This window comes from Mycobacterium sp. Aquia_216, from assembly GCF_026723865.1.
Classification (GTDB): domain Bacteria; phylum Actinomycetota; class Actinomycetes; order Mycobacteriales; family Mycobacteriaceae; genus Mycobacterium.
This window is the reverse complement of record NZ_CP113529.1, coordinates 4,706,235-4,936,920: the sequence shown is the minus strand read 5'-3', so window position 1 is coordinate 4,936,920 and position 230,686 is coordinate 4,706,235. Positions and strand designations below refer to the sequence as shown.

At 65.6% G+C, this 230,686-nt stretch carries 202 protein-coding genes, 2 tRNA genes, 3 rRNA genes and 2 pseudogenes (2 of these 209 only partly in view); 125 read left to right on the top strand and 84 right to left on the bottom strand.

All coding sequences use genetic code 11. The features are described from left to right. Positions 1–37 carry the final stretch of an MDR family MFS transporter gene (locus OK015_RS22985; protein WP_268126396.1) on the top strand. The gene continues 1,847 nt to the left of window position 1, outside the view, so 37 of the gene's 1,884 nt are visible here — the last part of the coding sequence; the start codon falls outside the window, past its left edge; it ends in the stop codon at positions 35–37. Between the two features lie 23 nt (positions 38–60). On the opposite strand, the gene OK015_RS22980 is transcribed toward OK015_RS22985, so the two are convergent. Beyond that, complete coding sequence (locus OK015_RS22980; protein ID WP_268126394.1) at positions 61–3,468, bottom strand: TM0106 family RecB-like putative nuclease; 3,408 nt, start codon at positions 3,466–3,468, stop codon at positions 61–63. Positions 3,469–3,526: 58 nt separating this feature from the next. Next, a complete protein-coding gene (locus tag OK015_RS22975; RefSeq protein ID WP_268133013.1) occupies positions 3,527–4,120 on the bottom strand; it encodes an LppP/LprE family lipoprotein in 594 nt (197 codons plus the stop codon). A gap of 109 nt (positions 4,121–4,229) precedes the next feature. Between OK015_RS22975 and OK015_RS22970 the strand changes: the two genes are divergently transcribed. The 3 genes from OK015_RS22970 to OK015_RS22960 all read left to right on the top strand — a co-directional run bounded on the left by OK015_RS22970 (position 4,230) and on the right by OK015_RS22960 (position 7,870). Continuing rightward, positions 4,230–5,948, top strand: a complete 1,719-nt coding sequence (locus OK015_RS22970; protein WP_268126392.1) for a DEAD/DEAH box helicase — start codon at positions 4,230–4,232, stop codon at positions 5,946–5,948. Continuing rightward, positions 5,945–7,084: an acyltransferase family protein gene (locus tag OK015_RS22965; RefSeq protein ID WP_268126391.1), complete on the top strand. Its 1,140-nt coding sequence runs from the start codon at positions 5,945–5,947 to the stop codon at positions 7,082–7,084. Before OK015_RS22970 ends, OK015_RS22965 begins: the two co-directional genes overlap by 4 nt. A gap of 69 nt (positions 7,085–7,153) precedes the next feature. Next, positions 7,154–7,870 (top strand): siderophore-interacting protein, encoded by a 717-nt coding sequence (locus tag OK015_RS22960; protein ID WP_268126390.1) that lies wholly within the window; start codon positions 7,154–7,156, stop codon positions 7,868–7,870. Positions 7,871–7,895: 25 nt separating this feature from the next. On the opposite strand, the gene OK015_RS22955 is transcribed toward OK015_RS22960, so the two are convergent. The 4 genes from OK015_RS22955 to OK015_RS22940 all read right to left on the bottom strand — a co-directional run bounded on the left by OK015_RS22955 (position 7,896) and on the right by OK015_RS22940 (position 12,480). Further along, a complete protein-coding gene (locus OK015_RS22955; RefSeq protein WP_268126388.1) occupies positions 7,896–8,477 on the bottom strand; it encodes a TetR/AcrR family transcriptional regulator in 582 nt (193 codons plus the stop codon). After that, positions 8,477–9,718 carry a cytochrome P450 gene (locus OK015_RS22950; RefSeq protein ID WP_268126386.1) on the bottom strand — a complete coding sequence of 414 codons (1,242 nt, stop codon included), beginning with the start codon at positions 9,716–9,718 and terminating at the stop codon, positions 8,477–8,479. Before OK015_RS22950 ends, OK015_RS22955 begins: the two co-directional genes overlap by 1 nt. Positions 9,719–9,843: 125 nt before the next feature. Next, positions 9,844–11,163, bottom strand: coding sequence for an FAD-binding oxidoreductase (locus OK015_RS22945; RefSeq protein ID WP_268133011.1), 1,320 nt, complete (start codon positions 11,161–11,163; stop codon positions 9,844–9,846). 69 nt (positions 11,164–11,232) lie between these two features. Beyond that, on the bottom strand, positions 11,233–12,480 hold the full coding sequence (locus OK015_RS22940) for an MFS transporter (protein ID WP_268126384.1): 1,248 nt from the start codon (positions 12,478–12,480) through the stop codon (positions 11,233–11,235). Between the two features lie 72 nt (positions 12,481–12,552). Here OK015_RS22940 and OK015_RS22935 point away from each other — a divergent pair, with 72 nt between their 5' ends. Genes OK015_RS22935 through OK015_RS22925 form a run of 3 tightly spaced genes read left to right on the top strand, consistent with a single transcriptional unit; the run spans position 12,553 to position 15,595 of the window. Next, positions 12,553–13,398 (top strand): uracil-DNA glycosylase, encoded by an 846-nt coding sequence (locus OK015_RS22935; RefSeq protein ID WP_268126382.1) that lies wholly within the window; start codon positions 12,553–12,555, stop codon positions 13,396–13,398. Continuing rightward, positions 13,395–14,525 (top strand): FAD-binding protein, encoded by a 1,131-nt coding sequence (locus tag OK015_RS22930; protein ID WP_268126380.1) that lies wholly within the window; start codon positions 13,395–13,397, stop codon positions 14,523–14,525. Before OK015_RS22935 ends, OK015_RS22930 begins: the two co-directional genes overlap by 4 nt. Before the next feature lie 38 nt (positions 14,526–14,563). Next, complete coding sequence (locus tag OK015_RS22925) at positions 14,564–15,595, top strand: LLM class flavin-dependent oxidoreductase (protein ID WP_268126378.1); 1,032 nt, start codon at positions 14,564–14,566, stop codon at positions 15,593–15,595. 3 nt (positions 15,596–15,598) lie between these two features. Here the strand turns inward: OK015_RS22925 and OK015_RS22920 are convergent, their stop codons facing one another. From OK015_RS22920 to OK015_RS22910, 3 genes are all read right to left on the bottom strand, one after another. Further along, positions 15,599–19,585, bottom strand: a complete 3,987-nt coding sequence (locus OK015_RS22920) for a bifunctional diguanylate cyclase/phosphodiesterase (RefSeq protein WP_268126377.1) — start codon at positions 19,583–19,585, stop codon at positions 15,599–15,601. A 113-nt stretch (positions 19,586–19,698) separates the two neighbouring features. Then, entirely contained in the window at positions 19,699–20,148 is a 450-nt protein-coding gene (locus OK015_RS22915; RefSeq protein WP_268126375.1) for a nitroreductase family deazaflavin-dependent oxidoreductase, read from the bottom strand. Between the two features lie 10 nt (positions 20,149–20,158). Next, on the bottom strand, positions 20,159–20,587 hold the full coding sequence (locus tag OK015_RS22910) for an HIT family protein (protein ID WP_268126373.1): 429 nt from the start codon (positions 20,585–20,587) through the stop codon (positions 20,159–20,161). Positions 20,588–20,632: 45 nt separating this feature from the next. On the opposite strand from OK015_RS22910, the gene OK015_RS22905 reads away from it, so the two are divergent. After that, complete coding sequence (locus tag OK015_RS22905; protein ID WP_268126372.1) at positions 20,633–22,021, top strand: amidase; 1,389 nt, start codon at positions 20,633–20,635, stop codon at positions 22,019–22,021. Here OK015_RS22905 and OK015_RS22900 read toward each other — a convergent pair. Then, positions 22,016–22,588 (bottom strand): DNA-deoxyinosine glycosylase, encoded by a 573-nt coding sequence (locus OK015_RS22900; protein WP_268126370.1) that lies wholly within the window; start codon positions 22,586–22,588, stop codon positions 22,016–22,018. The two genes, OK015_RS22905 and OK015_RS22900, sit on opposite strands and share 6 nt — an antisense overlap. Between OK015_RS22900 and OK015_RS22895 the strand changes: the two genes are divergently transcribed. Both OK015_RS22895 and OK015_RS22890 read left to right on the top strand, forming a co-directional pair. Beyond that, on the top strand, positions 22,587–23,762 hold the full coding sequence (locus tag OK015_RS22895; protein WP_442791323.1) for an adenylate/guanylate cyclase domain-containing protein: 1,176 nt from the start codon (positions 22,587–22,589) through the stop codon (positions 23,760–23,762). The two genes, OK015_RS22900 and OK015_RS22895, sit on opposite strands and share 2 nt — an antisense overlap. Before the next feature lie 289 nt (positions 23,763–24,051). After that, positions 24,052–24,618: a hypothetical protein gene (locus OK015_RS22890; protein WP_268126366.1), complete on the top strand. Its 567-nt coding sequence runs from the start codon at positions 24,052–24,054 to the stop codon at positions 24,616–24,618. Between the two features lie 49 nt (positions 24,619–24,667). Here OK015_RS22890 and OK015_RS22885 read toward each other — a convergent pair whose 3' ends face one another. From OK015_RS22885 to OK015_RS22840, 10 genes are all read right to left on the bottom strand, one after another. Beyond that, positions 24,668–26,560 (bottom strand): serine/threonine-protein kinase PknH/PknJ, encoded by a 1,893-nt coding sequence (locus OK015_RS22885; protein WP_268126364.1) that lies wholly within the window; start codon positions 26,558–26,560, stop codon positions 24,668–24,670. Between the two features lie 319 nt (positions 26,561–26,879). After that, positions 26,880–29,231, bottom strand: a complete 2,352-nt coding sequence (locus tag OK015_RS22880) for an FHA domain-containing protein (RefSeq protein ID WP_268133009.1) — start codon at positions 29,229–29,231, stop codon at positions 26,880–26,882. 182 nt (positions 29,232–29,413) lie between these two features. Continuing rightward, on the bottom strand, positions 29,414–31,213 hold the full coding sequence (locus OK015_RS22875; RefSeq protein ID WP_268126362.1) for a serine/threonine-protein kinase: 1,800 nt from the start codon (positions 31,211–31,213) through the stop codon (positions 29,414–29,416). Positions 31,214–31,516: 303 nt separating this feature from the next. Further along, a complete protein-coding gene (locus tag OK015_RS22870) occupies positions 31,517–32,665 on the bottom strand; it encodes a BTAD domain-containing putative transcriptional regulator (protein ID WP_268126360.1) in 1,149 nt (382 codons plus the stop codon). A 286-nt stretch (positions 32,666–32,951) separates the two neighbouring features. Further along, on the bottom strand, positions 32,952–33,641 hold the full coding sequence (locus tag OK015_RS22865; RefSeq protein WP_268126357.1) for a C39 family peptidase: 690 nt from the start codon (positions 33,639–33,641) through the stop codon (positions 32,952–32,954). 165 nt (positions 33,642–33,806) lie between these two features. Next, positions 33,807–34,175, bottom strand: coding sequence for a DUF4189 domain-containing protein (locus OK015_RS22860; protein ID WP_268126355.1), 369 nt, complete (start codon positions 34,173–34,175; stop codon positions 33,807–33,809). A gap of 65 nt (positions 34,176–34,240) precedes the next feature. Further along, positions 34,241–34,975, bottom strand: coding sequence for an LppX_LprAFG lipoprotein (locus OK015_RS22855; protein WP_268126353.1), 735 nt, complete (start codon positions 34,973–34,975; stop codon positions 34,241–34,243). 346 nt (positions 34,976–35,321) lie between these two features. Next, a complete protein-coding gene (locus OK015_RS22850; RefSeq protein WP_268126350.1) occupies positions 35,322–35,657 on the bottom strand; it encodes a DUF732 domain-containing protein in 336 nt (111 codons plus the stop codon). Positions 35,658–35,789: 132 nt separating this feature from the next. Next, entirely contained in the window at positions 35,790–37,694 is a 1,905-nt protein-coding gene (locus OK015_RS22845) for an ABC transporter ATP-binding protein (protein WP_268126348.1), read from the bottom strand. Then, positions 37,691–39,457, bottom strand: coding sequence for an ABC transporter ATP-binding protein (locus tag OK015_RS22840; RefSeq protein ID WP_268126346.1), 1,767 nt, complete (start codon positions 39,455–39,457; stop codon positions 37,691–37,693). Before OK015_RS22840 ends, OK015_RS22845 begins: the two co-directional genes overlap by 4 nt. Before the next feature lie 184 nt (positions 39,458–39,641). On the opposite strand from OK015_RS22840, the gene OK015_RS22835 reads away from it, so the two are divergent. Together OK015_RS22835 and OK015_RS22830 are read left to right on the top strand one after the other, a co-directional pair. Then, positions 39,642–40,193: a DUF3558 domain-containing protein gene (locus tag OK015_RS22835; protein ID WP_268126343.1), complete on the top strand. Its 552-nt coding sequence runs from the start codon at positions 39,642–39,644 to the stop codon at positions 40,191–40,193. Next, positions 40,190–40,765: a DUF3558 domain-containing protein gene (locus OK015_RS22830; RefSeq protein ID WP_268126341.1), complete on the top strand. Its 576-nt coding sequence runs from the start codon at positions 40,190–40,192 to the stop codon at positions 40,763–40,765. The genes OK015_RS22835 and OK015_RS22830 overlap by 4 nt, the downstream gene beginning before the upstream one ends. Before the next feature lie 6 nt (positions 40,766–40,771). On the opposite strand, the gene OK015_RS22825 is transcribed toward OK015_RS22830, so the two are convergent. Then, a complete protein-coding gene (locus tag OK015_RS22825; RefSeq protein ID WP_442791322.1) occupies positions 40,772–41,248 on the bottom strand; it encodes a SixA phosphatase family protein in 477 nt (158 codons plus the stop codon). 190 nt (positions 41,249–41,438) lie between these two features. Next, a pseudogene (locus OK015_RS22820) lies at positions 41,439–41,673 on the bottom strand (DUF222 domain-containing protein); the annotation flags it as partial. Positions 41,674–41,953: 280 nt separating this feature from the next. On the opposite strand from OK015_RS22820, the gene OK015_RS22815 reads away from it, so the two are divergent. From OK015_RS22815 to OK015_RS22805, 3 genes are all read left to right on the top strand, one after another. Next, positions 41,954–43,096 carry a metallophosphoesterase family protein gene (locus tag OK015_RS22815; RefSeq protein ID WP_268126335.1) on the top strand — a complete coding sequence of 381 codons (1,143 nt, stop codon included), beginning with the start codon at positions 41,954–41,956 and terminating at the stop codon, positions 43,094–43,096. Then, a complete protein-coding gene (locus OK015_RS22810) occupies positions 43,093–45,714 on the top strand; it encodes an AAA family ATPase (protein ID WP_268126333.1) in 2,622 nt (873 codons plus the stop codon). Before OK015_RS22815 ends, OK015_RS22810 begins: the two co-directional genes overlap by 4 nt. Before the next feature lie 147 nt (positions 45,715–45,861). Then, the gene (locus OK015_RS22805) at positions 45,862–47,112 is read left to right on the top strand and encodes an alpha/beta hydrolase (RefSeq protein ID WP_268126331.1); all 1,251 of its coding nucleotides are present in this window, start codon (positions 45,862–45,864) and stop codon (positions 47,110–47,112) included. On the opposite strand, the gene OK015_RS22800 is transcribed toward OK015_RS22805, so the two are convergent. The 4 genes from OK015_RS22800 to OK015_RS22785 all read right to left on the bottom strand — a co-directional run bounded on the left by OK015_RS22800 (position 47,099) and on the right by OK015_RS22785 (position 52,545). Further along, positions 47,099–48,715 carry an ABC transporter family substrate-binding protein gene (locus OK015_RS22800; RefSeq protein ID WP_268133007.1) on the bottom strand — a complete coding sequence of 539 codons (1,617 nt, stop codon included), beginning with the start codon at positions 48,713–48,715 and terminating at the stop codon, positions 47,099–47,101. The genes OK015_RS22805 and OK015_RS22800 overlap by 14 nt on opposite strands. Positions 48,716–48,782: 67 nt before the next feature. Continuing rightward, the gene (locus OK015_RS22795) at positions 48,783–50,633 is read right to left on the bottom strand and encodes a dipeptide ABC transporter ATP-binding protein (protein ID WP_268126329.1); all 1,851 of its coding nucleotides are present in this window, start codon (positions 50,631–50,633) and stop codon (positions 48,783–48,785) included. Then, positions 50,630–51,571 (bottom strand): ABC transporter permease, encoded by a 942-nt coding sequence (locus OK015_RS22790; protein WP_268126326.1) that lies wholly within the window; start codon positions 51,569–51,571, stop codon positions 50,630–50,632. Before OK015_RS22790 ends, OK015_RS22795 begins: the two co-directional genes overlap by 4 nt. Continuing rightward, positions 51,568–52,545: an ABC transporter permease gene (locus tag OK015_RS22785; RefSeq protein WP_268133005.1), complete on the bottom strand. Its 978-nt coding sequence runs from the start codon at positions 52,543–52,545 to the stop codon at positions 51,568–51,570. Before OK015_RS22785 ends, OK015_RS22790 begins: the two co-directional genes overlap by 4 nt. 228 nt (positions 52,546–52,773) lie before the next feature. Between OK015_RS22785 and OK015_RS22780 the strand changes: the two genes are divergently transcribed. The 8 genes from OK015_RS22780 (at position 52,774) to OK015_RS22745 (ending at position 60,786) form a co-directional block, all read left to right on the top strand. Then, on the top strand, positions 52,774–53,118 hold the full coding sequence (locus tag OK015_RS22780) for a lsr2/espR transcriptional regulator (protein WP_268126324.1): 345 nt from the start codon (positions 52,774–52,776) through the stop codon (positions 53,116–53,118). 4 nt (positions 53,119–53,122) lie between these two features. After that, entirely contained in the window at positions 53,123–53,602 is a 480-nt protein-coding gene (locus tag OK015_RS22775; RefSeq protein ID WP_268133003.1) for an NADH-quinone oxidoreductase subunit B family protein, read from the top strand. 38 nt (positions 53,603–53,640) lie between these two features. Beyond that, entirely contained in the window at positions 53,641–55,575 is a 1,935-nt protein-coding gene (locus OK015_RS22770) for a proton-conducting transporter transmembrane domain-containing protein (RefSeq protein ID WP_268133001.1), read from the top strand. A 5-nt stretch (positions 55,576–55,580) separates the two neighbouring features. Beyond that, positions 55,581–56,531: a respiratory chain complex I subunit 1 family protein gene (locus tag OK015_RS22765; protein ID WP_268126322.1), complete on the top strand. Its 951-nt coding sequence runs from the start codon at positions 55,581–55,583 to the stop codon at positions 56,529–56,531. A 10-nt stretch (positions 56,532–56,541) separates the two neighbouring features. Then, the gene (locus OK015_RS22760; protein WP_268126319.1) at positions 56,542–57,204 is read left to right on the top strand and encodes a hypothetical protein; all 663 of its coding nucleotides are present in this window, start codon (positions 56,542–56,544) and stop codon (positions 57,202–57,204) included. Next, positions 57,204–58,676, top strand: a complete 1,473-nt coding sequence (locus tag OK015_RS22755) for a proton-conducting transporter transmembrane domain-containing protein (RefSeq protein WP_268126317.1) — start codon at positions 57,204–57,206, stop codon at positions 58,674–58,676. Before OK015_RS22760 ends, OK015_RS22755 begins: the two co-directional genes overlap by 1 nt. 47 nt (positions 58,677–58,723) lie before the next feature. Next, a complete protein-coding gene (locus OK015_RS22750) occupies positions 58,724–60,148 on the top strand; it encodes a hydrogenase large subunit (RefSeq protein ID WP_268126315.1) in 1,425 nt (474 codons plus the stop codon). 146 nt (positions 60,149–60,294) lie between these two features. Continuing rightward, a complete protein-coding gene (locus OK015_RS22745) occupies positions 60,295–60,786 on the top strand; it encodes a beta-class carbonic anhydrase (RefSeq protein ID WP_268126313.1) in 492 nt (163 codons plus the stop codon). 168 nt (positions 60,787–60,954) lie between these two features. Here OK015_RS22745 and OK015_RS22740 read toward each other — a convergent pair whose 3' ends face one another. Next, positions 60,955–61,344, bottom strand: coding sequence for a PaaI family thioesterase (locus OK015_RS22740; protein WP_268132999.1), 390 nt, complete (start codon positions 61,342–61,344; stop codon positions 60,955–60,957). 189 nt (positions 61,345–61,533) lie between these two features. Between OK015_RS22740 and cysD the strand changes: the two genes are divergently transcribed. The 3 genes from cysD (at position 61,534) to OK015_RS22725 (ending at position 64,938) form a co-directional block, all read left to right on the top strand. Further along, a complete protein-coding gene (gene cysD / locus OK015_RS22735) occupies positions 61,534–62,514 on the top strand; it encodes a sulfate adenylyltransferase subunit CysD (protein ID WP_268126311.1) in 981 nt (326 codons plus the stop codon). Then, positions 62,514–64,358: an adenylyl-sulfate kinase gene (gene cysC / locus OK015_RS22730; RefSeq protein WP_268126308.1), complete on the top strand. Its 1,845-nt coding sequence runs from the start codon at positions 62,514–62,516 to the stop codon at positions 64,356–64,358. Before cysD ends, cysC begins: the two co-directional genes overlap by 1 nt. A 97-nt stretch (positions 64,359–64,455) precedes the next feature. Further along, positions 64,456–64,938, top strand: coding sequence for an Rrf2 family transcriptional regulator (locus tag OK015_RS22725; RefSeq protein ID WP_268126305.1), 483 nt, complete (start codon positions 64,456–64,458; stop codon positions 64,936–64,938). Between the two features lie 10 nt (positions 64,939–64,948). On the opposite strand, the gene OK015_RS22720 is transcribed toward OK015_RS22725, so the two are convergent. Continuing rightward, positions 64,949–65,338, bottom strand: a complete 390-nt coding sequence (locus tag OK015_RS22720) for a VOC family protein (RefSeq protein WP_268126303.1) — start codon at positions 65,336–65,338, stop codon at positions 64,949–64,951. 50 nt (positions 65,339–65,388) lie between these two features. Beyond that, positions 65,389–65,802 (bottom strand): VOC family protein, encoded by a 414-nt coding sequence (locus OK015_RS22715; protein WP_268126301.1) that lies wholly within the window; start codon positions 65,800–65,802, stop codon positions 65,389–65,391. Positions 65,803–65,870: 68 nt separating this feature from the next. On the opposite strand from OK015_RS22715, the gene OK015_RS22710 reads away from it, so the two are divergent. Continuing rightward, entirely contained in the window at positions 65,871–66,749 is an 879-nt protein-coding gene (locus OK015_RS22710) for an LLM class flavin-dependent oxidoreductase (RefSeq protein WP_268132997.1), read from the top strand. Here the strand turns inward: OK015_RS22710 and OK015_RS22705 are convergent. Next, entirely contained in the window at positions 66,746–68,458 is a 1,713-nt protein-coding gene (locus tag OK015_RS22705; RefSeq protein ID WP_268126299.1) for an NAD-binding protein, read from the bottom strand. The genes OK015_RS22710 and OK015_RS22705 overlap by 4 nt on opposite strands. A 167-nt stretch (positions 68,459–68,625) precedes the next feature. After that, on the bottom strand, positions 68,626–68,997 hold the full coding sequence (locus tag OK015_RS22700) for a nuclear transport factor 2 family protein (RefSeq protein ID WP_268126296.1): 372 nt from the start codon (positions 68,995–68,997) through the stop codon (positions 68,626–68,628). A gap of 65 nt (positions 68,998–69,062) precedes the next feature. On the opposite strand from OK015_RS22700, the gene OK015_RS22695 reads away from it, so the two are divergent. From OK015_RS22695 to OK015_RS22685, 3 genes are all read left to right on the top strand, one after another. Beyond that, positions 69,063–69,599 (top strand): NUDIX domain-containing protein, encoded by a 537-nt coding sequence (locus tag OK015_RS22695; protein WP_268126294.1) that lies wholly within the window; start codon positions 69,063–69,065, stop codon positions 69,597–69,599. Between the two features lie 197 nt (positions 69,600–69,796). Then, positions 69,797–70,267, top strand: coding sequence for a hypothetical protein (locus OK015_RS22690; protein ID WP_442791321.1), 471 nt, complete (start codon positions 69,797–69,799; stop codon positions 70,265–70,267). A 128-nt stretch (positions 70,268–70,395) separates the two neighbouring features. Further along, positions 70,396–71,037, top strand: a complete 642-nt coding sequence (locus tag OK015_RS22685) for a DUF1345 domain-containing protein (RefSeq protein WP_268126292.1) — start codon at positions 70,396–70,398, stop codon at positions 71,035–71,037. Positions 71,038–71,176: 139 nt separating this feature from the next. Here OK015_RS22685 and OK015_RS22680 read toward each other — a convergent pair whose 3' ends face one another. The 5 genes from OK015_RS22680 to OK015_RS22660 all read right to left on the bottom strand — a co-directional run bounded on the left by OK015_RS22680 (position 71,177) and on the right by OK015_RS22660 (position 76,075). Further along, entirely contained in the window at positions 71,177–71,656 is a 480-nt protein-coding gene (locus tag OK015_RS22680) for a hypothetical protein (protein ID WP_268126290.1), read from the bottom strand. A 144-nt stretch (positions 71,657–71,800) separates the two neighbouring features. Next, complete coding sequence (locus OK015_RS22675) at positions 71,801–72,103, bottom strand: DUF732 domain-containing protein (protein WP_268126288.1); 303 nt, start codon at positions 72,101–72,103, stop codon at positions 71,801–71,803. Positions 72,104–72,276: 173 nt separating this feature from the next. Next, entirely contained in the window at positions 72,277–74,274 is a 1,998-nt protein-coding gene (locus OK015_RS22670) for a glycoside hydrolase family 172 protein (protein ID WP_442791320.1), read from the bottom strand. A 236-nt stretch (positions 74,275–74,510) separates the two neighbouring features. Next, a complete protein-coding gene (locus tag OK015_RS22665; protein ID WP_268126283.1) occupies positions 74,511–75,074 on the bottom strand; it encodes a TetR/AcrR family transcriptional regulator in 564 nt (187 codons plus the stop codon). 11 nt (positions 75,075–75,085) lie between these two features. Next, entirely contained in the window at positions 75,086–76,075 is a 990-nt protein-coding gene (locus OK015_RS22660; RefSeq protein ID WP_268126281.1) for an NAD-dependent epimerase/dehydratase family protein, read from the bottom strand. 91 nt (positions 76,076–76,166) lie between these two features. On the opposite strand from OK015_RS22660, the gene OK015_RS22655 reads away from it, so the two are divergent. Further along, complete coding sequence (locus OK015_RS22655) at positions 76,167–76,976, top strand: SDR family NAD(P)-dependent oxidoreductase (protein WP_268126279.1); 810 nt, start codon at positions 76,167–76,169, stop codon at positions 76,974–76,976. Positions 76,977–77,034: 58 nt separating this feature from the next. Here OK015_RS22655 and OK015_RS22650 read toward each other — a convergent pair whose 3' ends face one another. Then, positions 77,035–77,823 (bottom strand): SDR family NAD(P)-dependent oxidoreductase, encoded by a 789-nt coding sequence (locus tag OK015_RS22650; protein WP_268126277.1) that lies wholly within the window; start codon positions 77,821–77,823, stop codon positions 77,035–77,037. A 45-nt stretch (positions 77,824–77,868) separates the two neighbouring features. On the opposite strand from OK015_RS22650, the gene OK015_RS22645 reads away from it, so the two are divergent. Beyond that, positions 77,869–78,435, top strand: a complete 567-nt coding sequence (locus tag OK015_RS22645; RefSeq protein ID WP_268126275.1) for a carboxymuconolactone decarboxylase family protein — start codon at positions 77,869–77,871, stop codon at positions 78,433–78,435. Positions 78,436–78,445: 10 nt separating this feature from the next. Here the strand turns inward: OK015_RS22645 and OK015_RS22640 are convergent, their stop codons facing one another. Both OK015_RS22640 and OK015_RS22635 read right to left on the bottom strand, forming a co-directional pair. After that, positions 78,446–78,664 carry a helix-turn-helix domain-containing protein gene (locus OK015_RS22640; protein WP_268126273.1) on the bottom strand — a complete coding sequence of 73 codons (219 nt, stop codon included), beginning with the start codon at positions 78,662–78,664 and terminating at the stop codon, positions 78,446–78,448. Between the two features lie 665 nt (positions 78,665–79,329). After that, positions 79,330–80,109: an alpha/beta fold hydrolase gene (locus tag OK015_RS22635; RefSeq protein WP_268126272.1), complete on the bottom strand. Its 780-nt coding sequence runs from the start codon at positions 80,107–80,109 to the stop codon at positions 79,330–79,332. 80 nt (positions 80,110–80,189) lie between these two features. On the opposite strand from OK015_RS22635, the gene OK015_RS22630 reads away from it, so the two are divergent. Further along, positions 80,190–81,953 (top strand): GNAT family N-acetyltransferase, encoded by a 1,764-nt coding sequence (locus OK015_RS22630; RefSeq protein ID WP_268126271.1) that lies wholly within the window; start codon positions 80,190–80,192, stop codon positions 81,951–81,953. Between the two features lie 210 nt (positions 81,954–82,163). Here the strand turns inward: OK015_RS22630 and OK015_RS22625 are convergent. Then, positions 82,164–82,236 (bottom strand) — tRNA-Arg (locus tag OK015_RS22625). Positions 82,237–82,361: 125 nt separating this feature from the next. On the opposite strand from OK015_RS22625, the gene argS reads away from it, so the two are divergent. The 21 genes from argS (at position 82,362) to OK015_RS22520 (ending at position 104,050) form a co-directional block, all read left to right on the top strand. After that, positions 82,362–84,014: an arginine--tRNA ligase gene (gene argS / locus OK015_RS22620; protein WP_268126268.1), complete on the top strand. Its 1,653-nt coding sequence runs from the start codon at positions 82,362–82,364 to the stop codon at positions 84,012–84,014. Continuing rightward, positions 84,011–85,429, top strand: coding sequence for a diaminopimelate decarboxylase (lysA, locus tag OK015_RS22615; RefSeq protein ID WP_268126267.1), 1,419 nt, complete (start codon positions 84,011–84,013; stop codon positions 85,427–85,429). The genes argS and lysA overlap by 4 nt, the downstream gene beginning before the upstream one ends. 3 nt (positions 85,430–85,432) lie before the next feature. Then, positions 85,433–86,758 (top strand): homoserine dehydrogenase, encoded by a 1,326-nt coding sequence (locus OK015_RS22610; RefSeq protein WP_268126265.1) that lies wholly within the window; start codon positions 85,433–85,435, stop codon positions 86,756–86,758. Next, positions 86,755–87,837 (top strand): threonine synthase, encoded by a 1,083-nt coding sequence (gene thrC, locus OK015_RS22605; protein WP_268126264.1) that lies wholly within the window; start codon positions 86,755–86,757, stop codon positions 87,835–87,837. Before OK015_RS22610 ends, thrC begins: the two co-directional genes overlap by 4 nt. A gap of 22 nt (positions 87,838–87,859) precedes the next feature. Beyond that, positions 87,860–88,795 (top strand): homoserine kinase, encoded by a 936-nt coding sequence (gene thrB / locus OK015_RS22600; RefSeq protein ID WP_268132994.1) that lies wholly within the window; start codon positions 87,860–87,862, stop codon positions 88,793–88,795. Between the two features lie 267 nt (positions 88,796–89,062). Then, positions 89,063–90,955 (top strand): transcription termination factor Rho, encoded by a 1,893-nt coding sequence (gene rho, locus OK015_RS22595; protein WP_268126262.1) that lies wholly within the window; start codon positions 89,063–89,065, stop codon positions 90,953–90,955. Positions 90,956–91,280: 325 nt separating this feature from the next. Next, positions 91,281–91,523 (top strand): 50S ribosomal protein L31, encoded by a 243-nt coding sequence (gene rpmE / locus OK015_RS22590; RefSeq protein WP_268126260.1) that lies wholly within the window; start codon positions 91,281–91,283, stop codon positions 91,521–91,523. A 96-nt stretch (positions 91,524–91,619) separates the two neighbouring features. After that, entirely contained in the window at positions 91,620–92,693 is a 1,074-nt protein-coding gene (gene prfA, locus OK015_RS22585; RefSeq protein WP_268126256.1) for a peptide chain release factor 1, read from the top strand. After that, positions 92,690–93,538 carry a peptide chain release factor N(5)-glutamine methyltransferase gene (gene prmC, locus OK015_RS22580; RefSeq protein WP_268126254.1) on the top strand — a complete coding sequence of 283 codons (849 nt, stop codon included), beginning with the start codon at positions 92,690–92,692 and terminating at the stop codon, positions 93,536–93,538. Before prfA ends, prmC begins: the two co-directional genes overlap by 4 nt. Next, a complete protein-coding gene (locus tag OK015_RS22575; RefSeq protein WP_442791149.1) occupies positions 93,522–94,184 on the top strand; it encodes an L-threonylcarbamoyladenylate synthase in 663 nt (220 codons plus the stop codon). The genes prmC and OK015_RS22575 overlap by 17 nt, the downstream gene beginning before the upstream one ends. A 42-nt stretch (positions 94,185–94,226) precedes the next feature. After that, positions 94,227–95,447: a glycosyltransferase family 4 protein gene (locus tag OK015_RS22570; protein WP_268126249.1), complete on the top strand. Its 1,221-nt coding sequence runs from the start codon at positions 94,227–94,229 to the stop codon at positions 95,445–95,447. Between the two features lie 224 nt (positions 95,448–95,671). Then, positions 95,672–96,136, top strand: coding sequence for an ATP synthase subunit I (locus tag OK015_RS22565; protein ID WP_268126247.1), 465 nt, complete (start codon positions 95,672–95,674; stop codon positions 96,134–96,136). After that, positions 96,129–96,887: a F0F1 ATP synthase subunit A gene (gene atpB, locus OK015_RS22560; protein ID WP_268126245.1), complete on the top strand. Its 759-nt coding sequence runs from the start codon at positions 96,129–96,131 to the stop codon at positions 96,885–96,887. The genes OK015_RS22565 and atpB overlap by 8 nt, the downstream gene beginning before the upstream one ends. An 83-nt stretch (positions 96,888–96,970) precedes the next feature. Continuing rightward, a complete protein-coding gene (locus OK015_RS22555) occupies positions 96,971–97,216 on the top strand; it encodes a F0F1 ATP synthase subunit C (protein ID WP_090609504.1) in 246 nt (81 codons plus the stop codon). Positions 97,217–97,225: 9 nt separating this feature from the next. Further along, positions 97,226–97,735: a F0F1 ATP synthase subunit B gene (locus OK015_RS22550; protein ID WP_268126243.1), complete on the top strand. Its 510-nt coding sequence runs from the start codon at positions 97,226–97,228 to the stop codon at positions 97,733–97,735. Positions 97,736–97,741: 6 nt separating this feature from the next. After that, entirely contained in the window at positions 97,742–99,082 is a 1,341-nt protein-coding gene (locus OK015_RS22545; protein WP_268126241.1) for a F0F1 ATP synthase subunit B/delta, read from the top strand. 44 nt (positions 99,083–99,126) lie between these two features. Beyond that, positions 99,127–100,800 carry a F0F1 ATP synthase subunit alpha gene (gene atpA / locus OK015_RS22540; protein ID WP_268126239.1) on the top strand — a complete coding sequence of 558 codons (1,674 nt, stop codon included), beginning with the start codon at positions 99,127–99,129 and terminating at the stop codon, positions 100,798–100,800. A gap of 6 nt (positions 100,801–100,806) precedes the next feature. Beyond that, complete coding sequence (locus tag OK015_RS22535) at positions 100,807–101,724, top strand: F0F1 ATP synthase subunit gamma (protein ID WP_268126237.1); 918 nt, start codon at positions 100,807–100,809, stop codon at positions 101,722–101,724. Positions 101,725–101,748: 24 nt separating this feature from the next. After that, positions 101,749–103,200 carry a F0F1 ATP synthase subunit beta gene (gene atpD, locus OK015_RS22530; protein WP_268126236.1) on the top strand — a complete coding sequence of 484 codons (1,452 nt, stop codon included), beginning with the start codon at positions 101,749–101,751 and terminating at the stop codon, positions 103,198–103,200. 34 nt (positions 103,201–103,234) lie between these two features. Beyond that, positions 103,235–103,600, top strand: coding sequence for a F0F1 ATP synthase subunit epsilon (locus OK015_RS22525; RefSeq protein ID WP_268126235.1), 366 nt, complete (start codon positions 103,235–103,237; stop codon positions 103,598–103,600). Between the two features lie 6 nt (positions 103,601–103,606). After that, positions 103,607–104,050 carry a DUF2550 domain-containing protein gene (locus tag OK015_RS22520; protein WP_268126233.1) on the top strand — a complete coding sequence of 148 codons (444 nt, stop codon included), beginning with the start codon at positions 103,607–103,609 and terminating at the stop codon, positions 104,048–104,050. A gap of 25 nt (positions 104,051–104,075) precedes the next feature. On the opposite strand, the gene OK015_RS22515 is transcribed toward OK015_RS22520, so the two are convergent. Next, positions 104,076–104,648, bottom strand: a complete 573-nt coding sequence (locus OK015_RS22515) for a cob(I)yrinic acid a,c-diamide adenosyltransferase (protein WP_268126232.1) — start codon at positions 104,646–104,648, stop codon at positions 104,076–104,078. Between the two features lie 70 nt (positions 104,649–104,718). Here OK015_RS22515 and murA point away from each other — a divergent pair, with 70 nt between their 5' ends. The 4 genes from murA to rrf all read left to right on the top strand — a co-directional run bounded on the left by murA (position 104,719) and on the right by rrf (position 111,445). Beyond that, complete coding sequence (gene murA, locus OK015_RS22510; protein WP_268126230.1) at positions 104,719–105,972, top strand: UDP-N-acetylglucosamine 1-carboxyvinyltransferase; 1,254 nt, start codon at positions 104,719–104,721, stop codon at positions 105,970–105,972. A gap of 383 nt (positions 105,973–106,355) precedes the next feature. Further along, positions 106,356–107,874, top strand: a 16S ribosomal RNA gene (locus tag OK015_RS22505). Positions 107,875–108,159: 285 nt separating this feature from the next. Beyond that, a 23S ribosomal RNA gene (locus tag OK015_RS22500) occupies positions 108,160–111,244 on the top strand. Positions 111,245–111,332: 88 nt separating this feature from the next. After that, positions 111,333–111,445: ribosomal RNA gene (rrf, locus tag OK015_RS22495) — 5S ribosomal RNA — on the top strand. Together the 16S, 23S and 5S rRNA genes form the textbook arrangement of a ribosomal RNA operon. Positions 111,446–111,491: 46 nt before the next feature. On the opposite strand, the gene OK015_RS22490 is transcribed toward rrf, so the two are convergent. Further along, on the bottom strand, positions 111,492–111,983 hold the full coding sequence (locus OK015_RS22490) for a methylated-DNA--[protein]-cysteine S-methyltransferase (RefSeq protein WP_268126228.1): 492 nt from the start codon (positions 111,981–111,983) through the stop codon (positions 111,492–111,494). After that, positions 111,980–113,467 (bottom strand): DNA-3-methyladenine glycosylase 2 family protein, encoded by a 1,488-nt coding sequence (locus OK015_RS22485; protein WP_268126227.1) that lies wholly within the window; start codon positions 113,465–113,467, stop codon positions 111,980–111,982. The genes OK015_RS22490 and OK015_RS22485 overlap by 4 nt, the downstream gene beginning before the upstream one ends. A 131-nt stretch (positions 113,468–113,598) precedes the next feature. Here OK015_RS22485 and OK015_RS22480 point away from each other — a divergent pair, with 131 nt between their 5' ends. From OK015_RS22480 to OK015_RS22470, 3 genes are read left to right on the top strand one after another with little or no spacing between them, the layout of a single operon-like run. After that, on the top strand, positions 113,599–113,772 hold the full coding sequence (locus OK015_RS22480; protein ID WP_268126225.1) for an Lrp/AsnC family transcriptional regulator: 174 nt from the start codon (positions 113,599–113,601) through the stop codon (positions 113,770–113,772). A gap of 42 nt (positions 113,773–113,814) precedes the next feature. Next, a complete protein-coding gene (locus OK015_RS22475) occupies positions 113,815–113,955 on the top strand; it encodes an Lrp/AsnC ligand binding domain-containing protein (RefSeq protein WP_268126223.1) in 141 nt (46 codons plus the stop codon). A gap of 27 nt (positions 113,956–113,982) precedes the next feature. After that, on the top strand, positions 113,983–114,459 hold the full coding sequence (locus tag OK015_RS22470; protein WP_268126221.1) for a VOC family protein: 477 nt from the start codon (positions 113,983–113,985) through the stop codon (positions 114,457–114,459). Positions 114,460–114,636: 177 nt separating this feature from the next. On the opposite strand, the gene OK015_RS22465 is transcribed toward OK015_RS22470, so the two are convergent. Beyond that, the gene (locus OK015_RS22465; RefSeq protein ID WP_268126220.1) at positions 114,637–115,518 is read right to left on the bottom strand and encodes a LysR family transcriptional regulator; all 882 of its coding nucleotides are present in this window, start codon (positions 115,516–115,518) and stop codon (positions 114,637–114,639) included. A 90-nt stretch (positions 115,519–115,608) separates the two neighbouring features. On the opposite strand from OK015_RS22465, the gene OK015_RS22460 reads away from it, so the two are divergent. Beyond that, entirely contained in the window at positions 115,609–116,835 is a 1,227-nt protein-coding gene (locus OK015_RS22460) for an MFS transporter (protein WP_268126219.1), read from the top strand. 103 nt (positions 116,836–116,938) lie between these two features. Next, positions 116,939–117,697, top strand: a complete 759-nt coding sequence (locus OK015_RS22455; protein ID WP_268126218.1) for an alpha/beta fold hydrolase — start codon at positions 116,939–116,941, stop codon at positions 117,695–117,697. Between the two features lie 12 nt (positions 117,698–117,709). On the opposite strand, the gene OK015_RS22450 is transcribed toward OK015_RS22455, so the two are convergent. Together OK015_RS22450 and OK015_RS22445 are read right to left on the bottom strand one after the other, a co-directional pair. Beyond that, positions 117,710–118,486, bottom strand: coding sequence for a PIG-L deacetylase family protein (locus OK015_RS22450; protein WP_268126216.1), 777 nt, complete (start codon positions 118,484–118,486; stop codon positions 117,710–117,712). 13 nt (positions 118,487–118,499) lie between these two features. Next, positions 118,500–120,149 (bottom strand): adenylate/guanylate cyclase domain-containing protein, encoded by a 1,650-nt coding sequence (locus OK015_RS22445; protein WP_268126213.1) that lies wholly within the window; start codon positions 120,147–120,149, stop codon positions 118,500–118,502. 45 nt (positions 120,150–120,194) lie between these two features. On the opposite strand from OK015_RS22445, the gene nucS reads away from it, so the two are divergent. After that, positions 120,195–120,866 carry an endonuclease NucS gene (nucS, locus tag OK015_RS22440; RefSeq protein ID WP_268126211.1) on the top strand — a complete coding sequence of 224 codons (672 nt, stop codon included), beginning with the start codon at positions 120,195–120,197 and terminating at the stop codon, positions 120,864–120,866. 23 nt (positions 120,867–120,889) lie between these two features. Beyond that, the gene (locus OK015_RS22435) at positions 120,890–121,198 is read left to right on the top strand and encodes a hypothetical protein (RefSeq protein WP_268126208.1); all 309 of its coding nucleotides are present in this window, start codon (positions 120,890–120,892) and stop codon (positions 121,196–121,198) included. A gap of 13 nt (positions 121,199–121,211) precedes the next feature. On the opposite strand, the gene mce is transcribed toward OK015_RS22435, so the two are convergent. Beyond that, on the bottom strand, positions 121,212–121,679 hold the full coding sequence (mce, locus tag OK015_RS22430) for a methylmalonyl-CoA epimerase (protein ID WP_268126205.1): 468 nt from the start codon (positions 121,677–121,679) through the stop codon (positions 121,212–121,214). 78 nt (positions 121,680–121,757) lie between these two features. Here mce and OK015_RS22425 point away from each other — a divergent pair, with 78 nt between their 5' ends. Both OK015_RS22425 and OK015_RS22420 read left to right on the top strand, forming a co-directional pair. Continuing rightward, positions 121,758–122,939: an acetyl-CoA C-acetyltransferase gene (locus tag OK015_RS22425; protein WP_268126203.1), complete on the top strand. Its 1,182-nt coding sequence runs from the start codon at positions 121,758–121,760 to the stop codon at positions 122,937–122,939. 145 nt (positions 122,940–123,084) lie between these two features. Beyond that, positions 123,085–123,999, top strand: coding sequence for a tetratricopeptide repeat protein (locus OK015_RS22420; protein WP_268126202.1), 915 nt, complete (start codon positions 123,085–123,087; stop codon positions 123,997–123,999). Between the two features lie 92 nt (positions 124,000–124,091). On the opposite strand, the gene glgB is transcribed toward OK015_RS22420, so the two are convergent. Then, complete coding sequence (gene glgB / locus OK015_RS22415) at positions 124,092–126,296, bottom strand: 1,4-alpha-glucan branching protein GlgB (protein ID WP_268126201.1); 2,205 nt, start codon at positions 126,294–126,296, stop codon at positions 124,092–124,094. 24 nt (positions 126,297–126,320) lie between these two features. After that, positions 126,321–128,411 carry an alpha-1,4-glucan--maltose-1-phosphate maltosyltransferase gene (locus OK015_RS22410; RefSeq protein WP_268126199.1) on the bottom strand — a complete coding sequence of 697 codons (2,091 nt, stop codon included), beginning with the start codon at positions 128,409–128,411 and terminating at the stop codon, positions 126,321–126,323. A gap of 233 nt (positions 128,412–128,644) precedes the next feature. On the opposite strand from OK015_RS22410, the gene glgP reads away from it, so the two are divergent. Then, on the top strand, positions 128,645–131,254 hold the full coding sequence (gene glgP, locus OK015_RS22405; protein WP_268126198.1) for an alpha-glucan family phosphorylase: 2,610 nt from the start codon (positions 128,645–128,647) through the stop codon (positions 131,252–131,254). A 6-nt stretch (positions 131,255–131,260) separates the two neighbouring features. Here glgP and OK015_RS22400 read toward each other — a convergent pair whose 3' ends face one another. Both OK015_RS22400 and OK015_RS22395 read right to left on the bottom strand, forming a co-directional pair. Continuing rightward, positions 131,261–133,279 (bottom strand): ATP-dependent DNA helicase, encoded by a 2,019-nt coding sequence (locus OK015_RS22400; RefSeq protein WP_268126197.1) that lies wholly within the window; start codon positions 133,277–133,279, stop codon positions 131,261–131,263. Positions 133,280–133,306: 27 nt separating this feature from the next. Continuing rightward, positions 133,307–134,614, bottom strand: a complete 1,308-nt coding sequence (locus OK015_RS22395) for a nicotinate phosphoribosyltransferase (RefSeq protein ID WP_268126196.1) — start codon at positions 134,612–134,614, stop codon at positions 133,307–133,309. A 56-nt stretch (positions 134,615–134,670) separates the two neighbouring features. Between OK015_RS22395 and clpS the strand changes: the two genes are divergently transcribed. The 10 genes and pseudogenes from clpS to OK015_RS22345 all read left to right on the top strand — a co-directional run bounded on the left by clpS (position 134,671) and on the right by OK015_RS22345 (position 141,342). Further along, positions 134,671–134,976: an ATP-dependent Clp protease adapter ClpS gene (gene clpS / locus OK015_RS22390; RefSeq protein ID WP_268126195.1), complete on the top strand. Its 306-nt coding sequence runs from the start codon at positions 134,671–134,673 to the stop codon at positions 134,974–134,976. Between the two features lie 25 nt (positions 134,977–135,001). Next, a complete protein-coding gene (gene aosR, locus OK015_RS22385) occupies positions 135,002–135,595 on the top strand; it encodes an oxidative stress transcriptional regulator AosR (protein WP_268126194.1) in 594 nt (197 codons plus the stop codon). Then, on the top strand, positions 135,592–136,623 hold the full coding sequence (locus tag OK015_RS22380; protein ID WP_268126193.1) for a P1 family peptidase: 1,032 nt from the start codon (positions 135,592–135,594) through the stop codon (positions 136,621–136,623). Before aosR ends, OK015_RS22380 begins: the two co-directional genes overlap by 4 nt. Positions 136,624–136,626: 3 nt before the next feature. Beyond that, a pseudogene (locus OK015_RS22375) lies at positions 136,627–136,716 on the top strand (hypothetical protein); the annotation flags it as partial. Between the two features lie 52 nt (positions 136,717–136,768). Next, the gene (locus OK015_RS22370; protein ID WP_268126192.1) at positions 136,769–137,437 is read left to right on the top strand and encodes a rhomboid family intramembrane serine protease; all 669 of its coding nucleotides are present in this window, start codon (positions 136,769–136,771) and stop codon (positions 137,435–137,437) included. Next, positions 137,434–138,249, top strand: coding sequence for a glutamate racemase (gene murI / locus OK015_RS22365; RefSeq protein ID WP_268126191.1), 816 nt, complete (start codon positions 137,434–137,436; stop codon positions 138,247–138,249). Before OK015_RS22370 ends, murI begins: the two co-directional genes overlap by 4 nt. Before the next feature lie 71 nt (positions 138,250–138,320). Continuing rightward, the gene (locus tag OK015_RS22360) at positions 138,321–139,106 is read left to right on the top strand and encodes a cyclic nucleotide-degrading phosphodiesterase (protein WP_268126189.1); all 786 of its coding nucleotides are present in this window, start codon (positions 138,321–138,323) and stop codon (positions 139,104–139,106) included. A gap of 100 nt (positions 139,107–139,206) precedes the next feature. Next, positions 139,207–139,986, top strand: coding sequence for a ribonuclease PH (gene rph, locus OK015_RS22355; RefSeq protein WP_268126188.1), 780 nt, complete (start codon positions 139,207–139,209; stop codon positions 139,984–139,986). 112 nt (positions 139,987–140,098) lie between these two features. Then, the gene (locus tag OK015_RS22350) at positions 140,099–140,704 is read left to right on the top strand and encodes a hypothetical protein (RefSeq protein WP_268126187.1); all 606 of its coding nucleotides are present in this window, start codon (positions 140,099–140,101) and stop codon (positions 140,702–140,704) included. A gap of 32 nt (positions 140,705–140,736) precedes the next feature. Beyond that, positions 140,737–141,342 carry a non-canonical purine NTP pyrophosphatase gene (locus OK015_RS22345; RefSeq protein ID WP_268132990.1) on the top strand — a complete coding sequence of 202 codons (606 nt, stop codon included), beginning with the start codon at positions 140,737–140,739 and terminating at the stop codon, positions 141,340–141,342. 47 nt (positions 141,343–141,389) lie between these two features. Here the strand turns inward: OK015_RS22345 and OK015_RS22340 are convergent, their stop codons facing one another. Continuing rightward, positions 141,390–141,728, bottom strand: a complete 339-nt coding sequence (locus OK015_RS22340) for a DUF3817 domain-containing protein (protein WP_268126186.1) — start codon at positions 141,726–141,728, stop codon at positions 141,390–141,392. After that, a complete protein-coding gene (locus tag OK015_RS22335) occupies positions 141,725–142,117 on the bottom strand; it encodes a hypothetical protein (RefSeq protein ID WP_268126185.1) in 393 nt (130 codons plus the stop codon). The genes OK015_RS22340 and OK015_RS22335 overlap by 4 nt, the downstream gene beginning before the upstream one ends. A gap of 148 nt (positions 142,118–142,265) precedes the next feature. On the opposite strand from OK015_RS22335, the gene OK015_RS22330 reads away from it, so the two are divergent. The 5 genes from OK015_RS22330 (at position 142,266) to mbtN (ending at position 147,694) form a co-directional block, all read left to right on the top strand. Then, positions 142,266–143,393, top strand: coding sequence for a ferredoxin reductase (locus OK015_RS22330; protein ID WP_268126184.1), 1,128 nt, complete (start codon positions 142,266–142,268; stop codon positions 143,391–143,393). A 10-nt stretch (positions 143,394–143,403) separates the two neighbouring features. Continuing rightward, positions 143,404–144,636, top strand: a complete 1,233-nt coding sequence (locus OK015_RS22325; RefSeq protein ID WP_268126182.1) for a fatty acid desaturase family protein — start codon at positions 143,404–143,406, stop codon at positions 144,634–144,636. Between the two features lie 67 nt (positions 144,637–144,703). After that, complete coding sequence (locus OK015_RS22320; RefSeq protein WP_268126181.1) at positions 144,704–144,955, top strand: acyl carrier protein; 252 nt, start codon at positions 144,704–144,706, stop codon at positions 144,953–144,955. Beyond that, on the top strand, positions 144,952–146,523 hold the full coding sequence (mbtM, locus tag OK015_RS22315) for a long-chain-fatty acid--ACP ligase MbtM (protein ID WP_268126179.1): 1,572 nt from the start codon (positions 144,952–144,954) through the stop codon (positions 146,521–146,523). The genes OK015_RS22320 and mbtM overlap by 4 nt, the downstream gene beginning before the upstream one ends. 1 nt (position 146,524) lies before the next feature. Further along, complete coding sequence (gene mbtN / locus OK015_RS22310) at positions 146,525–147,694, top strand: mycobactin biosynthesis acyl-ACP dehydrogenase MbtN (protein WP_268126177.1); 1,170 nt, start codon at positions 146,525–146,527, stop codon at positions 147,692–147,694. Here the strand turns inward: mbtN and OK015_RS22305 are convergent. Then, positions 147,661–148,296 carry a GNAT family N-acetyltransferase gene (locus tag OK015_RS22305; RefSeq protein ID WP_268126176.1) on the bottom strand — a complete coding sequence of 212 codons (636 nt, stop codon included), beginning with the start codon at positions 148,294–148,296 and terminating at the stop codon, positions 147,661–147,663. The two genes, mbtN and OK015_RS22305, sit on opposite strands and share 34 nt — an antisense overlap. A gap of 306 nt (positions 148,297–148,602) precedes the next feature. Between OK015_RS22305 and OK015_RS22300 the strand changes: the two genes are divergently transcribed. The 4 genes from OK015_RS22300 (at position 148,603) to OK015_RS22285 (ending at position 154,333) form a co-directional block, all read left to right on the top strand. Next, positions 148,603–148,684, top strand: a tRNA-Leu gene (locus OK015_RS22300). A gap of 135 nt (positions 148,685–148,819) precedes the next feature. After that, positions 148,820–151,441 carry an ABC transporter ATP-binding protein/permease gene (locus tag OK015_RS22295; RefSeq protein ID WP_268126175.1) on the top strand — a complete coding sequence of 874 codons (2,622 nt, stop codon included), beginning with the start codon at positions 148,820–148,822 and terminating at the stop codon, positions 151,439–151,441. Continuing rightward, the gene (locus OK015_RS22290; RefSeq protein ID WP_268126174.1) at positions 151,438–153,177 is read left to right on the top strand and encodes an ABC transporter ATP-binding protein; all 1,740 of its coding nucleotides are present in this window, start codon (positions 151,438–151,440) and stop codon (positions 153,175–153,177) included. The genes OK015_RS22295 and OK015_RS22290 overlap by 4 nt, the downstream gene beginning before the upstream one ends. A 79-nt stretch (positions 153,178–153,256) precedes the next feature. After that, the gene (locus OK015_RS22285; RefSeq protein WP_268126173.1) at positions 153,257–154,333 is read left to right on the top strand and encodes a phosphotransferase family protein; all 1,077 of its coding nucleotides are present in this window, start codon (positions 153,257–153,259) and stop codon (positions 154,331–154,333) included. Between the two features lie 6 nt (positions 154,334–154,339). Here the strand turns inward: OK015_RS22285 and OK015_RS22280 are convergent, their stop codons facing one another. The 3 genes from OK015_RS22280 to OK015_RS22270 all read right to left on the bottom strand — a co-directional run bounded on the left by OK015_RS22280 (position 154,340) and on the right by OK015_RS22270 (position 158,523). Then, positions 154,340–156,190 carry a fatty acyl-AMP ligase gene (locus tag OK015_RS22280; RefSeq protein WP_268126172.1) on the bottom strand — a complete coding sequence of 617 codons (1,851 nt, stop codon included), beginning with the start codon at positions 156,188–156,190 and terminating at the stop codon, positions 154,340–154,342. 275 nt (positions 156,191–156,465) lie between these two features. After that, a complete protein-coding gene (locus tag OK015_RS22275; protein WP_268126171.1) occupies positions 156,466–157,287 on the bottom strand; it encodes a mycofactocin-coupled SDR family oxidoreductase in 822 nt (273 codons plus the stop codon). Positions 157,288–157,350: 63 nt separating this feature from the next. Further along, the gene (locus OK015_RS22270) at positions 157,351–158,523 is read right to left on the bottom strand and encodes an acyl-CoA dehydrogenase family protein (protein WP_268126170.1); all 1,173 of its coding nucleotides are present in this window, start codon (positions 158,521–158,523) and stop codon (positions 157,351–157,353) included. Positions 158,524–158,635: 112 nt separating this feature from the next. Here OK015_RS22270 and fabG point away from each other — a divergent pair, with 112 nt between their 5' ends. The 6 genes from fabG to OK015_RS22240 all read left to right on the top strand — a co-directional run bounded on the left by fabG (position 158,636) and on the right by OK015_RS22240 (position 164,135). Next, positions 158,636–159,385 (top strand): 3-oxoacyl-ACP reductase FabG, encoded by a 750-nt coding sequence (fabG, locus tag OK015_RS22265; protein WP_268132989.1) that lies wholly within the window; start codon positions 158,636–158,638, stop codon positions 159,383–159,385. A gap of 1 nt (position 159,386) precedes the next feature. Then, positions 159,387–160,610, top strand: a complete 1,224-nt coding sequence (locus OK015_RS22260) for an acetyl-CoA C-acetyltransferase (protein WP_442791148.1) — start codon at positions 159,387–159,389, stop codon at positions 160,608–160,610. 1 nt (position 160,611) lies between these two features. Then, positions 160,612–161,796 carry a CoA transferase gene (locus OK015_RS22255; protein ID WP_442791147.1) on the top strand — a complete coding sequence of 395 codons (1,185 nt, stop codon included), beginning with the start codon at positions 160,612–160,614 and terminating at the stop codon, positions 161,794–161,796. Between the two features lie 11 nt (positions 161,797–161,807). Then, complete coding sequence (locus OK015_RS22250; protein WP_268126166.1) at positions 161,808–163,001, top strand: acyl-CoA dehydrogenase family protein; 1,194 nt, start codon at positions 161,808–161,810, stop codon at positions 162,999–163,001. A gap of 4 nt (positions 163,002–163,005) precedes the next feature. Further along, positions 163,006–163,698, top strand: a complete 693-nt coding sequence (locus tag OK015_RS22245) for a GntR family transcriptional regulator (protein WP_268126164.1) — start codon at positions 163,006–163,008, stop codon at positions 163,696–163,698. Between the two features lie 74 nt (positions 163,699–163,772). Continuing rightward, a complete protein-coding gene (locus OK015_RS22240; protein WP_268126163.1) occupies positions 163,773–164,135 on the top strand; it encodes a hypothetical protein in 363 nt (120 codons plus the stop codon). Here the strand turns inward: OK015_RS22240 and OK015_RS22235 are convergent. From OK015_RS22235 to OK015_RS22210, 6 genes are read right to left on the bottom strand one after another with little or no spacing between them, the layout of a single operon-like run. Continuing rightward, positions 164,132–165,676, bottom strand: a complete 1,545-nt coding sequence (locus OK015_RS22235) for a class I adenylate-forming enzyme family protein (RefSeq protein ID WP_268126161.1) — start codon at positions 165,674–165,676, stop codon at positions 164,132–164,134. The two genes, OK015_RS22240 and OK015_RS22235, sit on opposite strands and share 4 nt — an antisense overlap. Further along, complete coding sequence (locus OK015_RS22230) at positions 165,669–167,246, bottom strand: class I adenylate-forming enzyme family protein (RefSeq protein ID WP_268126159.1); 1,578 nt, start codon at positions 167,244–167,246, stop codon at positions 165,669–165,671. Before OK015_RS22230 ends, OK015_RS22235 begins: the two co-directional genes overlap by 8 nt. Then, positions 167,236–168,717 carry a class I adenylate-forming enzyme family protein gene (locus tag OK015_RS22225; protein WP_268126158.1) on the bottom strand — a complete coding sequence of 494 codons (1,482 nt, stop codon included), beginning with the start codon at positions 168,715–168,717 and terminating at the stop codon, positions 167,236–167,238. The genes OK015_RS22230 and OK015_RS22225 overlap by 11 nt, the downstream gene beginning before the upstream one ends. Beyond that, positions 168,717–169,526, bottom strand: coding sequence for an enoyl-CoA hydratase/isomerase family protein (locus tag OK015_RS22220; protein WP_268126156.1), 810 nt, complete (start codon positions 169,524–169,526; stop codon positions 168,717–168,719). The genes OK015_RS22225 and OK015_RS22220 overlap by 1 nt, the downstream gene beginning before the upstream one ends. Beyond that, on the bottom strand, positions 169,517–170,329 hold the full coding sequence (locus OK015_RS22215; RefSeq protein ID WP_268126155.1) for an enoyl-CoA hydratase/isomerase family protein: 813 nt from the start codon (positions 170,327–170,329) through the stop codon (positions 169,517–169,519). Before OK015_RS22215 ends, OK015_RS22220 begins: the two co-directional genes overlap by 10 nt. Positions 170,330–170,376: 47 nt before the next feature. After that, the gene (locus tag OK015_RS22210) at positions 170,377–171,198 is read right to left on the bottom strand and encodes an enoyl-CoA hydratase/isomerase family protein (RefSeq protein ID WP_268126154.1); all 822 of its coding nucleotides are present in this window, start codon (positions 171,196–171,198) and stop codon (positions 170,377–170,379) included. A 207-nt stretch (positions 171,199–171,405) separates the two neighbouring features. Between OK015_RS22210 and OK015_RS22205 the strand changes: the two genes are divergently transcribed. Together OK015_RS22205 and OK015_RS22200 are read left to right on the top strand one after the other, a co-directional pair. Then, on the top strand, positions 171,406–172,083 hold the full coding sequence (locus OK015_RS22205; protein ID WP_268126153.1) for a hypothetical protein: 678 nt from the start codon (positions 171,406–171,408) through the stop codon (positions 172,081–172,083). Next, positions 172,080–172,970: an enoyl-CoA hydratase/isomerase family protein gene (locus OK015_RS22200; protein WP_268126152.1), complete on the top strand. Its 891-nt coding sequence runs from the start codon at positions 172,080–172,082 to the stop codon at positions 172,968–172,970. Before OK015_RS22205 ends, OK015_RS22200 begins: the two co-directional genes overlap by 4 nt. A 20-nt stretch (positions 172,971–172,990) precedes the next feature. Here OK015_RS22200 and OK015_RS22195 read toward each other — a convergent pair whose 3' ends face one another. Next, positions 172,991–173,797 (bottom strand): TetR/AcrR family transcriptional regulator, encoded by an 807-nt coding sequence (locus tag OK015_RS22195; protein ID WP_268126150.1) that lies wholly within the window; start codon positions 173,795–173,797, stop codon positions 172,991–172,993. A gap of 251 nt (positions 173,798–174,048) precedes the next feature. Between OK015_RS22195 and OK015_RS22190 the strand changes: the two genes are divergently transcribed. Together OK015_RS22190 and OK015_RS22185 are read left to right on the top strand one after the other, a co-directional pair. Then, the gene (locus tag OK015_RS22190) at positions 174,049–174,846 is read left to right on the top strand and encodes an SDR family NAD(P)-dependent oxidoreductase (RefSeq protein WP_268126148.1); all 798 of its coding nucleotides are present in this window, start codon (positions 174,049–174,051) and stop codon (positions 174,844–174,846) included. Positions 174,847–174,880: 34 nt separating this feature from the next. After that, positions 174,881–175,888: a dihydrodipicolinate synthase family protein gene (locus OK015_RS22185; RefSeq protein ID WP_268126147.1), complete on the top strand. Its 1,008-nt coding sequence runs from the start codon at positions 174,881–174,883 to the stop codon at positions 175,886–175,888. A gap of 88 nt (positions 175,889–175,976) precedes the next feature. Here the strand turns inward: OK015_RS22185 and mbp1 are convergent, their stop codons facing one another. Together mbp1 and OK015_RS22175 are read right to left on the bottom strand one after the other, a co-directional pair. After that, positions 175,977–176,195 carry a microaggregate-binding protein 1 gene (gene mbp1, locus OK015_RS22180; RefSeq protein ID WP_268126146.1) on the bottom strand — a complete coding sequence of 73 codons (219 nt, stop codon included), beginning with the start codon at positions 176,193–176,195 and terminating at the stop codon, positions 175,977–175,979. A gap of 97 nt (positions 176,196–176,292) precedes the next feature. Then, positions 176,293–176,571, bottom strand: coding sequence for a hypothetical protein (locus tag OK015_RS22175; RefSeq protein ID WP_268126145.1), 279 nt, complete (start codon positions 176,569–176,571; stop codon positions 176,293–176,295). A 265-nt stretch (positions 176,572–176,836) separates the two neighbouring features. On the opposite strand from OK015_RS22175, the gene OK015_RS22170 reads away from it, so the two are divergent. From OK015_RS22170 to OK015_RS22145, 6 genes are read left to right on the top strand one after another with little or no spacing between them, the layout of a single operon-like run. Next, positions 176,837–177,685: an enoyl-CoA hydratase gene (locus OK015_RS22170; RefSeq protein ID WP_268126144.1), complete on the top strand. Its 849-nt coding sequence runs from the start codon at positions 176,837–176,839 to the stop codon at positions 177,683–177,685. Between the two features lie 20 nt (positions 177,686–177,705). After that, on the top strand, positions 177,706–178,908 hold the full coding sequence (locus OK015_RS22165) for an amidohydrolase family protein (protein WP_268126143.1): 1,203 nt from the start codon (positions 177,706–177,708) through the stop codon (positions 178,906–178,908). Positions 178,909–178,920: 12 nt separating this feature from the next. After that, entirely contained in the window at positions 178,921–180,576 is a 1,656-nt protein-coding gene (locus OK015_RS22160) for an acyl-CoA synthetase (RefSeq protein WP_268126142.1), read from the top strand. Beyond that, positions 180,573–181,403, top strand: a complete 831-nt coding sequence (locus OK015_RS22155; RefSeq protein ID WP_268126141.1) for an amidohydrolase family protein — start codon at positions 180,573–180,575, stop codon at positions 181,401–181,403. The genes OK015_RS22160 and OK015_RS22155 overlap by 4 nt, the downstream gene beginning before the upstream one ends. 21 nt (positions 181,404–181,424) lie before the next feature. Beyond that, positions 181,425–182,483 carry an acyl-CoA dehydrogenase family protein gene (locus OK015_RS22150; RefSeq protein WP_268126139.1) on the top strand — a complete coding sequence of 353 codons (1,059 nt, stop codon included), beginning with the start codon at positions 181,425–181,427 and terminating at the stop codon, positions 182,481–182,483. 15 nt (positions 182,484–182,498) lie between these two features. Beyond that, the gene (locus OK015_RS22145) at positions 182,499–183,692 is read left to right on the top strand and encodes an acyl-CoA dehydrogenase family protein (protein ID WP_268126138.1); all 1,194 of its coding nucleotides are present in this window, start codon (positions 182,499–182,501) and stop codon (positions 183,690–183,692) included. Between the two features lie 83 nt (positions 183,693–183,775). Here the strand turns inward: OK015_RS22145 and OK015_RS22140 are convergent, their stop codons facing one another. The 3 genes from OK015_RS22140 to OK015_RS22130 form a co-directional block, all read right to left on the bottom strand. Then, a complete protein-coding gene (locus OK015_RS22140) occupies positions 183,776–184,921 on the bottom strand; it encodes a thiolase family protein (protein WP_268126137.1) in 1,146 nt (381 codons plus the stop codon). 72 nt (positions 184,922–184,993) lie between these two features. After that, entirely contained in the window at positions 184,994–186,211 is a 1,218-nt protein-coding gene (locus OK015_RS22135; RefSeq protein WP_268132987.1) for a CaiB/BaiF CoA transferase family protein, read from the bottom strand. Positions 186,212–186,277: 66 nt separating this feature from the next. Further along, on the bottom strand, positions 186,278–187,483 hold the full coding sequence (locus OK015_RS22130; RefSeq protein ID WP_268126136.1) for a cytochrome P450: 1,206 nt from the start codon (positions 187,481–187,483) through the stop codon (positions 186,278–186,280). A gap of 199 nt (positions 187,484–187,682) precedes the next feature. Between OK015_RS22130 and OK015_RS22125 the strand changes: the two genes are divergently transcribed. Continuing rightward, complete coding sequence (locus OK015_RS22125; RefSeq protein WP_268132985.1) at positions 187,683–189,119, top strand: coniferyl aldehyde dehydrogenase; 1,437 nt, start codon at positions 187,683–187,685, stop codon at positions 189,117–189,119. Here the strand turns inward: OK015_RS22125 and OK015_RS22120 are convergent. The 5 genes from OK015_RS22120 to OK015_RS22100 are packed head-to-tail and all read right to left on the bottom strand — an operon-like array spanning position 189,116 to position 193,881. After that, positions 189,116–189,943, bottom strand: coding sequence for an SDR family NAD(P)-dependent oxidoreductase (locus OK015_RS22120; protein WP_268126134.1), 828 nt, complete (start codon positions 189,941–189,943; stop codon positions 189,116–189,118). The genes OK015_RS22125 and OK015_RS22120 overlap by 4 nt on opposite strands. Then, the gene (locus OK015_RS22115; RefSeq protein ID WP_268126133.1) at positions 189,940–191,610 is read right to left on the bottom strand and encodes an acyl-CoA synthetase; all 1,671 of its coding nucleotides are present in this window, start codon (positions 191,608–191,610) and stop codon (positions 189,940–189,942) included. Before OK015_RS22115 ends, OK015_RS22120 begins: the two co-directional genes overlap by 4 nt. Positions 191,611–191,630: 20 nt before the next feature. After that, positions 191,631–192,260: a PaaI family thioesterase gene (locus OK015_RS22110; protein ID WP_268126132.1), complete on the bottom strand. Its 630-nt coding sequence runs from the start codon at positions 192,258–192,260 to the stop codon at positions 191,631–191,633. Continuing rightward, positions 192,257–192,892, bottom strand: coding sequence for a cysteine hydrolase (locus OK015_RS22105; RefSeq protein ID WP_268126131.1), 636 nt, complete (start codon positions 192,890–192,892; stop codon positions 192,257–192,259). Before OK015_RS22105 ends, OK015_RS22110 begins: the two co-directional genes overlap by 4 nt. After that, positions 192,889–193,881 (bottom strand): Rieske 2Fe-2S domain-containing protein, encoded by a 993-nt coding sequence (locus tag OK015_RS22100; protein ID WP_268126130.1) that lies wholly within the window; start codon positions 193,879–193,881, stop codon positions 192,889–192,891. Before OK015_RS22100 ends, OK015_RS22105 begins: the two co-directional genes overlap by 4 nt. A 96-nt stretch (positions 193,882–193,977) precedes the next feature. Between OK015_RS22100 and OK015_RS22095 the strand changes: the two genes are divergently transcribed. Genes OK015_RS22095 through OK015_RS22075 form a run of 5 tightly spaced genes read left to right on the top strand, consistent with a single transcriptional unit; the run spans position 193,978 to position 198,621 of the window. Further along, a complete protein-coding gene (locus tag OK015_RS22095) occupies positions 193,978–194,442 on the top strand; it encodes a nuclear transport factor 2 family protein (RefSeq protein WP_268126129.1) in 465 nt (154 codons plus the stop codon). Then, the gene (locus OK015_RS22090) at positions 194,435–196,057 is read left to right on the top strand and encodes a flavin-containing monooxygenase (RefSeq protein WP_268132983.1); all 1,623 of its coding nucleotides are present in this window, start codon (positions 194,435–194,437) and stop codon (positions 196,055–196,057) included. The genes OK015_RS22095 and OK015_RS22090 overlap by 8 nt, the downstream gene beginning before the upstream one ends. Positions 196,058–196,076: 19 nt before the next feature. Then, positions 196,077–197,210: a PHB depolymerase family esterase gene (locus tag OK015_RS22085; protein WP_268126128.1), complete on the top strand. Its 1,134-nt coding sequence runs from the start codon at positions 196,077–196,079 to the stop codon at positions 197,208–197,210. Next, positions 197,210–197,590: a nuclear transport factor 2 family protein gene (locus tag OK015_RS22080; protein WP_268126127.1), complete on the top strand. Its 381-nt coding sequence runs from the start codon at positions 197,210–197,212 to the stop codon at positions 197,588–197,590. The genes OK015_RS22085 and OK015_RS22080 overlap by 1 nt, the downstream gene beginning before the upstream one ends. Next, entirely contained in the window at positions 197,554–198,621 is a 1,068-nt protein-coding gene (locus OK015_RS22075; RefSeq protein ID WP_268132981.1) for a TIGR03857 family LLM class F420-dependent oxidoreductase, read from the top strand. The genes OK015_RS22080 and OK015_RS22075 overlap by 37 nt, the downstream gene beginning before the upstream one ends. A 69-nt stretch (positions 198,622–198,690) precedes the next feature. On the opposite strand, the gene OK015_RS22070 is transcribed toward OK015_RS22075, so the two are convergent. Continuing rightward, positions 198,691–200,187 (bottom strand): acyl-CoA carboxylase subunit beta, encoded by a 1,497-nt coding sequence (locus tag OK015_RS22070; protein ID WP_268126126.1) that lies wholly within the window; start codon positions 200,185–200,187, stop codon positions 198,691–198,693. 141 nt (positions 200,188–200,328) lie between these two features. Here OK015_RS22070 and OK015_RS22065 point away from each other — a divergent pair, with 141 nt between their 5' ends. From OK015_RS22065 to OK015_RS22035, 8 genes are all read left to right on the top strand, one after another. After that, positions 200,329–201,351: an LLM class F420-dependent oxidoreductase gene (locus OK015_RS22065; protein WP_268126125.1), complete on the top strand. Its 1,023-nt coding sequence runs from the start codon at positions 200,329–200,331 to the stop codon at positions 201,349–201,351. Then, positions 201,348–202,583, top strand: coding sequence for a cytochrome P450 (locus tag OK015_RS22060; RefSeq protein ID WP_268126124.1), 1,236 nt, complete (start codon positions 201,348–201,350; stop codon positions 202,581–202,583). The genes OK015_RS22065 and OK015_RS22060 overlap by 4 nt, the downstream gene beginning before the upstream one ends. A gap of 260 nt (positions 202,584–202,843) precedes the next feature. Further along, positions 202,844–203,821 (top strand): hypothetical protein, encoded by a 978-nt coding sequence (locus OK015_RS22055; protein WP_268126123.1) that lies wholly within the window; start codon positions 202,844–202,846, stop codon positions 203,819–203,821. Then, positions 203,715–204,023, top strand: a complete 309-nt coding sequence (locus tag OK015_RS29320; protein ID WP_442791146.1) for a helix-turn-helix domain-containing protein — start codon at positions 203,715–203,717, stop codon at positions 204,021–204,023. The genes OK015_RS22055 and OK015_RS29320 overlap by 107 nt, the downstream gene beginning before the upstream one ends. A gap of 52 nt (positions 204,024–204,075) precedes the next feature. Beyond that, complete coding sequence (locus OK015_RS22050; RefSeq protein ID WP_268126122.1) at positions 204,076–204,900, top strand: SDR family NAD(P)-dependent oxidoreductase; 825 nt, start codon at positions 204,076–204,078, stop codon at positions 204,898–204,900. Between the two features lie 152 nt (positions 204,901–205,052). Beyond that, positions 205,053–205,679, top strand: a complete 627-nt coding sequence (locus OK015_RS22045) for a TetR/AcrR family transcriptional regulator (protein WP_268126121.1) — start codon at positions 205,053–205,055, stop codon at positions 205,677–205,679. 12 nt (positions 205,680–205,691) lie between these two features. After that, entirely contained in the window at positions 205,692–206,369 is a 678-nt protein-coding gene (locus OK015_RS22040; protein WP_268126120.1) for a hypothetical protein, read from the top strand. 2 nt (positions 206,370–206,371) lie between these two features. Then, on the top strand, positions 206,372–208,276 hold the full coding sequence (locus OK015_RS22035; RefSeq protein WP_268126119.1) for a YhgE/Pip domain-containing protein: 1,905 nt from the start codon (positions 206,372–206,374) through the stop codon (positions 208,274–208,276). Positions 208,277–208,374: 98 nt separating this feature from the next. Here the strand turns inward: OK015_RS22035 and OK015_RS22030 are convergent, their stop codons facing one another. Together OK015_RS22030 and OK015_RS22025 are read right to left on the bottom strand one after the other, a co-directional pair. Then, on the bottom strand, positions 208,375–209,532 hold the full coding sequence (locus OK015_RS22030) for a Zn-dependent alcohol dehydrogenase (protein ID WP_268126117.1): 1,158 nt from the start codon (positions 209,530–209,532) through the stop codon (positions 208,375–208,377). After that, entirely contained in the window at positions 209,529–210,755 is a 1,227-nt protein-coding gene (locus OK015_RS22025; RefSeq protein WP_268126116.1) for a cytochrome P450, read from the bottom strand. The genes OK015_RS22030 and OK015_RS22025 overlap by 4 nt, the downstream gene beginning before the upstream one ends. A gap of 194 nt (positions 210,756–210,949) precedes the next feature. Here OK015_RS22025 and OK015_RS22020 point away from each other — a divergent pair, with 194 nt between their 5' ends. From OK015_RS22020 to OK015_RS21995, 6 genes are all read left to right on the top strand, one after another. Next, entirely contained in the window at positions 210,950–211,309 is a 360-nt protein-coding gene (locus tag OK015_RS22020; RefSeq protein WP_268126115.1) for a Rieske (2Fe-2S) protein, read from the top strand. After that, complete coding sequence (locus OK015_RS22015) at positions 211,306–212,370, top strand: amidohydrolase family protein (RefSeq protein ID WP_268126113.1); 1,065 nt, start codon at positions 211,306–211,308, stop codon at positions 212,368–212,370. Before OK015_RS22020 ends, OK015_RS22015 begins: the two co-directional genes overlap by 4 nt. A 9-nt stretch (positions 212,371–212,379) precedes the next feature. Next, positions 212,380–213,552, top strand: a complete 1,173-nt coding sequence (locus OK015_RS22010; RefSeq protein WP_268126111.1) for an amidohydrolase family protein — start codon at positions 212,380–212,382, stop codon at positions 213,550–213,552. 209 nt (positions 213,553–213,761) lie between these two features. Continuing rightward, positions 213,762–214,727 carry an alpha/beta hydrolase gene (locus OK015_RS22005; RefSeq protein WP_268126110.1) on the top strand — a complete coding sequence of 322 codons (966 nt, stop codon included), beginning with the start codon at positions 213,762–213,764 and terminating at the stop codon, positions 214,725–214,727. A 119-nt stretch (positions 214,728–214,846) separates the two neighbouring features. Next, the gene (locus OK015_RS22000; RefSeq protein ID WP_268126109.1) at positions 214,847–216,004 is read left to right on the top strand and encodes an acyl-CoA dehydrogenase family protein; all 1,158 of its coding nucleotides are present in this window, start codon (positions 214,847–214,849) and stop codon (positions 216,002–216,004) included. Then, the gene (locus OK015_RS21995) at positions 216,001–217,245 is read left to right on the top strand and encodes an acyl-CoA dehydrogenase family protein (protein WP_268126108.1); all 1,245 of its coding nucleotides are present in this window, start codon (positions 216,001–216,003) and stop codon (positions 217,243–217,245) included. Before OK015_RS22000 ends, OK015_RS21995 begins: the two co-directional genes overlap by 4 nt. Here OK015_RS21995 and OK015_RS21990 read toward each other — a convergent pair. From OK015_RS21990 to OK015_RS21970, 5 genes are all read right to left on the bottom strand, one after another. Continuing rightward, complete coding sequence (locus tag OK015_RS21990) at positions 217,242–219,206, bottom strand: SpoIIE family protein phosphatase (protein WP_268126106.1); 1,965 nt, start codon at positions 219,204–219,206, stop codon at positions 217,242–217,244. The genes OK015_RS21995 and OK015_RS21990 overlap by 4 nt on opposite strands. Before the next feature lie 168 nt (positions 219,207–219,374). Next, on the bottom strand, positions 219,375–219,806 hold the full coding sequence (locus OK015_RS21985) for an anti-sigma factor antagonist (protein ID WP_268126105.1): 432 nt from the start codon (positions 219,804–219,806) through the stop codon (positions 219,375–219,377). Between the two features lie 201 nt (positions 219,807–220,007). After that, positions 220,008–221,213, bottom strand: coding sequence for an amidohydrolase family protein (locus OK015_RS21980; RefSeq protein ID WP_268126103.1), 1,206 nt, complete (start codon positions 221,211–221,213; stop codon positions 220,008–220,010). 76 nt (positions 221,214–221,289) lie between these two features. Next, complete coding sequence (locus OK015_RS21975) at positions 221,290–222,315, bottom strand: hotdog fold thioesterase (RefSeq protein ID WP_268126102.1); 1,026 nt, start codon at positions 222,313–222,315, stop codon at positions 221,290–221,292. An 80-nt stretch (positions 222,316–222,395) separates the two neighbouring features. Beyond that, the gene (locus tag OK015_RS21970) at positions 222,396–222,692 is read right to left on the bottom strand and encodes a hypothetical protein (protein ID WP_268126100.1); all 297 of its coding nucleotides are present in this window, start codon (positions 222,690–222,692) and stop codon (positions 222,396–222,398) included. A gap of 195 nt (positions 222,693–222,887) precedes the next feature. Here OK015_RS21970 and OK015_RS21965 point away from each other — a divergent pair, with 195 nt between their 5' ends. Together OK015_RS21965 and OK015_RS21960 are read left to right on the top strand one after the other, a co-directional pair. Further along, entirely contained in the window at positions 222,888–227,312 is a 4,425-nt protein-coding gene (locus OK015_RS21965) for a cation-translocating P-type ATPase (protein WP_268126099.1), read from the top strand. Positions 227,313–227,339: 27 nt separating this feature from the next. After that, complete coding sequence (locus OK015_RS21960) at positions 227,340–227,864, top strand: hypothetical protein (protein WP_268126098.1); 525 nt, start codon at positions 227,340–227,342, stop codon at positions 227,862–227,864. A 457-nt stretch (positions 227,865–228,321) separates the two neighbouring features. Here OK015_RS21960 and OK015_RS21955 read toward each other — a convergent pair whose 3' ends face one another. Together OK015_RS21955 and OK015_RS21950 are read right to left on the bottom strand one after the other, a co-directional pair. Further along, on the bottom strand, positions 228,322–229,821 hold the full coding sequence (locus OK015_RS21955) for a class I adenylate-forming enzyme family protein (RefSeq protein WP_268126097.1): 1,500 nt from the start codon (positions 229,819–229,821) through the stop codon (positions 228,322–228,324). Further along, positions 229,818–230,686, bottom strand: partial view of an acyl-CoA dehydrogenase family protein gene (locus tag OK015_RS21950; protein ID WP_268126096.1) — the 3' portion only. The gene runs 67 nt beyond the window's last position; only the last 869 of its 936 coding nucleotides appear in the window; its start codon lies beyond the right edge, outside the window — the gene reads right to left on this strand; the stop codon is at positions 229,818–229,820. The genes OK015_RS21955 and OK015_RS21950 overlap by 4 nt, the downstream gene beginning before the upstream one ends.

Below are 230,686 nucleotides of genomic sequence, written 5' to 3'. Positions count from 1 at the left end.
GGACGAGGACCCGACCGGCCGTTCCCCAGGCCGGTAGGGACCGGCCGCCGGAGGGGACCGTTACCGGGTGCCCGCCGTCAGGGCCAAGAAGCCGCCCAATTCCAGCAGGCCGGCCGGAGTGGTGGGCAGGTACTCGGTCAGCAATTCCGAACGCACGATCACGGCCGCGTACTGTGCTCGGCTCACAGCGACATTGAGCCGATTCCTATTGAGCAGGAACGAGATCCCGCGTGGGACTTCGTCGACCGACGACGCTGTCATCGAGATGAAGACCACCGGCGCCTGGCCGCCCTGGAACTTGTCGACGGTTCCGACTCGGACCTCGTCCAGACCCGCGGATGTCAACCGCCGGCGCACCAGCGACACCTGAGCGTTGTACGGGGCCAGCACCAGCACGTCCGAGGCCGCCAATCCCCTGGTGCCGTGTTCGTCGGTCCAGGGCGACCCGAGCAGCCGTCGGATCTCGGCGACGATGGTGTCGGCTTCCTCGGGGCTATCGATCGAGTTGCCTTGGTGGCGAACGGAAAGCACGTGCACGCCGGGGTGATACCCGTCGAGCCCGCGTGCGGCGGTACGCTCGGTCACCGGATGCAGCCTGCCCTCGTAGGACAGTTCGGAGACCGCGGCGCAGACCGCCGGATGCATCCGGTACGAGCGGTCCAGGAAGTAGCCGCGTTCGTCGGGCAACGTACGCTGGCCGTCGACGAGCCAATCGAGGGCAGATGTGTCGACCGGTTCGGGATGAGTGCCCTGACTGACCTGCGGCAGCTGTTGCGGGTCGCCGAGCAGCAGCAGATTCACCGCAGCCGGCGCCACGGCAATCGTGCTGGCCAAGCAGAACTGGCCTGCCTCGTCGATGACGAGCAGATCCAGGCTGCCCGGCAGCACCCGGTTGGCGTTGGCGAAATCCCAAGCCGTACCGCCGATTACGCATCCGGTGCTGGCCGAGATGAATGCTGCGTACTCGCCGCCGTCGATTTCCCGCCAGCGCGGAGCGTGGTGGTCGTACTTCTTCTTCGCGACCCGGCCCGGATCCAGGCCGGCATCGATCACCGCGTCGAGCAGGTTCTCCACCGCGGCGTGCGATTGCGCCACCACCCCGACGCGCCAGCCGTGTTCGGTGACCAAACCGGTGATCACCTGCGCTGCGGTATAGGTCTTTCCGGTTCCCGGCGGACCGTGCACCGCCAGGTAGGACGACTCGAGATCCAGTGTCGCGGCTGTTATATCGGCGATGGTGTCGGTGCTGCGCGGGAGTGGGGCACCGCTGCGAGTGCGGGGCGCGCGGCGCACCAGCACGTCGACCATCGCGGTGCGCGGTAATTCCGGCAGCCCGGCGGCCAGCGCGGCCGCGGTGGATTCGATCGACTCGCGCAGCGCTGTCGTGGGAAGCGGCGGCCCGGGCGTCAGCGCAAAGGGAAGTTGATGAAATGCGTTGCCGTCGCTGCCGACTCGTTCGACGATCACGACCTCGGTGGGCACCGCGGGGTCGTTGACCTCGACGACCCTGGCCCGTCCGGCCGCGCGCCGGTCGGGATTGCCGCTCATACTCGATGGAGCCGGCGCCTGGTAGAGCGCGAAGACGTCCGTCATCAGGTCGCCGCGGGCCAGCTCGCCGCGCAGCACCACGCGCCGCTGCGGCTTGCGGGCCCGCGGAGGCGTGTGCCAGTCCACGCTGAGGAATGCCTCGTCGGCCACGAAGACGTCGGTGTTGTCCGCCCATTCGTCGATCGGAAAGTTCAGCCGGTCGAAATGCGCCCACCAGAACGGCTTGTCCTCACGCCGGTGATAGCCGCGCGCCGCGCTCACCAGCGCGACGGCGATCTGCTCCGGCGTGCGGTCGGCGACCGCGGCGTCCCCGGCGAACGCCGACAGGACCGCCGCCAGTTCGTCCTGGCCGTCGACGGCGTTGCCGCCGGAAACCGGTTGGGCACCAACCGGTGTGACGCCGGATTCCCAGGCTCGCACCAGCAGCCAGTTGCGTAGTTCCTGAGTCGACCGGCAGTCGTAGTGGTTGTAGTCCTCGATCTCCTTGAGCACGGTTTCGGCTTCGTCGGCGCGGCCGGCATCGCGCAGTTCGCAGGACCTGGCATAGGAGGTGATCGAATCGGCGGCCGTGGTGACCTCCCCCGAGCGCAGCTGTGTGCCCATATACAGGGGCTCGAGAGCCTTGAGGCTGAAAGACTCAGCGCCTACCCGAATGCTCTTGCGCACCAACGGATACAGGTCGACCAGCGTACCGCTGCGCAGTAGTTCGTCGACCTCGTCCTCGCCGACACCGTAACGTCCGGCAAGTCGCAACAAGGCGGTCTTCTCGTACGGCGCGTAGTGGTAGATGTGCATGTTGGGTCGACGCTTGCGGCGTTTGGCCACCATCGCGAGGAAATCGATCAGGGCCCTGCGCTCGTCCACCCGGCCATGCGCCCACAGCGGGCTGAATTTGCCTGCGGCGTCCAACACCCCGAACAGGTATTCCAGGCCCCAGTCGTGGCCGTCGGCGGTCCACAGCGGATCGCCCTCGAAGTCGAAGAACAGATCACCGGGGTCGGGCTCCGGCAACAGCGCGAGCGGCTGGGGATCGACAACTTCGAACTGCGGGATCCCGGTATCACGTTGTCGTATTTGCAGTTTCGCCTGAGCGGTCAGCTTGGCCAGAACGCCGGCCGCCAGGTCGGGCAACGGCCCGCGATGTTCGGCCAGGTCGGCGACCGTGGTGATCCCGGCGTCGATCAGCTTGTCCCGCTGGCTGACTCGCATGCCGGCCACCAGCAGCAGATCATCGCCGGACTGCAGCTGCTCGACGCACAGCGGACAGCGAAAGCATGCCCGCACGCCCTCGTCTTCCCAGCGCACCGGGTCGCCGCCGGCGTAGTGCCCGTCGAGCAGCCGCTGCAACAGTGCGCGCTGCGATCGAAAGACGGGGATCAGATCACAGACGCGATACCGCACGACCGAGCCGTCGCCCAGCCGCAGCTCGGCCTCGGCCGCGACGGACACTCCCATCCCGGCGAGTGCATCGGCGTACGCCGCGAGTTGCAGCAACGCGGTGACCTTGGGGGAGCGGGCCAGCTTGGTGTCGATCAGGCGATACTGCTCACCATCGGCGACCAGGAAGTCGGCGAACCCGACGAAGCGGCCGTCGAACATCGCGGCCTGATACACCACCGGGGCGCGGTTGACGATGGCACGCCGGGTCTGCTCGGCGGCGGCGGTCAGTCCGGCGCGGGTATACGGCGGGCGTCCGATGACCGCGACGCCGTCCGTGAACTCCTCGCGCAGCCGGTCGAGCTCGCGTTGCTCGTGGGCGTCACCGAGCGTGGCGGTACGTGCCAGCAACTCGTCCTCGACGTCGACGGCGGGTCCCCAGCCCAGCTTCGCGTCGAAATTCCGGAGCAGCGCGTACTCGCATCGGGCGGCCGCGGCCAGGTCCGACGCGCTGTACACGATGCTGTCGTCGGTGACGAACACAGCAGCCACTGTAGGGGAGGCGGCCGACAGCGCGGTGCTCCTGCGAGGGTGTGCCGGGTCAGCGCCCGGCGCCGTTGCCGATCAGGTCGACGGTGTTGCCGTTCCAATGGAATCGGACGTCGGTGTTCAGGCCGTTGATACCGCTCGGGTAGGTCAACGCCACCGTGTCGCCGGTGGTTTGCGCCGCGTCGATGCCGTTGAACCCGTAGGTGTCCGGCACTCCCTGCGGGATGAACTGCCCGAGATGAAACAGCACCGCCCGGGTCGTCGCGTTGACCGCGTTGGTGTTGGCCTTGATGATCACCGCCGACAGCTGGGCACACTGGTTGTAGTTACCGGCCAGTGGCTCCGGGTTCCACGCCTGCTGGCTGCGCGGGTCGCGGGGCAAGTCGGAGACCACTTTCGCGATCGTGGGCGAGGCGAGATTGACCGCGCACGGGTCGGCCGGGGTGCTGGGGCCGGGCGAAGCGACTTCGGTCGGCATCGGGGTGGCCGGGGCGGTGATCGACGCGGGCGCCGTGGTGGCTTGCGGCGTCTTGGCGACCGTCGAATCTCCCGAACCGCAGCCGCTCAACGTCACGGCGAGCAGGACGCCGACGGTCAGGGGCTCGGCACGGCACGGCAGGCACGGTAGGCACCACACATCGCGCAACCGTACCGGCATCGCGTGCGCCGGTGTGACAGGCATGCCGCAGTCGCCCGATGAACACCGCCGCGCCCAGCTGCGCTGCGCTCGCGGCCACCACTAAACTTCTTGGACGATGACAGTCCCCGACGGCTCGCCTGACGCGGCCGCTACTACCTTTGCCGACCTGCAGATTCACCCCTCGGTCATGCGGGCCGTCTCCGACGTCGGTTACGAATCGCCGACCGCGATTCAGGCGGCGACGATTCCGGCGTTGATGGCGGGTTCCGACGTGGTGGGGCTAGCGCAGACCGGCACCGGGAAAACCGCGGCGTTCGCCATCCCGATCCTGTCCAAGATCGACGTGGCCAACAAGGCGACTCAGGCCCTGGTGTTGGCGCCCACTCGAGAGCTGGCCCTGCAGGTCGCCGAGGCGTTCAGCCGCTACGGCGCCCACCTGCCCAAGATCAACGTGTTGCCGATCTACGGCGGCTCGTCCTACACCGTGCAACTGGCCGGCCTGAGGCGCGGTGCGCAGGTGGTGGTGGGCACTCCGGGTCGGGTCATCGACCACCTCGAGCGTGGGACGCTCGACCTGTCGCACGTGGACTACCTGGTGCTCGACGAGGCCGACGAGATGCTCACCATGGGCTTCGCCGAAGAGGTCGACCGCATCTTGAGTGAAACCCCGGAATACAAACAGGTGGCGCTGTTTTCGGCGACCATGCCGCCCGCCATCCGCAAGCTCACCACCAAGTACCTGCACGATCCGCTCGAAGTCACCTTCAAAGCGAAAACGGCGACAGCCGACAATATTTCGCAGCGCTACGTCCAGGTGGCCGGACCGCGCAAGATGGACGCGCTGACCCGGGTGCTCGAAGTCGAGCCGTTCGAGGCGATGATCGTCTTCGTGCGCACCAAGCAGGCCACCGAGGAGGTCGCCGAAAAGCTGCGGGCCCGAGGGTTTTCCGCGGCCGCCATCAACGGCGACATCGCGCAGGCGCAGCGCGAGCGGACCATAGCCGCGCTCAAGGATGGAAGAATCGACATCCTGGTGGCCACCGATGTGGCCGCGCGCGGGCTGGACGTCGAGCGCATCTCGCATGTGCTCAACTACGACATCCCGCATGACACCGAGTCCTACGTCCACCGGATCGGACGCACCGGCCGGGCCGGGCGTTCGGGAAACGCGCTGCTGTTCGTCTCCCCGCGCGAGCGCCACATGCTCAAGTCGATCGAAAAAGCGACCCGGCAAACGTTGACCGAGGTCGAATTGCCCAGCGTCGAGGACGTCAACGCGCAGCGGGTGGCGAAGTTCGCCGATTCCATTACCGACACGCTCGGCGGCTCGGGAATCGAGCTGTTCCGCAGGCTGGTCGAGGACTATGAGCGCGAGCACGACGTCCCGATGGCCGACATCGCCGCGGCGCTGGCCTTGCAGTCGCGCGATGGCGAGGCGTTCCTGATGTCACCCGAACCGCCGCCGCAGCGGCGTGAGCGGCCCGAGCGCAACACCGAACATCGGGATCGCCCGGACAAGCCAAGGCAATCAAAAGATTTCGCCACCTATCGAATCGCCGTGGGCAAGCGTCATAAGGTCGGGCCGGGCGCCATCGTCGGCGCTATCGCCAACGAGGGGGGGCTGCACCGCAGCGATTTCGGCCACATCTCGATCGGACCGGACTTCTCGCTGGTGGAGCTGCCGCCAAAGCTTTCCCCCGCGACCTTGAAAAAGCTTGAAAAAACCCGTATTTCGGGCGTGCTGATCGACCTAAAGCCCGATCGCTCGTCCGGCAAACCCTTCGAAAAGCCCCGGCGCGGTGGTGGGAAACCACGCAGAAAAGACGCTGGATGACCCTGTCCGAGCAACAGGACGCCCAAGGCGGACTCGAGCAGGTCTCGCACGTCGACCGGGTCGCCGCCCTGACCGGTATCCGCGCTGTCGCCGCGATCCTGGTTGTCGGCACCCACGCGGCGTACACCACCGGCAAGTACACGCACGGGTACTGGGGCCTGGTCGGCGCCCGGATGGAGATCGGCGTGCCGATCTTCTTCGTGCTGTCCGGCTTTCTGCTGTTCCGCCCCTGGGTGAAGTCCGCCGCCAGCGGCGGCCCGCCGCCCTCGGTGAGTCGCTATGCGCGGCACCGGATTCGGCGCATCATGCCGGCTTACGTCGTCACCGTGCTGATCGCCTACGTGCTGTACCACTTCCGTGAGGCCGGACCGAACCCCGGCCATTCCTGGTACGGCTTGATCCGCAACCTCACCCTGACGCAGATCTACACCGACGGATACCTCGGCAAGTACCTGCATCAGGGGCTGACCCAGATGTGGAGCCTCGCGGTGGAGGCGTCCTTCTACGTGATCCTGCCGCTTTTGGCCTACCTGCTGCTGGTGGTGCTCTGCCGGCGGCACTGGCAGCCGAAGCTCGTCGTGGGCACGCTGCTGGCGCTGGCCTTGATCAGCCCGGCATGGGTTGTCCTGGTGCACACCGATCATTGGTTTCCCGACGGCGCCCGGCTGTGGCTGCCGACGTACCTGGCCTGGTTCGTAGGCGGCATGTTGCTGGCGGTGCTGCAGGCGATGGGAGTGCGCTGTTACGCGTTCGCAGCCATACCGCTGGCGGTCATCTGCTACTTCATCGTCGCCACCCCGATCGGGGGCGCACCCACGACGTCGCCGGCATCGACGCCGGAGGCGGTCGTCAAGACGGTCTTCTACACGGTCATCGCCACCCTGGCGGTGGCCCCGCTGGCCCTGGAGGGCCACGGTTGGTACTGGCAGTTGCTGTCCAGCCGGCCGATGGTGTGGCTCGGCGAGATCTCCTACGAGATCTTCCTGATCCACCTGGTGACGATGGAATTCGCGATGGTCTACATCGTCCGGGCGCACGTCTATACCGGGCCGATGCTGTACCTGTTCATCGCGACGCTGGTGGTGACGATCCCGCTGGCCTGGCTGCTGCACCGCGTCACGCGCGTACCGGGCTGAGTGACATCCGACCTTAGATAGGTTACCCTAACCTAACTTCATGCGGAGTTGGGAAAGGGCGTCACACCGATGAGCGAACACAAGGCATCACGCGGCTTTGCGGGCGCGGTGCTCAAGCTGATGGGCGCCGGGGACTACCGGCTGACGGTCACCGGACGGCACGAGATCGGCCCGCACTACCTGCAGCTGAACTTCGACGCCGGCGGCATGCTCGCCGCCCACCCGGTGCATCCGACGATGTGGATCCGGATGTGGTTCGCCGACGGTGACAAGCTGCACCAGCGCGGTTACACGTTGGTCGACCCCGACCCGGTCGCGGACACCGTGAGCATCGAGTTCGCTCTGCATGACGGCGTCGCATCGCAGTGGGCGCGCGCGGCCCAGCCCGGCGACACCATCGATGCGACCGTGCTGGGCAGCAAGTTCGCCATACCCGAACCGGCGCCGGCCGGATACGTCATCGTCGGCGACAGCGCCTCACTGCCGGCCATCAACTCACTGCTCGCCTCGATCGGCGACGCCCCGGCCCAGGTGTTCTTGGAGGCGGGCCACGACGACGACAAAGACCTGCCGGTGGTGGTCGGCCCCGACACCACCTGGGTGGACCGCAAGAACGCCGGTCAGGGGCTGCTGGAGGCGGTGCGATCGGCGGCTTTCGACGCCGGCGACCACTTCGGCTGGGTGGCCTGCGACAACCGCACTACCCGTTCGATTGCCAAGACGTTGCGGGAGGACTTCGGAATCCCACGCAAATCCATTAAGGCGCAAGCCTATTGGGTGGCCTGATTACGAAAAGGCGGATGGCTGCCAGCTAGCGGCGGGCGCTTGCCGGGGCGATGATCGGGACGACAAATTCCTCGATCATCGCCCGCTCCTCGTTGTCGTCGCGGCCGGGATACGTCAGCAGCGACACGATCACCCGGACTGTCCAGCGGGCCCGGCGTTCGACGACGGCGGGATCGTCGGGTCCCAGTGAATGCAGGAACGCCGCCGCCAAGGCCGCGATCACGTCGGACTGCCCGGCCAACTCGCCACCGATCGGCGGGCGGGTAGTGGCGAACCACGATGCCAGCGCTGGGCTCTCGCGAACCATCTGCAGCGTGACGAGGATGCTCACCACCAGCTTTTCGCAGGGGTCTTCGATGCTTCCGGTTCGCGCGAGGATGTCGCGGCCCAGCCGGTGCGTCTCCCGGTGGATGTAGGCGGTTCGCAGTGCTTCCCGGTTTTCGAAGTACCGGTACAGTGTCGCGCGGGAACAGCCTGCGGCCCTGGCGATCTCGTTCATGCCAATGGAATCCGAATCGCGTGCGGTGTAGAGCTGCTCGGCCGCGTCGAGTATCCGGTCCGCGGCTGCTTCGCTGCGGCTGGAGGCGAGCCAGTCGTTGCCGGGCATCAGGACTTCACGCTGATCGGCACCGACACCGGACGGCGCACGTAGCTACCGCCCGCCCACACGATCGAATTTTCTTCGACGTCGAAGTCCGGGCAGCGGGTCAGCAATTCGGTCAGCGCGACCCGCGATTGCATCCGCGCCGCGGCCGCACCCAGGCAGTGGTGGGCGCCGTGGCTGAAGGTCAAGATGTTGCGCGGGCAGCGCGTCACGTCGAGTTCGCCGGCATCCGGCCCGTATTGACGTTCGTCGCGGTTGGCCGACCCGTAGAGCAGCAGCACCCGGCGATCGGCGGGGACTGTGGTGTCGCCGATCGTCACGTCGCGAGTGGCCGTGCGAGCCAGTCCTTGCACCGGCGAGGTCAGCCGCAACAGTTCCTCGACCGCGTCGTTGATCAGTTCGGGCTTGTCCGTCAACAACTCTCGCTGGTCGGGACGCTGATGCAGCAAAGGCACCGAGCCGCCGAGCATGCCGGTCACCGTGTCGTTGCCGCCGGTGACCATGGTGAAGGTGAACGCCAGAATCGACAGCGTGCCGGAGATGTCGCCGTCGGCGCCCACCCCGGCGGCGACCAGGTGGGAGATGGTGTCGTCCTGCGGATCGGTCCGGCGGCGCTCGATCAGCCCGGTGAAGTAGGCCATCATCGATCCGACCGCGTCGCCGACGGTTTCCAGCGCGCCCGCAACGCCGCCGTCAGCGGTGTTGGCCGCGACGATGGCCTGTGTCCAGCCGTCGAATTGGGCCCAATCCTCTTCGGGCACACCGAGATAGTGTGCGACCACCATCGACGGCAGGGGCTTGAACAGTTCGGCGACGATGTCGCCGCCGCCATCGGCGCGCAACCTCTCGATGCGCTCCACGACGAAGTCACGCACCTTGGGCTGCACCGCCTCGACCTGCCGGGGGGTGAACCCGCGCGACACCAGCTTGCGAAACTCGGTGTGTACTGGTGGGTCCTGCATGACGAACGGCGGATTGTCCTGCAGGCCAATCATTTCCAGGTCGCCATAGTTGACCGTCAGTCCCTGCGCCGAGGAAAAGGTCTCGTGGTCGCGGGCCGCCGACCACACATCGGCGTGCCGGGACAGCACGTAGTAGTCGTGCTCGGGATGTTTCGCGGGAACGACGTGGTGCACCGGATCGTGGTCACGCAGCGCGCGGTACATCGGCCACGGATTCGGCCAGGTGCCGGCGTCGGCGAGCTGAAACACGACCGGTGCGTTGTGAGACATAACCACTGTCATGTCTCATTCGTACGACAGTGATGCCTATATGTCAACAGACTAGGAGCGCCCAGTGTGCGTCCTGGGCTCCAAGAGCGCACAAACCCCGCCGCCAGCGCACACTCGAGCGTGCAGAGACGCGAAAGCTAGATCGCGGCGCCGGGGTTGAGGATGCTCAGCGGGTCCAATGCCTGCTTGATGCGCTGGGTCAGCGCCATCACCTCCGGCCCGAGGTAGCCGTCCAGCCAGGGCCGCTTCAGGCGGCCGACCCCGTGCTCGCCGGTGATGGTGCCGCCCAAGCCAACGGCCAGGTCCATGATCTCACCGAACGCGAGCTGGGCTCGCTGCGCCATCGCGGCGTCCGCGGGGTCGTACACGATCAGCGGGTGCGTGTTGCCGTCGCCGGCGTGCGCGATCACCGAGATCATCAGGTCGCGGTCGGCGGCAATGCGGGCGATCCCGGTCACCAGCTTGCCGAGCGCCGGAAGCGGCACCCCGACGTCTTCGAGCAGCAGCGCTCCCTTGGCCTCGACGGCCGGAATGCAGAACCGGCGCGCGGCCACGAACGCTTCCCCCTCGACGGGATCGTCGGTGGTGAAAACGTCCGTTGCCTTGTTTTCAGCAAAGATCGCCGCGATCAGTTCGGCGTCCTCGCCGCTGGCGCGGCCGCGTTCGTCCGAGCCGGCCACCAGCATCGCGGCCGCCCCGCGGTCCAGGTCCATCCGCAGGATGTCCTCGACGGCGTTGATGGCCGCCGAGTCCATGAACTCCAGCATCGCGGGCCGCAGCCGTGCCGAGACCCCGAGCACCGCGTCGACGGCGGATTCCACCGTGGCGAAGGAGGCCACCACGACGCTCGACGTGTTTTGGGCGGGCAGTAGCCGCAGCGTGACTTCGGTGACGACGCCCAGCGTGCCTTCACTGCCGACGAAGAGCTTGGTCAGGCTCAGCCCGGCGACGTCCTTGAGCCGCGGGCCGCCGAGCCGTACCGCGGTGCCGTCGGCCAGCACCACGGTCATGCCCAGCACGTAGTCGGTGGTGACGCCGTACTTCACGCAGCACAGGCCCCCGGCGTTGGTGGCGATATTGCCGCCGATGCTGCAGATCTCGTACGACGACGGATCCGGCGGATACCAGAGACCGTATTTTGCGACGGCCTTCTTCACTTCGGCGTTGAGCAGGCCGGGCTGACATACCGCGGTGCGGGTGACCGGGTCGACGGTGATGTCGCGCATCTTCTCGGTCGACAACACGATCCCGTTGGCCAGTGCCGTCGCCCCGCCCGACAGGCCCGTGCCCGCTCCGCGAGGCACGACGGGTACCCGGTGGGCGGTGGCCCAACGCAGCACCGTCTGCACGTCTTCGGTGCAGCGCGGCCGGACCACGGCGAGCGGAGTGCCCGCCGACGGGTCGAAGGCGCGGTCCTGGCGGTAGCCCTCGGTGATGGCCGGATCGGTGACCACCATCCCCTCTGGCAGTTCAGCGACGAGGCCGCCCAGCGTGTCTTCATTGACTGTGGTGCTCACGGGCCGATTTTACGGCGCGGAATCGCCGGCAAACTCCGCTGCGCGATCCAGTTCGCGCAGCGACGGCAGCGCGAACGCGATCAGGCCGACCACGATGATGGGAATCGCCAACGTCAAGAACGTCACCCGCAGCCCGGCGGTGTCGGCCAGGGGACCGGCGACCAGCAAACCCAACGGGCCCGCGGCGAAGGTCAGCCCCGTCATCACCCCGACGACGCGACCGCGCAGCTGCTGCGGAGCCCGGGTCTGCATCACGTAGTTGTAGATCGGCTGGATCGGCCCGTAGACCAAGCCGGTCACCCCGCACAGCACCAGGATCACCGGCAACGGCGGCAGGAACGCGATGCCGACCGACGCGGCACCGAACGTCAGGGTCGCTGTCAGCACGGCCGTGCGTCGCCGCAGGTATTTCGAGAGCGCGGCATAGCCGAGCGCACCTGCCACGCCGCCGACCCCGAGTGCCATCAACGCCCAGCCCAGCTGCGCGGGTTGCTGACGATCGCTGAAGTATTTGGGAAACAGCACGCTTTCCATCGGCAGGTACAGCGCGGTGACAACCAGGTCGACCAGGCCGAGCGTCCGTAGCACCCGCAGGTTCCAGACGAACCGCAAGCCCTCGGCGACCCCGGACACCAGCCCGTCGGGCCGGGTCGTGTGGGGTGGCTTGCCGGTGCCCTCGAGCCGCAGCGCCCCAATCGCGAGGAACGACAACCCGAAACAGCCCGCGGTGATCCACATCGTGTTGATGCCGCCGACCGTGGCGATCATCAAACCGCCGATGCCCGGGCCCACGATGTAGGCGAGGTTGAGAATCGCTTCGTAGACGCTGTTGGTGCGATCCAGCGACCAGCCGGCGCGGGCAGCGGCCTCGGGCAGCATCGACTGCCGTGCCGTCGTCCCGGCCGGGTCGAAAGCGGCCGAAAAGAAAGCCAGCGCGGCCAGCTCGGCGACATTGATCGCATCCGCCCCGAACAGCCAGGCGATCACGGGAACGGCCGCCACTGCCGTGCCGGACAGCGAATCGGAGACCAGCGAGACACGGCGCCGTCCGAAGAAGTCGACCGCGGTGCCGGCGACCAGCGTGGATCCCACCAGCGGCAGCGTCATGGCGGCTGCCACGATCGACGCGTCGCGTGCGCTGTCCCGATGTTGCAACGCCAGCCAGGGGAAAGCGACCAACGAAATGCCGGTGCCCGCGGTCGCCACCAGCGTGGCGAACAGGATCAACAGTGCCGGACCGCGGCTGGAATGTGTCATAAATATCGCCGGGAGAATCTAACCGCAAAGCTTTCGCGGGAGCCACCACATTTCGTGGTCACCATCGGCTGAATGCAGGATGTTCATGTGCTTGTTCATCCGAATACCGGATTGGCATTCGATTCACCGGTTCCTCCCGGCACCGGGTGGCCCGGCGACCCGGCCACACCGCTTACCCCGCAGGCCGTCGACGCCGCGCAGGTTCGCGCGCTGGCCGGTGCGGCCCGCTCGATTCCGGAACTGGACGCCGTGGTCAGCGTCTGTCGCGCCTGCCCTCGGCTGGTCACCTGGCGAGAAGATGTTGCCGTCGCCAAACGGCGAGCCTTCGCCGACCAGCCGTATTGGGGCCGGCCGGTTACCGGCTGGGGATCGCCGCGGCCGCGACTTTTCATCGTCGGGTTAGCGCCGGCCGCGCACGGCGCCAACCGGACCGGGCGGATGTTCACCGGTGATCGGTCCGGGGACCAGCTGTACGCGGCTCTGCACCGGGCCGGGCTGGTGAACCAGCCGACCAGCGTGGATGCCGCGGACGGGTTGGCGGCCAAGCAGATTCGGATCTCCGCCCCGGTACGGTGTGCGCCTCCGGCCAACGCCCCGACGCCCGCGGAGCGCGACACCTGTTGGCCCTGGCTGGAAGCCGAATGGCGGTTGGTGTCCGAGCACGTCCGCACCATCGTGGCCCTGGGTGGGTTCGGCTGGCAGATCGCGCTGCGGCTGCCGGGCGGCACGGAGATGCGAGCGATGCGGGGGATGCGCAAGCCGCGGTTCGGCCATGGCGTCGTCGCCGAGCTGCCGTCCGGGGTGCGCTTGCTGGGTTGCTACCACCCCAGCCAGCAAAACATGTTCACCGGTAGGCTGACTCCGGCAATGCTCGACGACATCTTCATTGAGGCCAAGAGGCTGGCAGGGATTAAGTGACCGAGGTACTGATTTCCGGCGCCAGCGTAGCCGGTACAGCGTTGGCGTATTGGCTTGGGCGGCATGGCTATTCGGTTACGGTCGTGGAGCGGCACCCCGGGCTTCGCCCGGGCGGGCAGGCGATCGATGTGCGGGGCCCGGCGCTGACGGTGCTGGACCGGATGGGTCTGCTGGACGCCGCCGCGGACCGCAAGACGAACATTCGCGGTTCCTCCGTCGTCGATGGCGACGGCAACGAGCTGTCCCGCGACACCGAGTCGACGCCCACCGGCGGTCCCATCGACAACCCCGACATCGAGCTGCTGCGCGATGACTTGGTCGAGTTGCTTTACGAGGCAACCCAGCCCGCGACCGAATACCTCTTCGACGACACCATCACCGCGGTGGACAACCGCGGCCTGGCGGTCGATGTGACGTTTGAACGTGCGCCCGCCCGCAGCTTCGACCTGGTGATCGGGGCCGACGGCTTGCACTCCAACGTGCGCCGACTGGTGTTCGGTCCCGAGGAGCGATTCATCAAAAGGCTGGGAACGCACGCCGCGATCTTCACCGTGCCCAACTTCCTGGACCTCGACTTCTGGCAGATGTGGCACTACGGGGACACCACGATGGCCGGGGTCTACAGCGCCCGCAACAACACCGAGGCGCGCGCCATGTTGGGCTTCATGGACACCGAACTGCGTATCGACTATCGCGACACCGAAGCCCAGTTCGCCGAGGTGGAGCAGCGGATGTCCGGTGACGGCTGGGTGCGCCCGCAACTGCTGAAGTTCATGCGCGACGCGCCGGATTTCTACTACGACGAGATGGCGCAGATCGTGATGGATCACTGGTCGATCGGGCGGGTGGCGCTGGTGGGCGACGCCGCGTACTGCTGCTCGCCGCTGTCGGGCCAGGGGACCAGTGTCGCGCTGCTAGGCGCATACATCCTGGCCGGCGAACTCAAACGCGCCACCGTAATCGATGGGGTCGACCACGGGCTCGCCTTTATCAACTATTTCAAGCGCTTTCACGGCTACACCGAGCGCACCCAATTTCTGGCCACCGACAACATTCCCGGCGGCGCCCCGATATCGCAGGAGCAGTTCGAAGCGGTCGTCAACTCGATCACGCTGACCAACTACTAGCCGGGAACGAACACCGCACCGAATGCGTTGAGGCCATCGTGCGTCTTTCCGTCCTCGATCTCGTCCCGGTACGCACCGACCAGTCGACCGGCGACGCGCTGGCAGCCACGGTGCAGCTGGCGCAGGCCGCGGACCGGTTGGGTTTCACCCGCTACTGGGTCGCGGAACACCACAACATGCCTTCGGTGGGCGCGACCAGTCCTCCGGTGCTTCTTGCCTACCTCGCGGCGCAGACGGCGCGCCTGCGACTCGGGTCCGGCGGCGTGATGCTGCCCAACCACGCGCCGCTGGCGGTCGCCGAGCAGTTCGCCCTGCTGGAAGCCGCCGCCCCGGGCCGAATCGACTTGGGCATCGGCCGGGCGCCCGGCTCCGACCCGGTGACGTCCTATGCATTGCGCGGTGCCCGCGACGATCGGGACATCGAGAACTTTCCCGAGTATCTCGACGACGTGGCGGCCCTGATGAGTGCGCGCGGCGTGCTGGTTCCGCTGCGCTCGGGCGACTACCGGCTCAAGGCCACCCCCGCCGCTGTCAGCGAACCGCGGCTCTGGCTGCTGGGCTCGTCGATGTATTCGGCGCGGTTGGCCGCCGCCAAGGGTCTGCCCTACGTGTTCGCACATCACTTCTCCGGCCAGGGAACTGAAGAGGCGCTGCAGGTCTACCGCTCGCGGTTTGTGCCCAGCACATTGACCGCCGAGCCCGTGACGTTCTTGACGGTGAACGCTGCGGTAGCCGAAACACGAGACGAGGCAACGGCATTGATGCTGCCCAACTTGCAGATGATGGCGCGGCTACGGACCGGGCAGCCGCTGGGTCCGCTCCCGCTGGTGGAGGAGGCCCAAGTCGCGGAACTGACGGCGCCGCAACAGCACATCGTCGACAGCGGGCTGCACCGTGCCGTGCTGGGTACTCCGGCGCAGGCCGCCGAGCAGCTGCGCTCGCTTGCCGAGCAGTTCGGCGTCGACGAGGTGATGGTGAATCCGGTCGCGTCCGCCCGCCGCGGCACCGATCCCGCCGCTGCCCCGGCGCGCGTGACAACGCTGGAGCTGCTGGCCAAGGAATTGTTCTAGCGCTCAGTCGGTTACGGTCGCCGGTTCGGATTGACTCGAATGGGGATGCGGCACGTGGGTAGTGATCCAGTCCTCCAGGTCATCAGGTCGCAGCGGCGCGGTGTGCACGAAGCCCTGGGTGATAGCGCAGCCGAACCGCCGCAGTGCGCTCAATGTGACCTCGTCTTCGACTCCCTCGGCGACGAGGTCGGCGCCGAGGCTGTCCGCCAGCGCGACCGTGGACCGCACAATGGCGACCGATCGTGCGTCTTGAGCAAGTCGCGCCACGAAGATTCTGTCGAGCTTGAGCTCGTCGACCGAAACGTCCTGCAAGCGTGCCAGCGACGACCAGCCGGTGCCATAGTCGTCGAGCGAGATGCGAACGCCGAGGCGCTGCAGTTCGGCCACCGTGTTGCGGGATCGCAGCGAGTCGACCAGGGCGCTTTCCGTGATCTCGACGATCAGGGCGTTCGCGGGCAAGTCATGCGTCCGCAGCAGCCATTCGATCGTGCCCACAAGTTCGAGATCAAGCAGGTTCGTCGTCGCCAGGTTCACCGCGACGGACGAGGCAATGCCCTCGTCACGCCAGTCTCTGATCTGCTTGAGCGCGATCGCCAGCGCTCGATTGGCTACCTTGCGCATCAGCCCGGCGCGCTCGGCGGCGGCCAGGAATTCCTCGGGCCGCAGCAATCCACGAGTGGGGTGCTCCCAGCGCAGCAGTGCCTCGACGCTGTGCACACTGCCGTCGCTCGCGTTGATCTTCGGCTGGTAATACAACGTCGGCTCGTCACCCTCCAGCAACGCGCTGTGCAACTGCTCGATGAGGTTGGAGTCGCTTTCGCGATGCACCTCGAACGTCGCGTCATAGACCGCGATCCTGCTAAGGGCGGATTTAGCTTGCGGAAGCGCCGTCTCGGCGCGGCTCAGCAGCTCTTGCGGATGCTCGCAATGGTCGGGGCACAGCGCAATAGCGACACACGCGTCGACTCGCAGAGTGATCGGATCCAGCGCGAATGGTTCACGCAGGGCTTCGAGCACAATGCCCGCCTGGGCCCGTGCGCCGGGGAGGTCCGCCCCCTTGGTAAGCAGGATCGCGAATTCGTCGTCGCCCACTCGGGTGAGTAGATCCGCGTGTCGCAGGCCGCCCGCAAGCCGATTCGCGATGTTGCGCAACAGCTCGTTGCTGAGATGGCGATCGATCGAATCGTTGATCTCTTGAAGCCCATAGAGATTCACCAACAGCAGCGCTGTGTGCGACGACACTGTGGGCATCGGCTCGGGCCCCGCCACCTCGTAGCCGGGCAACGCGGTCAGGGCCGTCGCCAGTGACCGCCGGTTGGGCAGCATGGTCAACTCGTCGATCATGGCGTGCTTGTAACTGTCGGCCATCATGCTGACATCGCGGAAGGTGAGTGCAAATCGCACGGCTACCGTGATCAGGCTCAGTCCGGCCAGAGTTGCTGCGAAGCGCGAGTTTTGATCCCAGACGGCAACGACGAGCGCGACCACTGCGCACGCTACCGGCACCGCATAGGAGCCAAATCCGCGCCTGCGCATCGGGGCTGCCGATGACCTGGGTGCCCAGCCGGCCACCGCCAGCAGGAGCGACGACGTGGGCCACACGGCATCCAGCGTGCTGCCGACTCGGTATGAGCCCCCGGCGGTCTCGACGAGGTAGACCGTGTCCGCGACCGCGAATCCGATCAAACCCGCAACGAGCAGAATCCAACGTGATTCGTTGCACAAGAAGACTATTGGCAACATTGCGGCGGCCAGAGTCAACAAGACCAGATCACCCCATGGATAGATCAGGCCAACAAGAACGGTTTGTGGTGCGCGAGTCGCGGCCGCATGGAAGGGGCCGGCCCGCAGCGCCACGGCCAGCGCGGCCACGGCCAAACCGCATACCAGCGGATCGAAACGGATCGGAATCGGCGTCGAGGCCAGGCGCGCCCGGATGAGCAGCAGCAGCCCGACGTAGGCAAGTGGATAGAACGCGAGGTACTCCGGGTCGGCGGCGGAGGGAGACTGCCCGTCGGGCACCCGCAGTGCATAGACGACATCCCCGATCGCCGAGCATGCCATGCCGGCCGCGATCAAAGACCAGGCCAGACGATCGGCTGTGACGCGGTAAGCGCGCAGGGCAATCAGCCCGGCTGCCAACAGGTTCAACGCCGCGTACAAGTACTTGGCGACGGCTCCGGTGGCATCGGCAGGTGAACCAAAAGCGCTGATCGCGGTGAAACCGATCACGCCAATTGCCAGAATTGCCATGGCGATCCGGATTGGCATCGGCCACTGGAAGTCGGGCGAATCCCGCCGCCGGTCAGCTGTCGATGCGGCGGGTTTTGACTCTGTCTGCGTGGCGCGTGCCACAGCGGATGCGCGCGCAGCGGCTGGCTGGCCCGTGGCGGCCGCCGAAATGGGCGCCCAGTCCGCCGATTTGTCGGGGGAGGCCGACACCAGCGAGTCGGCCGACCGCGGGAACGTGTAGGAGAATGGAAGATCCGGCAGGAAGCTGCGGATACGTTGGCCGCCTTCTCGTTTGGCGGTGTACATGGCCAGGTCTGCATGCCGGAGAAGCTGGTCGACCGCGCACCTCGACTCGCCAGTGGCCACGGTGAAGCCGATGCTCGGCCGGACTGTAACGGGTACGCCTTCGATCACGATCGGTGCGCTGAACGCCTCGAGAATGTCATGCGCGGCCGCTTGCGACTCCTCGACGGAACACTCGAGCAGCACCGCGAATTCATCACCGCCAACGCGGGCAATGACGCCGCCGTCGTGCACCGCAGCAGTGATCCGTCCGGCGACCCGGACCAGGAGTTCGTCTCCGGCCGGGTGGCCTAAGCCGTCGTTGACCGCCTTGAAGTTGTCGAGGTCGAGACACAGCACCGCAATCGGTGGGCTGTCGGGATGTCTTGCGGCGACGGCGGTTTCGAGTCGATGCAGGAAATGAGCTCGGTTGGCCAGACCGGTCAGGCTGTCCCGAAACGCTTCCCTGGCCACTTCGGCCAACAACTTCTGGTTTTCGACGAGCACAAGGAATTGCCGAGCGAGCACCGCGGCGGCGAGGATCCCGAGGGCGAAGAGCATCGGCCCGTGCGCCATCAGGTTTACCGCGTGGCCCAGCCCGACCGCCGCCGCCAGCAGCAACGGTACGTAGGGCAACGTCAACAGGGCGCGCGAGAAAACCACACTCCGTGGGGGCGCCACCGCCGCCGGGGATTCGTTGACGCTGGACAGGGCGGCCAGCGCGATCATTCCGAGCCCGACGACTCGGCCCAGGTCGCCCAGCGCGCTGACGTGGTAGCTGCCTATCCCGGTATCGAAGACCGTCGCGATGTCGGCGACGCTGATTGTCGCGGCTCCGCAGGCCACCAGGCTCCTGGACGGCCGCTCCCCGGGCTGGCCCCGGGACAACATCAGCAGGGCTGTCGTCAAGATCGCGACATCGTTGAAAATCTCCGCGACCGTCGCGAGTTGCGAGCCACTGCCTTCGCGCAGCTGTTGATCCAGGACGAACACCCAGGAGACCACGAACAGGGAGGTGGCCAGGATGAGACCGTCAAGCATCAGTCGCCGTTGGCTGTGCCGATTCAGGTGAGAAAGCAGCAGCAACGACGCCATGGCGCCAATCGGCCAGCACAGCAGCACGATCTCCGCCGCGGCCGGATGGGTGGCGTGTTCCAGGTCCGGGCGCACGTCGTAGACCGCCCAGATGACCTCGCCGGTCGCCCAGCCCAGGAGGGCCACCACCATCGCCAGCCAACCGACTCTGCGGCGCCCGACGGCGAAACGAGCCGCATAGCCGGCAGCTGCCGCCGCGGCCAGCAAGCACGCCAGCGTGACAACTTCGTCGACCGGCTTGGTCGCGTAGGCGCCCGTCCATTCCCAGGTCGCCGCGGCCGCGATCAGCGCCGCCGCCGCGGTGTACCCCCAGACCACGAGCCAGCCCACGCCAGTGGACAGCCCGAATCGCTGCCACGGAGTCCCCGTCCAGCGCTTCATTGCTGCTCCAGCCGATCTGTCCCCCGCGGTGAACGCATCCAGGCTTCACCACTGCTAGGGCAGAATAAACGCCCCGGCGGGTTCGGCTGATGCTTTTGTGCGGCTTGGTATCGCTAGGCAGGGGTCAGCGCGACGATCGGGATGGGCCGCGACGTCCGGCTCTGATAACCCTTGTACCGGTTGGCGTTGTTCTTGTTGACGATCTCCCAAAGCCGCGCATAGTCGGAGTCGTCCGGAGTGATGCTGCGCGCGGTGACCGGGATTCGTTTGGAGCCGAGGTTGATTTCGCACTCCGGACGCTTGCGTAGGTTGTGATACCAGCCGGGGGCGCTGTCGCTGCCGCCGTAGGACGCGACAACCAGGTACGAGTCGCCATCCTTGGCGTAGGTCAAGGTGGAAGAGCGCTGCTGACCGGTCTTGGCGCCGACCGTGTGCAACAGCAAGCTGTCCGGCATCCCGGGTACGTGGTGCCCGATCCGGCCATCGGTTTTCCGGTACAGCGAGTCGTGGATGCGCAGCAGCGGGGCGAGGAAAAGCCGTTCCAGCGTCGTGAGGTTGCTCATGAAGTCAGTTCTACTGATTGGCGTCGATGCGTGCTAGCGCGTCGCGCAGGATCTGCCCGGTGGCTTCCCGGTCCGGGTCCCGGCGTAGCAACACCCCCTTGGCCACCGACAGCTTGTCGCCGTTGCGGCGGGGCAGCACGTGCAGGTGGATGTGGAACACCGTCTGGAACGCCGCGCTACCGTCGTTGATCCCGATATTTGTCGCGTCGGCCAGTTTCGTCGCCCGGGCGGCGCGTGCGATCCGCTGGCCGATGGTGATCATTTCGGCCAGCGTCTGTGCCGGGGTGTCGGTCAGATCGACGCTGTGCTGTTTGGGGATCACCAGGGTGTGGCCGCGCGTGAACGGGCGGATGTCGAGGATCGCCAGGTAGCCGTCGTCTTCGTAAATCCGGATGGCCGGAGCTTCCCCGGCGGCGATCGCACAGAACACGCAGGTCATGTCGCCACGGTACTGGTTGCTTCGACCCGGGAGTACGCTGCCGCAGTGGACGCACGCGATATCGCATTCGCCGGTGCGGGCGCACTGGCACAGATGCTCGCCGACGGTGAACTCGGCGCTGTCGACCTACTTGAGGTCTACCTGGAACGGATCGCGCGCCTGGACAGCGACCTGCGCTGCTACCGCGTGGTGCTGTCCGACAGCGCCCGCGAGGAAGCCTATGCCGCCCAGGAACTGCTCGACGCCGGTGAGCGGCAGCCACTGCTGGGCGTGCCGATCGCGATCAAAGACGACGTCGACGTCGCCGGTGAGGTGACGGCATGCGGCAGCGGCGGACACGGTCCGCCGGTGACCTCCGACGCGGAAGCGGTCCGCCGGTTGCGCGCGGCCGGCGCGGTCATCATCGGCAAGACGAATGTGCCCGAGCTGATGATCTTTCCGTTCACCGAGTCGCTGTCGTTCGGCGCGACCCGCAACCCGTGGAACCTCGGGCGCAGCCCGGGCGGCAGCAGCGGCGGTAGCGGGGCGGCGGTCGCCGCCGGGCTGGCCGCGCTGGCGCTGGGATCCGATGGCGGCGGCTCGATTCGTGTGCCGTCGTCCTGGTGTGGTCTGTTCGGCGTGAAGCCGCAACGCGATCGCGTCTCGCTGGAACCGCACGACGACGCCTGGTACGGACTGAGTGTCAACGGCCCGATCGCACGATCGGTGCTCGACGCGGCGATTTTTCTCGACGCCACTTCGACGGTGCCCGGCCCCGAAGGGGAATTCGTCGCCGCCGCGACGCGGGAGCCCGGCAAACTGCGAATTGCATTGAGCACCAAGATCCCAACGCTTCCGCAGCGGGTGGGGCGCGAAGAGTTGGCGGCTGTCGAGGCGGCCGGTGCGTTGCTGCGCGACTTGGGCCATGACGTCATCACGGCCGACCCCAAGTATCCGCTGGCCTCGTTGTACGCGAACTTCCTGCCCCGCTATCTGCGCGGCATCAGCGACGACGCCGACGCGCAGGCTCACCCGGAACGGCTCGAAGCCCGCACCCGCACCTTGGCGCGCATGGGGTCGTTCTTGTCGGACCGAAGGATGGAAGCCGTGCGAGCCGCCGAGGAGCGGGTGAACGCGACGATCCAGTCGATCTTCGACGACGTCGACGTCGTCATCACACCGGGCACCGCGGACGGCCCGTCGCGTATCGGTGCCTACCGGCGCCGCGGCGCGGTGTCGACGCTGCTGGCGGTTTCCCAGCAGGTTCCGTACTTCGCGCCCTGGAACGTGACCGGCCAGCCGGCCGCGGTGGTGCCATGGGATTTCGACGGCGACGGCCTGCCGTTGTCAGTACAGCTCGTCGGCCGGCCGTTCGATGAGGCGACGCTGTTGTCGCTGTCCGCGCAGATCGAAGCGGCGCGACCGTGGGCCCACCGCCGGCCGCCGGTGTCATAGGCGGGTGGTCGGGCGCCGACCCGGTTCGCCCGGTCCCCCGCAGGCGGGAGGTGCCCCCGTTGCCGCGCTCCCGGTCGGCGCGAAAGTCGCACGCCATGCGGTCAGCTTGGTTCCGGCCCGCATTGCATGCGCGGGGCTGCTCGATGGCAGCCGCTGGAATTCGAGTCGGTCATTCGCAGGCGCCAGCTTGCGATACAGGCCGGCCGCTTTGGCGCCGTTGAAGTAAACCCGCGTGATGGTCGGGTAGTCGACGAACAGCCCGGCAAAGTCGTTGACCACCAAGCTTTTCGGATCGATCGCGGCGTCCGCGCTACCGGCTCGGCGACATGCGTGCAGCACATCCCACAGTGCCACGCCGTGTGCGCGCAAAGCCGCGAGGCGAGATTCGTAGGGCGCGTTCGCGTCGAATCCGAAAAGGTCACCGGCAATGGGCCAGAACGCATTTCGTGGATTCGCGTAGTATTGCCCTGCCACCAGCGACTGGGCGCTCGGGAACGAGCCCAGGATAATCATCCTGGCGCGGTCGTCGACGACGGGTGGGAAGCCATGCAGGAGCGGCGCGGTCATCACCTCCCATCATGGCCCGTCGGCGTTGTACGTTGACCACGTGGACGACGAGGTCGACCGAAACATCGACGATCTGCTCGACGGACTCGAGGGCGCCGCACGCACGGAACGTGCCGAGCTGGTGGGCTGGCTGCTGGAGCAGGGCATCACCACCGACGAGATCCGGGCCACCAATCCGCCGCTGCTGCTGGCCAGCCGCCGCGTGATCGGCGACGACGGCACCTACGTCTCGGCGCGTGAGATCAGCGAACAGCACAACATCGACCTGACGCTGTTGCAGCGTGTGCAGCGCGCGATCGGGCTGGCCAGGGTGGACGATCCGGATGCGGCGATCCACATGCGCGCCGACGGTGAAGCCGCGGCGTACGCCCAGCGCTTCGTGGAGTTGGGGCTCAATCCCGATCAGGTGGTGCTCGTCGTGCGGGTGCTCGCCGAGGGTCTGTCGCACGCCGCCGAGGTCATGCGCTATGCGGCACTGGCGGCGATCATGCGCCCGGGAGCCAGCGAGCTGGAAATCGCCCAGGCGTCGAAAGCGCTGGTGAGTCAGATTGGGCCGCAGCTCGGCCCGATGATCGAGCAGATGCTGTTCATGCAGCTGCGCCACACGATGGAGACCGAGGCGGTCAATGCCGCCGAGCGGGCCGCGGGCAAGCCGTTGCCCGGGGCGCGCGAGGTCACCGTCGCCTTCGCGGACCTGGTCGGCTTCACCCGGCTGGGCGAGGTGGTCTCGCCCGAGGAGCTGGGTCAGCTCGCGAGCAGGCTGGCGGGCCTGGCCCGTGACGTGACGGCCCCGCCGGTCCGGTTCATCAAGACGATCGGGGACGCGGTGATGTTCGTCTGCCCCGAGCCCGCGCCGTTGCTCGATGTGGTGCTCAAGCTCGTCGAGGCCGTCGACACCGACAATGACTTCCCCCGGCTGCGAGCGGGGGTGTCCTCCGGGATGGCGGTGAGCCGGGCCGGCGATTGGTTCGGCAGCCCGGTCAACGTCGCGAGCCGGGTCACCGGGGTGGCCCGGCCCGGAACCGTCCTGGTCGCCGAATCGGTGTGGGACGTGGTAGGTGAATCCGGGGAGTTCTCCGCGTCGTTCGCGGGCGCTCGTCGCCTCAAGGGCGTCAAGAACGAAGTCAAGCTTTTCCGGGTCCGCCGGGGCGGCTACATCCGCGACAACGAGTGACCCGACCTTGCGGCGACACGAATAACTTTTGCCCCGAACCGGGAGACGTATGGGCAGGCCCGGGCGGCGCTGGGGAGCGTCTGACACGGTCCGACGCGGCCGGCTCCTTCCCCTGTGCCGGCGCTTTGACTTGGCCGCTTCCGGGCCTGCTTCGCTCCTAAAAATACGCCGTTGAACGGCCCATATCAACGGTTTTCCGGCTCCGCGAAGACCGACTGTCGCGAGGGTCTGACGTTCGCCGCGGGCGAACCCTGTCGCGTTGCGGTTGTAACGGTGTAATCATGTAATTATGAAATCGCACCACACGCACGGCCGGCGGTACGGCCGGCCAGGGGGCTGGCAGCAAGCCCAGCAACCCGACGCCACCGGAGCGGCGGAATGGTTCGCCGGACGCCTCCCCGAAGCCTGGTTCGACGGCGACCCGACGGTCATCGTCGACCGCGAAGAGATCACCGTCGTCGGCAAGCTGGCGGACGGCGCCGGAGCCGAAGAGAGCGAGGCGCGCGCCGAGGGCCGGGCCTCGCGGTTCCGCGAGGAGACCCGTTCCGAGCGGATGAGCATCGCCGACGAGGCGCAGGATCGCTACGGGCGCAAGGTTTCCTGGGGCGTGGAGGTCGGCGGCGAACGAATTCTGTTCACGCACATCGCAGTTCCGGTGATGACACGCCTGAAGCAGCCGGAGCGCCAGGTGCTCGACACATTGGTAGACGCCGGTGTCGCCCGGTCTCGCGCCGACGCCCTGGCCTGGTCGGTCAAGCTCGTCGGTGAACACACCGAGGAGTGGCTGGCCAAGCTACGCAACGCAATGTCGGCGGTTGACGATCTGCGCGCGCAGGGTCCAGACCTACCGGTTTAACGCAACCCGCAGTGCCGCTTCGCGTTTGGCGCGCTTCGAATGACTGTCGCTAGACGTTGTTGACTTTGTCGACGATCTTGTCGGCGATCTGGCTGGCCTGATCGTTGATGTGGTATCCGCATGCGTTGATGTCGACGACCACGTTGTTCGCCACACTCATCGTGTGCTCGCACTGCCAGCCGTCGGCGCCTTCTTGAGTCTGCAGCACCGATATCTTCGGTGGGCCGCCTTGGATTGGGGCGAAAGTCCACCGATAGGTCTTGTTGCTTGAACTTGTGACGGTCACCGTCTGGCCGGCGCAGTTCTTCCATTTTTCGAGCGAGCTCTGCAGAAACGCCTTGGATTTATCGGCGGTCGGAAACGCGACCACGGCTTGGTTGACCCAATGGTCGTTGTTGTCTCCCGGCTCTTGGGACACCAGTCCGTTGATGCCGGTGAAGCCGCTGCCGGCGTATACCTGATCCTGAGTCGTGTAGAGCGCTCCCTTGCAGTCCGGTATCGACACCGTCATCGAGGAGGTGCCCATCTGCGTGATCGGTTTCCCGGGCTGGATGTTCGTCGCGCCCATGATGGCGTTGACATCCGAGGAGCTCAGCAGCAACGAGCTGAGCCGCTCGGCCGCTATCGGTTCGGGCGGCGGCTTCGGATCGGGGATGATCAGCCAAATGGCCACCGCACTGACGACGACCACGAGCACCACCGCCGCCGCGGCGATGATCGGCCAGGGGTTGCGTTTGGGCTTGGGTGGGGGCTGCTGTCCCAGCGCCCAGGCAGTGGGGCCGGCGGGTGGAGGTGCGCCCGGTGGTGGGCCGCCCCAGTTGGCGCTGCTGGCCTGGTAGTACTGCGGGCCGGAGACGCGCTGGCTCGGGGCGGGGACGGGGCCGCTCTCGGGAGCCCAGGGCCGTGGGCTGGGCGAGGGCGATGGCACCGGAGTGGAACTCGGCCGTGGATACGGCGTCGGAGTGGGCGGCGGCGGTGTGCTGGGCCGCTGTACGGGAGGCGCCATCGCGGTGCCCGCGATGGTCGGTGGTTGCTCGAGCTTCGCGGTGCCCGGCAGGGTGGCTTCCTGGCTGCGACGCAGGATGTTGTCGGCGTGGTCCTGGTCGGGATTGCTGAGCGCTTCGTGGGCCGCGAGCGCCATGTCGCCGGCGCTGGCGTAGCGGTCCTCGGGCTTTTTGGCCATCCCCCGTGCGATCACCGCGTCGAAGGCCTTGGGAATCCCGGCGCGCACCGCGCTGGGCTGCGGGATGGGATCGCTCATGTGGGCCTTGACCAGCACGCCGGCGCTGTCCGCGCGATAAGGCGGGGCGCCGGTCAAGCATTCGTGCAACACACAGGCCAACGCGTAGATATCGGCGCGGTAGGTCACCTCGTCGTTGGTGAATCTCTCCGGGGCCATGTATTTCCAGGTGCCTACCGCGGTGCCGAGCTGGGTGAGCTTCTCGTCGGTGGTGGCGCTGGCGATGCCGAAGTCGACCAGGTAGGCGAAATCATCGCGAGTGACCAGGATGTTGGGCGGCTTGACGTCGCGATGCATGACCCCGGCGGCATGGGCCGCATCGAGGGCCGAGGCGATCTGGGTGATGATGGCGACCGCGCGCGGCGGCGTCAGCGGCCCATAGCGTTTGAGCAAGCTGTCCAGGTCGGTGCCCTCGACGAGGCGCATCTCCATGAACATTTTTCCGTCGATTTCGCCGTAGTCGTGGATCGGCACGACGTGCGGTTCCTGCAAACGGCCCGCGGTGCGCGCTTCGCGCTTCATCCGCTCGCGAAACACGGGGTCCGAGCTGAACTGGTCCGACATCAGCTTGATCGCGACCGTCCACTCTTTGACGGTGTGCTCGGCCTCGTAAACCTCGCCCATCCCGCCCCGGCCGAGCAGCCGTTTCAGGTGGTAAGGCCCAAACGTCGAGCCCTCCCGTGAGGCCTGCCCCTCGCTCATCGCTGATCCTCCAACCCAACCGCAGACCCGCCGACCATATCAACAATTTCCCGCCAGACCCGTCGGCCGCGACCCCCCGTAAGCACCCATTACGGTATGCGCCGGGGTGCTCGGCCGCTCGACAATGGCAAACATCGACGGGCTGCCCACTCCTGGATCCCGGTCCCCAAATGTGTGCTGAGTTCGATGGATTCATCAAGGATCTCCGCAGCACGAGGGCGGACGCTTTCTCCATGGGCGAACGGGTTACAGCGAAGGGACGTCGACGCTCACCAGCACCGGGACCGAGCTCAAGGCTCAGCTCCCCGTGCTGGCGGCGTCACTTGGCCGCTTTCCGTTGGGGGTCAAGCTGTCTGAGTCGCAGCGCGACCAGGATCACCAGCGTGATCGCCTGTACGGCGCAGGCACCCGCGGCCATCCACCAATTGCCGGGCTCGTAATCCCACAGTGGATCCTCGTCACCGGCCGCGGTGCGGCGCAGGTCGTTGAGATCGATGGTCGAGGCGGCCATCGCGTACGCCCAGCGGGACGGCGACAGCCACGCCAATTGTTCCAGCGGGATACGGCCCTTCACCCCAAACATCCCGCCGCACAGCACAAGTTCGGCCATCACGACGAGCACGAGCAGCGGCATGCCGCGGTCGGCGTTGCCGATCATCGCCGAAATCAGCAGGCCGATCATCATCGAGACCACCGTGACGGCGACGACCGCTACCGCCACTTCGACCCTGGGCCAGGGCAGGACGACGGCCTGGTCCGGCGGCGGCAGGCCGGCGACCCCGAGGAATCCCAGAATCAGTCCTTGCAAGGCGGTCAACGCGGCCAGCACCACCACCTTGGAGGCCAGATAGGCGCCGCGGGACAACCCGATGCCGTGCTCGCGTTGGTAGATGGCCCGTTCCTTGACGATCTCCCGGATCGAGGCGGCGCAGCCCATCAGTGCGCCCCCGATGATCAGCAGCACCAGCAGCTGAGAGGGCTGCGTGGACTTCGTCTCGATGGCCTTGGTCAGCGACAGCCCGGCGTGGCCCGGGACGGCGTGCGCGAACAGGCTCAGCAGCAGGGGCAGGATCAGCAGCGTCACCGAATACTGGCGATCGGCGGCGATGACCGCCAGATACCGCCGGCACAGCGTGGTGAATTGGGCGAACGCGCTCTGCTGGGCGACCGGCTTCGCGGCGCGGGCGGCAGGTGCCGCGGCTTTCAGGGCGGCGTGTGGCCCGGTCAAAGCCCCGTGAATGGGCGACGCGACGTATCGGCCGGTCCAGTCCGTCGTGGTGTCGTGTTCGAGCAGGTTGAACAGGTCGGCGAAGTCGCTGCAACCGAAGTAGCTCAGCGCATGTTGCGGCGGGCCGAAGTACGCCAGGCGACCGCCCGGCGCCAAGATGAGCAGCCGGTCGCACAGATTCAGCTGCGCGGTGTTGTGTGTCACCACCACGACGGATCGGCCGTCATCGGCCAGGGCGCGCAGGGTCTGCATGACGGATTTCTCGTACCCCGGGTCGAGGCCCGACGTGGGTTCGTCCAGGAACAGCAGGGACGGTTTGGTGAGCAATTCCAGCGCCACACTGGTTCGTTTGCGCTGACCTCCGGACAAGCTGTCGATCCGCTGGTTGGCATGGGCCGCCAGACCCAGCTCGCCCAGCACCTCTTCGATGCGCTGCTTTCGTTCCCTGGCCGAGACGTCCTGCGGAAACCGAAGCTGCGCAGCATAATTCAACGCCCGGCGTACCGTCAGTGCAGTGTGCAGGATGTCGTCCTGCGGCACGAAGCCGATCCGGTGTCGCAGCTCGGCGTAGTTCTGATAGAGGTCGCGATTGTCGTATCGGACCTCGCCGCCACCGGCCGGGCGGAACCCGGTCAATGCGCTCAACAACGTGGATTTCCCTGCGCCGCTTGGCCCCACCACCGCCATGAAGCAGCGGTGCGGCAAAGCGAAACCGATATTGGCCAACAACACCTTGCCCTTGTTGGTGACCACCCGCAGGTTCGACGCCTCGTAGGACACATCGCCGGTGTCGACGTATTCCACCAGCTGGTCACCGGACAGGTGCAGCAGCTGGTGGCCGATGCCGACGATGTCGTCCGGTCCGATGATCGCGCTGTTGATCCGGTTGCCGTTGACATAGGTTCCGTTGGCGCTGTTGCTATCTACGAGTTCCCACCGATTGCCGGAGCGACGCAACACCGCATGGTGGCGCGAGACCAGCAAGTCGTCGAGCACGACGTGGTTGTCGGTTCCGCGGCCGATCCCGATGACTACCTGGTCGATGGTGTGTACCGCGGTCGGCGGCCGGGCCACCGTGGTCTCGCCGATCGGTCGGGTCGGCGGCGCAACGGGTTGTGTCCCAGGGGGACTGGGTCGTTGGGGAATGGGGTAGACCTCCAGCGCCTGCCCGGAGGACGCCGACCCCAGCATGACGGTGACCGGCTGGCTGATCGCCAGGGATTCCACTCGCCGCCCGGCCACGAACATCCCGTTGCTGCTGCGGTTGACCAGGACCCAGCCGGCCGGTGTCGGCTGCAGCACCGCGTGGTGGCGCGACACCCTCGGGTTCTCCAGCTGGATGTCGGCCTCGTGCGCGCGGCCGATGCTCCAGGACCGGCCACCGCTGGCCTGCCAGGTACGCCCACCCGCCCGCAGTTCCAACCCGGGAATGGTGGTGACCATTTCGGTCCTGTCGTCCACGCATTGCCTCCGCTGTATCAGCTAGCCGCCTCGAGAATTGTCACGACGTCACCACTTGTATAGCCGATCCGGGTGTGGTCGTTGCGGCTTTGCCCACCCGGACGCGATCTTCGGTGCCCGGATATCCAATGCTGTTGAGCTGGTTGATCTTTGGCTACCGCAGCTCAGCCACCAAACTTCGTCCACCACGTGTGCAGCTCCTCGATCGTCGGAGGATCCCCGAAGACATCACACAGCAGCAACTTGACCTGGTTGCTCCACACCATATTCGGGTGGTTGTTGTAGGTGCCGCAGGCAACCACGCCGACGTCCACCTTCGGGGTGTCGGGGTGCTGCCAGGGTTCCGGATTGTTGGTTCCGCCGGGGCAGGTCGCCAGCTGCAGAAGCTTGATGTCGGCGTCGGTCGCGTCTTTCAGCACGCTCGGATTCGCGAAGAGCCCGTAACGCGCCTTGGACGGGCCACCCGGGTTGGTGTTCTGGTCGCAGTCGACTACTGCCAGCGCATCCGACCACACGGTGTTCGGTTTGGGAGTGGCCGAGGTGCACACGCCGCTGGGGTAGCCCGGCGGCACCAGGGTGAGCAGCTGGCCTTCGAGGTCACCCGCCGCGGGGGTCGTGGTCGTCGGCGTCGACGACGTGGTCTTCGATGGGGTCGGGGTGCTGGTCGCGGTGGGGTGCGGCTGCGGGTCGTCGTCTTTCTGCGTGACGAAATAGACACCGATCGCGGCCAGCACCAAGAACACGACCAGGGCGACGGCCCCGACGACGATGGGCCAGGGGCTGCGCTTTTTGGGTGGAGGTTGCTGCCCCAGGGTCCAGGGCGTGGGACCGCCGGGGGGCGGCGTGCCGGCCCAGTTGCCGCTGGTGCCTTGGTAATACTGCGGTCCGGAGACGGGCTGGCTCGGGGTGGGCACGGGGCCGCTCTCGGGTGCCCAGGGCCGAGGGGTCGGCGGGGGCGGCGGCACCGCCCGCGAGCTGGGCCCCGGGTACTCGCGGTACGACGGTGGTGGGGTGTTGATCTGCGGTTGTGCCGTGGCGGGAGCGGTCGGGGGAGGGATGTGTGGGGTTTCGACGGCCAGCGTGGCTTCCTGGCTGCGGCGCAGGATGTTGTCGGCGTGGTCTTGGTCGGGATTGCTGAGCGCTTCGTGGGCGGCCAGGGCCAGATCGCCGGCGCTGGCGTAGCGGTCCTCGGGCTTTTTGGCCATGCCGCGCGCGATCACCGCGTCGAACGCCTTCGGGATGCCCGAGCGCTCCGCGCTGGCTAAGGGGATGGCATCGCTCGTGTGAGCCCTGACCAGCTCGCCGGCCGTGCTCGCGCGATACGGCGGGGTGCCCGTCAGGCATTCGTACAGGACACACGCCAGCGCGTAGATGTCGGCGCGGTAAGTCACCTGGCCGTTGGAAAACCGTTCGGGCGCCATGTATTTCCAGGTGCCCACCGCGGTGCCGAGCTGGGTGAGTTTCTCGTCGGTGGTGGCGCTGGCGATGCCGAAGTCGACCAGGTAGGCGAAGTCGTCGCGAGTGATCAGGATGTTGGGTGGCTTGATGTCGCGATGCATGACCCCGGCGGCGTGGGCGGCGTCGAGGGCCGAGGCGATCTGGGTGATGATGGCGACCGCGCGCGGCGCCGTCAGCGGGCCGAACCGTTTGAGCGTGTCGTCCAAGTCGATGCCCTCGATGAGGTGCATCTCCATGAACATCTGCCCGTCGATTTCGCCGTAGTCGTGAATGGGCACCACATGCGGTTCCTGCAAACGGCCCGCGGTGCGCGCCTCGCGCCGCATCCGCTCACGAAAGACGGGGTCCCTGCTGAACTCAGCGGTCATCACCTTGACTGCCACCGTCCACTCCTTGACGGTGTGCTCGGCCTCGTAAACCTCGCCCATCCCGCCCCGGCCGAGCAGCCGCTTTAGGTGGTAAGGCCCGAACATCGACCCCACTCGCGAGTTCTGCTCCTCGCTCATCGCTGATCCTCCAAACCGGCCGCAGACCCGCCGACGATATCAACAATTACGGGCAGATCCCCGCCCGGAAACTCCGCGCCTAGCAATCATCACGGTAAGCGGTCACGAACCGGGACACGTGACAATCGCGAGATCTCTTCCGTTGCTTTGGTGAGGCGGAGTCGCGTCGCGTCGCCGACGTGGCCCCCGAAAAGCCTTGGGGTGAAGGGTCATGGGTGTTGTCGCGCAAGCTGGCTGAGCATAACGCGTGTGACTTTGTCGCGTAATATCTTGCCCTGCAATAGTATTCGCTTTTCCATGGCCCTATGCCTCGCTGTTGTAACCGCGAGGGATCTCGAATGTGAATTCATGGTCGCAGATGCGGACGTGGTCGCCGTCCTTCAGGGTGGCCGCGGAGCGAATGCGTTGGTGTTGCACATGCACGCCATTGGACGAACGCAGGTCGTTGATGACGTAGCTGGTGCCGGTGTCGACGATGACGGCGTGATGGCGGCTCACATTGGCACTGGCCAGGATGATGTCGTTGTCGCTGAGACGTCCGATCCGGGTCTCGGTCGCGCGCAGCGGGTAACTGCGGCCCGACGCCTCGTGCAGGTAAGCGGCGGGTTTCCCGGCCGGGACTTTGGTGCGCTGGTCCAGCAGGGTGACGGTGCCGACTGCCGTGGTCCTGGCGGATTTCTTGGCGTCCAGCGGCTCTTGGCGCAGAATCCGTTCATTGAGGTCACGCAACGTCTGGCCGGGGTCGATCCCCAGCTCGTCGGCGAGTGTCGACTTGACCCGCCGATAGGCGGCCAGCGCGTCGGATTGGCGGTCGGTCAGGTAGTAGGCCGTGATCAACTGGGCCCACAGCGGCTCGCGGTAGGGGTGCTCCGCGGTCAGGGCTTCGAGGTCGACGATCACCGAGGCGCCACGTCCGCAAGCGATTTCGGCCTCGGCCTTCGCGGTGTGGACCAGAATCTTCTCCTCCACGAGCGAGGTGGCGAAGGTGTCGACGAACTGAAAGTCGCGCAGGTCCTCGAGTACCGGTCCCCGCCACTGCGCCAAGGCCGCCGACAGGTGCTGGCTCGCCTGCTCGAATCGGCTCACCGCGGCCGCATGCACGCCCGCGGTCTTCTCGGTGATGAACCGTCCGAGATCACAGTTGTTTTCGACGACGGCGAGCCGGTAACCCGGCGGCGCGGCGGCCAGCACCCCACGCGGGTCGATGCCGGCGCCGCTCAGGAGCTTTCGCAGGTTGGACACATAAGAGTGGATGCTGGCGCGGGCGCCCGACGGGGGCTCGTCTTCCCACAGCGCGGTGATCAGCCTCTCGACGCCGACCGGGCTGTTGCGGTTCATCAAGAGCATGGCGAGCACGGCCCGCTGTTTGGGCGTGCCCAACGGCACCACGGTGCCGCCAACAGTCATCTCCAACGGCCCGAGCAGGCCGAATTCGAGACTTTCGTCTACCATCGTCGCTTACCAGCCCTTCCGGCTTCTGTGCGCGGCGTCATAAGCCCATACGGTGTCATTACTTGTCATTGTGATACGAACCCCCCCGAATTCGGTAAAACCCCGCGAGATTGGTATGCCGCCGCCCCGGCGACCGGGTGCGCCTGAAATGCGTTCCCTGCCAGCGTGATCATCGACGGCTCGCTCGAATCCGGTTGGGATTCATCGAAAACGCGTCCGGCGGCCAGCCCGACCCGGTGCATGCGCTCCGCGTGGCTGCCCGCCGGATCGGCGTTCGGTGGCCGGCCTAGGTGGTGACGACCATCAGTTCCTTGCTGGCCTCCCATGCTTGAACGAAGAGCGCCAGGGGGATCTGCTCGTCGCGGCCGTGCGGGGTGCCGCTGTCGTTGAGATGCACCATGTTGTTGGCGGTGTCGACACCGGTCACCACCACGGCGTGGTCGCCGCGCGGCTTTCCGTTGTCGTCCTTGTTCTCCACGGGCTGGTGCCAGATGAGTTCGGCGTTGACGCTGACGATGACCTTGTGGCCCGCGCCCAGTTGTTGCTCGATGCCCTCGAGGCCGCCACGGATACCGTCCTTGGCGGCGTGCGCCTTGTTGGTGATCAGGGCATCGATCTTGTACAGCGACAGCAGTGTCGGGATATCCGCGAAGCTGGTGCCCATACCCGAATTCGGGTTCTTGGTGTTGGTCGGCGTGGTGTAGATCGAGCCGGGGTGCACGACGCTCGGCGTCGACTGCGCCCTCTTGATGATGGCTTGCTCCGACGGCTCCCTACCGGTCACCTGGCCGATCACGTCGGCGCCCGACATCAGGACGCAATCGTCGTACTGCTGGTAGCGCCAGTACTTGGCGGCGGCCGCGGGGTCGCCGTACATCGTGCCCGACGCTGCCTCGGCCGGACCGGCCAATCCCAGCGCGAGGACACCCGCGACGACTGCGAAGGCGGCGGTCTTGGCGATCTTGGCGATGGTCATCGTTCTCCCCTTTTCTCGTTCCGCGGTGTTGCGCGGTGGTTGAGAAAAGGTTCGGATCGTGGCCTATTTGTTATCTCCACGAATTCTTGGAGTGACCTCGCGCCGTGAAGGCCGTGCTCAGACGTATGTAGTGATCCCGCGACCTAGGGCGACTGAGTGTACGGGCTAGTTGCAGGCCCAGGTGTCGATGGAGCCACCGCCGAGTTTGGTCAGCGCGTCCTTCATCGCGGTGGCCAGGGTGGGGCCGACACCTCCCTGAAATGCCCTGCCATTGGTGGCGACGGCGCCGCAATCGGTGAAGCTGGTGAGCACCTTGCAGTCCGGATAGGCGCAGTTTTTGACTGAAGTGGCCTCCGCGGCCGGCCGGGTCGGGTAGTCCCAGGCGCGGCCCCAGGAACCGTTGCTGGAGTACGCAATCGCCCCGTAGTGATCGGCGGCGCCGGCCCCTGGAGCCAGCGCGACGCTGATCGCCGCGGCGGTGGCCATGCCGGCGACGGCCACGGTGCACCGCCGGCGACGAGTAATCATCCTCATTGGTGAGTCCTTTCCGAAGGCCGGCGGTCCGGCGGTTTCCACGGGGTTGCGATTCACGCCGACGGCTAGACGGGCTTGGTGGCGGTGACGGTCTTGCCCCAGTCGGACATCGTCAGCGTCACCGACGTGTCATTCGTGGGATGGACCTCAAGCCGCACCAGGTGCGAGGAGCCGTCCGATGCGATCCAGACCGTGGTGGGCACCGTGGTCACGCTCTCGGCGGTCAGCTTGGAGCCGGCCAGCGTGGCAACGTCGTCGGCGGAGGAATTCCCGGTGATCTTGGTCGTCGCGACGCCGTTGACCTGTTCGGTGCCTGCCACGGATCCGCCCTGCAGTTTCGACAACAGGTTGGCCAGCCCCTTGTTCGGGTCGAGGAGCACCGACACGTTGTAGATCGAGGCGCCGTTACCGAAGTCGGTGTAGGTGCCTGGCTGCCCGAGGTCGGAATAGAGATGGCCGTCGACGTAGACGAACTTCGCCTCTTGGGGGTCTTTGCCGACCAGTAGTGTCGCGGTACCGGTGGCAACCGTCTGCGGGGTGTTGGAGATGTCGCCGTCGAGCTTGGTCACCCGGAGGTTGGGCACCTCGCCCTGCACCGCCACGCTCACATGCAATCCGGTGACCTTGCTCATCGCGTCGGTGGCCGCCTTGAGCAGGGTGGCCGCTTCGCTGCTGGAGGTCGGGGCGGTGGTCCCGGGCGATTTGCCGATGGTCGAGCTGTTCGAGCAGCCACCGACGGCGAGTACGAGGGCGAGTGCGGCGGCAGCGGCGGCGGTAACGGTGCGAGGCGAGACCTTCATCGACAGCTCCTTCAGTGTTGGCCACAGCTGCTTCCTGCATAGCAATCGCCGCGCAGCAAATCAACAGCCGGCCTCCGAGCCTTGTGATCCCGACATCGGATTCGGAAGGTCAAAAACGAGATCTCGCGGCCGCGGGTTTCGGCGCGCCGTCGCATCCGGGCGGTAATGGACTGAATTACCTTGACTGACAGGGGTTTCCAATTCCTCAAGGGTGCCGCGGCCGCGGCGGTGCCGTCGAGTGCGAACGTTGCCAACTCTGAAGGAGAGCCCGATGCTGCAGCCGAGACATGGCGAATGAGGGGATCCCGGTTACCGAGATCCCCCCATTCTGGGTGGGCGGGCGCGATTAGGTGAGCTGAGGAGCGAGTTGCGGGCAGTAGGCGTGCGTCGCGTCGACGACGAAGTAGGCGGCCTGGTGGCTGGTCAGGTTCGTCTGCTTGAGGACCTCGGTGGCGACGTCGGTGCCGGTTTTGCCGGAGGCGAGTTCCTGGCAGACCTTGTGGCCGTCCTTGATGGCGTCCGCAGGCGAGCTGAACGAGATACCAAGGTTGTCCATCTGGGCGAGGAACGCGTCGTCGGCGGTGCCGGCACTTGCGGTGCCGGCGGTACCGACCGCGATCAGTCCGATGGCGGCGGCGCCGATCATGGTGCTGGCAACTGTGCGGATGCGGTGAGAGAACATTGCTGTGATCCCTTTCAGGTGTGCGGTTGGGGTGCTGATGTGACCAGCCTCAGCGCCGCTCCTAAATGGATCCTCAATAACTTCTTGGCGTCATTTCAGTAACGCCTCAGGTTCGCGGTCGGGCCGGGGTGTTCAGGCCCGGGTCATCGCGTAGTAGGCACCCCGGCGGCCCATGAGTTCAGCGTGGTTGCCCTGTTCGACGACGCGGCCGGACTCGACCACCACGATGCGGTCGGCATCGCGGATCGTCGAAAGCCGGTGCGCGATAACGAAACTCGTGCGGTCCCGGCGCAGTTCATGCATGGCGCGCTGAATGAGGGTCTCCGTGCGAGTGTCGACCGAGCTGGTTGCCTCGTCGAGGATCAACAGCTGCGGACGGGCAAGAAACGCACGCGCGATCGTGATCAGCTGCTTCTCGCCGGCGCTGATGTTGGCGCCGTCGCCGGTGACCCGGGTCTGGTAGCCGGCCGGCAGGGTGTGGACAAACCGATCGACGTAGGCCGCCTCGGCGGCCTCGGCCACCTCGGCTGCGCTGGCCTCGGGTCTTCCGTAGGCAATGTTGTCCGCGATGGTCCCATCGAAGAGCCAGGTGTCTTGCAGCACCATGCCGATTCTCGATCGCAGGGTTTGTCGGCTGACCGTGGTGATGTCGACGCCATCGACCAGGATTCGGCCGGAATCGACGTCGTAGAACCGCATCAGCAGGTTCACCAGGGTGGTCTTGCCCGCTCCGGTCGGTCCGACGATCGCGACGGTGCTGCCCGGCTCGGCGATCATCGACAGGTCTTCGATCACCGGCGTGCCCGGGTGGTAGGCAAAGCTCACGTGCTGAAACTCGACGCGTCCGCGCGGTTGCGGCGGTTGGCCGTCGGAAAGTGTCGGGGCGGGATCCGGCGCTTCCTCGGGCTCGTCGAGCAGGTCGAACACCCGCTCCGCGCTGGCCACCCCGGATTGCAGGGTGTTGTACATCCCGGCCACCTGGCCCAGCGGGTTGTTGAACTGCCGGACGTACTGGATGAACGCCTGGATGTTGCCCAGCGTGATGTGCCCGGTGGCCACCTGCAGGCCGCCGAGCACCGCGACGGCGACGTAGCCGAGATTGCCGATGAACGTCGTGGCCGGTGCCACCAGGCCAGAGAAGAACTGGGAGCCGAAGCTGGCGCGGTAGACGTCGTCGTTGAGGCTGCGGAATTGTTCACGTGCCGCGTCCCGGTGGCCGAATGTCTTGACCACCGTGAACCCGCTGTACGTCTCTTCGATGTGGGCGTTGAGGCGTCCGATGCTGGTCCACTGCGCCACGAACAGACGTCGCGAACGGCGCGCGATCGCTCGGGTCGCCAGCAGGGACAGCGGCACGGTCAGCACGGTGATCAGCGTCAGCATCGGCGAGATCGAGACCATCATGGCCAGCACCGTCACGACGGTGAGAACCGAAGTCAGCAGCTGGCTGATCGTCATCGACAGCGACGATTGGACGTTGTCGATGTCGTTGGTCACCCGGCTCAGCAGCTCGCCGCGCAGCCGTCCGTCGAAGTAGGACAACGGCAGTCGATGGACCTTGTCCTCGACTTCCGAGCGCAGCGCGACCATGGTGCGCTGCAGGGTGAGATTGAGCAGCCGTGCTTGTGTCCAAATAAACAGTGCCGCAACGACATACAAGGCAAGCGCGATAGCGAGTGTTTTCGCCACCGCGCCGAAGTCCACACCTTGGCCGGGCGTCACATCCATTCCGGACAGCAGGTCGGAAAAGGCGCCATCACCGCGCGCCCGCGCCTGCGCGACGGCCTGGGCCTTGGTGATTCCCGCTGGGAGCTCTCGTCCGATCACACCGTTGAAGAGCAAATCGGTGGCGTGACCCAGGATTCGCGGAACGACAACGCCGATCACCGTGCCGGTGAGGCCCAGGGCGATCACCGCGAAGCTCAGCGTTCGCTGCGGCGCAAGCCGTTTCACCAGCCGGGCCGCGGTGCCCCAAAAGTCTCGCGATCGCGCGCTCGGAGCGGCTGCGCGGGTGGGCCGGTTTGTCGCCGTGGTCACTGCGTTCCCCGGACTTGACCTGTTCGCAGGGCGCCGACCGACTGCGAGTCGGCGAATTCCGCGTACGTGGTGCAATCGGCCAGCAGTGATTCATGGGTGCCCGAGCCGACCAATTTCCCGTTGTCTACGACGATGATCTGGTCAGCCTGAGAAGCCGTCGAAATGCGCTGTGTGACAACGATGATGGTGGCGCCGCCGGAGGTCTCGTGCAGTGCGGCACGAACACGTGCGTCGGTGTGCGCATCGAGTGCCGAGAATGCGTCGTCGAACAAATAGATCGCCGGGCGGCGAATGACCGCCCTGGCGATCGCCAGCCGTTGCCGTTGGCCGCCTGAGAAATTCATTCCGGCCTGGGCGACGGGCATCTGCAGCCCGTCCGCGTGCGCCCGGACGAATTCGTCGGCGGCCGCGACCCGTAACGCTTCCCACATCTCGTCGTCGGTTACCACCTGGCCGGGGGCCGCGCCTATTCGCAGGTTGTCCGCGACGGTGCCGGAGAAGAGGTACCCGCGTTGCGGGACCAGGCCGATGGCCGACCAGAGCCGCTCGGTGTCGTAGTCGCGAACGTCGACGTCGTCGACCAGGACGGCACCGGCGGTCACGTCGTAAAGCCGGCAGATCAGCGACACCAGCGTCGACTTGCCCGAGCCGGTGCTGCCGACGACCGCGGTGGTGGTGCCCGGTCGTGCGGTCAACGAGATATCTTGCAGCACGGGGCGATCAGCGCCCGGATAGGTGAATGCTGCATCCTCCAAGCGCACAACGCCGGTGATCCCTGCCTTCGGCAGCTTCGGGTGTTGTGGGCTGTCGATGGCGGCACGAGTGGACAGCACCTCGGTGATGCGCTCGGCGCACACTGCCGCGCGTGGCAGCACCACCAGCGTCATCGTCGCCATCAGCACGGCCATCAGGATCTGGGTGAAATAGGCCAGGAAAGCGGTCAGCGAGCCGACCTGCATCTGGCCGCGATCGATGCGCAGGCCGCCGAACCAGATCAGCGCGACGCTGGACACGTTGATGGTCAGCGTGGTCACCGGCAGCATCAACGCTTGCCAGTTACCAGCGGTCAGGGACGCATTCGACAACGCCGCGTTGGCCCGAGCGAACCGGTCACGCTCGAAGTTTTCGCGGGTGAACGCCCGGACCACCCGCACCCCGGCCAGCTGGTCGCGCATCACCCGGTTGATGCCGTCGATCAGCGCTTGCATGCTGCGGAACAGCGGCAGCATGTGCGACATGATCCAGTAGTTGGCCACGGCCAGGATCGGGACGCTGACCAGCAACAACCACGTCAGCGCGGCCTCTTGATGGATGGCCATGAAGATTCCGCCGATGCACATGATCGGCGCCGTGACCAGTACCGTGCCCGCCATCTGAACCAGGTACTGGATCTGGCGGACATCATTGGTGCTGCGGATCAGCAGCGTCGGCGCACCGAATCGGGCGGTCTCGGGCTCGGAGAAGGCGGTGACGCGTTCGAACATCGCCTGGCGCAGGTCGCGGCCGAACCCCATCCCGGTGCGTGACCCGACATAGGTGGCCCCGACCGAGCACAACACCTGCAGCCCGGTGACCGCCAGCATCACCATGCCGAGCCGGACGATCGTTGCGGTGTCGCCTTTGGCGACGCCGTCATCGATGATCGCGGCGTTGACCGTCGGCAGGTACAGCGTCGCCAGCGTGCTGATCAGTTGAAGCACCATCAGCACCGCCACCAGCCTGCGGTACGGCCGGGTGTACTGGCGCAGCAGTGCCAGAAGCATTTGGTAACTGTCGCATACGGCCCGGGGCTCGGCGCTGAACACCGCCGGCGGTTGGGTGCTCGCGGCGCGTCCGGCAAACACTTTGAAATGCCTGCTCAGGTGGCGCGTCGGTGGTTGACCCGCGGGGCTGCCGCTACAGTGCATCGTGTGGACCAGCAGCAGGCTGAGCAGAAGCCGAGTAGCGGTGCGTCGTAACCTCACGGCTCTAGCCCTTGCGGCCATCACGCTCTTGGCCCCGACGGTTGCGGGCTGCTCCGGTTCCGGCGACAACAAGCCGGGTGCGACGACCTCGTCGACGCCGGGGAACGCGGAGGGCCAGCACGGACCGATGTTTCCGCAGTGCGGCGGTGTCAGCGACCAAGCGGTGGCCGAACTGACCAAGATGAGCGGGCTGACCAACACCGCCCGCAATTCCGTGGGGTGCCAGTGGCTGGCCGGCGGCGGTATCCTCGGACCGCACTTCTCCTTCTCGTGGTACCGCGGCAGCCCGATCGGACGCGAACGCAAGACCGAGGAGCTCTCGCGCGCCAGCGTCGACGACGTGAACATCAACGGCCACAGCGGCTTCATCGCCGTCGGCAACGAGCCGAACCTGGGTGACTCGCTGTGCGAGGTCGGCATCCAGTTTCAGGACGACTTCATCGAGTGGTCGATCAGCTTCAGCCAAAAGCCCTTCCCGCCGCCGTGTGACATCGCCAAAGAACTGACTCGTCAATCGATTGCGAACTCGAAATGACAGATTCGAAGGTTCCCGGCTGGCGGCCCGGCAAGGGCGCCCTCGCCTGTGCAGCCGTGTTGATCACCGCGCTGCTGCTCCTGACCGGCTGTTCGAGATCGATCGGGGGTAACGCCGTCAAGGCGGGTGCGGGCGGCGTGCCGCGCAACAACAACTCCCAGCAGCAGTACCCGAACCTGCTCAAGGAATGTGAGGTCCTGACCAGCGACATCCTGGCCAAGACGGTGGGTGCCGATCCGCTCGACATCCAGAGCACCTTCGTCGGCGCTATCTGCCGCTGGCAGGCGGCCAACCCGGCTGGCCTGATCGATATCACCCGGTTCTGGTTCGAGCAGGGCAGCCTCAGTGAAGAGCGCAAGGTCGCCGACTTCCTCCACTACAAGGTCGAGACGCGAACGATCGCGGGGGTGAACTCGATTGTGATGCGCCCGGACGACCCGAACGGAGCCTGTGGGGTGGCCAGCGACGCGGCAGGAGTCGTCGGCTGGTGGGTCAATCCGCAGGCGCCGGGTATCGATGCCTGCGGGCAGGCCCTCAAGCTGATGGAGCTCACGCTCTCGACGAACTCCTAGCGGGGTTCAGCGCGGGACGTGGAAGCCGGTCAACGCGGCGCGTCCTAACTGCAGGTCCTTCCAGTCGCCGGTCACCCGGAGCACCGCGATCGCCGACGTGGGGAATTTCTCCGAAATGCGTTCTATCGCAGCCGTATCGGTGCCATCGTCGCCTGCCAGGCCGATCGCCAGGGAAGACATGGTCGGTTCGTGCCCGACCACGAGCAGGGTGTCGACGGTGTCCGGGACCTGGTTGATCTCGTCGATCACCGTGCCCGGGGTGGTGTCGTAGAGCTGCTGGCGGTATTGCACGGGAGCATCGATGCCCGCGTTGGCCAGGGTCTCGCGGGTCCGGGTGGCCGTGGAGCACAACACGGCGTCGATGTCGGGTTGACGGGCGCGCAGCCAGTCACCGCCCAGCCCTGCTTCCCGGATGCCGCGGGGGGCCAACGGCCGGTCGTGGTCCACGACGCCGGGCGGGTATCCAGATTTCGCATGCCGCATCAGCAGCAGGGTGCGCTCAGAAGTCACGTGGCTCACGCTAACCAATCCCTAACCACGGTTGTTAGGCCGCGTCGTCGTCGCGCTCATCGCGGAGCAGCAGCTTGTTGGGGCGTTGGTAGGGGTTCGCCGCGATTGAGGTTGCAGGAGGCGGTGGTGGGGGCCGCAGGCCAGGGTGAGGTTGTCGATGTTGGCGGCGGGCCAGGTCGGCTTCGGCGTGCGCGCGGGTGTCGGCATCGGCGCAGACGGGCAACCGGTGATAGAGGCGCCGGATCACCAGCGAAGTGTTCGACACGTAGTTTTCCGGCTCGCTGCGCGGCAGCGGTGACCGCCAACGCCGGCGGTATCGGCTCACCGGTGAGTCCACACCGTTCGCCCAGGTCGGCAGCGTCGCGGATACGGCGGGCGGCTTCCGCGCGGCTAACCAGCATCTCCGAGTCCATGCCGATCACCCCATACCCCGAAACTAAACCCACCCGCCGACAGGAATCGTCGGCCTGTGACTCCTGAAACGGCTGTGGCGCAAGTTTTTTCAGCAATCAAGAAACACACCGATTGTCGCTCAAAGGCGGGCAAAAAGTCACCCGCTCCGGTCAGATACCGAGACTGCGCCGGGGCATGCCGGTGCGGGTCCCCGAAGTTGTCGGTCAACCGCCCTAGACTTCGCGGTGCCTTGATAGCCACGTCATTTCAGAAGGGGGCGCCGGGATGCGATTCCTGCACACCGCCGACTGGCAGCTGGGCATGACCCGCCACTTCCTGGCCGGCGACGCCCAGCCGCGGTATTCGGCCGCCCGGCGCGATGCGGTCGCCGGTCTGGGCGCCCTGGCGACCGAGGTGGGCGCCGAGTTCGTCGTCGTCGCCGGTGACGTCTTCGAACACAACCAGCTCGACCCGAAGGTGATCGGGCAGTCGCTGCAATCCATGCGCGCCATCGGTATTCCGGTCTACCTGCTGCCCGGCAACCATGATCCGCTCGACGCATCGTCGGTGTTCACCAGCGCGCTGTTCACCGCCGAATGCCCGGACAACGTCGTGGTGCTCGACCACGCCGGCCCGCATCAGGTGCGGCCGGGCCTCGAGATCGTCGCTGCGCCGTGGCGGTCCAAGGCCCCGACCAGCGACCTGGTGGCCGAAGTCCTCGACGGCCTCGACACGGGCCCGGTCACCCGCGTGCTCGTCGCCCACGGCGGCGTCGACATGCTCGACCCCGATCGCGAGAAGCCGTCGCTGATTCGGCTGGCCCGGCTCGAAGAGGCACTGGACCGAGGCGCGGTCCACTATGCGGCATTGGGGGATAAGCATTCGCTCACTCAGGTCGGCGACAGCGGACGGGTGTGGTACTCAGGTTCGCCGGAGGTGACGAACTTCGATGACGTCGAGTCCAACCCGGGGCACGTCCTGGTCGTCGACATCGACGAAGCCAACGCGGTTTCCGTGACGCCCCGCCACGTCGGTCATTGGCGGTTTGTCACCTTGCACCGTCAGGTCGACACCAGCCGCGACATCGCCGACCTCGACCTGAATCTCGATCTGATGACCGAGAAGGAGCGCACCGTGGTGCGGCTGGCATTGACGGGATCGTTGACGGTCACCGACCGGGCCGCGCTCGACGCGTGCCTGGACCGCTACGCCCGGCTGTTCGCGTGGCTGGGCCTGTGGGAACGCCACACCGAGCTGGCGGTGATACCCGCCGACGGCGAGTTCACGAATCTGGGCATCGGGGGCTTCGCCGCTGCGGCCGTCGAAGAGCTGGTGGCCACCGCACGTGGGGCCGACGCCGACTCCGCGACCGACGCCCAGGCCGCCCTGGGGCTCTTGCTGCGGCTCACGGATCGGGGTGCGGCATGAAGCTGCACCGGTTGGTCTTGACGAACTACCGCGGCATCCGCCACCGCGAGATTGAATTTCCCGACCACGGCGTGGTCGTGGTCAGCGGCGCCAATGAGATCGGCAAGTCGTCGATGATCGAGGCGCTGGACCTGCTGCTGGAATCCAGGGACCGCTCGACCAAAAAGGACGTCAAACAGGTCAAGCCCACCAACAGCGATGTCGGCTCCGAGGTGACAGCTGAAATCAGCAGCGGCACTTATCGTTTCGTCTATCGCAAGCGCTTCCACAAGAAGTGCGAGACGGAGTTGACCGTGCTGACGCCGCGCCGCGAGCAGTTGACCGGCGACGAAGCCCACGAACGGGTCCGGTCGATGCTCGCCGAGACGGTGGACAATGACCTGTGGCACGCCCAGCGCGTGCTGCAGGCCACATCGACGGCCGCGGTGGATCTGTCCGGGTGTGATGCGCTTTCGCGTGCCCTCGATGTCGCGGCCGGTGACGAGGCGGCGCTGTCCGGCAACGAGCCGTTGCTCATCGAGCGGATCGACGCCGAGTACGGGCGCTACTTCACCCCCACCGGACGCCCTACCGGGGAGTGGGCCGCGGCCATCTCCCGACTGTCCGCCGCCGACGCCGCGGTCGCGGAGTGCACGGCGGCGGTCGCGGAGGTCGACGACCGGGTGCGTCGCCACGCCGTGCTGACCGGGCAAGTCGCCGAGCTCTCGCAGCTGCGGTCGGCGGCCGGCCCGCGCTTGGCCTGCGCGCAGGCCGCTGCCGACAAGACCGCGGCGCTGACTCGCCAGGCGCGCGAAGCCAAGCTGGTCGCCGATGCCGCGGTCGCCAATAGCACCGCCGCGACCGCCGCGCACATCGGGCGTACGCGCTTGGTGACCGAGATCGAAACTCGCGCAGCGGCTGTCGCGGCCGCCGCGACAGCAGCGCAGCAAGCCGCCGACGCGCAGACGGCGGCACAGGCCGACGCCGAGACGGCGGCTGCGGCATTGCAGGAGGCCACTCAGGTGCTGGCGGAGCTGCAACGCCGCGTCGAATCCGCCCGCCGCACCGTCGACCAGCTCGCCGAACGCGAGGAAATCGACCGGTTGGGCGCCCGCCTGGCCAAGATCGACGCGGCCCAGCGCGACCGCGACCGCGTGGGTGCGGAGCTTTCCGCGGTCGTCCTCACCGAGCAGCTACTACGCCGAATCGAAAGTGCCGCAGCCGCGGTCGACCGCGCCGGTGACCAGCTTGCGATGATCTCCGCGGCGGTCGAGTTCACCGCCGTGTCCGACATCGAACTCGCGGTCGGCCAACAACGGGTGTCGTTGTCGGCCGGGCAAAGCTGGTCGACGACAGCCACCGGTCCCACCGAGGTCGAGGTTCCCGGTGTCCTCACCGCACGGATCACTCCCGGCACGACGGCGCTTGACGTTCAGTCGAAATACGCTGCGGCACAACAAGAACTGGCCGCAGCGCTGGCAGCCGGTCAGGTCGCCGACCTCGGTGCCGCACGGGCGGCCGACCAGCGCCGCCGCGAATTGCAGAGCAGCCGAGACCAATTGAACGCGACGCTGTCCGGCCTGTGCGGCGACGAGGACATTGACCAGCTCCGGGGGCGGCTGATGCAGCTGCGCGCCGGTCAACCTGCCGAGCCCGATCTGTTCGTTACCGATGTCGCTTCCGCTCGTGCCGAACTCGACACCGCGCAGGCCGCTCGCCTGGCCGCGGAAGCCGAATGTGAGACGCGTCGCCGGACCGCGGCCATCGCCGACTCCCAGCTCGCCGAGAACTCCACCCGCGCAACGCTTTTACTCAACGAAGCGGCAACTCAACGATCCGAGCTCAATAGGGCCACCGCTCAGCTGGTCCAGGAGCGATCCTCGGTGAGTGACGAGGACCTCGCTTCGTCGGCGGCTGCCGGGCAACGGGCTGCGGCAACCGCCGAGCGCCGAGCCGTCGAACTGGGCGAAGAGTTGGCCGCCGCGGCGCCGGACGCGGTGAACGCCGAATTGGCCGCGGCCAAGGACGCGGCGGAGTCGCTGAGCGGGCGGTACGAAGATGCTGCCCGTGCGTTGCGCGAGCTCACCATCGAACTCTCGGTCTTCGGCAGCGAGGGACGCCAGGGCAAGCTCGACGCCGCGGAGATCGAGCGCGAGCACGCCGCCGGCCAGCACACCCGGATCGGTGGCCGGGCCCGTGCGGCAGAATTGCTGCGCTCGGTGATGGCTCGTCATCGCGACACCACCCGGCTGGGTTATGTCGAGCCGTATCGCAGCGAATTGCAGCGTCTCGGCCGTCCGGTTTTCGGCCCCAGTTTCGAGGTCGATGTCGACACCGACTTGTGTATCCGCAGCCGAACCCTGGACGGCGTGACGGTCCCTTACGACTCCCTGTCTGGCGGGGCCAAGGAGCAACTCGGGATCCTGGCGCGCCTGGCCGGTGCCGCCCTGGTCGCCAAGGAGGACGCCGTTCCGGTCGTGGTCGACGACGCGCTGGGATTCACCGACCCCGACCGGCTGGCGAAGATGGGTGAGGTGTTCGACACGGTCGGTGCGCACGGGCAGGTGATCGTGTTGACGTGTAGTCCCGATCGTTACGACAGCGTCAAAGGTGCGCACCGTATCGATCTCAACGTGTAGGACCCGGGGTCGTCCCGACTTACACGCGCCGATTCGGCGACTGCGGTACTCGCGGACGCGAGAACGCCGGCTGACTCGGCGGCCACGAGTGCCGCGGGAAGGCAGCCGCGCTGCTGATCGCAAGCGACCCCGGCAGAATGGTCGGCGATGACCATGAACGCGAAACGGCGCCGGGTGCAGGAAAAGCTTGCGCGAATGCCCGGCGTTCGTCCGGTGCGCAGGCCGATATCTCCAGGCAGCACCGACGAGTTCGATCTGTTCTACGTCCGCGCCGGGCGCAAGTCCGCCCACCCGATGGTCATCATCCCGGGCGGTCCGGGAGTGGCGTCGATCCAGGTCTACAAGGGGCTGCGGCGGCGCGCCGCCCTCGCGGGTCTCGACATCATCATGATCGAGCACCGCGGCATCGGTATGTCGCGTCATGACGACTCCGGCGCCGACCTGCCGCCCGAAGCGATCACCGTCGATCAGGTGGTCGACGACATCGCCGCCGTCCTCGACGACGCCCATGTGGATTCCGCCGTCATCTACGGCACGTCGTACGGCAGCTATATCGCGGCCGGCTTCGGCGTACGCCATCCCGGGCGGGTGCACGCGATGATCCTCGATTCACCGCTGCTGTCAGGCCACGACATTGCGCTCGTTCGCGACGCGATCCGTGGCTTGCTGGTCGACGGCGATACACCGGAAACCGCCGCATTGGCGGCGAAGGTCCGCCAGCTGATCGCCGCCGGGCGCATGACCGGGACGGCGGGGGAGGTTGCCACCACCATTTACGCCTACGGCGGGGTGCCCCTGCTGGATCGCGTACTCGACTTGTTGCTCAGTGGCCGAATGGTGTTGTGGCGGCTGCTGTCCCGCTTCTCCGCCGTGGTCAGTCTCAATGTGGCGTACCACCACGAAATCGATCTGGTGAGTCGCATCGCGTTCCGCGAACTCGACTACGCGTCCCAACCCGACGGCCTGCCGCTGGACCCCGCAGTGGCGCTACGCGAAATCATCAGCGAATCAGATGCTTTCGAGGCGGAGCCGTACGACTTGGTGGCCGAGATGCCGAAGTTCAATTGGCCCACGGTCGTCGTTTCCGGCGGCAGGGACCTGGTGACGCCGCGGTCGGTGGCTGAGCGCGTGGCATCGCTGGTGCCGAACGCGCTGCTATTGGCGTTGCCGACGATGGCGCACAGCGCGGTGGACTTTCGTGAGTCCGCCGCGCTCAAGATCGCCGAGGCGGTGTGCCGCGGCGACATCGACAAGCTTGCCGGTCAAGGATCGGCGCTGGACGCCCTGCCGGCCCGGCCCGCCATACGCCTGCTGTGGAAGGCGGTGGAGGTGGCCGCGATCGCCGAGGGTGCGCTGCCCGCCGTGACACCGCTGTGCCGGCGCCTCAGCTCCGCATGAATCCGATCGCGGTGTAGTCCACATCGGCCAGTCCGGGAGCTCCGTAATTGGCCAAATCGTGTCGTACCGCCCTGTTGCCGGGCGACTGGAACAGCGGCAGGTTGAAGCCTTCCTGCCAGATCATCGCGTCGACCTGATTGGCCAAAAGACGCGCCTTGTCCTGGTCCAGCTCCGACAATGTCTCGGCGATCTTCGCATCGATCGCGGCGTCGCCGATCCTGCCGAAGTTGCTGTCACCGTCCGAGGTGTAAATCTGCGGAAGCGCGGACAACGGGAAAGCGTTTCCTTCCCAACCGAATTGGGCGATGTCGAAGTCACCGACGCCGACGTATTGGCTGAAAAAGCCGCTGCCGGCTTTGAGGTCGAGCACCAGCTTCACACCGATCTGCGCCAGGCTGTTCTGCGCAACCATGGCAATCTGCCGGTTGGACGCCGCGTCGAAGAGCACGTCGCGAACGACGAGCTGCTTGCCGTCCTTTTCCCGAACCGGCCCGTTGAGCTTCCACCCCATGGCATCCAAAGCTGTTCGGGCCTTATCCGGGTTGTATGCGCCTGGCGCGCTGTTGTCTTGGTAGCCAACCTGCCCGGCCACGTAGACATGGTTGTTCAGCGGCACGGGATGGGTGCTCAGGCCGTGCTGGACGACATCGACGATGGCTTGGCGATCGATACCCTGGCAGACCGCCAGTCGCAACCGCTCGTCGGCCATGATCGACCCCTCGGCGCCATTGAACGTGAAGTGGAACCAGGTGGGGGCCGGCGCACGCCGGATCACTATGCCGGGCGTGCGCTGGGCGGTCACCATATCGTCGAGCGTGGTGATGCCGGCGGCATCGATTGCCTTGTTCTGCAGCGCGGGGATGATGGCGGATGTGTCGAGCACCAGGAAGGTGATCGAATCCAGTCGCGGCTTCCTGCCCCACCATCGTGGATTGCGGGTCAACACGATGCGCTGCGCGGTCCGATCGATCGTGGACACGATGAAGGGGCCGGCCGACGGGCCAGGAGCTTCGAGCTGGCCCTTGTTGAAGACCTCCGGGTTGGCTGTCATGGTGCGCGGCTGGATGCCGCCGGCGAACATTCCGCGCCATTCGGCATACGGATCGGAGAAGGTGACCACTGCCTGCCGGTCGTCGACACCTCTGGTCACCGATTTCACGCGTTCGAACCCGGCCCGGCTGGCGATCAAGAACTTCTTGTTGCGCCCGTTGCACGCGTCAACCTCGGACTTGAGGTCTTCCCACGTGATCGGCGTGCCGTCGCTCCATGTTGCTTTCGGATTGATTGTGTACGTGACGGTTTGGGGGTTGGCCCCGGTCAGCTCGGCACCGGTGAAGTAGTCGGTATTGAGGTTCAGCGACCCGTCCGCGCGGGTCATGAACGCCCCCGGCAGCGTGGCCCCCAGAACCGCGGCGGTGTCAGAGGTATTGCCATCGATGTTCAACTGGTTGAAATTGTCCGGGAACTCCGACAGCGGGAGCCGCAGGTTGCCACCGTCACGCAGCGTCGCCGGGTCCTGCGGATTCATGTCGCTGGTAGCGCCGACCTGGGCTGCCCGGGTCTCCGGCAGATCCTGGTAGCCACTCGAACATCCGGTGACCATCACCACGAGCGCCAACGCCAGCACCGCGAGCTTGCGGGCTCTCGGTCGGCGCGTCACCCCGACGATGTTAACCCGCGCCGCCATCAGGATGCGCCCGCGGAACGGCGTCGAGGAGATGCCGGGTGTACTCGTGTTGTGGGTTGGTGAAGACCTCGTCGCCGTCACCCTGCTCGACTATGGCACCCCGGTACATCACCACCACCTGATGCGCCAGATGTTTGACGACGGAAAGGTCGTGCGAGACAAACAGGTACGACAGACTGAACCGCTCTTGCAGGTCGAGCAGCAGGTTGATGATCCCAGCTTGGATCGAGACGTCGAGCGCCGACACCGGTTCGTCGAGTGCCAATATCTTGGGCTGTAATGCCAGTGCCCGCGCGATACCGATGCGTTGCTTTTGCCCACCGGAGAACTCGGCCGGATACCGTGTGGCGTCGGCGTGGCGCAGACCAACGATGTCGAGCAGCTCGGCGACTCGCGCATCCGCGGCACCTTTGTGGAATCCGTTCGCCTGCAATGGTTCAGCTATGACCTCGGAAACGGGTAGCCTGGGATCCAGGGACGCCACCGGGTCTTGGAATACCACCTGAATGTCGCGGCGCAGCGAGCGCCGGCGCTGCGGATTCAACCCGGCGACGTCGGCGCCGAGAACCTCAATCGAACCCGATTGCGGCGTGTTCAGTTCCAAGATCTGTTGCAGGGTAGTCGATTTGCCCGAACCGGATTCTCCGACGATCGCCAGCGTGCGGCCCTGTTCCAGGGTGAAGCTGACGTTGTCGACCGCTCGCACCTCACCCACCCGACGGCGAAAAACCACGCCCTTGGTGAGCGGATAGGTTTTGCTGAGGCCGACGACCCGTAGCACCGTTGCGCTTTGGTCTGCTGCACTATCGAGGGCCGGGGGCGCAGTGGTCACGTCGAAGATTTCAGCGGCGGCCCGACCCGCGACGTCGTCGGTACGGATGCAGGCCGCCCGATGGTCTTCGGAAACCGTGATCAGAGCTGGCTCAGCCGAACGACATTCGTCGATCGCCAGCGGACAGCGGGGCGTGAACGGACAGGCATTGGGTGTAAGCGTCGACAAATTAGGCGGCGCACCGGGAATCGGAACCAGCCGAGTGCCCTGCGGAGCGTCCAGTCGCGGCACCGAACCGAGCAATCCGACCGTGTACGGCATGCGGCGGTCCCGGTAAAGATCTGCAACGGTTGCGATCTCGACCTCGCGTCCGGCGTACATGACCATGGCCCGGTCGGCGAACTCCGAGACCACCCCCAGGTCGTGGGTGATGATCAACACTCCCGCACCGGTGACATCGCGCGCTGTCCGAAGGACGTCGAGAATTTGGGCCTGCACCGTGACGTCCAGTGCGGTGGTGGGCTCGTCACAGATAAGCAGATCCGGATCGTTGGCGATCGCGATCCCGATCACCACCCGCTGACGCTCCCCGCCGGATAGCTCGTGGGGGAACGCTTTTGCGCGGCGGTCTGGCTGCGCGATACCGACCAGCTCGAGCAGCTCCACGGCTCGTGTCCGGGCCGCCGCCCGGCTGACGTCACGGTGGTGAATCGTGATGGCTTCGGCGATCTGGTCCCCGACGGTGTAGACGGGAGTCAGCGCCGACATCGGGTCTTGGAAGACGGTGCCGATCGTCTTGCCGCGGATCCGTGACATCGCCTGGTCGGGCAGCCCGAGCAACTCCCGGCCGTGCAACCGAACGGAACCCGACACCTCGGCGTATTCGGGCAGCAACCCGACTACGGCCATCGCGGCGGTGGTTTTGCCTGAGCCCGATTCCCCGACGATGGCGAGCACTTCGCCCGGATTGATGTGATAAGTCGCACCGCGCACCGCGGGCACCCGCGCATCCCCGGCGTCGAAGGTGACGCCGAGGTCGGTCACCTCCAGCAGGGCCGTCACTGCGGGCGCCCAACGGGCTTCGCCTTTTTACGGCGCGATGGCTTCGCGCTCGGATCGATGGCGTCGCGCAGGCCATCACCGGCGAGGTTCGCGCACAACACAATCAATATCAACGCCGAGCCCGGGAACAGGAAGACCCAGGGGAAGGTGGTCACCGACGGAGTGCCTTCCGCGATCAGCGTGCCGAGTGACACGTCCGGTGGCTGCACACCGAATCCCAAGAAGCTCAGCCCGGTTTCGGCCAGGATCGCGAAACCTACGTTGAGCGTCGCGTCGATGATCAGGATGGAGGCGACATTCGGCACGATGTGATGCATGATCACCCGTCGGCTCGGCACTCCCATATACCGTGCTGCACGGACGAATTCACGTTCCCGCAGGCTCATCGTCAGGCCGCGTACCATCCGTGAGCTGACCATCCAGCCGAACGCCGCGAGGAGCACGATGAGCCACAGAATGCTGTTCGATTGTTTGGTGCGCGGCGTGACGATGGCAATGAGCAGGAAGCTGGGCACGACGAGCAGCAGGTCCACCAGCCACATCAGCGTTCGGTCGCGCCAGCCACCGAAATAGCCCGCAATCGATCCGACGGTGGCGGCGACGGTGGTCGAGATCGCCGCAACGCAAACGCCGATCAGTAGCGACTTCTGCATGCCGGTCAAGGTCCTGGCCAGTAGATCCTGGCCCAGCGCATTGGTGCCGAACCAGTGTCGCAGCGACGGCGGCTGCAGCAGTGCGTGCAGGTCCAAATCGGTATAGCTGTGCGGCAATAGCGGCGGCAATGCGTAGCAGCCGACGAATGCCAGCGCCAGCAGAACGAGCGCCACCGCCGCGGGTCTGTTGCGAAAAAAACGGCGAATCAACAGGTTTCGGCGCGATGCGAACGTGGCGGCCGGGTCGACCCCGGACCGCACCGGTGTGCTTTCGGCGGCGGTCATGAAACGCGCACCCGCGGATCCAGTGCCGCGTAGATGACGTCGGACAACAGTCCCGCCAACAGAACGGCGGCGCCGGAAAAAAGCGTGATCGCCGCGACGACGTTGGCGTCCTGGGTCGCGATTCCCGACACCACCCATTCGCCCATGCCGTGCCAGCCGAAGATTTTCTCGACGAACACCGCGCCGACAACGAGCCCGCTCACGCCATAAGCGAACAAGGTGGCCATCGGAATGAGTGCGGTGCGTAGACCATGTTTGAACAGCGCGCGCCGGCGGGTCAGACCCTTGGCGCGGGCAGTTCGGATGAAGTCCTCGCCGAGCACGTCCAGCATCGCATTCCGTTGGTACCGGCTGAAACCCGCGATTGCGCCGAGGGCCAGGGTGAGGGTGGGCAACACGATGTGCTGTAAGCGTTCGATGATTTCGTCGACGGTTCCATTCGGCGGAAGCGGCGAGGTTTCCCCGGTGTACTGGAAGATTCCCACTCCGGCGAACATGTTGACCCGCAGCGCGCCCAGAATCAGCAAGCTTGCCAACACGAACGAGGGGATGCTCAAGACGATCAGCGACAACACAGTGATCACCCGGTCGCTGAGATGGTACTGCCGCACCGCACCCCAGGCGCCCACGACGACGCCGATCAGCGTGCCCAGCACTGAACCGGTCACCACCAGTCTCAGGCTCACCCCGACCCTGCGCCACAGCTCCTGGGAGACAGGGTGACCGCTCACCGTCACCCCGAAGTCACCGTGGACCACACCGGAAACCCACTTGGCATAGCGGATGGTCACCGGTTTGTCCAAGCCCAGCGCAACGGCCTTGGCGTGAATGGCCTCTGGTGGCGGTGTCGGGTGGCGCTGCACGAAGCTGTCGAGCGGATGAAACGTCTGCGAGGTCAGCAGGAAGGTCAGGAATGACGCCAGCGCGAGTAGCACGACGTAGTTGAGGAACCGCCGGGCGAGGTACCGGATCATGCCCGGTGGGCCTGCCTGCATCGCATTGGGACAGGTTAGCGAGAGACGCGAGCGGCGTCGCGCCGCGCCCGCCGCGCCAACTGGTCGCCGGGGGTGGGACGCGCGGTGGTGCTTTCGTCGTCTAGTGCTGTGCCTGGCGACCGTCGTCCGGCTGCGGCGCCACTCCAGCCTTATCGTGAATTCTTCAATTGATAAAGTGTCGTAATCGTGAAGTCTTCAGGAGCAAAGGTGGAAACGAAGCCCCTCTACAAGCTCAAAGCCGATTTTTTCAAGACACTCGGGCACCCGGCGCGAATCAGGATTCTCGAGCTGCTGGTCGAGCGGGACCGCTCGGTCGGGGAGCTGTTGGTGTCCGATGTCGGACTGGAGGCATCGAACCTGTCCCAGCAGCTGGCTCTGTTGCGTCGGGCAGGAGTTGTGATCGCACACCGTGATGGCAACGTCGTGACCTACTCGATCGCGTCGCCCGATATCGCCGAGCTGCTCGCGGTGGCTCGCAAGGTACTTGCGAGGGTGCTCACGGATCGGGTCGCGGTGCTGGCGGACCTGCGCGTGGACGGTGCGACGAATTAGCGCCATCGGCTGGGTCGCCAAAATTTTTCGCGTCGGCCGGATCGCCGAGCCCGCGGCGCCGGCACCGCCGTCCGCGACACAACCGCCGGCTGGAGTGCGAGGTTCGCTGCAGATCCGGCATGTCGATTCGGGTTCGTGCAACGGATGTGAGGTAGAGATTTCGGGTGCGTTCGGCCCGGTGTACGACGCGGAGCGGTTCGGGGCCCGGCTCGTGGCCTCGCCCCGGCACGCCGATGCGCTGCTGGTGACCGGAGTGGTGACGCGCAACATGGCCGACCCGCTGCGTAACACCCTCGAAGCGACGCCACAACCGCGTGTGGTGATCGCGTGCGGAGATTGCGCCTTGAACCGAGGGGTGTTCAAGGACGCCTACGCTGTCGCCGGCGCGGTGGGTGAGGTGGTGCCCGTCGATATCGAGATTGCGGGGTGCCCGCCCACACCCGCCGACATCGTCGCGGCGCTGCGGTCGGTGACGGGGAAATGACGACCACCTCGGTGGTCGCCCCGGTGTCGACGCCAAAAATGTTGCCACGAAACGACTTCGGTCCGGCAGTTGGTGGGATCGCCACGTCGGCTGTGGGCATCGTCGCGGTGTGGCTGGGTTTACACGGGATGTTCGGATCGGTACGGCCGGTAGACATCGACTGGCTTCTTCCCTTCTCCGGCGTACGCATCGAGCTCGACCCACTCGGCGGATTCTTCATGGCGATCACCGGCGCGGTGGCGGTCCCGGTCGGCTGTTATGCGATCGGCTACGCGCGTCGTGAACATCTGGGCTGGGTCACGATGGCGATCTTGCCGGTGTTTGTCACGGCGATGGTGTTGGTGCCGGCCGCGGGATCGGTGACGACGTTTCTGTTGGCGTGGGAGTTGATGGCGATCGCATCGCTGATCCTGGTGCTGTCCGAGGACATCCGCCCGCAGGTCCGATCGGCGGGCCTGTCGTACGCGGTGATGACCCAGCTCGGTTTCGTCGCGATCCTGGTCGGGCTCATGGTGTTGTCGGCGGCCGGTGGCGGGGACCGGTTCGCCGACATCACCGGGGTGTCTGGCGGGGCCCGCGCGGCCGTGTTCGTGCTGACACTGATCGGGTTCGGGTCGAAGGCGGGATTGGTGCCGCTGCACGCCTGGTTACCGCGTGCCCATCCGGAGGCGCCCAGCCCGGTATCGGCGTTAATGAGCGCGGCGATGGTCAACCTGGGGATCTACGGCATCGTTCGCTTCGACCTGCGGTTGCTCTGGCCGGGGCCCCGTTGGTGGGGGTTTACGCTTCTGGCCGTCGGCGCCGTCTCTGCGCTCTATGGTGTGCTGCAGGCCTCGGTTGCCGCCGATATCAAACGGCTGCTGGCCTACTCGACGACCGAAAATATGGGCCTGGTCACATTGGCGCTCGGTGCGGCAACGCTTTTCGCAAATACCGGCGCCTACGGCCCGGCGACGATAGCGGCAGCCGCCGCGGTGCTGCATCTGATGGCACACGCGGCATTCAAGAGCCTGGGGTTCCTGGCCGCGGGGTCGGTGCTGGCCGCGACAGGGCTGCGCGACCTCGACCTGCTCGGCGGATTGGCCCGCCGGATGCCAACGACCACAGTGTTTTTCGGTGTGGCCGCGCTGGGCGCATGTGGTCTGCCGCTCGGCGCCGGCTTTGTCAGCGAGTGGCTGCTGTTCCAGTCGTTGATCCACGCCGCTCCCCGACACGATCCCATGGTGGCGCTGACGACGCCGTTGGCGGTCGGCGTGGTTGCACTTGCCACCGGTCTGAGCGTGGCGGCGATGGTCAAAGCGTTCGGGATCGGGTTTTTCGCCCGTCCCCGCTCCCTGCGGGCCGCCGATGCGCGTGAGGCGCCGGCCAGCATGCGCGTCGGCATGGCGATCGCGGCGGGCGCCTGCCTGATACTGGCGGTGGCGCCGGGGCTTGTCGCCGCGACCGTACATCGAACCGTCGCGACACTGCCCTTCGCAGACGTCGTCGGGTTCGCCGATTTCGGCACCGTGGTGCGGCTGCCCGGGGTGTCGGGGTCGATCGCGCCCGGCGTGATCGCGGCCGGTGTGCTCGCCGCGGCGCTGGTGGCGTCCGGGCTGGCCCGAGCGCGTTCCCGTCGGCGCCCCGCGTCGGTCGCGTTGCCGTTATGGGCATGCGGCGCCGACGATCTCACCGAGCGCATGCAATACACGGCAACGTCGTTCGCCGAGCCACTACAGCGAGTCTTCGATGATGTGCTGCGCCCCGACACCGACATCGAGGTCACCCACACGGCCGAGTCACGGTACAACCCCGACCGGATCACCTACCGGACCGCGATCACCGACACGATCGAACAGCGTCTGTATGCTCCGGTGGTCGCCGCGGTGGTCGCCGCGGCCGGGTTGATGCGGCGCGCCCATACCGGCAGCGTGCATCTCTATTTGGCCTACGGGGCGCTGGGTGTACTGATCGTGCTGGTGGCGGCGAAGTGAACGCGATGTCCTACGTCGCCGGAGCGGCTCAGCTTGGCCTGGTCGCGCTAGGCGCGCCGGTAGTGGTCGGTATGACGCGACAGGTGCGGGCCCGCTGGGAGGGACGAGCAGGCGGCGGCGTGCTGCAGCCGTGGCGGGATCTGCTCAAACAACTTGGTAAGCAACAGATCACGCCGACGGGAACGACGGTCGTGTTTACCGCTGCGCCCATGATCCTCGCCGGGACGACCCTCTTGATCGTGGCGATCATACCGATCGTCGCTACCGGGTCGCCCCTGGACTCCAGCGCGGACTTGTTTGCCGTGGTCGGCTTGCTATTCCTGGGAACTGTTGCGCTCGCCTTGGCCGGCATCGATACCGGCACCTCGTTCGGCGGCATGGGCGCAAGCCGCGAGATCACTATCGCGGCTCTGGTAGAGCCGACGATCCTGTTGGCGGTGTTCGCACTGTCCATTCCGGCCGGATCGACCAATCTTGGTGCGCTGGTGACGAATACGATCGCAAACCCCGGCCACGTCATGTCCTTGACCGCCGTGCTCGCCCTCGTCGCGCTGGTGATCGTCATCGTCGCCGAGACCGGGCGGCTGCCGGTGGACAATCCGGCGACCCACCTGGAACTGACGATGGTGCACGAGGCGATGGTCCTCGAATATGCCGGCCCCCGGTTGGCGCTCGTAGAATGGGCGTCGGGGATGCGCCTCACGGTTTTATTGGCGCTGCTGGCAAACCTGTTCCTGCCGTGGGGGATTGCCGGTGCTGCGCCCACCGCGTCCGGGGTGTTGATCGGTGTGGCGGCGGTAGTTGCCAAGGTTACGGTTCTCGCGGCGCTGCTCGCGACATTTGAGGTGTTCATCGCCAAACTTCGATTGTTCCGGGTTCCCGAACTGTTGGCTGGTTCATTTCTGCTGGCCCTGCTCGCGGTCACCGCCGCCAACTTCTTCACGATCGGTACGTGAGGGCCCAGCGATGACCGATGCCAACTTCTCGATCCTGGTTGACTTCGCCGCGGGCGGACTCATGCTGACCGCGGTATTGATTGTCTGGCGCCGCGACCTGCCCGCCATCGTGCATCTGCTGGCCTGGCAGGGGCTGGCACTGACGGCGATCCCGGCGTTGCGCGGCATCCATGACCGAGATCTCGCATTGATCGGAGTGGCTGTTGCCGTACTGGTGCTACGTGCGGTGGTGTTGCCGTGGCTGCTGGCCCGCGTTGTCCGTGCCGAAGTCGCCTCGCGACGTGAGGCGACCCCGCTGGTGAACACGACCAGTTCGCTGTTGATTGCCGGCGGGTTGACCGTCGCCGCCTTCGCGGTCACCCAACCGGTGGTCGACCTGGCACCGGGCCCCAGTACCAATGCCGTACCTGCCGCGTTCGCGGTGGTCCTGATTGCACTGTTCGTGTTGACCACCCGTCGGCACGCGATCTCGCAAGCCGCCGGATTCCTGATGCTAGACAACGGGATTGCTGCGACGGCGTTCCTGCTCACCGCCGGAGTTCCGTTGATCGTCGAACTCGGCGCCTCACTGGATGTGCTCTTCGCCGTGATCGTGATCGGCGTGCTGACCGGCCGGCTGCGACACGCCTTCGGCGACGCCGATCTGGACAAGCTGCAGGAATTGCACGACTGATGACCGTGTTGCTGCTCACCGCGATCCTCGCGCCACTCGCTGCGTCAATCGCCGCCATGGTCGCCGGATGGCGACACGTGACCGCGGGGCTGACAGTCCTGTCGGCCGCCACCGTTCTGGGGTGTGCCGCGGCGTTGGGTTTTCGGGTCGGGTCCGGCACCCAGTTCGCGCTCGGTGGGCTGCTCCGGGCCGACGCGCTGACGGTGACCATGCTCATCGTCATCGGGATAGTCGGCACGCTGGCCACCTTGGCGAGCATTTCTTACATCGACGTCGAGCTCGCGCATGCTCACATCGATGAGCGTGGTGCCCGCCTCTACGGCATATTGACGCCGGCGTTTTTGGCAGCGATGGTTCTCGCATTGTGCGCCAACAATATTGGCCTGGTGTGGGTGGCGATCGAGGCCACCACCGTGATCACCGCTTTCCTGGTGGGGCATCGCCGCACCCGCACCGCGCTGGAAGCGACCTGGAAGTATGTGGTGATCTGCTCGGTCGGTATCGCCGTCGCCTTCCTGGGCACCGTGCTGCTGTACTTCGCCGCGCGCTATGCCGGCGCACCCGCCGCTGACGCGCTGAATCTCGATGTGCTTGCCGCCCACGCTCACGGCCTGAATCCCGCTGTCGCGCGGCTGGCCGGCGGGCTGCTGCTGATCGGTTACGGCGCCAAGGCCGGGCTTTTTCCGTTCCACACCTGGTTGGCCGACGCACACAGCCAAGCCCCCGCGCCGGTGTCCGCGCTGATGAGCGGGGTGCTGCTGTCGGTGGCGTTCTCGGTGCTCATCCGACTGCGGCCGATTATCGATGCCGCTGCCGGACCCACCTTCCTGCGCGGTGGGCTGCTGGTGGTCGGGTTGATGACACTGCTGGTCGCGGCGCTGATGCTGACCGTCACCGGCGACATCAAAAGGATGCTGGCGTATTCCTCGATGGAGAACATGGGCCTGATCGCGATCGCAGCGGCCGCCGGCACCACGTTGGCGATCTCCGCGCTGCTGCTGCATGTGCTCGCGCATGGGATCGCCAAGACGGTGCTATTCCTGGCGGGCGGCCAATTGCAGGCCGCGCACAACTCCACCGCGATCGCCGATGTCACCGGTGTCATGCACCGGTCACGGCTCATCGGCCTGTCATTTGCCGCCGGCCTGATCGTCCTGCTGGGCCTGCCGCCTTTCGCGATGTTCGCCAGCGAGCTGGCGATCGCGCGCTCGCTGGCCGATGCGCGGCTGGCCTGGGTACTCGGCGCCGCGATGCTGCTGATCGCGATCGCCTTCGCCGCCCTGGCCCGCAATTCGGGGCGTGTGCTGCTCGGTGCGCCCGCAGTGGGCGCGCCATCGCTTGCCGTGCCAGCGACAGCCGCAACGGTCCTGACCCTTGGTGTCGCCATCTCCGCGACCCTGGGCGTCACGGCCGGCCCACTCACCCACCTGTTCACCGTCGCCGCCAGCAGCAACGTGGGAGCCGCACCGTGAGCCGAAGCTGGTTGCGGCACAGGGTTTCCCAGCACGGACTCACCGAAATGGCCGAACAACTCCTGGACGATTCGTTTCGGCTGGCGTTGGTTGCCGCGCACGACGACGGCGACACTCTGCGTGTGGTCTACCTGTTTCTGGCCGGCTGTCCGGACCGCCGTGTCGAGCTCGAATGTGTTGTACCCGTGGACAATCCAAATGTTCAGTCGCTGGCCTATGTGTCGTTTCCGGCGAGTCGGTTCGAGCGTGAGATGGCGGACCTGTACGGCATCCGGCCCGTCGGCCATCCCAAGCCGCGCCGCCTGGTCCGCCACGCGCACTGGCCCGACTGGCATCCGATGCGCACCGACGCGGGGCCCGCACCCGAATTCGCCGAGGCCGGCGCGTTCCCTTTCCTCAACGTCGAAGGGCCAGGGGTTTACGAGATCCCGGTCGGTCCCGTTCACGCCGGCCTGATCGAACCCGGCCATTTTCGCTTCTCGGTGGCGGGCGAGACCGTCGTGCGGTTGAAGGCCCGGCTGTGGTTTGTACACCGCGGCATCGAGAAGCTGTTCCACGGCCGTGCGGCCACGGAGGGCGTCGAGCTCGCCGAACGTATCAGCGGAGATACGTCGGCCGCCCACGCCCTGGCCCACAGCCTCGCCGTCGAAGACGCTCTCGGCATCGAGTTGCCCGATGAGGTGCACCGGTTGCGCGCCCTGATCGTCGAACTGGAGCGGCTCTACAACCACGCCGCCGATCTCGGTGCCTTGGCCAACGACATCGGCTACGGCATCGCCAACACGCACGCCCAACGCATCCGCGAGAGACTGCTGCGGCTCAACGCTTCGGTCGCGGGTCATCGGCTGCTGCGCGGCGCCATCCACCCGGGTGGCGTTGCGCTGCAAGGCCTTCCCGATACCGAGGAACTTCAACTGCTCGCCGCTGACTTGGCTGAGGTCGCCTCGCTGACACTGGCTAACGCGGTCGCATTCGACAGATTCGCCGGTACCGCGACCCTGCGCTCCGAAGACGCCAGCGCTCTGGGCTGTCTCGGGTACGTCGCCCGTGCCAGCGGCCTGCGCACCGACGCCCGGGTCGAGCATCCCGCCGTCGAGCTGCCCATTACGGAAATCGGCGCGGCAGGTGGCGACGTTCTCGCCCGCTACACGGTACGGCGAGACGAGTTCGCGGCGTCCGTCGCCCTCGCCCGACACATTGTCGAGTCACACAGCGGTCCAATCGAATACATCACCAGAGTCGACCCACCGGGGACGCCGAGCAGCGGTGTCGGCATCGTCGAAGGTTGGCGCGGCACAATCGTGCACCGTGTCGAAGTCGACGCGACCAACCGAATCACCCGTGCCAAAATCGTGGACCCGTCCTGGTTCAACTGGCCGGCGCTGCCCGTGGCGATGGCTGACACCATCGTCCCCGACTTCCCGCTGGCCAACAAGAGCTTCAACCAGTCCTACGCGGGTAACGACCTGTAGCTAAGGCACATTCGGACGTGCGTTGGTCGGCGCCGAGGATTAAGAACTTGCAGAGCAAAAGTGCAGACTGCGCCAACCGAACGGAATACACTCCGGCACCGATCCTGTAGCAAATTCCATGCCGCGATGCTCCGAGGAGACGTGCAGTGACGGTTACCGATGACTACCTGGCCAACAACGCCGATTACACAAGCACGTTCAGTGGGCCATTGCCCTTGCCACCGAGCAAACATGTTGCGGTCGTCGCGTGTATGGATGCCCGGCTCGACGTCTACCGCGTACTCGGCCTCAACGAGGGTGAGTCCCACGTCATCCGCAACGCCGGCGGGGTCGTCACCGACGACGTGATTCGCTCACTGGCCATCAGTCAGCGGCTGCTGGGGACTCAGGAGATCATCCTGATTCACCACACCGACTGTGGGATGCTCACCTTCGCCGACGACGACTTCAAGCGCGCTATCCAAGAAGAGACGGGTGTGAAACCGGCATGGGCGGCCGAGGCCTTCCCCGACGTCGCGGATGACGTCCGGCAGTCGCTGCGCCGCATCGAAAACAGCCCGTTCGTCACCAAGCACGTGTCGCTGCGCGGCTTCATCTTCGATGTCGCGACCGGCAAACTCGAAGAGGTTACCCGCTAGCGCCTGCTGTTCGTTCCGCGGCCCATCGGCGTGCGGGTGCATCACGAGGTGCCCGTCTCCGAGCGGCAACGTAACTTCGCGCGGGGTGGTGGCGGGCTGTTGTCGCTCGAAGGCGGGCAAGTTGCCACACCCTTCGAAGCTTCGGTCCGACCGCCGCGCCGACGGCGGTCAGCCGACCTTGTAAGTGGCGAGGGCCTTGGCGATCAGCCTGCCCTCCGGGTCCACGATCTCGGCCTCGCAGTTGGTCAGCGAGCGGCCCCGCCGCAGCACCCGGCCCACCCCGATCACGTCGGTGGACCGGGCCGGCGCCATGAAGTCCAGGGTCATCGACACCGTGACGCCGCGCAGCTCGGGCGGTGCCTCGGCGCCGCACCATGCCGCCGCCATGACGGTGAGATCGGCAAGCGTGGCAATGGCACCGCCGTGAACCATGTCGCCGACGGTGACGTTGGAGGGATCCCACGGCAGCCGCAGCCGTACTTCGTCGTCGCTGAGCTGGTCGGCGACGATTCCCAGCTTGGCGACGAACGGCGATTGGGGGAGGAACTGCGCGATCACGTCGCGCCCGCTGTCTGGAGCGGAAGAGCTGGCCATTCGTCCATGCTTTCGCACTGAACGGCCGGCGCGGTAGGGCTGGCGCACCGACCTGGCTCGATATGTCCGGTGCTCGGCCCGCGCGCCACCCGGGCTACTGCCCATTGACACCGCCGAGGCGGGCTGGTTCTATAAACGTCAATGACCGTAAACATGGTCAGTTCTACCAAGTTTATCCGGATAAACGGATCGGACAAGGAAGCCATGACCAGTGGTGTGACGGCGAGCCCCGCGGCCGGACAGTACGAATTGAGCCATCTGCGCTCGTTGGAGGCGGAGGCCATCCACATCATCCGGGAGGTGGCCGCGGAGTTCGAGCGGCCGGTGCTGCTGTTCTCCGGCGGCAAGGACTCCATCGTGATGCTCTACCTGGCACTCAAGGCGTTCCGCCCCGGACGGCTGCCGTTCCCGGTCATGCATGTCGACACCGGGCACAACTTCGACGAAGTGATCGCGACCCGTGACGAACTCGTCGACGAGTTCGGGGTGCGCCTGGTGGTCGCGTCGGTGCAGGAAGACATCGACGCCGGCCGGGTCGTCGAAACCATCCCGTCGCGCAACCCGATACAGACCGTGACGCTGCTGCGCGCCATCCGGGAGAACAAGTTCGACGCGGCATTCGGGGGAGCGCGGCGTGACGAGGAGAAGGCACGCGCCAAGGAGCGGGTGTTCAGCTTCCGCGACGAGTTCGGCCAGTGGGACCCCAAGGCCCAGCGGCCCGAGCTGTGGAACATCTACAACGGCCGGCACCACAAGGGCGAGCACATCCGGGTCTTCCCGCTGTCGAACTGGACGGAGTTCGACATCTGGTCCTACATCGGCGCCGAGAAGATCAAGTTGCCTTCGATCTATTACGCCCACCGGCGCAAGGTTTTCGAGCGCGACGGGATGTTGCTGGCCGTACATCGTCACATGCAGCCGCGCGCCGACGAGCAGGTCGTGGAGAAGACGGTACGATTCCGCACCGTCGGTGACGTCACCTGCACCGGGTGTGTCGAATCGGAAGCCCGCACGGTGTCGGAGGTCATTGCCGAGACCGCGGTATCCCGGCTGACCGAGCGCGGCGCGACCAGGGCCGACGACCGCATCTCAGAGGCTGGAATGGAAGACCGGAAACGGCAGGGTTACTTCTGATGGCAACGTTACTGAGACTGGCCACCGCGGGCTCCGTCGACGACGGCAAGTCCACCCTGATCGGGCGCCTGCTCTACGACTCCAAAGCCGTGATGGAAGACCAGTGGGCGGCGGTGGAAAAGACATCCAAGGAAGCCGGCCACGAGTACACCGATCTGGCGCTGGTCACCGACGGACTGCGGGCCGAACGCGAACAAGGCATCACGATCGACGTCGCCTACCGCTACTTCGCCACCCCCAAGCGGAAATTCATCATCGCCGACACCCCGGGCCACATCCAGTACACCCGCAACATGGTCACCGGCGCGTCCACCGCCCAGCTGGTGATCGTGCTCGTCGACGCCCGCCAGGGTCTGCTCGAGCAATCCCGGCGACACGCCTTCCTGGCATCGCTGTTGGGCATCCAGCACATCGTGCTGGCGGTCAACAAAATGGATCTGATCGACTGGGACAAAGAGAAGTTCGAAGCGATCAAGGACGAATTCCACGCCTTCGCGGCACGTTTGGACGTGCAGGATGTCGCGACCATCCCGATTTCCGCGCTGCTCGGCGACAACGTGGTGACCAAATCGGGCAAGACGCCCTGGTATGAGGGGCCGGCCCTGCTGTCGCACCTCGAGGAGGTGTACATCGCCGGTGACCGCAACCTGGTCGACGTGCGGTTCCCGGTCCAGTATGTGATCCGGCCGCAGACCCACGAGCATCGTGACCACCGCAGCTACGCCGGAACCGTGGCCAGCGGCGTGATGCGCCCGGGCGACGAGGTCGTCGTTCTACCGATCGGCAAGACCAGCCGGATCGCCGCGATCGAAGGCCCGAATGGTTCTGTGGCAGAGGCGTTTCCGCCGATGGCTGTCTCGCTGATCCTGGACGACGATATCGACATTTCGCGTGGCGACATGATCGCCCGCACCAACAACCAGCCCAGGGTCGCGCAGGACTTCGATGCGACCGTGTGCTGGATGGCCGATGGCGCGGCGCTCGAGCCGGGCCGCGATTACGTCATCAAGCACACCACTCGAACCACCCGCGCTCGTGTCACTGCGCTGGATTACCGCCTCGACGTGAATACCCTGCATCGCGACAAGAGCGCTACGGCGTTGAAACTCAACGAACTTGGCCGCATTACGCTGCGCACGCAGGTACCTCTGCTGCTTGACGAGTACACCCGCAACGCCAGCACCGGCTCGTTCATCCTCATCGACCCGAACACCAACGGCACGGTCGCGGCGGGCATGGTGTTGCGCGATGTCGCGGCGCAGAAGGCAAGCCCGAACACCGTGCGGCACGAGTCGCTGGTCACCGCCGAAGACCGGGCGGCCCGGGGCCGGACGCTGTGGCTCACCGGCTTGTCGGGTGCGGGTAAATCGTCGGTGGCCATGCTGGTCGAGCAGAAGCTGCTCGAAAAGGGTGTGCCCGCTTACGTTCTCGACGGTGACAATCTGCGGCACGGCCTGAATGCCGACCTCGGCTTTTCCATGGCCGACCGTGCCGAGAACCTGCGCCGGCTGGCCCACGTTGCGACGCTGCTCGCCGATTCCGGCCAGACCGTGTTGGTGCCCGCGATCAGCCCGCTGGCCGAACACCGCGAGATGGCCCGTAAAGTGCACGACGACGCCGGGTTTGAGTTCTTCGAAGTGTTCTGTGATACCCCCCTCGCGGAGTGTGAGGCGCGTGATCCGAAGGGGCTGTATGCGAAAGCCCGCGCCGGTGAGATCACGCATTTCACCGGTATCGACAGTCCGTATCAGCGGCCGAAGCATCCCGATCTGCGGCTGATCCCGGACTGCTCGCTCGAGGAAATGGCGCAGCGCGTCCTCGACATGCTGGAGTCGCGCGCCTAGGCGCACAGACCCACGCGTCGCGTCTGACTGTCCGCCTCCTCCTCGGCCCGCAAGCGGGCCGCATCGTCCCCGGGCGGCTGGTGGCACAATCCTCAGAGTGCGGATGTCGGCGAAGGCGGAGTACGCGGTGCGGGCGATGATCCAGCTCGCCACCGCGGAAGCCGGCACGCTGGTCAAGACCGACGACTTGGCCCAGGCGCAGGGCATACCGCCGCAGTTCCTCGTCGACATCCTCACCAACCTGCGCACCGACCGCTTGGTGCGCAGCCACCGCGGCCGCGACGGGGGCTACGAGCTGGCCCGTCCCGGCAGCGAGATCAGCATTGCCGACGTGTTGCGCTGCATCGACGGGCCGCTGGCCAGCGTGCGAGACATCGGCCTCGGTGATTTGCCGTACTCAGGGCCCACGGCGCCGCTCGCCGATGTCTGGCGTGCGTTACGCGCCAGCATGCGGTCGGTGCTGGAGGAGACAACGTTGGCGGATGTGGCGTCGGGCACCCTGCCCAAGCACGTCGCAAAGCTTGCCGACGACTATCGAAGTCAGGAGAACGTCCGGCATGGCGGTCCGCGCCTCGACTAGGCCGGAAAGGTCAGCCGGCTGATCCGTAGGGCCGAGTCAGGATCTCCAGCGCGTGCCCGGCGGGATCCAGGAAGTAGACCCCGCGGCCGCCGTCGTTGTGATTGATCTCGCCGGGCCGGCTTTGCCGAGGATCGGCCCAATGCGCAAGACCGCGGGATTGGATCTTGCCGTAGATCGCGTCGAACTCCGGCTCGGAGACAAGGAAGGCGTAGTGCTGCCGCCGGATTTCCTCGCCCTCGGGGGCGTTCGCGAAATCGAGGCTCACCCCGTGCTCGAGGGTGACAACCATGAAGTTGCCGAATGGCTGCGGGCTGGGCAGGTCAAAGAGCTCGGTGAGAAATTCCGCGGACTCGCGTTTGTCGCGGGCGGCGACAATGGTGTGGTTGAAATTGATGGACATAGTTCTTTCCAGTCAACCACTGTCGCCGCGAGGCGACAATGCGCGAAACGCTACTTGGGCGCGGTCAGCTCCAAGGCGATGTTGTCGGGGTCGCGGAACTCCAGAATGTATGACGGCCCAATGTCTTTGATCGGCTCGTGTGCTACCCCCACCTCATCGAGATGTGCTGCCGCGGTGTCTAATTCGTCCAAACTGGCGAGCCGGAACGCGATGTGGTCAAGACCGCAGCGGTCTTCGTGAAAACGGTCCGAGGCGACCGGCCGCAGCCCCAGAAGCGTGCCGCCAAGGTCGTAGACGACGCCGCCGTACAAGAAGGCGAACTGGTTACGGGTTGCCTCGTCGGCATTCTCGGGAACTTCCAGCAACACCGGCCAATCGAACACGCTCTCGTAAAACTGCCTGGATCGCTCGATATCGGTGACGGTGAGGCGGACGTGTGCGATGGATGTACTGGCTAAGGGCACTGGCCCATGCTGCCACTCCAGGCACCACATGTTGAGGGCATGCCAGAATCGCCGTCGTGCGGATAGCAATGACGATGCCGGTGATGGAGCCGGACTTGGATGCCACGGTGCTAGAGACCTGGGCACGCGAAATCGACGAGGGCCCTTTCTCGTCGTTGTGCTGGGGCGAGCGCATTGCGTTCACCAACCCGGACAACCTCACGTTGCTGGGCGCGCTCGCCGCATGGACCAAACGGGTGCGGCTGATGACGACCGTGATCGTGCCGCAGCTGCACGATCCGGTCATGTTGGCAAAGGGCCTGGCCACGGCCGACATGCTGTGCGGCGGACGGTTGACGGTCGGGGTCGGTGTGGGCGGCAGGCACGAGGACTACCACGCGGTGGGCGCCGACCCGGCGACGCAGACGATGCGCGACATGGCCGAGCGGGTCGCGGTGATGAAGCGGGTGTGGGTGGGCGAGAAGATCACCGAGTCGGTGCTGCCGGTGGGGCCCGCGCCGGTTCAGCCCGGCGGTCCGCCGCTGTTCGTCGGCACTATCGGGCCCAAGACCATCCGCAGCGCGGCGGCCTGGGCCGACGGGCTGGCCGGCACCACCTTGGACCTGGATGTCGACAAGCAAAACGAGCTCTTCGACGTGGCGCGGGAGGCGTGGGCGCAGGCCGGCAAGCCCAAACCTCATCTGGCGACTTCGTTCTGGTTCGCCTTCGGCACCCCCGAGCAGTCCCGGGCCCAGGTGCATCGCCATCTGCGGCGCTATATTAACTGGATACCGGCGGAGTACGTCGATGCGATGGCCCCGATGACCGGCTGGGCCGGCAGCGAAGACGAGCTGGCCGCGGTGTTGCGCAGGTTCGCCGAGATCGGCACCGACGAGGTTCAGCTGATCCCGACCAGTTCGGACCTCGACCAGGTGCGGCGCGCCGCCGACGTCGCCGGACGGCTCTAGGCCGGCAGGCGCTCGTGGCCGACCTCCGGCTGCGGGGGTTGCCCCTTTTGCAGCGTGGCCAGCAATTCGCGGTAGGGGCCGACGACGTAGACGGTGTCGCCGGCACGCAGCCGGGCGTCGCGCCGTGGGTGTAGTTGGACCGGGGAATCGTCTCGGGTGATCGCGATGACGCGGGTCTGCGTCGACAGTTCGAACATCCGCAGCCCGTCGAGTTCGCTGTCCGGTGCCACGTGCATACCGCCGACCATGAAGTAGCGCTGCCCGACCGAAAACGTGCCCAGCACCTGCAGACCCATCGCGGCGCCGATGAACCACGGGGCGGCGAGCTCGACGGTCGAGCGCACGTTGTCGAACCCGAACCGCTCCGCGACCGCGCTACCCAGTTCGCGGTCGTAGATGCGCAGCACGATCGGGACGTCGGGCCGGATGACCTTCGGCATCACGCGTGGCCCCAACATCTCGCGCAGCACGATCCCGGTCTCGATGTTGGTCATGTCGTCGTGGGTCAGCACCGCCACCGCACGCGCGGTGTCGACGCGGGCCGCTGCCAGCGTCTGGCGCAGCGTCGCATCCCCGAAGATCACCGGCACCTCTAGTTCGGCGGCGGTCGACAAGAAGCGGTTGTTCTCGTCGAGCTCGATCACCGCGACGTCGTATCCGGCGGCGTGCAGATCGGCGGTGACCCGGCTGCCGAACGAGCCGAGCCCGACGACGACGATGTGATTGCGCAAGTGTCGAGCTTGCCGCCGGCCGGCCGTATGGGCGAAGCGGCGCGAGATCAGCAGGTCGGCGATGAACGCGACGAGGACCGCGGTAGTGGTCAAGCCGCCGAACATCAACATGATGCTGAACAGTCGCAGCCAGGTGGGTTGCGAGAGGAAGCTGAAGTCGCCGTAGCCCACCGTCGCGATCGTCTCGGTGCTGAAGTACAGCGCGTCGACCCAGGTCATTTTCGCGTGGGGCTGGTAGCAGTAGCGCAACAACACCGTCGAGCCGATCAGCACGGTCAACACCGCGGCCACCGCACGCATGAACATCGGGTTGACGTCGTTGCGCAGGCTGCGTGCGACGCCGGCGGCCCGCCGCAGCCGCCGCTGCCGGGTGCGCGTCGTGTTGGGTCGCGGGGGCTTGATGCCGCGGGCCCCCAACTCGTCGACCGTGCCGATCATCGCCGTCCAGTCACCGGCGTGAACCTTCAGGTCACGGCCCGGGCAGGTTTCCAATAGCCCCGGCGCGGGCGAGTTCTTGCCGTGGAGTACCGCGACCGGAGCCAGGTCGGCGTAGATCTCGCGCAGGGTCGCGTGGTAGGGGGCCTCCGTGCCTGACACGAGGAATTTGATGCCGGCCGCCTCGAAGGGGTGTGCGGTGTGTGCCAGAGCGGCCTCGACGACCGACGGCGCCGCCAGCTCGGCGACGTCGAGGATCGCGCCTGGGCCGTTGTGGTCGGCGACCGCTTCGCGCAGTACATCATTGGCCAGCCGGGCGACCACGCGCACATTCGGGTTGGCTTTCCTTGCCAGCAAGGCAATTTCGAGATTTCGCGCATCGTCATTTCCCGCACAGATCACGGCGACGGCGCGGGTGACCCCGGCGTCGGCGAGTCCGGTGTCACTGGTGAGCATGACAACCCGGGCACCCGCGTTCTTCAGCTCGTCGACGATGGTCGACGCGAGCGCGTCGTCACCGCTGACGATGATGTGACGTTGCATGCTCAGCACGTTTCATGTTGTCGGGTACGGGGTCTCGGCCGCTCGGCCGTGGTCCTGGGGCCGTCTGGCATAGACCCACTATCGGCTACCGCGCCGAATTGTGCCAGCGAAGCGGCCGGCAACGCGACACCGATCTTCGTATGTTCTTCGGCTGTAACGGCTTTGCGCTACAGCACGCGAACGTCAGCGGGGGACCAGAATGCCCGCATCGAGGTGATTTTCGCATCGTCGTCGAACGTCATCAGCGAGATGGGTGAGATCCGGGTGCGGCTGTCACCGGCGTCGAGCGTGAGGTGCCACAGAAACGCCGCCTCGCTGCCGCCCACGCGTACTTCGGCGAGTTCGGTCTCTTTCTTGGCATCTTGGAATGCCGCGTAGAACTCGCGGATCGCGTCGCGGCCGCGCCGTACGTCGGTTCCGGCCGGGTCCTCGATCGTGGCGTCGGCCGTGTAGAGCTGCACTATTTCTTCGGTAGCGCCCTTGGCGACGAGCGTGAGATAACTGTTGACGGTCTGGGTGATGGCTTCTTGGGAAGGCATGGCTTCGGACGCTACCTCCTCGCGATGGCCGTCGCGTCGGGTTGGTCGCATTCATACTGGGCGGCGTGCCCTTCATCGAACGCCTCGCGTCACGCGAGATCTATCGGAACCCGTGGCTGATTTTCCGGGAGGACGACATCCGCCGCCCGGACGGCAGTCCCGGCATCTACGCTGTGGTGGACAAGCCGACCTACGCGCTGGTGATGCCCTACGACGGCACCCGATTTCGGCTGGTCGAACAGTTCCGTTACCCGCTCGGCGCGCGCCGCTGGGAGTTCCCGCAGGGCACAGCACCCGATCTGGCCGACGCCGAACCCGCGGCACTCGCCGCGCGTGAGCTGCGCGAGGAAACCGGGTTGACCGCGGCGTCGTTCGAGGCACTCGGTCTGCTCGATGTCGCCCCCGGGATGACCAGCCAGCGCGGCTGGGTGTTTCTGGCCACCGGGGTCTCCGAGGGAGAAGCAGACCGCGAGCATGAGGAGCAGGACATGCGCAGCGAGTGGTTCTCGCGGGCAGACGTCGAGGAGATGATCCGCTCGGGAGTGATGGTCGACTCGCAGTCCATTGCGGCCTACGGCCTGTTCCTGCTGCACGAGCGATGAGTTTCGGGGGCGGCGCCGGGCACCGGTGGCCGCAGCCGTCGGCCGTATTCGCGATGGGCACCGCGGAACCGTTCGGGGCGACAAAGTTTCGGCCGGATTGAGGCGATCGTGTCCGGGCCGAGATCGCATCGCGTCGTCGAATCCGCACTATTGAGACGGTGTGTTCGCGTGTGAGGTTCGGCCGCCGGCTGGCGCTGGTGCTCGGCGTCGTCGCGATCCTTGGCGCTTCGGCGATTTCGGTGCATGCGGCGACCCCGGTGTGGAACGGCAAGTACTCGCTGGTGCGTTATGCCGTGAACAAGGCCGGAACCAGTGTGGCGGCCGGTCAAGCCGAACCCACCTTCAGCGCTGACTACGTCTTCGTGACGTCGTGCTCGTCGGGCACGTGTATCGCGACAGCCACGAACGGACCCGTCCCCAAGAACCCGACACTGCCCCAGCCGTCTCACTACGCCTGGGACGGAGCGCGCTGGGTGGAACACTTCGATTTTCAGTGGGATTGCTTTATGGGGCAAGGGGTTCCGAAGGTCTGGGCTCCCGCGAAGTCGTGGGCGTTCTACGCGCCGCAGCCGGACGGGTCGCTGCGCGGCACCTGGCACACGGACATCGCCAGCGGCCCATGTCGGGGAACCGTGGAGATGCCGGTGGCGGCGTTCGCTGCCGCATGATTGCGGCAGCGAAGGCGATTAGGGGCAGTAGGCGTTCTGAACGGCTGCAGTCGTGTCATTTCGGAGTTGTATCCGAGTGTCGCTATGGGACGCTGTGTGCTGATGGTTAGGTTCCGATGGTGACGTCAATGGTGAAGTTGTTCCGCGACACCGCCGCGGTTCGGATAGCGGTTGTCGTAGTGCTCGGCGTCGTCGTCGCAATCATGGTGGGAAATGCGTTCGGTGGGCGCTACGCGCTCGCCGGTTGGATCACCGCCGCCGGCGTGTATGTGCTGTGGACGCAGCTCATCCTGCGCGGAATGGATGCCGAGCAAACCCGGATATGGGCGACGCGAGAGGACCCGACCCGGTGGCTGGCCGACGTCGTCATCCTGACCGCAAGCGTTGCGAGCCTGGGCGGGGTCGGCTACGTGGTGGCCGCGGGGTCGCGCTCCGGCGCCGAGGCGCTGCACGCCGCCATCGTCGGCATTCTGAGTGTCGTGGCGTCCTGGTTCGCCGTGCACACGCTGTACACCGTGCACTACGCGCGGCTCTACTACTCCGACGATCCGGGCGGGATCGACTTCCACGACCCTGAGCCGCCGCGATTCCGGGACTTCGCATATATCGCGTTCACCGTCGGCATGACGTACCAGGTGTCAGACACCGAGATCAACCTGACGTCCATCAGAGCGACGGTGTTACGACATGCGCTGATTTCTTACCTGCTGGGCGCAGTCGTTCTCGCCGTCACGATCAATTTGATCGCGGGGCTGAGCTCCAAGGTGTGATCGACAGCTGGTGCCTCACAACGGTCACATCAGCACCAACAATGTTGGACTAGAACGAATCTGAAAAGCGATATCGCATCCGCTATCGCATTCCCGAACGATGCGGCCCCAGGTTTAGCGGTGCCGACGTCGGCTCTGGCTAACCGATTCTGGTGAGTGTGAATACGTCACGGTTGTCATCAAGACCGCAGGGTGCAGTGGTATTCACAAAGTCCACCTCGCCGGTGAGGGTCAGCGGATCCCACGATTGATTCACATCGATCGGGTGCTGGCTCGAGTCCGGACACACCGCGCCCTCGGGGACCGTGCGGGCAACGGTGTAACGGCCATTGACCAGGGGGGCGTCAAACCCGCCTTCCATTGACGTCGACACGTGAGCGACGCAGCCCGGTGTGCACGTGGTTCTGATAATCCATGTCCCGGCACCGCCGTCCTCGTCGGCGTAGTGGTAGACGCCGTTCATCTTCGTATCGTCGCCCGAGGCCAGCGGCTCGGCCGAGGCTCGGTGCGCTGGCGCCCAAAGTAGCGCGCCAGCAAAAAGCGCAGTCGCCGCGATGAATGTGTGGATCCTCATCTTTTCCGCCCTCTTGCCATGGTTTGGCTGCCCCGTGATCAACACGAGGCGAACGTAACAGCAAACCGATAGGGAGTATCCGCTCGGACCTGAACCCATATCGAATTGAAAGACAGTTCGGTCGGTGGGACCGAAAAGTTCTATGAAATCGACATGCGTCTGGGCTCGTGCGGCGTGCCGTGACGGCGTTCAGCAGTGCGGGGCCCAGCACCTTTGGTTGGGGCAATAGGTCGCGTGCGCGATGCCGACCATCGCAGAGACGTCTCCGACGGCGATGCCTCGAGGGTCCAAGTTCGCGTGGACGTCGTGGGCGATCTGGTCTGGCGTCCAGCCCCAGCCGAGGTCGTCGCAGATGAGCTGCGCCATCCCGATCAAGGCGGCTTCGTGTCCGGGCGGCCAGGTGAGGCCGGCGGAGCGTAGCTGAGCAAGGTAGGCGTCACTGACGGGATCGGCCGCCGCAATCGGAGCGCTGGCCACGAGGGCGGCAACCAATGTAGGGACGATAATTCTGACGAGCCAAGGAGATGAGGACATGGAATCAGTGTGCGGCAACCGTGTGAAGAACGGAGAAAGTCGGCATAGCCGTTGAGCTGTGACAACCTCGGCGACCTCGGCAGGTTTGCTGGTAAATCCGGAGGGTTTGATTCTTGTGCAGGGTCCTCGAGTCAATCGGTCGAGGGATTGGCCGCCAGTGTGTCGACGTGGTAGCGGCTGGCGGTCCAAGGCGGGCTGTCCGGCGTGGGGGTGAGCGTGATGGTGATGAAGGTCTTGCCCTCGGTGAGGGATCCCGGCACCAGATAGGAGTCATCGAGCCAGCGGTGTGCGCCATTGCTGCGGGGCTGCAACCAATTTCGGGCGGGCACACCGTCGATGGCTACATCGACGGACTGGTAACCGGTCGCCTGGTCTGAGGTACGGCGCAACAGAAGACCGCGATTGTCCGGATCGATGTGGACACCGAACGTGATCGGGGCACCGGTGGAGCGGATCAACCCGGCGATGGTGCGGGTGTCGTCAGTCCCCTCGTATTGACTGATCAGTAGTTGGTCGTCAGCGTCGGTGTCGTTGTAGCCGTGCAGGAATCGATTGACGGGATCGCCGGGATTGACATCGTCGCCGGGAGTCGTGGTGGCGTTCGGCTGGGTGTAGAGGAATGCCGTTGAGCTGTAGTCGGGTTGGACCATGTTTCGCTTGCCGTGCTCGATGCCGAACCGAATCGCGGAGTGGTAGCCGATAGCGTCGGCGAGCATCAGCCGGTAGACGACGACGCAGTAGTCCGCGCATCCGCCGGCGGCTGTTCGCTGATCGGGCTGTCCGGTGAGCGGGTCGCTGTAACGGGTGCCGTTCTTGAAATACCAACCGCCCTCGTAGAAGTCCTCGGTGCCGGTGCCGTACCACTGCGGAGATGCCGAACCGTCGATGTACGCGCGCTCGGCGCCTTCGAGAAAGTACGGGGCGTCGTCGCCGAACGACGTCTTGATTCTCGAGCCGCGAATGGTGTGGCTGACGCCGACGAACTTTCCGTGGCCTTGTTCGCCGGCGAACACCCAATCCTCACCGACCGTCGTGGGCCCGGCATGCGAACGTGCGGTGAAATAGCCGGCACGGCCACTGGCCAACGCGGGCGCCCATTGCGGGCCGGGAACAGTCACGACGTCGCTGTCGATCCCGGATACCGAAGCGTCGGTGGAGTTGACCAGGTTGACGTGCACCGTACGCGCGAAAGGCATTGGCCACCAGCATGACAACGACAGCGAACCGTCGGGCTGTGGTGTGGCTCCGAACATCAGCGATCGCACGTCGTTGACACCCAGTCCGGCGCCGAAGAACTCACCGAGGGGCGAGTCGACCATGATTCGGCCGTCGAATTCGACCTGTATCCGCAGACCCGCGAGAAGCTGATCACTCGGCTGCGGCAACTGTAGCCGCAGCGCGGAGATCGTGCCCGACCCGGCCGCTTCGGCAATAGTGCGCCCAGCGCCGGCAGGCAACTCGACAGTCCGATTAGTATGCGCCGCAGCGGGTTCGGCCGGCTTGGGGTCGGTAGTGCCCGCGGCACGCAGCGCAGCCACCACGTCGAGCGCGGGGTCGGCGGACGAGAATGTGCTCACACCGTCCGCGGTGGGGAACTGGCGATAGTCGACGTGGTAGTACTCCAAGTGCGATGCGACGCTGATCCGCATCGATCGCCGGTACGGCATGGGCACTTTGATGTAGACACCGCCGGGCGATTGCGCGGCATTGGCGACTAACGGCCACACGAATGGCGCACCCAATGCGCCGTCGACCAACGACTGCAGCGGCGCGTCGACCACCGTCCGCCCGTCCAGCTCAATGCGGATCGCGCCGATCGCACGCACGTTGCCGCCGTCGCGGGTGAACCAGATCGAATCGACCTCGCCGGCACCGTGATCCTCCGCGACCACGCAGCCGGCCCCACCCGGCGCGAGACATCCGCCGTTGCCATTCTTGTTACCCGTGGAGATATCGAAATCCCCGCCGGTGCGGTCGAAGCTAGACACCTGCAGCGTCTGCGTATCGGCGCTCAGGTAGGGCAGCCGATCCAATCGCCGGTAGGTGTCCCAGCCCACCAGCCTGTTATCGCGCGGCCCGACGCTGCCCGGCTCGGCATGTGCCGTGACCGGCGCCCCGATACGCGTCATCGTCAGCAGAAATACGCCCATCACAAACAACGCGCGAACAGTCATCGGCATAGCATCAGAGGCTACTTGACCACACCGACCACATCAGCACCAAAAAGGTTGGGCTATACCAGGTCTGAGACGCGATATCGCATGTGCTATCGCGTCTCAGGACGATGTAGTCTCAGCTTTCGTGATACCGATGTGGCGGGTGTGACGTGTGCGACACCCGCCTGCGCACGGCGAGCCGACATCGGCTAGGTGGAAAGTCCGGCGGCGGTCCGGATCTGGCGACGAGCAGCGCCGCGGTCGATCTCGGGAAATATGTAGTGGCTCAACGCGATCCGTGCGATGGCGCCGGCGAGGTCGGGCGGATCCACCGCCGCGGCGAGCGCTCCTTCCCGGGCGCAGCGCTGCAAAACCGTCACCAGCCCTTCGGCGAGCATGGGTAGCGCCGCGGCCATCTGGTCGTGCGCGAAACCCGGCTCGAGATCGAGCAGGTGCCCCGGCGGCTGAGCCTCGAGGAAGGTCGCGACGACGTCGACCGCGGCCTCCAGCCGTGCGACGCCGACGACCCCGGACATCGCGTTGTCCATCGCCGTGCTGAAGCGACGCCGCTCGCGCTTTCCCATCGCGTCGATGAGGTCTTCCTTGGACGCGAAGTAGCGGTAAATGGTGGGACGCGATACCCCGGCCAGGCTCGCCACGTCCGACATCGACAACTTGCGAGCGCCGACCCGGAATACCAGTCGCTGGGCCGCATCCAGGATCCGATCGGCCAGATATCCATGGTCCGAGCGGCGCGGTTCGGCGATCGACACCGCGGCAGCCCCTACAGCTTGCCGAGTTTGCGTAGCCACGAGATCAACAGCCGCAGACCGTCGTCGAAGGACATGGGGGCATACCCGAGTCGCCGCGCGGTCAGGTTGTCTTTGTTTCTGGGCGTGCGCTCGCTGCGGGCTGCGGCTTTCGCGATGGCCATCAAGGTGGGCCCGAATTCGGCAGTCAACGCCTCGGGGTCGGTGCGGTAGTCGAGATCCTCGACACGGTGCGCGATCTCGGCGACCTCGCAAGCGCGGTTGATGCCACCGGCCGTACTGAAGGTGTCTTCGGGCCGGCCGACCAACAGGTAGCGCTCACCGGACACGCCCTTGTCCAGTGCCGCGATCGAGCCCATCGCGACGTCCGCTCCGGCGACCCAGGTCACCGGAAAAGCCAGATAGCGCTTGATCTTTCCGCGCATGCCCGCCAACAGCACGCGATTGAAGCTGGTGCGGTGCAATGCGCGTTCCACGACCAGGCCAGGACCGTAGATGGCGCCGGGGTGGCAGGTCAGCACGTCGTCGCCCGCGGCCGCGCGGCGGTGGGCCTCCTGGAACGCGGCGAGCTTGGTGACGGTGTAGGGGTCGTTGGGTGGGTTCCCCAGGACGGGCGCCTCTTCGAAGTCGACGCCGGCGTTCAGGTTGAGAAAGGTGGCGGTGCTCAGGGCGACGACCCGGCGCATGCCGTGCGCTTTCGCGGCATCGAGCACATTCGTCGTGCCGACCAGGTTGACGGCCTTGAAGTCTTCGAGGTCTTGACTCGCGCCACCGAGCAGTGCCGCACAGTGGATAGCCGCCTCGGCGCCCTTGGCCGCGCGAAGCACGTCGTCGGCGTCGCTGATGTCGCCCTTGACCAATTCGACGCCGATTTCGGCCAGCGCGCGGGCGGCGTCGGGATCGCGAACCAGGCCGCGAACCTGATCGCCGCGCCCGATCAGTTGCTCGCAGACATTGCCGCCGGTCTGACCGGTCGCGCCGGTGACGAAGATGGTGCTGCCCATCGCGGGCCTCCCAGCTTGTTCGCATTACATATCGAACATATTCAGTCATAACTGTAAACCTTGACATGGGGATTGTTCTATAGTCATCCGCATGGCACTCGATCCTTCAAGCGTGCTCCTGACCGACCGCGTCGCGGTCGTCACCGGTGGCGGCGCGGGCATCGGCCGCGGCATCGCGGCGGGACTGAAGGCATTTGGCGCACGAGTCGCGATCTGGGAACGAAACCCCGACACCTGCGCGTCCGCCGGCGGGGAGATCGGCGCCCTCGGTGTTCCGGTCGACGTGCGGGACGGCGCCGCGGTGGACGCCGCGCTGGCGCATACCTCGGGCGAGCTCGGGCCCGTGACGATTCTGGTCAACAATGCCGGCGGCGTCTTCTGGTCGGGGATCCTCGACACCACCGAGAACGGGTGGGACGCCCTGTACAAGTCGAACCTGCGGCACGTCTACCTGTGTACGCAACGGGTGGCCCGCAACCTCGTCGAACGGAAACTGCCCGGCAGCATTATCAGCGTCACGTCGATCGAAGGTGTCCGCGCCGCACCGGGTTACGCGACCTACGCGGCGGCCAAGGCGGGCGTCATCAACTACACCAAGACCGCCGCGCTCGAGCTTGCTCCGCACGGCATCCGGGTCAACGCGCTGGCCCCCGATATCACCTTGACCGAAGGCATCAAGGCGATTGCGCCGCCGGGATCCGAGCAGCGGTTCGGTCTGACGGTTCCGCTGGGGCGCGCGGGTCACGTCGACGAGATGGCAGCAGCGGCAGTGTTTCTCGCGTCCGACATGTCCAGCTACATCACCGGCCAGACCATCCACGTCGACGGCGGCACGCATGCGGCCAGCGGCTGGTACCACCATCCGGAAACCGGGGCATACTCGCTGGGGCCAACGAATTAAATACGGAGCCGTTTAGATCGCATTCGCTGAAATGGCGTTTGTGTCGATAATGGCTGCATTAATCGCCGGTATTCATCGCGACGTGTGCCGACATTCCGCCGTCGATCGAAATCATTTGTCCGGTGATGTAGCGGGACTGTTCGGAAGCCAGAAAGACGACGAGTTCCGCGACGTCTCGTGGTTGTCCGACGTAGGGCGTCAGCGTGGCGCGGCCGAGGCCGTCGAGGATGTCTTCGGACAGATGCGCGCGCACCGCGCCGGTGAGGATCAATCCGGGCACGACGGTGTTCGCCCGCACGCCCTGCTTTCCCTCACTGGTCGCGACGTACATCGTCAGGGCATGCACGCCGGCCTTCGAGACGCCGTAGGCCAGCCGAGTCCGGTCACCCGACAGGGCCGCTCCCGACGACATGTTGATGATGGAACCCCCACCGCTGCTGCGTATTTCGGGGACAGCGTATTTGCACATCAGCAGCTGGCTGCCGAGGTTGACTTCCATCGACCGCTGCCATACGTCGAGTGGCATCTCCGAGATCGTGGTGTCACGCGACAGGAAGCTGCTGGCGGTCAGTGCCGCATTGTTGTGCAGGATGTCGATGCGGCCGAACTCTTTTGCCGTCGCCGCCACCGCGGAGTGCGCCGCGTCTTCGTCGGCGAGGTCCCCGCCGAGGGCGATCGCCTGGGCACCGGAGCGCCGAATCTCGTCGGCCACTTCGTTGGCTTTTGTCTCGTCGATATCGACGACGGCCACGGCCGCACCTTCGCGCGCCAATTCGCGTGCCGTCGCCGCGCCAATACCGCCGGCGCCTCCGGTGACGATCGCGACCTTTCCGGCGAGTCTGGACATCGACTTCTCCTTTGCAGTGACGCATAAAAAAGATAGCCTGAATTAATGCCGCGTATTGCACCAATCCCGATGGAAGAGCTCAGCGCACACTCCCGCGAAATCGTCGACGCCGGTGTTGCCGCCGGGCTCTACGCGACACCGGTGCCGTTGCAGATCTTCGCCTATCGCAGCGCGCAGCTCGAACAGGTCAATATGGCGCGGACCCATCTCGGTGCCGGCACTCTGCTCGGCGGCCGGATCCTGGAGTTATTGCGTATCCGCAGTGCCCAACTCGGCGAGTGCGAACCCTGCAGCCAGTCGCGCAAACATGATTCGATCACCGACGAGGATGTCGCATGCCTGCTCGCGCCGGGCCACGGCGAGCTCACCCCGCAGGAACAGATGGCCGTCGAGTTCCTCGACCTGCTCTCCGCCGACCACCACGCCATGGACGACGAGTTCTACAAGCGGTTAGGTGAGCATTTCACCGCGGCGCAGATTATCGAGCTCGGTTTCACCTGCGCGGGCGCCATGGGATTGCACCGGTTCATCCACACTCTCAACGTGTACGGCGACTCGGCGCCCGTCATCGAATACGATCGGGATCAGGTCGACGCCGCGAAATCGGTGTGAGGGTGCCGCGTCACCGCTGTTGTCGGTAGGCGCTCGGCGTCAGACCGCTAAATCGCTTGAACGCGTTGGTGAATGCGCCTTCCGAGGAATAGCCGATTTCGGCCGCGACCGAACTCACGGTGCGGGTGGTGGACCGCAGCAGCCGCGACGCGGCGCGCATGCGCAGTGCCGACAGGTACGCCAGCGGCGATACCCCGACGCCGTCGGTGAATCGCGGAGCAAACGACATTCCATTTTCGGCCGGGCGTCACGTGCATTGCCGCCAGCGCCGGGCCCAGGTTGGGGTCGCGCATGGTACGCAGCCAGCCGTCAGTCTCGTTGCAGTCGAGCAACGTTCGAACCACCTGCACGAGCAGGATCTGCGTCAGCACATTGCGCATCACCGTTGTCCCGGCCGCGTTGTCGCGGGTCTCCCGCTCGAGTATCCTTGTCGTCCGGCGTCTTGGTGGGGACGGCGTCCTTGATTCTGTTCCAGATGTAGCCGCCGTCCGCGTCGGTACCGCACGCCGGTGGTGTCGGCGGCGGCGTTTGCCTCTTAATATGAAGAGGTGCAACAGATTTGGATCGCGACGGCACGAGAATATCCAGTACACCCGGTGCCGACCGCAACAGCGGAGCGGTGAGGCGGACCGCCGCTGAGATGACCCAGGTGCGGCGGATAGGGGATCGCCGATCAGTGGTTGGCACACGAGGCTATCGGGCAGCGGACGAGCCCATCCAGGTGCGGCCAATGCGGGTGTGCGTTTCGGATGTCGGATTCCTCAGCGGGCGGAATGAAATTCGTTGTGCGACAACCGGCCCCAATCGGCCGCCTGAAGTCGTCGCCGCCGCGTTGGGCCGACGTCGTGGTTGGGCAGTGCGCTCAATCGCAGCGGTATTCATCTGCCGAACAAGTCAGCCTCTGCGGGCGACGTCTTGGCTCAGGATCTGGGGCCAGGTCTCGACATCGGCCGGGACGTGCGCCACGGTGAGCGTTGACCGCGGCATCAGTGTCGCAAGCGATTCCGCCGTCGACATCGGATGCGCCGGGTCGCCGACCCAGGCAAGAATCGTCGTCGGTACATCGATTCGTGCGACCGCTTCGCGAGCGGGCAGGTCGCTGAGAGCCGCGCCTCGAAACAGTGACGGCAGCAGCGCGTCGGCCACATCCGGAACTGTTTCGGGCGCGCCGACCGTGGCTGGCGGCGGAGTCGCCCCACGCGCCGACGCGATGAACGCCCCGACTCCCTCGGTTTCGATAACTTCGGCCGCAGCCCGGTAGAGCGCCGCCTGCGCGGGCCGGGTTTCCCACGCGGTGGCCGGGACCATGAGCGTGAGGCCGGCGAAGCGGTCCGGCTCGCGGGCAGCCGCGTGCAGCAGCGTGCCGGTACCCATGGACGGGCCGACTCCGTGCACCCGTTCGCTGGGAAACCATTTGTCGAGCAGCTGCAGAAGATCCTCGGCAAGGCTTTCCCATCGGTAATCCTCGTCGACCTTGCGCCCAGTCGACTTGCCATGGCCGCGTGCGTCGTACCGCAGCAATCGGGTCCCGCTGAGGCCCCTGCCGAGGTCGAGATTGAGTACCCGGTCGCGCGCGCGGCTGGAGGTAAGACCGTGCAGTTGAACAACCGGATGACCACCCTCGTCGCTCAGTTCAACCGCAAGCTCTGCTCCAGGAACCACGAAAGTGGACATCACGCAACTCTTTTCACGACCCGACGGCTCGCCCCGCGCTGACCGAGCATTCAGGCTATCTGGGGCGTTAAGGTACCGCCATGCGGCTGACCAACGTGGCGCACCTGCGGCTACCCTTCGGACGACTCTGGGGCTACGACGTTTCGGTGTCTGACCTTGGCCGGCGGCTCCCGGTGTCTTTTGACCAGCGCATACACGTTGGTGCGGGCCCACGGCCCGGTTCCTGGATGGCTCTGTCCATTCGGTTGCCTGCGGGGATCAGCCGCCAATCGTTGGCCGATGCGTGGCTGGCGGTGATCGCCCGTCACGGCACGCTACGAACGGCATTCACACCCGGGCCGGACGGCGACCCGCAGCTGCATGAGATCGATATTCACCCGGACAGGTGGGTCGAGCATGAGATCACTCCAGGCCAGGCGGTCAACGACGCACTGCGAGTAGTTCTCAATGCGGCGTGCTCGCCCTATGCGCGGCCCTCGCATCGGTTGTGTGTGTTGGAGACTGCCGCCGGATTGACGGTGGTGATCGCCGCCGACCACGCCCACGTGGACATGTGGTCGATGCTGGTGATTGCCCGGGACCTGTTGTCGCTGCTCGCTGACGCGCGCATCGGTCGTACGCCGCTGCAGCCGCCGCCGGCATTTGTCGAGCACACGCAGGCACTGTTGGACCGTCCCGCGGCACCGGACCTTGTGCGCGCGCGATGGGCACAAATCATCAGCGACAGCGGTGGGGTCATGCCACGGTTTCCGCTGCCGTTGGACGAATTCGGGCCGCATCCGGAACGCGTTGAAGTGCGTGACGTGTTCGACGTCGATGACGGCGCCGCGTTTGCCGAGCAGGCACGCGAGGACGGTGTCTCGACGCTGGCGCTTGCGGTGGTCGCCATGACTGCGGTGACCCGCGAGTTGGCCGGGGCCCCACTGCGCGCGGTGTTCCCCGTGCACAGCCGATTTGAAGAAAAATGGCACGACTCGGTGGGCTGGTTCATCACCAATTCGGTCTTGGAGTCGGCGGTGGCCGAGCCGTCCGCCGCGGCCGCCGCCGTCAAAGAAGCGGTGCAGCTGGGTTCCTGGCCACTGGCCGACGTACTGGCTCCGTGGGGTGGAATGCCCGTTGCGCCAGGAATGTTCGCGATTTCCTGGCTGGACCAACGCAGACTTCCGGTGCGCATCGACTCGGTCGGACTCGACGCCCAGTATGTGAGCGCGAGCGTTGACACCGACGGCGTGATGCTCTGGTTCATCCAGGACGAGTCCGGGCTACACCTGCGATGCCGCTACCCAGATACCACGGAGGCACGAACGAACGTGGGGGCGTGGCTGGACCTTTTGGTGGGGCGCCTACAGGCTCTGGCGCAGTCCTCGGTTCGAGGACTGCTGCGGGTAGCGGGCCGCGTCTTTCGTGTGCAGCGCGCGACGCGCGAACACGTGGGGGTGATCGCCGAGATGCTCTCCGACGACGAATTTGGTCAGGATCGCGAAGGCGCCGAACTCGAACGGTACGAGGCGGCCTACGACATGGTCGTTCGCAACCAATCCAACTATCTCGGAGTCGTCCTGAACAGTTCCGACATGGTAGTCGCGACGGTGCAATTGACCATCATTCCTGGCCTTTCCCGGGGCGGTGCCACCCGGCTGCAGATCGAGGGCTTACGGGTCGCCAAAGCCGAGCGTGCACAGGGTCTTGGTACTGCACTCGTCGAGTGGGCGCACAACTACGGCCGAGCACACGGGGCGCAGCTGGCGCAGGTGACCACGGACGAGGCTCGCGAAAGGGCGTTGGCGTTCTATCGGCGGCTCGGGTACCACGCCGCCCAGGTCGGGCTGAAATGCACCATCTGAGTCCATGCCGCGGTGTGCGACTCCCGTCACGCGCGCGGTACCGTTCTGCACTGCGCTGCGGGCCGCTGGATCTATCGCGAATCAGTTGGGTCATGCCGACGCGGCCACCACGCCGCGGATCTACCCATAGCGCCATAGCCAGGACGTTTGGATTAGCCGAGCTGACTAACGGCACACTGTCTGACCTGCAAGTTCTCACTGCTCCAGCAGTGCCCCCGGCAGGATTCGAACCTGCGGCCTTCTGCTCCGGAGGCAGACGCTCTATCCCCTGAGCTACGGGGGCGCACGATATAGATACTGCGCCAATGGGCTTGAAACTATCCGGGACAGACTAACGCATCCGGGTGGCTGCGCTGACACCGCAATGGATTCGAGGCGTAGGCACGCTAACCAATAGGATGGACGCTCGTGACCCCCGCTGACCTGGCTGAGCTGCTCAAAGTCACCGCATCCGCGGTGCTTGCCGAGCATGGCCTCGACGCATCCGCGCTACCGGCGACGGTCACCGTCGAGCGCCCGCGTAATCCCGACCACGGCGATTACGCCAGCAACCTGGCGTTACAGCTGGGCAAGAAGGTCGGCGCCAACCCGCGTGAACTGGCCGGATGGCTGGCCGAGGCGCTGGCTCAGGCCGACGGCGTCTCCTCGGCGGAAGTGGCCGGACCGGGCTTCATCAACCTGCGCCTCGAGGCCTCCGCGCAGGCCAAGGTCGTCAACGACGTCATCGACGCCGGCGAGCGCTTCGGTCACTCCGCGGCGCTGGCCGGCCGCAAGATCAACCTGGAGTTCGTCTCGGCCAACCCGACCGGGCCGATCCACATCGGCGGCACTCGCTGGGCCGCCGTCGGCGACGCGCTGGGCCGGTTGCTCTCGACGCAGGGGGCCGACGTGACGCGCGAATACTATTTCAACGACCACGGCGCGCAGATCGACCGATTCGCCAACTCGTTGATCGCGGCGGCCAAGGGTGAACCCACTCCCGAAGACGGCTACGCCGGCAGCTACATCAACGACATCGCCGCACAGGTGTTGGAGAAGGCGCCCGACGCGTTGAGCCTGCCGGACACCGAGATGCACGAGACCTTCCGCGAGATCGGCGTCGACCTGATGTTCACCCACATCAAAGAGACGTTGCACGAATTCGGCACCGACTTCGACGTCTACACCCACGAAGATTCGATGCACACCAGCGGCCGGGTCGACCAGGCCATCGCCAGGCTTCGCGACAGCGGCAACATTTACGAGAAGGACGGCGCAAGTTGGTTGCGCACCAGTGCTTTTGGCGATGACAAGGACCGTGTCGTGATCAAGAGCGACGGCAAGCCGGCCTACATCGCCGGCGACCTCGCCTACTACCTGGATAAACGGCAGCGCGGTTTCGACTTGTGCATCTACATGCTCGGTGCCGACCATCACGGATACATCGCGAGGCTCAAAGCCGCGGCGGCCGCCTTCGGTGACGACCCCGCGACCGTCGAGGTGCTGATCGGGCAGATGGTCAACCTGGTTCGCGACGGCCAGCCGGTGCGGATGAGCAAGCGCGCCGGCACCGTGATCACCCTCGATGACCTGGTGGACGCTCTCGGCGTGGACGCGGCGCGCTACAGCCTGATCCGCTCGTCGGTAGACTCCGCGATCGACATCGACTTGGCGCTGTGGTCCTCGGCGTCGAATGAAAACCCGGTCTATTACGTGCAATACGCGCATGCGCGGCTCTCGGCGTTGGCCCGCAACGCCGCCGAGCTCGGCCTGGTCCCCGATACCGGGCACCTCGAATTGCTCAGCCACGACAAAGAGGGCGCGCTGCTGCGCACCATCGGCGAATTCCCGCGGGTGCTCGATACCGCTGCGTCCCTGCGCGAACCGCACCGCATCTGCCGTTACCTGGAAGACCTCGCCGGTGATTACCACCGGTTCTACGACTCGTGCCGGGTGTTGCCCCAGGGCGATGAACAACCCACGGACCTGCACACCGCCCGGCTGGCGCTGTGCCAGGTCACCCGCCAGGTCGTCGCCAACGGATTGGGAATACTCGGCGTCAGCGCCCCGGAGAGAATGTGAACGTACATCCCGCCGGTCCCCGGCACGCCGAAGAAATCCGTCACGCGGACAGCCCGCCCCGGCCGCAGTCCCCCGAGGAGCTGCTGTCATTGGCGCCGAATGTCTGGCCGCTCAATATGGTTCGCGACGACGAGGGGGTGGCCGTCATCGCCGGCATCCCCGTGACCGAACTCGCTCGGGAGTACGGAACTCCACTGTTCGTCATCGACGAGGACGACTTCCGCTCTCGCTGCCGGGAGATCGCAGCGGCGTTCGGCGGTGGCGCCAACGTCCACTACGCCGCTAAAGCGTTCCTGTGCACCGAGATAGCTCGCTGGATCGACGAAGAGGGCCTCTCGCTGGATGTGTGCACCGGCGGAGAACTGGCCGTGGCGCTGCACGCGAACTTCCCGCCGGAGCGGATTACCCTGCACGGCAACAACAAATCTGTCGCGGAGTTGACGACCGCGGTCAAAGCCGGTGTGGGTCACATCGTTGTGGACTCGATGACCGAAATCGAACGCCTCGAAACCATCGCGGGTGACGCCGGCGTCGTCCAGGATGTCTTCGTCCGTCTCACCGTCGGCGTCGAGGCGCACACCCACGAGTTCATCTCCACCGCACATGAGGACCAGAAGTTCGGCCTGTCGGTCGCCGGCGGCGCGGCGATGGCAGCGGTGGCGCGGGTATTCGCCACCGATCACCTGCGGTTAGTCGGGTTGCACAGCCACATCGGTTCGCAGATCTTCGACGTCGCCGGCTTCGAACTGGCCGCGCGCCGGGTTCTCGGCCTGCTGCAGGAGGTCGTCGGCAAGTTCGGTGTCGAGAAGACCGCGCAGATCTCCACCGTCGATCTCGGTGGCGGCCTGGGCATCTCGTATCTGGCCTCCGATGATCCGCCTCCGATGGCCGAACTGGCGGCCAAGCTGAGCACGATCATCAGCAACGAGTCCGCGGCCGTGGGTCTGCCCACGCCCCGGCTGGTGGTGGAGCCCGGACGGGCCATCGCCGGACCGGGAACCATCACGCTCTACGAAGTCGGCACCGTCAAGGACGTCGAGGTCAGCACCACGGCAATCCGGCGCTACGTCAGCGTCGACGGCGGCATGAGCGACAACATCCGAACGGCGCTCTACGACGCGCAGTACGACGCCCGGTTGGTGTCGCGGGTTAGCGATGCACCGGCGGTGCTGGCCCGTATCGTCGGAAAGCATTGCGAGAGCGGCGATATCGTTGTGCGCGATACGTGGGTTCCCGGCGACCTGGGTCCAGGCGACTTGCTGGGGGTGGCTGCGACCGGCGCCTACTGCTATTCGCTCTCGAGCCGTTACAACATGATCTGTCGGCCCGCCGTGGTAGCGGTTCGCGATGGGCGGGCCCGCCTGATCCTGCGCCGGGAGACGGTCGACGATCTGCTGAGTCTGGAAGTGAGGTGAACGGTGTCCGGTAATGGAAAGCCAGTCGGCGTAGCGGTACTCGGGTTCGGCAACGTCGGCAGCGAAGTTGTCCGCATCATCGAGGAGAGCGCGGACGATCTCGCGGCCCGTGTCGGCGCGCCTCTTGCGCTGCGCGGCATCGGGGTCCGACGCGTTGCCCCCGATCGCGGTGTCCCCATCGAACTGCTCACCGACAACGTCGAACAACTGGTGTCGCGGGAAGACGTCGACATCGTCGTCGAGTTGATGGGGCCGGTCGAGCCGTCCCGCAAGGCAATCCTGGCCGCGCTCGAGCACGGCAAGTCCGTTGTCACGGCGAACAAGGCGTTGTTGGCCACATCGACCGAGGAGTTGGCGCAAGCGGCCGAAAATGCGCACGTCGACTTGTATTTCGAGGCGGCGGTCGCAGGCGCGATCCCGGTCATCCGCCCGCTCACCCAGTCGCTGGCCGGTGACACGGTGGTCCGGGTGGCCGGCATCGTCAACGGCACCACCAACTACATCCTCTCCGCGATGGACAGCACCGGCGCCACCTATGACAGCGCCCTGGCCGACGCGAGTGCGCTGGGCTACGCCGAGGCCGATCCCACCGCCGACGTCGAGGGCTACGACGCCGCGGCCAAGGCCGCGATTCTGGCATCCATCGCCTTCCACACCCGGGTGACCGCCGACGACGTGTATCGCGAAGGCATCAGCAAGATCACCCCCGCCGACTTCGCGTCCGCACATGCGTTGGGCTGCACCATCAAATTGCTGTCCATCTGCGAGCGCATCACCACCGACGACGGTCAGCAACGCGTCTCGGCGCGCGTCTACCCCGCGTTGGTGCCGCTGTCGCATCCGCTGGCCACCGTCAGCGGAGCTTTCAACGCGGTGGTGGTGGAGGCCGAGGCGGCGGGCCGGCTGATGTTCTACGGCCAGGGCGCCGGCGGTGCGCCCACCGCATCGGCGGTGACCGGTGACTTGGTGATGGCCGCTCGCAACCGGGTGCTGGGCAGTCGTGGGCCGAAAGAATCTAAGTACGCCCAGTTGCCGATCGCGCCAATGGGTTTCATATCCACCCGCTACTACGTCAGCATGAATGTCGCCGACAAGCCCGGCGTCTTGTCGTCGGTGGCAGCAGAATTCGCCAAACGCGAGGTCAGCATCGCCGAGGTCCGTCAGGAAGGCGTCGCGGACGAAGACGGGCGCCGGGTGGGAGCCCGCATCGTGGTGGTCACACACAGCGCCACCGACGCTGCACTCTCCGAAACCGTTGATGCGCTAGCCGATTTGGACGTCGTGCAGGGTGTGGCAAGCGTGCTGAGACTAGAAGGAACCAGCATATGAGCACGCCGGGAACCGCCGTCCACAAACCCTGGCCGGGATTGATCGCCGCCTACCGCGACCGATTGCCGGTCGGTGACGACTGGACGCCGATCACCCTGCTCGAGGGTGGTACTCCGCTGATTCCCGCGGCCCGGCTCTCGGAAAAGACCGGCTGCACGGTCCATCTCAAGGTCGAGGGCCTCAACCCCACCGGCTCGTTCAAGGACCGGGGCATGACGATGGCGGTCACCGACGCGGTGGCCCGCGGGCAGCAGGTGGTGTTGTGCGCGTCGACCGGAAACACCTCGGCGTCGGCGGCGGCGTACGCGGCGCGCGCGGGCATCACCTGTGCGGTGCTGATACCGCAGGGCAAAATCGCGATGGGCAAGCTCGCGCAGGCGGTCATGCACGGTGCCAAGATCATTCAGATCGACGGCAACTTCGACGACTGCCTGGAGCTGGCCCGCAAGATGGCCACCGACTTCCCGACGATCTCGCTGGTCAACTCGGTCAACCCGGTGCGGATCGAGGGCCAGAAGACGGCGGCGTTCGAAATCGTGGACGCACTGGGTACGGCGCCGGATGTCCATTCACTGCCCGTCGGCAACGCCGGCAACATCACCGCGTACTGGAAGGGGTACACCGAGTACCACCAGGAGGGCGTGTTCGAGAAGCTACCGCGCATGCTGGGCACCCAGGCGGCCGGGGCGGCGCCCCTGGTACACGGCAAACCCGTCAAGAACCCCGAGACCATTGCCACCGCGATCCGCATCGGTTCACCGGCGTCGTGGACGGCTGCCGTTGCGGCCCAGCAGCAATCCGGTGGACGCTTCCTGGCCGCGACCGACGAAGAGATCTTGGCGGCATACCATCTGGTGGCCCAATCCGAGGGTGTGTTCGTCGAACCCGCGTCCGCGGCCAGCATTGCGGGTCTGCTGAAGTCCGTCGAAGACGGTTGGGTCGCCCGCGGATCGACCGTGGTGTGCACGGTAACCGGTAACGGCCTCAAGGATCCCGACACGGCGCTGAAGGACATGCCGAGCGTGTCCCCGCTGCCGGTGGATCCGGTACTCGTCGTAGAGAAGCTGGGGCTCGCGTAGTGGAAGCCTGCCGGTGAATCAGCTGCTGCCCGCCGGGCTGGTGGCCAGCGCCGTAGTGTCGGCGTCCAGCGCCAATCTTGGCCCCGGGTTCGACAGCATCGGCCTGGCATTGAGTCTGCACGACGAGATCGTCCTGGAGACAATCGATTCCGGCTTGGTCGTGGAGGTCGAAGGAGAGGGCGCCGGTCAGGTGCCGCTGGGACCCGAGCATCTGGTGGTGCGCGCCATCGAGCGCGGGCTGCAAGCTGCCGGCGTCCGTGTTCCCGGCATGGTGGTGCGCTGTCGCAACGCCATCCCACATTCGCGCGGTCTCGGTTCATCCGCGGCGGCGGTGGTCAGTGGACTCGCTGCGATCAATGGCCTTGTTGCACAAACGGATTCGACACCGCTCAGCGAAGCGCAGTTGATCCAGCTGTCCTCGGAGTTCGAGGGTCATCCCGACAACGCGGCGGCCGCGGTGTTGGGTGGTGCCGTGGTTTCCTGGACTGACCGGGCCGGCGACGCGCCCGACTATTCGGCCGTTTCGCTGGCACTGCATCCCGATATCCGGCTGTTCTGCGCGATCCCCGAGGAACGCTCCTCGACCGTCGAGACGCGGGTGCTGCTGCCCGCCCAGGTCAGCCACGAGGACGCCAGGTTCAACGTCAGCCGCGCCGCATTGCTGGTGGTCGCCCTGACCAAACGCCCGGATCTGCTGATGGCGGCCACCGAAGATGTGCTTCATCAACCGCAACGGGCTCCTGCCATGCCGGCGTCGGCGGAATATCTGCGACTGCTGCGGCGTCTTAACGTCTCAGCGACGCTTTCGGGGGCTGGTCCGTCCGTCATTGCATTGACGACAGAACCGGAGTTGCCTGCGGAGGCGCTGGACTACGGCGTTGCGCATGGATTTACCATCACTGAGATGACGGCCGGCGAAGGAGTTCGCTGGAGCCCGGGTGTCACGGTCGCCGGTTAATCCACAAGCTCACCGGAGGGTTTGCTTGCTTCAAGCACAGATGCGGGCTATCCTCGGCATCGTCCAGCAATCGCAGTCATCTGCATCTGCATACATACTGCCTTGCCGCTGGTACAACACCAATTCTTCTCGTGGACGAGGTTCGCCGTTTTCTCCGCCCATCCAGGCGATCACCGTTGCAGAGTCGATTTTTGGGTGCACTCGGCAATTTGGCTGAATGCAACGAACCCTCGTATGACGTGATCAGCGAGGGAAGAAAGGAAATCCGTGACTGATACGGACCTGTTCACGGCTGGCGAAAGTACCGACAGCGATCAGCTGTCGAACGCCGTGACCCCAGACACTCCAGACGTCAAGACCAACGCCTCGGGCTCCCTGTCCACCATGGTGCTGCCCGAGTTGCGTGCGCTGGCTAATCAGGCCGGCGTCAAGGGGACGTCGGGCATGCGTAAGAACGAACTCATTGCCGCGATCAAGGAAATCAGGGGACAGGCCAACGGCACTGCTGCCGGCGCCGCCCCGTCCGAGGACGGTGGCAAGTCTGACCAAGAAAAGAACGAACAGAAAACAGGTGCCGAAGCACCGGCCTCCCAAGGGGAGCAGAAGGATTCAGCGACCGAGGGGGGGCCGCGGCGGGAACGGCGCGGGGCCTCCCGCGACGCGGGATCGGCCACCCGCACCGCCGATGAGGCGGATCGCGAAGGCTCGGACAATCGCAATGGCGCAGCCACCGGTGAGGCCGACAAGCGCGACTCCGACAAGCGCGACGCGGGCCAACGCGACGACAAGCGCGACGCGGGCCAAAAGGAAGCCAAGACCGACGAGCGCTCCTCGGACGGTGGCGACCAGCAGGGGTCTGGCGGCCAGCAGAATCGTGGCGGCTCGAACCAGCAAGATGACGACGGCGACGGCCGTGGGGGCCGGCGTGGCCGCCGCTTCCGCGACCGCAGGCGTCGCGGCGAACGCTCCGGCGAAGGCGGTGGCGGCGACGCCGCGGAACTGCGCGAGGACGACGTTGTCCAGCCGGTAGCCGGCATCCTCGACGTCCTCGACAACTACGCATTCGTGCGCACTTCCGGCTATCTGGCCGGTCCGCACGACGTCTATGTGTCCATGAACATGGTGCGCAAGAACGGCCTGCGCCGCGGTGATGCGGTGACCGGCGCCGTTCGGGTTCCCAAGGACGGCGAACAGCCCAACCAGCGGCAGAAGTTCAACCCGCTGGTCCGCCTGGACAGCGTCAACGGTGGACCGGTCGAGGACGCCAGGAAGCGTCCCGATTTCTCCAAGATGACGCCGTTGTATCCCAACGAGCGGCTGCGTCTGGAGACCACTCCCGACCGGCTGACCACCCGGGTCATCGACCTCATCATGCCGATCGGCAAGGGTCAGCGTGCGCTGATCGTGTCGCCGCCCAAAGCGGGTAAGACGACGATCCTGCAGGACATCGCCAACGCGATCACCAAGAACAACCCGGAATGCCACCTGATGGTCGTGCTGGTCGACGAGCGGCCCGAGGAAGTCACCGACATGACGCGCTCGGTCAAGGGCGAGGTCATCGCCTCGACCTTCGATCGGCCGCCGTCCGACCACACCGCCGTCGCCGAGCTCGCCATCGAGCGGGCCAAGCGGCTCGTGGAGCAGGGCAAGGACGTCATCGTGTTGCTGGACTCGATCACCCGGCTGGGCCGCGCGTACAACAACGCGTCGCCGGCGTCCGGCCGCATCCTGTCCGGTGGTGTCGACTCCACCGCGCTGTACCCGCCCAAGCGCTTCCTCGGCGCCGCCCGCAACATCGAGGAAGGCGGGTCGCTGACCATCATCGCCACCGCGATGGTCGAGACCGGGTCCACCGGTGACACGGTTATCTTCGAGGAGTTCAAGGGCACGGGTAACGCCGAGCTCAAGCTGGATCGCAAGATCTCGGAGCGGCGGGTCTTCCCGGCTGTCGACGTGAATCCCTCTGGCACAAGAAAAGACGAGCTGTTGCTCTCGCCGGACGAGTTCGGCATTGTGCACAAGCTGCGCCGGGTGCTGTCGGGTCTGGATTCCCATCAGGCCATCGACTTGCTGATGTCGCAGCTGCGCAAGACGAAGACCAACTACGAGTTCCTGGTGCAGGTTTCCAAGACCACACCGGGGAACATGGACAACGACTAGCGTCGCAAGCTGGTATGTCTGGCTCACCGATCGGCTGCCGACCACGGCGACCATAAGCTCCTCAAACGGTCGCCGTACGGCGACCGAGGGCGGCCTGCTGTGGACGCGAGACGGGCAAACCAGGGCCTACACACCGGCCTGAGCCGGACAGCCGGGTGGGGTCGGGTCGCCGGGAATGTGCGGGCGCATCTCGGCGTTTGGGCAGAAGGTGGTTGACCTGGCATAATCGAGCGTCGACTGCCCGGAACCGCCTCAGGTTCTGTGTTTACGCCTAACGGCCGGATCCCTGCGGGGCACCAGGGCGACAACGATCGAAGAGGACATCATGAAAGCTGACATTCATCCCGCCTACGCGGAGACCACAGTGCTCTGCGGATGCGGCAACACATTCGAGACACGCAGCACCAAGGACGGCGGTCGGATTGTCGTCGAGGTTTGCTCGCAGTGCCACCCGTTCTACACCGGCAAGCAGAAGATCCTCGACAGCGGTGGTCGCGTGGCGCGCTTCGAAAAGCGCTACGGAAAGCGGAAGGCCGGCGCCGACCAGGCTGAATCGGCCGACAAATAGCTGCCTTACCGACGCCCGAACTGTGCACGAAGTTGCGCAGGCCGGGCGTCGGTTCGCGTTTGCGGCAAAGCGGACGAACGGGGGAGGAGGTGTGCGATGACGCAACCGGTACAGACGATTGACGTGCTGCTCGCCGAACACGCCGAGCTGGAGCAGCGACTGGCGGACCCCGAGCTGCACAGCAATCCCGACGAGGCACGCAAGGCGGGCCGTCGATTCGCCCGCCTGGCCCCGATCATCGCCACGCACCGCAAGCTGGCGTCGGCCCGCGGCGACCTGGAGGCCGCGCGCGAACTGGCCGCCGACGACGAGTCGTTCGCCGACGAGGTCGTCGAACTCGAAGCCCGCGTGGCCGAACTGGACACCCAACTCACCGACATGCTGGCTCCCCGCGATCCGCATGATGCCGACGACGTCGTGCTCGAAGTCAAATCCGGCGAGGGCGGCGAGGAATCGGCATTGTTCGCCGCCGATTTGGCCAGGATGTACATCCGCTATGCCGAGCGGCATGGCTGGACGGTGACGGTGCTGGACGAAACCCATTCCGACCTGGGCGGCTACAAGGATGCGACGCTGACGATCGCCAGTAAGGGTGACTCGGTCGACGGGGTGTGGTCGCGCCTGAAGTTCGAGGGCGGTGTCCACCGCGTACAACGCGTCCCCGTGACGGAATCCCAAGGCCGCGTGCATACTTCGGCGGCGGGCGTGCTGGTCTATCCCGAACCCGAGGAAGTCGGCGCGGTGCAGATCGATGAATCGGATCTGCGCATCGACGTCTACCGCTCATCGGGCAAAGGCGGGCAGGGCGTCAACACCACCGACTCGGCGGTGCGGATCACCCATCTGCCCACCGGGATCGTGGTCACCTGCCAAAACGAACGGTCGCAGTTGCAGAACAAAGTCCGGGCTATGCAGGTGCTGGCCGCCCGTCTGCAGGCACTCGCCGAGGAACAGGCATCGGCCGACGCGTCGGCGGATCGGGCCAGCCAGATTCGCACCGTGGATCGCAGCGAACGAATCCGCACCTACAACTTCCCGGAGAATCGGATCACCGATCACCGAATCGGTTTCAAGTCGCACAATCTCGATCAGGTTCTCGACGGCGATCTGGATGCGCTCTTCGACGCATTGAGCGCCGCCGACAAACAGTCCCGGTTGCAACAGGCATGACCGTCCTTCGGCGCGCAATCGACTCGGCTGCGGCGTTGCTCGCCGAAGCCGGAATCGATTCTGCGCGTTGTGATGCCGAGCAGTTGGCCGCTCACGTGGCGGGCGCCGAGCGCGGCCGGCTGACGCTGGTCGAGTCCATCGACGACGAGTTCTTGGTCCGCTACCACGACGTCGTCGCTGCCCGCTCGCGGCGAGTGCCGTTGCAGCATCTCACCGGAACGGCGGCATTCGGGCCGGTCATGCTGCACGTCGGCCCCGGCGTATTCATCCCGCGCCCGGAGACCGAGGCCCTCTTGGAATGGGCCACGGCGCAGCGCCTCGCCACGGCGCCCGTGATTGTCGACTTGTGCACCGGGTCGGGTGCCCTGGCGGTGACGCTGGCTCGGCACTGGCCGGCGGCCCGGGTCATCGCCATCGATGACTCCGATGAAGCCCTGGACTATGCGCGTCGCAACACCGAAGGCACCGCGGTCGAGCTGGTACACGCCGACGTCGCCAGGCACGGCCTGCTTCCTGAGCTCGATGGTCGAGTCGACCTGATCGTGGCCAACCCGCCTTACGTGCCCGATGGCGTCTCGCTGGAACCCGAAGTGGCCGATCATGATCCACCCCATGCGGTGTTCGGCGGTCCGGACGGAATGGCGGTGATCGGCGCGGTGGCAGACCTCGCCGGACGCTGGCTGCGTCCCGGCGGCCTGTTCGCCGTCGAGCACGATGACAGCACGCCGTCGCTGACTGTCGAATTGATCGAGCGCACCGGGCTTTTCGACGACATCCAGGCGCGCCAAGATCTCACGGGGCGGCCGAGGTTCGTGACTGCGCGAAAGTGTGGTGCCCGTGACTGAGGTGTTCAAATGTACTGAAGCCGAAGCGCGTGCGGCCGGAATCGCCTCGGCGGTAGGGGCTCTCAAGGGCGGTCGACTGGTCGTGATGCCGACGGACACGGTGTACGGCATCGGCGCCGACGCCTTCGACACCAGCGCCGTGGCCGCCCTGCTGTCGGCGAAGGGACGAGGACGCGACATGCCGGTCGGCGTGCTGGTCGGCTCCTGGCACACCATCGAGGGTCTGGTCTACACCATGCCGGACGGTGCACGCGAGCTGATCCGTGCATTCTGGCCTGGAGCGCTGAGTCTGGTTGTGGCGCAAGCGCCGTCGTTGCAGTGGGATCTCGGCGACGCCCGCGGCACGGTCATGTTGCGGATGCCGCTGCACCCGGTCGCCATCGAGCTGCTGCGCGAGGTCGGGCCGATGGCGGTATCGAGCGCCAACGTCTCCGGTCGGCCGCCCGCGGTGAACGCTGACCAAGCACGCGACCAACTCGGCGATCTCGTCGACGTCTATCTCGACGCCGGGCCCTCCGAACAGCAGGCCGCCTCGACGATCGTCGACCTCACCGGCGATACGCCGCGCCTGCTGCGAGCCGGACCGGTGAGCGTCGAGCGGATCGCCGAGGTACTCGGAATGGACCCGGGACGGTTGATCGCCTAGCGGGGCACCAACGACGAAGCGCGGACTCAGGTCTGAAGGAAGGTGGCGTACGGTCTCGTGGTGTCCAGCGACGCAACCAACGATCTAGTCAGCCTTGCCACCGGCCTGTACGCCCTGTCCGATCGGGGCGCCGGGGTTCCGCTGCGCGAGCTTGCATTGGTCGGACTGACCGCCGCGATCATCACCTACTTCGTGACCGGGCCGGTGCGGGTGCTGGCCACCCGCTTGGGCGCGGTCGCCTATCCCCGCGAACGCGATGTGCACGTGACGCCGACCCCTCGCATGGGCGGGCTGGCGATGTTTGTCGGTGTGCTGTCCGCCGTGTTCTTGGCCTCCCAGCTTCCCGCGCTGACTCGCGGGTTCGTCTATTCCACTGGTATGCCGGCGGTTCTGGTGGCGGGCGCGGTGATCATGGGGATCGGGCTCATCGACGACCGCTGGGGCCTGGATGCCCTGACGAAATTCGCCGGCCAGATCACCGCCGCCAGCGTGCTGGTCACGATGGGCGTTGCCTGGAGCGTGCTGTATATCCCACTCGGGGGCGTCGGCACCGTGGTGCTGGATCAGGCGTCGTCGATCCTGCTCACGCTGGCGCTGACGGTGTCGGTCGTCAACGCGATGAACTTCGTCGACGGGCTCGACGGGCTGGCGGCCGGACTGGGACTCATCATGGCGCTGGCGATCTGTATGTTCTCCGTCGGTCTGCTCCGCGACCACGGCGGCGACGTGCTGTTCTACCCGCCCGCCGTCATTTCGGTCGTGCTGGCCGGGGCCTGTCTCGGCTTCCTGCCGCACAACTTTCACAAAGCCAAGATCTTCATGGGCGACTCCGGCTCGATGCTGATCGGCTTGATGCTCGCGGCCGCATCCACCACCGCGGCCGGCCCCGTATCGCAAAGCGCCTACGGCGCCCGCGACGTCTTTGCCCTGTTGTCGCCGTTCCTGCTGGTGGTCGCGGTGATGTTCTTTCCGATGCTCGACTTGCTGCTGGCGATCGTGCGCCGTACCCGCGCGGGCCGCAGCGCGTTCAGCCCCGACAAGATGCACCTGCACCACAGGTTGCTGCAGATCGGTCATTCCCATCGCCGGGTGGTACTGATCATCTACTTGTGGGTCGGCATCGTCGCGTTCGGTGCCGCCAGCACGATCTTTTTCAACCCGCGCGACACCGGCGCGGTCATGCTGGGCGCCATTGTGATTGCCGGCGTCGCGACGGCGATCCCGCTCTTGCGCCGCCGCGACGACTACTACGACGAGGAGTAGTAGTAGTCCTGACCTTGTGGTACGGTGCTGGTAGAACCCCGAAATGAATCCTCAGGGTTGCCGGCCACCCGGCCCGTCGGATCGTTTTCCGACAGTGCCGATTCACGACCGACAGAGGGAGCCACCCCTTGCGTGATTCCACTGTGACGTGCGATACGCTCGGCGGGCCACCGATCAGTCGGTCGGAAAGTTTCCGCTCCATCAATCCGGATTGAGGTGCTGCAGTGACGACACCAGCGCAGGACGCGCCGTTGGTGTTTCCCGCTGTTGCTTTCAACCCGGCCCGGCTCCTGGTGGTCTGCGCCGCGATCACCGCGGTGGCGATAGCTGCCGCCGGTTTGTCCGGTCATCTGATGGTCGGCGTGTTCTTCGGCGTCGGATTGCTCCTGGGTTTGCTCAACGCCCTCTTAGTGCGTCGCTCGGTTGCCTCGATAACGGCGAAAGAACATCCGCTGAAAAGTTCGATGGCGATCAACTCGGCGTCCCGGCTGGCGATCATCACCATCATCGGGCTGATCATCGCTTTCATCTTCCGGCCCGCCGGGCTGGGCGCGGTGTTTGGCCTGGCGCTTTTCCAGGTGGTGTTGGTGCTCTCGACCGCGCTGCCGGTATGGAAGAAGCTGCGGACCGGCAATTGGGCGGAGTCGGGACCGGAAGGAACGGAAAGAGGGAACACCAGCGATGACTGACACGACGTTCCTGGCTGAAGGTGCGATCGAGGTCGGCGAGCACACCCACGCCACCTGGCTCGGGTTGACCGTCAACACCGACACGATTCTGTCGACCGGGATCGCTGCGATCATCGTGCTGGCCCTGGCCTTTTACCTGCGCGCGAAGATCACCTCGACCGGTGTGCCCAGCGGAGTGCAGTTGTTCTGGGAGGCCATCACGGTCCAGATGCGCGATCAGATCGAGGCCGCGGTCGGGATGCGGATCGCGCCGTTCGTGTTGCCACTGGCGGTCACCATCTTCGTGTTCATCCTGATCTCCAACTGGCTGTCGGTACTGCCGCTGCAGTACACCGATAAATCGGGACGCACCACCGAGTTGCTCAGCTCCGCGGCCGCGGACATCAATTATGTTCTGGCGCTGGCCCTTTTCGTCTTCGTCTGCTACCACGTGGCCGGCATCTGGCGTCGCGGCATCGTCGGGCACCCGCTCGCGGTGCTCAAGGGCCACGTGGCTTTCCTGGCGCCGATCAACCTCGTCGAAGAGCTCGCGAAGCCAATCTCGTTGTCGCTCCGACTTTTCGGGAACATCTTCGCCGGCGGCATCCTGGTCGCGCTGATCGCGCTCTTCCCGCCCTACATCATGTGGGCGCCGAACGCGATCTGGAAGGCGTTCGACCTGTTCGTCGGTGCGATCCAGGCGTTCATCTTCTCGATTCTGACCATCCTGTACTTCAGCCAAGCCATGGAGATCGAAGATCACCATGACTGAGACCACCATGAATCGGCCTGAGCCACACACCATTACAGAAGCCTGGTAGACCACTACCAGTTATAAGGAGGAAAAGAATGGCCCTGGACCCCCAAGTCGCTGCCGCTGCTCTCATCGGCGGTGGAATCATCATGGGCGGCGGCGCAATCGGCGCCGGAATCGGTGACGGTATTGCCGGCAACGCGTTGGTTGCGGGCATTGCCCGGCAACCCGAGGCACAAGGCCGGTTGTTTACGCCGTTCTTCATCACCGTCGGTCTGGTTGAGGCGGCCTACTTCATCAACCTGGCCTTTATGGCGCTGTTCGTCTTCGCCACCCCCGTCGGCTAGTTCGCTGTGATGGGTGACGCGAGTCGCAGCGTTCTGGCATCCGGCCAGTTGGTAGCCGAGGGAGGCAATAACTTCCTCGTCCCCAACGGCACGTTCTTTTTCGTGCTGGCGATCTTCCTGATCGTGCTGGCCGTCATCGGCACATTCGTCGTGCCGCCGGTCATGAAGGTATTGCGCGAACGCGACGCGATGGTCGCCAAGACCGCCACCGACACCAAGAAGGCGAACGAGCAGTTCGAAGCCGCGCAGGCCGATTACGAGAAGGCGATGACAGAAGCCCGAGTCCAGGCGTCGTCCTTCCGCGACAAGGCCCGCGCGGACGGCCGCAAGGTCGTCGACGACGCGCGGGCAAATGCCGAGCAGCAGGTGCTGGTGACATTGCAGCAGGCCGGCGAGCAATTGAAGCGGGAAAGGGACGCTGTGGAGCTGGATTTGCGTGCCAACGTGGCTACCATGTCGGCGACGTTGGCCAGTCGGATCCTCGGAGTCGACGTCACAACTTCTGCCGCGACAAGGTAACTATCAATGTCGACGTTTATTGGACAGCTGATCGGATTCGCGGCCATCGTGTGGTTGGTGGTGCGCTACGTGGTGCCGCCAGTGCGCAATTTGATGGCCGCTCGTCAGAACACGGTGCGCCAGCAGTTGGAGGACTCGGCGGCGGCCGCTGAGCGGCTGACGGAGTCAACGACAGCCCATAGCAAGGCTGTGGAAGCCGCCAAGTCGGACGCCGAGCAGGTCGTCGAAGAGGCCAAGGTAGACGCGGGCCGGATTGCCGAACAGCTACAGGCCCAGGCCGAGTTCGATGCGCAGCGCATCAAGGCACAGGGTGCGCGCCAGGCCGAGCTGTTGCGGGCCCAACTGAGCCGTCAGCTACGGCTGGAGCTCGGGCACGAATCTGTCCGCCAGGCAGAGGAATTGGTGCGCAATTACGTCGCCGACGCCCAGCAGCAATCGTCCACCGTCGATCGCTTCCTGGACGAGCTCGATGCCATGGCGCCCGCGCCGGCTGACGTCAAGTACCCCTTGATGGCGAAGATGCGCTCGGCCAGTCGGCGTGCGCTGAAGAGCGTCACGGACCGGTTCGACACCATCGCAAAGGATCTCGACAATCAAGGGCTGGAAAAGCTTGCTGCTGAACTGGTTTCGGTAGCCAAGATACTGAACGGCGAAGTTGTCGTCACCCGGTATCTCACCCTGCCTTCCGAAGACGCCGCGCCCAGGGTCAGGTTGCTCGAACGCCTGGTGTCCGGCAAAATCGGCGATCCCACTCTGGCGCTGTTGAGGACGGCCGTCTCGGAACGGTGGTCCGCCAACACGGATCTGATCGACGCCGTCGAACATGTGGCGCGCCAAGCGCTATTGGAAGTCGCCGCGCGCGAGGATCGCGTCGACGAGGTCGAAGACCAGTTGTTCCGGTTTGCGCGGATCCTTGAGGCGCAGCCGCGCCTTGCAGTCCTGTTAGGCGAGTACGGGGCTCCGGCGGAAGGCCGAGTCAAGTTGCTACGCAGTGTGCTCCAAAGCGCGAGCGGCCGGAGCAACCGGATTACGAACGCATTGCTGTCCCAGACTATTGAGTTGTTGAGAGGTCAGTCGGCCGACGACGCCGTGACGTTCCTGGCCGAAGCGGCGGTGGCACGGCGCAACGAAGTCGTCGCGCAGGTGACTGCGGCGGCCGAGCCCAGCGATGCTCAGCGCACTCGCCTGACCGAGGTGCTCAGCCGCATCTATGGACATCCGGTAGCGGTGCAGCTGCAGACCGACGCCGCACTGCTGGGTGGGCTCCTGATTTCCGTGGGCGACGAAGTGATCGACGGGACGCTCTCGTCTCGCCTGACCGCGGCCGAGGCTCAACTGCCCGAGTGAACACGTACTAGCCAGCAATAACCGAAGTAGGAAGACGAAAAGCTATGGCCGAGTTGACGATATCCGCTGCTGACATTCAGAGCGCGATCGAAGAGTATGTAGATTCCTTCACCTCCGACACCTCCCGCGAGGAGGTCGGCACCGTTATCGATGCCGGAGACGGCATCGCGCACGTCGAGGGTCTGCCCTCGGTGATGACCCAGGAGCTGCTCGAGTTCCCGGGCGGTGTCCTGGGGGTCGCCCTCAACCTCGACGAGCACAGTGTCGGCACGGTGATCCTCGGTGACTTCGAGAAGATCGAAGAAGGCCAGCAGGTCAAGCGCACCAACGAAGTCCTGTCGGTCCCCGTCGGTGACGCGTTTCTGGGACGGGTGGTCAACCCCCTTGGTCAACCGATCGACGGCGGCGGCGACATCGAAGCCGAGACGCGACGCGCGCTGGAACTGCAGGCACCTTCGGTGGTGCAGCGCCAAAGCGTCAGTGAGCCGCTGCAGACCGGGATCAAGGCCATCGACGCGATGACACCGATCGGGCGTGGCCAGCGTCAGCTGATCATCGGTGACCGCAAGACCGGTAAGACCACGGTCTGCGTCGACACCATCCTCAACCAGCGCCAGAACTGGGAGACGGGCGACGAGAGCAAGCAGGTGCGCTGCGTCTACGTGGCCATCGGCCAGAAGGGCACCACGATCGCGTCCGTGCGCCGCACCCTGGAAGAGGGCGGCGCGATGGACTACACCACCATCGTGGCGGCGCCGGCCTCGGATGCTGCGGGCTTCAAATGGCTTGCGCCGTATGCCGGTTCGGCGATCGCGCAGCATTGGATGTATCAGGGCAAGCACGTGCTCATCGTGTTCGACGACCTGACCAAGCAGGCCGAGGCGTATCGCGCCATCTCGCTGCTGCTGCGCCGCCCGCCCGGCCGCGAGGCCTACCCCGGCGACGTCTTCTATCTGCACTCGCGGCTGTTGGAGCGATGCGGGAAACTCTCCGACGAGCTCGGTGCCGGTTCGCTGACCGGTTTGCCGATCATCGAGACGAAGGCCAACGACATCTCGGCCTACATCCCCACCAACGTCATCTCGATCACCGACGGACAGTGCTTCTTAGAGACCGACCTGTTCAACCAGGGCGTCCGGCCGGCCATCAACGTCGGTGTCTCGGTGTCCCGAGTCGGTGGCGCGGCGCAGATCAAAGCCATGAAAGAGGTCGCAGGAAGTCTCCGTTTGGACCTGTCGCAGTACCGCGAATTGGAATCCTTCGCCGCCTTTGCCTCCGATTTGGACGCCACCTCGAAAGCACAGTTGGAGCGCGGCGCGCGGTTGGTCGAGCTGCTCAAGCAGCCGCAAAACCAGCCGTTGCCCGTCGAGGAGCAGGTGGTTTCCATGTTCCTGGGCACCGGTGGGCACGTGGACTCGGTGCCCGTCGAGGATGTCAGGCGATTCGAAACCGAGCTGCTGGACCACATCCGGGGCTCCGAGGGAAAGATCCTCGAAGAGATCCGCACCAGCCAGAAGCTCAGTGAGGAAAACGAGAAGGCCCTCACCGACGCCATCGATCACTTCAAGAAGGGCTTCGCGGCAACCGGGGGTGGGTCGGTGGTGCCCGACGAGCACGCCGAGGCCAAGGAAGACGACGGCAAGGAATCGGTGAAGGTCAAGAAAGCCGAGCCCAAGGAAAAGGACGCCAAGGGCGAGTCCAAGAAGGACAAGAACTAGCTAACCATGGCTGCCACACTTCGCGAACTACGCGGGCGGATCCGCTCCGCGGGCTCGATCAAGAAGATCACCAAGGCCCAGGAGTTGATCGCGACGTCGCGCCTGCCCAAGGCCCAGAATCGGCTCGATTCCGCCCGGCCCTACGCCTTCGAGATCACCCGGATGCTCACCACCCTGGCCGGCGAAGCCGCTCTGGACCATCCGTTGCTCGTCGAGGGTACGGATCCGACCCGCGCCGGCGTTCTGGTGGTGTCCTCTGACCGTGGGTTGTGCGGCGCGTACAACTCCGGCATCTTCCGGCGCTCCGAGCAGCTTTTCGCACAGCTTCGCGATGAGGGAAAAGAACCCGTCCTCTACACCGTGGGACGAAAGGCGCAGAACTACTACACCTTCCGGAACTGGGATATCGCCGCGTCGTGGTCGGGCTTCTCTGAGCAACCCCAGTACGATGCCGCCGCAGAGATCGGTTCGACCCTGGTCAACGCGTTCATGAAGGGCGCCGGGGATGACGGCGATCAGGCCGACGACGTTGCGGGCGTCAACGAACTGCACATCGTGTACTCGGAGTTCAAGTCGATGATGTCGCAGACCCCGGTGGCCCACCGGATGGCTCCCTTGGTCGTGGAGTACGTCGAGGAAGACACCGGACCGCGCACCCTGTACTCGTTCGAGCCGGATGCGACGACGCTGTTCGATGCGTTGCTGCCGCGGTACCTGACCACGCGGGTTTATGCGTCCATGCTCGAGTCCGCGGCATCGGAGCTGGCGTCGCGTCAGCGGGCGATGAAATCGGCCACCGACAACGCCGACGACCTCATCAAGGCTCTGACGCTAGAGGCTAACCGCGAGCGGCAGGCCCAGATCACCCAGGAAATCAGCGAAATCGTCGGTGGCGCGAACGCGCTCGCCGACGCCGCCAAGTAGCCCCACAAGGAAGCGAAAAAGATAATGAGCGCTACTGCCGAAAAGACCGACAAGCCAACGAAATCGGACACCAGCGGCCGCGTGGTACGGGTGACCGGGCCGGTCGTCGACGTCGAGTTCCCGCGGGGTTCGGTCCCCGAGCTGTTCAACGCACTGCACGCCGAGATCACGTTCGAGGAGCTCAAGAAAACCCTCACGTTGGAGGTGGCGAACCACCTAGGCGACAACTTGGTGCGCACGATCTCGATGCAGCCCACCGACGGCCTGGTGCGCGGGGTTGAGGTGACCGACACCGGTGCCGCGATCTCGGTGCCGGTTGGCGAGGACGTCAAGGGCCACGTTTTCGATGCCCTTGGACGCTGCCTGGACGAGCCGGGCTACGGAGAAGACTTCGAGCACTGGTCGATTCACCGCAAGCCGCCCGCTTTCGAGGACCTCGAACCTCGCACCGAGATGCTCGAGACCGGACTGAAGGTGGTGGACCTCCTCACCCCGTACGTGCGTGGCGGCAAGATCGCCCTGTTCGGCGGCGCCGGCGTGGGCAAGACGGTGCTGATCCAGGAGATGATCAACCGCATCGCTCGTAACTTCTCCGGTACTTCGGTGTTCGCCGGCGTGGGGGAGCGCACCCGTGAGGGCAACGACCTCTGGGTCGAGCTCAAGGAAGCCAACGTGCTCAAGGACACCGCGCTGGTCTTCGGTCAGATGGACGAGCCGCCCGGCACTCGTATGCGAGTCGCACTGTCCGCGCTGACGATGGCGGAATGGTTCCGTGACGAAGCGGGCAAGGACGTGCTGCTGTTCATCGACAACATCTTCCGGTTCACCCAGGCCGGCTCGGAGGTGTCGACACTGCTCGGCCGGATGCCGTCGGCGGTGGGTTATCAGCCCACGCTGGCCGACGAGATGGGCGAGTTGCAGGAGCGCATCACCTCGACGCGAGGAAAGTCGATTACGTCCATGCAGGCCGTGTACGTGCCGGCCGACGACTACACCGACCCGGCGCCGGCAACGACGTTCGCCCACCTGGACGCCACCACCGAGCTGTCTCGTGGGGTGTTCTCCAAGGGCATCTTCCCGGCGGTGGACCCGCTGGCGTCGAGCTCCACCATCCTCGACCCCAGCGTCGTCGGTGACGAGCACTACCGGGTGGCGCAGGAAGTCATTCGAATCCTGCAGCGGTACAAGGACCTTCAGGACATCATCGCGATCCTCGGTATCGACGAGCTGTCGGAAGAGGACAAGCAATTGGTCAACCGGGCCCGGCGTATCGAGCGGTTCCTGTCGCAGAACATGATGGCGGCCGAACAGTTCACCGGCCAGCCGGGTTCGACGGTCCCGGTCAAGGAGACCATCGAGGCGTTCGACCGCCTGAGCAAGGGCGATTTCGACCACGTGCCCGAGCAGGCCTTCTTCTTGATCGGCGGCCTGGACGATTTGGCGAAAAAGGCCGAGAGCCTCGGCGCCAAGCTGTGATCGAGACTCCTGGTGACTCGAAAGGTGGTGTGGCATGGCTGAATTGAACGTCGAGATAGTCGCCGTCGACCGCAAGATCTGGTCGGGGGAGGCAACGTTTCTGTTCACCCGGACCACCGCCGGCGAGATCGGCATTCTGCCCCGCCATATCCCGTTGGTGGCTCAGTTGGTCGACGACGCGATGGTGCGCGTCGAACGCGAAGGCGAAGACGACCTGCGCGTTGCGATAGACGGCGGCTTCTTGTCGGTCACCGAGGAGAGTGTCACCATTCTCGCCGAATCCGCCGAGTTCGAATCGGAGATCGACGAGGCCTCCGCCAAGCAGGATTCCGAGTCCGACGACCCTCGCACTGCCGCCAGGGGACGCGCCAGATTGCGCGCCGTCGGCGCGATCGACTAGCCGTCGATGAGCGCGCCCATGGTTGGCATGGTCGTGCTCGTCGTCCTGTTAGGCGCCGCCGTTCTCGCCTTGAGCTACCGGCTGCTGAAACTCCGGCAGGGCGGCACGGCCGGAATCATGCGGGACATCCCGGCGGTGGGGGGCCACGGCTGGCGGCACGGCGTGATCCGTTATCGCGGGGGTGAAGCCGCGTTCTACCGGCTCTCCAGCGTCCGGCTCTGGCCGGATCGCCGGCTCAGCAGGCGAGGCGTCGAGATCGTGGCCCGGCGCGCGCCGCGCGGCGACGAGTTCGACATCATGACCGACGAGATCGTGGTGCTCGAACTGCGCGATACGACCCAGGAACGCAGGTCGGGTTACGAAATCGCGCTCGATCAGGGCGCGTTGACCGCGTTCTTGTCGTGGTTGGAGTCCCGTCCGTCACCCCGCGCCCGCCGCCGCAGCGTATAACCAAAAGCGCGCTGGCTCAACAGGTTTAGGCGCCGCCGCCCGGCTTCCACAGCACATCGCCACCCGTGTTGGCCGCCCGCGACAGGATGAAGAGCAGATCCGACAGCCGGTTCAGGTATTTCGCCGGTAGCACGTTGACTTCGTCCGGCGCGGAATCGACGGCGGCCCATGCCGATCGCTCGGCGCGGCGCACCACGGTGCGGGCAACGTGCAGCAGTGCCGACAACGGCGAACCACCGGGCAGCACAAAGGAATTCAGTGCCGGTAGGGGCTCGTTGTAGCTGTCGCACCATCCCTCGAGCCGATCGACGTAGGACTGGGCCACTCGCAGCGGCGGATATTTCGGGTTCGCGACTACCGGGGTGGACAGATCCGCACCGGCGTCGAAAAGGTCGTTTTGGATCTGACGCAGCACGCCCGCGATTTCGGGATCGGGCTGACCCAGGGCGATGGCGACGCCGATCGCGGAGTTTGCCTCGTCGCAATCCGCGTACGCGACCAGGCGGGGGTCATTCTTCGAGACGCGCGAGAAGTCGCTCAATCCCGTGGTTCCGTCGTCGCCGGTGCGGGTATAGATGCGGGTCAGGTGTACTGCCATGAACAAACCGTACTCGGCGAAGTGAGTCGGCTGACTGACAAGCCGATACCGCTTCACTAGACTGACGCGGGTGTCTGAGCGATTCGTGGTCACCGGCGGCAACCGGTTGTCCGGCGAAGTCGCAGTAGGGGGCGCCAAGAACAGCGTGCTCAAGCTGATGGCCGCGACCCTATTGGCCGAAGGCACCAGCACGATTACCAACTGCCCGGACATCCTCGATGTGCCGTTGATGGCCGAGGTACTGCGTGGCCTGGGTGCCACTGTCGAACTCGACGGGGACGTCGCCCGCATCACCTCACCCGACGAGCCCAAGTACGACGCCGACTTCGCGGCGGTGCGGCAGTTCCGCGCTTCGGTGTGCGTGTTGGGCCCGCTGGTCGGCCGATGCAAGCGGGCCAAGGTTGCGCTTCCCGGTGGTGACGCGATCGGATCGCGTCCGCTGGACATGCACCAGGCAGGCCTGCGGCAGCTGGGCGCGACCTGCAATATCGAGCACGGCTGTGTGGTGGCGCAAGCAGACACGTTGCGCGGCGCGGAGATTCAGCTCGAGTTCCCTTCGGTGGGAGCAACCGAGAACATCCTGATGGCTGCGGTCGTGGCCGAGGGTGTCACCACCATTCACAACGCGGCCCGCGAACCCGATGTGGTCGATCTGTGCACGATGCTGAACCAGATGGGCGCCAAGGTCGAGGGTGCCGGTTCGCCCACGATGACCATCACCGGCGTCCCGCGCCTTTACCCGACCGAGCACCGGGTGATCGGCGACCGCATCGTGGCCGCTACCTGGGGGATCGCCGCCGCCATCACCCGTGGTGACATCTCGGTGACGGGTATCGATCCGGGGCATCTTCAGGTGGTGCTGCACAAACTGCACGACGCGGGCGCCACCGTCACCCAGACGGACAGCAGCTTTCGCGTGACGCAGTACGAACGCCCGAAGGCCATGAACGTCGCAACCTTGCCGTTCCCCGGTTTTCCGACCGATCTGCAACCGATGGCGATAGCGCTGGCATCGATCGCCGACGGCACCTCGATGATCACGGAGAACGTGTTCGAGGCGCGCTTCCGATTCGTCGAAGAGATGATCCGTCTCGGCGCCGACGCGCGCACCGACGGCCATCACGCCGTGGTGCGGGGCCTGCCGCAGCTTTCCAGCGCCCCGGTCTGGTGTTCCGACATCCGCGCCGGCGCCGGACTGGTGCTCGCGGGGCTTGTTGCCGATGGCGACACCGAGGTCCACGACGTCTTTCACATCGATCGCGGCTACCCGTTGTTCGTGGAGAACCTGGCGATTTTGGGAGCGGAGATCGAGCGGGTACAGTAACCAAAGTCAGTGCCCCACAGGCGCGGTCACCACACGAAGGAGACCGAGACCGGGGCTTGACTCCCTAGCCGGATTGGTACTAACCTGGCACGGCTGCCCTCGCAGCGATCACCACGATCGCAAGAAAATTGGGGGTTGACGCCTCTGCCGGAACTGTATTAAGCTGGCAGGGTTGCCCCGAAGCGGGGTGAAATAAGTAAGAGTGTTGTTTGAGAACTCAATAGTGTGTTTGGTGTTTTTGTTTGTTGTTGTTTTTTGACCACACCGTAAACACTCCCCGTGTGATGGGTGTGGTCGTTTTATTTTGATGCCAGTTATTGGTGTCTTTTTGTTAGGTCAGATTTTCTCTGGTTGTAAATTCGCCTCGTTTATCGAGGAGTTTTTGTTTGGAGAGTTTGATCCTGGCTCAGGACGAACGCTGGCGGCGTGCTTAACACATGCAAGTCGAACGGAAAGGCCTCTTCGGAGGTACTCGAGTGGCGAACGGGTGAGTAACACGTGGGTAATCTGCCCTGCACTTCGGGATAAGCCTGGGAAACTGGGTCTAATACCGAATATGACCACGAGACGCATGTCATGTGGTGGAAAGCTTTTGCGGTGTGGGATGGGCCCGCGGCCTATCAGCTTGTTGGTGGGGTGACGGCCTACCAAGGCGACGACGGGTAGCCGGCCTGAGAGGGTGTCCGGCCACACTGGGACTGAGATACGGCCCAGACTCCTACGGGAGGCAGCAGTGGGGAATATTGCACAATGGGCGCAAGCCTGATGCAGCGACGCCGCGTGGGGGATGACGGCCTTCGGGTTGTAAACCTCTTTCAGCAGGGACGAAGCGCAAGTGACGGTACCTGCAGAAGAAGCACCGGCCAACTACGTGCCAGCAGCCGCGGTAATACGTAGGGTGCGAGCGTTGTCCGGAATTACTGGGCGTAAAGAGCTCGTAGGTGGTTTGTCGCGTTGTTCGTGAAAACCGGGGGCTTAACCCTCGGCGTGCGGGCGATACGGGCAGACTGGAGTACTGCAGGGGAGACTGGAATTCCTGGTGTAGCGGTGGAATGCGCAGATATCAGGAGGAACACCGGTGGCGAAGGCGGGTCTCTGGGCAGTAACTGACGCTGAGGAGCGAAAGCGTGGGGAGCGAACAGGATTAGATACCCTGGTAGTCCACGCCGTAAACGGTGGGTACTAGGTGTGGGTTTCCTTCCTTGGAATCCGTGCCGTAGCTAACGCATTAAGTACCCCGCCTGGGGAGTACGGCCGCAAGGCTAAAACTCAAAGGAATTGACGGGGGCCCGCACAAGCGGCGGAGCATGTGGATTAATTCGATGCAACGCGAAGAACCTTACCTGGGTTTGACATGCACAGGACGCCGGCAGAGATGTCGGTTCCCTTGTGGCCTGTGTGCAGGTGGTGCATGGCTGTCGTCAGCTCGTGTCGTGAGATGTTGGGTTAAGTCCCGCAACGAGCGCAACCCTTATCTTATGTTGCCAGCGGGTAATGCCGGGGACTCGTGAGAGACTGCCGGGGTCAACTCGGAGGAAGGTGGGGATGACGTCAAGTCATCATGCCCCTTATGTCCAGGGCTTCACACATGCTACAATGGCCGGTACAAAGGGCTGCGATGCCGCAAGGTTAAGCGAATCCTTTTAAAGCCGGTCTCAGTTCGGATCGGGGTCTGCAACTCGACCCCGTGAAGTCGGAGTCGCTAGTAATCGCAGATCAGCAACGCTGCGGTGAATACGTTCCCGGGCCTTGTACACACCGCCCGTCACGTCATGAAAGTCGGTAACACCCGAAGCCAGTGGCCTAACCTTTTGGAGGGAGCTGTCGAAGGTGGGATCGGCGATTGGGACGAAGTCGTAACAAGGTAGCCGTACCGGAAGGTGCGGCTGGATCACCTCCTTTCTAAGGAGCACCACGAGAAACACTCCAATTGGTGGGGTGTGAGCCGTGAGGGGTTCTTGTCTGTAGTGGACGAGGGCCGGGTGCACAACAGCAGATGAATCGCCAGACACACTATTGGGCCCTGAGACAACAGTCGGGCGTTCAGTTCCGAGTGGTGTCCCTCCATCTTGGTGGTGGGGTGTGGTATTTGAGTATTGAATAGTGGTTGCGAGCATCTAGACGGATACGTTGCCCTCGTGGTGCGTGTTCGTCAAAAATGTGTAATTTTTCTTTTGGTTTTTGTGTTCGTAAGTGTTTAAGGGCACATGGTGGATGCCTTGGCATCGAGAGCCGATGAAGGACGTGGGAGGCTGCGATATGCCTCGGGGAGCTGTCAACCGAGCGTTGATCCGAGGATTTCCGAATGGGGAAACCCAGCACGAGTTATGTCGTGTTACCCGTATCTGAATATATAGGGTGCGGGAGGGAACGCGGGGAAGTGAAACATCTCAGTACCCGTAGGAAGAGAAAACAAAAGTGATTCCGCAAGTAGTGGCGAGCGAACGCGGAACATGGCTAAACCGCATGCATGTATAACCGGGTAGGGGTTGTGTGTGCGGGGTTGTGGGATTGATATGTCTTAGCTCTACCTGGCTGAGGGGCAGTCAAAAAGTGTCGTGATTAGCGGAAGTGGCCTGGGATGGTCTGCCGTAGACGGTGAGAGCCCGGTACGCGAAAATCCGGCACCTGCCTTGTATCAACTCCCGAGTAGCAGCGGGCTCGTGGAATCTGCTGTGAATCTGCCGAGACCACTCGGTAAGCCTAAATACTTCTCGATGACCGATAGCGGATTAGTACCGTGAGGGAATGGTGAAAAGTACCCCGGGAGGGGAGTGAAATAGTACCTGAAACCGTGTGCCTACAATCCGTCAGAGCCTCCTTGTGGGGTGATGGCGTGCCTTTTGAAGAATGAGCCTGCGAGTCAGGGACATGTCGCAAGGTTAACCCGTGTGGGGTAGCCGCAGCGAAAGCGAGTCTGAATAGGGCGCTTGAGTGGCATGTTCTGGACCCGAAGCGGAGTGATCTACCCATGGCCAGGGTGAAGCGCGGGTAAGACCGCGTGGAGGCCCGAACCCACTTAGGTTGAAGACTGAGGGGATGAGTTGTGGGTAGGGGTGAAAGGCCAATCAAACTCCGTGATAGCTGGTTCTCCCCGAAATGCATTTAGGTGCAGCGTTACGTGTTTCACCACGGAGGTAGAGCTACTGGATGGCCGATGGGCCCTACTAGGTTACTGACGTCAGCCAAACTCCGAATGCCGTGGTGTATAGCGTGGCAGTGAGACGGCGGGGGATAAGCTCCGTACGTCGAAAGGGAAACAGCCCAGATCGCCGGCTAAGGCCCCTAAGCGTGTGCTAAGTGGAAAAGGATGTGCAGTCGCAGAGACAACCAGGAGGTTGGCTTAGAAGCAGCCACCCTTGAAAGAGTGCGTAATAGCTCACTGGTCAAGTGATTGTGCGCCGATAATGTAGCGGGGCTCAAGCACACCGCCGAAGCCGCGGCAACCGCAAGGTTGGGTAGGGGAGCGTCCCTCATGCAGAGAAGCTGTCGGGTGACCGATGGTGGAGCGTGGGGGAGTGAGAATGCAGGCATGAGTAGCGATTAGGCAAGTGAGAACCTTGCCCGCCGAAAGACCAAGGGTTCCTGGGCCAGGCCAGTCCGCCCAGGGTGAGTCGGGACCTAAGGCGAGGCCGACAGGCGTAGTCGATGGACAACGGGTTGATATTCCCGTACCCGTGTATGAGCGTCCCTGACGAATCCATTCTGCTAACCACCCAAATGGTGGTCTATCAATCCCTTCGGGGAGCGAGGACTATCGGCTGCGTGGGACCCGGGTGGGTAGTAGTCAAGCGATGGGGTGACGCAGGAAGGTAGCCGTACCAGTCAGTGGTAATACTGGGGCAAGCCTGTAGGGAGAGCGATAGGCAAATCCGTCGCTCATATTCCTGAGAGGTGATGCATAGCCGATTGAGGCGAATTCGGTGATCCTCAGCTGCCAAGAAAAGCCTCTAGCGAGCGCATACATGGCCCGTACCCCAAACCAACACAGGTGGTCAGGTAGAGAATACCAAGGCGTACGAGATAACTATGGTTAAGGAACTCGGCAAAATGCCCCCGTAACTTCGGGAGAAGGGGGGCCGGCTTACCGTGAACAGCCTTGCGCTGGGAGCGGGATCCGGCCGCAGAAACCAGTGGGAAGCGACTGTTTACTAAAAACACAGGTCCGTGCGAAGTCGCAAGACGATGTATACGGACTGACGCCTGCCCGGTGCTGGAAGGTTAAGAGGACCCGTTAATCGTAAGGTGAAGCGGAGAATTTAAGCCCCAGTAAACGGCGGTGGTAACTATAACCATCCTAAGGTAGCGAAATTCCTTGTCGGGTAAGTTCCGACCTGCACGAATGGCGTAACGACTTCCCAACTGTCTCAACCATAGACTCGGCGAAATTGCACTACGAGTAAAGATGCTCGTTACGCGCGGCAGGACGAAAAGACCCCGGGACCTTCACTACAACTTGGTATTGGTGTTCGGTACTGTTTGTGTAGGATAGGTGGGAGACTGTGAAACTCTAACGCCAGTTAGAGCGGAGTCGTTGTTGAAATACCACTCTGACCGTATTGGACACCTAACTTCGAACCCTTATCGGGTTCAGGGACAGTGCCTGGCGGGTAGTTTAACTGGGGCGGTTGCCTCCTAAAATGTAACGGAGGCGCCCAAAGGTTCCCTCAACCTGGACGGCAATCAGGTGTTGAGTGTAAGTGCACAAGGGAGCTTGACTGCGAGACTTACAAGTCAAGCAGGGACGAAAGTCGGGACTAGTGATCCGGCACCCCCGAGTGGAAGGGGTGTCGCTCAACGGATAAAAGGTACCCCGGGGATAACAGGCTGATCTTCCCCAAGAGTCCATATCGACGGGATGGTTTGGCACCTCGATGTCGGCTCGTCGCATCCTGGGGCTGGAGCAGGTCCCAAGGGTTGGGCTGTTCGCCCATTAAAGCGGCACGCGAGCTGGGTTTAGAACGTCGTGAGACAGTTCGGTCTCTATCCGCCGCGCGCGTCAGAAACTTGAGGAAACCTGTCCCTAGTACGAGAGGACCGGGACGGACGAACCTCTAGTGCACCAGTTGTCCCACCAGGGGCACCGCTGGATAGCTACGTTCGGACAGGATAACCGCTGAAAGCATCTAAGCGGGAAACCTTCTCCAAGATCAGGTTTCTCACCCTTTTAGAGGGATAAGGCCCCCCGCAGACCACGGGATTGATAGGCCAGACCTAGAAGCTCAGTAATGAGTGCAGGGAACTGGCACTAACCGGCCGAAAACTTACCAACACAATCGCAACCACTATTCTGTGACTATTTTAGTCGCGCCGAATACCACACCCCCCATCAATACACTTGAATGAAAAATAAATAGAGTTACGGCGGCCACAGCGACAGGGAAACGCCCGGTCCCATTCCGAACCCGGAAGCTAAGCCTGTCAGCGCCAATGATACTGCCCTATCGGGTGGAAAAGTAGGACACCGCCGAACATACACAAAAACACCCCCTGCAAAGGGGGTGTTTTTGCTTTCGCAATTAATCGAATAGCGTTAAATTCGACCGCTGGTGCTCTAATTCAAGGAGCCTTCGTTTGCGCCCGAGTCCGCCGCCGAAGCCGGTCAGGCTGCCGTTGGCGCCGATCACGCGGTGGCAGGGGACGACGATCGCGATCGGATTGCGGCCGTTGGCCAATCCGACAGCGCGCGCGGCGCCGGGGGCACCGATCTGCTCGGCGATTTCTCCGTACGACCGGGTTTCGCCATACGGAATCGTCAGCAGCGCCTTCCAGACTCGCCGCTGGAACGCGGTACCCCGCAGTTCGAGTTCGAGATCGAAATCAGTGAGCTCGCCGGCGAAATACGCCTCGAGTTGGTTCGCGGCCGCGCTGAATGCTCCCGGGTCGGGCGACCAGTCGGCGCGGCTCGGTTCGTAGGTCTGGTCGACCATCCGCAGGTTGCTCAACACCGAGCCGCGGCCGGCCAGCGTCAGCAGCCCGATCGGGCTGTCGATGGTGCGGTATTGGATCATGCGACCTCCTGTGGCGGCCATTGGTTTACCGGGTGCTCGAGGGTGGTCCACAAATGTTGGGTCGCATAGGAGCGCCAGGGGCGCCAATGTGCGCTGTGCTCAATGAGTTTGCGTTGATTCGTCGGTAGGCCCAGCTGTTTGGCGGCGAGTTGTAGCCCTAGGTCGCTGGCGGGAAAGGCGTCCGGATCCCCTAGGCCGCGCATCGCGATCACCTCCGCGGTCCACGGGCCGACGCCCGGCAGGGCCAGCAATTGGGTGCGGGCGCTGTCCCAATCGCTTCCGGCGTCCAGGACTACCGTGCCATCGAGAAGGCCGGCCACCAGTGCGCTCATCGTCTGCTGTCGGGACTTGGGGACCGCGAGATGGATGGGATCGATCTCGGCGAGCTGCTCGATCGACGGGAAGGTATGCGTCAGTGCGCCTTCCGGGTCGTGGACCGGTTGCCCGTAAGCGGTGACCAATCTGGCCGTGTGGGTGCGTGCGGCCTTGGTCGATACCTGCTGACCCAATACCGCGCGCACCGCGAGCTCGGCCTCGTCGACCGTGCGGGGGATGCGCTGCCCCGGCGCCTTGGCCACGACCGGGGCGAGGAGCGGGTCGCGGCCGAGGGTGTCCATGACCGCTTCCGGATCGGCGTCGAGGTCGAGCAGCCGCCGGCAGCGGGCGATCGCGGTGGTGAGATCGCGGAAGTCGTCGAGCACGAATAGGCAGCGGACGTGATCGACGGCCGGCGTCAGCGCGACCACGGCGTTGCCGGCCGGAAGCCGCAGGCTGCGTCGGTATGCACCGCCGCGCACTTCCTCGCAACCTGGGACGGCACCCGCGGCCAGATGGCCGAAGACCCCCTCATAGGCGAACGGGGTACGCACCGGCAGCCGAAGACTCACTGTCCCAGGCGAAGTCGTGTGGGCCCCGAAACGGGCTGCCGCGCGCTTGCGTAAGTCGCTCGGTGTGCTTTCGAACACCAGGCGCACGGTGTCGTTGAACTGGCGGATGCTGGAAAAGCCGGCGGCGAACGCGACATCACCGAACGGCAGGTCCGTGGTCTCGATGAGCAGCCGGGCGGTCTGGCTTCGCTGCGCGCGGGCCAGCGCGAGCGGCCCGGCGCCGACCTCGGCCTGCAACAGCCGCTCCAACTGCCGGGTCGTGTAGCCCAGGTGCGCAGCCAGACCGCCGACTCCGTCTCGATCGACCGTGCCGTCGGCGATCAGCCGCATGGCCCGCGCGACGACGTCGCCACGCACGTTCCACTCGGGTGAGCCCGGCGAGGCGTCGGGGCGGCAGCGCTTGCAGGCCCGGAAACCCGCGCGCTGCGCGGCCGCCGCGGTCGGTAAGAACCGCACGTTGCGGGCGAACGGCGGGCGCACGGGGCAGCTGGGCCGGCAGTAGATCCGGGTGGTCAGCACCGCGGTGACGAACCAGCCGTCGAACCGGGCGTCCTTGGATTGGACGGCCCGGTAGCAGCGTTCGAAATCGTCGTGCACGCTTCCACAGTTACACCTGCCCACCGACAAGACTGGCGGAAAAGCGACATGATGGTGGGCCGGCCGCGAGTTGCCTCAGATGACGGCTGCCTGATCAAGCAACAATCAGCCATCGCGCCGCGGATGGGCGGGTGTCGAACCTCGAGCTGGCCATGCGCATCGGACTCAGCGCTCGTTCCTGCCTGCGGCGAGGCCGAATCTTGAAGCAGGGTGGTGTGATTCGGGGCTACCAGGCGATCATCAACGATGAGGCGCTCGGACGCGGGTTCAAAGTGACGGCGTCCGTGGAACCCGAGTCCGTTTGAGCGCGCAGTCGTGGCGCTTGAGGGATCATCGACTGCCGCCGCATGATGGGCACACCCGATTATGTCTTGCTCGTCGCGGCTGCCGACCTGGCCGATTACGCGAAGCTGTATGCCGAGAAGCTGTCATCGCTTCCCGGCATATCGAGGATCCGATCCCTGATTGCGATCAAAACCGTGAAGTGAACTACCGATTGCCGCAAAGGAGTCCGCATGACCGAGCCGAGACCCATCGCCGTCGAGAACTTCTCCCATGTCTGCATCGGTGTCTCCGATATGGACGAGTCCCTGGCGTTCTATGCCTCGGTGCTGGGCATCGACGTCGTCTTCGATGTCGAACTCGAGGGCGGCGGGCTCAATGCCGTGACCGGTGGTGCCGCACAAAATGGCCGTATGGTTGGCGGATTGATCGGGGGAGCGATGGTCGAATTGCTCTTTCTGGGCGATGTGCCCGCCAGCCCTGCCGGCCCGCACCGTGGCTACACCAACATTTCGTTTCGCGTCGCCGACCTCGACGACACGTACGAAGCCCTTCGGCGCCAGCACCCCGAGGTGCGTACCGAGCCGGCCGTCGACATCGGTGGGGTGCGAATGTTCTTCGTCTACGACCCTGATGACACGCCCATCGAGATTCTCGAGCTGCCCGCCGGCGCGCACACCACCGTGGAGCTGTGGCGGCCCGCCGGCTGAGCGGAATCGGCTACCGCTGCGTTGCGCCGATCCGCTCTCGGTGCTCCACCGCGGCCGCGCCAGCGCGGGTCAGATGGTTCACCACGTAGTGGATGGCACGATGCGGGGCGAATGGTCGGGCGAGATCGCGGCGGCCTTGGCTCAGGTACTTGGTATTAAGTCATGGGGCCATTCGGTCTAGGCCGGAGTCCGCATTGGCGCGGCGGACGCGACGAAGTCGCGGGCGGCGCGGGACAACGGTCGAGCCGAATCCCAGATCATCCCGATGTCGCGGTAGGCGTCGGCGTCGGCCAGGCGCAGCACGCTGACCTCGGGCGCATGCTCGCTGCCGTCGATCGGCGTCAGGCTGATGCCCAGCCCCGCGGCCACCAGCCCGGCGTTGGTGGTCAGGTTCGTCGATTCCAGGGCGATGCGTGGCTGGAATTGCGCTGCGGCACAAAGCTCATCGAGTAGCTGTCGCATGCCGAATCCCGGATGCATGGTGACAAAGGGCTCGTCGGCGAGATCCGTCATGGACACTGCCGCCGCATCCGTCAGACGGTGGCCGCGGGGTACGGCAACGCCGAGGCGCTGGCGAAACAGGCTGCGCCAGGCGAGAGTTGGTTTCTGCGGCCGCGGCGAAACCACCCCGACGTCGATAAACCCGGCCAGCACGCGATCGCTGATCGACTCGGCGGCGCCCTCCTCGAGCGTGAACGTCACGCGTGGCGATACCTCGGTGAACCCCGCGATCAAGCGGGGGACGACAACCGATCCAAACGAACTCAGGAAGCCCAGCCGGATCTCACCGGCGGCAGGGTTACTCAGGTCCTCGATTTCGCGGCGGGCCGAATCGAGCTCCAGCTGGGCCCGGCGGGCATGCTCGTAGAAGATCCGGCCGTAGGTGCTCAGCGAGACTCGGCGGCCGTGACGATCGAATAACGACACCCCCAGCCGGCGTTCCAGGCGCGCCAGCATCCGGGTCAGTGTCGGCTGCGCGATATGAAGTTGTTGAGCTGCCGCCGTAACGTGTTGAAGCTCGGCAAGTGTGAGGAACCACTCGTAATCGCCATCGGCCATGACCGCCACCTCTGCTTATGTCGAAATTGCATCATATTTTCGGAAATAATTCATTTCCGATTGGGTGGGTCGGCGCGGAGCATCGTCGGTATGTCCCAGCTCGCCGCGACCCCCACCGCGCACCGAGCCGGCAGCAGCGGATACCGGCGAGTGACCACGGCGCTGTGCGGCGCAGGCCTGGCCAGCTTGGCCGCGATGTACTGCACCCAGGCGCTTCTTCCCGCGTTGTCGGCCTACTACCGGATCTCCCCGGCCACCTCGGCGCTGACGGTCTCGCTCACCACCGGAATGCTGGCGCTGTCCATCGTCCCGGCCAGCGTGCTGTCCGAGCGCTACGGGCGCATCACCGTGATGCTGATTTCGGGAATCACGTCCTGCGTGATCGGGTTACTGCTGCCGTTCAGTCCGACATTCGGCGTCCTGCTGATCGGACGGGCGCTGCAGGGCGTCGCGCTGGCGGGGATACCCGCGGTCGCGATGGCGTTTCTGGCCGAGGAGGTGCACGCTTCTTCGCTGGGGTCGGCGATGGGACGCTACATCGCCGGAGCGACGATCGGTGGCTGTGCGGGACGGATCGTGCCGGCGCTGGTCCTCGGGGTCAGTACCTGGCGGATTGCACTGCTGGTGTGCTCGTTGACCACGCTGGCCGCCACGGTGGTATTCGCCCTGCTCGTGCCTCGGTCTCAGTTCTTCACGCCGAAACCGGTGAGCCTGCGCGCGACCACACAGAGTCTTCTCGCGCATCTGCGAAATCCGCTGTTGCTGAAGCTTTTTGCCTTGGCTTTCACGCTGATGGGCGGATTCGTCACCGTGTACAACTACCTCGGCTACCGGCTAGCCGACGCGCCGTTCGAGCTGACGCCTTCGGTGGTGGGTCTGCTGTTCCTGCTGTATCTGGTGGGCACCTGGACATCGGTGATGGCGGGACGCCTCGTCGACCGCAGGGGACGCGCGCTGGTGCTGGGCGGCGCCTTGCCGGTCACGGTGACGGGTCTGTTGATGACACTGCCGAATGCGTTGCCGGTGATCATCGTCGGGACCGGAGTGTTCACCGGAGGATTCTTCGCCGCGCATGCGGTGGCTAGCGGATGGGTGGCCGCTGCGGCACGTCGTGATCGCGCCGCCGCCTCGGCGCTCTACCTGTGCAGCTACTACCTGGGCAGCTCGGTGGCCGGAGCGTTCGGCGGGCTGCTCTATAGCGTGGGCGGCTGGCGGGCCACCGTGTGGTTTGTGGGAACGCTGCTGATGGTCGCCCTGCTGTTGGTGGCATCCTTGGTGCGAGGGACAGTGCCCGCGCGGATTCGCAGTCTGTCCTAGTGGTGCGATCGTGCAGAATTCTCCGAGCTGCGGCCTCTCACGCGGTAGGACGAATGTCGTTGCGGTAGCACGATGGCGACGACACTATTGAATGAGAACTCGCATGAAAACCGACGACACCGCACCGGCGAGCGCTGGCCCCTACACTTTCGTATTGGTTCATGGCGGCTGCCACGACGGTTCGGCCTGGCAGCCGGTCGTCGAACGCCTGCAGCAATTGGGCCACACCGCCTACGCGCCGACGGTGGCGGGCCACGGTAAGAACGTCGCGAAAAACGTCACCCACGCCCAATCGGTGCAGTCGGTCGTTGACTTCGTCGTAAGCAAGGAACTTTCTGACTTCGTCTTGGTGGGACACGGTTACGCCGGCACGATCATCAGCAAGGTGGTCGAGGCGGTTCCGGATCGCGTTCGCCGCGTGGTGTTCTGGAGTGCCTTCGTTCTGAACGACGGCGAAACCACGCTCGAGAACCTGCCCGGTGATACCGAGGGATACGCCGCGATGGCCGCCGAGTCGGACGACAACACGTTCACCATCCCGTTCGATGTCTGGCGCGACGTCTTCATCAATGACGGGGACGCTGAAGTTGTTGAGCGAGCCTACGCCCAACTTTCACCCGAGCCGTTTGGGCCGTGGGTAGAACCATTGGAAATGGCCAAGTTTCATCGGCTTGCGACCCCGCGGAGCTATCTTGTCGGGACCGAGGATCTGGTGTTGCCACCCGGGGAGGCGGGTTGGCATCCGCGAATGTCGAGCCGGCTGGGCACGTTCCGACTTGTTCAGATGCCGGGTAGCCATGAGGCGATCTTCACCAGGCCGATCACTGTGGCGGACAAGATCGTAGAGGCGGGACGCGACTAGCTCAAGCGTCTACTAATGGTCGAGGATGTTGCGGCGCACGCTGCCCGGGCGCGCGGCCGGATCGACGAACCATTCATGGCCGAACACCAATCCGAACACTTGCGGCGGCAAGAGCATCAGCAGCCCGAACAAACGCGCGTTGCGTCCGCCGCCGATCTGTGAACGGTGGGCGGCGAACGCGTCTCGCTTTTGTCGAGCGAACCGTCGGACGTCGATCCGATGGGTGATCGTGGCTTGCGGAGCGTAGGCGGTGCGCACCGTGTCGGAATCGTAGGGCGCCGGAAGTCGCAGCAGGCGACAGAGATTGCCGACGCGACGCAGTAATTCGCGTGGCATCGTCACCTCGAGGACCTGCGGAGTCGCGGCCAACTCCGCGGCACGCTTGCCGACGTGATGGACCTGCACATGGTCCCGGTGTCCGTAGCCGCCGTTGAGCTGATAGCTCAGCAGCAGCCGCGCGTCCTCGTCGCGAAGGATCGCGGCCAGCCGCCGTGCCGCCGCTTCGACCTCTGCCCGCGCGAACCTGACTCGACCGGGCGGATCCGGGTAGAAGACGGGCCCGAAGCCACTGTCGGCATAGCCAAGACACTCCACCCGGTGCAAACCGAGAATCCTTGCGCTCGAGCGCAATTCATCCATCCGGGTTTCGTCGGTCTCGTCGCCCATGCGTCCGTCGGTCGCGGTGACGAGGACTACCCGGTGCCCCGCTGCCACCGCTCCCGCGAGAGTGCCGCCCGTGAGGACCACCTCGTCGTCGGGATGCGCGTGAAAGGCGACCAGGGTTGCCACGAAACCACCCCGCCTATTCGGCGCTTCGGGGTGCGGCCAGCCGGGTGGGGTGGTCGTGCCCGCGCAACGTTACCGTCTCGCCCAAAGACCAACGGGCACGCTCACTTTGGCTCGCGCCCTCGATGGTGCCCGCGGTCGCCAACAATCCGCCCGGGTGGGATTTGGCCAGCTCGCACAGTCGGGCCGCCTCGTTGACCGGTTCACCGATCACCGTGTATTCGAACCGTTCTTGGGCGCCGACGTTGCCGGCGACCACCTGCCCGGCCGCCACGCCGATACCGGCCTCGAGCTCGGACATCTCGGCGGCCATCCGATCGCGGATCGCGCGTGCGGTGGCCAGCGCCGCGTCTTCGGGACAGTCCAGGTGATTCGGGGCACCGAAGACGGCCAGCGATGCGTCGCCTTCGAACTTGTTGACCAGACCGTGGTTTCGGTCGACTTCCTCCACGACGATCGAGAAGAACCGGTTGAGCACCGCAACGACGTCGGCGGGCCGTTGGCTGGTCACCAGCTGGGTGGAGCCGACGATGTCGATGAACACGACGGCGACGTGGCGTTCTTCTCCACCGAGTTTGGGCTTATCGCGTTCGGCGGCCAGGGCGACCTCGCGCCCGACGTGCCGGCCGAAGAGATCGCGCACGCGTTCGCGCTCGCGCAGGCCGTCGACCATCGCGTTGAATCCGCGCTGCAGCTCGCCGAGTTCGGTGCCGTCGAAGACCACCAGGTCGACGCGGAGGTCTCCCTGTTCGACCCGCTTGAGCGCCGCACGCACGACGCGTACCGGCGTAGCGGTCAGCCAGGACAGGATCCACATCAGCACGAACCCGAAGATCAGCGTCGCACTCGAGACGATCAACACCGCCACACTGAGTTGGGTCCTGCTCAGATTCCCCAGCACCAGCGCGAAGAACGCGATCAGCGCGATGCCGAGCACCGGGACGCCGGAGCTCAGCAGCCACACGGTCAGGGTGCGGCCCATGATGCCCGGTGCCAGCCGCCGCGGGGCCCGTCCGGCCTCGAGGGCCTGAGCGGCCACCGGACGCAAGGCGAACTCGGTGAACAGGTAGCTGGCGGTGGCGACCAGGATGCCGCAGATCCCCACGGAGAAACCCACGATCGGGATGAACAGCGTATTGATCAGTCCGTAGACCGTGGTCAACAACGCCGTTCCGATGCCCCAGAGCACGAGCACGCCGATCGCCAGCCAGAACGGGATCAGGAAGGTATTGCGTTCGTCGTCGAGGGTGGGCGATCGCTCTTCGATCGCCCACCGCAGCGCGGCCATGGTCCGGTGGGTGATCCAGTAGGTCCCGAGAGCGAGCGCGACGGCGATGTATCCGGGCGCGACGGCGTAGGTGATCCACGGCGGCGCGTCGGTGAAGACACTCGGTGACGGCAACGCGACGGCCAGCAACAGCACCGCCACCCCGATCCCGATCAGATTCGCCGCGAGGATGAAGACCGTGAGAATGGTCTGGATACGCACTCGCCGGCGGGCCTGGCTCTCGGTCACCCGACCGAGCAGCAAGGAACCGTACGCGGGCGTCTCCGGCAGCCGGCCGCTCTGACGAGTGACCGCCTCGAGCACCCGGCCGAAGCGTTGCGCCAAGGTTTTGTTGGCCGACGTCGTCTTTTTAGCCGACGTCGTCTTTTTGGCCGACATGGTGGCGTCAGCCTAATTCGTTGACGACGCTCTAAGGTGAGTCGGGTGCGTCTTGTGATCGCCCAGTGCACCGTCGACTACGTTGGCCGGCTCACCGCGCATTTGCCGTCGGCGCGAAGGTTGTTGCTCTTCAAGGCCGATGGATCGGTCAGCGTGCACGCCGATGACCGCGCCTACAAGCCGCTGAACTGGATGAGTCCGCCGTGTTGGTTGACCGAACAGCTCACCGGGGAGACGCCGGTGTGGGTGGTGGAGAACAAGGCGGGCGAGCAGCTGCGCATCACTGTCGAGCAGATCGAACACGACTCGAGCCACGATCTCGGTGTCGACCCCGGGCTGGTCAAGGACGGTGTCGAGGCGCACCTGCAGGCGCTGCTCGCCGAGCATGTCCACCTGCTGGGTGACGGGTACACGTTGGTGCGCCGCGAGTACATGACCGCGATCGGCCCCGTCGATCTCTTGTGTCGTGACGAGCGGGGTGGCTCGGTCGCGGTGGAGATCAAGCGACGCGGCGAGATCGACGGCGTGGAGCAACTCACCCGCTACCTGGAATTGCTGAATCGCGACACCGTCCTCGCGCCGGTCAAGGGTGTGTTTGCCGCTCAGCAGATTAAACCTCAAGCGCGAACTTTAGCCACTGACCGCGGGATACGTTGCCTTACACTGGATTACGACAAGATGCGGGGAATGGACAGCGACGAGTACCGGCTGTTCTGATTTGCCCGATTAGACTTGTCGGCATGGCTCGGCGCCGCACACCGCCCCGCCGGCAGCAGCTGCCTTCGCTGCCGCCGGTGCTGAATCGGGTGGAAACCGGGCCTGGCGGTCACGACTACGAAGTGCGCCCGATCGCTGCTGCGCGCGCCGCCAAGACCTACCGCTGCCCCGGCTGCGATCACGAAATCCGTTCGGGCACTGCGCATCTGGTGGTATGGCCGGCGGACTCAGCCGGAGGCGCACTGCAAACACGAGAAGACGACCGCCGGCACTGGCACACGCCGTGCTGGACCAATCGGGCGAATCGCAGCCCGACCCGAAAGTGGTCGTGAATTTGGTGCGCGGCTAGGAAGCCTGCTCGACCAACTCGATCAGTACGCCGCCGGCATCTTTGGGATGGATGAAGTTGATCCGCGAGTTCGCGGTGCCGCGCCGCGGTGCCTCGTAGACCAGCCGCACGCCCTGCTCAACCAGCCGCTCGATGAGGGCGTCGAGGTCGCTGACCCGAACGGCCAGCTGCTGGATGCCCGGTCCGCGCTTGTCCAGGAACTTCGCGATCGTCGACGAGTCGTCGATCGGGGCCATCAACTGGATCTGCGCAGGGCCGCCCTTCGCGCCGGCCACCGACAGCATGGCTTCGCGGATTCCCTGGTCCTCGTTGACTTCCTCATGCACCAGGATCATGCCGAGGGCGTCGTGATACCAGGCGATGGCTGCGTCGAGGTCGGCGACTGCGATGCCGACGTGATCAATCGCAGTCACCAGCGAGGTGGCCAGGATCTGACGGGCGTCAACTTGATCGGTCGTCATCACATAACGGTAACCTGGCGGCAAAGATTGCGCTTCTCGGGGAGGCCAGATCGACCGTCCCCGAATGGCTAGGAGGTTGTCATGACGACGTCGGTGATCGTTGCTGGAGCGCGAACCCCGATCGGCAAGTTGATGGGTTCGCTGAAGGATTTTTCGGCCAGCGATCTGGGCGGGATCGCGATTGCCGGCGCGCTGGCGAAGGCCAACGTTGCGGCCGATGCGGTGGAATACGTGATCATGGGCCAGGTGCTGACCGCCGGGGCCGGCCAGATGCCCGCCCGCCAGGCAGCGGTAGCGGCCGGCATCGGCTGGGATGTCCCGGCGCTGAGCATCAACAAGATGTGCCTGTCCGGTATCGACGCCATCGCCCTTGCTGACCAGCTGATTCGCGCCGGGGAGTTCGACGTGGTGGTCGCCGGTGGTCAGGAGTCGATGACGAAGGCACCGCATTTGCTGATGGACAGCCGTGCCGGCTACAAGTACGGGGACGTGACGGTGCTCGACCACATGGCCTACGACGGCCTGCACGACGTGTTCACCGACCAGCCGATGGGCGCGCTCACCGAGCAGCGCAATGACGTCGACAAGTTCACCCGCGCCGAACAGGATGAATTCGCTGCACAGTCCCACCGAAAGGCGGCCGCGGCGTGGAAGGACGGCGTCTTCACCGACGAAGTGGTGCCGGTGAACATCCCACAGCGCAAAGGCGATCCGCTGCAGTTCACCCAGGACGAGGGGATTCGGGCAAACACCACCGCCGAGTCGTTGGCCGGTCTGAAAGCGGCATTTCGCCGCGACGGCACCATCACCGCGGGCTCGGCCTCGCAGATCTCCGACGGGGCCGCGGCCGTCGTGGTGATGAACAAGGCCAAGGCGCAGGAGCTGGGCCTGTCGTGGCTGGTCGAAATCGGTGCGCACGGCGTCGTCGCGGGACCCGATTCGACGTTGCAGTCGCAGCCTGCCAACGCGATCAAGAAGGCACTCGGCCGTGAGGGCATCTCGGTTGACCAGCTCGATGTGGTGGAGATCAACGAGGCGTTTGCGGCGGTAGCGCTGGCCTCCACGCGCGAGCTCGGCATAAACCCCGAGCTGGTGAACGTCAACGGCGGTGCGATCGCGGTAGGCCACCCGATTGGCATGTCGGGTGCCCGGATCACGCTGCATGTGGCGCTGGAGCTGGCGCGCCGTGGCTCCGGCTATGGCGTTGCGGCGCTGTGCGGGGCCGGCGGCCAGGGCGACGCGCTGATTCTGCGGGCCGGCTGACCCCGCCGCGACGATCCCCAGGCGTTGCTAGAGCGCGCTGGGAGGGGAGCGTTGTGATTTTGCTCATATGAGCTGACCGGGGCCCGGCTGAGCGTCCGCGCCACCGGGTGGATCGCTCATCGCCGCGCATGACAGACTTGACGCTGTGACGCGTCCGAGATCCTCGATCGGGCCCGCGCTGGCTGGTGCGGTCGACCTGTCCGGTCTTAAGCAGCGTGCTCAGCAGAGCGCTCCGGCCGGTGGTGCCGCGGGCGGCCCAACGCCGGCGGGGCCGGGTGCCACCGAGGTCACCGAGGCCAATTTCGAAGCCGAGGTGCTGATCCGCTCCGACGAAGTGCCCGTCGTGGTCGCCTTGTGGTCGCCGCGTAGCGAGGCCTGCGTCGACCTGGTTGACACACTTGCCAGCCTGGCCGCCGAAGACGACGGCAAATGGTCGTTGGCGACGGTCAATGTCGACGTGGCGCCCAGGGTGGCCCAGATTTTCGGCGTCGAGGCAGTCCCGACCGTCGTCGCCCTGGCCGCCGGCCAACCGCTGTCCAGCTTCCAAGGTTTGCAGCCCGCCGATCAGTTGCGCCGCTGGGTAGATCAACTGTTGTCGGCGACGGCCGGAAAGCTCAAGGGCTCAACCGGTTCGGAGGATGACGCCGAAGTCGACCCGCAGTTGGCCCAGGCCCGCGAGCAACTAGAGGCCGGTGACTTCGAGGCGGCCAAGCAGTCGTATCAGGCGCTGCTGAACACCAATCCGAACAGTGTCGAGGCGAAGGCCGCGATCCGACAGATCGACTTCCTCACGCGGGCAACCGCACAACGCCCCGATGCGGTGGCCGTCGCGGATGCTGCCCCGGGTGACATCGAAGCGGCCTTCGCGGCAGCAGATGTGCAAATCCTCAACCAGGACGTGTCGGCGGCATTCGAGCGCCTGACGACATTGGTGCGCAGCACATCCGGCGATGAGCGCACTCAGGTGCGAACGCGGCTGATCGAGCTGTTCGAACTCTTTGATCCGGCCGATCCCGAGGTCATCGCCGGCCGGCGGAACCTCGCTAACGCGTTGTACTGAGAGCGACCTAGATTCAGGCCGCGACCGTCGAGTTGTCGGGTCGACAAGGCCGCAATCCAACGACAACTCGACGCTCGCGGCGGCCAGCGGGATTACTCGGGTTCGAGCCACAAGGCCGAGGTCGGCGGCAACACCAGCATCGCCGACGCCGGCCGCCCATGCCACGGATCCTCCGTGGCGTCGACGCCGCCGAGGTTGCCGATTCCGGAACCGTTGTAGTCCGTCGCATCCGTGTTGAGCACCTCACGCCAGCGGCCCGCGGTGGGCAGGCCGAGCCGGTAGCCGCTGTGCTCCGCTCCCGAGTAATTGAAGACGCACGCCATGACCGAGCCGTCCGTGCCGTACCGCAGGAAGCTCAACACGTTGTTGCCGGAATCGTTGGCGTCGATCCACGAATAGCCTTCGGGGGTGGTGTCGCGGCTCCACAGCGCCGGACGGCTGCGGTAAATGGCGTTGAGGTCGCGCACAAAACGCAGCACCCCGTTGGAGAAGCCTTGCTCGTCGAGCTGCCACCAGTCCAAGCCGTTCTGCTCCGACCATTCGGCGCGTTGGCCGAATTCCTGGCCCATGAACAGCAATTGCTTGCCGGGGTGGGCCCACTGGTAGGCGAGCAGGCTGCGCAACCCAGCGGCTTTGACGTGATTGTTGCCCGGCATCCGGCCCCACAGCGTGCCCTTGCCGTGCACCACCTCGTCGTGACTGAGCGGCAACACGTAGTTCTCGCTGAACGCATACAGCATCGAGAAGGTCATCTCGTGGTGGTGGAAGCTGCGGTAGATCGGGTCGCGGCTGATGTAGTCGAGCGTGTCGTGCATCCAGCCCATGTTCCACTTCATCGAAAAGCCCAGGCCGCCAAGGTTGGTCGGCCGCGTCACCCCGGGCCACGAGGTTGACTCCTCGGCGATCGTGACGATGCCCGGTGCGGCCTTGTGGGCCGTGGCGTTCATCTCCTGAAGGAACTGCACCGCTTCGAGGTTTTCTCGGCCGCCGTAGATGTTGGGTGTCCAGCCGTCCGCGGGGCGCGAGTAATCCAGGTAGAGCATCGAGGCGACCGCGTCCACTCGTAAGCCGTCGATGTGATATTCCTCGAGCCAATACAGCGCGTTGGCTACCAGGAAGTTGCGTACCTCGCGGCGACCAAAGTCGAAAACGTAGGTGCCCCAGTCGAGTTGCTCGCCGCGTTTGGGGTCGGAATGCTCGTAGAGCGGTGTTCCGTCGAAGCGCCCCAGCGCCCACGCGTCCTTCGGGAAGTGGGCGGGAACCCAGTCCACGATCACGCCGATGCCGGCGTTGTGCAGCGCGTCGACGAGTGCCCGAAAATCATCCGGGGTCCCGAATCGCGAAGTCGGCGCGTAATACGACGTGACCTGATAGCCCCAAGAGCCCGCGAAGGGATGCTCGGCCACCGGCAGCAGCTCTACGTGGGTAAAACCATGCTCGACAACGTAATCCGTCAGCTCGCTGGCAAGCTGACGGTAGCTGAGTCCGGGGCGCCACGAACCGAGATGCACCTCGTAGGTGCTCATCGGCTCAAAGACCGGATTGCGCTGCGCGCGCTGCGTCATCCACGACTCGTCGGCCCAGGTGTAGTTGCTCGTGGTCACCCGCGACGCGGTGTGCGGCGGCACCTCGGTGGCGAAGGCGAACGGGTCGGCCCGTTCGCTGACGACGCCGTCGGCGCCGTGCACGCGGAACTTGTACAGACCGTCGGCCGGGAACCCGGGCCAGAACAACTCCCATACCCCGGTGGAGCCCAACACGCGCATCGGAGCCTCTGTGCCGGTCCAGCCGTTGAACTCGCCAATCAGGCTGATCCCCTTGGCGTTAGGTGCCCACACCGCGAACGACACACCGTCGACGACGCCGTCGGCCGTGGTGAAGGTGCGGGGATGGGCACCGAGCACCTCCCAGAGTCGCTCGTGGCGGCCCTCGGAGAACAGGTGCAGGTCAACCTCACCCAGAGTGGGCAGGAAGCGGTAGGCGTCGGCGGTCAGGTGCGCGCCGGAGCCGTAGTCCACCTTGAGTCGGTAGTCGATGAGGTTCGCGAATGGCAACGCAACCGCGAACAAGCCGGATTCGAGGTGTCGCATCGGGAACTCATCGTCCCCGATGACCGCGACGACTTCCTGGGCATGCGGGCGGAAGGCCCGGATGACGGTGTGGTCGCCATACTCGTGAGCGCCCAGGATGCCGTGCGGGTTGTGATGGGTGCCGGCCACCAGACGGGCTAAGTCGCCCGGATCCGGCGCCAGGTGCGTCCTGGCGAGTTCATCGGGTCGGCTCTCGGTTCGACTCATGCTGGTATCCCCTTCCGGGACCTGTTACCTCCTGCGCAGCAACACGTTTCGAGACTCCTGCGGGATAAGTGGCATATTGATGACGTGGGCGACTGCCTGTCCGGGGTCGATGCGAACGTAATTTGACTGCCCCCACTGGAATTCCTGGCCGGTTATCTCGTCGCGTACCCAAAACCGCTCATAGGGCTCCATACCCAATGCGGCCATGTCTAACCACAGAATGCCTTCCTCGGGGCCGAATGCGTTGAGCGTCACCACCACCAACACGCAGTCTCCGGTGGCCGGGTCGAATTTGCTGAAGGCCAGTAACGCATCGTTGTCGATGCCGTGGAAATAAATGGTGCGCAACTGCTGCAAAGCGGGATGGACCCGGCGGATTGCATTGAGCTGTTTGAGGAATGGTTCCAGCGACCTGCCCTCGACAAGCGCTCCCGCATAGTCGCGGGGGCGCAATTCGTACTTCTCCGAGTCCAGATACTCTTCGCTGCCCTCGCGCACCGCGCGGTGCTCAAACAGCTCGTAGCCCGAGTAGACACCCCAGGCCGGACTCATGGTCGCTGCCAGCACTGCGCGGATGGCGAACATCCCCGGCCCGTTGTGCTGCAAGATCGCGTGCAGGATGTCGGGTGTGTTGACGAACAGATTCGGCCGCCGGAAGTCGGCGAGCGCGGAGATGTCATTGCCGAATTCGGTGAGTTCCCACTTGGCGGTGCGCCAGGTGAAGTAGCTGTAGGACTGGGTGAAGCCCAACTTGGCCAAACCGTACTGGCGGGCCGGCGGGGTGAACGCCTCGGACAGGAACAGCACGTCGGGATCGGCGTCCTTGACCTGACCGATCAGCCATGCCCAGAAGTTCGGCGGTTTGGTGTGCGGGTTGTCTACCCGAAAGAACTTGACGCCGTGGTCAATCCAGTGCCGAACCACGCGCAACACTTCGTCGTAGAGGCCGGCGGGGTCGTTGTCGAAGTTGAGCGGATAGATGTCCTGGTATTTCTTCGGCGGATTCTCCGCATAGGCGATGGTGCCGTCCGGCAACTCGGTGAACCACTGCCGGTGGTCGCGCGCCCAGGGGTGATCCGGGGCGCACTGCAGCGCCAGGTCCAGGGCGACTTCCATGCCCAGATCGCGAGCCGCGGCGACGAATTTGTCGAAGTCCTCGATGGTGCCCAGGTCGGGATGAATCGCGTCGTGGCCGCCCTCGTCGCTACCAATTGCCCAAGGGGATCCCACATCTCCGGGGGCCGCGGTGGGAGAGTTGTTGCGCCCCTTGCGGTGTACCTTGCCGATCGGATGAATCGGCGGCAGGTACACGACGTCGAATCCCATGTCGGCGATGCGCGGAAGATCCGCGGCCGCCGTGGCGAAGGTGCCGTGCACCGGGTTGCCGTCGGCGTCCCAGCCGCCGGTGGAACGCGGAAACATCTCGTACCACGAGCCGAAGCGGGCGGCCGGTCGATCGACCCAGACCCCGTACTGCTCGCCGCGGGTGACGATTTCTCGCAGCGGATAGGTGTCCAGGATCTCCTCGATCTCGGCTGTGAGCGCCAGCGCGGTGCGCGTTACCGGATCCCCGGGGGCGCGCAGCGCCGCGGCGGCAGCCAGCAGCGGATCGCGACCCGCGCGCGGCACCCCGGTGGCGGCGCGCTCGAACAGCACGGCCCCGACCAACAGATCGTTGGACAGTTCCTTCTCGCCCTGGCCGGCGTCCAGCTTGGCCAGCAATCCATGTCGCCAGGTGTGGATGGGGTCACCCCACCCGTCCACCCGAAACGTCCACAGCCCGACGCGGTCGGGTGTGAACTGACCGTGGAAAACGTAAGGCTCCAAGCCCTCCGTCATCGGCAGCTGCCGCGGTTTGACCCGCTCGACAGCCTTGCCGTCGAGCGGTGACGCCAGCCGTTCGGGCGCCTCGATCGCCGTAGCCCGGCGGGTCTCGGTGACCTGCGGATACCGCGGGCCCAAGTAACGCACTACCAGGGTCGCCGCAACCGCATCGTGGCCCTCTCGCCACACCGCGGCGCTGACTGGGACCGTCTCTCCGACCACCGCTTTGGCGGGGTATGCGCCGCAGGAAACGACGGGTGCGACGTTATCGATCTCGACACGACCGGGCACCACCACTCCGTTCCGTCCGATTGTTCGCGGACACACCGCGGATTGTGCTGCCTCGCGGAATGCCTGTCATCTGAAGAAACTTCGTCTCGTGGGGAAATTTCCTGTACCGGGGAAGCGTCTTTGCGGCCCCAGTAACTACCCGTACCCACCCTAGTGTCTGGCCACACACGCCCGGCGGCGAACGCTCGACACTCAGCCTGCGCTCCCGGCGATCCTCAGTAAGGTGGTCTCGTGTGAAAGCCCTCCGTCGCTTTACCGTCCGCGCCCATCTGCCCGAGCGGCTCGCCGCACTCGAACAGCTGTCCATCAACCTGCGATGGTCCTGGGACGAGGCAACGCAAGACTTATTCGCGAGCATCGATCCGACGCTGTGGGCCAATTGCGGCAACGATCCCGTGGCGCTGCTGGGAGCGGTCAACCCCGCGCGTCTCGACGAGTTGGCGCTCGACGAGGAGTTCCTTCGCTGGCTCGACGAGCTCTCGGCCGACTTGAACGACTACCTGAGCCGTCCGCTGTGGTACCAGCAACAGCAGGAAGCCGGTATCGCGATGCCGACCGGTATCGCCTACTTCTCGATGGAATTCGGCGTTGCGGAGGTGTTGCCCAACTACTCGGGCGGCCTGGGCATCCTTGCCGGGGATCACCTCAAGGCCGCGTCTGATCTGGGCGTGCCGTTGATCGCTGTCGGCCTGTATTACCGCTCGGGGTACTTCCGCCAGTCGCTGACGGCGGAAGGCTGGCAAAACGAGACCTATCCGTCGCTGGATCCGCAAGGGCTCCCGCTGCGGTTGCTCACCGATGCCGCCGGCGACCCCGCGCTGGTGGAGCTGACGCTGCCGGACTCCGCGCGGCTGTCCGCGCGGATCTGGGTGGCGCAGGTGGGCCGGGTGCCGCTGCTCCTGCTGGATTCCGACGTTCCCGAGAACGAGCACGATCTGCGCAGCGTCACCGACCGCCTGTATGGCGGTGACCAGGAACACCGGATGCGCCAGGAGATCCTGGCCGGCATCGGCGGCGTGCGAGCGATTCGTAGGTTCACCGCGATCGAAGGCCTGCCCGCCCCCGAGGTCTTCCACATGAACGAGGGGCACGCCGGGTTCCTCGGCGTGGAGCGCATTCGCGAGCTGATCGCCGATCCGGGGTTGGACTTCGACACCGCCCTCACGGTGGTGCGGTCGGCCACCGTGTTCACCACCCACACGCCGGTGCCCGCCGGCATCGACCGCTTCCCGGTCGACATGGTGCGGCTCTATTTCGGCGACCACTCCGACGAGGCTCCCGACGAGGGTTCGCCGGCGTTGCTGCCGGGGGTGCCGATCGATCGGGTGATCGCGCTCGGCGCCGAAGACGACGAGACCAAGTTCAACATGGCGCACATGGGACTGCGGCTCGCACAGCGCGCCAACGGTGTCTCGCTGCTGCACGGCCGCGTGAGCCGGGACATGTTCAACGAGCTGTGGCCGGGCTTCGACCGAGCCGAAGTGCCGATCGGGTCGATCACCAACGGAGTGCACGCCCGCACCTGGGCCGCCCCGCAGTGGCTGCAGCTGGGCCGCGAGTTGGCCGGATCGGACTCGTTCAGCGACCCGGGTGTGTGGCTGCGACTGCGTGATGTCCACCCCGGTCACCTCTGGTGGATCCGATCCCAGCTGCGATCGCTCCTGGTCGACGACGTCCGCCGGCGGCTGCGCCGCTCATGGCTGGAGCGTGGTGCATCTGACGCCGAATTAGGTTGGATCGCAACGGCTTTCAACCCAGATGTGCTCACTGTCGGATTCGCTCGCCGAGTGCCGACGTACAAGCGGTTGACGCTGATGCTGAGCGACCCCGACCGCCTGGAACACATACTGCTGAATAAGGAGCGGCCGGTTCAGCTGATCGTCGCGGGAAAGTCACACCCGGCCGACGACGGGGGCAAAGCCTTGATCCAGCAAGTCGTGCGCTTCGCCGACCGGCCCGAGGTGCGCCACCGCATCGCGTTCCTACCCGACTACGACATGTCCATGGCCCGGGTGCTGTATTGGGGCTGCGACGTCTGGCTCAACAACCCGCTGCGGCCGCTGGAGGCCTGCGGCACGTCGGGGATGAAGAGCGCGCTCAACGGCGGTTTGAACCTGTCCATTCGCGACGGCTGGTGGGACGAGTGGTACGACGGCGAAAACGGTTGGGAGATACCGTCGGCCGATGGGGTGAGCGACGAGGCGCGCCGCGACGAGCTCGAGTCCAGCGCCCTTTACGACCTGCTCGAACGGGCGGTGGCGCCGAAGTTCTACGAGCGCAACGAACACGGGGTGCCGCCGCGCTGGATCGAAATGGTGCGCCACACCGTGCAAACACTCGGGCCCAAGGTGCTGGCTTCCCGGATGGTGCGCGACTACGTCGAGCAGTACTACACGCCGGCCGCCGAATCCCTGCGCAAGACCATCGCCGACGCCGGTGACGGCGAGTTCGGCGCCGCCCGTGAGCTGGCCGACTACCGGCGGCGCGCGGAGAGGGCGTGGCCCAAGATCCGGATCACCGACGTCGACTCCACCGGCCTGCCCGATACTCCGGTGCTCGGGTCGAAACTCACCCTGACCGCGACCGTGCAGCTGGCCGGTCTGGCACCCGACGACGTCACCGTGCAGGCGGTGGTCGGCCGGGTCGACTCCGGTGATGCGCTGTTGGACCCGGTCACCGTCGAAATGTCGTACACCGGCACCGCCGAAGGCGGCAATCAGGTCTTCGCGACGACGACCTCGCTACCGGTGGCGGGCGCGGTCGGCTACACGGTTCGGGTGCTGCCGCAGCACCCGATGCTCGCGGCGGGCAACGAACTCGGTCTGGTCGCCCTCGCCGGATAGCCCGGGTCAGGCGGACAGGTCGTCCGGCGCGGCCCGCAACCGTTCCAGGGCGCCGCGGACCTGCGCGGCATTGGTGGTCTGCCAGAACGGCGGCAGCGACGCGCGCAGGTAGCCGCCGTAACCGGCGGTGACCATGCGCGAGTCGAGGACCGCCACCACGCCGCGATCGGTGACGCGGCGCAGCAGTCGCCCGGAGCCCTGCGCCAGCAACAGCGCCGCGTGGCTCGCGGCGACGGCCATGAAACCGTTGCCGCCACGGGCGGCCACCGCACGCTGCCGCGCACCGAGCAGCGGGTCGTCCGGCCGCGGGAACGGGATGCGGTCGATCAGTACCAGTGACAGCGACGGGCCTGGCACGTCGACGCCCTGCCAGAGCGACAATGTGCCGAACAGCGAGGTCTCGGGCTCGGCGCTGAACTGCTCGACCAACGCCGATGTGCTGTCGTCGCCCTGGCACAACACCGGAGTAGCCAGCCGTTCGCGCATCACCTCGGCGGCGGCCCGGGCGGCGCGCATCGACGAGAACAGGCCCAGCGTGCGTCCGCCCGCGGCGGTGATCAGTTCGGCGATCTCGGTCAGCTGCTCGGCCGAGCCGGTGCCGTCGCGGCCCGGCGGCGGCAGATGCGCGGCCACGTAGAGGATTCCGGCCTTGGCATGCTGGAACGGCGATCCGACGTCCAGGCCACGCCACGGTGGGTATTCGATGCTTTCGTCCGGCCCGGTCAGACCCCACGCCGTGGCCATCGCGTCGAAGGATCCGCCGACCGTCAACGTGGCCGAGGTCAGTACGGTCGTCGACCGTGAGAACACGTGGTGGCGCAGCAGGCCGGCCACCGTCAGCGGCGCCACCCGAAGCACCGGTCGCGGCGAACCTCGGTTGTCCTCGTGATCCAGCCAGACCACTTCGGTGCGATCGGGAATAGCCGGCCCGAACGACGCCAGGATCCGCGACGCGGTGTCGGTGATCTCGCTCAGTGCCGCAACGGCTTCCGCGCGCGCCGCGGCGGCCTTGGCATCGCTGGTGGTGTCGATGTCGGAGCGCGCCGCGGCGGCCACGTCGCGTAGCGCCCTCAGGTATGTCGCCATCTCGTCGTCGAGGTGATCGATACGGCCAGGTGTGGTGTCATGGATGGCCGCGGCAAAGGTCGCGGTCGCCGCCTCCAGGCGCTGGATCAGCTCCGGGTGTACCAAGCGGGTGATCCGCCGGGCGGCGACGCCCAGGACCGCCGACGTCAACTCTGCGGTGGCCACCGATGTCACCCGATCGACCAACTCGTGCGCCTCGTCGACTACCAGCAGCGAATGTTCAGGCAGGACGGTCGATTCGGAGACGGCATCGATGGCCAGCAGGGCATGATTGGTGACGACGATGTCGGCCACGCCGGCGCGGCCACGCGCGCGTTCGGAAAAGCACTCCGAGCCAAACGGGCAGCGGGCCACTCCGAGGCATTCCCGCGCCGAAACGCTGACCTGTGACCAGGACCGTTCTGGCACACCGGGTTTGAGGTCGTCACGGTCACCCGTATCGGTCGTCGAGGCCCAGGCGGTGAGTCGCTGCACATCGCGGCCGAGGGCGCTGGCCGCCATCGGGTTGAACAGCTCCTCTTGCGGCCGTCCCTCGTCGGCATCCGGCTCGTCGGTGGAGCCGTTGTGAATTTTGTTCAGGCACAGGTAGTTTCGTCGTCCCTTGAGCAGAGCGAACTGCGGGGAATGCGGCAATGCGTCGGCGAGTGAATCGGCCAGCCGCGGCAGGTCGCGATCGACAAGCTGGCGCTGCAGCGCGATCGTCGCGGTCGAGACCACGACCGGCGTCTCATCGGCGATCGCGCGGACGATCGCGGGAATCAGGTACGCCAGCGACTTGCCGGTTCCGGTGCCCGCCTGCACGGCAAGGTGTTCACCGGTTTCGAATGCTCGCGCCACCGCGGCGGCCATCTCCTGCTGGCCGCCGCGGTCGCTGCCGCCGAGAGCGGCCACGGCGATGGCCAGCAGCTCGGGCACGGACTCGGAAACGGGCTCCGCCACGTCGTCGACGTTATCCGAATCGGGTGATCAGGCCGGGATGTGCAGCGTCGGAATCGCCGGATCCCCGGGCGCCAACTTCAGGCCTTCCCACGGCAGGCTGTGCAGCCCAGACGCCACCAATTCGCGGGCGGCGGCCAGCGCCGCGCGGTCCGTGCCGGCCACCACCTCCCCGCCGCGGACGAGCGCAGTGGTCAGCACCCGGAACGGTTCGGTGGTCGACGGCGGCCGGCCCGCCGGATGCACGACCTCTTCGGTGATGGTGCCGGTCGGGCGGGTAAGACGCAGCGCTTCTTTGTGGCCACCCCGAGACTCCTTGTGGCTGCTGCGTTTCTGCACGGGGATGCCGTCGACTTCGACGAGTTTGTAGACCATGCCCGCGGTCGGGGCACCCGAACCGGTGACCACCGAGGTGCCGGCGCCGTAACTGTCCACCGGTTCGGACCGCAGCGCGGCGATGGAGAACTCGTCGAGATCGCCGGACACCACGATGCGGGTGCGGGTAGCGCCTAGCTGGTCGAGCTGCTCGCGCACCTGGCGGGCCAGCACTCCGAGCTCGCCGGAATCCAGTCGCACCGCCCCGAGCGCCGTCCCGGCGGCGGCCACGGCATTGGCCACCCCAGCTGTCACGTCATAGGTATCGACCAGCAGCGTGGTGTTCGGGCCCAACGCGTCGACCTGGGCGCGAAACGCCGCCAGCTCGTTGGGCCCACCCTCGCCGGTGTGCAGCATGGTGAAGGCGTGCGCGGCGGTCCCTTCGGTAGGTACTCCGTACCGACGCTGCGCTTCCAGGTTGGACGACGCGGCGAAACCGGCGATATAGGCCGCGCGGGCCGCGGCGACGGCGGCGCGTTCGTGGGTTCGCCGCGATCCCATCTCGATCAGCGGGCGGCCCGCGGCCGCACTGACCATCCGTGCCGCCGCCGACGCGATAGCCGCATCGTGGTTGAAGATCGACAACGCCAGCGTTTCGAGCACCACGCATTCCGCGAAGCTGCCGCGCACCGACAGCACCGGCGATCCCGGGAAATACAGCTCGCCTTCGGCGTAGCCGTCGATATCGCCGCCGAACCGGAAGTCGCGGAGGTAACGCAAGGTGTCAGCGTCGAGGAATTGCGCCAGTAACCGGCATGCGTCGTCGTCGAACCTGAACCGTGGCAAAGTTTCCAGCAAACGGCCGGTGCCCGCGACCACGCCATAGCGGCGACCCTCGGGAAGGCGGCGGGCGAACAGTTCGAACGCGGTCCGGCGCTCGGCCGCCCCGTCGCGCAGCGCCGCTGCCAGCATCGTCAACTCGTATTTGTCGGTTAACAACCCAGCGAAGGCCGGCTCGCTCATTCTCCCAACGGTAACGGCTGGCGGCGAGCGGCCCGTCTCTCGGTATCCTGGAGGCCATGGTTGTTGCGTCAGCGCCTACCAAGCCCGGCACCACCGGGCAACGCGAGTCCGCTCCAGTCGACGTCACGGCTAGTCCATGGGTCACCATCGTGTGGGACGATCCTGTCAACTTGATGACCTACGTGACGTATGTGTTCCAGAAGTTGTTCGGCTACAGCGAGCCGCATGCCACCAAACTGATGCTGCAGGTGCACAACGAAGGCAGGGCGGTGGTGTCGGCGGGTAGCCGGGAGTCCATGGAAGTTGACGTGTCCAAGCTGCACGCCGCCGGTTTGTGGGCGACGCTGCAGCAGGACCGCTGAGATTCGAGGGTATCCGGGATTTCCTGTGCGCAAATGGAAGCGGGTTCAGACCGCGAACGGTCCCCGTTTCCGGTCTTCGTTGGCTCCGCATGAGGCGGATCTGCTCAAGAATCTGGGCGGCGCATTGATCGACTTGCTCGACGAACGGGAATCCTCTTCGCCGCGAGACGAACTCGAGGAGATCACCGGGATCAAGACGGGAAATTCGGAACCTCCCGGGGATGCGACGCTGCGTCGGCTGCTGCCGGACTTCTTCCGACCCGACGACGAGGACGCCTCCGTCGCCGGGACCGAGACGCCCGAAGGTCTCAATGCCGCGCTGCGCAGTTTGCACGAGCCGGAGATCATCGCCACCAAACGTGTTGCGGCACAGCAGTTGTTGGGTACGGTGCCGGACAGCGGCGGCCGGTTCGAGCTGACCGAAGATCAGGCGAACGCCTGGATTTCGGCGGTCAACGACATTCGACTGGCGCTGGGAGTGATGCTCGAGATCGGGCCGGACGGCCCGGAGCGGCTGGCTACCGACCATCCGATGGCCACGCACTTCGACGTCTACCAGTGGCTGACCGTCCTGCAGGAATATCTGGTCCTGGTGTTGATGGGCAAGCAAGCCGGATGAACTCGCTCACCGATGTCGGCGGCATCCGGGTCGGCCACTGCCAGCGGCTGGACCCCGACGCGGCGTTGGGCGCCGGATGGGCGAGCGGCGTCACCGTGGTGCTGACACCGCCGGGGACGGTGGGCGCGGTCGATTGCCGCGGCGGCGCGCCCGGCACCCGGGAGACCGATCTGCTGGATCCGGCCAACACGGTGCGGTTCGTCGACGCGGTGCTGCTGGCCGGCGGCAGCGCCTACGGGTTGGCGGCCGCCGACGGCGTCATGCGGTGGCTGGAGGAGCACGAGCGCGGCGTGGCGATGGAGGGTGGCTTGGTTCCCATCGTGCCCGGCGCGGTGATCTTCGACCTGCCGGTCGGCGGCTGGGATTGCCGGCCCACGGCGGAATTCGGCTACGCCGCCTGTGAGGCCGCGGCCGCGATGACGGCCGCCGGCACGGTCGGCGCCGGTGTGGGGGCGCGGGCCGGCGTGCTCAAGGGCGGTATCGGAACGGCGTCGACGATGCTGCCCTCCGGTGTCACCGTCGGCGCGGTCGTCGCGGTGAACTCGGCGGGCGATGTCGTCGACAGGACCACCGGCCTGCCGTGGATGGCGGACCTGATCGAGGAGTTCGGGTTGACGCCGCCACCGGCCGACCAGATCGACGCGCTCGCGCAGCTGCGTTCTCCGCTGGAACCGCTCAACACGACGATCGCGGTGGTCGCGACCGACGCGGCGGTGAGCTCCGCGGCGTGCCGGCGCATCGCGATCGCCGCCCAGGACGGCCTGGCCCGCACGATCCGGCCGGCGCACACCCCGCTCGACGGTGACACCGTGTTTGCCCTGGCGACCGGGGCGGTCGAGGTGCCCCCGCCGGCCGATGCGCCCGCGGCGATGTCTCCGGAGACGCGGCTGGTCACCGAGGTGGGCGCCGCCGCGGCCGATTGCCTGGCCCGTGCGGTGCTGGTCGGCGTGCTGGCGGCCGAGTCGGTCGCCGGAATACCGACCTACCGCGACACGCTGCCCGGTGCATTCGGGAGAGCGAGCGGCTGAGGAGCCGACCCCGGGTGGAAGTATCGGTCGACCGGCGTCTATGCCGGTAGCCTGGACGATGCCGAGGACGCTCTAGAAGGGCAGTTATGGGCATGGGCCGCGCCGACGACGATGCAGGACGAAGCGATGAGGAGGGGCGGCGCGCATGAGTAGCGCACAACAGCGCATATCCGCGACGCCACCGACCAAGCGTCCGCAGTGGATCGTGGGTGGAGCCACGATCCTCACCTTCGTCGCGCTGCTCTACCTGGTCGAGTTGATCGACCAGTTGTCTCGGCATTCCCTGGACGCCAACGGCATCCGGCCGCTGGAAACCGACGGCCTGTGGGGGATCGTCTTCGCACCGGTGCTGCACGCCAACTGGCAGCATCTGATGGCCAACACCGTCCCGCTGCTGGTACTCGGATTTCTGATGACCCTGGCGGGATTATCCCGGTTCGTGTGGGCCACCGCGATCGTGTGGATCCTGGGCGGATTCGGCACCTGGCTGATCGGCGACTGGGGCAGCAACTGCGGGCCGACGGACCATATCGGGGCCTCGGGCCTGATCTTCGGCTGGCTGGCTTTCCTGCTCGTCTTCGGGATATTCGTCCGGCGGTTCAGCGACATCGTCATCGGTCTGGTGGTGCTGTTCGTCTACGGTGGCGTCCTTCTCGGCGCGATGCCGGTGCTCGGCCGATGCGGCGGGGTGTCCTGGCAGGGCCACTTGTGCGGTGCCATCGCCGGCGTCGTGGCCGCGTATTGGTTGTCCACTCCCGAACGCAAGGCCCGGGCGAAGCGAAAAGCCGGCACTACGCCGCGCCTGAAGACATGAGCTCACCATTGGCGCCCGTCGGGGTTTTCGACTCCGGCGTCGGGGGGCTGACGGTAGCCCGCGCGATCATCGACCAACTCCCCGACGAGGACATCGTCTACGTCGGGGACACCGGCAACGGTCCCTACGGTCCGCTCACGATTCCCGAGGTTCGCGCGCACGCGCTGGCCATCGGTGACGATCTGGTCGGCCGCGGCGTCAAGGCGTTGGTGATCGCCTGCAACACCGCGTCGGCAGCATGCTTGCGCGATGCCCGCGAGCGCTATGACGTCCCCGTCGTCGAGGTGATCCTGCCGGCGGTGCGCCGCGCCGTCGCCACCACCCGCAACGGCCGCATCGGCGTCATCGGCACCCAGGCGACCATCGCCTCGCACGCCTACCAGGACGCGTTCGCCGCCGCCCGGGACACCGAGATCACCGCGGTGGCCTGCCCACGCTTTGTCGACTTCGTCGAGCGCGGGGTGACGAGCGGGCGTCAGGTACTGGGACTGGCCGAGGGGTATCTGGAGCCGCTGCAACGCGCACAAGTCGACACGCTGGTCCTGGGATGCACGCACTATCCGTTGCTGTCCGGGTTGATTCAGCTGGCGATGGGCGAAAATGTGACGCTCGTTTCCAGCGCCGAGGAAACCGCGAAGGAACTGCTCCGGGTGCTCACCGAAAAGGATTTGCTGCGGCCGCATGACGCGGCTCCGGCCACCCGCGTTTTCGAAGCTACCGGCGACCCCGAGGCGTTCACGAAATTGGCGGCGCGATTCCTGGGGCCCGCCGTCAGCGGTGTCCGGCCCGTGCATCACTCGCCCATCGGCTAGGCCGCAGAGAGATTCTCATCACATCAATCGTGCGATGTTTTTCTCATGGTGGTTCCGGGCATGGCACAGTAGTGTCCGTGCGAATAACCGTGCTCGGCTGCTCGGGCAGCGTGGTGGGTCCGGACTCGCCCGCGTCCGGATATTTGCTTCGGGCTCCAGACACTCCACCGATGGTTCTCGACTTCGGCGGGGGTGTGCTAGGCGCCTTGCAGCGGTATGCCGACCCGGCTTCCGTGCACGTGCTCTTGTCTCATCTGCATGCCGACCATTGTCTGGACATGCCGGGTCTATTCGTGTGGCGTCGCTACCACCCGTCGTCGCGTCCCCTCGGCAAGGCGATGCTGTACGGCCCCAGCGACACGTGGTCGCGGTTGGGCGCCGCGTCGTCACCCTACGGCGGTGAAATCGACGATTGCTCGGACATATTCGACGTCCATCACTGGGTCGACGGCGAAGCGGTCGACATCGGTGCACTCACCGTGACGCCCCGCGTCGTGGCACACCCCACCGAGTCCTACGGCTTGCGCATCACCGATCCCAGCGGGGCGTCGTTCGTCTACAGCGGCGACACCGGAGTCTGCGATCAGCTCGTCGAGCTGGCTCGCGATGCCGACGTGTTTCTCTGCGAAGCGTCCTGGACGCACGAGCCGGATCGTCCACCCGCCCTGCACTTGTCGGGCACCGAAGCCGGCCGGGTCGCGGCGCAGGCCGGCGTTCGTGAGCTGCTGCTGACCCACATCCCGCCCTGGACCTCGCGCGAGGACGTGATCAGTGAGGCCAAGGCCGAGTTCGACGGTCCCGTGCACGCGGTGGTGTGCAACGAGACGTTCGACGTTCGGCACTCCGAACGAGTCTGATTCGACCGATCGAGCCTCCCGCCGTCCCCCGCAAGCGGGCGGTACCCCAGCGCGGCTGGGGGTGCGCCCACCCGACACACCGGCGGGCTAGGGTGGCGTCGTGTCAAAACGAGAAGACGGTCGCAACGACGACGAGCTTCGCCCGGTCATCATCACCCGGGGCTTCACCGAAAATCCCGCCGGTTCGGTGCTGATCGGATTCGGCGGCACCAAAGTCCTGTGCACCGCCAGCGTCACCGAGGGAGTACCGCGCTGGCGCAAGGGGTCTGGCCTGGGGTGGCTGACCGCGGAGTACGCCATGCTGCCGTCGGCCACCCACACGCGGTCCGACCGGGAATCGGTTAAGGGCCGTCTGTCCGGGCGCACCCAGGAGATCAGCCGGCTCATCGGGCGGTCGCTGCGCGCCTGCATCGATCTGGCGGCGTTGGGGGAGAACACCATCGCCGTCGACTGCGATGTGTTGCAGGCCGACGGCGGAACCCGCACCGCCGCGATCACGGGTGCCTATGTGGCGCTGGCCGACGCGGTGACCTACCTGTCGGCGGCGGGCAAGCTGTCGGATCCGCGGCCGTTGTCGTGTGCGATCGCCGCCGTCAGCGTCGGCGTGGTCGACGGCAGGATCCGCGTCGACCTGCCGTACGAGGAGGACTCGCGCGCCGAGGTCGACATGAACGTCGTCGCTACCGACACCGGAACTCTGGTGGAGATCCAGGGCACCGGTGAGGGTGCGACCTTCCCGCGCTCGACGCTGGACAAGCTGCTGGACTTGGCGCTCAGCACGTGCGACACGTTGTTCGCTGCCCAGCGCGAGGCACTGGAGTTGCCTTACCCGGGTGTGCTGCCGGAAGGGCCGCATCCGACGAAGAGCTTCGGTAGCTGACCCGGCTGCTACGCCGAGATCCCGTTTGTCCCACCCCGATCCAGAGTCGTTGGTAACCTACGCCAGGCAGGGAAGGGGTCCGTTGAGCGGAGCGAGTTTGCAGACTCACGCCTTGAATTGGCGCACGCTGGGCGGATTGGCCATTCTGGGTATCGCGTTGGCTCTGACCGGATGCAGCTCTTCGGAGACACCCGCGGAGTCATCGTCGTCTCGGGCCAGTGTGGTCACCACGCTTCCGGGCGCCGAAACGTGCTCGGGACGAGCGCCCCAGAATGTCGCGTCGCCCGACTTCTATCGGCAGCAGTACGCGGACGGTCTCGCGACTCCGCTCAAGGAGAGGCTGAAGACCTACGACGCGGCGGTCGAATCCGGCGATATCCGCGGTATTCGCCAAGCGGCAGGTGCTCTTGGCACCGACATACGAGCGGACGGACGCCTTGTCGATATCCCGCGGTTGTACGGCTGCTACGACCAGAAAGTGTTGGCCCGTCTGCAGAACGCGGCGAAGGAATTCGCGGACGTGCTCGATGCCCTGTCCTGCGCCACCGACAACATGTGCGGCAGGAAGCAGACTGAGGTTCCCGCTCTCATTGCGCAGGCGGCGCCGCAGGAACGGAGCGCCGTTCAGGCGTTCAACGCCTACGCTGCTCAATTCGGAGGGATGGCGATCCCGGTGCCGACCTCGGCTGAACGGGCCTGGCGCACCTTGGCCGTGTAGTAGCGCGCTTGGAGACGATCTGTTCGGAATGACTGTTGACTGAGCTGCTGGTCGCCAGCCGCAACCTCAAGAAGCTGGCCGAACTGCGCCGGGTGCTGGACGGCGCGGGACTGTCGGGGCTGACGCTGGTGTCGCTGAACGAGGTGGCGCCGTTCGACGAGGCGCCCGAAACCGGCGCGACGTTCGAGGACAACGCGTTGGCCAAGGCGCGTGATGCGTTCGCCGCGACGAGGTTAGCGACCGTGGCCGACGACTCCGGCCTGCAAGTGGCGGCACTGGGCGGCATGCCCGGCGTGCTGTCGGCCCGCTGGGCGGGCACCCATGGCGACGACGCCGGCAACACCGCGCTGCTGCTCGCCCAGTTGCGCGATGTGCCCGACGAAGGGCGCGCCGCCACGTTCGTGTCGGCCTGCGCGCTGGTCTCGGGCAGCGGCGAAGTCGTCGTCCGCGGCGAGTGGCCCGGCACGATCGCCCGCGCGCCACGTGGCGACGGCGGGTTCGGCTACGACCCGATTTTCGTTCCCGACGAGTTCGGGGGCCGCACGGCGGCGCAGCTCAGCCCGCAGGAGAAGGACGTGGCCTCGCATCGTGGTCGCGCACTGGCGCTGCTGCTGCCCGCCCTGCGCACCCTGACCTGACCCAGGTTGCTCACGAACGTGAAACTCACTTCACGCTCGGCCGTCGCTCAAAGCCCGAAGCGGGCCTTGATGTCCTTGGTCTGAAAGTGCTCGACGACGATGCCCAGCAGCGGGATCGTGCCGGCCAGTAGCACGCCGATGGTCTTGCCGATCGGCCAGCGGACCTTGATCGCCAGATTGAAAGCCGTGAGCACGTACGCGAAATACACCCAGCCGTGCACCACCTCGATCCACCTGATCTCTCGGTGGAACGCGAGGTGCGAGACGATCTCGTAGCACAGTGCGATCAGCCACAGACCCGTCGTCCACGCCATGATCCGGTAGCCGAGCAGAGCGGGGCGGATGCGGTCGGCGGAGATGGCTCCGGGTGTTTCGGGTGTGGTCATGCGGTGGTCCTGTTCTGCTTTTCGGCGTCTTTGGCGGCGAGCTGGGCCAGGTAAGCGTTGTACTCGCGCAGGGCGGGATCGTCGGGCGGTTGCGGTGCGGGCGGGGGTCGCTCGGGTAGCAGCCCGGCCGGTATCTCGGTGACTGCGCCGTGGTTGCGGGGCTCCGGCGGAGCCTCTTCGTAGCGGACGAAGTTGCGGTACGCGTAGACGCAGAACCACGCGAACAGCGGCCACTGCAGCGCGTAGCCGAGGTTCTGGAAGGTGCCCGACGGCGACTGAAACCGTGTCCACTGCCACCAGCCCAGGGCCAGGCAGCCGCAGGCCGCGGCGATCACCAGGATGATCAGTGCGGGCCGGTGATGGCGCCGCCGTCGGGCCTGGCTGGACACCCCTCGACGGTACCGTGCGACGGCCTGCGCAGCGTCGCCCACCGTTCATTTCAGCGAACAACTGTTTATTGAACGCCGCTGCGGGGAAGCCGACGGAGAACCGTGTTCTCAGCCGACGCACGGAACTTCGATAGACACGGAACGAACAATGGGTTCTACGCTGCGCAGTCTCAGTCGTTGGAGCACGGCGCCCGCGAAAAGCGTCGAGACCGTCAAGTCCTGGGTCAACGTGCCACGCGGGCTGGCGGCCCGCGCGACCACGCCGTTGCTGCCCGACGACTACCTCAAAATGCTCAACCCGCTGTGGTCGGCGCGCGAACTGCGCGGCCTAATCGTGGGTGTCCGCCCCGAGACCGCCGATTCGGCAACCGTGACGATAAAGCCGGGTTGGGGTTTTTCCGGCAGCTACCGGCCCGGACAGTACGTCGGTATCGGATTGCGGATTGACGGCCGGTGGCACTGGCGCTCGTATTCCTTGACGTCGATTCCGCGGCGCGACAACAAGAACATCACGATCACCGTCAAGGCCACTCCTGAGGGCTTCCTGTCGACACACCTGGTGAACGGCGTGCAGCCGGGGACCATCGTGCGCCTGGCCTCACCAAAGGGAGAGTTCGCGCTGCCGGACCCGCCGCCGGAAAGGATCCTGTTCGTCACCGCGGGCAGCGGCATCACGCCGGTGATGGCCATGTTGCGGACGCTGAACGCCCGTAAACAGAACGCCGATATCGTGCACATCCACTCTGCCCCGAGCGCGGACCACGTGATCTTCCACGACGAGTTGCGAGAGCTTCACGAATCGCAGGACGGATATCGACTTCACCTGCAGCTCACCGAAACTGACGGCCATATCAAATTCGACGAGTTCGACGGCATCGTGGGCGACTGGCACGAGCGATCAGCGTGGGTGTGCGGGCCAACCGCCTTGCTGGATACCGCAGAGGATTTCTGGAAGGACGCGGGCGTCGGCGATCTGCTGCATTTGGAGCGTTTTACCATCGCCGCTACCGACAAGGGTGGCGAGGGGGGCACTGTCACCTTCGCGATTTCTGACAAGACCATCGAAATCGATGGCGCGACTTCGCTTTTGGAAGCTGGAGAACAGGTAGGCATTCAGATGCCGTTCGGCTGCCGGATGGGCATCTGCCAGACCTGCGTGCTTCCGCTGGAGTCCGGGCACGTACGCGACTTCAGGTCCGGGACCGAACACGGTGAGGGCGACCGAATCCAGACGTGCATCTCCACGGCATCCGGCAACTGCACGCTCAAGATCTGAGGAGGAACCGATGGCAATTACCGACGTAAAGCAATACGCACATCTCAGCGACGAGGACGTCGAAGCGCTGGGGCGCGAACTCGACGCGATCCGCACCGACATCGAGGAGTCTCGCGGCGAGCGCGACGCGCGCTACATTCGCCGCTCGGTTCAGTTGCAGCGCGCCCTGGTGGTCGGCGCTCGGATCGTGTTGATGGCCAGCCACAATAAGTTCGCGTGGGGCGCTGGGACCGCGATGCTGGGCACCGGCAAGATCATCGAGAACATGGAACTCGGTCACAACATCACCCACGGTCAATGGGACTGGATGAACGACCCGGAGATCCACTCCACCGAATGGGAATGGGATACCACTTCGCCGAGTGTGCATTGGAAGAAGTCGCACAACTTCATCCACCACAAGTACACCAACATCGTCGGCATGGATGACGACGTGGGTTACGGCATCATGCGGGTCACCCGTGACGAGCCCTGGTCGCGGTGGATGATCGGCAACCCGATCTACAACCTACTGCTCGGCACTCTTTTCGAATGGGGCGTTGCGGCACACGGATTGGAGCTCTCGGCGGTCCGTAGACATGATAAGACGTGGGCTGAAGTGCGCAAAGACCTGCGGATCATCGCGAAGAAGGTCGGCAAGCAAGTCGGCAAGGACTATGTCGTTTTTCCGGCGTTGGCCGGACGCAACTGGAAGCACACCCTGCGGGCCAACGTGGTCGCCAACCTGATCCGCAACTACTGGTCCTACGCGGTGATCTTCTGCGGCCACTTTCCCGACGGTGCCGAGAAGTTCACCAAAGAGGAATTCGACAACGAGTCGCAGGGGGAGTGGTATCTGCGCCAGATGCTGGGATCGGCAAACTTCAACGCCGGGCCGTTGCTGGCATTCATGAGCGGAAACCTGTGCTACCAGATTGAGCACCACCTGTTTCCGGACCTGCCCAGCAATCGCTACGCCGAGATCAGCGTCCGGGTGCGCGAGTTGTGCGAGAAGTACGACCTGCCCTACACCACGGGATCCCTTGGCCGGCAATACATGCAATCGTTCTGGACGATCCTCAAGCTCGCGCTGCCGGACAAGCTACTCAAAGGGACGCCGGACGATGCCCCGGAGACTAACTCCGAGTTGAAGTTTCGCGTCCGCGAGGGACTGCGGGAGAGTTTCGTCGATCCTGGGACAGGCAAACGCCGGGGGCTGCGCACGGCGCTGCGCGAATTGCGGGCCGCTCCGAGCGCGGCGTGAGTGGCATAACTCTCATCGCGAGACCAAGGCTAGCCTAGCCTTAGTCTAACGTGTAAGGTCGCTCGCCATGGCCTCCTCATCTTCCGCGGTGACCACTGCGCTGCAAAGCATTCTGCGCGACGACCTCAACGTCGACATGACCCGGGTCACGCCCGAAGCCAGGTTGATCGACGATGTCGGACTGGACTCGGTGGCCTTTGCTGTCGGCATGGTCGCCATCGAGGAGCGGCTCGGCGTCGCGCTGTCCGAGGAAGAGCTCTTGACCTGCGACACCGTCGGCGATCTGGATGCGGCGATCGCGGCGAAAACGCGGCAATGAGCGAGCTCGCGGCAGCGATCACGCGGTCGATGCGGACCGCGAACTCCGAAATGGCCGTCTTCGACAAGGAGACCTCGCAGTGGCAACGGCGCACGTGGCCGGAAGTGCACGGGTTGGCCGAAGGAATTGCGGCCTGGCTGCTCGACCATGACCGACCCGCCGCGGTGGGTCTGGTCGGCGAACCGACCGTCGAGTTCATCGCCGCGATCCAGGGCACGTGGCTCACGGGCGCGGCCATCTCGATACTGCCGGGGCCGGTGCGTGGCGCCGACCTGCGACACTGGGCGGAATCGACGCTGGCGCGGTTTGCCGGCATCGGGGTGGGCGCCGTCCTGAGCCACGGCTCGCACCTCGAAAGTCTGCAAGCGGTAGCGCCCGCGAATATCGCCGTCGGCAACCTTGCGACCGCGGCGCGCACCAACCGCTCGGCATCGCTATCCCACGCCGAAACCACGGGCCCCGCGATTCTGCAAGGGACAGCGGGATCGACCGGATCGCCCAAAACCGCGATGATTTCGCCGGATGCGGTGCTGAGCAACATTCGCGGGCTCGATCAACGGTTTGGCTTCGACCCGTCGAACGACACTATTTGTTCCTGGCTGCCGCTCTTTCACGACATGGGACTCGCCTGCGTGCTCTCCGCGGTGCTGTCGGGGTTCCCCCTGTGGCTGGCCTCGCCGGCGGCGTTCTCCGCGTCGCCGTTCAATTGGCTGAAGTGGCTGTCGGAAAGCCGTGCGACATTGACCGCCGCGCCCAATTTGGCCTACAACATCCTCGGTAAGTACGCGTCGCTGGTATCCGATGTCGATCTGGGTGCACTGCGGGTGGCGCTCAACGGCGGCGAGCCGGTGGACTGCGAAGGGTTCCAGCGGTTCGCAGATGCCATGGCGCCGTTCGGCTTTGATGCAGGAGCGCCTGCGCCGTCGTACGGGCTCGCCGAGTCCACCTGCGCGGTAGCCATACCGAAGGCCGGCACGGGGTTGCGATTCGCCACCGTCTCCGACGCCAGCGGTTCACACAGATACGCCGTCCTGGGCGATCCGATTCCCGGCATGCAGATCCGGGTGCTCAGCAGCGATCGCTACTCCGAGACGACCGACCGCGAGATCGGCGAGATCGAGATTCGCGGTACGTCGATGATGGACGGTTACCTGGGACATCCGCCCATCGATCGCGAGGACTGGTTCCCGACAGGCGATTTGGGCTTTTTCGACGACGGCGGCCTCGTCGTGTGCGGTCGAGCCAAGGAAGTCATTTCGATTGCCGGACGCAACATCTTCCCGACGGAGATCGAGCTGATCGCGGCCCAAGTCAGCGGTGTGCGCGAAGGCTGCGTGGTTGCCCTGGGCACCGGCGAGCGGACCGCGCGGCCCGGCCTGGTCGTCGCGGCCGAGTTCCGTGGCGACAACCAGACGCAGGCCCGCACCGAAGTGATTCAGCGCATTGCGTCGGTGTGTGGAATCGTGCCGGCCGACGTGGTCTTGATGTCGCCGGGGTCGCTGCCGCGCACCTCCTCGGGCAAATTGCGCCGGCTGGAAGTGCGGCGAACACTCGAGCTGGTGGACTGACATGACTACGACAAGCCAAACCGTGTTCGATCCGGATTATCGTGCGCTGCTGGCCAAGGCATTCGACGACCGCGTCACCGAGTGGACGGCCGAAGCCGAGGCGCAGCAACGCTTTCCGCGCAAGCTGATCGAGCATCTGGGGGCAAGCGGTGTCTTCACCGCCAAGTGGACTGACCAAGCCCAGCCCGATGTCAACAAGCTCGTGGAGCTCGCTCTCGCGTTGGGACACCTGGCCTCCGCCGGTATCGGAGTGGGTGTCAGCCTGCACGATTCGGCCATCGCGGTGCTGCGCCGGTTCGGTAAGTCGGACTACCTGAAAGACATCTGCGAGAAGGCGATTCGCGGCGAGGCGGTGCTCTGCATCGGTGCCTCGGAAGAATCCGGCGGATCGGATCTACAGATCGTCGAGACCGAGGTTCGGTCGCGTGACGGCGGTTTCGAAGTCCGCGGCATCAAGAAGTTCGTATCACTTTCTCCGATCGCCGACCACATCATGGTCGTAGCGCGCAGCGTCGACCACGACGCGTCCAGCCGGCACGGCAACGTCGTGGTGGTGGCGGTGCCGACCACCCATGTCAACGTGCAGCAGCCCTACGACAAGGTGGGTGCGGGGCCGCTGGACACCGCGGCTGTCCACATCGATACCTGGGTTCCGGCCGACGCAATGGTAGCTCGGGCCGGCACCGGGCTGGCAGCGATCAGTTGGGGATTGGCGCACGAGCGGATGTCGATTGCCGGTCAGATCGCGGCCTCATGTCAGCGGGTGATCGGAATTACCTTGGCCCGCATGATGACTCGGCGTCAGTTCGGCAACACGCTGTTCGAGCACCAGGCGTTGCGGCTGCGGATGGCGGACCTGCAGGCACGAGTCGATCAGCTGCGTTACGCGCTGCATGGCATCGCTGCCCAGGGGCGGCTGGATCTGCGTGCTGCCGCGGGCATCAAGGTCACCGCGGCTCGCCTCGGCGAAGAAGTCATCGGCGAGTGTATGCACATCTTCGGTGGGTCGGGTTATCTCGTCGACGAAACACCCCTTGGCAGGGTATGGCGAGACATGAAGCTGGCCCGGGTCGGCGGCGGCACCGACGAAGTCCTCTGGGAATTGGTGGCGGCCGGCATGAAAGCCGACCACGCCGGCTACGAGGACTGGGTAGGACGCTCCAACGCGTAGAGCACCATGCGCCGATTTGGCGCGTCGTGTTCACCGAGTGAACGGCAACCGACGTACTCGCACAGGCGGCGGACGGTGGTGTTGCGGTGATCGGGGTCGAACATGATCCGGCCGCAGCGCGGTTCCTGCGCGAACACGCTGGTCATGATGCGCGGCAGAAGTCGCGGGCCGAAGCCGCGGTTGACCAGGGCCAGATCCGCGATGGCCGCGTGTAAACCCACGTCATAGGGCTGGGCGTCGTAGTGATGCGAGATCATATCCTTTGCTGCCCAATAGATCTCGAGGTATGCGCACTCTTCGCCGCGCAGAGTTCCGATCAACGGCAGCGAATAGGTCCCCTCGAGCTGCGCGTCGATGTGCTGACGCCAGCGGCACGCCGGCCAGGCGTACTCCCACGCCTCGGCGAGATGCGGGCGGTTCATCCACTCCGACACCATCTCCGCGTCGTCGCTTACCGCGGCACGCAGCGAATATGGGGGCTCCAGCACGGGGACCGGAAGCCGGCCGATGCGCCGTACCCCTTCGGGTAGGTCCTTGCGCTCTCGCTTCAGTACCTGCGTCGACGGGTCGTCGGTCTGGGTGCGTGGGGCGGCTCCGTTCATCGTTTGCTGAGCTTACCCGAGCATGATTTCTGGGTTAGGTTAGGCATGCCAAATTCGCGGTCGAGTGTGCGTTACCCAGGGCACGTGCTAGATCGCGCCTACCAGCCGCGTCGCGTGTGCGTGTTTGGCGTTCAGTGTGCGCCGAGGGTGGTGACACGCCGATTCCAAGCCGCCGCGACGCACACTCGAATCCCTGAGCACACCTGAATAGCGCTGTCCTACTAGCCTGCCCACGCAATGCACCCGCCTTTGGCCGCTGAGTGTGGCATTTGCTCGGCCGCGGGGCGGTAAGATCGCTAGGCCCAGGCGCGAGTGGCGGAATTGGTAGACGCGCTGGATTTAGGTTCCAGTGTCTTCGGACGTGGGGGTTCGAGTCCCCCCTTGCGCACTCCGGCGTTTCAGCCGCGTATCCGTGCACCCGACCACCGCGCCTCGACCGGGCCGCCGAGGGTACTATGGTAAGGCAACCCTTAGTTTTCGGGTAATTTGGCGTGGCGGAGCTCGCCGCGGGAGAGGACCGCCGATGGCACGCGGGTTCCAGGGCGCGATACTGCGGGGTTTCGGCGCGCGCGATCACACCGCGACAGTGCTCGAAACCGTGCAGATCGCACCACATTTCGTGCGGATCCGGATGGAGTCGGCCACCCTTTTCGAAGACGCGGAGGCCGAGCCCGCCGCGTGGCTGCGGTTCTGGTTTCCGGACCCGGACGGGTCGAGTACCGAATTCCAGCGGGCCTACACGATCTCCGAGGCCGACGTCCCCGCCGGCCGTTTCGCGGTCGATGTCGTGCTGCACGATCCCGCCGGTCCGGCGTCGAAGTGGGCGCGCACCGTCGAGCCAGGCGCCACCATCGCGGTCATGTCGCTGATGGGCTCGTCGCGGTTCGACACACCCGACGAGCAGCCGGCCGGCTACCTGCTGATCGGTGACTCGGCGTCGATCCCGGGGATGAACGGAATCATCGGGACGGTTCCCGACGACGTGCCTATCGAGATGTACCTCGAGCAGCACGACGCCAACGACACGGCGATCCCGATCGCGCAGCATCCCCGGCTGCGGGTGCACTGGGTCGCCCGCCGTGACGAGAAAGCGTTGGCCGACGCCATCGAGACCCGGGATTGGTCGAATTGGTATGCCTGGGCGACACCCGAGGCCACCACGCTGAAAAATGTGCGCAAGCGGCTGAAGGAAGCGTTCGGCTTCCCCAAGTCCGAGGTGCATGCGCAGGCGTATTGGAGCGCCGGGCGCGAGATGGGCACCACCCGCGGTGGGGAGACGGACGCCGCCCCGGCACCCACCGATGATGGAGTGCTGGAAAGCGTTGCGGCCCGGCCTGAGACACCGCCCGTCGCCGCCGCCGACGGGTCTGCCCCGGCGAACCGCGGTAGTTGGCGCGCGCAGGCCGCCGGCCGGTTGCTCGGGCCGCTGCGCTCGGCGCTGATCGTCTCCGGCGTGCTGCAAGCCTTGATCACGCTCGTGCAGCTCGCGCCGTTCGTGCTGCTGGTCGAGTTGGCCCGGCTCCTGCTGTCGGGCGCCGACGCGTCGCGATTGTGGGACGTCGGAATCGCCGCCGTTTCGCTGCTGGGTTTGGGCACCGTGCTCGGTGCCGCTCTCACGCTCTGGCTGCATGTCATCGACGCGCGATTCGCCAGCGATCTGCGCTCGCGGTTGTTGACCAAGATGTCCCGGCTGCCGCTGGGCTGGTTCACCGAGCGCGGGTCCGGCTCGATCAAGCAACTGGTGACCGACGACACGCTGTCACTGCACTACCTGGTCACCCATGCGATTCCGGACGCGGTCAACGCGGTCGTCGCACCGGTTGCGGTGCTGGTCTATCTGTTTGCCGTCGACTGGCGGGTGGCACTGGTCCTGTTCGGGCCGGTGCTGGTCTATCTGGTGATGACGTCGTCGTTGACGATTCAATCCGGCCCGAAGATTGTGCAGGCGCAGCGCTGGGCCGAACGGATGAACACCGAGGCCGGCGCCTACCTGGAGGGCCAGCCCGTGATCCGCGTCTTCGGCGGCGCGGCGGCCTCGAGTTTCCGGCGCCGGTTGGACGAGTACGTCGGATTCCTGGTCGGCTGGCAGCGCCCGCTGGCCGGCAAGAAGACCGCGATGGATCTGGCCACCCGCCCGTCCACCTTCCTGTGGCTGATCTCGGTGATCGGCACCTTGCTGGTCGTCACGCACCGGATGGATCCGGTCAACCTGCTGCCGTTCTTGCTGCTGGGCACCACGTTCGGTGTCCGACTGCTAGGCATCGCCTACGGACTCGGCGGCATCCGCACCGGAATGATCGCCGCTCGGCGTCTCCAAATCGCGCTCGACGAACAGGATCTCGCGGTGCAAGAGCAGCCGGGCGCCGTTGCCGGCGACGCGGCGGCCACGGTGGTGTTCGACCGGGTTGGCTTCAGTTACCGCCCCGGGGTGCCGGTGATCGAGGACGTATCTCTGGAACTGCGGCCGGGTACGGTTACCGCGCTGGTCGGGCCGTCCGGATCCGGAAAGTCGACACTCGCGGCGCTGCTGGCTCGCTTCCACGACGTCGAGCACGGTGCGATACGTGTTGGGGGACAAGATATCCGGTCGTTAACGGCCGATGAGCTCTATACTCAGGTCGGCTTCGTGCTGCAGGAAACCCAGCTGGTGCACGGCACGGTTGCGGAGAACATCGCGTTGGCCGTCCCGGATGCCACCCCCGAACGAATCCAGGCCGCGGCCCGCGAGGCGCAAATCCATGACCGGGTGCTGCGGCTGCCGAACGGTTACGACACCATGCTGGGCGCGAACGCCGCGCTATCGGGTGGTGAGCGTCAACGCCTCACCATCGCGCGCGCGATCCTTGCCGACACCGGAGTCCTGATCCTCGACGAGGCGACTGCGTTCGCCGATCCAGAGTCGGAATACCTTGTGCAGCAAGCACTTAACCGGCTAACCCAGGATCGGACCGTCTTGGTGATCGCGCACCGGCTGCACACCGTCACCCGGGCCGACCAGATCGTCGTGCTCGATCACGGTCGGGTAGCAGAACGTGGCACGCACGAGGAGTTGCTCGCCGCCGACGGACGGTATCGCCGGTTGTGGGATACGGGCCAGGGCAATCCGGTGGCCGTCACCGGGGCGGCGCAGGAGGGCGCGCGGTGATTCGCACCTGGATAAGCCTTGTTCCGGCGGATCGCCGTGCGAAGGTGCGCGCCTACGCCGCGCTCGCGTTCGTTGCGGTCGTCGTGCGCGCGGTCGGCGCGGTATTGCTCGTCCCTCTGGTGGGGGCGTTGTTCAGTGACGCGCCACAGCGCGCGTTGGCGTGGCTGGGCTGGCTAACCGCGGCGACCGTGACCGGATGGATCGTCGATGCCATGACCGCGCGGATCGGCTTCGATCTGGGTTTCGCGGTGCTCGACCACTCGCAGCATGACGTGGCGGACCGGCTTCCGGGCGTTCGGCTGGATTGGTTCACCGCCGACAACACCGCGATGGCCCGCCAGGCGATCGCGGCAACCGGGCCAGAACTCGTCGGCCTGGTAGTCAACCTGCTGACGCCGTTGACCACGGCAATTCTGCTGCCCGCGGTCATCGCCGTGGCCCTGGTGCCCATCTCCTGGCAGCTCGGAGTGGCGGCGCTGGCCGGGGTGCCCTTGTTACTCGGGGCGCTGTGGGCCTCGCTGCGCCTGACGCGTCGCGCCGACGCGGCGGCAGGCGACGCCAATACCGCGTTGACCGAACGGATCATCGAGTTCGCCCGGACGCAACAGGCGCTGCGGGCCGCGCGGCGGGTCGAGCCGGCTCGCAGCCTGGTGGGCTCCGCCCTGGCGGCGCAGCACAGCGCGACGATGCGGCTGCTCGGCATGCAGATCCCGGGCCAGCTGTTGTTCAGCGTTGCCAGTCAGCTGGCGCTGATCGCCCTGGCCGGCGCCACCACGGTGCTGACCATGCATGGCACGCTCACGGTTGCCGAGGCGGTCGCCCTGATCGTCGTGATCGCCCGCTACCTCGAACCGTTCACCACCGTCAGCGAGCTGGCGCCGGCGCTGGAGAGCACCCGCGCCACACTCGATCGCATCCGTGGCGTGCTCATCGCGCCGGCCGTGGCGGCCGGGACCGGTGGTGTGCCCGATACCGCGGGCGCCGCACACATCGAATTCGATGACGTCGCCTTCGGCTACGACGGCGCGAGCACGCCGGTGCTCGACGGGGTCAGCTTCGCGTTGCAGCCGGGGACCACGACGGCGATCGTCGGGCCGTCGGGCTCCGGCAAGAGCACAATCCTGGCGCTGATCGCCGGATTGCACCAACCGACCCGCGGTCGCGTGGTCATCGATGGCGCCGACGCCGCGACGCTGAACGCGGAGGCGCGCCGCGCGGTCAGCAGCGTCGTCTTCCAGCACCCGTACCTGTTCCATGGGACGATCCGCGACAACGTATTCGCCGGAAACCCCACCGCCGGCGACGACCAATTCGGCCGGGCCGTCGCGCTGGCGCGAGTCGACGAGCTGATCGGCCGGTTGCCGGACGGCGCCGACACCGTCGTCGGCGAGGCCGGCTCGGCGTTGTCCGGCGGCGAGCGGCAACGGGTCAGCATCGCGCGGGCGCTGCTGAAGGAAGCTCCCGTGCTACTGGTCGACGAGGCGACCAGCGCCCTGGACACCGAGAACGAGGTTGCGGTGGTCGACGCGCTCACCGCTGACCCGCAAGCGCGCACCCGCGTGATCGTGGCGCATCGGTTGGCGAGCATCCGCCACGCCGATCGCGTTCTCTTCGTCGACAACGGGCGAGTGATCGAGGACGGGTCGATCGACGAATTACTCGCTGCGGGTGGCCGATTCAGTGAATTCTGGCGACAGCAGCATGAGGCTGCCGATTGGCACATCGCCGCCGAATAGGCCACGGCGGTCGACTCCTGCCGTATGCCTTACAGTTGATCAGTCAGTCCGCTGGTCGAGTCCTGGAGGCGTGGTTGCTATGAGTGCTGTGGTGTCGATTCCGCGGTACCCCGGCGACGTGACACCAGCATGGTTATCCACAGCGCTCAGCGAACGCCACCCGCCGGTCGAGGTGTCGAACGTCGACGTGGTGGCCATCGGCACGGGCCAGACCGGGGCGACCTACCGCGTGACGGCCCAATATGCCTCGGACCCGGGCGATCTGCCAAAGACTTTCGTGATCAAGCTGCCCGCTGCGGACGACACCGTGCGCGACCGCGTGGTGATCGGCTACCGCAGCGAATGCGCGTTCTACACCGCGGTGGCCGACCGGGTACGGGTGCCGACGCCGAGTTGCTTCTACTGCGAGATCACCGACGACGCCATGGAATACGCGCTTCTGCTCGCCGATCAAGCGCCCGCGGTGCAAGGCGACCAGATCGCGGGGTGCGGCGAGCAGGAGGCGCGGCTCTCGGTGGCGGCGTTGGCCGGTCTGCATGGGCCCAGCTGGTGCGACCCCTTCTGGCTGGATCTGCCCGGTCTGGCGTTTCCCCGCCCGGACGAGGCCGGCGCCAAGGGCCTCGGTGAGGTGGCCAAGATGAGCGCTGACATCACCATGGAAAAGCTGGGCGACCGAATGAGCGCCGAAGACCGCGAGACATTCACCGCGACAATGGATTTGGTGACGCCGTGGCTGTTCGCCGAGCGGGATCGGTTCGCGCTGCTGCATGGTGACTATCGACTCGACAACCTGTTGTTCGACCCGGCGCACGGCTGGGTGAGCGTGGTCGACTGGCAGACGCTCGGCGTGGGTCTGCCGGCCCGGGATCTCGCGTATTTCACCGCAACGAGCCTGAATTCGGAGCTGCGGTCGGCACTCGAGGAGGACCTTGTCGGCGAATATCATCAAGCGTTGCTGGGTTATGGCGTTACCGGCTACGACCGCGAAACATGTTGGCGCGATTACCGTCTCGGGATGCCGCAGGCGCTGCTGATCTCCGCTCTGGGATTCGCCTTCGCCACCGCCACCGAACGCGGCGACGACATGGTGCTTGCCATGCTCGGTCGCGGCTGTCGGGCCGTGCGTGAGCTGGGGACCCTGGAACTGCTCAGTTGAGCCCGGTTATCGGCTGAACCGGCCTTCGAGGTAGGCGGCCCGGCACGCGTTACGGGCGAGTTTGCCGCTAGTGGTGCGGGGAATCATGCCGGCGGCGACGAGCCGGATGTCGGCGACCCGGACCTGATGCTCGCGGGATACCGCTGCGCGCACGGCCGCGGCGATCGCGTCGGGATCCGCGCGCCCGACACCCGCGGCGCGTTCGGCGACGACGACAAGCTGCTCCGCGGAACCGCCGTCCTGGGAGTCGGCCGGAACCGCGAACGCGGCCACGTAGCCGGTGCGGATGGCCGGTGAGGAATGACTGACCGTGGTTTCGATGTCGTGCGGGTAGTGGTTGCGACCGTCGATGATGACGAGGTCTTTGATGCGTCCGGTCAAGTAGAGCTCACCGTCGATGTGCACGCCGAGATCGCCGGTGGCCAACCAGTAGCAGTTGTCCGGGGCGCCCTCGGCATGGCTGCCCCGCTCCAGCCGGGACTGCAGCTTGTTGCCGAACGTGCGTTGTGATTCTTCGTCGCGTCCGAAGTAGCCCCGGGCAATGTTGTTGCCGTGCAGCCAGATTTCCCCGACCGTGCCGTCCGGCACCTCGGCACCGTCCGGGCTGGCGATCACCGCCCAGAGGTCACGGAACGGGCGGCCGCAGGACACGTAGGCGACCGCGCCGTCGGCGTCCGGGTCGACGATCACCGCGTGCCCGTCGGCAAGTTGAACACGGTCGAGGAAGACGGCGTGGGCCGCCGCGTCCAGCGCGGTCATGGACACGCCCAGTGTCGCCTCCGCCATCCCGTAGGCCGGTTTGACCGCCGTCGCGGGAAGGCCGTAGGGGGCGAACGCCTCCGTGAATTTCTCGATTGCCGACATGGTCACCGGCTCCGAGCCGTTGAGCAGCCCGACCACGTTGCGTAAGTCAATGTTGACGCCGTCGGGCGGAAGCCCCCGCTCGGCGGTCAACTCGTACGCGAAGTTGGGTGCGGCCGCAAATGTCGGGCCGTTGGCGGCTTCCGCGCTCAATCCTTTGATCCACCGGAAGGGTCGGCGGACGAATGCCATGGGATCCAGCAGTGTGAGGTATTCGCCGCCGCACAACGCCGGGAACATGATCATGATCAATCCCATGTCGTGGTAGAGCGGCAACCAGCTGACGCTGTGGGTGTTTCGGTGCAGGTTGGCGCCCAGGATCATCTGCAGCACATTGGTGATCACGGCGCGATGCGTGACCTCCACACCGGCCGGGCTGCGCGTCGACCCCGAGGTGTACTGCAGATACGCAGTATCGTCCGTGCCGATGGTCGGCTCGGTGAACATGGCGGCCAGCGACGCCGGGATCGCGTCGACCGCGATCAGGCGTGGCCGTCCGGCCACCGGATGTGCACGCAGCGACGCCCGCACGGACTCGGCCGCCGCGGTGGTCGTCAACACCACGGCGGGCCGCGCGTCGGCCAGCACCGCCGTCAACCGCTCGGTGTGACCGGCCAGGGTCGGCGCAAACAATGGAACCGCGATGTTGCCGGCGTGGACGGCGGCGAAGAACGACGCCACATATTCAAGGCCCTGTGGCGCCAGGATCGCGACGCGGTCTCCGGGCTTGGCGACTTGCTGGAGACGGGCGCCGATGGCTCGCACCTGGGTCCACAGCTCATTCCAGCTCAGTTCGACGACGCGTCCGTCCTGCTCTTTCGCGTAATCGACGAAGCGGTATGACGGACGGTCACCGAATGCTGCCCGGTTTTGGTCGAAGAACGAGGTCAGGGTCAAACCGTCAGGCAAGACGATGGTGCCGTCGGCGAGGACGTAATCATTGATGTCAGCCGCTAGTGGCTTAACAGCGTCTATCGACAGATGGGGCCGTCCCATGTTGAGAGAATAAGAGTGTTACTTAGTGTTTTGTTCAACCGGGTGGGTGTGTCGGCCACGACGTTCAATAACGATGCGATGTAGATCACATCACGCTAGCGCAATGCTCAGCGGATCCGGTCGGCTAAATGTCCCTGCGTGAGCCCATGTCTGCGTGAAATGCGTTGGCGCGACTGGCCGCTCGGGATGGCGCCGCGGGTGCCATCGTCCGCCCGCGGATTCCTTCGACAACGGCCGTTGGCGCATTGCCAAATTTCAACGGAACGGGGCACGCGTCAGTATTGGCTGGACCCCTGGTCCACCCGGATCTGGGCCGCGGTGACCTTACGCGACTCGTCACTGGCCAGCCAGCACACGGCGTCGGCGATTTCTTCCGGCTCGGCGACCCAATCGGGCAGAAACGGCGTGAGAACGTGCGCCAGCTGGGGGTTGGTTTCCATGGCTCTGGCGACCGCCTCGACCATGTCACCGGATCCCATCTGCGTGTTCACCGGGCCGGGGTGGACACTGTTGACCCGGATCGAGTGCTTGCCCAGTTCGGCGGCGAAGGCCCGGGCCAGCCCGGTGACCGCGTGCTTGCTGGCGGTGTAGTGCACCATGAACGGCTGCTGTTTCGCGCCGGCCGCCGAGCTGATCAGAATGATCGAGCCGCCGCGACCGCCTTCGATGATCTTGTCCGCGCCGGCCATCACGGTGTTCCAGGTGCCTGTCACGTTGATGTCCAGCACGTCGCCGAAGTTTTCGGGCGTGATCTCGTTCCAGGGCTGCGGAGCCGCAATGCCGGCGTTGGCCACGATGATGTCAAGACGTCCCAGTTCGGCGACTCCGTCGTCGACGGCCGCGCGGAGTGCTTCCAGGTCGCGGGTGTCGGCAACCGAGGCGACGATGCGGCGGCTTGTTTGTTCGACCAGGCGAACGGTTTCGGCGAGATCTTCCTCCGTCGCCGGGTCGTAGGGAACGCAGGACGGGAGCTTGCCGGCAATGTCGACGGCGATGATATCGGCGCCTTCCCGGGCCATCCGGACCGCGTGGGCGCGGCCCTGGCCGCGCGCCGCTCCGGTGATGAAAGCCACTCGCCCCTCAAGCCTGCGTGCCATCAGTGCTCCTCCCTTGTGGTCGCCCGAGTGCCCTCGCCGCGGACAGTAACAGGCAGGGCCCTGTCACTTCTGCGCCGCCCGCACGAGGTTCGAACCGATGATCAGACGCTGGATCTCGCTGGTGCCCTCGTACAGCCGCAGCAGACGCACGTCACGGTAGATGCGCTCGACGGCAACGCCACGCATGTAACCGCTGCCGCCGTGAACCTGGACCGCGAGATCGGCGACATTGCCCGCCATTTCGGTGCAGAAGACCTTCGCGGCCGACGGCGCAATTCTGCGGTCCTCGCCTAAGACCCACAGCCGTGCGGCATCGCGCACCAGCGCGCGGCCGGCCATCACGCCGGTCTGCTGGTCGGCCAGCATCGCCTGGACCAACTGGAAGTCGCCAATCGGCGTCCCACCCTGGGTCGCGGTGGCGGCATACCCGACGGATTCGTCAAGGGCGCGCGCCGCTATGCCCACCGCCAGCGCGGCGATGTGGACTCGCCCGCGTGCCAGCGAGGTCATCGCGGCCCGATAGCCGACGTCTTCGCTGCCGCCGACGAGCGCATCGGATCCGACGCGGACGTCGGTGAAGTTCACGTCGGCCGTCCACGCGCCTTCCTGGCCCATCTTGGCGTCCTTGGCGCCCACCTCGACGCCGGCGGTGTCCGCGGGAATCAGGAAGACGGCGATCCCCGGGCCCTTGTCGTCGGCGGGCCGGGTGCGCGCGAACACCACGAACAGATCGGCGACGGGTGCGTTGGTGATGAAGCGTTTCTGGCCGGAAATCACCCAATCGCTATTGGCTCGACCGGCTTTGGTCCGCAAGCCGGCTGGGTTGGATCCGGCGCCGGGTTCGGTCAACGCGAAGGAGGCGACGACGTCGCCGGATGCGATTGACTCCAGCCAGCGGGATTTCTGTTCGTCGGTGCCGAACCCGACCAGGACCTGCCCGGCGATGCCGTTGTTGGTGCCGAACATCGAACGCAGTGCCGGCGACGTGTAACCCAACTCCATGGCCATCTCGACGTCTTGCATCAGGTTGAGGCCGAGGCCACCCCATTCCTGGGGTATCGCATAGCCGAACAGCCCCATCTTCTTGGCCTCGTCGCGCAGGTCGTCGGGGACGCGATCCTCGTCGAGGATCTCCTGCTCGCGTGGAACAACCGCGCTGCGAACGAATTGCCTTGTCTGAGCGAGGATCTCGCGAAAGTCTTCGTCAGATACTGCCACGGATTCAGCGATGGCCATTGGCTGCGCACTCCTCTCCGGCGCCGGGACACCCCGGTCCAGGGCTGGATCCTATATCAAATATGATATTTGCTCGGACGTGCCCAGTGGTAGCGATAACAGTGAGGGATGTGTGATCCAGGTGTCGTTGTTGACAGGTCAGACGGCGGTAATCACAGGCGGAGCGCAAGGCCTGGGTCTGGCCATCGCGGAGCGTTTTGTCGCCGAGGGGGCGCGAGTTGTGCTGGGCGACGTCAACCTCGAGGAAACCCAGGTCGCGGCCAAGCAGCTGGGCGGTGACGACGTCGCGGTCGCGGTCCGATGCGATGTCACTAAGGCGTCCGAGGTCGAAACCCTGATCCAGACCGCGGTCGAGCGTTTCGGCGGCCTGGACATCATGGTCAACAACGCCGGGATCACCCGCGACGCGACGATGCGCAAGATGACCGAGGAGCAGTTCGATCAGGTCATTGCCGTGCATCTGAAGGGGACCTGGAACGGCATCCGGCTGGCCGCGGCGATCATGCGGGAAAACAAGCGCGGCGCGATCATCAACATGTCCTCGGTGTCGGGCAAGGTCGGCATGGTCGGCCAGACCAACTACTCGGCGGCCAAGGCCGGCATCGTCGGTATGACCAAGGCGGCCGCCAAGGAGCTGGCCTATCTGGGAGTGCGGGTGAACGCGATCGCTCCCGGTTTGATCCGATCCGCCATGACAGAGGCGATGCCGCAACGCATTTGGGATTCCAAGGTTGCCGAGGTGCCGATGGGCCGGGCCGGGGAGCCCAGCGAGGTCGCCAGTGTGGCGCTGTTTTTGGCGTCCGATCTGTCGTCGTACATGACCGGCACCGTCATGGAAATCACCGGCGGCCGGCACCTCTGAGATGGGCGACACGATGCGTGAGGCCGTGATCTGTGAACCCGTCCGGACGCCGATCGGCCGTTACGGCGGAATGTTCAAGGAGCGCAGCGCCATCGATCTCGGGGTCACCGCGCTGAAAGGATTGCTGCAACGAACCGGGCTGGCGCCCGACGCCGTGCACGACGTGATCCTCGGCCACTGTTATCCGAACAGTGAGGCGCCGGCGATCGGGCGCGTGGTGGCGTTGGATGCCGGCTTGCCGGTGACAGTGCCGGGCATGCAGGTCGACCGCCGCTGCGGATCGGGCCTACAGGCAGTCATCCAAGCCTGTCTGCAGGTGGGAACCGGCGACCACGACCTCGTCGTCGCCGGGGGCTGCGAGAGCATGAGCAATGTCGCCTTCTACTCCACCGACATGCGTTGGGGCGGCGCCCGCCACGGCGTGCGGGTGCACGACGGGCTGGCGCGCGGACGCACGACTGCCGGCGGCCGTGGATACCCGGTTCCCGGCGGAATGCTCGAGACCGCCGAGAACCTGCGCCGCCAGTACGGCATTTCCCGGCGGGAGCAGGACGAGCTCGCGGTACGGTCGCATCAGCGCGCCGTGGCCGCGCAGAAGGACGGGATCCTGGCCTCGGAAATAATTCCAGTGATCATCCGGAACCGCAACGGCGAGGAACTGATCGACACCGACGAGCACCCCCGCGCCGACACGTCGGTGGATTCGCTCAGCAAGCTCAAACCAGTTCTGCTGAAAGATGATCCAGAGGCGACAGTGACGGCAGGCAACTCCAGCGGGCAGAACGACGCGGCATCCATGTGCCTGGTGACCACAGCGGAGAAGGCGGCGGAGTACGGTCTGACGCCGTTGGTTCGCCTGGTGTCGTGGGGGCTGGCCGGGGTGGCGCCCAAGATCATGGGTATCGGCCCGGTGCCCGCTACCGAGGCCGCGCTGGCCAAAGCGGGTTTGCGACTGTGCGACATCGACCTGATCGAGCTCAACGAAGCCTTTGCCGCCCAAGCCCTTGCGGTGACAAGGGAGTGGAATTTCGGCGCCGCCGACTTCGACCGAATCAACGTGCACGGCTCGGGAATCTCGCTCGGCCATCCGGTCGGTGCAACCGGCGGCAGGATGCTGGCCACCCTGGCGCGTGAGCTCAACCGTCGTCAGGCTCGCTACGGGTTGGAGACCATGTGCATCGGTGGCGGCCAGGGCCTGGCCGCGATCTTCGAACGGATTGCCTGACATGCAGCCGCTCAGCGGGATTACCGTCATCGAGATATCCAGCTTCGTCGCCGCACCACTGTGCGGTGTGACACTGAATCAGCTTGGCGCACAAGTGATCCGTATTGATCCGATCGGCGGCGCCTCGGACGTGAAGCGATGGCCGCTGGCCGCCGACGGCACGTCGATCTACTGGACCGGGCTGAACAAGGGGAAGCGTTCGGCGACCATTGACGTGCGCTCACCCGAGGGGCGAGAACTGGTCCAGCGGCTGGTCACCGAAGGCGACGGCATCGTCGTGACCAACGCGGTGTTGCCCTGGCTGAGTCATGATGAGTTGGCCGCCAAGCGTTCCGACGTCATCCATGTGCAGCTGCTCGGGCGCGGCGACGGGTCCACCGGGGTCGACTACACCGTCAACGCGGCCATTGGATATCCGCTGGTGACCGGACCGGCCGGCCAGGCGGGCCCGATCAACCACGTGCTGCCCGCCTGGGACGTGTGCTGCGGGCTATATGCGGCCCTGGCGGTTGTCTCGGCGGTGCACCGCCGAGAGCGGTCGGGTGAGGGCGCGCGGATCACCCTGGCGCTCGAGGATGTCGCGCTCGCCACGGCGGGAAACCTAGGATTGTTGACCGAGCCTCAGGTGACCGGAACCCAGCGCGAGCGCCTCGGCAACGCCATCTACGGCCAGTACGGCCAGGACTTCACCAGTTCCGACGGAGTGGCATTCATGGTGGTCCTGTTGACTCCCCGGCACTTTCGCGACATGGTCGGCGTGACCGGCACCGAGCCCGCGGTGGCAGCGCTGGCCGAGGCGCTGGGCGTGGACTTCAACGTCGAAGGCGACCGGTACCGGTACCGTGACGTGTTGTCCGGCCTATTCGCCGCCTGGTTCGCCGATCACACAGCCGGACAGGTCACCGCCGCGCTGTCGGAAACCACCGTGCTGTTCGAGCGATACCGCACCTTCGCGGAGGTCGTCGACGATCCGAAAGTGACTGACAACCCGTTGTTTTCGAAGTTGAACCAACCGGGTGTCGGTGAATACCTGGCCGCCGGCCTGCCGAGCGCGTTCGACGGGGTCCATCTCGCTAGCCAGGCCGCGCCGGCGTTGGGGCAGGACACCGCCGACGTCCTGACCCAGCGCCTGGGATTGACGTCCGCCGACATCGAGCGGCTGACGAGCGCCAAGACGATCGCCTGAAGGGACCGCGGATGACCAGACTCGCCCAGACCCTGGGGCTGACTGAGATTCAAACCGAGATCATCGCTACCGTGCGGCAATTCGTGGAGAAGGAAGTCATACCGCAGGCGGCCGAACTCGAACGCGCAGACACCTACCCGCAGGAGATCGTCGATCAGATGCGGGACATGGGTCTGTTCGGGCTGATGATTCCGGAGGAGTACGGCGGGCTGGGGGAGTCGCTGCTGACCTACGCCCTGTGCGTCGAAGAGCTGGCGCGCGGCTGGATGAGCGTGTCCGGCGTGCTCAATACGCACTTCATCGTGGCGTACATGCTGCGCCAGCACGGCACCGAGGAGCAAAAGCAGCGGTTCCTGTCCCGGATGGCAGCCGGCGAAACGCGCGGTGCCTTTTCGATGTCGGAGCCGGAGCTGGGTTCTGATGTGGCCGCGATCCGCACCCGGGCCCGACGCGATTCCGACGGCAACTACACGATCAACGGCCAGAAGATGTGGCTCACCAACGGCGGCAGTTCCACCCTGGTGGCGGTGCTGGTGCGAACCGACGAGGGTTCCGACAAGCCGCACCGCAACCTCACCGCCTTCCTTGTCGAAAAGCCCACAGGTTTCGGCGAAGTCGTTCCCGGCCTGCGAATTCCCGGCAAGATCGACAAGCTGGGCTACAAGGGCATCGACACGACCGAGATGATTTTCGATGGCTATGCGGCCAGCGCCGACGACGTTCTCGGCGGCGTCACCGGGCAGGGGTTCTTCCAGATGATGGACGGCATCGAGGTCGGTAGGGTCAATGTGTCGGCCCGTGCGTGCGGCGTCGGGATTCGGGCCTTCGAGCTCGCGGTGCGCTATGCGCAACAACGCGAGACGTTCGGCAAGCCGATCGCCGAACATCAGGCCATCGCCTTCCAGCTGGCTGAGATGGCGACCAAAGTCGAAGCGGCACACCTGATGATGGTCAACGCGGCGCGCCTGAAGGATTCGGGGGAGCGAAACGACGTCGCCGCCGGCATGGCGAAATACCTTGCCAGCGAATTCTGTTCGGAGGTCACCCAGCAGAGCTTCCGAATCCACGGTGGCTACGGCTATTCCAAGGAATACGAGATCGAGCGGCTGATGCGCGATGCGCCGTTCCTGCTGATCGGTGAGGGAACCAGCGAAATCCAGAAGAACATCATCAGCAAGCGGCTGCTCGCCGAATACCAGGTGTGATTCGATGAGCGTTCCGGATTTCGCTGCGCGGCCTCAACTTTCCGATGATGTCGCGCGCCTTATCCGCAGCAGGATCTTCGACGGCCGTTATGCCGCGGGGTCTTACGTCCGGCTGGACCAATTGGCCGCGGAATTGGGAATCAGTGTGACACCGGTGCGTGAGGCGTTGTTCGCGCTGCGAGCCGAGGGCTTGATCGCTCAGCAGCCGCATCGTGGGTTTGTGGTGTTGCCGGTGACGGGGCGCGACGTCACCGACGTGGCAAATGTGCAAGCGCACGTCGGGGGCGAGCTGGCCGCGCGGGCCGCGGTCAACATCACCCACGATCAGTTGCACGAGCTCAAGGAGATCCAGGCCCAACTCGAGGATGCCTACGCCGGCGACGACCAGGAGCGGACTGTTCGACTGAATCATGAGTTTCACCGAGCCATCAATGTGGCGGCGGACTCGCCGAAGCTCGCACAGTTGATGTCGCAGATCACCCGGTACGCACCCGAATCGGTGTTCCCCGCGATCGAGGGTTGGTCGAGCCAGTCGGTCGAGGACCATCGGCGGATTCTGGCCGCGCTCGAGATCCACGACGATGTGCTTGCGCGAGCTGCGATGTCGGAACATCTTGCCGCCGGGGCAGTTCCGTTGATCGATCACCTCGTCGCGCGGGGAGTGGTGGTCGAAACGGACCAGACGACGTCTGGGTGACACCGACGGGGATTGTCGCGGGGATCGACCTGGGCATACGCTGCCTTCAGGGTGGGCAACGAATGGAGAACGAGATGCCTCCAACGCCTCGCGCAGTGGCCGTATTCGTTGCGTGCATGACAGCGATCGCGTTCGCGGCCCCGGCGAAGGCCGACCCGCTCGACCCGATCCCCGGAAACGGCGTCTTCGTCGTCGGGCCCGACATCGCACCCGGCCTTTACCGAACGGCCGGTTCGGCGTCGACCTTTGGGGTGTGGATAAACAATGTGCCGACCCAGGACTCGATGTGCGCGTGGTTCACCTACAGCACGCCCGATGCGAACAAGGAGCATGTACTCCAGACGAATATCTCGGTCGGTCCGATGTTCGCGAACATCAACACATCGGTCAAGGCGTTCGAGTCGCAGAACTGTCAACCCTGGACGCGGGTCCCCTAAGCCGGGTCCACGTCGCCCAACATCTCGCGCAGTCGATGGACGTCGACCTTGCCGGTGCCCCCGCGCGGAACGCCATCGTCGGAATCCACGATCAGCCAGACCGTCGGTACTTTGAAGGCACTCAGTAGCGCGCGCGCACGGTCGCGCAGTTGCCCGGCGTCCATCCCTGGGTCTGCGCATACCACCGCGGCGCCCACCCGTTCACCCGCGGCGCCCGGCACATTGGTGACGAAGGCGTGGTCGATGCCGTCGATCGCGCGTAGCGCGCGCTCGACCTCGGCGGGGTAGACCGTCGCGCCGCTGACTTTGAACATGTCGTCGGATCGGCCGTGATAGAACAGGAATCCGTCCTCGTCGAGATGGCCGAGATCGCCGGTCGGGTAGAAGCCGTCGTCGGTGAACAGCTCTTCGCGGCTGCGACCGCAAATGCCGCGCAGGGTGTGTGGTCCGCGGATTTGGATCATTCCGGTGGTTCCCGTCGCAACCGGCTCGCCGCCGTCGACGTCGACGATGCGGACTTCCATGCCCGCGAACGGCTTTCCGCAGCTGCCCCATGCCGTCGCGGGCATGTCGGTGTCGGCGGGGTAGCCGCAGTACGGCCCGAATGCCTCGGTCATGCCGAACAGTGTGGCCCGCGCCCCGGGCGCAGCCCGCTGCTCGGACGGCAGTAGGGCTTCCAGGCTGCCCGGTCGCAGCGCCGAGAGGTCGACGCCGGCCGAGCTGGCGTGCCGCGCCAGTGCCTCGGCCTGGTCGGGCCAGCCGCGAAACAGGGTGACCCGTTCGCGCTCCAGCAGCCGCAAAGTCGTTTCCGGCCGGGGGATTTCTTCGGTCACCAGGGTGGCGCCGGCCAGCAGGACGGACAGTATGCCGCTGCCGAAACCGCCGACCCAAAAGAACGGCATCGGCAGATACAGGCGGGTTCCGGAGCTGATGCAACGCGCAGCGAGCCCCGACTGCACCGCGCCCAATGCGTTGCCGTGGGAGTGCACGACTCCCTTGGGCGTGCCGCTGCTGCCGGAGGTGAACATGATGACCAATGGGTCGGCGGCGGTGACGGTTTCGGTCATGGCGTCGACGATCTGCCGGGCCCGATCACTCGCCGGGGCGCTATCGAGCTCGTCGATCGACCAAACATGATGCAACGCAGGAAGTTCCGGTCGCAACACCTCCTGCAGGTCGTCGAGGTAGCGATGACCCCGGAATTCCTCGACGGCCACCAGGAACTGCACGGCCGCGACGCGCAGCTGCGCGACGAGTTCACCGGCTTTCAGTAGCGTGCTCAGCGGCACCAGCACAGCGCCGATGCGGGTCAGCGCGGTGGCGACCTGCACCCAGCGGGTGCTGTTGGGCATGATCAAACCCACCCGGGTGCCCTTGCTTACGCCGGCTTCGACGAAGACCGCCGCCAAATCGCGTGTGGTCACGTCGAGTTCGCGGTAGTTAACCCGAGACGTCGGATCGATCACCATCGGAGTGTCCCGGTTGTGGTCGGCGCGAAACCGCACCAGTTGGTCGACGGTGTACGCGCTCGGGTCAGGCATCGAACAGTTTCCTCAGTTGCCGCGTGTCGACCTTGCCGCTGGACAACAGCGGGAGATCGGCGCGATGCAGCGTGATGAACCGCTTGGGAATTTTGTACGCGGACAGTTCCGTTTTGAGTCGCTCGCCCAGCGCGGCGTCATCGAACGCCGCCTCGCCGTCTGGCCGGACGACCACCGCCGCGACGAGCTGCCCGCGTCGCGGGTCGGGAATACCGAGGACGTATGCCGGCGCGCCGCCGGTGACCTTGGTGATAGCCTGCTCCACTTCGGCTGCCGAGACGTTGGCGCCGCCCGTTTTGATCAGCGCGCGCAGGCGGCCGACGAAATAGACGAATCCGTCGGCATCGGTGCGCACCAAATCGCCGGTGTGGAACCAGCCGTCGGCATCGAAGCACTCTTCGCGGCTGCGTTTGTAATAGCCCTGCATCACGTAGGGCCCGCGGATGCAGAGTTCGCCGACCTCGCCGGCGCCCACGCGTTGTCCCGTGTCGGGGTTGATCAGCATCGTCTCAAATCCTGGTGCGGGCTTGCCGAATGAACCGCGCCGCGCCTCGGGCTGGTCGGATTCGTCCTCGCCGATCAGCACGACGCTGCCGGCCTCGGTCATCCCGAGCATGTTGTGCCGCAGCTCCGGATCGGCCGGTCTCAGCTCGGGCGCCATGATCGGGTAGAGGTTGCCGCGCCGCATCGACGACAAATCACGCTCGCCGTAGCTCGGGTGGTCGGCCAGGTGAGCGATCCCGGCCGCGAACCCGTTGGTCATGGTTGGCTTTTCGGCTTCCAGCAAGTCGAGTGTTGCGCCGGCTCCGTGAATATCGGAGGTGGCGTTGGAACACACCAAGGTCGATCCGGCCACCAACGTGGCGAGCAGTCCGAACGCGAACCCGCCGATCCAGAAGAACGGCGAATTGCAGAACAGTGTGTCCGCCGGGGTTAAACCGCGGATCTTGTTGAGGTTCCGTTGGTGTCCGAGGAGCGCGGCATGGGTGTGCACGACGCCTTTGGGGGTGCTGGTGGATCCTGACGTGTAGACGATCGTCAGCGGATCGCAGCCGTAGACGTCGTCCTCCAGCGCGTGCAGGAGTGCGGGGTCGACGGTGCCGGCTCGCCGGTACACCGTTTCGTGAGTGAGCGCAACGTGACGCAATTGCGGTGCGGCGGCGCAAAACAACCGGGACTCGAGGTCGGCGTCCGAGAGAACCTCGGACAGTCGCTGCACGTAGTCGTGGGAGCGAAAAGTCGCGGCGGTCAATAGTATTTCGACGTCGCTGTCGACCAGCTGCTCACGCATCTCACGGGCGGTGACGAACGTGGAAAACGGGATTACCACGGCGCCGATGCGCGCGGCCGCCAGCATTGCGACGACGAACTCGGGCCCGTTGGGGTACAGCAGCCCGACATGGTTGCCCTTGCCCGCGCCGAGGGCGATCAGCCCGCGGGCCAGCTCCGCGGACCGGGAGTCGGCGTCGGCGTAGCTGATCCGTTCGGCATCGCAGACGAGCAGGGGGTGGTCGTCGCGCGAGCGGGCTTGCTGCCGCACCAGCGCGGCGACCGTGGAATCACCGGGCATGGTCGCGCTGCGCTGCGGACTCTTCGAAGAAGCGCCGGACCTCGCCCAAATCTGCCTTGCCCGACGGTGTGCGAGGGATCGCGGCGACGATCGCGATCTCGGTGGGAATCTCATAGCGGGCCAACCGTGTTCGCAGGTACTCCACCAACGTGTCGGCATCCGTGCCGGCGGACTCACGCAGTTCCACCATCGCTACCGGCGTCTCGCCCAGACGTGCGTCGGGTCGTCCGACCACCGCCGCACCCGCCACCGCGGGGTGTCCTTCCAGCGCGATGCGTACGTCGTCGGGCATCACTTTGAACCCGCCGCGGATGATCGCTTGATCGGCTCGCCCGACGATCCAGAGAAAACCGTCAGGGTCGATGCGTGCTAAATCCGTGGTCCGCATCCACGGCGCCGATCGCCCCAGTTGCCCCGGTTTGACTTCCAGTAGCCCAACCCGGTCCGCGCCCAGCGGCGCCCCGGCGTCGTCGACCACCCGCAACTGCGCGCCGGGGTTCGCCCGTCCGACGCTGCCGCGTTTGGCCGCCCAATGGCTCCGGTAATCGGCCAGGGTCCAGCCGGCCACTCCGCCACCGAATTCGGTTGCGGCATAAGATGTTAAAACCGGTATGCCGTACGTCTCGGTGAAGGCGTCGGCGTCGTCGGCCGACAGCGGGGCAGTGCCGCAGGTGACGGCGTGGATGCTGTCCAGATCGGCTCGTGACAGGTCGGAGTGCAACACCGTCCGCAGCGCGGCCGGCACCAGCGACACCGCGCGTGGCCGGTGTTGACGCACCGCACGCGCCCACGTGTGGAGCTCGAAGCGTTCCAGCAGCACAAAAGATCTCGCCTCGGCGACACATTGCAGCACCCGAAAGACGCCGCCAATGTGTACCAGCGGTGAATTCATGATCGCGACGCCGCGACGCAGTTCCGGCGGCGGCGGTGCGTGATCCGGGTCCGGACCCATCACGCTGCGTGCCAGCATGTCGTAGCTGAGGTCAATTCGCTTGGGCGGGCCGGTCGTTCCACTGGTCAGCATCCGCACCGCGACTTCGGTTGCGGCAGTCGACCGATCGTCGTGCCGGGCCGATGAGCCGGGCTCGTCCAGATAACCGGAAATCGGCCGGGTCGGCGTGCCGGGTGCGACGAGCGTGGCCAGGTCTTCTGGCTCGCCGACCACAAGCGGCAGCTGCAGTGCGGCGACATCGGACCGGGTGCGCTCGTCGCCGCGCGACGGGTTGATCGTGACCACCGTCCCGCCGGCCAGCAGTATGCCGAGGAACGCCGCGACCTGGCCCGGCCGGTTGCGCAGCAGCATTCCGATCGCAGGGTTGTCGCCGTGGTCGGCCGTCACCGACGCCATACGCCGCGCCGCGCCGCCGATGTTTTCCCACGTCAGCCATCGTCCGTCGTATTCGATCGCGGGCGCGCCCGGCTGCAGATCCAGCACGTGGGCGATGCGTTGACTCAGTGGATGATCGGCCATCAGCGGACCCTTGGTTCGCTCCTGGCGCCTTTGCCGTCGGCGTCCTGCTGCGCGGCCAGTTCGGCGGTCCCCAGTGGGTTGCCCAGCCGGGTGTAGATCAGCCCCTGCTCCAAGGCGGTGCGGTAGGGCTTGTCCAGCGACTCCCAGATCGCTTTGACGGTGCCCTGCGTCGCGGACGGTGGTTTGGCCGCGATCGCCGCGGCAATCTCGTGTGCGCGGCCCCACAGCTGGTCCGTTGCGACCACCTCGGACACCAACCCGATCCGCAACGCGGTGTCAGCACCGACTCGTTCGTCGTTGCCCATCAATGCGATGCGCAATGTCTCGCCCAGGCCGATGCGACGCATCAAGCCGATCGGTTCCAGCGCGCACACCAGGCCGGCCGAGACATGCGAGTCGAAAAACGTTGCGTCGGTTGAGCAGATGACTACGTCGGCCTCGTTGATGAAGTAGAACGCACCCGCGGTGCACATGCCCTGAACCGCGCACACCACCGGCTTCCACAACTTCTGCCACTTGGGGCTGAGTAATTCGCCGGGATCCTCGTGGTTCCAGACGTTTTCCGGTTGCCCATAGGGTGTCTTGATGTCCAGCCCGGCGCTGAAGGCCCGGCTGCCCGCTGCCCGCAACACCACCGCATGCACCGACTCGTCCAGTTTGACGATGCGCCATGCCTGCGCCATCTCCTCACACATCGTGCGATTGAATGCATTCAGCCGGTCGGGACGATTCAGCGTGATGGTGGCGACGTGGTCAGCGCCGTCGATGTCGAGAAGAATGGTTTCGAACTGCGGGGTAGTCAACGGCATTGCCAATTCGGTTTCCGCTTTTCGACAAAGGCCTTAGGGCCTTCGGCGGCATCCTCGGTGCGCAGCACCCGCTCGCGGAAGGTTTCGGCCATGATCTCGGCCTCGTGCAGCGGCACGTTCAGACCCTTGAGGATCGCCAGCCGGGTGCCCCGAACCGCCAGCGGCGCATTGGAGTTGACGATGTCGGCGATCTCGCGCGCCCGGTCGAGCAGGCGGTCGTGCTCGACGACTTCGCTGATCAACCCGAGCTCGTAGGCGCGCCCTGCGCTCATTCGTTCGTGCTTGCCCATCAAGGCCATTCGCAGGGCGATCGAGCGGGGCAGCACCCGGGATACCCGCACCAATTCGCGTCCGGCCACCAGGCCGATGCTGACGTGCGGATCGAAAAAGGTGGCCTGCTCGGATGCGATGACGATGTCGGTTGTGGTGACCCAATCCATGCCGGCGCCACAGCAGATTCCGTTCACCGCGGTCAGCACCGGCTTGGCCGTGGTGCGAAACGCAGGCGTGCCCTCCTGCGGCGCCTCCCATTGGTCGTAGGTCGACAGGTACGGCCGTTCGTAGATCACCTTGCCGTCCTCGGGAATGGCCTTGACGTCGGCGCCGGTGCAGAATGCGCGGCCGGTGCCGGTGACGATCGTCAGCCACACGTTGTCGTCGTTTTCCGCCTCGTCGTAGGCGGCCCGAAGCTCGGTGATCATGTGGGGGCTCAGCGCGTTGAGGGCCTCGGGCCGATTCAAAGTGATGGTGGCGGTATGCCCGTCGACCTCGTAGTCGATGGTGTCGAACGAGTCAGCAGGCATCCGTGTTCCCTTCGTATTGCGCCCCGTGTGACCGAAAGCCTATCCGGTCACCGTCCATTGAATTTCGGTGCGCGTCGCCGGCGAAAGGCCTCCAGACCCTCTTTGAAATCGCTTGTCCGACAAGATAGTTCCATGTTGAACAGTTCCTGTGTCATGGACTGGTTCAGTGACGCGTGCTGGCCGTAGTTCAGGGCCTGTTTGGCCAGACCGATCGCGACGGTTGGTCCGTCGGCGAGTCGCGCCAGCAGCTGCTCGACGGCGTCGTCGAGTTCGGTCGGGCCGGCTGCGTGGTGTATCAGCCCCCAGCCGGCCGCGTCTATCCCACTCACTTTTTCGCTGAGCAGCAGCATGCGCCGGGCCCGCGCCACTCCCACCAATCGGGGGAGTAGCCAGGTAGCACCCGAATCCGGGCTGAACCCCCGTTCGACGAACGGTTCCCAGAACACGGCATCGTCGGCGGCCACGGCGAAATCGGCGGCCAGGGCAAGATTGCAACCCATGCCCACCGCCCAGCCTCGCACGGTGCAGACGACCGGGAGCTGGATGGTGTGCACGAGCTCGATCAAGCGGTGGGCGGCGTGTGGAACCCTGCGCACCAGATCGCCGGTGCGCGGACGCTGTGCGGTGCCGCTGTTGGTTGCGACCCAGTCGGCACCCGAGCAGAAGTCGTCGCCCGCACTGTTCAGGTGAATCGCCCGCAACGAATCGTCGGTGGCGGCGTCGGTCAGCGCGCGGACCAATGTATCGATCATCAAGTGGGTCAACGAATTACGTCGCTGCGGACGGTCGAGTGTGAGTCGCAGAATCGCACCATCCCGGCGCGCTGCCACCGACCCCTCGGCGTCGGCCGCGTCGGCGTCGTGATTCACCGTCGAATCCGGCCTTTCTGGCGATACGGGAACCCATACAGTAGGCAATACGATTGATACGCTGTATAAGTTATCAAGGAAACGCTGCCGACGGAACAACCGGATGAAACCCGACGGAAGAGGGTCGCATGCCTTGCGTCGGCGACGATGCAGAGCAAAAGAGCGATGTGGGGGTACCTCCCGCTTGCGAGGAGAGGAGCGGCGCTAATGGGCGAGGGCACACCGATACGCGCCGATGACACGAAATTCGGCGAGGTGCCCCTTGCTCAGACCGTGGCCGCCGCCGGCGCGATGCGGCGGCTGAGCTCTTTGTTGCTCTCGCTGGAACATCCGCACCCGACGGTCGATGCGATGCTGGCGAAGTTCGGCGAATGGGAGAGTGAGCTGACGATCGCGGCCCCGCGGGACAACGCTCCCCGGATCGGCGAGATCGACGACGATCCGCGCCGGGTCTATCTCAACCACGCCACCGACATCGGCGCCTACAACCCGTCCTTTCCGGAGTATTCCTTCGATCATCTCGACGCCGACAAGGCCGAAGGTCGGGTCTTGTTCCCGCTGACCTACGAAGGACCGCCGGGCCTGGTTCACGGCGGCTTTCTCGCCGTCTTTTTCGACTGCGTCATCCAGCATCACAGTTGCGTCATGGGGTTGTCCGGCAAGACGCGATCGCTGCAGGTGACCTTCCGGCGGCCCACGCCGCTGCTGACCGAGTTGGGCTTCGACATCGTCCGGTCGCAGCTCGAGCGGGGCATCGCGTCGACGGCCCGGCTGGTGCTCGGCAACGAAGTGCTGTGCATCGGCGAGGTCAACACTCTGGCGTCGCGGCCGGACAAGCTGACCGGATCTAGATTCGGGAGGCGGCGAAAGGAGTCCGCTACATGACTGCCTCGAACGACGATCGTGTGCTTTTCGAGGTCGACCCCGGTCGGCGAATCGCGACGATCACTCTGAACAATCCCAAGCAGCGCAACTCCTATGACGCCGCCATGCGTGAGGCCGTCGGCCGCTGCCTGGATCGGGTGGCCGACGACGACGAGCTGACTGTGCTGCTGCTGCGTGGGGCCGACGGAGTCTTTTCCACCGGTGCCGACATGAACAACGCGTACGGCTGGTACGGCGACAAGTCCAAGGCTCCCGATGAGGCGGCGGCCCAACGCCGGCCCAGCCAGCGCAGACGACTTACCGTGGACCGCAAGTCATTTAGCTTCTACCACAATTTCATGGGCTTCCCGAAGGTGACGGTGGGGGAGATATCCGGCTACGCCCTTGGCGGTGGTTTCGAGATGGCGCTGATGACTGACATCTCGGTGATCGCGCGCGACACAAAGATCGGCATGCCCGCGACGCGTTTCCTGGGTCCCGCGCTGGGCAGCCTGCACATGTTTTTCCATCGGCTGGGACCGGTGTTGGCCCGGCGCTTGCTGCTGACCGGTGACGTTATCCAAGCCGGCGAGCTCGAACATCTTGGAATCTTCACCGAGACATGCGATCCCGGCGCCGTGACCGCGCGGGCCCGGTATTGGGCCGAGAAGGCAGCGAAGATGCCTGCCGACGGGGTTGTGATCGCCAAGGAAGCGTTCCGCCTCGTCGAGCAGAGCCAGGCGTACCAGGGTGAGGAAGTCGCGAGTTATCTCTTCCACGCCTACGGCACCAACCTGCAATTCGGGCCGGAGGAATTCAACTTCGTCAAAACCCGTGCCCAGCACGGCACCAAGGAAGCGTTCCGGCTACGTGACGAACACTTTCATGTTCCGGAACCCGAAGTGTAATAAGACGATTCGAGAAGCCTCTACCGGTCCGCAGTCGCCTTGGTCCGCCCGCTTCCAGCGGAGGACTTCGTGGCCTTGCGTGGCCGGGATGTCGTCGACTTGGCGGTTTTTGAGCCCTCGTCGATCAACCGGCTGGCGTGGTCGAGGATGCAGTTGAGTCCGTACTCGAAATTGGTTTCGTCCGGCGCGCCGATCCGGTGACCTATCCGGCTCACCTGGGCGAGCAGCGGAGTTTTTTCGGGGTCGATGGCGACCGCATCCTCGATGGCGCGTGGACCGACGTCGGAGGACTGATTCTTTTCGTACAGCCGCTGCAATACCACCGAACCGCGGACGTGGACCGAAACCGCCGAATACGTGTCGAAGGCATCTTCGGGCGTGAGGCCGGCCTCGACCAGATTCGAGATCGCCTTCTCCATCTCCAAAGCGCCCAATTTGGCAGCCTTTGGACTCAGCGCGGCGCGAATCAAAATCAGGTCGCACAGAATTGGGTTGCCCATAAACGTCTTACGCATCGAGCGCGCGTGGTTCCGCAGGGTTTCTCGCCAGTCGCTGGCTTCGACATAGGGGGTGGCGAACACATACTTGCTCAGGGCGCGGTCGGTCATCGCATTGAGCAGGTCGTCCTTCTTGCGGAAGTACCAGTAAATGCTGGTAACGCCGACGCCGAGGTGTTTGCCGAGCAGCGGCATGCTGAGGTTGTCTATCGAGACTCGCTCCGCGAGTTCGAATGCGCCACTGATGATGTCATCGGGGTTGATGGACCCGCGTTCGCGTCGTTGACGCTTATCAGCGGTTGCCTGCTTTGCCACTACGGGCACCTCCATCAAAATGTATCCTGTGGGTACGGTCTGCAGCCGTGCCACCGATTGAAGCAAATCTACTCCGCAGATGTGCTCTCACCTGCGTATATGTAGGCGTGTCGGCGTTAGGCTGTGACCGTCAACCGGGCCCTCGTACCCTTTTCCCTCTGTTACTGTAATACCTATCGTAGGCTTTTTGGTATAACAGCTGGACGGGCAAAGATGACCGGACGCAAGCCATTGGTCAGACCACCACGTGAGCCGCGGATAGCGCGATGGATTTAGGCCTGGCGAATGCCGCAGCAGTCGTGGTCGGCGGTAGCCGCGGCATGGGTTTGGCGGCGGCCCGTTGTCTGGCCGAAGACGGTGCCCGGGTGGCGCTGGTCGGCCGAACCCGAGTTTTTCTCGATAACGCGGTGGTCGATCTGACCGACCGCGGTAGTCCGGATGTCCTGGGATTCGCCGTCGACATCGGTGACTCCGCAGAGGTTGACCGGGTATTCGCCGACGTTGCCGCCCGATGGGACGGCGAGCTCAACGTGCTGATCAATACGGTCGGGCCGGGAGCGGCGGGCAGCTTCGAAGATCTGACCGACGACCAGTGGCGCCAGTCCGTCGAAGATGGCGTGCTGGGAATGGTGCGCTGTGTGCGTTCAGCGCTTCCGCTGCTGCGCAAGGCGGACTGGGCGCGCATCGTCAATTTTTCGGCGCATTCGACACAGCGGCAAAGCGTCATGCTGCCCGCCTACACCGCGGCGAAGTCGATGCTGACCAGCGTCTCGAAGAACCTGTCCTTGCTGCTTGCCAAAGACGAGATTCTGGTCAACGTGGTGTCACCGGGCAGCATCGCGTCCGAGTCGCTCGTCGGCTGGGCCGACTCGGTCGGTGTCGACGGTAACGACCCCTATCGCCTGATGGAGGCCATCGGCAAGCACTTTGGGCATCCGGCGCACATGCCGCGAGCCGGTCTACCGGAAGAGATCGGGCCCGTCGTCGCGTTCCTGGCGTCGCGGCGCAACTCCTACATGACCGGCGCCAACATCAACGTCGACGGTGGTTCAGACTTCACCTGACCTCAAATCGATTGGCCGACAAAAGGAGTGGACTGTGGCGACAGCTGCTGAGGCGCGCACGTGGGCGCGCGGAGCATTGCGGGGAATCGGCGACTCGCTCTACACACCGTTCTGCGGTACCGACGGCGACGACATCGACTGGGACGCGTACCGGACGTTGGTGCGTTACTGCGTCGGTGACCTCGGCCACCCGATGTTGTGGTGTACCAGCGGAATCGCCGAGTTCTGGTCGCTGACGCTCGATGAGCGTAGACGCTTGCTCGAGGTGGCGATCGAGGAGTCGCGCCGGATCAATCCCGACGTTGTGGTGCAGGCCTGTACGGCAGCCATGTCGGCAAAGGACTGCGTGGATTTGACGCTGCACGCCCAGCAGGCGGGCGCCGATATTGCGTACATCCAAACGCCGATGATGGAGGCTCACGGCGGCGAAGGCGTGCTGCGCTTCTTCAAGTACGTGGCCGCGCGCACGGATATCGCCCTGGGGATGTTCAATTCTCCGTCTTCGGGCTATGTGTTGACCCCGGCCGAAAGCGCCAGGATTTATCACGAGGTGCCCGCGGTGTGCGCCACCAAGGAGGGTGCCTTCCGCCCAGAGGCGAGCCGGCGGCTGCATGAATTGGCGCCCGGGCTGGCGGTGTGGGAATGTGACAGGACGGTGTACCGCGCCGGGTGGTTGCGGGCAGGAATCGTCTGCCCCGCGCAACTCGGGACGGCAGGTTATCTCTTCGAAACTCCGCAGCGGCGGAAGTTCTCCGACTATTGGGACCTGGTACTCAACGACAAGCTGCTCGAGGCAATGGACTTTGGGCGTGAGTCCGGTATGGACCAATTCGATCTGGACATCGGATCGTGGTGGACCTGTTATCCCGGTCGCTCCGATTACTTCACCCATTGGGGAGGCGCATTCAAGTACGCCGCTTCGGTATTGGGTCTGCCGATCGGTTCCTATCCGCATTCGCGGCCTCCGCAAGCCGAGTTACCGTCGGAGGCTAAGACTCAAATCGAGACTGCTTATCGCCGGCTCGGACTCATCGATTCATAGCTATCGCCCAAAGTCCTTGTGCCGCAGTCCCATACAAAGGCCCGGCCCCCAACGGGGTGACCGGGCCTTTGCGAACGCGAGACGTTGGCTAGTTTTGCTCGGCGCGCTCGCGTGCCTCGTGGATTTTCGCTTCGGCACGAGCCTTGTCGGCTTCAAGCTCTTTCTTCGTCGCATTGCGCAGCGCGTCGGCCTTGTCTTGCTGCGCCTGACCTTCGCTGATCCAGTCATTGCGCCCCGCGACAGTGCCAACCACTTCCTTGGCCTTGCCCACAACGTCGTCGACGACGCCCCTGATGATGTCAACCATTGGCGTTTCCCTCCTCTTACCTAGTGGGTGCCCTCAGTACCCGTTCCCAGTCACTCGACGGGGAAACCACGAGCGGAACGTGGCGCTCGCCACAGCTTCAGTGCGCGTGCCCGTTGCCGGCCGCGTTTGCCGAGGTAGTGGCTACCGGTGCGGTCGTATCGGTAGCCACATCTGTTGCCGGCGGTGTTGCGATCTCCACGCGGGGAGGGTCGCCGTGGGTTCGACGCCGTCGAACCCACAACACCAGGCCGATGGCAATGCCCAGCGGCCCCAACGCGAGCAGAAACTGGAAGCCCGCCAGCGTCGCCTCAACCTTCATTACCGCTGACCGCGCTTGCTTCACGCGATGCATGATCGCTTTTGCTGTCGACTTCACTACGGATCCCCTTAGCCGCCGGATATTCACACCCGCTTTCGGTAACCCGGGAGTCGTGATCCCAAACACCGGGTGCGAATTCATTGCTGGGAATTCGCGTGTCGTTTCCGACGCGGACGGCGGCTCAGTACTGGTGGAATTCGCTGTTTGACGCGGTTTGCGGGCCCGCGGGGACAGTTGTGGAATGCAGTACCGATAGGTATACAGTATGGGTACAAAGCACAGGCGAATCCCGTCGTCAACGCATGAGGAGGTGCCGCGGAAGATGCCCGGCAGCGACGGTGCTTCCGACGCCGACGATGCGGTGCGCTACGAGGCCACGGACAGCGGTGTCGCAATCCTGACGTTCAACCGGCCGGACCGGCTCAACGCCTGGGGTCCCGACATCGCGGCCGGGTTCTATGCCGGCATCGACCGCGCCGAGCAGGATCCCGCGATCCGGGTGGTCGTGCTGACCGGTCGGGGCCGAGGATTCTGCGCCGGCGCCTATTTGGGCGCGCCGAGCGGGGCCGCCAAGGTCGGCGAATCGATGGAGAAGGCGGGGCAGACGAACCTGGCCGACCTGGTCGGCGAACGTCCGCCTCATTTTGTGACCACGCTGCGCAAGCCCGTCATCGCGGCCATCAACGGCTCGTGCGTCGGCATCGGTCTTACCCAGGCGCTGATGTGCGATGTCCGGTTCGCCGCCGCCGGTGCGAAGTTCGGCGCGGTGTTCGCTCGTCGCGGTCTGATCGCCGAATTCGGCATCTCCTGGATTTTGCCGCGGTTGACCGGCATGGCCGTCGCTCTCGATCTATTGCTGAGCGGTCGCACGTTTCTCGCCGAGGAAGCCGCCGAGCTCGGCCTGGTCAAAGAGGTCGTTGCCGCCGACGACTTGATGAAGCGTGTTCTGGAATATGCCGAGGACATGGCCGCCAAATGTTCGCCCGCATCGATGGCGGTGATCAAGCGTCAGGTCTATGGCGACGCCACCCGCGACGTCGTGGACGCCACGTCGCTTGCCGACGCCCTGCTTCAGGAGTCTCTGCCGCGGCCGGATGTCATCGAAGGGATCACCAGCTTCCTCGAGAAGAGGCCCCCGCAGTTTCCGTCACTGCGGCCAACCGACGCTTAGCACCTTCGAAAGGGATGATCATGAATAGCCTGAGCTACAAGGCGATTGACGTCGACAACCACTATTACGAACCATTGGACGCGTTTACCCGCCACCTGGACAAGGCGTTCAAGAGCCGTGGCGTACAGATGGTCACCCAGGGCAAGCGCACGCTGGCGGTGATCGGGGGCCGGGTCAACCATTTCGTTCCCAACCCGACCTTCGACCCGATCATCGTGCCGGGCTGCCTGGATCTGTTGTTCCGCGGTGAGATTCCCGAAGGCGTCGACCCGGCGTCGCTGATGAAGGTGGAACGGCTGACCGAACACCCGGAGTACCAGAACCGTGATGCACGCATCGCGGTAATGGACACCCAGGACATCGAAACAGTATTCATGCTGCCGACTTTCGGGTGTGGGGTCGAGGAGGCGCTCAAGCATGACATCGAGGCGACGATGGCATCGGTGCACGCCTTCAACCTCTGGCTCGACGAGGACTGGGGTTTCGACCGGCCCGACCACCGCATCATTTCCGCGCCGATCATCTCGCTGGCCGACCCGGCCGGGGCGCTCGAGGAGGTCGACTTCGTGTTGGCCCGGGGCGCCAAGCTGGTGCTGGTGCGTCCGGCGCCGGTGCCCGGCCTGGTCAAGCCGCGGTCGCTGGGTCATCCCAGCCACGACCCGGTCTGGGCCCGGCTGGCCGAAGCGGGAGTTCCGGTCGGATTCCACCTCAGCGACAGCGGCTACCTGCACATCGCGGCGGCGTGGGGCGGCAAGGCGACGTTCGAAGGATTCGGCGCCAAGGATCCGTTGGACAACGTGTTGCTCGACGACCGCGCCATTCACGACACGATGGCCTCGATGATCGTGCACGGCGTGTTCACCCGCCACCCGAAACTCAAGGCGGTCAGCATCGAAAACGGTTCGTACTTCGTCCACCGGCTGGTCAAGCGCCTGAAGAAGGCCGCCAACACCCAGCCCCGGGATTTCCCCGTGGACCCGGTGGAGCAGTTGCGCGACAACGTGTGGATCGCGCCCTACTACGAGGACGACCTGCCGGAGTTGGCCGAGGTGATCGGGGTGGACAAGATCTTGTTCGGCTCCGACTGGCCGCACGGCGAAGGGCTCGAGTCGCCGGTGTCGTTCACCGAGGAACTTACCGCCTTCAGCGCATCGGACATCCGAAAGATCATGCGCGACAATGCGTTGGATTTATTGGGCATCAAAGCTACCGTAGCGGCCTAGGCGGCCCGGCCAGTGAGTGAATGGACCGTCGGAGCGGCTTTCGACGCCATCGCCGACGTCATCGGTGACCGGGTGATGACGGTTTGTGGAACTCGGCGCAGCACCTTTGCCGAGTCGGCGAGACGAACCAACCGATTGGCGAACTTCTTGAACGCCAACGGTTTCGGGGCGCACCAAGAGCGGGACACGCTGGCCCGCTGGGAGTGTGGTCAGGACCGGGTCGCGCTGCTGATGTACAACGACCTGTACCCGGACGCGCTGATCGCATGTCTGAAGGCGCGCACCGTGCCGGTCAACGTTAACTACAGCTACTCGCCGGGCGAGATCGCCGATCTGCTCTCCTACGTGCGGCCCCGCGGCATCATCTATCACCGGTCGCTGGGCGCGCGCTGTGCCGAGGTGTTGCCGACCGACGGTGCCGAACTGTTGATCTCGATCGACGATGGCAGCGACGTCGCCGAGTTGCCGGGTGCGGTATCGCTGGATGAGGCGCTGGCACAAGGTGGTTCGGATGATCCGGCGCCGGGATCGCCCGACGACTTGATCATGATGTGCACCGGCGGGACCACCGGCCGTCCCAAGGGAGTGTTGTGGCGGCAAAGCGACATGTATGTGGCGTCCATGGTCGGGGCCGACCACGCCAGCGTCGACGAGATCCACGCGAAGGTGCGCGGGGGCGGGCAGGCGTGGTTCGCGGTCTCACCGCTGATGCATGCCGCCGGCATGTGGACCGCCTTCTCGGCGATCATGAACGGTTTCACCGCGGTGCTTTATGACGGCCGCGGCAAGCTTGACGTGCGTGAGGTATGGCAGACCGCCGAGCGCGAACGGGTCGGGATGATGACCATGGTCGGCGACGCCTATGCCGGTCCGCTGGTCGCCGAGTTGCAACGGGGTACCTACGATCTGTCGTCGCTGAACGGGATCGGCACCGGCGGGGCCGCAACGAATCCGAAATTCAAGCACGCGCTGATGGAAAGGCTGCCACAGGTCACCGTCATCGACGGGTACGGCTCGTCGGAATCCGGGAACATGGGGTTCGGCCACAGTCAACGGGGTACGCAGAGTGAGACTTTCGTGCTCCGCGAGGGGGGAGCGGTGGTCTCGGAGGATCGCAGCCGGTTCTTGCGGCCCGGTGATCCCGAGATCGGGTGGGTGGCCAGGAGCGGCCGGATTCCGCTGGGCTACTTCAACGATGCCGAAGCCACCAAGCGCACTTTCCCTGAGATCGACGGCAAGCGGGTAGTGATCCCGGGCGACCGGGCGAGTATCGAATCTGACGGCACCCTGCGCCTGTACGGGCGCGATTCGCTGGTGGTGAACACTGGTGGGGAAAAGGTTTTCGTCGAAGAGGTCGAGGAGGCGCTGCGCACCCACCCGTGCGTCGCCGACGCGCTGGTAGTGGGGCGGCCCAGTGACCGGTGGGGCCAGGAAGTCGTCGCCTTGGTCGCGTTGCAGCCGGGTGCGGATGTGGTCGAGGAAGCCGAGCTTGCCACCCTGTGCAAGTCGCGGCTCGCCCACTTCAAAGCGCCCAAGGCAATCCTCTTCGTCGAGCGGGTTGAGCGACTCGGCAATGGCAAGCCAAACTATCGCTGGGCGAAACAGGCTGCCACAGAACAGCTTCCGGCCACCGCGCTGGCCGGCGTCGATGCAGAAGGATCAGCGTGACCGACAAAGCGATTGACTGCCTGATCAACGTGCACTTCGGCGAGGCCGGTTCGCAGCCCACGTGGATGCTGAAGGTCCGCGACGACTACTTCAAGGGCCCGGAGTCGATGTTCGCGCCGGTCGATCTGTCGGAGCTGCTCGACGAGATGGACGAGCAGGGCGTGCAAAAGGCGGTCCTGATGGACAACCTTGCCAGCCCGTCGACCACCGCGCGCAAGTTCGTTGAAGCCAAGCCGGACCGATTCGCGCTGGCCATGGGTGGAATCAACCTGCTGCGTCCGGTCGGACCGTTGCGCGAGCTGAGCGTCGTCGTGCGCGATCTCCCGGTCGCGTATGCCGTGGTGGGGCCGAGCTTTTGGGGCGATGGGCAGTACCCGCCCAGCGATGCCGTGTACTACCCGCTCTACGCCAAGTGCGCGGAGCTGGGCCTGCCGCTGTGCGTCAACACCGGCATTCCCGGGCCGCCGATCCCCGGAGAAGTTCAGAACCCCATCCACCTGGACCGGGTGTGCGTGCGGTTTCCGGAACTGAAGCTGTGCATGATCCACGGCGCCGATCCGTGGTGGGACGTCGCGATCCGGCTGCTGCTCAAGTACGCCAACCTTCGCCTGATGACCTCGGCCTGGTCGCCCAAGCGATTACCGGACCCCCTGCTGCATTACATGCGCACCCGTGGTCCGAACAAGGTCATCTACGCGTCGGACTGGCCGGTACTGCGGATGCGTCGGGTGGTGCCCGAAGCCCGCGCGCTGGACCTGCCTGCCGAGGTACTGGACAACTACCTGTACAACAACGCACAAGAGTTTTTCTTCGGCGAACGAGCCTGAGATACGACAGGAGCACTGACGATGGACCGCTTCGAATTGCGCAGGCTGGACTACAGCTTGTCCGATCACCATGTGGATCTGCAGAATGCGTACAAGCAATTCTTCAAGACCCACTGTCCCATCGAAACAGTGCGTGCCGCAGAGCCTTCCGGATTCGACAAGAACCTCTGGGAGCGCCTGTGCACAATGGGTGCAACCACGATGGCGCTGCCGGAGTCTTGCGGCGGCGACGGGGCGACCCTGGTCGATCTCACCCTGGTGGCCGAGGAGATCGGGCGCTCACTCGCGCCGATTCCATGGGTCGACCATGTGTGCGCGGCGCGGCTGCTGGGCCGCCTCGGCGCGCTGGGCACCGACACTGCCGGCATCGCGGAAGGTGAACAACTCGCGGGAATCGATGCGCGCATCGACGGCGCACCGGGCGTCCGCTTGATCCCGACCGGATCGATCGCCGACCACATCGTCGTCCGCGACGGCGACGAGGTGGTGCGCTTGACGTTCGGCACCCGGCCGGCCAAGGTCGACAACCTCGGCCGGTTGCCGATGGCCTGGGTCGACCCCGCCGCCGCCGACACCCGCACGGTCGTCGCCCAAGGGCCCGAAGCGCTGGCGGCCTACGAACTCGCGCTGGATGAGTGGCGGCTGCTGACCGCGGCGGCCCTAGTCGGGCTGGTCGAGGAGACGATGACGATCGCGGCCGAATTCTCCAAGACCCGTTACACATTGGGCGTCCCGATCTCGACACTGCAGGCTATTTCGCATCCGTTGGCCAACATGGCCATCACCGTGCAGGGCGGGAGAAACCTTGCGCGGCGGGCCGCCTGGTTCCTGGACAACGAACCCGGCGAACGAGCCGAGTTGGCGCCGTCGGCATTCGTGTTCATGGCCGAAGAGGCCGCCAAGGCGGCCACGATGGCCGTGCATATCCAAGGCGGACTTGGTGTCTCGGCCGAAGCCGCGGCGACTGCGTACCTGGTGCGAGCACGCGGCTGGCCCCTGGCGGCCGGTGATCCGGGTGCTACCGCCAAGCGGGTCGCCGAGATCGTGGCGGCCCGCGAGAGCACGGCCGCGGCCGTCTAGGACAGGGAGCAACACATGGACTTCTCCCGGGTGGAGCTATCCGACGAGGACAACGCGTTCCGCGAGGAAGTGCGCGAATTTCTGAAAACCCAGGTGACCGAGGAGGTTCGGCGCCGCGACCGCGAAACCGGCGACAACTTCGACGAAGGCGTGCACCTGGCCTTGGGCGCCGCGGGCTATCTCGCCCTGGAATGGAAGCCGGAATCCGACGGCGGATTCACCCGGGTGCGCCGGCGCATCTGGGAGCTGGAGAAGCGGCGGGCGCACGTGCCGTGGGTGACGTGGGGAACGACCGCCATGGTGGCGCGCTCGGTTGCGAGATTCGGATCGGCCGAGCTGCAGGATGAGGTGATGCCGAAGGTCTTCAGCGGCGAGGCCCGCCTCTGCCTCGGCTACACCGAGCCCGAAGGTGGCTCCGACATCGCCACCTGCAAGACCCGCGCGGTGCGTGATGGCGACGGCTGGGTGATCAACGGCTCGAAGATGTTCACCACCGGTGCGCACAACTGCCAGTACGTCTTCCTGATCACCAACACCGCCCCGGATGCGCCAAAGCACAAGAGCCTGACCATGTTCCTGGTGCCGCTGAACTTGCCGGGCGTCGAGATCCAGGGCATCCGCACCGTGGACGGCGACCGGACCAACATCGTCTACTACAGCGATGTCCGCGTCGACGACAAGTATCGGCTGGGCGATGTGAACGCGGGCTGGACGGTGCTGCGTGAACCGCTCAACACCGAGCACGGCGCGGTCGCGGCCGCACCCGACGGGTTGCAGGACACCTCGATCATGATGCACCAGGCCGGTTCGATGGCCTTGGCGGTCGACAACGCCGCGGCGGCCGTGACACGGCCGGATCCCAACGGGCGCAAGCTCATCGACGACGATTCGGTCGCCTACCGGCTGGGCCGCAGCGTCGCCCGGTTGGAGGCGGCCCTGTCATCCCCGAGCATCTACGGGAGGGTGGCGATCGCCCAGACGATGCGTGACATCTCCCCGGACCTGATGGACATCCACGGGGCGGCGTCGACGCTGCCGTTCGGCACCGACGGGGCCGCCGATGACGGCAGCGCCGAATACGTATATCGGTTCGCGCCCCTGGTCGGGATCTACGGCGGCACCCTCGAGGTGTTCCGCAATATGATCGGCCAGTACACGCTCGGGCTGGGCAAGCCCAGCTACGCACCGCCGGTCAAGAAGGTCTCCTGATCTGTCGCCGAGTGTGCGCCCACCGCGACTTCGGCCGCCGCGTCGTCGCCGCCACGTCACGAGGAGCGGTGCCGCGGGTGCCGTCAGGTCGTCAGGATGGTCGCCGCGGCGGTGCCGGGCGCGCCGTACAACTGGGTGAATCCCACCTTCGGATTCCCGGGTACCTGCCGATCGCCCGCCTCACCGCGGAGTTGGCGAACGATCTCATGGATCTGTCGCAGCCCGGAGGCGCCGATGGGTTCGCCGTTGGCGATCAGCCCGCCGTCGGTGTTGACCGGCATCGGGCCGTTGATCTCGGTGGCGCCTTCGGCCAGTAGCTTCTCCTGGTCGCCGTGCTCGCAGAACCCGCACTCGGCCATGTGGATGATCTCGGCGCCGGCATCGGTGTCCTGCAACTGGATCACAGCGACATCGGTGGGGGCGATGCCGGCCTTCTCGAATGCGGTACGGGCGGCGTAAACCGTTGGTGCGACGTCTTCTTCGACCGGAGCGCAGGTGGTGTTGACCTCGTAGGCGCCGTAGCGGCGGGTGCGGACTTCCACCGCCCGCAGGTACACGGGTTTGGAGGTATAGCGGTGGGCGATGTCGGCCCTACACATCACCGCCGCCGCGGCGCCCTCGTCGGGCGCGCAGAACATGTACTGGGTCAGCGGATAGTTGAGCATCGTCGAGTTGAGGATGTTCTCCTCGGAGATGGGCTTGCGGCGAAAGGCGTTGGGGTTCAAGGCGCCGTTGCGGAAGTTCTTCGCGGCGACCTTGGCCAGCGTCTCCTGGGAGATGTTGTGGTCGTGCAGGTATCGGTTGGCCTTCATGCCGAAGAACTGGGTGGTCAGATATTGGCCATTCTCCGCGTACCAGCGCGGCATGCCCACCAGCGCCGGGTCCTCGGTGAACGCTCCGCGCGGATGCTTGTCCAATCCGATCGCGATGCCGATGTCGTAGTCGCCCAACCGGATTCCGTCGGCACAGGCCTTGACAGCACTGGCCGCGGTGGCGCACGCGTTGAACACGTTGGTGAAGGGGATGCCGGTCAGGCCGACCATGCCGACGATCGCGTCCGGATTCGCGACCGTCCAGCTACCGCCGGTGGCGAATTGGACGTCCTGCCAGGCGATGCCGGCGTCGGCGACCGCGGCGAGGATGGCGTCCACACCCATCTGCATCGCCGACTTGCCCTCGAAGCGACCGAACGGATGCAGGCCGACCCCGATGATCGCGACATCATTCATGCGCGCCACTCCTTTTCATCGCTTCGTCCCCCGCAAGCGGGAGGTGCCCCATTGCATCGTCGCCGGCGCGATTCATGCAATGGCTCCCGCCTTCTTGAGTTCTTCGATGCGGTCCCAATCCATGCCGATCTCCATCAAGACGATCTCGGTGTGCTCGGAGGCTTGCGGCGCCCGGGTGGTCACCAGTGGCTCGTGGTTGAACTGGACGGGTCCGCGGACGACTTTGAACGGTGCACCGCCCGCGGCGACTTCGACTTCTGCGATCATGTCGTTGGCGATGGCCTGCTCGTCGTTGGCCAGGTCGATCAGGCTCTGGAACGGTGCCCACTGCCCCTGCATCGTCTTGAGATGATGACGCCAATACTCAAAGGGCTTGGCGGCGAAGGCCTTCGCGATCAGCTCGGCGGCCGCGTTGGCATTCTGAATCAACGGGAGTACCTCGCTGAAGCGGGGATCGTCGGCGGCTTCGGGAATGCCGAGATGCTCGAAGGTGTCGCGGATCAGGCCGGTCGGGCTGATGATGCAGAGGTTGATCGTGCCGCCGCCCGACGTTTCGTAGTTGCCCATGAACGGATTCACCGACATCGCGGTGGCAGATCCCGGCATCGGGGTGCGCATGACCTGTCCGGTCTCCATGCCCTGCGTCATACTGGCGCCCGCGGCCCACCAGGCCGTGCTCAACAGCGACACGTCGAGTTCGACTGCCTCCCCGGTGCGCTCGCGATGCAGTAACGCGGCCGAGATGCCGCCGGCGATGAACATGCCGCCGATGGAATCGCCGAACGCGGGAATTCCCTGTCCCAGTGCGCCGCCCAACTCCTCCGGTGTCAACGCGTAGCCGATACCGCTGCGCGTCCAGAACGCCGTCCCGTCGTAGCCGCCGACATTGCGCTCGGCACCCTTGTCGCCGTAGGCCGAACCCCGGGCATAGATGATGTTCGGGTTCGCCGCGCGAATGTGCTCGACGTCGAATTTGTGGTTTTGCCGCTGCGCCGGCTTGTAGTTGGTCAGGAACACATCGGAGGTTTTGGCCAGTTCGTAGATCACTTCCTGGCCGCCCGGCGTGGATACGTCGATTCCGACGCTGCGCTTGCCTCGGTTGGGATGCTCCATCAGCGGATGCCGGTCCGGATCGACCTGAATGCCACCCATGTTGAGGAAGCCGCGTTGAGTGTCGCCGCGCAGCGGGTGTTCGACTTTGATCACGTCCGCACCCCAATCCGCGAGGATCGCTCCCGCCGCCGGGACGAACGTGAACTGCGCGACCTCGAGGACTCGAAAGCCCTGCATTACCTTGACCATTTCTTTTACCAACTCTGTCTTCTCGCGGGCCGGGCGTTTCTTTAACTGCGGACGCTACTTGCCGTCGAACGTCACGGGAAGGGCGGTCGGCGAGCGGAAGGGCTGACCGAAGATGTGCGGGTCGTCAGCGGTGAGCAGGTTGATGTCGGTCAACCGGTTCAGTAGGCATTCGAGCGCGACACGGGTTTCCAGCCGTGCCAAGTGCAGGCCCAAACAGGTGTGCTCGCCGGCGGCGAAGGAGATGTGCGGAGTGGCCTTGCGGAAGACGTCGAATTCTTCCGACCGCTCCCAGCGCGTTTCGTCGCGATTGGCCGACCCGATGCATACGCCGATGACGGAGCGCGCCGGTATGGTCACGCCTTCCAGTTCGGTGTCCTGTGTGGTGAACCGCTGCACCGTGGTCAGCGGCGTCTCGAAACGCAGGCCTTCCTCGATCGCCTGGCTGATCAGCGCGCGATCGGCTTGTACCGCGGCGAACTGATCGGGATGGGTGAGCAGCAGATACAGCAGGTTCCCCGAGGAGCGGTAGGTGGTTTCCAGCCCGGCGGGCAGCAGCAGCCGCAGGAAGGAGTAGATGGCCTCGTCGCTGAGCTTTTCCCCATCGATCTCGGCGGTCACCAGGTCACCGATGATGTCCTCGGTCGGTGTGGATTTGCGCTTTTCGATCTGCTCGACGAAGTAATCCTTCAGCGCCGCCGAAGCCTCGAAGGCCCGTTCGTAGTTGACGTGGTAACTGATCAACTGCACGGCATGCTTGCGGAACATCGGCAGGTCTTCGTCCGGCAACCCCAGTAGCCGCGCGATGACGCGAGTGGGGAATTCGAAGGTGTAGTTGCGCACCAGATCGGCTGTGCCGGCATCGATGAATTCGTCGATCAACGCGTCGCAGATCGGACGGACGATCTCGGGCTCCCAGCGGGCCAGGGCCCTGGACTTGAATGCCGCCGACACCAGGTTGCGGTGCTCGCGATGTTTCTTGCCCTCCATCGCCAGGATGGTCGGACCCATGAACAGGCCGATTGTTTTGTCGTACGGCTTGGAGCTGAAGAGCCGGCCATCCCGGAACACCGTGTTGACCGCGTTGAACGACACCGCGGAGTACTCGTTTTTGGGCAGCAGGGAGGCGGGTGTCTTGGTGTAGTCCATGACCGTCCCGCGGAAGACGCCGGACTGGTGACGCTTGTGTGCGAAGTACGGGTAGGGGTCTCGCAAATCGACGGTCTGGTCGCCGCTGCCGGCGGTGTGAACGTTGGTCGTCACCTGGAGTCTCCAGCATCTCAGCGCGAAACGGGCAGTCTTTGCGTACGATCGTACTGTAATAATTACAGTAGGCAATATGGGCTTATCATCAGCACCGTCGTGAGAAGTGGTTAGCCAGCACCGACGTTAGGTCACCATGAGCACACTCGATGAACGCGCTGACAGCACAGTCGAACAGCAGCGTGCGGCCTTGGGCGCGATCCTGGCCAGACAGCGGCAAGCCTTCGTCGCCGATGGGCCGCCCGGCGTCGGGCTGCGGCGCAACCGCATCGACCGGTTGATGGCGCTCGTTCTCGACAACACCGACGCGTTTGTCGATGCGATGGCCACCGATTTCGGCACCCGGTCCAAGGCGGCATCGTTGTTCACCGAGGTCATCGGGATGATCTCGGTGATCGAGCACACGAGATCCCATGTTGCTCAATGGATGCGGGCGACCAAGCTGATGCGTGCGGCCGGACTGTTCGGGCTGCGCGCCGAGGTGCAGCCGTCGCCGCTCGGCGTGGTCGGCATCATCGGTCCGTGGAACTTTCCGCTCAATCTCGTGATCCTGCCCGCCGCGACCGCATTCGCCGCGGGCAATCGGGTGATGATCAAGATGTCGGAGATCACGTCCCACACCGCCGAGTTGATGAGGGAGACGGCGCCGAACTACTTCGATTCCGACGAACTCGACATCGTCACCGGCGACGCGCAAGTCGCCGCGCTCTTCGCGGCGCTGCCGTTCGATCACCTGTTCTTCACCGGTTCGCCCTCGGTCGGCGCCCTGGTGCAGCAAGCGGCCGCCCAGAACCTGGTTCCGGTGACGCTGGAGCTCGGTGGCAAGAACCCCGTCGTCGTCGCGCCCAACGCAAACATCCGTCGATCCGCCGCGCGGATCGCGCAGGGCCGCATGGTCAACGGGGGGCAGGTGTGCGTGTGCCCCGACTATGTCTTCGTCCCCGACGATCAGATCGACACATTCGTCGGCGTCGCGCGCGAGACGCTGCGCGGCATGTTCCCCAACATCGTGGCCAACGACGACTACTGCTCGAGTGTCAACGTCGCCAATTTCGACCGGGTCATCGGCCTGATCGAAGACGCACGGGCTAACGGTGCCACCGTGGAAACCGTTGCGCCGAAAGGGGAGTCATTGCCCGACCGCGGTACCCGAAAGATCGCGCCCACCATCGTCCGCGACATCGACGACCGGATGAAGATCGCCAGCGAAGAAATCTTCGGTCCGGTCCTGGTTGTCAAGGGATATTCGCGCCTGGGCGAGGCCGTCGACTACATCAATCGGCGGCCGGCGCCGCTGGTGGCCTACTGGTTTGGGCCCGATGACGCCGACTTCCGCGACTTCGTGTCCAGCACCCGCAGCGGTGGCGTCGCCCGCAACGACTTTGCCGCACAGATGATTCCGTCGGCCGCACCATTTGGCGGCGTGGGCCGCAGCGGGATGGGCGCCTATCACGGCAAGACCGGCTTCGACGCGTTCAGCCATCACCGGTCGGTGGTGGGAAGCGACCTGCCGTTCAGCATCACCGGCAGCGCCGCACCGCCATTCGGGAAGTCGATGCGCATGTATGCCGACGCCATGATGCGCATGACGCGGGCCCGGACCCGCCGCCGGCTCAAGGGCCGTCCGCGCGCCTAGCGTGCGTTGGGATTCAGCCTCGCGACACGCGCCATCAGGTCGGCGTATCTGACACCCAGGAGCCGCGGCATCGCCGCCATCACACGCCCGTCGGGTCCAATGAGGATTCTGGCGCGGTTTTTGTCGGCTCCGCGCAGGATGGCTCGAGCGGCCTTCTCCGGCGACGTGAGTGCCATCCGTCCAAAGTATTTCGCCGCTTGCTCGGGATCCTCGGTGTCCGCGGTGCGCATGTTCGTCCCGAAGTTGGTGCGTACGACGCCCGGGTGCACGCAATGCACCGTCACCGGATGGCCCTGGATGATCATCTCCTGGCGCAGTGCCTCGGTGAAGCCGCGCACGGCGAACTTCGAAGTGCTGTAAGCGCCCTGGTAGGGGACCGCAATCAGTCCGAAGGCACTGGACAGGTTGACCAACCGCGCGGGGTGCTGGCTGGTTCCGGATTCGATCAGCTGCGGCAGGAAGGCCTTGGTCCCGCTGACCACGCCACCGATGTTGATGCCGAGCAGCCAGTCGAAGTCCTTCCAGGACATGTCCGCGATGCTGGCGAACAGGTCGACCCCGGCGTTGTTGAAGAGCATCGAGGTGGGCCCGAGGTCGCGGCGTACGTCTTCGGCGTACCCGCACACCGCATCGCGGTCTGCGACGTCGACCTGATAGGTGGTCACGTGTCCGGCCCGGCACATTGCTTGTGTTTCGGCCAGACTCGCCTTGTCGATGTCGGATGCCGCGACGTGCGCCCCGTCCGCGGTGAGCGCGTAGGTCAAGGCGCGGCCGATTCCCGAGCCGGCACCGGTAACGACGGCGACGCGATCCCGATATTTCATGAGGCGCCCTGTGTGGCCTGCTCGCGTGCCCAGCGGTAGTCGGCCTTGCCGGACGGACTGCGTTCGATGACGGGACGGAAGACGATCGCCTTGGGAAGTTTGTAGCGCGCCAGTGATTGCGCGGCGTGGGCCACCAGATCATCGGCGTCGGCGTGGGCCCCTTCGGCGAGCGCGACGACGGCGACGACCTCCTGGCCCCAACGTTCACTCGGCCGGCCCGCGACCACCACATCGGCCACCGCGGGATGCGACGCGATCGCGGTCTCGACTTCCTCGGCGAAGATCTTCTCGCCGCCGGAATTGATCGTCACCGAATCACGGCCCAGCAGTTCGATGCTGGCGTCCGCGCGGTGGCGTGCCCGATCGCCGGGAATCGCATACCGCACGCCGTCGATGACCGGGAAGGTCGCCGCGGTCTTGGCCGCGTCGCCCTTGTACCCGAGTGGAACGTAGCCGCGCTGGGCCAGCCAGCCGATCCCGTCGTGTCCCGGCGGCAGGATCGACGACAGGTCCTCGGCCGCCACGAATGTGTCCGGGCCGGCGTTGAAGGTGCCGGTGGACACCGCGCCCGACGCCGACAGGTGATGCATCTGCGCCCCGGTCTCCGAGGAACCGACACCGTCGACGACAACGGCATTCGGCAGCGCTTCGATCAAGCGCTGCTTGACGAACGGGGTCAGCAAGGCGCCGCCGTTGGCGATCACGGCCAGCGACGACACGTCCGCTGTCCCGTTTTTCAGGCCCTTCTCGACGGCGGCGAGCAACGGACGGGCCATCGCATCTCCGACCACCGTCACCACCGATACCCGCTCCCGCTCGATCGTGCGGACCACATCCTCGGCATCCAAATGGTCGACGACCGAAGGGAAGACGACGGATTGCCCAGTGGTCAGAGCGGTCATCACACTCCACTGCGCCGCGCCGTGGATCAGCGGCGGCAGGATCATCAGCTTGGTCGCGGCGCTGGCGGTGACTCGTTCCACAATCTCGTCGACCGAACGGGCGGGCTCGCCCGTCATCAGATTGCGGCCGCCGAACGACGTCATGAAGATGTCGTGCTGGCGCCACAGCACACCCTTCGGCATCCCCGTGGTGCCGCCGGTGTACAGGACGTACAAGTCGTCGGGGGAGTGCTGCACCGCCGGCGGCTCGGACGGACTGGAACCGATGACGGTGTCGTAATCGACTGCGCCGTGGATCAAGTCGTTGCCGGAGCCGTCGGCGATCTGGATCAGCACGCGGAGCCGCGGGAGGTCGGGCAGGACTTCGGCCACCCGTGGCGCGAACGCGGCGTGGTAGACCAGCGCGGTCGCACCCGAATCCGCGAGCAGATACTGCAGCTCGCTTTTGACGTAGCGGAAGTTGACGTTGAAGGGGGCCACCCGCGCCTGGAAGGCGCCGAGCAACGACTCGACGAATTCGTTTCCGTTGTAGGCGTACAGGCCGAGCAGGTCCTGGCCCACCTCATGGCCGGCAAGGTCGGAGCGCTCGGTGTGGCAGCCCAGTCCCCGGGAGCGCAGATAGGCGGCGAGACGGTGAGACCGCTCGACGATCTGCGCGTAGCTGAATCGCCGATCGCCCTGGATCAGCAGCTCGCGGTCACCGATCGCGGCCGCGACGGCCTTCGCGACCGCGGGAACCGTGAATTGCGTTGTGGTGTCTGACATCGTTGTCCTTCAAGCGTCTTTCACGGCTGGTGCGGTAGCAGACGGACCATCAGGCCATTGGCTTCGCTGAGTAGCGATCCATCGGCCGATGTCATCGTCGAGGAGATGAGGACTTTCCTGCCGTCGGTGTCGCTGATGCGGCCTTTCGCGGTCAATGGTTCGTCGATCGGGGTGATCTTGCGGTAGTCGACGTGCAGGTACGCGGTGCGGGTTGGGCGAATGCCGGCGGTGGAAACGACCATGCCGAACAGCCAGTCGTAGAACAGCGGGATCATGCCGCCGTGCACAGCATTGTTGCCGCCCACGTGGGACCGGGTGAAGTGCCCTTCCATCGTGACGCCGTCGGGTCCATGCTCGGTGACCAGCCACGGCGCCAGCAGTGGATGGCCCAGACCGGGCAGACTCAGCACGCGGCCGGCCACGGCCTCGGTTTCCGGAACCTGGTGGCCGTCCAGTAACGCGCAGGCGTTGTCGAGGTGTGCGGCCGCGGCGGCCCACAGAGCGGGGTCCGGGTTCGTGGATACGGTCAGGTCCTGCAGCCGGCGCATTGCCGCCACGAACGCGCCAAGCTCCGGCGGAGCCGCTTCGACCGGCTTGACATCGGGAAATCCGCCTCGAATTTCTGGCGCTTCCGGTGCTGTTTCGGTCATGGGGTTCCTTGCTTCTGCTGCTGCCATGCCTGGAGCAGATCGTCGGTGGTGGTGATCGTTGCCAGCAGTGAAAGCGTGTTGGCGATCATCGCTGCACCGTACTCGGTGGGGATGCCCGCTACCGCGTCCCGGGGGACGACTACGCGATAGGCGGCGTTGACCGCATCCATCACCACGTTGGGTATCGCGACGTTCAGGGATACACCGACCACGACCACCGTCGAAACCCCGAGGTTGCGCAGCACCGCGTCGAGGTCGGTGCCTCCCATCGGTCCGACACCGTGCCACCTGCGCAGCACCAGATCTCTTGGCTCGGGCCCTAATTCGGGAAGCACCTCGGCTCCAGGTGTGCCCGGGGCGATGTCGACCGCGCCGCGACTCATGGTGAAGACCTTGGCGTTGTCGTTGGAACCGAGCCCGTCGGGACGGCGCTGCACCAGACAATGGACCACGTGCACGCCGGCGGCCCGGGCCGCCGGCAACAACCGCACGACGTTGGGCAGCGCCTCCCGTCGGGCTTCCTCGGCGAGTGCCGCCAATCCGGCGTGCGGGCCGATGACCGCGCCCTGGCATTCCTGGGCGATGATCGCGGTGTGCGCGGGCGCCACGAGGTAGGCGAGTTGGAGCTTCATGCCGGAACGTCGTAGAACTGCGTCGCCCATTTTCGCAGTGCCATATAGCCTTTCGCGTCAGCCTTGGACAGTGCCGGATGCTCCACGTACTTTTGGTAGCGCCAGATTTCCAGGTCGTCGAAGACGGTGGACAGGAACTGCTTTTCGATGAGGCCGCGCAGCTTGCCCTGCGGTATGTCGGAGTCGTCGCCTGGGATTCGCGGCCACCAGATCGAGTAGAACAGGTCCGAGCACTCATCGTCGACCGGCGTGCATGTGAAAATCAGGCGATGATTCTGGGCGCCCTCGAAGACGCTGATTGCCCCGCCGAGACCGAACAGGTGGCTGTGGAAACGTAATGCGAGATCGTCCGGATTGTCGCTGCGTGCGTCCGGCCAGCCCGCGATGAATTGCCATTCGTGGTCGACGATCTTCCAGTCGAGCACCCGAGGTGTCACCGTCGCGTGGTGGACGTACTCGAAATGGGCGCTGTCGGGGGCGTTCTCCGCCACGATCTGCGGATGCACCGGTTCGCGCTCAGCGCGCCGGGAGAATTCCGGATACGCCCGGTAGTAGCCCGTGGGATCCGTCTCGAACTGCGGGAACTTTCGGAAAATATCCGGCATTTCCCACTGCGGCTCCTTGCCGTCGGGGTGATGCCAGACGAACACGCAGTCGTATTGCTCGCGGACGGGATACGACTTGAGCCGCAGCGCCCGGTTGGGCCGGTCCGGCTGATAGGGGATGTATCGGTTGGTGCCGTCCGGGCCCCAGCGCCAGCCGTGGAAGGGACACTCGACACAGTCGCCGACCACCTTGCCGCCGTGACCGATGTGAGCGCCGAGGTGTTTGCAGTGTCCTTCCAGAACGTGCAGCTCGCCCGACTCGCCGCGATAGGCGACTAGATCCTCGCCGAAGTACTGCAGCGGCCGGACTTCGCCATGGGGGAATTCGGGCGACCACCCGACCATGAACCACCCGGTGACCTTCCAGGTAAACGGGACTTTCACGGCGACTCCTCCCTGGTTCTGCTAGATACTAAGCCCGTTACAGTATAGATTTCAGCAGGTCCTCAGAAGTTCGTCCAGGGCGGGGCAAGGAGCGTGATGACGCGAGCGTTTGTCTCTGCGGCCGATGAGCTGGAAGAGCTTCGAAAGCTGAAGGCGCGCTACTGCCGGTTTCTGGACACCAAAGACGTCGAATCCTGGCGCAGCGTGTTCACCACCGATGTGGTGGTCATCCTCGACATGGCGGTGTCCGTCGGCGGTGCCGAACCGATGACGGCAGCGCCGATCGAGGGTGTCGACAACTTCGTACCGACCGTGCTGGGTGGCCTGGAAGGTGTGGCCACCATGCACCATTGCCACACCCCGGAGCTGACCCTCACCTCGGCCGCCACCGCTACCGGCATCTGGGCGATGGAGGACCTGCTGATCTTCGGCGACGGTCGACAGATGCACGGCGCGGGCCACTATCACGAGACCTACGAGAAGACAGACGGCTCCTGGCGGATCAAGAGCCTGCACCTGACTCGCACGATCCTGAGGATAAGCGGTGGTGACGATGCCTGATGCCGATACATCCTTCGACGCGCTGGTGATCGGTGCCGGGTTCTCCGGTCTGTACATGTTGCATCGGCTGCGGCAGCTCGGAATACGCACCCGGGTGCTGGAGATGGCGGAAAACGTCGGCGGCACCTGGCTGTTCAACCGTTACCCCGGTGCCCGGTGTGACATCGAAAGTATCGAGTACTCCTACAGCTTCTCCGAAGCGGTTCAGCAGGAATGGGTCTGGACGGAGTCCATGCCCGCCCAGCCCGAAATCGAGGCCTACCTGAATTTCGTCGCCGATCGGCTGGACCTGCGTCGCGATATCGCGTTCGATACCAAGGTCGTCGCGATGGAGTTCGACGAGGAAGCCGCCCGGTGGGTAGTGCGCACCGAGAGCGGCGAATCCGTTGTCGCCCCGTTCGTGGTCGCCGCTTCCGGCATTCTGTCGGTGCCGCTGGAACCGAACATCCCGGGCACCGCCACCTTTACCGGCGCCTCGCTGTACACCAGCCGCTGGCCCGAGGAGGGCTTCGACCTCACCGGACAACGTGTCGGTGTCATCGGTACCGGCTCCTCCGGGGTTCAGCTCATCCCCGTGGTGGCTCGGGACGCGTTGCAGCTGTATGTATTTCAGCGTTCACCCGCCTACACGCTGCCGTGGCGGGTGCACCGGTTCGAACCCGGCGAGCTGGACGAGATGAAAGGCCGATACGGCGAGATCCGGGAAGCCCAACGAGCCCACCCGATCGGGGCGGCGCGGCTGAGCGCCTTCTCGGTGCTGCTGGAGATGCTGAGCGGCCCGCCGCTCAAGGCGGCAACCCGCGAAGAGCAACTGCGCGCCATCGACGAGAACGGAGTGATGGGCGCGCTCAACTGGAGCGATATCTTCTTCGACATCGAAGCCAATCAGATGGCCGGCCGGCTGTACGGCGAGGCGGTGGCCCGCATTGTCAAGGATCCGGAAACCGCCGCGTCGTTGGTGCCCGTGCACCCCTTCGCCTGCAAGCGACCGATCATCGACCAGGGCTACTACGAGACGTTCAACCGCGACAACGTCGCGCTCGTCGACTTACGCAAATCGCCGATCCGGGAAGTGACGCCGACCGGCATCCGCACCGAAAGCGATGAGTACGCCCTCGACGTGATCGTCTACGCCACCGGGTTCGACGCGATCACCGGCGCGTTGTCCCGCATCGACATTCGCGGCCGCGACGGGCGCTCGCTTGCCGAATTCTGGGCCACCGAGGGGCCACTGTCCTATCTCGGGCTGGCGGTCGCCGGATTCCCGAACCTGTTCACCATCCAGGGCCCGGGCAGCCCGAGTGCGGCCACGAACTTCGTTGCCGCACTCGAGCAACATGTGGAGTGGATTGGTGATTGCATTGAATACTTGCGCGACAACGGAATTCGCAGTATCGAGGCGCTGGCCACCGCACAGCAGGAGTGGATCGATCACACCACGTCGCTCGTCGCACCTACGGTGCTGGTGCACCCGTCCTGCAACTCTTGGTACAACGGCGGGAACGTCCCGGGCAAGAAACGGATGTACATGGGCTACACCGGCGGGATCCCCGAATATCGCCGCCGCTGCGACGAAATCGCGGCCGGCGGTTACACCGGTTTCAAGCTGAGCTAGCCGGATTAGGGTGAGCGGCATGGGTGGATTCTCACTGGCGAGACGATCCTTGGACATCACCCGGGAATTCGGCATGGTGGTGCCACGGACGGTGGCCGGTCTCAACGAGTCGACGGGCTGGGTCCCGGCGTCGCGCCGCGGCATCCGCCAGTTCGGCGAAGTCATGCTGGATGAGCTTGCCTTGAGTGGCTTCTCGCTGTTAGGTGGGAATCTGACCGAGCAGCTACGGCCGCTTGCCGAGTGTGAACCGGCGGCCGAGGAGTTGGCGGAACTGGGCATTGACCGTGCGCATGCCGACCCCACGCCGCTGCGGACCACCGCGGTACAGCGGCGCAGGATCGGCGGACTCGCCTACGAACGAATGACGTTCGAGCATGACCCGAAGCTGCCGAAGACGCTGGGGGCCGCGGGCCTGGGCGGCCCGGCGCGAGCGGTAGTGCACGTGTGTCGGCACACCGACGGCCCACGGCCGTGGCTGGTCTGGGTGCACGGTGCCGGCCAGGGCGGTACCGAGGATCTGGTGCTGACCCGGATCGGCCGGATCCATCACAAGCTCGGCTTTAACGTCGCAATGCCGGTGCAGCCCGGCCATGGCTCCCGGCGCCGCGAATGGCCGGCCTATCCGGACATGGACCCACTGGGCAACGTCGCGGGCATGATGCGTTCGGTGTCAGAGGTGCGCGCGGTGGTGCAGTGGGTGCGACCGCAAGCCAGTGCCGTTGTGGTGTCAGGGATTTCGATGGGCACCCCGGTCGCCGCGCTGGTCTCACATCTCGAACGGGACATCGACGCGGTGGGTCTGTACACCCCGATCCTGGGGCTCAACGGAATGATCGCCCGGCACCTGTCGCGCTGGGGGTCCGCGCGGGACGCTTTCCGGGATCTGCTGGGATCCCCGGTGGTCGCGAGGCTGACCTCGGTGATCGACCCATTGGCCGTTGAGCCGGCGCCCCCGCCGGAGCGCCGGCTCATCGTCGGGGCATGGCATGACCGCATGGCGATGCGCGAGCCGACGACTGCCCTGCAGGAGCGGTGGGGCGGCGAACTGTTTTGGTACGACGGCAGCCACGTCGGGCACATTTTCTCGCGCCGCGTGCAGCGAGTCACCGAGCGTTTCCTGTGCGCGGTGGCCGACGATGCGGTATCGGCCTGATGGCTTCAGTTCGGACGGCCCGCGAGGTCGTCGAGCTGTACAACCTCGTGGTGTGGAACAAGCGCGACTTCGCGCTCGCCGAGGAGCTGATCGGCGACACGGTCACGCGGCATGAAGTGGGCGAAGCGACAGTGCTCACGCACGAACAGGCGGTCAACCGCATCATCGATCACTGGGGCATGTTCGAGGCCATCCGATTCGAACTGAACCTGGTGGTTGCCGGGGACGACGGCGAGCACGTCGCCATCGTCTACCAGTCCCCGATGACGCTCAAGGATGGCACAGACGTTGAGGTCGGCAGCATGGAGATTTTCCGCGTCGTCGCCGGGAAGATCACCGAAGTCTGGAATTGTGGTTACAAGCAAGGAGTTTGGAGTTGACGAAGACGCTGGACGAATTGGGCTACTACCTGCTGGCCGGCGCCGGCGGTGAGGGGCCGGCAACCCTGATGGACGAGGCGCGCCGCGGCGAGGAGCTGGGCTTCGGCACCGCGTTCATCTCCGAGCGCTGGAACGTCAAGGAAGCATCGTCTCTGGTTGGCGCGGCCTGCGCGGTGACCAACCGGATGCAGATCGCCACTGCGGCAACCAATCACAACACACGGCATCCGCTGATCACCGGGTCGTGGGCGACCACGATGCACCGGCTCTCCCGGGGGCGGTTCACGTTGGGCATCGGGCGCGGCATCGCCGCGATATACGGGGCGTTCGGCATTCCAGCGGTGACGACCGCGCAGATGGAGGACTGGGCGCAGGTCATGCGCCGGTTGTTCCACGGCGAGCTGATCTTCAACCACGAGGGCCCGATGGGCAAGTATCCGATCCTGTTCCTCGACCCGGACTTCAACGAGGACATTCGGCTGGCGCTGGTGGCTTTCGGGCCCAACACGCTCGCGCTCGGTGGCAGGGCTTTCGACGACGTCATCCTGCACACCTACTTCACGCCGGAGACGTTGCAGCGCTGCGTCAAAACCGTCAAGTCTGCGGCGGAGAAGGCGGGCCGCGACCCCGACAGCGTGCGGGTGTGGTCGTGCTTCGCCACCGTCGGAGACCACCTTCCCGAGGAGCTGCGGCTGAAGAAGACCGTCGCCCGGCTGGCCACCTACCTGCAGGGGTACGGCGACCTGATGGTGCAGACCAACAATTGGGATCCCGCTGTGCTGGAACGATTCCGGGGCGACTCGGTGGTGACTTCGATCGCCGGCGGGATCGACCACAAGGCCACGCCCGCGCAGATCGAGCACATCGCGACGCTGATTCCCGACGAATGGCTGGAGCCCTCGGCCACCGGCTCGGCTGCGCAGTGCGTGGCGCGGATCCGCAAGGAATTCGAGTACGGGGCCGACGCGGTGATCATGCACGGCGCAACCCCCGACGAGCTGGAGCCGGTGGTGGCGGCTTACCGCTCATGACCGTGAAACGGCGACTGCCGACGCGCCTACTCGGCGAACGCGTTGCTGATCGCAGTCTCGCGGTGACGATTAGGGCATGATGACGGTGCGGCTTACCGGTTCGGCGACGGCCTGCCGGGCCGACAGACTTCGAAGCAGGGAAGCCAGCAAGGCGTCGCGGGTCTCGCGGGGATCGATGAGTTCGTCGAATCCCATGTGCTCGGCCGATCGGTACGACGCCTGCAACTCGGCGTCACGCAACTTCGCGGTGACATCCTCGCCGGCATGGGTCGCCCGGCCCAGCGCGGCCGCGCTCATGGCGCCCATCGTTGCGCCGGGATAGGCGAAGGTCGCGGACTGGCTGTCGAAACCCAGCAGCGACATGACCATGGAGCCGAACCCATATGCCTTGCGCAGCGTCACGTGCAGCTTGATGGTGGTGGCCGCGGTTTGGGCGGCGAACATTCGCGCGCCGGCGCGCAGCACCCCGCTGCGCTCGGACCGACTCCCGGGCAGCATGCCGGGATTGTCCGCGAAGAAGATCAATGGCAGGTGGAACGAGTCGGCCACCATGATGAAATGCGCCGCCTTGTCCGCGGCGTCGGCGTCGATGGAGCCGGCGATCACGTTGGGCTGATTGGCGACGACCGCGACCGGGTGGCCACCGAGGTGGGCCAGCGCGCAGATGATCGCCTTGCCGTACTGCGGCTGGACCTCGAACCGGTCGGGCCGGTCGAAGACCACGTCGAGGACGGCGCGCATGTCATAGACGCGGCGGTTGTCGCGCGAGACGATGTCGAGCAGTTCCGGTGTCGGCCGTGGTTCGCTGTTTTCGTCCGCCGGCAGTGGCGACGGATACGACCATGCGCTCGGCGGGAAGTACGACAGGTAGCGCCGGATATCGGCGAGCACGGCTTCGTCGTCTTCGGCGACGTTGTGGATCACGCCGCTGGGCAAGGCGGTGACGGGTCCACCGAGATCTTCCTTCGAAATTTCTTCTCCGGTCGACTCTTTGACGACCGGGGGCCCCGCGGTAAAGATCGCGCCTTGAGTGCTCATGATTCGGAAGTCGCACACCGGCGCCACCAGCGCGCCATGTCCGGCCGAGGGGCCGAGCACCGCGGCGACGGTCGGCACCTTGCCCGAGCACTGCGCCTGGGCGAGCAGGTCGGTGGGCGTGCGGCCGTAGTGGCCGCCGCCGGGACGGAAGCCCGCACCCTCGAGCAGCATCACCAGCGGAGTCTTGTCGCGCAGCGCCAGCTCGGCGATGCGGTAGCGCTTCGAGTTGCCGCCGGGCCCGATGCTGCCGGCCATCGTGGTGAAGTCCTCCGCACCCAGCATCACCGGCGACCCGTTGATCGAGCCCGAGCCGACGACCAGACCGTCGGCCGCAATGTCGCCGCCGACCAGCGTGCCGATTTCGCGGAAGGTGCCCTTGTCCAGGAGTCGGTCGACGCGTGCGCGAGCGTCGAGCTTGCCCTTGCCGCGATGTTTGTCGAGCCGCTCGGTCCCGCCCATGCCCCACGCGTGCTGACGCCGACGGTCGAGGTCCTCGAGCGTCTCCTCCCAATCCGGGGGTTTGGTCATGCTTCTTTCCTACCTCTACGGGGATACGGTCGCGCGCCTAGTCCGATGGCGGCGACCCGCTGCACTCGGCTACGCCGCGCTTGCGATCGCCACTAGATCAGCAGGGTCACATACTGGATCGCTTACTGTAAAGTTACCCGCATGGCTGACGGCCCCCGCCTCAAGATCGACGGTGGCATTCCCAATCGCCTCGAACGCGTGGTCGAAGCGGCCGGCAACCTGGAGCAGCAGGGGTACGACGGGGGCTGGACTCCGGAAACCAGTCACGACCCGTTTCTGCCGCTGCTGCTGGCCGCCGAACACACGTCGCGACTCGAGCTCGGCACCAACATCGCGGTGGCGTTCGCGCGCAATCCGATGATCGTCGCCAACGTCGCCTGGGGCCTGCAGGCGTATTCACGGGGCCGCTTCATTCTCGGGCTGGGCACTCAGATTCAGCCGCACATCGAAAAACGATTCAGCATGCCGTGGAGTCATCCGGCGCGCCGGATGACCGAATTCGTCTCCGCGCTGCACGCGATCTGGTCCGCCTGGAAAGACGGCGGCAAGCTTCGCTTCGAGGGCGACTTCTACACGCACAAGATCATGACGCCGATGTTCACCCCCGAACCGCATCCGTATTCGGTGCCGAAGGTGTTCATCGCGGCGGTTGGTGAAGTGATGACCGAGATGTGCGGCGAGGTCGCGGACGGCCACCTCGGCCATCCGATGGTGTCGAAGCGGTACATCACCGAGGTCACCGCCCCGGCGTTGCTGCGCGGGGTGGCGCGCGCCGGCCGGGAGCGCGGTGATCTAGAACTATCGGCCGAAGTGCTGGTGGCCACCGGTGAGAACGACGCCGAGCTACAAACCGCCAAAGCCGCCGTGCGCAAGCAGATCGCCTTCTACGGATCAACGCCGGCCTACCGCAAGATTCTCGAGCTGCATGGCTGGGGTGACTTGCACGACGAGCTCAATCGTCTTTCCAAGCAAGGGGAGTGGGACACCATGGGCTCGCTAATCGACGACGAGATGCTGTCGACCTTCGCCGTCGTCGGTCCCGTCGACACGATCGCCACGGCGCTGAAAAGTCGCTGTGTCGGCGTGGTTGACCGGGTCCTGCCGATTTTCATGACTGCTTCCGAGCACTGTGTCAGCCTCGCAATGAAGGAGTTCCGCCAGTGAGCACGACGACGACGGATGACGGCGCAAAGTTGCTGACGGATCCGTTGGCGTACACCGACGAACGGCGGTTGCACGCGGCGCTGACTCACCTGCGCGCCACCGCGCCGGTCTCGTGGGTTGAGGTCGACGACTACCGGCCGTTCTGGGCGATCACCAAACACGCCGACATCATGGACATCGAGCGCAACAACACGCTCTTCACCAACTGGCCGCGCCCGGTGCTGGCGACGAAGCAGGGCGACGAGCTGCAAAGCGCCGCCGGGGTACGCACGCTGATCCACATGGACGATCCCCAACACCGGGTCGTCCGCGCGATCGGCGCTGACTGGTTTCGTCCAAAGGCCATGCGCGCCATGAAGATGCGCGTCGACGAACTAGCAAAGATCTACGTCGACAAGATGATGGCCAAAGGGCCCGAATGCGACTTCGTCCAGCAGGTCGCGGTCAATTACCCGCTCTTCGTGATCATGTCACTGCTGGGCATCCCGGAAGCCGACTTCAGCCGCATGCTCAAGCTGACCCAGGAGCTGTTCGGGAGCGAAGACAGCGAATTCAAGCGGGGCAGCGACAGCGAGGATCAGCTGCCGGCGCTGCTCGACATGTTCGGTTACTTCAACGGCGTGACAGCCTCGCGCCGTGAGCATCCAACCGAGGATCTCGCGTCGGCGATCGCCAACGCCCGCGTCGACGGCGAGCCACTCTCGGATATCGACACCGTGTCGTACTACCTGATCGTCGCTACCGCGGGTCACGACACCACCAGCGCGACCATCTCCGGTGGCTTGCAGGCGCTCATCGAGAATCCGGGCCAGCGTGAACGGTTGCGGGACAATCTCGACCTGATGCCGCTGGCCACCGAGGAGATGATCCGCTGGGTAACACCGGTCAAAGAGTTCATGCGGACCGCCGCCGAGGACACCACGGTGCGCGGAATACCCATCGCGGCAGGCGATTCCGTGTTGCTGTCCTATGTGTCCGGCAACCGAGACGAGGACATCTTCGACGAGCCGTTCCGCTTTGACGTCGGTCGCGATCCCAACAAGCACCTCGCCTTCGGCTACGGCGTGCACTTCTGTATGGGGGCGGCGCTGGCGCGCATGGAGGTGAACAGCTTCTTCTCCGAGCTGCTGCCCAGGCTCGAATCCATTGAGTTGACCGGTGAGCCGGAACTCACCGCCACCACCTTCGTCGGTGGCCTCAAACACCTGCCGGTGCGCTACTGTCTGGTCTAGGAGGTGAGTACTGCCGAGCCGATGGCCTTGCGGCCCCGAAGATCTCGGTGCCCTCCCGGTGATCCGCCAGCGGGTAGTGCGCACTCACCGCGACCATGATGACGCCGGCGGCGACCGCGTCGAACAATTCGCCTGTGCGCCAGGCACACTCCTGCCCTAACGGCCGACGGGCCCACCGTCATCGTGGTGCGGACCAAACTAAACGGTGTACGGTGGTGTCCGCGCGTGACGAGAAGGCGCAGCGCTTCTACGTTTAGTGCATGAGCGCGGGAAAGACAGCCGAGCAGGTATCGCTAATCGGAGCCGAGTTGATCCGGCAAACGGAACAACTCGGCGCCGCGGTCGCCTCGGCGATCCGCGACGAAATTGACTTCTACCGGGATACCGAGACCGTCAGTCAACAGCAACTTGTCGAAAGCTGTACCGACAATGTGCGTTTCATCTTCAGCGGATTGGCCGGTCCCCAGACATTCGACACCACGCCGGCCGCCCTCACCGGCGAATCCCGCGCCCAAAGCAGGGTCCCGCTGCACGTGGTGATGTCGGCCTACCGCATCGGTTCGCACTTCATTTGGCAAGCGCTGCTGGACATCGTGGAGGCGCACGGCGACATCACCCAGCAGGCGTTGCTGACGGTGACCGAGCGCATCTGGGAGGCGCAGGACGTTTACACCGAGGCGATGACGAGCGGTTATCGGCGGCGAGCGACGCAGCAGGCCGTTGCTGACGAGGCCGAACGCGCCGCACTCACCGAAGCGTTGTTCTCCGGTACGGTATCGGCAAGCCATAGTCCGTGGGAGATCGCCGACCTGCTGGGGCTGCCGACGCGGGGGCCTTATGTCGTCGTCGCCGCACGCACGCCCGAGCTGGGCAAGCACGCGCTGCCCGGCATCGTCGACATCCTGCGCAGCACCGACATCTATTCGGCGTGGCGTTTGTTGCCGGAGCTGCAAATCGGCATCGTCCATCTGCCGTCGGATGCCGCCCGCGTAAACCTGCTCGCAACCCTGCGACGCATGAGCAGCCACGGGCGTCGGCGTCAGTCCGCGATTCGATGCGCTGGCGGAGATCGGGACCGCGCTTCGGTACGCACGGATCGCGGTCACTGGATCAAGCGACAGCGAGCCGGTAGTGGAGTTCGAGGACAGCGTGCTGGGAATTGCCGCGGTCACCGCGCCGGACGTCAACCTACGACTGGCCGACGCGGTTCTGGGTCGCTTGGCGGGCGTCCCCGATAGTGACCTGCTCTATCGGACTTTTCGCGTATGGGTAGCCCATCGCGGCTCGATACCCGAGGCCGCGGGGGCGCTGTTCTGTCATCCGAATACCGTTCGCCACCGACTACGCCGGATCGAGGAATGCACCGGGCGATCGATCAGCGTCCCGATCGAGCTTGCCGAGTTGTGCTTGGCCTTCGAGATCGATTCCAAATTGCGCTGATAGCCCGCGTCATTGGGCGGTCCGCTTATCACGCTGTCGATACACTCCCGCTATGACGTCAAAGACGATTGTCATCACGGGTGGCAGCGACGGCATCGGTGCCGCAGCGGCTCGTCGGTTACGCCATCGCGGAGACAACATTGTGGTGGTGGGACGGTCGGAAAGTAAGACCACGGCGGTGGCGGCGGAATTGGACGCGGATTATTTCGTGGCCGACTTCGGCGATCTGGCTCAGGTGCGGGCCTTGGCAGAAAAAATTCGCTCCGAATATCCACGTATCGACGTGCTGCTCAACAACGCCGGGGGAATGGGCACCAAAATTCACCTGACACCCGATGGTTACGAACACACCTATCAGGTCAACTACTTGTCGCCGTTTCTGCTGACCACCCAGTTGTTGCCGGTGCTGCTTGATTCGCGTGCCACCATCGTCAACACGACCAGCTCGTCGCACAAGTTGGTGCGCCGGGCCACCGTTGACGACTTGGAGAACACGGCGAGGCGCTGGCCCGGCACCGCCTATGCTTTGTCCAAATTGGCTATCGTCTTGTTCACCAAAGAATTACACCGGCGCCACCACGGCGGCGGGTTGTCCGTTGCGACAGTCCATCCCGGCAACGTCAACTCCAACTTCGGCCGCGCATCGGGGTCGCGATTGCTGGTCTTCATGCAGCGGTACACGCCGCAGGCGCGGTTCACCGCGACCGTAGACGAGGGGGCCGACCCGCTGGTGTGGCTCGCGTCGAGCACGCCGGGTGTCGAATGGGCCTCCGGCGAGTACTACGCCAAACGCGCGATCGCGCAATCCAGCCGCTTGGCCGACGATCCCAGCCTGGCCCGTGAGCTGTGGGATCGCACCCTGGCCAAGCTTGGCTGAGGGCTGCCCACGCCGCGGCTCCCGAAATTGCCTGCTGTCAGGGCATTCCCCCGCGGGAAGTTGCACGCCAGGTTTCGTTCGGCGAGGTCTCACGGCCGCGGTGGCAGAAGGCGCTTTCGATACTCACTGGTATCTAATCGATACTAACGAGTATGCTGTTGGGCATGTCGCCGGTCAAGCCGCATCGAACTCGTCCCACACGCGGCGAGGTACGCGACCGGATCTTGGATGCGGCCTCGAAGGTGTTCGCCGCCGAAGGGTTCGACGGTGCCACCATCGATGCGGTCGGGCAGGCCGCGGGCTTCACCAAGGGGGCGGTCTACTCGAACTTCGAGTCCAAGGACGAACTTTTCCTGGCCCTGCTCGACCGCGAGTTCGAACTGCGCGGCGAACAGTTCGCCACGGTGCTGGACAGCAGCGGCGGTGACACCAGCCTGGCCGCAAACGAATTGAGCCGTTCGGTGCTCGACTCGGTTCGCGACCATTCCGACTATTACGTCCTGTTGGTTGAGTACTGGCTGCGCGCGCAGCGCGATCCGCAGCTTCGCGAGCGACTGATCGAACGCCGTCGTGCCGCCGCCGACCAAGCTCTTCACATCGTCAAAGCGACCGGGACCGTGCCCTCCGATCGGCGGCTGGCCGACCTCGCCCAGCTGGTCGTCACCCTCAATTTGGGCGTCGCGATGGAAGAAGTCTTGCGCCCCGGGACCATAAACCCGGACCTGCTCACGCAATTGATCACCGCACTGCTGGAATCGGTTCCGGGTTCCGGCGATTAGGGAGAGCCCCAGATGGATACGACAGACGAGGCGGACGCTAGTGCGCCGGTAATCGTCGCCACCGGATTAGGGGTGAGCGGCGAGCACGGACCGTTGTTCTCGGGTGTCGATCTCGAGTTCACGCCGGGTTTCCACGCGATTCAGATGCCTGGCGGGCCGGGGCAGACCACGCTGCTGTTGACTCTCGCGGGGCGCTTCAAAGCCACCCACGGCACGCTGACCGTGTTCGGCGATGCGACGCCGCACGCGATTCGCCGACACTGCTCGATCGCGGCCTTCGCCGACATCGATGACCTGGAGGAGTCGGTGACCGTGGAGACCGTGCTGGCTGAGCAACGCCGGTGGTTGGCGCCGTGGTATTCGCTGGTGCCACTGCAAGCCGGTCAGGTCGAGCTGACGGAGGTCTTCGGCGAAATACCGCCGCCGCCGTCGGGTGCCTACATCGTTGAATTGTCGGACCTGGAGCTGTTTTTGCTGCGTATCACGCTGGCCCTGCTGTCGAACCGACCGATCCTGGTGGTCGGAGACCTCGAACAGGTCCGCGACAGTTCCCGGCGAGCGATCGCGGTGGAGCGGCTCGGCGCGATCGCAAAGGACCGCACTGTTGTCGTCGGCGTCACCAATCCGCTGGGCGCGGACGCGCCCGACCACGAACTTCACGATCACCGCATCCTGACCGAAGGGGATTGACGATGCTGGCTGGACTCGCATTCGGCTCGGAGATAAAGCGTTTCGGTCGCAACCGATTGACGCGCGTGGCCATCGTTGTGCTGATGCTGCTGCCATTGGTGTATGGGGCGCTATACCTGTGGGCGTTCTGGGATCCCTTCGGCCACACCAACAAAATGCCGGTGGCACTGGTTAACTCGGACCGTGGCGCCGTCGTATCCGGGGAGCAGTTCAACGCCGGCGCAGAGATCGCCAAGAGCCTGACCGCGGATGGCGGCTTGGACTGGCACGTCGTGGACCTATCGGAAGCACGTAACGGGGTCGACCACGGGAAGTACTACTTCATGGTCGAATTGCCGCCCGATTTCAGCGCGGCGATCGCGTCGCCAGTGACCGGGCAGCCCAAGAAAGCCAACCTGATCGCCGTCTACAACGACGCCAACAACTACATCTCGACGAGCATCGGTCGCACCGCCATCAGCCAGGTGCTCAACGCCGTGTCCGACCGGATCTCCGGACAGGCGGTCAATCACATGCTTTCGATAGTGGTTTCGTCTGGAGCGGGGATCAAGCAGGCTGCCGACGGGGCAGCTCGACTCGATGACGGCGCGGGTCAGCTGGTGGCCGGTCTTGACACCGCCCGTTCTGGTTCGGCGAGGCTTGCCGCCGGTGCCCAGCAACTCTCGGACGGAATCAATCAGGCCACCGACCCCCTGCTCGCGATAACCAGGGCCGTGTCGCAAGTCGGCGGCAACACGCAGCAGCTGCAACAGGGTGCGAGCGCGCTGCAGCAGGCCAACGACCAGATCGGTGCCATCGCCACGGCGCAGGACGCCGCCGCGAACTCGCTGTCGTCGGTGATCGATCAGCTCTCCGCCCGACAGGATCCATTGGCGAACAACCTGCGCGGCGTCCAGGACCAGCTTCGGGGCCATCAGTTCACGCCGCAGATCCGCCAACAGCTCACCGACGCGCAAAACGCGGCGATCGCGATGACCACTTCGCTGCGCACACCCGGCAGCCCGCTGGGGGCTGCCCTCGACCAAGTCGGCAATAAGGGGCAGGAGCTGACGAGCAAGCTCACCCAACTGCGCGACGGCGCCCAGCAGCTCGCCTCCGGTAACGCCGAATTATCTGGCGGCATAGCGAAACTCGACGACGGCGCACATCAACTCAAAGCGGGATCGGCCGAGCTGGCGACCAAACTTGCCGACGGCGCCAAGCAGTTGCCCAACTGGACGACTCAGCAAAAGGATGCGGTCGCGGACACCATCGGTGGCCCAGTGCAACTCGAAGCCTCACATGAGAACGCCGCGCCCAACTTCGGCACCGGCATGGCTCCGTTCTTCCTGACGCTGGCCTTGTTCTTCGGCGCGTTGGTGTTGTGGATGGTGCTGCGGCCGCTGCAGAGCCGTCCGATCGCCGCGGAGGTGCTCGCCCTGCGCGTGGTGCTGGCGAGCTATCTGCCCGCGGCGGCGATCGCGCTTTTCCAGGCGATCATTCTCTACTGTGTGGTCCGATTCGCCCTCGGTATGCACGCGGCGTACCCGGTGGCAATGCTGGCGTTCATGATCCTTATCTCCGGTGCATTCGTGGCCGCGACGCAGGCAATCAACGCGCTTGTCGGTCCAGCGGTAGGCCGCGTGTTGATCATGGCCCTGCTGATGCTGCAGCTCGTCAGCGCCGGCGGCATGTACCCCGTGGAGACCACGTCACGCCCCTTCCAGATCTTGCATCGTTTCGACCCGATGACCTACGGCGTCAACGGGCTTCGACAGCTCATCCTCGGCGGCATCGACGCCCGGCTCTGGCAAGCGATCGTCGTGCTGGTTGTTATCACGGCTGTCGCAATGGCGATCTCATCGCTGTCCGCACGACGTGACCGAACTTGGAATGTCAGCAGGCTGATCCCGGCGATCAAGATATAGGCAAAGGTCGAAACCGAGACTCTGCGATTGAGAGGAAGCCCATGCGCCACGCGGGTCACGACGACGGACGGATGACGACCGGCGAGCGTGGTGGGGAGTTACTCGATCCCGAAATCGATGATGCCCCGGACGATTTTGCCGTTCAGGAGGTCGTCGTAAGCCTCGTTGATGTCCTCGAGACGGTAACGCCGGGTGATCATCTCGTCGAGCAGGAGCTGCCCGGTCTGGTAGAGCCTGGCCAGCCGGAAGATGTCGGCTTTCGGGTTGCACGACCCGAATACGGTGCCGGCGAGCGACTTGTTCGACAGGATGAAGTCCTGCAGATCGATCTTGACTGAGCTGGTCAACTGCGAGGTCATGCCCGTGAGCACGCAGGTCCCGCCCTTGCGGGTGAGCCGCACCGCGTCCCGGACATCCTCGGCGACGATCAGAGATGGCGAGACCACGACGGCGTCCGCCATGACTCCGTAGGTCAGGTCGCGCACCAGATCCATCGCCTCGAGCGCGGTTGCGGCGGTATGGGTGGCACCGAACTGCAACGCCGACTTCTGTTTGAATTCCACCGGATCGACGGCGACGATGTGTGCGGCACCGCCGACCCGGGCGCCCTGAATCGCGCCCGTGCCGATTCCGCCGACACCGATCACGACGACGGTGTCGCCCGGTCGCATATTGGAGCGGTTGGCCACCGAGCCGAAGCCGGTCGGAATCGCGCAGGACAGCAGCGCGCTGGGCGCCAGCGGCAGGTGCGGCTCGATTTTGACCAGCGAATTCGTCGACACCACAGTGTGTGTGGAGAATGCGCCCACCTTGGCCAGATGGCCCAGTGGCTTGCCTTCGGCGGTGTGATGGCGGTAGGTGCCGTCGGTCGGCATGCCCGGCGTCAACACCCCGGCACCCATGTCACAGATGTACTCCATGCCGCTCGCACACCAGCGGCACTGCCCGCAGACGGCGACGAACGACATCACGACGTGGTCGCCCGGCGCGAATTCCGTTACACCGTCGCCGACTTCACGCACGACACCCGAACCCTCGTGACCGCCGATCATCGGGAACATGGTGGGCAGCCCGAGGGAGCGCAGCACCTCGTTGGGTGCCGACATGTCGCCCTTCAGGATGTGGTCGTCGGAGTGGCACATCCCGGCGGCGGCCATCTCCACCAACACCTCGCCGGCGCGCGGCGCGTCCAGCTCGAAATCCTCGACAGACCAGGGCCCGCCGACATCATGCACGATCGCCGCCCGGCTTTTCATGCGGTCGGGGTGAACGTGACGGGAAGCTTGTTCGGCGACCGGAAGGTGAGGCCGATGATCCTGGCCTCCTCGCCGGTGCCGTCGTCGGGAACAAAGGCCAGGTTCGAGACGCGGTCGAGCAGGCTGTTCAACATGACCCGGGTTTCCAGCCGGGCCAAATGCATTCCGAGGCACATATGGATGCCGCCGGCGAACGCGATGTGGGCTTGGCGCGGCCGCTGGATATCGAAACTATCCGCGTCGGGCCAACGACTTTCGTCGCGGTTCGCCGAGCCCATACACATATCGATCTGTGCGTCCGCCGGTATTGTCTTGCCGCCGATTTCGACTTCTTCGGTGGTGGTGCGCATGACCATGGTCAGCGGTGTCTCGACCCGCAGGCCCTCTTCGATGGCGGCCGGGATCAGCGACCGGTCCTGGCGGACCATCTCCAGTTGCTCGGGGTGGGTCAGCAGCAGGTATAACAGGTTGCCCGACGAACGGTAGGTCGTCTCCAGTCCGGCGGGCAGCAGCAAGCGCAGGAACGCGATGATGGCGTCGTCGGTGAGTTTTTCGCCGTCGATCTCGGCCGCGACCAGATCCCCGATGATGTCGTCGGTGAGTTTGCGCCGCCGCTGCTCGACCTGTTCGAGGAAATAACCGTGCAACTCGTTCGCCGCGTTGAGTCCCGCCATGATGTCGGTCGGAATCGAGATGAGGTCGAGCGACAGCCGCCGGAACATGTCGAGATCCTCAGGGGGCAGCCCGAGTAGCACCGAGATGATCCGGGTCGGGAATTCGAACGTCAGCGCCTTCACCAGGTCGGCCCGACAGTCGTCTTTGATTTCGTCGATCAGCTGATCGCAGACCGGCCCGATGACCGACGGCTCCCAGCGTTCCAGCGCGGTGGCCCGAAAGGCCTTGGCCACCAGGCTGCGGTGGTCGTGATGCTCCTTGCCGCCCATCGCCAGGATCGTGTGCCCCATGACCAAGCCGATGGTCTTTTCGTACGCGGCCGACGTGAAGATCTTGTCGTCGCGGAACGCTTGAAACACACCGTCATAGCCGAACAGCACCCATTCGTCGTCCGGCCGCAGCTCCTCGGGCATCTGCGAGTGGTCCCCGAGGGCGCCGTGCCACACCGGGTCGGTGCGCCGCATGTATTCGAAAAACGGATAGGGACTTGTCTCGCCGGTGAAATCGAGGGTGACGGGCTGGCCGACGGGGTCGGTGCTTAAGGGCATCAGCGCTCCTCCTGAGCAACCGGTAGGGCCGTTGACGCGGGCCGGTCCCTGACCGTCCCCGGCGACTTCGGCGAGTGTTCCGAGCGGAATGTCGCTATCATAGTATAAATAGCAACGAAGCCCAACGGCTTGTGATGGTTACCGTAACGAGCACAGTATTGATCTGCATAGGGCAAAAAGGCGGTGATTCTCAAGTGCCCCAGCGGCGATTCGTGTGCTCCCTCGAGGAGCTGCCGCCCGGCGGGATGAAACTGGTCGACGTCGGCAAGTTCGGCGTGGGTGTCTACAACGTGCGCGGCGCGCTGTACGCGATCGTGAACTACTGCTCGCACGAAGGCGCTCCGCTCTGCCTTGGCTTGCTCGGGGGCACCACCGAGTCGGCCCCGGACGAGCCCGGCGGGGTACGCCGGGTGCGTGACGGTCAGATCGTGCGATGCCCTTGGCACAACTGGGAATTCGACATCACCACGGGGCGGAACCTGGCCGATCCGAAGCGCCGCGTCCGCACTTACCCGGTCGACGTCGCCGACGGGGAGGTGTACCTGACCGCATGAGCCAGCCAGTGATAGATGCAGGAGTGCAACCGCACTTTCGCTACAACGCCGAGATCCGGCGCTACCTCCCCGAGGCCCACAAACTGCGGTCGATCCCCGACGTCGAGCAACAGTGGTATCAGGCCCCCGGCGGGGATTACCGGCACGACCTCTACGACGCCGACTGCTACCCGGGTTCGGATCCCGAGACCGTCGGCCGCCATCTGTTCGACGACGCGGGCGTCGACTACGCCATCCTCAACCCGCTGACTCGCGGCAACATCGCCGATTACCTGCTCAACAGCAGAATCTGCGCCGCGGTCAACGACTGGCTGCTGGACCGGTGGCTCGAGCCCGACACGACCGGCCGATTCCTGGGCACCATCCGCGTCAATCCCGAAGACCCCCGGGGCGCGGTCGCCGAGATCGAGCGTCTCGCCGGCCACCCCAAGCTCGTGCAGGTCGGCATTCCGATGCAGTCCCGCGAGCCCTACGGCAAGCCGATGTTCGAGCCCATCTGGGAGGCCGCGGCCGCGCACGGGCTGCCGGTCGCGGTGCACATCAACGGCGGCAACGGCGTCGACCATGCCCCCACCTTCGCCGGGCATGCGCACACCTACCCCGGCTACGCGGCGTTCATGCCGCTGAACTACTTCGTGCACCTGGCAACGCTGATCGTCGAGGGCGTGTTCGGCCGGTTGCCCGGCCTGAAATTCGTTTTCGCCGACGGCGGCTACGACATCCTCACTCCGCTGATGTGGCGGCTGGACACCTTCTGGTTGTCCATGCGCGACCAGACGCCGTGGGTCGATCGCTATCCCAGCGAGTACCTGCCGGGCCATGTCCGGTTCTGCTCGTCGGCCTTCGACGGGCCTACCGAGGCGGACCAGACGCAGCGCTGGATGGAGTTCACCGGCAAGACCGACCTGCTGATGTTCGGATCGGGCTACCCGCACTGGTCGACGTCGTCACCGGAGGCGGCGGTCGCCGGGCTCGACACATCGCAACGCGACCAGGTGCTGTGGCGAAACGCCAGCGAACTCTATGGGCTTACGGCCCGGGCGCAGGCTCGGCCGGGATAGGAGATTGCCATGACCACGATCGAACGGGTCGAGTCGTCGACGGGTCGCGGCGGCGAAATCGCGGTCACCATCGTCGACACCGATGTCCACCCGATGCCCGTCTCGGGCGATGTGCTCAAGTCCTACGCCCCGGCCGAATGGGTGGACAAGATCTGGCCAACCGGGAATGCGGTGAGCCCGATGTCGTATTTCTACGACACCCCGGACTCGTTCAAGACGTCGTCGCTGCGCATGGACTCGTGGCCGCCCAACGGGGGAGTCGCCGGCAGCGATCCGGACTATGCCGCGCAACAGCTGCTGGTCGACGCCGGCGTCAGCATCGCGTCGCTGGAGCCGATGTGCGACGCGCAGTTGCCGCAGGCCGAGCACGTACTCAAGTCCACCTACAACGACTGGCTCGCCGACGTCTGGCTGGACAAGCACAACGCGCACGGCCGCTGGCGCGGATCGATCAGCGTCAGCGCTCAGGTGCCCGAGCAGGCGGCGCGCGAAATCGAACGATGGGCCGGCCATCCCTACCTGTCCCAGGTGCTGATGACACCGCAGACTCGCGGAATCCCGTTCGGCAACCCGCATTTCGACCCGCTCTATGAAGCCGCGGCGCGCAACGGGCTGCCGGTGGCCACCCACCTGATGGGTCAGACGCCGTTCGAATTGATCCCGTTGTATCCGGTCGGCAATCCCGCGCACTGGCACGACTTCTTCGCGTCGTGGCCACTGCTCTACGTGTCGCACCTGATGAGCCTGGTCTTCGACGGCGCGTTCGATCGCCATCCCGACCTGCGGGTGGTGTTCGTCGAGGGCGGCTTCACCTGGGCGATGCCGGTGATGTCACGGATGGACCGGATCTGGGAAGCCCGCCGCGCTGACTTGCCGCACGTGCGACGCCGCCCGTCGGACTATGTGCGCGAACATGTTCGGTTCACCACGCAGCCCCTGGAAGACGTCGACACCGTGGAGTTCCGCGAATATCTGGAAATGATGGACCTGGGCGACAATCTCATGTTCTCGACGGACTATCCGCACTGGAGCTATGACTCGCCGACCTACGCGATCAACCGGTTCCCCGCCGACCAGCGAGAGCGGATCATGCACGGAAACGCGACGGCCCTGTACGGGCTGCCGTCGACCGTCCGGGCGCTGCCCGGTGAGTCCGAAGCCGCCGTCATCCGGCAAGGCTGAGTCGCCCGAGCCCGGTCCAACCGCCGGGCACAGGTCTTTGATCAGCCAATATGACGAGAAATCGGCGACGCTCGACGTCGCCGGTCGGGCGCAGCCATGGGAGTGTGACGGCGCAGCGCCGATCAGGTCTACCTTGAAGAGGGTTTCCGACCTGGCCTCCGCCAGGCCTGGACGACAGCCAGCCCGATGAGCCCGGAAGTTGAGAGGGTATGACACAAACGGATCTGACCCGCCCGCAAGGCATTAACCGTATCGACCCGGTGCTGCGCGACGCCGCGAGCGAGCTGGGCATCGTCGAATTCCGTGCCGAGACACTGGCCGCCGAGCGCGACCACGCCAACCGATTGGCCGCCGAGCGCGCCGCGGCGGTCGACACTGCGGGCGTGGCCGTCGAATCGCGCTCGATCCCGGGTCCGGGTGGCCAGCAGCTGAACCTTCGTTTCTACCGGGGCCGCATCGACGGCGCCGCCGGGGCGCCGTTGCTTCTGTACGCTCACGGCGGCGGCTTCGTGACGGGTGGCCTGGACACCGACCACGCGCAGTGCGTGGAGCTGGCTCGCGACGGCGGCTGTCTGGTGGTTTCCGTCGACTACCGGCTGGCGCCGGAAAATCCGTGTCCAGCGGCACTCGACGACGTCGAGGCGGGTTTTTATTACGTCATCCGCAACTGCGCCGAACTCGATGTCGATCCGAGCCGCATCGCAGTGATGGGCCGGGACGCGGGTGCCGCGCTGGTCGCGGGCCTGGCCCAGCGCATGTTCGACAACGAGGGTCCGCAAATCCTGATGCAGATCCTGCATCAGCCGATGCTCGACAGCGACGCCACGCCGTCGCGACGGGAGTTTCAGCGCACCCCGGGACTCAACGGTCCCGCGGTGAGCCGTGCATGGGGCCACTACCTCGGCTCCGACAGCGCCAGCGGCCAACACGTGCCGGCGCACCGGGCGAACCTGGAGGGGCTGCCGCCCACCTTTATCAGCTGCTCCGAGATCGACCCGTGCCGCGACGAAGCCATCGACTACGCCAACCGGCTGCTGCATGCCTTCGTCCACACCGAATTGCACGTCATCGCAGCGACATTCAATGGCTTCGATTCGATGGTGCCGGATTGGGTCGTCTCACAGGAGAATCGCGCCTTGCACGCACAGTCGGTGCGCCGCGTGTTCGCCATGTAGCAGCTCAACTGGATCATCGACCGAACTCCGGTTGCTCTTACGGTATTGACGTTTGCTAATATCGAGAACGTGATTCTTGGCGGCGGCGACCGAATGTTGAGGAAGGGTCTGTCGGCATCATGACCGTCGTCGACTCTCCCGAAAAGACACTTTTCGTCTCGACAACACAATCCTTTCTGCAGAAGGAAGCGCCGCTGGCTCGCGTCCGCGAGCTGCACGCGGCAGGGGTCTCGTTTGATCCGGTCTGGTGGCGGCGTGCCGCGGAACTCGGCTGGACGGGCCTGCTCGTTCCGGCGGAGTTGGGCGGCGGCAGCGTCTCGGAGAGCGGTGTCGCGGATCTTGCCACGGTCGCCGAACTACTCGGCAAGACCGTCGCACCCGGGCCGCTTTACCCGGTCAGCGTCGTGCTCACCGCCCTCGCCGGAAGTGCCGACTCTCAGGCGCATGCGAGCGTCATCGAGTCGCTGATCTCCGGCGAAACCGTGGCGTCCTGGGCAGTCTCGGAACCCGGCCGGGGCTGGGCGCCGCTGGACCCGTCGGTGACGGCCACTGCAGCCGATGCCGGCTATCGCCTCGACGGCACCAAGGACCGCGTCGAGGCCGGCGCTCAGAGTGCGATGCTGCTGGTGGTGGCGCGCTGCGGCGATGAGATTCGTCAGTTCCTGGTCCCGACCGACGCGCCGGGTGTTCGGATCGAGCCCCAGCAGTCTGTCGACCTGGTCAAGCAATACGCGCGAGTGCATTTCGACGGCGTGGTGGTGGACCCGTCCGCGGCCGTCGGCAGCGCCGCCGAGACCGCCGCGCTGATCGACCGCCAGAGTCAGATCGCTCAGGTGCTGCAGTGTGCCGAGGTGGTCGGTGTCGTGCAAACGGTGTTCGACTTCACCGTCCAATGGGCGCTGGACCGGCACACGTTCGGCCGTCCGCTGGCGTCGTATCAAGCGCTCAAACACGGCTTCGCCGACATGAAGCTGTGGCTGGAAGCCTGCCGTGCCACCACCGCAGCGGCGGTCACCGACGTTGCCGACCGCTCACCGGTGGCGGGCCTTTCGGCCAGCATTGCCAAGTCCTACGTCGGAGAGACGGCGGGGCGGATCGTCCAGGGTTGCGTGCAGATGCATGGCGGCATCGGCGTCACATGGGAACACGATCTGCACCTGTACCTGAGACGAGTCTCGTTGTACCGCAGCTTGTTCGGCACGCCTGAGGAGCACAACTTGCGGGTGTATGACGCGGAGAAAGCCGGCCGCGCTGGAACAGGACGGGCGACCAGATGACGCCGACCGAATCCGTCGCAGAGTTCGCCGCGCGCGCCAGGGCGTGGCTGGCAGACAACATGCCGGCCATCGACCCCGAGGCGCCGCCGCCGGCGCCGCGCGACGAAGAGGACGCCTGGAAACGGGCCCGAGAACTGCAAAAGTGGCTCTACGAAGGCGGATTCGCCGGTATCTGTTTTCCGCGAGAGTACGGCGGCCTGGGTCTGGACTACGCCTATCAGAAGGCCTTTGACGACGAGTCGCTGCGCTACGAGATGCCGCTGATCCTCAACGTTCCGACGTTCGCCATCTGCTGCGCCACGCTACTCGACACCGGTACCGAGGAGCAGAAGAAACGACACATCGCCGCGGCACTGCGCGGCGATGAGGTCCTGGTGCAGTTGTTGAGCGAACCCAGCGGCGGATCGGATCTGGCCGGCGTCATCACCCGTGCCGAGCGGCGCGGTGACCGATGGGTGATCAACGGCGCGAAGACATGGAGCACCAGTGCGTTCGCCGCCGACTACGGATTATGCCTGGCCCGCACCGACTGGGATGTGCCCAAGCACGAAGGCCTGACCATGTTCCTGGTGCCGATCAATCATCCGGGTATCACGTTGCGCCACATCACAATGCTCAGCGGTTCTACCGAGTTTTGCGAGGAGTTCCTCGACGGGGTGGACGTCGGCGACGATGCCGTGGTGGGAGATGTCAACGGTGGCTGGGCGGTGGCCTCGCGGCAGCTTTATCACGAGCGCCGGGCAGTCGGGCAAGGTTCGGAGTTCGCCAGTGGCAGTGGCAGCGAAGGCGGCAACGCGAATCCTGTTGACTACGTCCGGCTTATCGAGAAGGTCGGCCAGGGCGGCAACGAACGCGTGCGGGAGATGGCCGGCCGGGCGCTGGTGCACCGGGCGGTAGCCGAGCAGCTGATCGATCACGTGTACCGCAATGTCCGAGACGGTGTTCTGCCCCCGGCGGCCGGCACGCTCATCCGGCTGTTCCACGCCGAGACCGTGACACTGGACGTCGACATCGCGATGGCGGCCGCGGGTGCCGCCGGCGTGGTCGGCGAGATCGGTGACGGCCTGGAGACCGGGCTGCGGTACCTGTCGCGGCAGACTGTCGCCATCGGCGGCGGCACAACGGAGATGGCCCGCAACGTGATCGGCGAGCGGGTGCTGGGCTTCCCCCGCGAATACGCCGCCGACCGCGGGGTGCCGTTCAATCAGGTGCGGCACGGTGAACGCGGTCTACCGCGCTAGTCTTCGGCGAAGACGTTCTCGCTGTCACCACTGCTGACGGGTATGCGCACCATCGACAAGATGTGGTGCGCGGGGCTTCCCGGCGGGGCGATCAGCGTGCAGCCGCCGCCCTGTCGCAGCGCCCGCTCACGGGCGGCGGCCAGCGCACTGACACCCGCGGACCCCAGGTGGGTGACGGCGCTGAGGTCGATTGTCAAAGGTGCTATGCCCGAGCGGCTTTCGACCGCGATCAGACGGTCCAGCGTGGACGCCGTATTGGAGTCGACCTCACCGCTGACCACGATGTGGCCGGCTTCGCGGACCGTTGAGACGAATTCGTTGTCGATGGCCCGCCGGTATGTCGCCCGGCTGGCGATCGTGTCGGTGACGAATTTGGCCGGTCGCGACAGCCGGTGCGTCACGCTGGCCGTAGTTCCATTGTCGCTACGCGTGATGAGGGCCTGGGAAACGAGAGCTTCGGCCATCGCAAGTCCGCGTCCGCGGCCCTGTTCGCCTTCACGGTGATCCTTCCACCGTCCGTGGTCGATCACCGCGGCCTGCAGGTTCCCGTCGCCGGACAGCGATGCCTCGACGACAACGCCGTCGGAAACTTCGGTGCCGTAGCCATGTTCGACCGCGTTCTCGACGAACTCCGAGATCGCGTGCACTACGTCGGAGATGTCGTCGGCATCGGCGCCGACTTCCGAGAGCCATCCGCGGAGCCGGGACCGCACGCTGCGTGCAGCGTGGATCGTCGCGTCCAACGTCATGTGCAGCGGCGCCGGGGGAGTGCGGCGCTGCATCGCAAGCAGCGTGATGTCGTCGTTGTAACCGGTAGACCGGAGCAGCAATTCGAGCGTCTCCGAACAGATGCGGTCGATGGTCCGCGACGGTGCATCAATGACGAACCCGCCAACACCGGCAGCGATATTGGCGGTCAGATCGGCGAACTCCGCGGTGCTGGCGCCCAATGGGCGCCCAGGCCGCTCGATCAGGCCGTCGGAGTAGAACAAAATCAAGTCGCCGACGCCGAGTATTTCGCTGCGTGTCGGAAACCCGACACGGCTGCCCAGCGGACCCGCGCCGGACGGTTCTACGTAGCCTGCCGTCGCGTCGGCCGTCACCAAAAGCGGCGGCGGATGTCCGGCCGTGCAGTACTCGAACTCACCCGTGGCGTAGTCGAGAGAGCCGACGCATAAGGTGGCCGACTTCGATCCGGGCACGTGCTCGTGGAAGCGGTCGAGTGCCTCGAGCGCTTCAGTGACGGTGTGGCCCTGCGATATCTGCATCCGCAGTGCGGTGCGCAATTGTGACATCACCGCCGCGGCTTCGACGCCATGGCCGACGACGTCGCCCACGATGAGCACCAAGCGATCGCCCAGAGGCATCGCGTCAAACCAGTCGCCACCGGCCGCGGTGTCCTCCGTGGCGACGAGGTACTGCGCGGTGACGTCGGCCCCGGGAACAACGGGCACCGACGCGGCCAGCAGCGCCTGCTGCATGACGATGGCGGAATCGCGGACGTTGCGGTAACGCTCGGAGAGTTCCTCGATGCGCGCCTCGGTGGCCAATCGCGCCTGCACGCGCTTCGTGACGTCGTCGAAGATGATTTGCACACCCTCGATCGATCCGCCCGTTCGGCGGCGCGGCGTGACGAGGAAGTCGAAGTACCTCTCCTCGACGCCTGTTCCTTCGAAGTCGGCCTGCAGCCGCCACTCGGCACCGGATTGCGGCTCACCGGTCTCATACACCCGGTCGAGCATTTGGAATATTTGCTGGCTTTCCAGCTCGGGATAAACGTCGCGGGCCAGCATGCCCACTGGGCTGAACGCCGGATTCAGGGCGCGGTAGGCGGCGTTGGCCGCGACGAAGCGATGTTCGGGCCCTGCCAGGCCGACCAACATCGCGGGGACCTCCTCGAAGACGCGGCGCACGTCGTCAGCCGCACCAACAGTGTTGTCCCAGTCCTTTTCGGCCACCATATGGCCGTCCCTCCTACGGAGCCTCCTGCGGGCCCTTCTATGGACCGAGAATCTGAGAATGCGCGGTCTATTTGACACGCGCAAGTAATCAGATTAGCAATGGCCGGCGCTTGCTCGATACCTCAGTTTGCTAAGGGACCGTGACGTTGCCGTAGCTGGGGCCAAATCTCACGCCACGGTCGTGGCCAGCGCGGTGTCTATGGTCGGGTGCAGGGGCAACACGCCGCCGAGATTGCACGCGTGGATCACCCGGGCGACGCCGGGGTCGCAGCTGACCAGACGCAATGCGACGCCGCGACCGCGGGACCGCTCGGATTCGGCGGCCAGCACGGCGAATGCACAGCAACCCATGAAATCGAGGCCATCGATGTCGACGATGAATGGTCCCGGTGGGCTAGCGACCGCGGCCGCCTCCTCGACTAGCCGTCGCCAGGTGTCCTCGTTGGCGGCGTCAACTTCACCGCCCGCCCGGATGATCACGACCGGACCACTGCGCTGGGTTGCCGCCCGCAACGTGCTGTGTGGATCGCCGAGTTCGGAAACCAGCTGAGGGCTTAGTGCCACCCTGATCACTGAGGACTCGACCGGAGCCAGGTTCATGGTGCACTCCTAACCGGCCGCGTCAACGAGACCGTGCTGGATGCCGGTGATGAACATCCTTGTTCGGAGGGAGGCTTCTTTTCTATAGCAACGGTCGGCGGTGCGTCTATAGCCGCGCCGCCGACCAGGACATAAAAATGCCCGCCTCCGAGCGACACGTCACGCTATGTCGCTCGGGGGCGGGCGATGCTCAGTGCCGGATCAGGCAGAGACCGGCTTCTTGACCGGCCTGGAAACTTTCATGAGCTTCATCAGGTTGCCGCCCATGATCTTGGCGATGTCCTCTTCGCCGAAGTCGGAAAGTTCGTCGACGAAGGTGATGGGGTCTTTGAGGCCCTCGGGGTGCGGCCAGTCCGAGCCGAACAGCACCCGGTCGGTGCCGACCATTTTGACGATCTCGGTGAACCGGTCCTCCCAGAACGGGGTGATGTAGACGCAGCGCTTGAACGCCTCGACCGGGTCTTCGCTGAACGACTGCGGCATCTTCTTGTAGACGCCCTTGAGGCCTTTGAACAGGTCGGGCACCCAGTCGGCGCCGTTTTCGATGGACAGGATCCGCAGCTCGGGGTTGCGGGACAGGGCGCCGTGGCAGACCAGGGCACCCATCGCGTCCAGGATCGGTCGATGGCCCATCGCAAAGCTCCGGAAGGCGGTCGGCTTGAATGGCAGGAACTCGTCGCCCGGCTCCCACACGTTCGCGAACTCGGAGTAACCACTGTCCGATGCGTGCATCGACACCGGGATGTCGGCCTTGATGCAGGCCTGCCAGAACGGGTCGAACTCCTCGAGGCCGAACGACCGGCTGCCCTTGTAACCGGGCACCGGCGCCGGGCGGACCAGCACGGTTCGGGCGCCCCGCTCCAGACACCACTGCAGCTCTTCGAGCGCGCGGTCGACGATCGGCAGGGTGATCACCGGGGTGGCGAAGATGCGGTCGGAGTAGTTGAACGACCACTGCTCGTACATCCACTGGTTGAGAGCGTGGATGACGTCGTGGGTCATCTCCGGGTCGTCCTTCATCCGCTCTTCGACCAGGCTGGCCAGCGTCGGGAACATCAGCGCGTAGTCGATGCCGAGCTCGTCCATGACCTCGAGCCGCGCACCGGGTTCCCGGAACGCGGGGATGGCCTTCATCGGCTCGCCGAGGATCTCGCGGTAGCTCTTGCCCTGGGCGCCGTTGCGGAAGTAGTCCTCCTGAGCGCCCGGCTTGGCCACCACCTCGAACGTGGGGTTGGGGATGTATTCGCTGATGTGGCCGCGCACCACGATCTTGGTGCGGCCGCGCACCTGGACGTAGTCGATGACCCTCTTGCGGTTGTCCGGGAGGAACTTGGTCAGGGCTTCCTGCGGTTCGTACATGTGGTTGTCGGCGTCGAACACGGGGAAGGAAAGCTCGCGCGATGGCATAGCGGTCTCCTTGAGGGCTGGATTCTCGTTGGGTGGTAATGACGTTACCACTTCTGCGCAACTACGCGTACCGGGGTTAGGTGCCGGCCCGGAGACCCTTCGGTGTCGCGCCGTTGATGATGGCGAAATTCACCGTCGCCGTTGCCGCGACTTCGTCGTCGTCGCCGTAGATGTCGATCTGCATCACCATCGCCCGCCGGCCCGCGCGCAGCATCCTGGGCACCGCCAGCGCGGCGCCCTGGCGAATCGGCCGCAGATAGCGGACGAACAGGTCCGCGGTCGTCATCGTCGTGCCGGGCGGCAGGAAATCCAGCCCGAACTGTCCACCCGCCACGTCGACCAGCGTGGCGATCAGACCGCCCTGAAGTGCCCCAGAAGTGTTGACCACGTGCGGACTTACCGGCATCGTCATCGCGAACTCGCCATTGCGGGAGCCGGCGCGCATGCCGATCTGGGCGAACAACTCGGCCAGCGACGGCGGGCCGGTTTCGTCATCGGTCTCCCGGATGCCGAGCGCGCGGGTGCAGAACTCGTGGAGCTGCCCGGCGTCGACCGGTGTGCCGTTCAATTCGGTGCCCAGCCAATGCAGCCGCTGCGCTCCCATCATCGTCTGCATGACGATCGCGGCCGAGGCCCCGACATCGAGTCCCGGGTTGAACACCCCCTCGGTGATGCCTTGTCCCACGATGTCGCGGATCAGTTGATACAACGGCGACAGCACGCGGGCGTATTCGCGGGGCCGGGTATCGGCCAGATGCTGGTTGTAAAGACCCAGTGCCCGGTTGAGGCTGTCCTGGGTACTCGATTCGGGTTGCTGGCTGATGCGGTCGATCAAGAGCTTCAGCGCGGAGGTGCTGTCCAGTCCGCCAGCCTCGGCACGCCAAGCCTGCGCCGATTGCGAAATGGTCCTGTCGAACAGCGCCAGCAGCAGTTCGTCCTTGCTGCTGAAATGCTGGTAAAAGGCCCGCAACGAGGTTTTGGAGCGGGCGACGACCTCTTGCACGGTGAAGTCGGTGCGTCCGGTCTCGCGCAGAATCTCCACGGCCGTCTTGATGAAGCGGTCGCCGCGCGTCACTTCGGCGTCATCGCTGGGGGCGGTCATCAGCGCTAGGTCCCCTTCCCGTGGCGCACCGCATGCGCTTTGAGAATGAGGTTACCGCGCGTGACCGTATCTTCGCGAAGCTAGGCCTGCGGTGGGTCGTCGGGGGTCTCGGGGGGTCGCTTCTTGAGTTTGCCGGCGAGCACGACGACACCGCCGGCGGCGAGCAGGACGGGCCATTCGACGACGGCGATCAGGCCGACCGCTGCGGCGACGACCGCGGTCCGGGGGCGGATGTGGCCCTCCCGCATACCGGTGCGAATGTCTCTCGTCGTGACGACGACGCCCTCGGCGACTGCGGTGCCGATCTGGCTAACTGTCGAAACGGTCTGGTCGGCAACTGAGTTGGCCGATTTGGTAGCCCGTTCGATGAGCGTCACTGTGCCCTCCCAAGATTCGAGTTGTTGTGCGCGTGGCCAATAATTTGTCGTCCGTTTGCTTTTCGGATTCTCTAAGTGGCGCTCTTAGATCCTCTCAGTCTTTACGGTGTAGCACGCACGTACAACTTCGACGAGTCAGCTGCGTGAATCCGCAATGTCAAAGCTAATTATCGCGAGAGGGCGTAAAGCACAACTATGGTCATCGAGCCGATCGTCTCGGGGCTTCGTATGGTGGTCGCAGGCGGCGCGGCCGCGGCAGCTGAGCTATTGGGCGGGGACCGTCCCCGCCGCCGGTGGTCAGGCAATGGCCGGGGGTGGATCGAGCTGCGCATGCCCGAGGCGGACCGCTCGTCCGAGTATGCGGCCGTCCTGGAGAGGACGATCGGCAGCACCGCCGGCGTCGCACGCACCCAGGTGAACTGGCCGCTGTCCCGCCTGATCGTCGATATCGACGAAAACGGGCCCAGCGTCGACGATTTGGCTCTCATGGTGGAGGCAATCGAACGGGCCCGCACCGAGAAACCCGACGCCCCATGCGGCGATCTCACCACGCGGACACCGGATCGGTTGCCGGTGATCGACATTCCCGGAGATGGCGCGGAGGTCGTCAACCGGATGAGCCTGCTCGGGGCCAAGGCGGTGTCACTGGGCGTGACGACGTTCTTGCAAGTGACGCGGATGCCGAGGTTGCCGCGCGCCTTCGCCGCCGCGACCACTTTTGCCGAGGCGCAGCCCGACGTACGCCGGGTGTTCGAGCGGGCTCTTGGCCGCGGGCGCGCCGACGCACTGCTCGCGTTGGGCACCGCCGTCACCCAGTCGCTGGGCCATACCCCGTCGGTGATCGCCGCCGACATGTGCCTTCGGAGCCTGCGCCTCATAGAGGCGCTGTCGGCCGTGGAAGCCTGGAAGGAGCACGAACCTCACTTGGCGCTCAGCGCGGAATGCGAGCCGCAGCCGGAAACGCAGCGGCCGCGGCCCGTGCCGGACACGGCGTCGGAGAACTACGCCCGCGCAGCAACCGCGGCGGGCCTGGCCGGCGCGATCGCCCTCGCTGTCAGCGGCGGCGCGGCGCTGGCGAGCGAGGCGGTCATCGTCGCCGCACCGCGGGCGCTCAACTACGCCCGCGAGTCGTTCGCCACGACGTTCTGCGCCGGCCTGAATCGCTACCACCACACCCTCGTGATGCGACCCGACGCGATCCGGCGCCTGGACGGTGTCGACGTGCTGATCGTCGACCCCGCGGTGCTGGTCGGTGAAACCCTGCGTGTCGCCGAGATCAACGGCGTCGACGGCGAACTCCGCACGAAGGTGTGGCAGTGCGCCCAAGCCGATGTCAACGACGGTCTGCTCGGTCCGGGAGTCCACACCGGGTGCTCGCTGTCTCCCGCGCATCAGTTGCCGGAGCTGCACGACCTGGAGGTCGTGGTGGCGCGCAATGCGGACCCCTACGCAGAGCCGCTCATGGCCGCGGCACGTGCCGCCGATCTCAAGCTCGTGTCGGTGGATCAGGCCGACGCCGGGCACCTGCGCGGGACGTTCGACGAGCTGCTGCCCGTCGACGACGACGTGGATCTCACGCTCTACGGCGCGGTCCGGCAATTGCAGGCCAACGGAAAGATCGTCGCCGTGGTCGGACGTGACCTTCGGCGTGCCTTCGCGGCCGCGGACCTTGCGCTGGCCGTCTGGCCTGCCGGTCGGGCGGCGCCCGCGTGGACGGCCGACGTCCTGATGCCGGACCTCAGGGTTGCCTGCCGGATCATCGACGCCATCCCCGCAGCCAAGTCTGCCGCGCGGCGAGGCGTCGAGTTGGCCGCTGCCGGAACGCTTCTGGGCTCGCTGACGCTGTTGCCGGGTGTTCGGGCGGCGGGCGTGCGCCCGAGCATCGCGGCTGCTGCGATCGCGCTCATTCCCGGTTACGTGATTGGGCGCGGCGTGGCCATGCAGCCCGATCCGGCCGCGGCAGCGGACACCGAATGGCATGCGCTGGACGCCGACCAGGCGCAGGAACACATTCGAGCGCTGTGGCCAGACCTCGCCAACGGCGTCAACCCCGTCGCAGCCCACGTTCCGAAGACGCGGCTGCAAGGGCTGGCCGCCAGCTTCGCGGACAGCAGCAAAGACGTCGTCGAGGCGATGTGGCACGAGATGCAGGACCCGCTCACCCCGATCCTCGCGACCGGGGCAATGGCGAGCGCGCTCGTCGGTTCGCCGATGGACGGTGTGCTGGTCGGGATTGTGCTCGTGGGCAGCGCCGGGATCGCCGCGGCGCAACGACTCAGCTCGGATCGCCAGCTCAACAAGATGCTCAGCGCCCAGACGCCGCCCGCCCGCCTCGCTACGGGACCCGAGCGGTTCGAGCTGGTGGCGACCGAGCAGCTGACACCGGGAACCATCATCGAGGTCCGGGCCGGCGAGGTGGTCCCCGCCGACGCCCGCGTGCTGAGCGCGGTCGCCGTGGAGGTGGACGAATCATCGCTGACGGGTGAGTCGTTGCCGGTGACCAAAAATCCGGCGCCGACACCGGGTCGCCCACTGGCCGAACGCGCCTGCATGATCTACGAGGGCTCGACCGTGCTCAGCGGCGTCTGCCGCGCCGTGGTCGTCGCGGTCGGTGACGCGACCGCCGCGGGTCGGGCCATGGCGCTGGCCCCTAAACGCCGCGACGAGGTGGGGCTGCACGCACAGCTGGCCTCGGTGACGGCGAAGGTGCTGCCCTGGACCCTGACCGGTGGTGTCGGGGTGATCGCCACCGCGTTGCTGCGGGGTTCGGGAATTCGGGAGGCCGTCACCAGCGGTGTGTACTGCGCGGTTGCCGCCGTGCCGGAAGGCTTGCCGCTGGTGGCGACTCTGGCGCAGCGCGAGGCGGCGCGGCGTCTGACCGAGCGAAGCGTTCTGGTCCGGGCCCCGCGCTCGGTCGAGACCCTGGGCCGCGTCGAGGTGGTCTGTTTCGACAAGACCGGGACGCTGAGTGAAAACCGGCTCGTGGTGACAGATGTCTCCGCGCAGCCGGGTTTCGACGAGGACGTGATTCTCGAGCGCGCGGCGCTGGCCACCCCGGTGGCGGTCACCGAGCACGCTCCGCTGCAGGCGACGGACGCCGCGGTCGTCAATCGAGCCGGAAGTCAGCCGAAGCGCGACCGCGAGTTACCGTTCCGCGCTGGCCGGGCCTACGCGGCCGGGCTGGCCGGCGACACCCTCGCGGTCAAGGGCGGACCCGAGATCGTCCTCACGGCGTGTGTCGAGGGTCAGGACGACGATCTTCGTGAGGAGCTGTTGGCACACGTCCACGAGATGGCGACGCGCGGTCTTCGCGTGATCGCGGTCGCCGATAAGACATTGACGAACGCCGACCTCGAGATCGCCCAGGAGAGGGGCTTGGAACCGTTGTGCCGCAACGGCTTACGCCTATTGGGATTCCTCGGGATCACCGACACGCCGCGGCCGGACGCACGGGACCTCCTCCTCGGACTGGCCAAACGGGACATCGGCGTGCGCGTCATCACGGGTGACCACCCGGCCACCGCCCGCGCCATCGCTCGCGAGATCGGGCTCGACGTCCCGGACGACTGCATCATCACGGGAGCGCACTGGGAGCGGTTGTCGATCGCCGAGCGGGCCGAGGTCGTCAAGACCAACGTGATCTATGCGCGGATGTCACCCGAGCAGAAAGTCCAAATCGTCCAGCAGATCAGCAATTCCGGGGTAGTGACCGCGATGGTGGGCGACGGCGCCAACGACGCCGCGGCAATCCGCGCCGCGGCCGTGGGCGTCGGCGTGTCCTCGCACGGCAGCGACCCGGCCCGCGGCGCCGCCGACGTGGTGCTGACCGAGGGCCGGGTCGGAAGCCTCCTCGAGGCGATCGAGGAAGGTCACCGGCTGTGGCAGCAAGCGCAAGCCGCGGTCGGGATGTTGTTGGGCGGCAACGCCGGTGAGGTCGCCTTCAACATGTACGGAACGATGGTCCGTGGCGTCGCGCCGTTGACGGCCCGCCAGATCCTGCTGGTGAACATCCTGACCGATGTGTTCCCCACGACGGCCGTTGCGGTGAGCGCGGTTCGCAACATGCGACCGCCGTCGGAGCGCGGGATCAACATCGACGATCTGATGCAGACCGTCGCCATCCGCGGTGCCGCCACGACCGTTGGCGCCAGCGCTTCGTGGAGCCTGGCGACCTTCACCCGCGCGGCGCCGCAGCGTGCGGCGACGGTCGGTCTGTTGGGCCTGGTCACGACGCAGCTCGGGCAGACGCTGCTGGATTCACGCGATCCACTCGTGGTCAGCACCGTCGCCGGCACCTTCGTGGCGATGGCCGCCCTGATCACGACCCCGGGCCTCAGCCAACTCGTCGGGTGCGTCCCGCTGGGTCCGTTGGGGTGGATCGAAGGCGTGGCTCCGGCCGTGGGGCTGACCGTGCTTACCGCCGCCAAGCCGGACCTGTTGCTCCGGATGGCGTCGATGATCGGCAAACGCGTCTCAAAGTACGGCGGCGACGCCGACCGCGCCTTGACCGGCATGGTGGGGTCGCTCGCTTCGTGGGCCCAGGAAATCCCGGGTATGGACAGTGGCAACGACGCCAAGCGCGACCGGGCGCCTCAACTGGAACTCACACCAGCCGGTTAACCGACGAAACAACGGAGAGAGACAGACATGACCACGCTGGACGAAGAGCAAAACGGCACGGCCGCATCGGAGATCGGCGACGAACTCCACTCCGCCGAAACGGGTCCCGGCTCGGACAAGCTGCATGACGAGCTGCATGACGAGCTTCACGACGAACTGCATGATGAGCTACACGACGAGCTGCACGACGAACTGCATGATGAGCTGCATGACGAGCTGCAGGAAGAGCTTCGCGCCGGACCGAGTTTCGCCCAACGGTGGGCCGCCTACGCCGAGGCACACCCGACGTCGAAACGTGCTCGGACGCTGCGCACCCTGCGGGAGTTGGAATCGCGGGCGATCGATTTGCCGGTCATCGGTAAGTTCCACCGACCCGACAAACACGATGTTGTCTATGTAGTGGGCCTGACCGCCCTGCTAGCGTTCGGGGCCGTCGAGCTACCGATCGCCATCGTCGTGCTGGGCGGCCACGTGCTGGTCAAACAACACTCCAGCCGTTCGCTGGCGGCTGTCGGTGAAGTCATGGAAGACGTGTTCGGCCACCACATCTGAGGTGGTGGCTCGCCACTGGGTGACCTCGTGAGGTGAGTCGTGTCGCGGCCGATGCGGTCCGACCTGCCTAAGGTTGCGTGGGACGGGGCGCAACCACATTTCCCGACATGCAATCACGAAGCTCCTGACTACCCGGGGCGAAGTCGAAGCCGCAGTTGCACTCTTGAACTTGCTGGGGTTTGGGAAGCGCGTTGCAATAGTCGGTGCCGGCCGAGGCCGATGGTGCGGTCCACATAACACCACCGGCCAAGGCTGCCGCTGCAGCGCCGACCGTGGCCACCAATATTCTCGCCTTCATGTTGGGATTCCTTTTCTCTGGAAGACGACGGCACGCTGTCGCTGCTGGTTGCCGCGGTACAGCATTTGTCGCACTACGCTAACCCGCGCCGCCAGATTTTTCTCTGCTCGGTCAGGGACCGGTGCGCAGGTCTGACAACAATCGGGGTCTTGGCAGAGGTCACCCGCCGCGGGCGGCGATCATCGCCGAGCGATTGACCTTGGTCGCCGCCGTGCGGGGAATCGCGTCGACGAACTCGACCGTCTTGGGGGCTTTGTAGGGCGCCAACCGGTTCTTGGCGTGCTCGATCACCTGCTGTTCGGTGAGCGACGCCCCCTCGGCGGCTTGCACCACGGCATGCACCCGGCGCCCCCACCGCTCGTCGGCGAGTCCGATCACCACGACGTCGGCGATGTCGGGGTGACCCGCCAGCGCCGACTCGACTTCGGCCGGAAAGACATTGGCGCCACCGCTGACGATCATGTCGACGCGGCGGTCCACGAGGTAAAGGAAGCCGTCCTCGTCCACGTGGCCGATGTCGCCGGCCGAGCGAAAGCCGTCGTCGGTAGCGGGCAGCGGCGGTGCCCCGCCCAAGTAGCGGTATCCCGCGCTCATCGGCGCGCGCAGATAGATGTCGCCGTCCTCGCCGGTGGGCACCGGGTTTTTGTCGGCGTCCAGAATTCGGATCTCGGTGTCCCGAAAGCCGCGACCCACGCTGCCGGGGTGAGCCAGCCACTCGTCGCCGCGCAGCGCGGTGAGCCCGAGATTCTCCGTCATCCCGTAGGCCGTCACGATCTGCTCGGGGCTCAGCAGCTCGAACCAGGTATGCAACAGCGAGGGCGGCATCACCGCGGCGCCCTGCAGAACGAAGACGACGCTGGACAAGTCGCGCTGCCGGACGTCGGGTCGCGCCGCGATGCGCGCCAGCATGGTCGGCGTGGCGGTGAAGTTGGTGATCCGATAGCGTTCGATCACGTCCAAAACCAATGCCGCATCGAATTTTTCGAGTATGACGAGGTGGTCGCCGGCCAGCATCATCAGGAAGGTTGCGAAGCCGTTGGTGTGGTACATCGGCGCGGGCACCATGATGGTCTGCGGTTGCGCCACCGGTGTCCAGTTCGCCATGAACGGTTCGCCCTGCGCGGGAATCCACAGCGACGGCGCCAAATTGAGGATCACCTTGGGCACGCCGGTCGAACCGCTGCTGCAGATTCCGTTGGCGGTGGGGGACACGGCGGTGGGCAGCGCCTCACGGGATTCGCCGGCCGCGCGCGCCTCGAGGTCCCAGCGGGTCCGTTCGTCGACGACGACGGCGGGGTCGATCACCGCGCGCACCCGATCCCGCTCCCACTCGGGCAGATCCCAATGCATCGGGATCGGAACCGCGCCGATCTTCCAGCAGCCCAGGGTGGCCAATACCAGATGTTGCGAATTTGGAATTGCCAGTGCGACAAGGGAACCCGTCTGCGCTCCGGCGGCAGCCAGGGCCCGGCCCCACTGGTTGGCGCGGACATCGAGCTCACCGAAGGTCAGCGCCTGCGCGGTGCCGTCGAGCGCGATATTGGTCACGGCGGGATCGTCGTGCCGCTCCGAAGCAAGCTCGGCCAGTTTGGTGCCGAACGGGATGCCGTCTTCGAATGGGTTGGGCGCCTCCGACTCGAGTGGTTCGGTACTGCTCACGCCGATACCGGCTCGCTGAACAAGGTCTCCAAGGAGCCGTCGCGGACGTCGGAGATCAGGCGCAGCCCGAGCGCCTCGGCGCCCAGCGGCAACCGAATCAGCGGCTGGGTGTGCCGGTCGAGCACGCCGACGTCGGACTCGTCGCAGAAGCCCAGGGCGCCGAGCAGTTGATGCGAGGTCCGCAGCACCTGCCGTGCGGTATCGGCGGCCTTCAGGCGGAGCACCAGCGCGTCGGCGGAGTGCACCTGCACCGGCAGCGATTCCGGCCGGCAGATGGTGTACTTCGCCAGCTCGTGCAGTCCGCGTACCGCGACCGAGGCATCCGCCACGGCGAACCGGACGGCCTGAAAGTCCGCCAGCGGCTTGCCGAACTGGACGCGGGCCCGCACATGGTCAGTGACGATCTGCAGCGAGCGCTGCATTGCTCCCAGAATCCGCCATGATCCCAGCACGAGATGAAGATTAACGTCGGCGGCCGGAACCGTCCCGTCGGGTGCGCTTATTGAGGCCGGCACCAGGAAGGGTCCCAGCTTGGCGTTCGTCCGCGACGCGATCTGCAGCTGGTAGCGGGTGCCATCCAGGTCGGCGGCGATCCAGTCGCCTGGCAGATCGCCGTGGTCGATGCGGGGTGCCTCGGGATTGACCAGTGCCAGCCGGGCGCCTTCGATTGCCAGGAGCTCCTCGGCGAGGGGATAGGGCAGCGCGTGCGCGCCGGCGGTTTGGCAGAGCACCGCCGCGGCCAGCAGATCGTCGGGGCCGGACCGCACATCGAGCTCGAACGCGCCGAGCTCGCCGAGAGCCGCGCGCGCCGCGTCCCGAACGCGGTCGTCGGTCTCTGCGCGCAGCGCGGCCTGGGGGCCGCCCA

What these genes read in the sequence shown, in the direction of transcription:
- OK015_RS22970 (WP_268126392.1), top strand. Translation starts at nt 4,230, where the DNA reads ATGACAGTCCCCGACGGCTCGCCTGACGCGGCCGCTACTACCTTTGCC.
- OK015_RS22965 (WP_268126391.1), top strand. Translation starts at nt 5,945, where the DNA reads ATGACCCTGTCCGAGCAACAGGACGCCCAAGGCGGACTCGAGCAGGTC.
- OK015_RS22960 (WP_268126390.1), top strand. Translation starts at nt 7,154, where the DNA reads ATGAGCGAACACAAGGCATCACGCGGCTTTGCGGGCGCGGTGCTCAAG.
- OK015_RS22955 (WP_268126388.1), bottom strand. Translation starts at nt 8,477, where the DNA reads ATGCCCGGCAACGACTGGCTCGCCTCCAGCCGCAGCGAAGCAGCCGCG.
- OK015_RS22950 (WP_268126386.1), bottom strand. Translation starts at nt 9,718, where the DNA reads ATGACAGTGGTTATGTCTCACAACGCACCGGTCGTGTTTCAGCTCGCC.
- OK015_RS22945 (WP_268133011.1), bottom strand. Translation starts at nt 11,163, where the DNA reads ATGGTGGTCACCGATCCGGCCATCACCGAGGGCTACCGCCAGGACCGC.
- OK015_RS22940 (WP_268126384.1), bottom strand. Translation starts at nt 12,480, where the DNA reads ATGACACATTCCAGCCGCGGTCCGGCACTGTTGATCCTGTTCGCCACG.
- OK015_RS22935 (WP_268126382.1), top strand. Translation starts at nt 12,553, where the DNA reads ATGCAGGATGTTCATGTGCTTGTTCATCCGAATACCGGATTGGCATTC.
- OK015_RS22920 (WP_268126377.1), bottom strand. Translation starts at nt 19,585, where the DNA reads ATGAAGCGCTGGACGGGGACTCCGTGGCAGCGATTCGGGCTGTCCACT.
- OK015_RS22915 (WP_268126375.1), bottom strand. Translation starts at nt 20,148, where the DNA reads ATGAGCAACCTCACGACGCTGGAACGGCTTTTCCTCGCCCCGCTGCTG.
- OK015_RS22910 (WP_268126373.1), bottom strand. Translation starts at nt 20,587, where the DNA reads ATGACCTGCGTGTTCTGTGCGATCGCCGCCGGGGAAGCTCCGGCCATC.
- OK015_RS22900 (WP_268126370.1), bottom strand. Translation starts at nt 22,588, where the DNA reads ATGACCGCGCCGCTCCTGCATGGCTTCCCACCCGTCGTCGACGACCGC.
- OK015_RS22890 (WP_268126366.1), top strand. Translation starts at nt 24,052, where the DNA reads ATGAAATCGCACCACACGCACGGCCGGCGGTACGGCCGGCCAGGGGGC.
- OK015_RS22885 (WP_268126364.1), bottom strand. Translation starts at nt 26,560, where the DNA reads ATGAGCGAGGGGCAGGCCTCACGGGAGGGCTCGACGTTTGGGCCTTAC.
- OK015_RS22880 (WP_268133009.1), bottom strand. Translation starts at nt 29,231, where the DNA reads ATGGTCACCACCATTCCCGGGTTGGAACTGCGGGCGGGTGGGCGTACC.
- OK015_RS22875 (WP_268126362.1), bottom strand. Translation starts at nt 31,213, where the DNA reads ATGAGCGAGGAGCAGAACTCGCGAGTGGGGTCGATGTTCGGGCCTTAC.
- OK015_RS22870 (WP_268126360.1), bottom strand. Translation starts at nt 32,665, where the DNA reads ATGGTAGACGAAAGTCTCGAATTCGGCCTGCTCGGGCCGTTGGAGATG.
- OK015_RS22865 (WP_268126357.1), bottom strand. Translation starts at nt 33,641, where the DNA reads ATGACCATCGCCAAGATCGCCAAGACCGCCGCCTTCGCAGTCGTCGCG.
- OK015_RS22860 (WP_268126355.1), bottom strand. Translation starts at nt 34,175, where the DNA reads ATGAGGATGATTACTCGTCGCCGGCGGTGCACCGTGGCCGTCGCCGGC.
- OK015_RS22855 (WP_268126353.1), bottom strand. Translation starts at nt 34,975, where the DNA reads ATGAAGGTCTCGCCTCGCACCGTTACCGCCGCCGCTGCCGCCGCACTC.
- OK015_RS22850 (WP_268126350.1), bottom strand. Translation starts at nt 35,657, where the DNA reads ATGTTCTCTCACCGCATCCGCACAGTTGCCAGCACCATGATCGGCGCC.
- OK015_RS22840 (WP_268126346.1), bottom strand. Translation starts at nt 39,457, where the DNA reads ATGCTTCTGGCACTGCTGCGCCAGTACACCCGGCCGTACCGCAGGCTG.
- OK015_RS22830 (WP_268126341.1), top strand. Translation starts at nt 40,190, where the DNA reads ATGACAGATTCGAAGGTTCCCGGCTGGCGGCCCGGCAAGGGCGCCCTC.
- OK015_RS22825 (WP_442791322.1), bottom strand. Translation starts at nt 41,248, where the DNA reads ATGCGGCATGCGAAATCTGGATACCCGCCCGGCGTCGTGGACCACGAC.
- OK015_RS22815 (WP_268126335.1), top strand. Translation starts at nt 41,954, where the DNA reads ATGCGATTCCTGCACACCGCCGACTGGCAGCTGGGCATGACCCGCCAC.
- OK015_RS22810 (WP_268126333.1), top strand. Translation starts at nt 43,093, where the DNA reads ATGAAGCTGCACCGGTTGGTCTTGACGAACTACCGCGGCATCCGCCAC.
- OK015_RS22805 (WP_268126331.1), top strand. Translation starts at nt 45,862, where the DNA reads ATGACCATGAACGCGAAACGGCGCCGGGTGCAGGAAAAGCTTGCGCGA.
- OK015_RS22800 (WP_268133007.1), bottom strand. Translation starts at nt 48,715, where the DNA reads ATGGTCACCGGATGTTCGAGTGGCTACCAGGATCTGCCGGAGACCCGG.
- OK015_RS22790 (WP_268126326.1), bottom strand. Translation starts at nt 51,571, where the DNA reads ATGACCGCCGCCGAAAGCACACCGGTGCGGTCCGGGGTCGACCCGGCC.
- OK015_RS22785 (WP_268133005.1), bottom strand. Translation starts at nt 52,545, where the DNA reads ATGATCCGGTACCTCGCCCGGCGGTTCCTCAACTACGTCGTGCTACTC.
- OK015_RS22770 (WP_268133001.1), top strand. Translation starts at nt 53,641, where the DNA reads ATGTTGCCACGAAACGACTTCGGTCCGGCAGTTGGTGGGATCGCCACG.
- OK015_RS22765 (WP_268126322.1), top strand. Translation starts at nt 55,581, where the DNA reads ATGTCCTACGTCGCCGGAGCGGCTCAGCTTGGCCTGGTCGCGCTAGGC.
- OK015_RS22760 (WP_268126319.1), top strand. Translation starts at nt 56,542, where the DNA reads ATGACCGATGCCAACTTCTCGATCCTGGTTGACTTCGCCGCGGGCGGA.
- OK015_RS22755 (WP_268126317.1), top strand. Translation starts at nt 57,204, where the DNA reads ATGACCGTGTTGCTGCTCACCGCGATCCTCGCGCCACTCGCTGCGTCA.
- OK015_RS22750 (WP_268126315.1), top strand. Translation starts at nt 58,724, where the DNA reads ATGGCCGAACAACTCCTGGACGATTCGTTTCGGCTGGCGTTGGTTGCC.
- cysD (WP_268126311.1), top strand. Translation starts at nt 61,534, where the DNA reads ATGGTCAGTTCTACCAAGTTTATCCGGATAAACGGATCGGACAAGGAA.
- cysC (WP_268126308.1), top strand. Translation starts at nt 62,514, where the DNA reads ATGGCAACGTTACTGAGACTGGCCACCGCGGGCTCCGTCGACGACGGC.
- OK015_RS22720 (WP_268126303.1), bottom strand. Translation starts at nt 65,338, where the DNA reads ATGTCCATCAATTTCAACCACACCATTGTCGCCGCCCGCGACAAACGC.
- OK015_RS22710 (WP_268132997.1), top strand. Translation starts at nt 65,871, where the DNA reads ATGACGATGCCGGTGATGGAGCCGGACTTGGATGCCACGGTGCTAGAG.
- OK015_RS22705 (WP_268126299.1), bottom strand. Translation starts at nt 68,458, where the DNA reads ATGCAACGTCACATCATCGTCAGCGGTGACGACGCGCTCGCGTCGACC.
- OK015_RS22700 (WP_268126296.1), bottom strand. Translation starts at nt 68,997, where the DNA reads ATGCCTTCCCAAGAAGCCATCACCCAGACCGTCAACAGTTATCTCACG.
- OK015_RS22685 (WP_268126292.1), top strand. Translation starts at nt 70,396, where the DNA reads ATGGTGAAGTTGTTCCGCGACACCGCCGCGGTTCGGATAGCGGTTGTC.
- OK015_RS22670 (WP_442791320.1), bottom strand. Translation starts at nt 74,274, where the DNA reads ATGACGCGTATCGGGGCGCCGGTCACGGCACATGCCGAGCCGGGCAGC.
- OK015_RS22660 (WP_268126281.1), bottom strand. Translation starts at nt 76,075, where the DNA reads ATGGGCAGCACCATCTTCGTCACCGGCGCGACCGGTCAGACCGGCGGC.
- OK015_RS22655 (WP_268126279.1), top strand. Translation starts at nt 76,167, where the DNA reads ATGGCACTCGATCCTTCAAGCGTGCTCCTGACCGACCGCGTCGCGGTC.
- OK015_RS22650 (WP_268126277.1), bottom strand. Translation starts at nt 77,823, where the DNA reads ATGTCCAGACTCGCCGGAAAGGTCGCGATCGTCACCGGAGGCGCCGGC.
- OK015_RS22645 (WP_268126275.1), top strand. Translation starts at nt 77,869, where the DNA reads ATGCCGCGTATTGCACCAATCCCGATGGAAGAGCTCAGCGCACACTCC.
- OK015_RS22640 (WP_268126273.1), bottom strand. Translation starts at nt 78,664, where the DNA reads ATGTCGTTTGCTCCGCGATTCACCGACGGCGTCGGGGTATCGCCGCTG.
- OK015_RS22635 (WP_268126272.1), bottom strand. Translation starts at nt 80,109, where the DNA reads ATGTCCACTTTCGTGGTTCCTGGAGCAGAGCTTGCGGTTGAACTGAGC.
- OK015_RS22630 (WP_268126271.1), top strand. Translation starts at nt 80,190, where the DNA reads ATGCGGCTGACCAACGTGGCGCACCTGCGGCTACCCTTCGGACGACTC.
- thrC (WP_268126264.1), top strand. Translation starts at nt 86,755, where the DNA reads ATGAGCACGCCGGGAACCGCCGTCCACAAACCCTGGCCGGGATTGATC.
- rpmE (WP_268126260.1), top strand. Translation starts at nt 91,281, where the DNA reads ATGAAAGCTGACATTCATCCCGCCTACGCGGAGACCACAGTGCTCTGC.
- prfA (WP_268126256.1), top strand. Translation starts at nt 91,620, where the DNA reads ATGACGCAACCGGTACAGACGATTGACGTGCTGCTCGCCGAACACGCC.
- prmC (WP_268126254.1), top strand. Translation starts at nt 92,690, where the DNA reads ATGACCGTCCTTCGGCGCGCAATCGACTCGGCTGCGGCGTTGCTCGCC.
- atpB (WP_268126245.1), top strand. Translation starts at nt 96,129, where the DNA reads ATGACTGACACGACGTTCCTGGCTGAAGGTGCGATCGAGGTCGGCGAG.
- OK015_RS22550 (WP_268126243.1), top strand. Translation starts at nt 97,226, where the DNA reads ATGGGTGACGCGAGTCGCAGCGTTCTGGCATCCGGCCAGTTGGTAGCC.
- OK015_RS22545 (WP_268126241.1), top strand. Translation starts at nt 97,742, where the DNA reads ATGTCGACGTTTATTGGACAGCTGATCGGATTCGCGGCCATCGTGTGG.
- atpA (WP_268126239.1), top strand. Translation starts at nt 99,127, where the DNA reads ATGGCCGAGTTGACGATATCCGCTGCTGACATTCAGAGCGCGATCGAA.
- OK015_RS22535 (WP_268126237.1), top strand. Translation starts at nt 100,807, where the DNA reads ATGGCTGCCACACTTCGCGAACTACGCGGGCGGATCCGCTCCGCGGGC.
- atpD (WP_268126236.1), top strand. Translation starts at nt 101,749, where the DNA reads ATGAGCGCTACTGCCGAAAAGACCGACAAGCCAACGAAATCGGACACC.
- OK015_RS22525 (WP_268126235.1), top strand. Translation starts at nt 103,235, where the DNA reads ATGGCTGAATTGAACGTCGAGATAGTCGCCGTCGACCGCAAGATCTGG.
- OK015_RS22520 (WP_268126233.1), top strand. Translation starts at nt 103,607, where the DNA reads ATGAGCGCGCCCATGGTTGGCATGGTCGTGCTCGTCGTCCTGTTAGGC.
- OK015_RS22515 (WP_268126232.1), bottom strand. Translation starts at nt 104,648, where the DNA reads ATGGCAGTACACCTGACCCGCATCTATACCCGCACCGGCGACGACGGA.
- OK015_RS22490 (WP_268126228.1), bottom strand. Translation starts at nt 111,983, where the DNA reads ATGATCCAATACCGCACCATCGACAGCCCGATCGGGCTGCTGACGCTG.
- OK015_RS22475 (WP_268126223.1), top strand. Translation starts at nt 113,815, where the DNA reads ATGATGGGCACACCCGATTATGTCTTGCTCGTCGCGGCTGCCGACCTG.
- OK015_RS22470 (WP_268126221.1), top strand. Translation starts at nt 113,983, where the DNA reads ATGACCGAGCCGAGACCCATCGCCGTCGAGAACTTCTCCCATGTCTGC.
- OK015_RS22465 (WP_268126220.1), bottom strand. Translation starts at nt 115,518, where the DNA reads ATGGCCGATGGCGATTACGAGTGGTTCCTCACACTTGCCGAGCTTCAA.
- OK015_RS22460 (WP_268126219.1), top strand. Translation starts at nt 115,609, where the DNA reads ATGTCCCAGCTCGCCGCGACCCCCACCGCGCACCGAGCCGGCAGCAGC.
- OK015_RS22455 (WP_268126218.1), top strand. Translation starts at nt 116,939, where the DNA reads ATGAAAACCGACGACACCGCACCGGCGAGCGCTGGCCCCTACACTTTC.
- OK015_RS22445 (WP_268126213.1), bottom strand. Translation starts at nt 120,149, where the DNA reads ATGTCGGCCAAAAAGACGACGTCGGCTAAAAAGACGACGTCGGCCAAC.
- OK015_RS22435 (WP_268126208.1), top strand. Translation starts at nt 120,890, where the DNA reads ATGGCTCGGCGCCGCACACCGCCCCGCCGGCAGCAGCTGCCTTCGCTG.
- OK015_RS22425 (WP_268126203.1), top strand. Translation starts at nt 121,758, where the DNA reads ATGACGACGTCGGTGATCGTTGCTGGAGCGCGAACCCCGATCGGCAAG.
- glgB (WP_268126201.1), bottom strand. Translation starts at nt 126,296, where the DNA reads ATGAGTCGAACCGAGAGCCGACCCGATGAACTCGCCAGGACGCACCTG.
- OK015_RS22395 (WP_268126196.1), bottom strand. Translation starts at nt 134,614, where the DNA reads ATGAGCGAGCCGGCCTTCGCTGGGTTGTTAACCGACAAATACGAGTTG.
- clpS (WP_268126195.1), top strand. Translation starts at nt 134,671, where the DNA reads ATGGTTGTTGCGTCAGCGCCTACCAAGCCCGGCACCACCGGGCAACGC.
- OK015_RS22380 (WP_268126193.1), top strand. Translation starts at nt 135,592, where the DNA reads ATGAACTCGCTCACCGATGTCGGCGGCATCCGGGTCGGCCACTGCCAG.
- OK015_RS22370 (WP_268126192.1), top strand. Translation starts at nt 136,769, where the DNA reads ATGAGTAGCGCACAACAGCGCATATCCGCGACGCCACCGACCAAGCGT.
- murI (WP_268126191.1), top strand. Translation starts at nt 137,434, where the DNA reads ATGAGCTCACCATTGGCGCCCGTCGGGGTTTTCGACTCCGGCGTCGGG.
- OK015_RS22340 (WP_268126186.1), bottom strand. Translation starts at nt 141,728, where the DNA reads ATGACCACACCCGAAACACCCGGAGCCATCTCCGCCGACCGCATCCGC.
- OK015_RS22330 (WP_268126184.1), top strand. Translation starts at nt 142,266, where the DNA reads ATGGGTTCTACGCTGCGCAGTCTCAGTCGTTGGAGCACGGCGCCCGCG.
- OK015_RS22325 (WP_268126182.1), top strand. Translation starts at nt 143,404, where the DNA reads ATGGCAATTACCGACGTAAAGCAATACGCACATCTCAGCGACGAGGAC.
- OK015_RS22320 (WP_268126181.1), top strand. Translation starts at nt 144,704, where the DNA reads ATGGCCTCCTCATCTTCCGCGGTGACCACTGCGCTGCAAAGCATTCTG.
- mbtM (WP_268126179.1), top strand. Translation starts at nt 144,952, where the DNA reads ATGAGCGAGCTCGCGGCAGCGATCACGCGGTCGATGCGGACCGCGAAC.
- mbtN (WP_268126177.1), top strand. Translation starts at nt 146,525, where the DNA reads ATGACTACGACAAGCCAAACCGTGTTCGATCCGGATTATCGTGCGCTG.
- OK015_RS22305 (WP_268126176.1), bottom strand. Translation starts at nt 148,296, where the DNA reads ATGAACGGAGCCGCCCCACGCACCCAGACCGACGACCCGTCGACGCAG.
- OK015_RS22295 (WP_268126175.1), top strand. Translation starts at nt 148,820, where the DNA reads ATGGCACGCGGGTTCCAGGGCGCGATACTGCGGGGTTTCGGCGCGCGC.
- OK015_RS22285 (WP_268126173.1), top strand. Translation starts at nt 153,257, where the DNA reads ATGAGTGCTGTGGTGTCGATTCCGCGGTACCCCGGCGACGTGACACCA.
- OK015_RS22280 (WP_268126172.1), bottom strand. Translation starts at nt 156,190, where the DNA reads ATGGGACGGCCCCATCTGTCGATAGACGCTGTTAAGCCACTAGCGGCT.
- OK015_RS22275 (WP_268126171.1), bottom strand. Translation starts at nt 157,287, where the DNA reads ATGGCACGCAGGCTTGAGGGGCGAGTGGCTTTCATCACCGGAGCGGCG.
- OK015_RS22270 (WP_268126170.1), bottom strand. Translation starts at nt 158,523, where the DNA reads ATGGCCATCGCTGAATCCGTGGCAGTATCTGACGAAGACTTTCGCGAG.
- OK015_RS22260 (WP_442791148.1), top strand. Translation starts at nt 159,387, where the DNA reads ATGGGCGACACGATGCGTGAGGCCGTGATCTGTGAACCCGTCCGGACG.
- OK015_RS22255 (WP_442791147.1), top strand. Translation starts at nt 160,612, where the DNA reads ATGCAGCCGCTCAGCGGGATTACCGTCATCGAGATATCCAGCTTCGTC.
- OK015_RS22250 (WP_268126166.1), top strand. Translation starts at nt 161,808, where the DNA reads ATGACCAGACTCGCCCAGACCCTGGGGCTGACTGAGATTCAAACCGAG.
- OK015_RS22245 (WP_268126164.1), top strand. Translation starts at nt 163,006, where the DNA reads ATGAGCGTTCCGGATTTCGCTGCGCGGCCTCAACTTTCCGATGATGTC.
- OK015_RS22240 (WP_268126163.1), top strand. Translation starts at nt 163,773, where the DNA reads ATGCCTCCAACGCCTCGCGCAGTGGCCGTATTCGTTGCGTGCATGACA.
- OK015_RS22235 (WP_268126161.1), bottom strand. Translation starts at nt 165,676, where the DNA reads ATGCCTGACCCGAGCGCGTACACCGTCGACCAACTGGTGCGGTTTCGC.
- OK015_RS22230 (WP_268126159.1), bottom strand. Translation starts at nt 167,246, where the DNA reads ATGCCCGGTGATTCCACGGTCGCCGCGCTGGTGCGGCAGCAAGCCCGC.
- OK015_RS22225 (WP_268126158.1), bottom strand. Translation starts at nt 168,717, where the DNA reads ATGGCCGATCATCCACTGAGTCAACGCATCGCCCACGTGCTGGATCTG.
- OK015_RS22220 (WP_268126156.1), bottom strand. Translation starts at nt 169,526, where the DNA reads ATGCCGTTGACTACCCCGCAGTTCGAAACCATTCTTCTCGACATCGAC.
- OK015_RS22215 (WP_268126155.1), bottom strand. Translation starts at nt 170,329, where the DNA reads ATGCCTGCTGACTCGTTCGACACCATCGACTACGAGGTCGACGGGCAT.
- OK015_RS22205 (WP_268126153.1), top strand. Translation starts at nt 171,406, where the DNA reads ATGGGCGAGGGCACACCGATACGCGCCGATGACACGAAATTCGGCGAG.
- OK015_RS22200 (WP_268126152.1), top strand. Translation starts at nt 172,080, where the DNA reads ATGACTGCCTCGAACGACGATCGTGTGCTTTTCGAGGTCGACCCCGGT.
- OK015_RS22195 (WP_268126150.1), bottom strand. Translation starts at nt 173,797, where the DNA reads ATGGAGGTGCCCGTAGTGGCAAAGCAGGCAACCGCTGATAAGCGTCAA.
- OK015_RS22190 (WP_268126148.1), top strand. Translation starts at nt 174,049, where the DNA reads ATGGATTTAGGCCTGGCGAATGCCGCAGCAGTCGTGGTCGGCGGTAGC.
- mbp1 (WP_268126146.1), bottom strand. Translation starts at nt 176,195, where the DNA reads ATGGTTGACATCATCAGGGGCGTCGTCGACGACGTTGTGGGCAAGGCC.
- OK015_RS22170 (WP_268126144.1), top strand. Translation starts at nt 176,837, where the DNA reads ATGCCCGGCAGCGACGGTGCTTCCGACGCCGACGATGCGGTGCGCTAC.
- OK015_RS22165 (WP_268126143.1), top strand. Translation starts at nt 177,706, where the DNA reads ATGAATAGCCTGAGCTACAAGGCGATTGACGTCGACAACCACTATTAC.
- OK015_RS22150 (WP_268126139.1), top strand. Translation starts at nt 181,425, where the DNA reads ATGGACCGCTTCGAATTGCGCAGGCTGGACTACAGCTTGTCCGATCAC.
- OK015_RS22145 (WP_268126138.1), top strand. Translation starts at nt 182,499, where the DNA reads ATGGACTTCTCCCGGGTGGAGCTATCCGACGAGGACAACGCGTTCCGC.
- OK015_RS22140 (WP_268126137.1), bottom strand. Translation starts at nt 184,921, where the DNA reads ATGAATGATGTCGCGATCATCGGGGTCGGCCTGCATCCGTTCGGTCGC.
- OK015_RS22135 (WP_268132987.1), bottom strand. Translation starts at nt 186,211, where the DNA reads ATGCAGGGCTTTCGAGTCCTCGAGGTCGCGCAGTTCACGTTCGTCCCG.
- OK015_RS22120 (WP_268126134.1), bottom strand. Translation starts at nt 189,943, where the DNA reads ATGAAATATCGGGATCGCGTCGCCGTCGTTACCGGTGCCGGCTCGGGA.
- OK015_RS22115 (WP_268126133.1), bottom strand. Translation starts at nt 191,610, where the DNA reads ATGTCAGACACCACAACGCAATTCACGGTTCCCGCGGTCGCGAAGGCC.
- OK015_RS22110 (WP_268126132.1), bottom strand. Translation starts at nt 192,260, where the DNA reads ATGACCGAAACAGCACCGGAAGCGCCAGAAATTCGAGGCGGATTTCCC.
- OK015_RS22105 (WP_268126131.1), bottom strand. Translation starts at nt 192,892, where the DNA reads ATGAAGCTCCAACTCGCCTACCTCGTGGCGCCCGCGCACACCGCGATC.
- OK015_RS22095 (WP_268126129.1), top strand. Translation starts at nt 193,978, where the DNA reads ATGACGCGAGCGTTTGTCTCTGCGGCCGATGAGCTGGAAGAGCTTCGA.
- OK015_RS22090 (WP_268132983.1), top strand. Translation starts at nt 194,435, where the DNA reads ATGCCTGATGCCGATACATCCTTCGACGCGCTGGTGATCGGTGCCGGG.
- OK015_RS22085 (WP_268126128.1), top strand. Translation starts at nt 196,077, where the DNA reads ATGGGTGGATTCTCACTGGCGAGACGATCCTTGGACATCACCCGGGAA.
- OK015_RS22080 (WP_268126127.1), top strand. Translation starts at nt 197,210, where the DNA reads ATGGCTTCAGTTCGGACGGCCCGCGAGGTCGTCGAGCTGTACAACCTC.
- OK015_RS22070 (WP_268126126.1), bottom strand. Translation starts at nt 200,187, where the DNA reads ATGACCAAACCCCCGGATTGGGAGGAGACGCTCGAGGACCTCGACCGT.
- OK015_RS22065 (WP_268126125.1), top strand. Translation starts at nt 200,329, where the DNA reads ATGGCTGACGGCCCCCGCCTCAAGATCGACGGTGGCATTCCCAATCGC.
- OK015_RS22055 (WP_268126123.1), top strand. Translation starts at nt 202,844, where the DNA reads ATGAGCGCGGGAAAGACAGCCGAGCAGGTATCGCTAATCGGAGCCGAG.
- OK015_RS22050 (WP_268126122.1), top strand. Translation starts at nt 204,076, where the DNA reads ATGACGTCAAAGACGATTGTCATCACGGGTGGCAGCGACGGCATCGGT.
- OK015_RS22045 (WP_268126121.1), top strand. Translation starts at nt 205,053, where the DNA reads ATGCTGTTGGGCATGTCGCCGGTCAAGCCGCATCGAACTCGTCCCACA.
- OK015_RS22040 (WP_268126120.1), top strand. Translation starts at nt 205,692, where the DNA reads ATGGATACGACAGACGAGGCGGACGCTAGTGCGCCGGTAATCGTCGCC.
- OK015_RS22035 (WP_268126119.1), top strand. Translation starts at nt 206,372, where the DNA reads ATGCTGGCTGGACTCGCATTCGGCTCGGAGATAAAGCGTTTCGGTCGC.
- OK015_RS22030 (WP_268126117.1), bottom strand. Translation starts at nt 209,532, where the DNA reads ATGAAAAGCCGGGCGGCGATCGTGCATGATGTCGGCGGGCCCTGGTCT.
- OK015_RS22025 (WP_268126116.1), bottom strand. Translation starts at nt 210,755, where the DNA reads ATGCCCTTAAGCACCGACCCCGTCGGCCAGCCCGTCACCCTCGATTTC.
- OK015_RS22015 (WP_268126113.1), top strand. Translation starts at nt 211,306, where the DNA reads ATGAGCCAGCCAGTGATAGATGCAGGAGTGCAACCGCACTTTCGCTAC.
- OK015_RS22010 (WP_268126111.1), top strand. Translation starts at nt 212,380, where the DNA reads ATGACCACGATCGAACGGGTCGAGTCGTCGACGGGTCGCGGCGGCGAA.
- OK015_RS22005 (WP_268126110.1), top strand. Translation starts at nt 213,762, where the DNA reads ATGACACAAACGGATCTGACCCGCCCGCAAGGCATTAACCGTATCGAC.
- OK015_RS22000 (WP_268126109.1), top strand. Translation starts at nt 214,847, where the DNA reads ATGACCGTCGTCGACTCTCCCGAAAAGACACTTTTCGTCTCGACAACA.
- OK015_RS21995 (WP_268126108.1), top strand. Translation starts at nt 216,001, where the DNA reads ATGACGCCGACCGAATCCGTCGCAGAGTTCGCCGCGCGCGCCAGGGCG.
- OK015_RS21990 (WP_268126106.1), bottom strand. Translation starts at nt 219,206, where the DNA reads ATGGTGGCCGAAAAGGACTGGGACAACACTGTTGGTGCGGCTGACGAC.
- OK015_RS21985 (WP_268126105.1), bottom strand. Translation starts at nt 219,806, where the DNA reads ATGAACCTGGCTCCGGTCGAGTCCTCAGTGATCAGGGTGGCACTAAGC.
- OK015_RS21980 (WP_268126103.1), bottom strand. Translation starts at nt 221,213, where the DNA reads ATGCCATCGCGCGAGCTTTCCTTCCCCGTGTTCGACGCCGACAACCAC.
- OK015_RS21975 (WP_268126102.1), bottom strand. Translation starts at nt 222,315, where the DNA reads ATGACCGCCCCCAGCGATGACGCCGAAGTGACGCGCGGCGACCGCTTC.
- OK015_RS21965 (WP_268126099.1), top strand. Translation starts at nt 222,888, where the DNA reads ATGGTCATCGAGCCGATCGTCTCGGGGCTTCGTATGGTGGTCGCAGGC.
- OK015_RS21960 (WP_268126098.1), top strand. Translation starts at nt 227,340, where the DNA reads ATGACCACGCTGGACGAAGAGCAAAACGGCACGGCCGCATCGGAGATC.